Origin of the sequence: Xanthobacter sp. AM11, from assembly GCF_047444035.1 — a bacterium.
GTDB lineage: Bacteria > Pseudomonadota > Alphaproteobacteria > Rhizobiales > Xanthobacteraceae > Xanthobacter.
Window position 1 is genome coordinate 281,448 of sequence record NZ_JBLAOA010000001.1, and the last position, 220,013, is coordinate 501,460.

The window sequence follows — 220,013 nt, forward strand, 5'->3', positions numbered from 1 at the left end:
CAGTGCCGCGAGCGTGTAACCCTGCCCTTTCCCCGCCTGCCTGCGCCGCGCGAGCCTTCATGACCCTGTTTGCCCTCCCCAGCCATCCGGTGCCAGAAGGCTGTGTCGCCGGCGAGATCGTCGCCGCCGACGGGGTGCGCCTGCGCTTTGCCCGCTGGATGCCGGACGGCCCCCGCAAGGGCACGGTGGCGGTGCTGGGCGGGCGCGCGGAATTCATCGAGAAATATTTCGAGGTGGTGCGCGAGCTGCGATCCCGCGGCTTCGCGGTGGCCATGCTGGACTGGCGCGGACAGGGCGGCTCGCAGCGGCTCCTGTCCAACACCCTCAAGGGGCATGTGCCGCGCTTTTCCGATTATCTGCTCGACCTGGAGATCTTCGCCCGCGAGGTGCTGCTGCCCGATTGCCCGCCGCCCCATTTCGCCCTGGGCCATTCCATGGGCGGCACCATCCTGCTCCAGTCGGTGCTGGACGGGCAGCGCTGGTTCGATCGCATGGTGCTGAGCGCGCCCATGCTGGGGCTCGACAGCGTGCCGGCGCAAGGCTTGGTGCGGCCGCTGGCCACCGCCCTCGCGCATCTGGGCTTCGCCCGCGCCTTCGTGCCCGGCGGGCGGGGCCGGGCCATGTCGCGCATGCGATTCGCGGGCAATCCGCTCACCTCCGACCGGGCGCGGTTCGAGCGCACGCTGGAGCTGGTGCGCGCCCACCCCGCCCTCGACCTGGGCGCGCCGACCATCGGCTGGCTGTCGGCGGCGTTCGCCGCCATGGCCGAGCTGACCCATCCCGACACCATCAGCCGCATCCGCCAGCCGCTGCTCATCATCGCCGCCGGCGGCGAGCGGCTGGTGTCCAACAAGGCCATCGAGCATTTTTCGGCGCGGCTGATCGCCGGCGCCCATGTGGTGGTGCCGGCGAGCCGCCATGAGCTGTTGATGGAACGCAACCTTTTCCGCGCCCAGTTCTGGGCGGCGTTCGATGCGTTCATTCCCGGAACGCCCATCCTGTAGGGCAGCTGGGCGGGAGGCGCGGGAGGCAGCGCGGCTCAGCCGCCGGCGAGCAGGCGCAGGGCCTCCTCGTGCACCTTGCGGCTGCCGGCCGCCACCACGCGCCCGCCGGCCACCGGCGAGCCGCCCTCCCAGCTGGTGATGACGCCGCCGGCCCCCTCGATGACCGGCACCAGCGCGATCACATCATGGTCGTGCAGCTCGGTCTCGATGACGAGGTCCACCAGGCCGGCCGCCACCATGCAATACGCATAGCAATCGCCGCCGTAGCGCGAGAGGCGCGCGCGCTCCTCCACCAGGCTGAAGGCGGCGCGGTCGGCGGCCTTCATCAGCCGCGGGCTGGTGGTGAACAACAGGGCGTCCTCCACCCGGCCGCAGTCGCGGGTCTGGAGCAGGCGCTCCCCCGCCGGGCCCTGATAGCGCGCCACCCCGCCGTCGCCGAAGAAGCGCTCCTTGATGAAGGGCTGGTGCATCATGCCATACACCGGGTCCCCGTCCTTCATCAGGCCGATGAGGGTGCCCCAGGCGGGCAGGCCGGCGATGAAGGACTTGGTGCCGTCGATGGGATCGAGCGCCCACACATAGGGGGCCTGCGCTTCCACATTCTCGAATTCCTCGCCGATGATGCCATGGGCGGGGAAGGTGTCGCGGATGAGCCGGCGCATGGCCTGCTCCGCCGCCCGGTCGGCCTCGGTGACCGGATCGTAGGCGCGGCCGAGGCTCTTGTCCTCAACCCCGATGGCGGTGCGGAAGAACGGGAGGATGGCCTCGCCGGAAACCGTCGCGAGCTTGTGGACGAAGGCGTCGAAATCGACCGCGGTCATGGCAACTCCGCACGTTGGCTCTGCGCGGATCGCGATCCGCGCCCGGGAGGCGGCAATGCGCGTCCCAGGGAGCGGGACAATCGCTCTCCCATCGGCTGAAGGGAGCCGGCACCGCGAACCGGGGCCGGGGTGGCGGCAGGTAAAGCGTGGGCGGCGGCGCCTGCCAAGGGAAAAGATGCGGCGCGTGCAGTGCGGGAGCAGGAACCGGCACCGGCGCCGCGGCCCCGCGGACTGGCACGATGGCGGGCAGCCGCTTGATGTGAGCCGCGCAACGAATATGCAGGGGGCGTGGAAGCGGTTGAATTTAAAAGCATTCAAATTGCACGGCGGTGCCCAAACTATCGGCCGGCAGACATCTTGAAGCCGACCATGGGCACGCGCATATTGATGCGGCGCGGCATTGCTTGCTGCAGTGCCGCTGCCCTCCTTGGGCGTTTCCTCCCTAGACTTGGGCCGTTCGCTCCCGCGGACGGCCCCTTTCTTTGGCGCCCCGGTTTTACCGGCGGTCCGCGCCGAAGCCGGACCGGAATGCGCCCGCCCCCTGACGATCTTTCCGCCCGGGCATGACCCGCGCGCGCCGCCTCAGGTGCCGTTCCGGCTTTTCATCCCGGCCGCCGTCGCGCCGGCCTGTTCGTTACCGCCCGTTCGTTACCGCCCGTTCGTCTTCACCCTGCCCGTCCGCGCCGGAGCACCGGCCCGGACCAGCGGCGGTTCGAGGCTGCGGCTCGCGCCGCGCCGCGGCAGGCACACCAGAGCACCTTTGCCTGTCAGCCTGATGACGCCCATGCACCGGCACAGGCGAATCTCAACCGCTGCGCCGGCAACGGGCGCAGTGCGGTGGGCATTCGAGGTGGGGAGGGGGTGCGGCGCACCCCCGCGGTATTATAAATATCGTTTAAAATCAAAATATTAGCCTGGCACGCCAGGCTGCGACAAACGAGCACTTGATTTATGGCACCGCACTGGGCTATTTGTGCATTGCGACATGGCGATTGGCGTCGCTGTGTCGCTGCCCTCCTTGGGCGTTTCCTCCCTAGACTTGGGCCGTTCGCTCACGCGGACGGCCTCTTTCTTTTGGGCCCCGAAATCATTCGGGCAGAACGCTCCTGGAAGAACGCCCCACCATACGACCCCGGTACCGAACCCGCGCCCGGCGCTGAAGGCCTGGACTTCAGGAAACGTCCGCATTGGCGTGCGGCGCAGCCATCGGTGCTGTGGCCTGCATCAGGCCAAGGAGGGGTCTTGCGCCACCATTCCTGTGCCACGGACATTTCCCCGCCCGGCCCGTTCGGGCCACTTTTGCTGCGGGGGGTAGCCCGATGGTGTCACCGTCGGCTGTGGACACTTTCTAGCCGTGCCATTCGAAAAACGCAAGGCACCGGGCTGAATTTTGCAGAGCTCTGTCATTCTGCCGCCGCACGGGGCGGGGCGAGGCCCACCGCAACGGCGGAAAAAAGGGCCGGCAGGATGCCCGCCAGGTCGGCCCGCACCTGGGCAAAGCCCACGCTGCGCTCATAGGCGCGCTCGTCCATATAGAGGCCGCGGTTGAGCTCGATCTGCACCGCATGCAGGCCCGCGGACGGGTTGCCGTAATGCTCGGTGATATAGCCGCCGGCATAGGGCTTGTTGCGCACCACCCGGTAGCCGCGGGCGGTCAGCGCCGCCTCGATGGCCTCGGTGACGATCTCGCTGCAGCTTGTGCCGTAGCGGTCGCCGATGACGAAATCCGCCCGCACCGCGTCGTCGCGCGTGGAGGTGGAGGGCATGGAATGGCAATCCACCAGCACGCAATGGCCCCACTGGCGCTGGATGCGCGCGATGGTCCGGCGCAGCGCCTGGTGGTAGGGCTTGTAATAGGCCTCGATGCGCTCCAGCGCCTCGTTCACCGAAAGGCGCCGCGGATAGATCTCCTGCGCGTCGCCCACCACCCGGGCGATGGTGCCGAGCCCGCCGGAGACCCGCACCGAGCGGGTGTTGGCGAACGGCGGCAGCCGCCCGTCGAACATGCGCGGGTCCAGCTCGTAGGGCTCGCGATTGAGGTCGAGGAAGGAGCGCGGGAACAGCGCCCGCATCAGCGGCACCCCGGCCGCCACCGCATCCAGGAACAATTCGTCCACGAACGTGTCTTCGGAGCGACGCAGCACGGAAAATTCCAGCCGCGTCTGCTCGACGAAGCTGCGCGGATAGATCCGCCCGGAATGGGGCGAGTTGAAAAGGAACGGCGCGGCGCTCTCGGCCGGGGCGAGCAGTTCGAAGGCGGGCTCTATGCTATCGGCGAGACAGGCTGTCATCTAGAACCGCAACACTCCGGAACTGTTCTGAAAAAGGCCGGCGGAAGGAACGGGCATGATGGCCGCGCCGACGCCCTCTTGTGAAGGGGGCCGGCGACCTTCACTCCGAATTTACCCGATTGGGGCAGACAAGTCATATCGCCCCGGGCCCGCCGGGACCGGACCAAACACGACATCAGGGGAAGTGGCGTGCCCAAGATCCTGCTCGCCGAAGATGACAACGACATGCGCCGGTTCCTCGTCAAGGCGCTGCAGAATGCGGGCTACTCGGTCGCGTCCTGCGACAATGGCCGTTCCGCCTACGAGCGCATGCGCGAGGAACCCTTCGAACTGCTCCTCACCGACATCGTGATGCCGGAGATGGATGGAATCGAGCTGGCGCGCCGCGCCACAGAGCTCGATCCCGACCTCAAGGTGATGTTCATCACCGGCTTCGCCGCCGTCGCCCTCAATGCCGACGGGGAAGCCCCCAGCGAAGCGAAGGTGCTCTCCAAGCCCTTCCACCTGCGCGATCTGGTCTCGGAGGTGGGAAAGATGTTGGCAGCCGCATGAACCGCACGCCGGCACCTTGCCTCCGGCGATCCGAGCCGATATAGAGGCGCTTCCTGCGGAGGGGCGCGTAGCTCAGCGGGAGAGCACTACGTTGACATCGTAGGGGTCACAGGTTCGATCCCTGTCGCGCCCACCATCCCTCCACCTCCACACCTGCCACCATCCGTCGCACGCTGCGGCCGCCATCCGGCGGACCCGCCGGCGCGTAAAGGTGCGGCCGGCGGTGCCGGATTGACGGCGGGGCGCCTGCGCGCCATCCCCGCCGCAACGAGGTGAGAGACCCATGACCCATCCCGCGCCGCCCCTCCCCCCTTTCGCCCCCGATGCCTCGCATCTGCCGAAGGACCACCCGCCCGTCGCCTTCGGCCGCATCGGCGTGCTCATCGTCAATCTGGGGACACCGGAGGGCACGGACTATTGGTCCATGCGGGCCTATCTGAAGGAATTCCTCTCCGACCGGCGGGTCATCGAGGTGAACCGCGTCCTGTGGTGGTTCATCCTCAATGCCATCATCCTCACCAAGCGGCCCGGCCCCAAGGGGCGCGACTACCGGAGCATCTGGAACACCGCGCGCGATGAAGGCCCGCTGAAGACCATCACCCGCGACCAGGCGGAACAGCTCGCCGCCCATTTCGCCGGCCTCGATTCGCGCATCGTGGTGGATTTCGCCATGCGCTACGGCAAGCCCCCCATCACCGAGCGCCTCGCCGCCCTGCAGGCGCAGGGGTGCGAGCGCATCCTGCTGGTGCCGCTTTACCCGCAATATGCCGCCGCCACCTCCGCCACCGTCTGCGACAAGGCGTTCGACGCGCTGAAGGCCATGCGCTGGCAGCCCACCCTGCGCGTCGCCCCGCCCTGGCACGACGACCCGGTCTATATCGACGCGGTGGCCGGCGACCTCGAACGGCATCTGGCGGCGCTGGATTTCGTGCCGGAGGTGATTCTCGCCTCGTTCCACGGCGTGCCGAAATCCTATCTCCTGAAGGGCGATCCCTATCATTGCCAGTGCGCCAAGACCGCCCGCCTGCTGCGCGCGCGCCTGGGCATGGACGAGACCCGCCTCAAGCTCACCTTCCAGTCCCGCTTCGGCCGCGAGGAATGGCTGAAGCCCTATACGGACGAGACGGTGAAGGCCCTGGCGACAAGCGGCGTGAAGCGGCTGGCCGTGTTCAACCCCGGCTTTGTGGCCGACTGCCTGGAGACGCTGGAGGAGATCGGCGTGGAGAACCGCGAGATCTTCGAGCACCACGGCGGGGAACGCTTTGCCGCCATCCCCTGCCTCAATGCCGGCGATGCGGGCATGCGGGTGCTGACGGCGGTGGTGGAGCGGGAGCTGAAGGGCTGGGTGGGGTAGCCGCCGAAAGCCTCGGCTGTGCAGCGAGACAGCCCTTTGGGCGTGATCCGCTCAATTGGAGCCGCTCCGCGGAGTTATATGAGCGTTGAAGCGCCCTCCAATTTGCTGAACAAAGGCGGATTGGCCGCCGTGCTGAAACGATTTCGCAGCAGCAGACCCGGCTCCAGGAGCGTCTATCGCGGACCAGATCGCGTATACTTCAAGTGTATCATCTTAAGGAGGTCGCAATGAGCGATCCCAATATCAGGCGGGCCTCGCTCGCCGAAATTCGGAAGATGAAGGAGAAGGGGGAGCTGTTCCATGATCCGAACGCCCCCGAGGGCGAGAGCCTCGGCCCCGATTTCTGGGCCGACACCAGGATCGAGGCCCCGCGCAAGCCCCGCTCTGTTCACTTGAAGCTCGACCCGGAGGTGTTCGACTTCTTCTTTGAAGAGGCCAAGGGCAAGGGGCACCTGACCCGGATGCAGAACGTGCTCAAGGCCTATGTGACGGCCAAGCGGCCGGCATAGGCCCTCACCCCCCTGCCGGCTCCACCTTGCCCGCCTCCCAGCCCAGTATCGCGCGCTTGCGGGTGAGGCCCCAGTGATAGCCGGTGAGGTCGCCGCTCTTGCCGATGACCCGGTGGCAGGGCACCACGAAGGAAATGGGGTTCCTGCCGATGGCCGCCCCCACCGCCCGCGCCGCCTTCGGCCGGCCCACGTGCTCGGCGATATTGGAATAGGTGGTGGCCAGGCCCATGGGAATGCGCAGCAGCGTTTCCCACACCTGGATCTCGAAATCCGTGCCGATGAACACGATGCGCAGCGGCTGATCGCCCTGCCAGGAGGCGGGATCGAAGATGCGCGCCACCAGCGGCGCGGTGGCCGCAGGGTCCTCCTCGAAGGCGGCATTGGGCCAGCGCGAGCGCATGTCCATCAGCGCCGCCGCCTCTTCCCCCTGGTCGGCGAAGGCGAGGCCGCACAGGCCCCGCGGCGTGGACATGGCGAGCGCCAGGCCGAACGGCGAGGGGTGGAAGCCGAAGCGGATCACCAGCCCCGCCCCGCCGGTCTTGAACTCGCCCGGCGACATGGCCTCGTGCACCACGAACAGGTCGTGCAGCCGCCCCGGGCCGGACAGGCCCAGCTCCAGCGCCGCATCGAGCACATTGGGACATTCCGCGACGATGCGTCGGGCGCGGTCCAGGGTCACCGCCTGCAGGAACGCCTTGGGGGTGAGGCCGCACCAGCGGCGGAACAGGTCGGTGAGGGCGCGCGCGGAGACGCCGGTGGCGGCGGCGATCTCCTCCACCTCCGGCTGCTGGCGCACATGGCGGGAAATATATTCCACCGCCCGGCGCACCACGGCATAGTCGCTGGCGGCGATGGCGAGCGGGGTCGCGGGCGTGGCCGTCACCAGCGCGCCGCACGCGAGCGCGGGGAAATCGGGGGCATCGAGCGCCAGCACGGGGGCATCTCCTTCAGGTCGAGCGTCGCCCATCTCAGCAGAGCCGGCAAGGCGCGCCCACCCGATTTCGCCCCCGCCTCCCGCTCACACCGGGTTGCGCTTCAGCACCAGCGGCCCGAAGGCCTGCTGCGACGCCATGGACTGGATGCGGTTGATGTTCACGTGGCGCGGCAGCGTGCAGGCGAAGAACACCTGCTCGGCGATGTCCTCGCCGGTCATGGGCTCGGTGCCGGCATAAACGCTGTCGGCGCGGCCCTGGTCGCCGGCGAAGCGCACCACCGAGAATTCGGTCTCGGTCAGCCCGGGCTCGATATTGGTGACGCGCACGCCGGAGCCCGCCACATCGGCCCAGACATTCAGCGAGAACTGCTTCACGAACGCCTTGGTGGCGCCGTAGACATTGGCACCGGGATAGGAATAGTCGCCGGCGATGGAGCCGGTGAACACCAGGTGCCCCTGCTTGCGGGCCACCATGGCCGGCAGTGCGGCGCGCACAGTGTAGAGCATTCCCGTGATGTTGGTGTCCACCATGGTCTTCCAGTCGGCGAGCCGGGCCTCGTGGGCCGGCTCCAGGCCGAGGGCGAGGCCGGCATTGGCGAACACCACATTGTAGGCGTCGAACGGCGCCGGCAGGCTGGAGAAGGCGGCGAAGGTCGCGGCCTCGTCGCACACGTCGAGCACCAGCGTGTGGACCAGGTCGCCGAACTCCGCCTTCAGCGCCGCCAGCCGCTCCGCCCGCCGCCCCACCGCCACCACCCGCGCGCCGGCGCCGGCGAAGCGCCGCGCCGTGGCAAGGCCGATGCCGGAGGTGGCGCCGGTGACAAGAAGGGTCAGGGACCCGGGATCGAGCATGGTCATGGGGCGGCTCCTGCGGAGATGACAAGCGGGAGGTGTGGGGACCGGGAACGCGGGACGGCGGGACGAGGCCCGCACCGGGCAGAGCGCCCGCGTGGACGGCTGCGGTTGCTGTGCCTGCACATAACCCGCCTTAACCATCGCGTCCATCCGTCACCCCGCAATGGTATCCCAGTGGTTATCCGGCCTTGGTCCTGCCATGATCTGCCGAAAGGGTGCCGGTTCCGCGCGCACGATATCCGAGCCCAGGCCCGGCGGTGCCGCGGTCCGAACGTTGAAGGGGCGTCCCTTGCGTCGGCCGGGGGCCGGCAGACGGGGGATGCCGGGGCGGTTTCCGGTGGGCCAACAGGCCCGGCGGGCAGAATTCCGTCCCGAGACTTTCTGAAGAGGCCGCCGGGGGCGCCGATTGCATTGCCATCGGACCGGGACGGGCTCTAGTGGATCGACCGAAACGGATGGTTCCCATCCGCTTCGAAAAGTTGATCCACCAGATCAAAGGCTTGTGGTTCGACCCGCCGGAGACAGATGGGTTCCATCTGTCGCGGTCGAACCACTAGAGCACGCGCCGATCAGCTTGCGATGCAAACTGATCGGATAATGCGTTCTCTATCCTTAAGTGAGAGGGCGATTCACCGATCAAATTGCTTCAATTTGATTGGATCGCGCTCTAGAGTTGCGGGCACGTCCGGAGAGCGTTGATGAAGGTGGTAGCGGTTTCGGCGGCACTCGCGCTGGCCCTTGGCGGCTGCAGCACCGAGCTTGACGGCTTCGGTGCGAAGCCGTCGGCCGCGGCGGGCAACAGGGTTCTTGCCGCCCCCACCGGCGCGGTGGAGGCCTCGGCGCTGCCTGCCAACGTGTCCACCGCCACCGCCGAAACCGCCACCGGCGCCATCACCCCGCGCACCGCCGCCAACGTTCCCCTCACGCCGCCCTCCGCCAGCCCGGGCGGCAGCGCCTATGCTCCCACCGCCGCCAAGGAGCAGCTTTCCGGCGCCTGGAGCTTCGGCTGGGACAATGGCCGCAATTCCTGCCCGCTGAGCCTCACCACCAACCGCGGCCTGAACGGCCTCGCCGCCCAGGCGGACGTCTCCTGCCCCAGCGAGATCTTCATGACCAAGGGCTGGGACATGATGGGCCCGGACATCGTGCTGCAGAACCACCAGGGCAAGGTCACCGCCCGCCTGGAGCCGGCCGGCCCCAACCGCTATGTGGGCATCATCGCCGACACCAGCCAGAAAGTGACCCTCACCCGCTGAGGGCCGCCCGGCCCGCACCCGGCCCCTATCCGCCCCCACCCCTATCCGCCCCTGCCCCCTCCACGCCGCGTCACCGCACCGGGCATCACTGCGCCGCGGGCGCGCCGAAGCGCTCCGCGAACACCAGGTCGTCGAGGACGAGGCGCTGGCGCCAGCCCGCCTGCTCCAGGTCCGGCTTATGCTCGAAATGGTCCACATAGCCCACGCACAGCAGCGCGATGGGCACGATGTGGTCGGGGATCGCCAGAATGGCGTGCAGGTCCGCCGGCGACAGGATGGAGACCCACCCCACCCCCAGATTCTCCGCCCGCGCCGCAAGCCAGATGTTCTGCACCGCGCAGACCGTGGAATAGATGTCCATCTCGCTCTGGTGGGTGCGGCCCAGCACCACCGGGCCGGCCCGCTCCCGCTCGCAGGTGATGCACAGCAGCAGCGGCGCCTCCTTCAGCCCCTCCAGCTTCAGCGAACGGTAGAGCGCCGCGCGCTCGCCCTCGAACATGGCGGCTGCCTGCGCATTGGCGCGGGTGAAGGCGCCGTGCAGCGCCTCCTTGGTGGCGGCGGCGCGGATGACGATGAAGTTCCAGGGCTGCAGGAACCCCACCGAGGGCGCCGCATGGCCGGCGGCGAGCACCCGGGCGAGCACATCGTCGGGCACCGGGCGGGGCAGGAAATTGCGCCGCACGTCCCGCCGCTCGGCGATGCAGCGATAGATGGCGGCGCGCTCCTGCGGGGAGAAGCTGTCGTCCTGCGTCATCCCGGCGCCCTCCCATCCATGGTTTGCGGCATTCGGCGCCAACCGGCCGGCAAGATCAAGGGCGGGGAAAGGCCGGGCCGGACCATCAGGCCGGCGCACCGCTTTCCCCTGGCCCGGTCAGCCGGCCCACCGCATCCCGCCAGGCGGCGAGGCGCCGGGCGCGCGCGTCGCCGGCCATCTGCGGCACGAAGCGGCGCTCCAGCCGCCAGCCGGCGGCGAACGCCTCCGGCGCCGGAAAGAAGCCGCAGGGCAGGCCGGCGAGATAGGCGGCGCCAAGCACGGTGGTTTCGGTCTGCGCCGGGCGATCCACCGGCGCGCCGATGAGGTCGGCGAGGCGCTGCATGGTGAAATCGGAGGCCGACATGCCGCCATCCACCCGCAGCACCGTATCGCCGGCGGCGCCGGGCCAGTCGGCGCGCATGGCGTCCAGCAGGTCGGCGGTCTGGAAGCACACGCTTTCCAGCGCCGCCCGCGCCAGCTCCGCCGGCCCGGTGGCGCGGGTGAGGCCGAACAGGGCGCCGCGCACGTCCGGCCGCCAGTAGGGCGCACCCAGGCCCACGAAGGCGGGCACCAGAATCACGTCCTGCGTGTCGTCCGCAGTGGCGGCGAGCCGGTCGCTGTCGCTGGCCGTGGCGATGATCCCCAGCCCGTCGCGCAGCCATTGCACCGCCGCCCCGGCGACGAAGATGGAGCCCTCCAGCGCATAGGTGCGCCGCCCGTCGATCTGGTAGGCGATGGTGGTGAGCAGGCGATGCTGCGAGGCCACCGGCTGCGCGCCGGTGTTGAGAAGGGCGAAGCAGCCGGTGCCGTAGGTGGATTTCACCATGCCGGGGGTGAAGCAGGCCTGCCCCACCATGGCCGCCTGCTGGTCGCCGGCCATGCCGCGCACCGCAATGGCGCCGCCGAACAGGCCGGGGTCGGTGGTGCCGAATTCCGCCGCGCAGTCGCGCACCTGCGGCAGCAGCGCCCGCGGCACGCCGAACAGGGCGAGGAGGTCGTCGTCCCATTGGCCCTTGTGGATGTCGAACAGGGCGGTGCGGGCGGCGTTGGTGGCATCGGTGGCATGCACCCGCCCGCCGGTGAGGCGATAAAGGAGAAAGCTGTCCACGGTGCCGAAGGCCAGCTCCCCGCGCGCCGCCTGCGCCCGCGCGCCGGGCACCGCGTCGAGGATGTGGGCGATCTTGGTGGCGGAGAAATAGGGGTCGAGCCGCAGCCCGGTGCGCGCCTGCACCAGCGGGCCGTGGCCCTCGGCTTCGAGCCGCGCGCACACGTCCGCCGTGCGCCGGTCCTGCCACACGATGGCGCGGTGGATGGCGCGGCCGGTGGCGCGCTCCCACACCAGCGTGGTTTCGCGCTGGTTGGTGATGCCGATGGCGGCGATGTCCGCCGGGCCGGCGCCGGCCTGCGCCAGCACCGCGCGGCAGCAGGCCAGCACCGTGCCCCAGATGTCGTCCGCCTCCTGCTCCACCTGGCCGGACGCCGGAAAATGCTGGGGTAGCTCCCTTTGCGCCTGCGCGGCGATGGAGCCGTCGGCCCGCACCAGCAGGGCGCGCGACGAGGTGGTGCCCTGGTCGATGGCGAGGATGCAGGCGGCCACGGGGTCCTCCGGTCAGGGCATATTGCGGCGGATGGCCATGTAGGCTTCCAGCGCCGCCGCCTCGTTCAAGGTGAGTTGCAGGCCCAGCCTGGAGCGGCGCCACAGCACGTCGTCGGCGGTGGCGGCCCATTCATGGTCCATCAGATAGTCCACCTCCCGGGCGCTGAGGTGGGCGCCGAACCAGTCGCCCAGGTCGTCCTCGTCGGCCACCCCCTTCAAAAGGCGGAACGCGCGGGTGCCATAGGCCCGGGCCAGCCGCCGCAGCAGCGCCGGATCGAGGGCGGGGAAGGCCACGCGCAGCCGGCGCACCAGATCGTCGAAGCCCTGGCGCTGGAAGTCGCCGCCCGGCAGGGGCGCACGGCCGGTGAAGGGCGCGCCCATGACGGGCAGATGGGGTGCCAGCTTCTCCAGCGCCGCCTCGGCGAGGCGGCGGTAGGTGGTGATCTTGCCGCCGAACACGCCCAGCAGCGGCGCCTGCCCCTGCGGCGCATCGAGGGTGAGCACATAGTCGCGGGTGGCTTCCTGGGCCTTTCCCGCCCCGTCGTCGAACAGCGCGCGCACGCCGGAATAGGTCCACACCACCTGCTCCGGGCGCACCGGCAGGAGGAAATATTCGCTCGCCGCCGCGCACAGATAGGCGATTTCCTCCGGGCTCGCCTTCACATCCTCCGGCCGGCCCTCGTAATCGCGGTCGGTGGTGCCGATGAGGGTGAAGTCGCCCTCATAGGGGATGGCGAAGACGATGCGCCCGTCCGCATTCTGGAAGATGTAGCTGCGATCGTGGGCATAGAGCCGGGGCACCACCACGTGGCTGCCCTGCACGAGGCGCACCCGCGCCGGCAGGTCCACCTTCAGCGTGTCGAGCACCTGCCCCGCCCACGGCCCGGCGGCGTCCACCAGGGCACGGGCGCGCACCAGATCGCCGCCGCCGGCCGCCTCGGTGGTGATGGCCCAGAGCCCGCCCTCGCGCACCGCCGCCGCAACCCGGGTGCGCGGACGGATGGAGGCGCCGCGCTCGGCCGCATCGCGGGCGTTGAGCACCACCAGGCGGGAATCCTCCACCCAGCAGTCGGAATATTCGAAGCCCCGCTTCAGGTCCGCCCGCAGCGGCGCCCCGGCGGGATCGCGGGTGAGGTCGAGGGTGCGGGTGGGCGGCAGCAGGCGCCGGCCGCCCAGATGGTCGTAGAGCCACAGGCCGAGCCGCAGCAGCCAGGCCGGCCGCAGCCCGGGATGGTGCGGCAGCACGAAGCGCAGCGGCCACACGATGTGCGGCGCGATGCCCCACAGCACCTCGCGTTCGGCCAGCGCCTCGCGCACCAGGCGGAATTCGTAATGCTCCAGGTAGCGCAGGCCGCCATGGATGAGCTTGGTGGAGGCGGACGAGGTGCCGGAGGCGAGGTCGGACTTCTCGAACAGCACCACCGAGAGACCGCGCCCCGCCGCATCCCGGGCGATGCCGCAGCCATTGACCCCGCCGCCCACGATGGCGAGGTCGAAGATGTGCCCCGTGCCGTCCATCCCCGCCCCCTGCGCGCCATTCCGCCCGGCCCGCAGCTGCGCGCCCCGCTGCTGCTACCTTGTTGAATTCAGGCGGATCGCGCTCTAGCACCTCAGCTTGCAACGTCGATGACGACCCGGCCCTGGAGGCGCCCGGCCAGGGACAAGGGGCGCAGCGCCGCTTTCGGCTTGCCGCCCGCATCCTCGATCACCATGGCCGTGAAGGTCTCGCTCATCTCGGTATCCTGGAAGGGCATGGATGCGGATCAGGCGGTGCGGGCGACCGGGGCGGCAAGGCAGCCGCGCGCCTCCAGCCCCTCGCGCACCATCTTCTTGGTGATCTTGCCGTAGGCCGAGCGCGGCAGCTCGTCCCAGAAATACACCCGGCGCGGCAGCTTGTAGCGGGCCACCTTGCCGTCGAGGAAGGCGATCAGCTCCGCCTCGGTGAGGGCGGCGCCCGGCCGCAGCACGCACACCGCCACGCCCACCTCGCCCCACATGGGGTCCGGCACCCCCAGAATGGCCACTTCCGCCAGCGCCGGATGGGTGAGGGCCTTCTCCTCCACCTCGCGCGGATAGACGTTGGAGCCGCCGGAAATGTACATGTCCGAGGCCCGGCCGGTGATGTAGAGGAAGCCTTCCTCATCCATGTGGCCGAGGTCGCCGGTGCGGAACCAGCCGTTGCGGAAGGCCTGTGCATTGGCCTGCGGGTTGTCGTAATAGCCGGCGAACACCGCCGGGCCGCAGACGCAGATCTCCCCGGTCTCGAACGGGGCGCGCGCCTGGCCCGCCTCGTCCTGGATCTCCACCTGCATCCCGGTGCGCTCATAGCCGCAGGTGCCGAGCCGCACCTGCGGGCCGTCCTCCGCCTCGTGCAGGGCGGCGGGCAGCACGGTGATGTTGCCGGTCACTTCGCCGAGGCCGAAATACTGCACCAGCACCTTGCCCAGCGCGGCCAGCGCCCGCTTCTGGTCTTCCCGGTACATGGGCGCGCCGGCATAGATGACGTAGCGCAGGGAGGAATGGTCGTAGCACTGGGCCGCGGGATGCTCGGCCAGCAGCTTGGTGATGGTGGGCACGGTGAACATGTTGGTGACGCGCCATTCCTCCACCAGCCGCCAGGCCTCGGCGGCGTCGAACCGCTCGGATGGCAGAAGGATGGTCTTGGCCCCCCGCGCCACCTGCACCAGCTGGTGCACCCCCGCCCCGTGGGACAGGGGCGCCACCACCAGGGAGGCGTCGGCCTGGGTCGTGCCCGGCATCAGGTCGGCGAGATGGTTGGTTACCACGAAGGCGAGCTGGCCGTGGGTGAGCACCGCCGCCTTGGGCCGGCCGGTGGTGCCGGAGGTGAAGAAGAACCAGCAGGGGTCGTCATGCTCCACGTCCGCCACCGGAACCCGCGCGCCGAGGTGCTCGCCGACGAGGGCGTCGTAGTGCGGGCCGAAATCCGCCGCGCCGATGGCGATGACGGTTTCGATGGACGGCGCCTCGGCCCGCGCCGCCGCCACGTGCCCGGGGAAATCGCGATGGCAGATCATCGCCCGCGCCCCCGAGGCGGCGGCGAGATAGGCCACCTCGCCCGGCGTCTGGCGGAAGTTCGTGGGCACCCACACCGCGCCCAGCCGGAAGGCGGCGAACATGCTCTCGAACATCTGCACGCAATTCTTCGACTGCACCAGAATGCGGTCGCCCTTGCCGATGCCCCGGGCCGAAAGCGCCGCCGCCATGGCGTCCACGCGGCGGTCCATCTCGCCCCAGGTGCGGGTGAGCGGCCCGTCCACGAAGCCGATATGGTCGCAATAGCGCCGCGCCGCCTGCCGCAGCAGGTGGGACAGGTTCATCACCCGCCGGCTGGCGCGGGCGACGCCGCCCTTCGGCACCGCCGGTGCGGCGGCGGGGGTGGCGGGAGCGTCGGAGGAGGCGACGGGGGAAAAAGGCATCATGGGGTGGCTCGGGCGTTTCCAGGGGCTGCGCCATTCGGCGCTTTGCGCGACGATGCCCCGCCGCCGCCGATCCGGCAAGCGAGGCGCCCGCCTCAGCCCGCCAGCGCCACAACCACGCCCTCGTCGGGCCGCAGGTCCAACGCGCCGTCCACGCGCTCGCCCACGCGGTCGCACAGGGTGGACAGCAGGATGCGCCCCGCCGGCAGTTGCGCCAGGACGGCAGAGAGGGGCTCGCCGCCGAGATTGAGCGCCACCAGCAGGCGTTCGCCGTCGCCCTCGCGCAGATAGGCGAGAAGGTCGCCCGTCGCCGCCAGGGGCTGCCAGGCGCCGGTGGCGATGGCGCCATGGCTGCGCCGCAGCGCCAGCAGCGCCCGGGTGAGGGTGAGCATGGACCCCGCCTCGCGCTGCTGCACCTTCACATTCACCTCGCAATGGTCCGGCGCCAGCGGCAGCCACGGCTCGACGGTGGAGAAGCCGGCGAAGGGGCCGTCGTCCCATTGCATGGGGGTGCGCGCGCCGTCGCGGCCGAGGCCGAGCCCGGGGACATTCTTCTCGAACGGGTCCTGCACCCGCTCCGGCGGGATCGCCACCTGCGTCATGCCGATCTCGTCGCCATAATAGAGGGTGGGCGTGCCGCGCAGGGTGAGGAGCAGCATGGCCGCCACCCGCGCCTGGTCCGGCCCCAGCCGGCCCGCCACGCGCGGCCGGTCGTGGTTGGAGAGCACCCAATTGGGCCAGCCGCCTTGCGGGAGCGCGGCCTCGTAGGCGGCGATGAGCGGGGCGAGGGCCGCCACCGTCCAGGGCGCCGACAGCAAGGTGAAGTTGAACGGCAGGTGCACGCCGTCGCCGTTCTTGCCGTAGTAGGCGGCGATGCGGTCCAGCGGCAGGTAGGCCTCGCCGATGAGCACCCGCCCGCCATAGGAATCCACCAGCGCGCGCAGGCCGGCGATCACCTCCATCACCTCCGGCCGGTCGCCGGTGTAGAGCTGGCTCAGGCGCGCATGGGGGTTCATGCCCGCATGGAAATCCGGGTTCGGCGGGTTGTCGCGGAAGCGGGCGTCCTTGATGACATGCCACAGGGCGTCGATGCGGAAGCCGTCCACCCCCCGCTCCAGCCAAAAGCGCAGCACCGCGTGCATGGCCGCCACCACGTCGGGATGGCGCCAGTTGAGGTCCGGCTGCGCCTTCAGGAAGGCGTGATAATAATATTGGCCGGTGGCAGCGTCGAATTCCCACGCGCTGCCGCCGAATTCGGAAAGCCAGTTGTTGGGCGGCCCGCCGTCCGGCGCGGGATCGCGCCAGAGGTACCAGTCGCGCCGGGGGTTGTCGCGGCCGGCGCGCGACTGGACGAACCACGGATGCTGATCCGAGGTGTGGTTGGGCACGAAATCAAGGATGATCCTGAGCCCCCGCTCATGGGCAGCCGCCACCAGCGCATCGAAATCCGCAAGCGTGCCGAACAGGGGGTGGATGGCGGCGTGGTCGGCCACGTCATAACCGAAGTCGGCCATGGGCGAGGGATAGATGGGCGAGATCCACACGGCGTCGATGCCCAGCTCCGCCAGATAGTCGAGGCGGGCGAGGATGCCGGCAAGATCGCCCACCCCGTCGCCGTCCGTGTCCTGGAACGAGCGGGGATAGACCTGGTAGATGACGCCCGCCTGCCACCACAGGGGGGCGGATTGCGTGTCCGCCGTGCCGTCGCCCGCCATGTGCGCCCCTCCGCCGGCCCGGGCCCATGCCCGGCTTACCTCGGAAAAGTGCCAGCAAGCTGGTTCGGTTTCATGGCGGAAGGAAATGGCGGGCGCGGCGGCGCCCGCCCCTCAGGCCGCGCGGCAGCGCTCCAGGGCCCAGCGCACCAGCTTGCGCACGTCGGGGTCGGGATCGTCGAAGGCGGCTTCCAGCGCGCCCACGGCGGCGGGATCGGCGATCTCGCCCAAGGCGGCGGCGGCCTCCTTGCGCACGTTGGAAAGCGTGTGCCCGAGGGCGTCCGCCACCACCGGCACGGCGGCGCGGGCCTTCAGCTTGCCCAGCGCGTTGACCGCCTTGGCGCTCACCTGCCAGGCGTCGTCATTGGCAGCCGCCATCAGCGGGTCCACGGCTTCCGCCAGCTTCGCCTTGCCGATGGAGAAGGCGGCCTCCTCGCGCACCTGCCAGTGCGCATCCTTCAGCCCGGCGATGAGGGCGGGCACGCCGGGCGTGCCGCTGCGCACGAACACCAGGGCCGCCATCACCGCCCGGCGCACCGCCGGTTCGGGATCGGTGGCGGCCAGCAGCAGGGCCGGCAGCGCCGCGTCGGCCTTGAGATAGCCGAGCACGCCCAGCGCCTCACGCCGCACCACGATGTCGGGATCGGCGAGGGCGCCGAGGGCCACGGGCATGGCGGCGGGGTCCTGCATGTCGCGCAGGGCCCGCAAAGCGGCGGCACGCACGAAGGCGGCGTGCGGCCCGGTGCGCTCCTGCGCCCGGGCGATGAGGCGCGGCGCGGACGCCGGCTCCTTCTTGTCGGCCAGGCTCTCGATGGCGGCGAGGCGCACCGCCTCCACCGCGTCGTCCAGCGCCTCGATCAGGCCGAGGGCGGCGGGCAGGCCGGCATGTTCGTCCAGCGCCTTGGCGGCGGCCTCGCGCACGCCGGCGTCGTCATCCTTCAGGCCGGCGAGCAGCAGGCCCACGGCCGCCGGGTCCACGGATTCCGCAAGGCCCAGCATGGCCACGCGGCGGACGCCGGGGTCGGCGTCGCGGGCGCGCTCCGCCACGGCGTCCATGTCGTCGTCGAAATCGTCGAAGATGGCCATGGCACGCCTCACCGCAGCAGATAGGGGATTTCGACCTTCACCGCGCCGGTGGGGCAATCCACCTCGCACGGCATGCAATACCAGCACTCGTCATATTTCATGTGCGCCTTGCCGGAGGCGGGATTGATGGCGAGCACGTCCAGCGGGCACACGTCGATGCACACGCGGCAGCCCTTCTCGGCAATGCATTTCTCGTCGTCCACGGTCACCGGGACGGAGGTGGGGTGGTTGGCGAACGGCATGGGGCAGGCTCCGGAATGGGTCAGATGAGCGGGGTCACTCGGCGGCCAGCGCCGGGGTGCGCAGCTGGTGGTAGGCGCCCATCTCCTCCTCGGGGATGTCCACCACATAGGGGTCCACCGCACGCTTCTTGTGGGACATGCGGCCCATCTCGTCCTTGTAGAGGAGCGTGTGGCAGAACCAGTTCTCGTTGTCGGTGGCCGGGTGGTCCACCCGCCAGTGGTAGAGGCCCCAGCGGCTCTCGGTGCGATACAGCGAGGCGGCGGCCGCCATGTCGGCGCAATCGAGGATGGATTGCAGCTCCAGCGCCCGCATCAGCTCGTGCGGGTCCTTCACGCACAGGGCGTTCAGATCCTCGCGGATCTCGGCGAAGCGGGCCTGGGCGATCCTGTACTTGGCCGTCACCTTCGGCGGCTGGAGATAGTCGTTCACCAGCCGGCGGGTCTTGAACTCCATCTCGTGCGGGGTCAGCCCGTCGTCGCGGCGGGTGGGGGCCAGCACGCGCGCGCGCTCCACAAGGAAGTCGGCGCGGTCGAAGGCGGGCAGATCGGTGGAGGCGCAGTAATCGGCCGCGTCCTGGCCGGCGATGCCGCCGTTCACGAAGGCCCCCAGCATGTAATTGTGCGGCACGCTCGCCATGTCGCCGGCGGCATAGAGGCCGGAAACCGTGGTGCGGGCATTCTCGTCCACCCACACACCCGAGGCCGAATGGCCGGAGCAGAATCCGATCTCGGAGATATGCATCTCCACCATCTTCTCGCGGTAGTTGGTGCCGCGCTTCTCATGGAAGCGTCCGCGCGAGGGCCGCTCGTTGGAATGCAGGATGGTCTCGATCTCGGAAATGGTCTCCTCGGCCAGATGCGTCATGTTGAGGAACACCGGCCCGTTGCCGCTCTGCAGCTCGGAGAAGAATTCCTTCATCATCTGGCCCGACCAATAGTCGCACTCGATGAAGCGCTCGCCCTTGTTGTTTGCCGTGTATCCACCGAACGGGCCGGTCACATAGGCGCAGGCCGGGCCGTTGTAGTCCTTGATCAGCGGGTTGATCTGGTAGCATTCGAGGTTCGCGAGGCCCGCGCCGGCATGATAGGCCATGGCGTAGCCGTCGCCGCAATTGGCCGGGTTCTCATAGGTGCCGAACAGATAGCCGGAGGCCGGCAGGCCCAGGCGGCCGGCGGCGCCGCAGGCCAGCACCACCGCCTTGGCGCGCACCACCAGGAACTCCCCGGTGCGGGTGTTCACCCCCATGGCGCCGGCGATGCGGCCGTCGGGAGCGTTCAGCAGGCGGGTGGCCATGTAGCGGTTGGTCACCAGCACCTGGTGCTTGCGCAGCTGGCGGTAGAGCGCCTTCTTGACGTGATGGCCTTCCGGCATGGGCAGCACATAGGTGCCCATGTGATGCACCTTGCGCACATTGTATTCGCCGGAGCCGTCCTTCTCGAACTTCACGCCGATGGAATCCAGATACTGGATCATCGGGTAGGAGCCCGTGGCATAGGCCATCACCGCCTTCTGGTGGACGATGCCGTCATTGGCGACGGTGATCTCCTTCACATATTGCTCGGGGGTAGCGTAGCCGGGGATGACGGCATTGTTCAGCCCGTCCATGCCCATGGAGACCGCGCCGGAACGCTTCACATTGGCCTTCTCCATGAGGACCACCTTGAGGCCCGGATTCTTCTCCTTGGCCTTGATGGCGGCCATGGGGCCGCCGGTGCCGCCGCCGATGACGAGGATGTCGCATTCGACGATCTCGGGTTCCATCTCGCTCATGGTTTCATCTCCGGGAGGGGGGTGACGGCCGGCTCAGCCGCCGCGAGGGCTGCGAGGTAGGCGAAGGGGTAGACCCCGCGCGCATGGCCATCGGAAAAGGTGAGGTTGAGCCCGTGCGCCCCGAAGGCCGCCACATGGGTGAGGGTGACGCCGGAAAAGTCGGCGCCGAAGCGGTCCTGCGCCCGGGCCGCCACGCAGCCGGCGCAGCGGCACGCCGCGCGCAGCAGCGGAGCGGACAGCGCCGCGCGACCGCCGGAAAAGCCGAGGCGCAGGTGGCGCCGGTCCTGGTCGAGGCGGACGTCCGCGATTTCGGGGCCGGGCGGTGGAGGGGCAGAGGTCATCATGGGAGCGATTGGACATCGCGGGGCGCGGAGCCGATAGCAACTAGTTGCTGGCTGGAGCACTTCCAGGGAAGCCGTCCCCGCCCCGCCGCCGCATCCCCCCTGCCGCGCCTTTGCTATGGTGCCGGACGCGATTCAGCGGACGGAAGCGGCATGGACCAGGTTGATTGCATCGTCATCGGCGCCGGCGTGGTGGGGCTCGCCACGGCCCGGGCGCTGGCCCTCGCAGGGCGGGAAGTGGTGGTGCTGGAGGCGGCGCAGGCCATCGGCACCGGCACGTCGTCCCGCAATTCCGAGGTCATCCACGCCGGCATCTATTACGAGCCGGGCAGCCTCAAGGCGCAGCTGTGCGTGCGCGGGCGCGATGCCCTCTATGGCTTCTGCGCCAGCCACGGGGTGCCCCACGCCCGGCCCGGCAAGCTCATTGTCGCCGCCAGCGCGCAGGAGGTGGCCTATCTGGAAAAGCTCGCCGCCACCGGCGCGGCCAACGGGGTGGACGACCTGCAGCTGATGGACGGCACGGCCGCCCGGCGGCTGGAGCCGGCGCTGCAGGTGCATGCCGCTTTGCTCTCGCCATCCACCGGCATCGTCGATTCCCATGGCCTCATGCTGGCGCTTCTGGGCGACATGGAAGCGGCTGGCGGCATGCTGGCCGTGTCCGCGCCGTTCGCGGCGGCGGAACCCGCCGCCGGCGGCCTCATCGTGCGCACCGGCGGCGCCGGGGCCATGGCGCTCGGCTGCCGCCTCCTGGTGAACGCCGCCGGCCTCGATGCGCCGGCCGTTGCCGGCGCCATCGCCGGCCTGCCGCCGCAGCTGGTGCCGGAGCAGAAGCTGGCCAAGGGCAATTATTTCACCTGCACCCGCAAGGTGCCGTTCCGCCACCTCATCTATCCGGTGCCGGAGGCGGGAGGCCTGGGCACCCACCTCACCCTCGACCTCGCCGGTCAGGGCCGGTTCGGGCCGGATGTGGAATGGGTGAGCGCGCGCCGCTACGAGGTGGACCCGGCCCGCAAGGCCTCCATGATGGCCTCCATCCGCCGCTACTGGCCGGACGTGGCCGAGGCGGACCTCGCCCCCGGCTATTCCGGCATCCGGCCGAAGATTGCGGGCAGGGACGGGAAGGCGCCGGATTTCGTCATCCAGGGGCCGGCGGCGCATGGCGTGCCGGGGCTGGTGAACCTGTTCGGCATCGAATCGCCGGGGCTCACCAGCTGCCTGGCGATTGCGGAGAAGGTGGTGGAGGCGGCGGAATAAACGCACCGGCGAACGGTCCGCCCCACCGCCGCTCTCACTTACCCCACCGTCGCCCTCACTTGCCCCACCGTCGCCCTCCGGCTTGACCGGAGGGTCCATGTTTCCGCTTGGGCGAACGGCGGAACGGGTGCTCCGGTCAAGCCGGAGCACGACGGCGGGAAGGGCCGACCGGTGGGCTTTTCACCTGTAGCAGCATCCTGCAGGAGCCTATCGCGGCGCCTTCGGCGACCGCTTGCGCTGGGCTTCGGCTCGCATTCCGCTCACGCGGCATGCGCCCGGAACACGGGGACGGCGCGATATGGCGAACCATCCAAAGAAAAAGGGCAGCGCCGGAGCCCTGCCCTTCTCCAAAGACCCTGAGTGGAAACGCCAGGCCTCACGCCAGCTCGGTTTCCTTCTCGCGCTCCTTGCGCTTGCGCTCGTTGGGATCGAGGTAGCGCTTGCGCAGGCGGATGGACTTGGGGGTCACCTCCACCAGTTCGTCGTCCTGGATCCAGGCCAGCGCGCGCTCCAGCGTCATGCGGATGGGCGGGGTCAGGCGCACCGCCTCGTCCTTGGAGGTGGTGCGGATGTTGGTGAGCTTCTTGCCCTTGAGCACGTTCACTTCCAGGTCGTTGTCCCGGTTGTGGATGCCCACCAGCATGCCCTGGTACACCTTCCAGCCCGGCTCGATGATCATCGGGCCGCGGTCTTCCAGGTTCCACAGGGCATAGGCCACCGCCTCGCCCGCCTCGTTGGCGATCAGCACGCCGTTGATGCGGCCGGCGATCTCGCCCTTGTAGGCGGCATAGCCGTGGAACAGCCGGTTCATGATGGCGGTGCCGCGGGTGTCGGTGAGCAGCTCCGACTGGTAGCCGATGAGGCCGCGGGTGGGGGCGTAGAAGACGAGGCGCTGGCGGTTGCCGCCGGAGGGGCGCATCTCCACCATCTCGGCCTTGCGCTCGCTCATCTTCTGCACGACGGTGCCGGAATATTCCTCGTCCACGTCGATGAGGACTTCCTCGATGGGCTCCATCATCTGACCGGTGGCCTCGTCCTTCTGGAAGACGACGCGCGGGCGCGACACGGCAAGCTCGAAGCCCTCGCGGCGCATGGTCTCGATCAGCACCGCCAGCTGCAGTTCGCCGCGGCCGGAGACGAAGAAGGAATCCTTCTCGGACGATTCCTCGATCTTCAGCGCCACATTGCCTTCCGCCTCGCGCAGCAGGCGGTCGCGGATGACGCGGCTGGTCACCTTGTCGCCCTCGGTGCCGGCCAGCGGACTGTCGTTGACGATGAAGGTCATGGTGACGGTGGGCGGGTCGATGGGCTGGGCCGCCAGGGGCTCGGTCACTTCCAGCGCGCAGAAGGTGTCGGCCACCGTGCCCTTGGACAGGCCGGCGATGGCGACGATATCGCCCTGCACGCCCTCATCAATGGGCTGGCGCTCGATGCCGCGGAAGGCGAGGATCTTGGAGACCCGGCCCTGCTCCACCAGGGAGCCGTCCTGCGCCAGCACCTTGATGGCCTGGTTCGGCTTGATGGAGCCGGAGGTGATGCGCCCGGTGATCATGCGGCCGAGGAAGGGGTTGGCCTCCAGGAGCGTGCCGATCATGCGGAACGGGCCGTCGTCCACGGTGGGCTCGGGCACGTGCTTCAGCACCAGGTCGAACAAAGGCGCCATGCCCTGGTCGGATGGGCCTTCCGGGCTCTCGGCCATCCAGCCGTTGCGGCCGGAGCCGTAGAGGATGGGGAAATCGAGCTGCTCGTCGGTGGCGTCCAGCGCGGCGAACAGGTCGAACACCTCGTTCACCACTTCCGTGATGCGGGCGTCGGAGCGGTCCACCTTGTTGATGGCGACGATGGGCTTGAGGCCCACCTTCAGCGCCTTGCCCACCACGAACTTGGTCTGGGGCATGGGACCCTCGGCGGCATCCACCAGCACGATGGCGCCGTCCACCATGTTCAGGATGCGCTCCACCTCGCCGCCGAAGTCGGCGTGGCCGGGGGTGTCGACGATGTTGATGCGCGTGTCCTTCCAGACCACCGAGGTGGCCTTGGCCAGGATGGTGATGCCGCGCTCCTTTTCCAGGTCGTTGGAATCCATCACGCGCTCGGCCACGCGCTGGTTCTCGCGGTAGGAGCCGGACTGCTTCAGCAGTTCGTCCACCAGCGTGGTCTTGCCGTGGTCAACGTGGGCGATGATGGCGATGTTGCGCAGCTTCATGGGCCGTCCAGCACAAAAGAGCGGGTCCGAGTGGCTCGGGCCCGCCGGGTCAGGGATTATTGCGGCGCAAAATACACACAAACCGACCAAGATCAATGCGCGCCCGGCAAAAGGTGGCCACCGCCCTTCCCTTGCCCCTGCGTCGGCCTTGCGCCCGCGCCGTTCATGGGCGATCCGTGGCCCAGCTTCAGAGGGAGGAAAAGGCGGTGTGGTTCCTCGACGGAGAGTTCCTGGTGGGGGCCCTCACCAGCATGGCGACCATCGCCATCCAGGCGCTGGCCACGGTGCTGGTGATCCGGCTCGGCCGCAATTCCACCCACCACCTGTCGGGCCGGCGGCGGATCACCACCCTCCTCATCGTCATGGGCGTTGCCGGGGTGCTGCTCACCTTCGCCCATTTCCTGGAGGTGGCGGTGTGGGCCACCATGTATGCGCTGCTGGGGGTCATCCACGAGAAGGACGCCTATTATTTTGCCTTCGTGAACTTTACCACCCTGGGTTACGGCGACATGCTGCCGGTGGCGCGCTGGCGGGTGCTCGGCCCCATCACGGCGGCGAACGGGATGCTGCTGTTCGGCTGGTCCACGGCGGTGCTGTTCGCCGTGCTGTCGCGGGTGCTGCGCATCCTGCGTTTGCAGTAAGCGCGCGGCTTTCCCCGCGCTATAGTGGCGGCGCCGCGAGGACCGCCATGACACCGCTGACACGACGCCGCTGACATGACACCGCCGACACGAGACGAGGCCGAGGCCCGCCCCCTCGGGCCCGGCGAGGCCGCCGCCGCTGCCCGCCGGATGGCGCAGCACCCCTATTTCGTGGATTTCCCCGAAGCCGACCTCGCCGCCGTCATCGCCGAGGGCGAGATCGTCACCGCCCCGCCGGGCACCCGCCTCATCCACCGCGGCGACACCGGCAGCTTCGCCCTGCTGGTGCTGGAGGGCACCACCGTCGTCACCATCGACACCGCCTATGAGCGGGTGGAACTGGCGCGCCACGCGGCGCCGGCGGTGGTGGGCGAGATCGCGGCCATCACCGGCGTGGTGCGTACCGCCCATGTGGATGCGCTCACCCCCATCCGGGCGGTGCGCGTCTCCGCCGGTACGCTGGATGCGGCGGGCCAGACCCACCCCGCCCTCCTTTCCGCGCTGATGCGCCAGTTCGGCCACCGGTTCGAAACCTTCAACCGCGCCTTCGGCTTCTACGCCAATGCGCTGAACGCGCTGGAGCAGCACGATTTCGACCTGCGGCTCCTGGACGAGCTGCGCAACCCGCTGCCGGAGATGGTGAACTTCGCCCACTCGTTCCGCCGCCTCGCCGAGGCCATCATGCTGCGGGTGGCGGAGCGCAGGGAGATGGCGAGCGCGGCGGCGATCCAGCGCGCCATGCTGCCCCCGCCCTTGCCGCGTGATGCCCTGGGCGGGCGGGCGGACATCTGCGCCGAGATGCGGCCGGCAAAGAATGTGGGCGGCGATTTCTACGATTACTTCCTCATCGACGCCAACCGGCTGGTGGTGAGCCTCGGCGACGTATCGGGCAAGGGCACCCCCGCCGCCCTGTTCATGTGCGCCACCCAGACCGCCCTGCGCATGGAGCTGCGCAGCGAGAAGGACCTCGCCCACGCCATCGCCGCGGTGAACGACCTGTTGTGCGCCACCAACAGCGAGGACCTCTTCGTCACCCTGTTCTGCGCCGTCATCGACCTGTCCACCGGCGAGGTCTGCTACTGCAATTGCGGCCACACGGAAGGCATGGTGCTGCGCGCCGACGGCAGCGTGGAGCGGGCCGGCCCCACCGGCATGGCACTGGCCATCCTCGAAGGCGCGCAGCCCCGGGCCGCCCGGCTGCGGCTTGCGGCGGGGGACCGGCTGTTCCTGTTCTCCGACGGACTGACGGACGCCGTGGACACCTGCGAGGCGGTGTTCGGCGAGGAGCGGCTGGACGCCGCCGTGGCGCAGCGGCGCCACCTGCCGGTGGGGGCCTTCGTGCCCGACCTCATCGACGCCATCGCCGCCTATTCCGGCGAGGCCCCGCAATTCGACGACATGACCGCCCTGGCGGTGGCCTTCGCCGGGCCGGGCTGACATCCCCACCCGCCCGCACCCCCTACCTTGCATCCGCCGGCCGGACTATACGGGGGGCACATGGCACGCCCGCGCGCCCGTCCGGCGGCGCGCCGCGCAGAGGATGCAGCATGGATCTCGGATTGAAGGGCAAGACCGCACTCGTTCTCGGCGCGGGCGGCGGCCTCGGCGGCGCCATCGCCGCGACGCTGGCGCGCGAGGGGGCGCGGGTGGCGCTGGGCGACATCGACGACGCGGCAATCGCCCGCCTCGCCACCACCATCACCGATGCGGGCGGCGAGGCCCTCGCCCTGCCCTTCGACCTTTCCGACATCGCCGGCATCGACGCCCGGGTGGCGGCCATCGAGGCGGCGCTGGGGCCGGTGGACGTGCTGGTGAACAATACCGGCGGCCCGCCCCCCACCCCGGCCGCGGGCCAGGACCCGGAGCTGTGGACGAAGAGCTTCGGGCAGATGGTGCTGTCGGTCATCACCCTCACCGACCGGGTGCTGCCGCAGATGCGGGCGCGCAAATGGGGGCGGATCATCACCTCCACCTCCTCCGGCGTGGTGGCGCCCATCCCCAACCTCGGCATCTCCAACGCCCTGCGCCTGTCCCTCGTGGGCTGGTCCAAGACGCTGGCGCGCGAGGTGGCGCGGGATGGGGTGACGGCGAACATCGTGCTGCCCGGCCGCATCGCCACCGCGCGCATCACCTTCCTCGATGCCCAGAAGGCCAAGCGCGAGGGCCGCACGGTGGAGGAGGTCGCCGCCGAGAGCACCGCCTCCATCCCCGTGGGGCGCTATGGCGACCCGCAGGAATATGCCGACGTGGTGGCCTTCCTCGCCTCGGCGCCCGCCTCCTATGTCACCGGCTCGGTCATCCGCGTGGATGGCGGCCTCATCGCCAGCATCTGACCCGCAGGCCGCTTATGCTTCTCGATGCCACCGCCGCCGGCCTCTTCCCCATCGCGCCCACGCCCTTCCTGGCGGACGGGCGGATCGACGACGCCTCGGTGGAAACCCTTATTTCCCGCTATCTGGAGGCCGGGGCCACCGGCGTCACCGTGCTCGGCATCATGGGCGAGGCGCCCAAGCTGGAGCCGGAGGAAGCCCTGAGCCTCACCGCCCGCTTCATCGCCGGCATGGGCCGGCTGCCGGTGGTGGTCGGCGTCTCCGCGCCGGGCTTTGCCGCCATGCGCTGGCTGGCCCGCGCGGTGATGGAGAAGGGCGCCGCCGGCGTCATGATCGCCCCGCCGCCGCACCTGCGCACCGACGACCAGATCACCGGCTATTACGCCCAGGCGGTGGAGGCCATCGGCACCGACATTCCCTTCGTCATCCAGGACTATCCGCTCACCCTCACGGTACAGATGACGCCGAAGGTGATCCGCCACGTCGTCGAGCAGCACGCCTCCTGCGTGATGCTGAAGCACGAGGACTGGCCGGGGCTGGAGAAGATTTCGGCCCTGCGCGCCTTCCAGGCCGAGGGCAGCATGCGGCCCATCTCCATCCTCACCGGCAATGGCGGGCTGTTTCTGGATTTCGAGATGGAGCGCGGCGCCGACGGGGCCATGACCGGCTACGCCTTCCCCGAAATGCTGGCCGACGTGGTGCGCCTCACCCGTGCCGGCGCGCGGGAGGCGGCGCACGATTTGTTCGACGCCCACCTGCCCCTGCTGCGCTACGAGCAGCAGCAGGGCGTGGGGCTGGCGGTGCGTAAATATGTGCTGATGCAGCGTGGCTTCATCGCCTGCGACGCCCAGCGCCGGCCCGGCGCCGCCCTCACCGCCAGGGCCCGGGCGGAGGTGGACTACCTGCTCGCCCGCCTCGCCCGGCACGACGCGCGGGCGCAGCTTTCCGCCTGAAGCCCGGGCGGGCTCCGGCACGGGCGGCCGCGGCCGCCCGGCCTTGGGCGGGGGTCAATGGGTGATGTCGATGTCCCGCGTCTCCTTGCCCAGCAGCAGGGCCGCCAGGGTGATGAGCGCCATGACGGTGAGATAGACCCCTACCCAGAACGGGCTGCCCCCACCATAGCTCCACAGCGCCACCGCGATGAACGGGGCCACCGCCGCGCCGAGAATGGACGACACATTGTAGGCGATGCCCGAGCCGGTGTAGCGCACATTGGCGGGAAACAGCTCCGGCAGCAGCGCCCCCATGGGCCCGAAAGTCAGCCCCATGAGGGTGAAGCCGATGACCAGCCAGGCCACCACGCCCAGCGGCCCGGCCGAGAGGATGGGCACCCACAAGAGGCCGAACAGGGCGATGGCGGCGGTGATCCAGATCAGCGTGCGGCGGCGGCCCCAGCGGTCGGCCCAGGGGCCGGACACCATGGTGAAGATGCCGAAGAACACCACGCCGAAGATCATCAGCAGCACGAAGGTGGTGTAGTTGTAGCCGAGGCCCGGCAGCTCTGCGGTGGTGGCCGCGCGCCCGTAGCTCAGCGAGAAGGTGGTCATCAGGTAGAACAGGACATAGGTGGCCAGCATGTAGAAGGTGCCGAGGATCAGCTCCCGCCAGTAGGTGCGGAAGGCGGCGGCCAGGGGCAGCTTCTGGATGCGCCCGCGCTCCACCGCCTTGGCGAAGGCCGGGCTTTCCACCAGGTTGAGGCGCACCCACAGGCCCACCGCCACCATCACCACCGAGAACAGGAAGGGGATGCGCCAGCCCCACGCCAGGAAGGCGTCCGACGGCCGCGAGGGGTCGTCCGAGGGCATCAGCGCGGCGATGGCGAGGAACAGGCCGTTGGCGATGATGAAGCCCAGCGGCGCCCCCAGCTGGGGGAAGGTGCCGTACACGGCGCGCTTGCCGGCCGGGGCATTCTCGGTGGCCACCAGCGCCGCCCCGCTCCATTCGCCGCCCAGCGCGAAGCCCTGGGCCAGGCGCAGCACCACCAGCAGCGCGGGCGCAAGCCAGCCGGCCACCGCATAGGTGGGCAAAAAGCCGATGAGGAAGGTGGCGATGCCCATGGTGAGCAGCGCCCCCACCAGCGTGATCTTGCGCCCCTTCTTGTCCCCCAGATGGCCGAAGAAGATGGCGCCCAGCGGCCGGGCCACCATGGCCGCGCCGAACACGGCGAAGGAGGCGAGCAGCGCCGTCCGCTCGTTGCCCGCCGGAAAGAAGAGGTGCGGGAACACGAGCACCGCGGCGGTGGCATAGACGTAGAAATCGTAGAATTCGATGGTGGTGCCGACAAGGCTGGCAAGGATCACCCGCGAGCGCGGATTGACCGTGGCAGCCTCGCCCGCAGGCGACAATAGGGCGGTGGAAGACATGATGTGCGCTTGAGCCTGCAGGTGTTGGTCTGCCCCGCGGATAGGCCCGGCACGCACGGGCGCTGGCTCGGGCCCTCATACCAGCGGCGCCGGGGCACTGCCGGGGGCCGATGGCATTTTATGTCGTGCCGGGTGGGGGCAGAATGTCCCGGCACGTCGTCAGGCTGGGCGCGGTGATAGATTATTGCGCCGGCTTTGGCCAGCACCCTGCCCCGCCCTGCTGCATGGCGGCCCTGCCGCCGCCGCATGGCCGCCCTCAGGCCTTCACCACGAACGGCATCCGGGTGGCCGGCGGCGTGTTGCGCGAACGCTCGGTGCGCACGATGCCGTCGATGATGGTCATGCCGATGCCCGGCAGGTCGCCGAGCCGCACGCTCTCCAGAAGGCTGGCGCCGGCCGAGTGCTGGGCGGTGTCCATGATGACGAAGTCCGCCACCCGTCCCACCTCGATGAGGCCGCAGTCCAGGTTGCGCATGCGCGCGGTGTTGCCGGTGGCGAGGCAGAAGGCCTCCTCCGCCGGCAGGTCGCCCAGGGAGGACAGCAGCGAGACCATGCGCAGGATGCCCAGCGGCTGCACGCCCGAGCCGGCCGGCCCGTCGGTGCCCAGGATGACGCGGTGAAGCTCGCCCATCTCGCGGGCGATGCGCAGGGTGTAGAGGGCGGAGCGCTCGTTGCCGTTGTGCACCAGCTCCAGCCCGCGCTTGCAACCCTCGCAGATGCAGCGGATCTGCCCGTCGGGCAGCGCGGTGTGGCCGCCGTTGATGTGGCCCACCACGTCGGCGTCCGCCTCCAGCACCACATCCTTGTCGATGAGGCCGGAACCGGGAATGGAGGGGCCGCCGGTGTGGATGGTGGACTGGATGCCGTACTTGCGCGCCCATGCCACCATCTTCTTCGCGGTGGGGCCGTCCTTCACGCCGCCGAGGCCCACCTCGCCCAGGAGCTTCACGCCGGCCGCGGCCAGCTCCTTGAAGTCGTTCTCCTCCATCTCGTGCTCGATGACCGGGGCGCCGGCATGCAGCTTCACCCCGCCGGGGCGGAAGGCGGAGAAGCTGCGCTGGGCGGTGATGGCGAGGGCCTTGATGCCGATCACGTCGCGCGGGCGGCCGGGGTAATGCACCTCCCCCGCCGAAATCATGGTGGTGACGCCGCCATGCAGCGAACTGTCGATCCAGTTGATCTGGCTCTGGCGCGGGGTCCAGTCGCCGGCCACCGGGTGCACGTGGCTGTCGATGAGGCCGGGGGTCAGGGTGGCGCCGTTGGCGTCCACCGTGGTGGTGGCGCCGTGCGTGTCCACGTCCTTCAGGCGGCCGATGGCGGTGATGCGGCCGTTTTCAGCGACGATGGTGTCGGCGTCGAGGATGGGCCGCTGCAGGTCGCCGCTCAGGATGAGGCCGATGTTGCGGACGACGAGCTTGGTGGGGCCGGCCGGGCCGCCGGGGGCATCATGGGCCATGTCGCATCTCCGCGCGCGGGCCGGAGAACGCGGGGCGATCCCGGCAGATTATTTGTAAGCATATGAATGTTAGGCCCCGGCGCCGGCCTTGAAAACCGCGCCGGGGCGAAAATTTTCGCGCCCGGCGTCAGCGCTCCGCGAACGCCTTTTCCAGCACGAAGTCGCCGGCCTCGCCGTGGTTGCCCTCGGCAAAGCCACGGGCCTCCAGCATGGCGCGCAGCTCCCCCATCATCTGCGGCGAGCCGCACAGCATCACCCGGTCGCGGGCCGGGTCGAGGGGTGGCGTGCCGATGTCCTGAAACAGCCTGCCGCTCTCGATCAGGTCGGTGACGCGGCCGCGGTTGCGGAACGGTTCACGGGTCACGGTGGGGTAATAGACCAGCTTTTGGGTGATTTCCTCGCCGAGGAATTCGTGGCCCGGCAGGTCGCGGGCGATGAGGTCGCCATAGGCCAGTTCCGCCACCTCGCGGCAGCCGTGCACCAGCACCACCTTTTCAAAGCGGGCATAGGTTTCCGGGTCGCGGATGATGGACAGGAAGGGGGCAAGGCCGGTGCCGGTGCCCAAAAGATAGAGCGTCTGCCCGTCGCGCAGATTGTCGATGACCAGGGTTCCGGTGGCCTTGCGGCCGACGATGATGGGGTCGCCCACCTTGAGGTGCTGGAGGCGCGAGGTCAAAGGGCCGTCCGGCACCTTGATGGAGAAGAATTCAAGGTTTTCGTCGTAGTTCGGGCTCACCACCGAATAGGCGCGCAGCAACGGCTTGCCCTCCACCCGCAGGCCGATCATGGTGAACTCGCCGTTGCGGAAGCGGAAGCCGGCATCGCGGGTGGCGGTGAAGCTGAACAGGCGGTCGGTCCAGTGGCGAACGCTGAGCACGCGCTCTTCCATCAGGTTGCTCATGGGGACGGCTCCGGAAGGTCTTGTGGCGGGAAGGTTCAGGGAGCGGGAGAGAACAGCGCCGCCTTGCCGTCGCGCCCGTTCCAGGCGTCCGCATCCTCCGGCGGCGTGCCCTTCTGGGTGATGTTGGGCCACTTCTGCGCATATTCGGCGTTGATCTGTGTCCACCGGCCGGCGCGCGGGTCCGTGTCCGGCACGATGGCGGCGGCGGGGCATTCCGGCTCGCACACACCGCAGTCGATGCATTCGTCGGGATGGATCACCAGCATGGTTTCGCCGGCATAGAAGCAATCCACCGGGCAGACCGACACGCAGTCCATGTATTTGCAGCGGATGCAGCCTTCGGTGACGACATAGGGCATGGGCGGGGTTCCGCGTGGACGGCACAGGGGCGGCTGCGCCGTATTTTGTTTGTGTACAAATGAAATTTATGAAGACGATCCCGGCCTGTCAACGCGGCGCATGGCCGGCGCGTGCAGATATTTCGGGCAGCGCTGCCGGCAGAACGGGCAGCGCGGTCTCTGTCCTGGCGTGAGGGCGCGATCAGTGCCCCGCCGGCGCCGCCCGCAGCCGGGCCACCGTCGCCTCCAGCCCCTCCCAGGCCGGGGCATCGGGGGCAAAGGTGGTGCGGATGTAGCGGGCAAGGGCCGCCACCTGGCTGTCGTCGAGGCTGTCGCGGAACGCCGGCATGTCGCCCAGCGCCTGCGCCGCAGGCAGGGGAATGCCGTCGAGGATCACCCGGATGAGGTTGTCCGGCCGCGCCGCATGGACATTGGTGTTGAGCGCCAGCGCCGGGCGCACGCCGAACAGGGTCGGCCCGTCCTGCGCGTGGCAGGCGGCGCAGGCGCCCTCGTAGAGCTTGCCGCCGAGGCTGTCGAGCGGGCGCAGGGCGGCGGCGGAACGCGCCTCCAGCTCCGCCGCCCGCGCCGCCGCATCGGCCAGGGGCGGGCCGGAGAAGGAGGCGAGATAGGTGGCCATGGCGCGGATGTCCGCATCCGGCAGCTGCGCCAGCTCGCGCACCACCGGCGCCATGGGCCCGGCGGCGGTGCCGTGGAGCGGCGAGAAGCCGGTCCGCAGATAGGAATAAAGCTCCGGCTCGGTCCACGGAATGGGCGCCGCGGACAAGGCGGTGAAGGCGGGGGCCTCCCATCCGTCCACCCGCGCGCCGGCAAATTTCGCCGCCCCGCCCCGTTCCGCGCCGAGCAGGTTGCGCGGCGTGTGGCAGGCGCCGCAATGGCCGAGCCCCTCCACCAGATAGGCGCCGCGGTTCCATTGCGGCGAGCGGGCGGGGTCGGGCGCCAGCGGGCCGGGGCGCAGGAACAGGGCGTTCCAGCCGGCCATCAGCGGGCGGATGTTGAAGGGAAACGTCATCTGCGCCTGCGGCGTCGGCGCATGAACCGCCGGCTGCGACATGAGGAAGGCATAGAGCGCCTGCAGGTCGGTGTCGGACGCCCGGGTGAAGGCGGTGTAGGGGAAGGCCGGGTAGAGATGCCGCCCGTCCCGCGAGATGCCGTCCCGCATGGCCCGCTCGAACGCCGCATAGGACCAGCCGCCGATGCCGGTGGCGGGATCGGGCGTGAGATTGGTGGCGTAGACGGTGCCGAACGGGGTCTGCATGGCCCGCCCGCCCGCATTCACGGCGCCGCCCGGCACGGTGTGGCACACCGCGCAGTCGCCCAGGGCCGCCAGCTGGCGGCCGCGGGCGATCATCTCGGCGGAGAACAGGGCCGGGTCCGGCGGGGCGATGGGAGCGATGGCGCCGCGCAGGGGCATGGCGATGGCGGCCATGCCGAGGGCGCCGGCCAGCGCCGCCCCGGCCAGCGCGAACCAGGACCGCCGCGCCGGCGCGGGCTTCGGCTCCTGCGGCCGCGGCTGCCCGGAAAGGGCGGCGCGCACCTTGTCCGGCGTGAAGGGCGGCTCGCGCAGCCGCACGCCGGTGGCGTCGAAGATGGCATTGGCGATGGCCGCCGCGCTGGGCACGGACGCCGATTCGCCGGAGCCGAGGGGCGGCTCCTCCGGCCGCGGCATCAGCACCACGTTGATCACCGGCACTTCCGGGAAGGTGAGGATGGGGTAGGCGCCCCATTCCCGGCTGGCCACCGCCGTGTCGGTGAAGCGCACCTCCTCCTTCAGCGCCCGGCTGGTGGACTGGATGACGTTGCCGTGGATCTGATGCTCGATGCCGGCGGGATTGATCATCAGGCCGGAATCCTGCCCCACCACCACCCGCGTCACCTTCACGTCGCCGGTGGCCCGGTTCACCTCCACCTCCGCCACCCAGGCGGACCAGGCGGCGCCGTAGCCGGGGAATTTGGAGTGCACGTAAAGGGCATAGGCGAAGCCCTGCCCGCGCACCACGTCGCCCTCCACCACCTCCATCCGCGGCCCGGTGCGATGCACCCAGCCGGCCCGCGCCGCCACCTCCTTCACCAGGTCCACCGCCCGCGGATCATGCAGGTAGCGCAGGCGATAGCCCACCGGATCGACCCCCGCGGCGGCGGCCAATTCGTCGATATAGCTTTCGTGGGCGAAGGAATTGGGCAAAGCGGAAACGCCGCGCAGCCAGGCGGCGCGCACGATGGGGGCCATGTCGTGCACCGCCACCCGCATGTTGTCGTAGGCATAGGGCGGGATGGCGGTGCGGTCGCCCATCTGGAACACCGGATTGTCCGCCGGCACCTGCCCCGTCAGCAGCAGCGCCAGCGTGGTGGCGGCGTTGGAGGGGTAGCGGGTGGAAAAATCATAGGCGGCCGGCGTGCCGTCGGCCTGGAGCCCGCCTTTCACCTCCATGAGCTGGGCCGCGCCCTTGGGCTCCCAGGCATGTTCCTGCTCGCGGGTCAGCTGCACCCGCACCGGCCGGCCCACGGCGCGCGAGAGCAGGGCGGCATCGGCCGCCACGTCGTCGGCGCAGTTGCGGCCATAGCAGCCTGCGGCCTCGAACCGCAGGATCTCCACCTGCTCCTCCGGCAGGCCGAGGAGCAAGGCGATGTCGGTGCGCAGGGGATAGGGATTCTGCGTGCCGGACCAGATGGTGGCGCCCTGCGCACGCACATCGGCAACCGCGCAGGAGGGGCCGATGGAGCCGTGCATCTGGAACGGCCAGACATAGGTGCGGTCGAGGGGGATGGCGGCCGTCTCCCGCGCTCCCGCCACGTCGCCCCGCTCCAGAAGGGTGCGCACGGTGGCGGGGTTGGCGCGCAGGGCCGTCTCCACGTCGGCGAGGTCGGGCAGGGGCGGCGGCGGCTTCCATTTCACCACGAGGCGGCGGGCGGCTTCCGCCGCCTGCTCCTCCCGCTCGGCGACGATGCCGATGAAATCACCCACGGTCACCAGCGCCACCACGCCGGCGATGCCGGCGATGGAGCTCTCGTCCACGCCGATGAGGCTGCGGCCGATGAAATCGCCCCCGTCCACCCCGGCATAAGGCGGGCGCACGACGCGGCCGTGCAGCATTCCCGGCACGCGCACGTCGTGCACATAGACGAACTGGCCGGTGGCCTTGGCGGGAATATCCACCCGCGGCATGGGCCGGCCGACGATGCGATGCTCGGCCACCGGCTTCACCGCCACCGCATCCGCCAGCATCAGCCGGTCCTGCCGGCCGGCCAGCAGCGCGGCGTAGGAGAGGCCGGCATTGCTCCCCGTCCGGGGATGCACCACGCCGTCGGTGACGGTGAGCGCCCCGGCGGGCATGCCGAGGGCGGCGGCGGCGAGGCCCACCAGATGGTGGCGCGCCTGGGCCGCGGCGTGGCGCAGCGGGATGGCCGACACCTGGATCGAATCGCTGGCGATGGTGGCACCCTGGTTGGGCGTGCCGCCGGTATGGCCGAGCACCATCACCACCTGTGCGAACGGGACATCCAGCTCCTCGGCGACGATCTGCGCCAAAGCGGTGCGGATGCCGGTGCCAAGATCCACATGGCCATTGAAGGCCAGCACCGCCCCCGCATCATCCATGAACAGGAACAGGTCCAGCGCCCCGTCCTGCGGCGGCGCGCTGGGCACGAGGCCGTGCACCGGGCGGGCCGGACGCAGCACGGCGAGGGAGCCGGCGCGGGCCAACAGCGCCTCGGGGGAGACCGCCGGCGCGCTCATGCCTTGTCCCCTGCGCCGGCGGCGCCCATCTCGCGGGCGGCGCGCATCACCGCATTGAGGATTTCCACATGCGTCCCGCAGCGGCACAGATTGAAGCGCAGCGCCTGGCGCACCGCTTCGAGGTCGGGATCGGGATGGCGCAGGAGGAAAGCGGCGGCGGTCATGATCATCCCATTGAGGCAATAGCCGCACTGGGCGGCCTGCTCGGCAATGAAGGCGGCCTGCACCGGGTGCGGCCGTTCCGGCGTGCCGAGGCCCTCCAGCGTGGTGATGGAGCGACCCTCGGCGGTGCCCAGCCGGACCACGCAGGCGCGCGCCGCCACCCCGTCCATGAGCACCGTGCATGCACCGCACTCGCCCAGCCCGCAGCCGAACTTGGGGCCGTTCAGGCTCAGGTCGTTGCGCAGCACAAAGAGCAGCGGCGTATCGCGGGGCAGCGCGAAGCTGTGCGGGGTCCCGTTCACCGTCAGCGTCACCACGTCCGCCATGTCAGGCCGGCCCTTTCGCGCGGGTCCGGCGGACGCCGGCGCACCGGCTGCCGGCGGTGAAGGTATTTTTCATCTGCGCCTCTGGCATGGGCTGGCCCGCTTTGGCTAGATTGTTTCTACACGAACGATTGCGCGTCAAGCGCCGCGTCAGCATTGCTGCCCTTTAATGCAGCATGCCCGCTCCTTGTGCTTGACATGGATGAAGCCGCATATTTCATTAGTACACATATGAAATGTGCCGTGCGACGGCGGGCCCCACTGGCGGGTCCGCGGTGCCTGGAGCTGGAAGTCCGATGCCTGACGAAACCGCCATCGCGCCGCGTGCGGCAGACGACAAGATCCGCTGCGATGCGTGCCCGGTGATGTGCTACATCAAGCCCGGCCTCACCGGCGCCTGCGACCGCTACGCGAACCTCGCCGGCGAGCTGGTGCGGGTGGACCCCCACGTGGTGCTCGACCGCACGCTGGCGGCGGGGCGCACCGTGGTTCCCTTCCATCGCGGCGGCGACTGGGACGGCAAGCTCGTGACCACGCCGGAAACCTTCGTCACCGCCATCGGCGCCGGCACCACCTATCCCGATTACAAGCCCGCGCCCTTCATCGTCTCCTCGCAGGTGGACGGCGTGGACATGGTGACCGTCGTCACCGAAGGCATCTTCAGCTATTGCGGCGTGAAGGTGAAGATCGACACCGACCGCTTCCTCGGTCCCGAGCAGGCCACCGTGCGCGCCGCGGGCGAGCCGGTGGGCCATGTCACCACCTCCGAATACGGCTCGCAGATGCTCTCGCTGGGCGGGGTGCACCACCTCACCGGCGGCGGCAAGAAGGAAGGCCGCATCACCTGCGAGGCGCTGCTGGACCTGTGCAACGGCAAGGCGGTGGAACTTTCCATCGACGGCGGCGCCACCGTGGTGGTGGAAGCCGGCCGGCCCCCGGTGGTCAACGGCGTGCAGGAAGAGCGCATGCGGGTGGGCTGCGGCTCCGCCACCATCGGCATGTTCGCCAAGCAATGGTTCGGCAAGGCCGACGAGGTGGTGGTGGTGGACGACCACATCACCGGCGTCCTCTCCGAGCACCAGGCCGGCAAGCTGCTGGGCGTGAAGGAAACCGGCATCCGCATGAAGGGCCGGCGCTCCACCCCCGGCCGCTACTTCCAGGTGGCCGAGCCCGGCACCGGCTGGGGCGGTACCGACATCACCGACCCCCTCGCCATCATCGGCCCGTTCGATCCCAAGACCGCATGGCCGGGCCTGCGCCTGTTCTTCATCTCCACCACCGGCGAGCACGCCGCCTATTTCGAGCTGGACGACGCCCTCACCCCCGTCGCCAGGCCCATGCCGGCGGATCTTGCCGCTTCCGCCGAGCGGGTGAAGGAGAATTGCGAGCCGGCCCTGTCCACCGTGCTGTTCATGGCCGGCGCGGGTGGCTCGCTGCGCTCCGGCGTCACCGAAAACCCGGTGCGGCTGACCAAATCGGTGAAGGACGCCATCACCTATGTCACCTCCGGCGGCGCGCCGGTCTATGTCTATCCCGGCGGCGGCATCACCTTCATGGTGGACGTGACGCGACTGCCCCAGAATGCGTTCGGCTACGTGCCCACGCCGGCCCTGGTGGCGCCCATCGAGTTCACCTTGCCCCTGGCCGATTATGCCGCCCTCGGCGGGCACATGGCGCAGGTGCGGCCGGTGTCGTCGGTGCGCGCGGATGAGGGCCTGCTGCCGCTGGCCCCGCGGCCGGACAATCCCTGGCCGCTCGCGCCCCACACCGCCCGGCGCTCGCACGGCTGATCCCCATGGCGACCTGCGCCCCCCTCCCCCCTCCCCGACAGCGGCCGCCGCAGGCCGCGCTGCTGGCCGACGGCCGCCGCCTGCACCTGCAGGACGGGCCCATCGACCTCATCATCGAGGCGAACGGCGAGCCCGATGCGGTGGACGCCGCCTATGGCGACGCGGCCCGCCGCCTCGACGGACTGCTTGACCGCCTGTGCGCGGAGCTTCCCGCCCTGCGCGCCGCCGCCACGCCGGCCGGATGCCCGGTCAGCGGCCCGGTCGCCCGCCGCATGTGGCAGGCGGTGGCGCCCTTCGCCCGCGACGGCTTCATCACCCCCATGGCGGCGGTGGCAGGCGCCGTGGCGCAGGAGGTGCTCGCCGCCTTCGACCGCCCCGGCATCCTGCGCGCCTATGTGAACAACGGCGGCGACATCGCTCTGCACCTGCCGGCGGGGGCGCGCTTCACCGTGGGCCTCGTGGACCGGCCCGACACGCCGCGCCTCATCGGCACCACCACCATCGGCGCCGATGGGCCGGTGCGCGGCGTGGCCACCTCCGGCTGGCGGGGGCGCAGCTTCTCCCTCGGCATCGCCGATGCGGCCACCATCCTCGCCCCCACCGCCGCCATGGCCGATGCCGCGGCCACCGTCATCGCCAATGCGGTGGACCTGCCGGGCCATCCCGGCATCGTCCGCCAGCCCGCCTGCGAGCTCCAGCCCGACAGCGACCTCGGCGACCGGCCCGTCACCCGGCACGTTCCCGTGCTGACCCCGGCCGAGCGGGCGCAGGCCCTGGGCCGGGGCCTTGCCTGCGCCCGCGACCTCGCGGACCGGGGCCTCATCTGCGCCGCCGCGCTGCACCTGCAAGGCGAGACCGTGGGGACCGACCCCGTCCTCGCCCCCCTCGTCCTGACCACCGCCCCGGCCCCGCTGCCGCAAGAACCGGAAAGAGAATACGCCCATGCCTGAGGTGAAGATCCGAAAGCGCCTCCTGATCCTTGAGGACATCTTCCACGAGGGCGGCCCCGTCGCCGCCGCCCCCCACAAGCGGGGCGCCATCGCAAGCGTGATCGAGAACCCGTTTGCCGGCCGCTATGTGGAGGATATCGTCGGCTTCATGGACGACCTGAAGCCCCTCGGCGTCGCCATGGCCAAGGACCTGCTCGCGGCGCTGGGCGGCGAGGCGGCGGCCGTGGACGGCTACGGCAAGGGCGCCATCGTCGGCGCCGCCGGCGAGCTGGAGCACGGCGCCCTGTGGCACGTGCCCGGCGGCTACGCCATGCGCGAGGCCCTCGGCGACACCCGCGCCATCGTGCCCTCCACCAAGAAGGTGGGCGGGCCCGGAACGCGGCTGGACGTGCCGGTGACGCATGTGAACGCCTCATACGTGCGCAGCCATTTCGACGCCATGGAAGTGGGCGTGCCCGACGGCCCGAAGGCCGATGAAATGGTGGTGGTGCTGGTGATGAGCTGCGGCCCGCGCATCCACGCCCGGGTGGGCGGACTGGCGGCGGGCGACATCAAGGGCGAGGACGGGCTGCGATGAGCGCCAACATCCGCAAGATCGTCACCTTCGTGGAGGAGACGCACACCGAGATGGGCCGGCCGGTTTCGCCCCCCACCCGGCGTGCGGCCGCGGTGGCGGTGATCGCCAATCCGTTCGCCGGCCGCTACGTGGAGGACCTGTCCGCGCTCGTCGCCATGGGCGAGGAGCTGGGCGGCCTGCTGGCGCAGAAGGCGGTGGAGGCCCTCGGCATCGCCGGCGCCGACGCCCAGAGCTACGGCAAGGCCGCCCTGGTGGGCGAGAACGGCGAGCTGGAGCACGCCGCCGCCCTGCTGCACCCCAAGATGGGCACGCCGGTGCGCCAGGTGCTCGGCAAGGGCGCGGCCCTCATCCCCTCCTCCAAGCGGCGGGGCGGCCCGGGCGCGGAGCTCGACATCCCGCTGGGACACAAGGATGCGGCCTATGTCCGCTCCCATTTCGACGGCATGCAGGTGCGCATCAACGATGCCCCGCGGGCCGACGAGATCGTGGTGGCGGTGGCGGTGACCGATTCCGGCAGGCCCCTGCCCCGCGTCGGCGGGCTCCAGGCGGCCGACATAAAGGGCGACGACGGACTGCGCTAAGCTCCACGCGGAAGGGACGACGCAGGCGTAAAGACGGACTTTCCAGGAACCACAGGGGACCACGGCATGAAGAAGATGATCGGATTGGCGCTGGCGGCCACGCTGCTGGCGAGTGCAACCGCCAGAGCCCAGCAGGGCGAGATCAAGGTGGGCGAGATCAACAGCTATTCGGCGCTGCCCGCCTTCACCGAGCCCTATCGCAAGGGCATGGATCTGGCCCTGAAGCAGGTCAACGACGCCGGCGGCATCAAGGGCAAGAAGCTCGTCATCATCACCAAGGATGACGGCGGCAAGCCCGGCGACGCGCTGACCGCCGCCAACGAGCTGATCTCGCGCGACGGCGTGGTGATGATCGCCGGCGGCTTCCTCTCCAACGTGGGCCTCGCCCTCTCGGACTTCGCCAAGCAGAAGAAGGTGGTTTATCTCGCCGCCGAGCCGCTCACCGACGCCATCGTCTGGTCGAAGGGCAATGACTACACCTTCCGCCTGCGCACCTCCAACTACATGCAGGCGGCCATGCTGGCGGAAGAAGCCGCCAAGCTGCCGGCCAAGACCTGGGCCACCATTGCCCCCAATTACGAGTTCGGCCAGTCGTTCGTGGCGGTGTTCAAGGAACTTCTGAAGAAGAAGCGTCCCGACGTGGAGTTCGTGGCCGAGCAGTGGCCGCCGCTGAACAAGATCGACGCCGGCCCGGTGCTCCAGGCCATCGACGCCGCCAAGCCCGACGCCATCCTCAACGCCACCTTCGCCGGCGATCTGGTGAAGCTGGTACGCGAGGGCAACACCCGCGGCGTGTTCAAGGACCGCGCCGTGGTGAGCTACCTCACCGGCGAGCCGGAATATCTCGACCCGCTGAAGACCGAGACGCCCGAGGGCTGGATCGTCACCGGCTATCCCTGGTACGGCATCGACACGCCCGAGCACAAGGCGTTCCTGGACGCCTACCAGCAGCTCCACAAGGACTATCCGCGCCTCGGCTCCATCGTCGGCTATTCCACCGTCATGAGCATCGCCGCGCTGCTGAAGGGCACCGACGACCACTCCACCGACGGGCTGGTGAAGGGCATGAAGGACCTGAAGGTGAACACCCCCTTCGGCCCCATCGTCTACCGCGCGGGTGACCACCAGTCCACGCTCGGCGCCTATATCGGCAAGACCTCGGTGAAGGACGGCAAGGGCGTGATGGTGGACTACGTGTTCCGCCCCGGCGCCGCCTACCTGCCGCCGGAGGCCGAAGCCGCCAAGATGCGCCCGGCCAACTGACCGGCGCGGCGGCCCGCACCCCGGGCCGCATCCCCCTGCCACGCACGCGATGCGCCGCGCGCCCCATCCGGCGCGGCGCATCGCGGGACCCCGGCCCTCGACGGCCGCGGCCCGAGACAACAACCTTCCAGATCCGGTGAACGAAAGGCCGAGCCGTGGACTTCCTCCTGATCCAGGCCCTCAGCGGGCTTGCCAGCGCCGCCTCCCTGTTCCTCGTGGCGTCGGGCCTCTCGATCATCTTCGGCGTCACGCGCATCGTGAACTTCGCCCATGGCGCCTTCTACATGCTGGGCGCCTACGTGGCCTTCACCCTGACCGACCGCTTCGCCGGCCCGCTCGGCTTCTGGGGCTCCATCCTTGCCGCCAGCATCGTGGTGGCGGGGCTGGGCGCGCTGATGGAAATGGTGCTGCTGCGCCGCATCTACCATGCGCCGGAACTGTTCCAGCTGCTCGCCACCTTCGGCGTCACGCTGATGGTGCAGGACATGGTGGTGCTGGTCTGGGGGCCCGAGGACCTCATGGGCCCGCGCGCCCCGGGCTTTGCCGGCGCGGTGGAGCTGTTCGGCCGCAAGGTGCCGTCCTACGATTTCCTGCTCATCGCCCTCGGCCCCGCGGTGCTGGGCCTGCTCTGGCTGCTGTTCCACCGCACCCGCTGGGGCGTGCTGGTGCGCGCCGCCACCCAGGACCGCGAGATGGTGGCCTCCCTGGGCGTGAACCAGAAATGGCTGTTCACCAGCGTGTTCGCCCTCGGCGTGTTCCTCGCCGCGCTGGGCGGCGCGCTGCAGATCCCGCGCACCACGGTGAGCCACGCCATGGACCTGTCCATCATCGTGGAAGTGTTCGTGGTGGTGGTCATCGGCGGCCTCGGCTCGGTTACCGGAGCGTTCATCGCCGCTACCCTGGTGTCGGAGCTGAACGCCTTCGGCATCCTGGTGCTGCCGCAGATCTCCATGGTGATGGTGTTCCTGGTGATGGCGGTGGTGCTGGTGGTGCGGCCGTTCGGCCTGTTCGGCAAGGCCGAGGGCGCGCCGCGCGCCGCGGCCGGCCTGTCCATCCGCCCCTGGCGTCCCATGGTCGCGGCCGAGCGCGCCGGCGTCGCGGTGGCGGTGGCCGCGGCTGCCGCCCTCCCCTTCTTCGCCGGCAGCTATGCCCTGAGCGTCGGCTCGGAAATCCTCATCTTCGTGCTGTTTGCCGCCAGCCTGCACTTCCTCATGACGGTGGGCGGCCTCGCCTCGTTCGGGCATGCGGCCTATTTCGGCCTCGGCGCCTATGGCGCGGCCTTCATGGTGAAGCTGGCGGGCGCGCCCATGGAGCTGGCGCTCCTCGCCGGCCCGCTGCTCGGCCTTGCCGGGGCGGTGCTGTTCGGCTGGTTCTGCGTGCGCCTGTCGGGGGTGTATTTCGCCATGCTCACCCTGGCGTTTGCCCAGATCGCCTGGTCGGTGGCGTTCCAGTGGGTGCCGGTGACCGGCGGCGACAACGGCATGCTGGGCATCTGGCCGGCCTCCTGGGCGGCGAGCCCGCAGGGCTTCTTCTGGATGACGCTGGCCAGCGTCGCGGTCGGCGTCGCCCTGCTGCGGATGCTGGTGTTCTCGCCCTTCGGCTTCGGCCTGCGGGCGGCGCGCGACAGCACCCTGCGCGCCGAGGCCATCGGCATCGACCGCACCCGCACCCAATGGGCCGCCTTCATCGTCGCCGGCACCTTCGCCGGCATTGCCGGGGCCCTGTTCGCCTTCCTGAAGGGCAGCGTGTTTCCCGAGAGCCTCGCCATCCCCACCTCGGTGGACGGACTGGTGATGGTGCTGCTCGGCGGCATCGAGACGGTGTCGGGGGCGGTCATCGGCGCCATCGTCTACAAGGCGCTGGCCATCTGGCTGATGAGCAAGACCGAGCTGTCCAAGCTGGTGCTGGGCGGCGTCATCGTGCTGCTGGTGGTGGCCTTTCCCAAGGGCATCGTCGGCTTCCTGGAAGACCTGCGCCATCGCCGCAGCCGTCCGCCCGCCGCCAATGGCGCGGGACCGGCGGCCGCTGGCTACGGCGTCGCCAAGGTGGAGGCTGCGGAATGAGCGCGCTGCTGCAAGTGGCAGGGCTGGTGAAGTCCTATGGCGGCGTGCACGCCGTGCGCGGCGTCACCTTCGCCGTCGATGCCGGGCAGATCCTGGCCCTGATCGGCCCCAACGGCGCCGGCAAGAGCACCTGCTTCAACATGCTGAACGGCCAGATCCCGCCCGATGCCGGCTCGATCCGGCTGGAGGGCGAGGAGATCGTCGGCCTGCCACCGCGCGCCGTGTGGCGGCGCGGAGTGGGGCGCACCTTCCAGATCACCGCCACCTTCCCCTCCATGACGGTGCGCGAGAACGTGCAGGTGACGCTGCTGTCGTTCCACAACCGCCTCGCCTCCTTCATCGGCTATGCCGGCGCCGCCTACCGGGCGGAGGCGGACGGGCTGCTGGCGCTGGTGGGCATGGAGGCGCAGGCCCAGCGCCCGTGCGGCGAGCTCGCCTATGGCGACCTGAAGCGGCTGGAGCTGGCCATCGCCCTCGCCAACCAGCCGCGCCTGCTGCTGATGGATGAGCCCACCGCGGGAATGGCGCCGAAGGAGCGGGTGGAGCTGATGCGGCTCACCGCCGGCATCGCGCGGGAGAAGAACATCGGCGTGCTCTTCACCGAGCACGACATGGACGTGGTGTTCGAGCATGCCGACGCGGTGATGGTGCTGAACCGGGGCGAGCTGATCGCCCGCGGCACGCCGGAGGAGGTGCGGCGCGATCCGCACGTGCGCGCCATCTATCTCGGCGAAGGCCTGCTCTATGACGCCAGGCATCGCCAGGACCAGCCCGACACCCAGCACCAGAACCAGCACGGGAGCGCCGCATGAAGCTCGAAGTCTCCGGGCTGAACAGCCATTACGGGCCGGCCCACATCCTGTTCGACGTGGGCTTCGATGTGGACGCCGGCGAGGTGGTGGCGCTGCTGGGCCGCAACGGCGCCGGCAAGAGCACCACCTTCCGCTCGGTGCTGGGCCTCGTGCCCCAGCGCGCCGGCACGGTGCGGTTCGAGGGCGAGGATGTCTCGCGCCTGCCCACCTATGAGATCGTCCGCCGCGGGCTGGGCTATGTGCCGGAGGACCGGCGCATCTTCAACACCTTGACGGTGGAGGAGAATTTCGAGGTGGGCCGGCAGCCGCAGCGCCCCGGCGTCGCCGCCTGGACCCCGGAACGCGTCTATGCGCTGTTTCCGAACCTGGGCGAGATGCGCAAGCGGCCCGGCGGGCAGATGAGCGGCGGCGAGCAGCAGATGCTGACCATCGGGCGCACCCTCATGGGCAACCCCTCCATGGTGCTGCTCGACGAGCCATCCGAGGGCCTCGCGCCCAAGATCGTGGAGCAGATGGCCGATGCCATCCTCACCATGAAGCGGGAGGGGCTCTCCATCGTCATCTCGGAGCAGAACCTGCATTTTGCCAAGCTGATCTGCGATCGCGCCTATATCATCGAGAAGGGACGGATGAGATTCTCCGGCACCATGGAGGAGCTCGAAGCCAACCCGGAAATCAGGGATGCCTACCTCGCCGTCTGACCGCGGGTGCGATCGGGCCGGACGAGGGGATGGGTGGGAGGTGAGACGCGTGGCGACGATGGGGCTGGAACCACTGCCGGGAAGGGCGGGCGCTTGAGCGCGAAGCCGCGCGCCCCCCGCCGGCGCGCCCGGACGCCCGCTTACCTGCTCGACACCCAGGTGGGCTTCGTGCTGCGGCAGGTGATGCAGCGCCACACCACCATCTTCGGCGCGCGGATGGACGAGGACCTCACCTCCACCCAATGGGCGGCGCTGGTCAAGCTGGCGGAAAAGGGGCCCTGCTCGCAGAACCTTCTGGGCCGCCTCACCGCCATGGATGCCGCCACCATCAAGGGGGTGGTGGACCGGCTGGCGAAGCGCGCCCTGGTGGAAACCCGCCCCGACCCGCAGGACGGGCGCCGCCTGGTGGTGGCCCTGACGGCGGAGGGAGCGGCCCTGACCGAGCGCGCCGCCCCCATCGCCCTGGCGATCACCGAGGAGACCCTCGCCCCCCTCGACCCGCAGGAGCGCGAGCAGCTTCTGGCCTTGCTGACGCGCCTGAAATAGGCGGGGCGCCCGGCCGGGCGGCCCCGTTCACGCCTCCCGCTCCCGTCCGATGGCGTCGGCCAGGAAATCGACGAAGGCGCGGATGCGGGCGGCCAGGTGCGCATGGCCAACATAGACCGCATGGATGGGCTCCACGTCGCCGGCGTTGAAATCCTCCAGCAGGGCGACGAGGCGACCGGCCTTAAGGTCTGCCGCCACATGGAAGTGGCCGAGCCGCGCAAGGCCCAGCCCGTCCAAAGCGAACCGGCGCAGGATGATGCCGTTGTTGCCCAGGGCGCTGCCGGAAATGGGCTGGCTGAAGGCCGCGCCGCTGGCGGGATCGCGGAACGGCCACTCGTCCGGGCGGCGGCGGAAGTTGAAGCGCAGGCAGGCATGCCGCGACAGGTCCGCCGGCACAAGCGGCGTGCCGTGGCGCTCCAGATAGGCCGGGGAGGCGACGATGACCCGCCGCGTCTCCAGGAGTTTGCGGGCCTTCAGGGCGGAATCGCGCAGGCGCCCGGTGCGGATGGCGATGTCGGTGCGCTCGTCCACCAGGTCGATGACCGTATCGGTCAGGGACACGTCCAGCTCCACCAGCGGATAGAGCGCCAGGAAGGCGGGCACCCGCGGCAGGAGGCAGACTTCCCCGAAGGCCACGGAGGACGAGATCCGCAGCCGCCCGCGCGGCTGCGCCCCCGCCCCGCTGGCGATGAGGCGCTCGGTCTCCTCGATGTCGGCGAGGATGCGCCGCGCCCGCTCCAGATAGACCGCGCCTTCCGCCGTGAGCTGCAGCGTGCGGGTGGAGCGCACGAACAGCGGGGTGCCCAGCCGGTCCTCGATGCGGGTTACGAGCTTGCTCACCGCCGAAGGCGAGAGCCCCAGCTTGCGGCCCGCGGCGGAAAAGCCCCCGGCCTCCGCCGCCGCCGCGAACACCACCATCTCCCCCGCGCGATTGTCCAAGCCTCCCCTCCCCGGGGGTACATATGTGAACTAAATTCAAAATCATTTTGACACTATGCCGGCTTCAGTCTCAAGAGCGGCAGGTCCATTTTGCATCGCAGCAAGGCGCCCCGCGCCGAAGCCTCCGATTCATCCCCGTCCGGCCGCCGGCCCGCGGAAGGGACTGCCATGCCCATTGCGCTCTACGCCCTCACCATCGCCGCCTATGCCATCGGCACCACCGAGTTCGTCATCGTCGGCCTCCTGCCCACGGTGGCCCGGGACCTCGGCATCACCCTGCCCCTCGCCGGCCTCATCGTCAGCGTCTATGCCCTGGGCGTGACCTTCGGCGCGCCCATCCTCACCGCGCTCACCGGGCGGATCGCGCGCAAGCCGCTGCTGCTGGGCCTCATGGCTTTGTTCATCGCCGGCAACACCGCCGCCGCGCTCAGCCCCTCCTACGGGATGCTGCTGGGGGCGCGGGTGCTTTCAGCCTTCGCCCATGGGGTGTTCTTCGCGGTGGGCGCCACCATCGCCGCCGACCTCGTGCCGGAGAACCGCCGCGCCTCGGCCATCGCCCTCATGTTCATGGGGCTCACGGTGGCCATCGTCACCGGCGTGCCGCTGGGCACCTTCATCGGCCAGAGCTTCGGCTGGCGCGCCACCTTCTGGGGGGTGGCGGGGCTCGGGGTGGTGGCCCTGCTCGCCATCGCGCTGCTGCTGCCGGCGCACATCCGCAAGGCGCCGCCCGCCGCGCTGCTCGACCAGGTGCGGGTGCTCGGCGCGGGCCGGCTGCTCCTGGTCTTCGCCATGACTGCGCTGGGCTATGGCGGCACCTTCGTCGCCTTCACCTACCTCGCCTCCATCCTGGAGAGCATCACCGGCTTCTCCGCCGCGCAGGTGAGCCTGATCCTCATCCTCTACGGCGCCGCCATCGCGGTGGGGAACCTCTCGGGCGGGCGCATCGCCGACAAGGACCCGGTGAAGGCCCTCACCTTCCTATTCCTGGCCCAGTCCATCGTGCTGGTGGCGTTCACCTTCACCGCCCCCTCGCCGGTGGCGACGCTGGTCACCCTTGCCGCCCTCGGCTTCCTGTCCTTCGCCAACGTGCCCGGGCTGCAGATCTATGTGGTGGAGCTGGCGAAGCGCTATCGTCCGGGGGCGGTGGACACGGCCTCCGCCCTCAACATCGCCGCCTTCAACCTCGGCATCGCGCTGGGCGCGTGGATCGGCGGCCTCGTGGTCGCCTCGCCCCTCGGCCTCGGCGCTACGCCCTGGGTCGGCGCCATCATGGTGGCGGGGGCCCTCGTGCTCACCTTGTGGAGCGGCGCGCTGGATGCCAGGGCGCGGCCCGCGCTGGCGCAAGCCTGAACCTGAACCGGGAGACACCCCATGCACACCGTCACCGCCAACGGCGCCAGCCTTCCCGCCCTCGGCTTCGGCACCTTCCGCGTCAGCGCCGCCGATACGCTGCGCATGGTGCCGCACGCGCTGAAACTCGGCTTCCGCCACATCGACACCGCCCAGATCTACGGCAACGAGGCGGAGGTGGGCGAAGGCATCGCCGCCTCCGGCATCCCGCGCGCCGAGGTGTTCCTCACCACCAAGGTGTGGGTGGCCAATTATCCCCGCGCCGCCTTCCTCGCCTCGGTGGACGAGAGCCTGAAAAAGCTCAGGACCGATCATGTGGACCTCTTGCTGCTGCACTGGCCCAGCACCGCCGTGCCGCTGGCCGAGCAGATCGGCGCGCTGAACGAGGTGCGGGCCGCCGGCAAGGTGCGCCACATCGGCGTGTCCAACTTCACCACCGCCCTGATGGCCGAGGCGGTGCGCCTTTCCGCGGCTCCCCTCGTCACCAACCAGATCGAGGTGCACCCCTTTATCGACCAGTCGAAGGTGATGGCGGCCGCCCGCGCGGCGGGCCTGTGCGTCACCGCTTACTACGCCATGGCCGACGGCAGAGTGTTCACCGACGGCACGCTGGCCGCCATCGCCGCCGGGCATGGCCGCTCGGTGGCGCAGGTGGTGCTGCGCTGGCTGGTGCAGCAGCCCGGCGTGGTCGCCCTCTCCAAGACGGTGAGCGAGGCGCGGGCGGCGGAAAACCTCGCCATCTTCGACTTCGCCTTGTCCGACGGGGAGATGGCGGCCATCTCCGCCCTTGCGGTACCCGACGGCCGCCTCGTCAGCCCACAGGGGCTGGCGCCGGAATGGGATTGAGGGCGCGCGCGGGGTGCGGGTCACGAAGATTTAAGTGTTCCGGGTGGAACCATGGGCCCCGCTTTTGTGTTTCCAGGGGCTTTTTGATATGAGGGCGCCTCTGCCGATGTCATTTGGAGCTGCGTGATGGACACTCCGCGCGTCTACGTCTACCAGTTCGCCTCCGGCGCCCAATGGGCCGCGGGCGACAGCGTGGAGACCTATCTCCGCCGCCTGCTGGACGTGGATTTCACCCAGTCCCTGCGGGCCGATCGTCTCGCCGCAGTGACTGCATTTCTGGACGAGGCGTTCCAGCTCGCCCACGCGATCGGCTGGACCGGCACCGCGCGGGACATGCCGCAGATGTTCTCCCTGCCGGGCATGCCGGCGGATGAGGCGGTGCACATGATCGCCTGGGAGCAGGACGACGGCGTGGCCTTCATCGCCTCGCCCTATCCGCTGCCGTGGCTCGACGCCAAGGCCTCGCGCACCACGGATTCGGAACGCGCCGTGCCCCTCGACGAGCCCCGCATCGCCCCCCGCGCACCGGTGCAGGCCCATGCCCCGGTGTCGCCGGAGCCCCTGGAAGCCGTCGTGGCGCAGGTGGAGGAGGAGGTGATGGACCCCTTCTCCGAATATGTGCGCCGCGAGGAGGCCGCCCGCCTCTCGCGCGAGCCCGCCCCCCTCGGCGGCGAAGAGCGTGACCCGGCCCGCCGCTTCTTCTGATCGCCCCGGGCGAGCCCCTTTCGATGCGCGCCGGCATGGCGCGCATCGTCATTTTGAACGCCCGCGGCGCAGCGCGAGGAAGCCCCGCCGCGCCCGGTGTTCAGTCCGGGACCCGGCCCGCGCCCTCGCACCGCCAGCCCGGCCGGCGGGAGAAGGCGCCTTGCTCCGGCCTTGCGGCTTGGCTAGATGAGACGAATCGTGGATCGGGATGTTCCGGTTTCGCGCCGGCGCCGTCTTCGGATAAGCTGAAGCTCGATGCGCCTGCGCGCTGCGGTGCATCTTCGCCATCGTGCCGTCCTGCCTGAACCTCGGCCCGGCGGAGCACCGGGTGCGGAGACCTAGAATTTGCGCTCGTTCCTCGCTGGCGTTCTCGCTCTGGCCGTCGCCCTCGTTCTCGCCCTCGCGCCCACCGGCGCCGGCGCCATGGAGGCGGTTGCGCTGCGCCTCGACGCCCGGGTCACCGACCTTCTGCCCGCCGTGGAGCGCCAGACCACCGACGACGGGCGCTTCCAGCTCTCCACCGCGCCGGATGCCGAAGGGGTGGTGCGGCGCATCGAGGTGCCCACCTCCGACGGGCGCAGCCATGCGGACTGGATCGCCTTCGCCCTCACCAACAATACCGACGAGCAGGTGGACCGCCTCATCGTCGCGCCCCATTACCGCATGTCCGGCTCCGGCCTGTTCTGGCCCGATTTGGGCAACCGGCGCCTCGTGTCCCTCACCCCGAGCCAGGGCTTCAAGCCCGAGCGGCAATCGGCGCCCGACGCGGACGTGTTCCTGATCACCCTGGACCCCGGCTCCACCGTGACCTTCGTGGCGGAGCTCGGCGGCCCCAACCTGCCGCAGCTCCATCTGTGGGAGCCGGACGCCTACAAGGACCGGGTGAACGCCTTCACCCTCTACCACGGCATCGTCATCGGCATCGCCGGCCTTCTGGCGCTGTTCCTCACCATCCTGTTCGTGGTGAAGGGCTCGGTGATGTTCCCGGCGGCGGCGGCGCTGGCGTGGGCGGTTCTGGGCTATATCGGGCTGGATTTCGCCTTCTGGTCCAAGGTGTTCGGCCTTTCGCCCATTGCCGAGCAATTCTGGCGTGCGGCGGGCGAGGCCATCCTCACCGCCACCTTGCTGGTGTTCCTGTTCGCCTATCTCAACCTCAACCGCTGGCATGTGCGCTATGTGCACGTGGCGGCGGGCTGGCTCACCTTCCTGGCCGCCCTGGTGGTGGTGGCGCTGCTGGATGCGCCGGTGGCCGCGGGCATCGCGCGGCTCTCGCTGCTGGCGGTGGCGGTGGCCGGGCTCGGCGTGGTGATCTGGCTCAGCCAGCACGGCTACGACCGCGCCGTGCTCATCATCCCCACCTGGTCGCTGCTGGTGGTGTGGGTGATGATGGCAGGCCTCACGGTGGCCGGCTTCGTCACCAACGATCTCGCCGCCCCGGCCCTGTCGGGCGGCCTCGTGCTCATCGTCATGCTCATCGGCTTCACGGTGATGCAGCACGCCTTTGCCGGCATCGGCGGCATCCAGGGCTCCACCTCGGAGCTGGAGCGCCGGGCGCTGGCGCTGGCTGGCTCCGGCCTCATCGTGTGGGACTGGGATGTGGACACCGACCGCATCTATACTTCGCCGGAAGCCGAGGAGGCCCTCGGCCTCAAGCACCATTCGCTGGAAACCGAGGCCGCCGGCTGGCTGGAGGTGCTGCACCCCGCCGACCGCGACCGCTTCCGCGCCACGCTGGACGGCATCATCGACCAGCGCCGCGGCCGCATCGACCAGGACTTCCGCCTCAGGGCCATCGACGGCCACTACCTTACCTTCAACCTGAAGGCGCGCCCGGTGGTGGGCACCGACGGCGAGGTGGTGCGCTGCATCGGCACCCTCACCGACGTGACCGGTGAGCGCATCGCCGCCGAGCGCCTTTTGCACGACGCGGTGCGCGACAACCTCACCGGCCTGCCCAACCGCGAGCTCTTCCTCGACCGCCTGCATCAGGCCCTCATCCTCGCCCGGCTGGACGACCGGGTGAAGCCGACGCTGATGGTGATCGATCTCGACCGCTTCAAGCAGATCAACGTGCAGGTGGGCATGGCGGTGGCCGATTCCATCCTGCTCACGGTGGCGCGCCGCCTCATGCGCCTGCTGAAGCCCCAGGACACGCTGGCCCGCATTTCCGGCGACCAGTTCGGCCTCATCCTCCTGTCGGAGCGGGACGCCGAGCGCATCACCACCTTTGCCGACACCCTGCGCCGGTCCCTGCGCGCGCCCATCGCGTTCGCCGACCGCGAGGTCTTCGTCACCGCCTCCATCGGCCTCGTCCTGTCCGGCCCGGACCAATCCAAGCGCGACGAGGTGCTGAAGGACGCCGAGCTGGCCATGTATTATGGCAAGCGCATTGGCGGCGACCGCATCGAGGTGTTCCGCCCCGCCATGCGCCAGCAGAAGATCGACCGGGTGGTGCTGGAAGGCGAGCTGCGCGAGGCGCTGGACAAGAACCAGATCTCGGTGCGCTACCAGCCCATCGTGCGCCTGGGCGACCGCGCCATCGGCGGGTTCGAGGCCTTCATGCGTTGGGATCACCCGCGCCTCGGCGAGCTGGCGGCTTCCGAATTCCTGCTGCTGGCGGAGGAAACCGGCCTCATCCTCGATCTCGGCCTGTTCGTGCTGGACCAGGCGGCGCGCCAGCTGGGCCAGTGGCAGCGCCTGCTGCGGGTGGACCCGCCCTTGTTCATGCATGTGAACGTCTCCTCCCGGCAATTGCTGCGGCACGACCTGATCCAGGATCTGAAATCCGTGCTCGCCCGCAACACCGTGGCCCCCGGCTCGCTGAAGCTGGAGGTGACCGAAAGCCTGGTGATGGAGAACCCCGAATATGCCGCCGTGGTGCTGGGGCGGATGCGCGAGCTGGGGGCCGGCCTGTGCCTGGACGATTTCGGCACCGGCTATTCCTCCCTCGCCTATCTCCAGCGCTTCCCCTTCGACTGCGTGAAGATCGACCCGCGCTTCGTGCACGACACCGCCAAGGGCCCGGCCCGCGCCGCCCGCCCGGTGATCGTCGGCGCCATGATCGACCTTGCCCACGACCTCGGCATGGATGTGATGGCCGAGGGCCTGGAGAAGGACGCGCAGGCGGCGGAGATGACGCATTTCGGCTGCGAATACGGGCAGGGCGTGGTGTTCGGCGAGCCGCTGAAGGCGGAGGACTGCCGCGCCCTCATCGAACCGGCCCCGGTGGAGCCGCGCAAGAAGCGCAGCGCCGCCCAATAGGCGCCGGCCCGCGCGGCGCCTTGACGCCCCGCGATCAGTCCGAGCTGGAGCCCGGCCCTCCGGGCGCCGCTTCCGGCCCCCCTTCGCCCGCACCCGCCGCGCGGCCGGCGCGGGACGGCCGGCGGCCGGCGGCCTTTGCTGGCGCGGCTTTGCCCTTCGCCCCCTTCGGCCAGCGCACCGGCCAGGCGACGATGTGATCCACCAGCTCGAACAGGCCGAACTGCGTTTCCAGCCCCGACACCTTTCCGCCAACCGAGATGCCCGCCGCGGCAACGCTGCCGGCGGTGCCGGAAACCAGCGGGTGCCAGAAGGGCAGGTCCCGGCCCTCCGCCACCAGCCGGTAGGCGCAGGTGGGCGGCAGCCAGGACAGGGTGGCGACGGCCTCCGGGGTCAGCCGAACGCAGTCCTCCACATGCTCCGAGCGCCGTTCATAGTCGCCGCAGCGGCAGGTTGCGGTGTCGAAGAGGCGGCAGGCCACGTCCGTATAGGCGATGGCTCCGCTGTCCTCGTCCTCCAGCTTCACCAGGCAGCAGCGCCCGCAGCCGTCGCAAAGGCTTTCCCACTGCTGCGCGGTCATAGCGGCAAGGGGCGTGGTGCGCCAGAACGGGGCCGGCGCGGCATCGGCACCGCCGGGGGCCTGGGCATTGCCGGGGGCCTGGGCTTCGGGGCGGGGCGCATCCGCAGGGCTCATGGTTCCCGTCTCAAGCGGTGGTTCGCCCTTTGATCTTTCAAGGAGCGGCGGCTGAAGGACCCATGGTGAACCGCACGGGCCGTTCACTATGGGCAGATCCGCATCTAGAGCAAATCCGGGAAAAGTGCGAAGCGCTTTTGCGTGCGCATGGCAGGGCCGCGAATGACCGAGCGGCTGGCTCAATCCCACAGCAGCAGCATTTCGCGGACCACCGGCCGCGCCGCCCGCATGGCGGGGGAATCCGAGCGGAAGTCCCGGTCGCCGTCCAGCCCCTCGCCCATCCCCGCCGCCGGCTCGAAGCGCAGGATCAGCCGGCACCCGGTGCGGGCGAGGCGCCCGCCCTCCCAGTCATAGACGGTGCCGGCATAGTCCCAGCCGAAGCCGGCGAGGATGAAGGGCCCGCCGTTCGCGGCCTCCACCTCCTCCAGCCGCGCGCCCACGCCGATGCCCTCGGGCGTTTGCCAGCGGCTGCCCTCGCCAACCGTGACCGAGGCCGGCGCGCGGCGGCGGGCCATGTCCCGCCATTCGATCTCCGCCCGCCGTTCCCGATCGCCGCGAAACAGCACGGTGGCCTGCGCCGTGGTGCCTTCGGCGGCCGGAACGGTGGCGAACACCACGTTGCGCGGGCCGAAATGCCGGGCGAGGGCCGCGTGGCTCGCCTGCGAGCCGAGGATGCCGGCGCAGTCGAACGCCGGCAGAGGCACGTCCGCGGCCAGGCCCCAGGCCGGCGCGAGCAGCGCCGCCACCGCGCCCGCCCCGGAGCGCTTCACCCCACCGAGCACGACGCCCGGCCCTTGTAGCTGCGCTCCCGGGCCGGCGCTCCATCCTTGCCCGGCTCGGTGATGGTGAGGTGATAGCGGCCGGCATAGGCGGTTTCGTCGCCCGCCTGCCGGCGCGTCTCGATCACCAGCTCCAGCGCCGCGCCGGGCGTCTCCGGCCCCTCGTGATACAGCCGCAGCTTCAGCTCGCGCCCATGGAGCCAGTGGTGGACCAGCGCCTGCGCATCCAGCTCCAGCGGGGCGGCGGGGGTGGTCGCGCCGGGAGGCCGGGCCTTGAGCTCGACGCTGGCCCGGAAATTGTTGAGCGCCTCGCCGAAGCCATGGGAAAAAGCGGCGGCCGCCGTGACGGACACCGCCTTGTCTTCGACATTGCATTCGAAGCTGCCGCTGGCGGCGGCCGGAGTCGCCAGCGTGCACGCCAGCGCCAGCACCGCCCGGCCGGGCACGCGCCCGGCGCGCCGGCCCGCCTGATCCCTGTCCGCCTGGCCCCTGTCCGCCCTGCCCCGGTCCCGCATCCCGCCGATGACTTGCACGCGCATGAAGCCCCCCTCACGAAGCCCCGCCGCCACGGTCGTGCGGCACCTGCCGGCGGACCGGCGACGCTCCGCCCGCAGCGTGGCGCACCAACGCCCGAACCGGAACCCGGATGCGCAGGATAGTGCGCGCCACCGCAGGAGAAAACCGCGGGTGCGCCGCCGCCGGCGGAACGCCTACGAGCCCTTGCCACGGCTGGTATAACGATCCGCCCAGGCGAGGATGATGGCAAAGCTGCTGAAGGCGATGACGACGCCGGCAACGACAATGGCGGTCTGGGTAGGCATGTTTCGCTCCCGCTTTCCATTTTCTGGAAGGCTAGGCAGCGGCGTCCCCGGCAACTTTGATCTGGATCAACCCGCTTCGCCGGCCGCGCCGTCGCCGAAGTCGCGCGGGCGGGGAGCGGCAGGCCGGGAGGGATCGACACGCCCGTCATCCACCTCGATGCGGTTGCGGCCGGCGCGCTTGGCCACATAGACCATCTGGTCGGCGCGATGGAGCAGGACCAGAAGCTCCTCCCCCGCCATGCGTTCCGCCACGCCGAAGCTGGCCGTGACCACCGCATGCTGCGGCAGCGCGGGGAAATGGCCCAGCTCCAGCTCGCTCCGCAGCCGCTCGGCGACCATGGCGGCGCCGGAGCGGTTGGTGTTCGCCAGGAGCAGAACGAACTCCTCGCCCCCCAGCCGTGCCGCCACATCCTTCGGGCCAAGCTCGGCGGCGACGATGCCGCCCACCGCGGCGAGCACCCGGTCGCCCACCGAATGGCCGTAGGTGTCGTTGATCGACTTGAACCGGTCGATGTCGCAGAAGACCACACTCAACGGGTGGGCGGAGGAATCGGCGAACAGCGCCGCCGCCTGCACATCGAAGCCGCGGCGGTTGGAAAGGCCGGTCAGGGGATCGGCCCGGCCTTCCCTTTTCAGGTCCTCGATGATGTCCATGGTCACCACCGCGATCAGCGCCAGGGCCATGAGGATGACACTCACCAGCAGCGAGAAGTTCAGGATCTGCCAGAAGGGCGAGCCTTCGAACACCGCGCCGAGCTCGGCCCTCCCGGCGCCGTCCTTCACCATCTGGTCGATGCGCTGGATGTCCGCGGACATGGACATGGTGACAAGGGTGCGAAGGAAGAAATGCAATCCGAACAGGGCGAAGATCCAGAACAGCAGGGCATCCACCCAGCGCCGCCGCTCTACCGCGAAGACCTGCGCCGTCGCGATCAGGAACATGATTCCGTAGCCGAAATTCTGCACATAGATCCGCGCGACAAGATTTCTGTCGAAATAGAAGAAGTAATAGATGCAGACAACGACAAGCCCGGCGAGGGCGATCAGCACCGGGCTCGCCCCGCCCTTGTCGAACCGCGTGAGAAGCCCCTCCACCGTGCACAGCACGGCAAAGGTATAGATGATGGCCGAGACCATGGTGTTGGCGCCCGTGTCCGGCGGCAGGCTCAGCATCTGGGACAGGGCCGCCAGGGCGTAGGCGATGAAAGCGGCGGCGAAGAAGAGCAGGTAGCGCCGCCGGTGGTCATTGAACCACACCGTCAGGCAGACCAGGCCGACGATGAGGGATACGGCCGGCCCGGTAAAGAGATAGAGCCGAATTCCGAACATGTCCTGCCTTAGTCTTGGCCCATTCAGGGCACCTGCTGGAGCCGAGCCTGCAGATGCCGGGGCGTCCCGGAGCTTCCCGTGGTTGTGGCGCAGTTGGTCTTTGCAAATTGCGAAAGTCAAGCCGAAGCGCGCCGCGGGAGCCTTCAGATACCTCCAAAGATGCGATACCGCTACTTGCGATAGGCCCAGAGGCGCAGCTCATGCTTCAGCCGCCGGAAATCCTGGAAGGTCACGCCGAGGAGGGCGGTTGCCACCGCCGCCAGCACCAGCGACACCGTGCCGGACCAGCCCAAGGCAGAGGTGGAGAAATCATAGACGAGATAAGCGAGCAGCGCCGTGATCGCCACCGCCGCGCCGTAATAGATGCGCGAATCCAGGCGCGCCATCAGCATGCCCACCCCGATCCAGATGACGATGGACAACAGCACCGCCCAGCCCAGGCCCAGGCCGAACTGGCGCGCCACAAAATTGCCGCCGGCACCACACAGCACGATGGAGGCCAGAAGCAGGAGCAGCCCGGCGCGCAGCCGCAGGATGGATGAGGCGCGGGTCGGAGGGGAGGCGGTGGACATATGGTCGGTTCCCTCGAAGGAGGCCCCGGCGCCGCCGGCGTGGGAACCGGATTATCGGGCCAGCGCTTGTTCTGGTCGTGAGGGGGACCACGATGCGGCGAATGCGGGTCGTACTCAATGCCAAAGCCGGAACCGTGCGCGATCTCGGCCCCGAACGGGTCCGCCGAACCGTGGATGCGGCGCTGACCCGGCAGGACAGAGATGTGGAAGTGGTGGTGGCGCAGGGGCACGACATGACCCGACTCATTTCCTCCGCCCCCCGCGAGGGCTACGACACGGTGGTGGTGGGTGCCGGCGATGGAACGGTTTCCTATGCCGCCTCCGTGTTCGCCAACACCGATGTGACGCTGGGCGTGCTGCCGCTGGGGACGATGAACCTCCTGGCCTACGACATCGGCCTGCCGCGCGACCTGCCCGGGGCGCTGGCCGCCCTCAATGCGGCACGCCCCATGAAGGTGGACGTGGGCATGGTGAACGGGCGCCCGTTCCACGGCGTCTCCGGCCTCGGCTTCTTCAGCCAGATGGCCCTCGCCCGCGAGCAGCTGCGCGAGCAGCGCGGGCGGGTGATCGGCTGGGTCCTCGCCCTTGGCAAGGCGCTGCTGCGCTCCGGGCGGATCTCCCTGGAGGTGGAGGTGGCCGGCGTGCGTGAGCCCATCGAGGCCTACGCCGCCCTCGTCACCGTCAATGCCTTCGACGCGCCCGGCTGGCATCGGTCGCGGCTGGATGGCGGGCTGCTGGAAGTGCTGGTGGCGGAGGATCGCGGCACGCTGGCGCGGCTGAAGACCGGGGCCGAGGTGCTGGTGGACGCCTGGCGCGACAAGCCCGGCATCCGCGCCTTCACCGCACGGCGCGTCACCATCCATGCCCGCCGCCGGCGCGCCTGGGTGGCCACCGATGGCGAGGTGACCCGCGAAGGCCTGCCGCTGCGCTATGCCGTCGCTCCCGGCGCCCTCAACCTGCTGGTGCCGCCCGATGCCCTGCAATGGCGCAACCGCCGGGCGGACGATGTGACGTAGCCTGCCGGTATCTTCCGATTACGGCACCTGATTGACAGAAGCGGCCACTGCCGTTCAACTGCGCGGCGATACCGGCGCCGCGAGGGCCGGACACACGCGCCACGCCAGATGGCGCGCACGCAATGGTCCTGGAGGAGTGCCCATGCCCCTGCCCCCCGCCTTCGAGGGACGGCTCGCCGTGCCCGCCATCGCCGCCCCCATGTTCCTCGTCAGCGGGCCGGACCTGGTGGCGGAGACCTGCCGCGCCGGCGTGCTCGGAACCTTTCCGGCCCTGAATGCCCGCTCCACCGCGCTTTATGGCGACTGGCTCGACACCATCTCGGGCCGGCTCGCCGCCGCGCCGGGGGCCGCGCCGTTCGGCGTCAACCTCATCGTCCACAAGACCAATGCACGGCTTGCGGCCGATCTGGCGGTGACGGTGGAGAAGAAGGTTCCCCTCGTCATCACCTCCCTCGGGGCGGTGCGCGACGTGGTGGATGCGGTGCATTCCTATGGCGGCCTGGTGTTCCACGACGTCATCAGCCGGCGCCATGCGGAAAAGGCGACCGAAGCCGGCGTGGACGGCATCATCGCCGTGGCCGCGGGGGCCGGCGGGCATGCGGGCACGCTGAGCCCGTTCGCGCTCCTGGGCGAGATCCGCCGGGTGTTCGCCGGCACGCTGGTGCTTTCGGGCGCCATGTCCACCGGCGCGCATATCGCGGCGGCGCAGGTGATGGGCGCCGACCTTGCCTATCTGGGCACCCGTTTCATCGCCACCCGGGAAAGCCTCGCTCCGCCCGAGTTCAAGGACATGCTGGTGGCCTCCAGCGCCGACGACGTGGTCTATACCGACGCCATCTCCGGCGTGAACGCCAACTTCCTCAGGCCGTCCATGGTGCGGGCCGGGCTCGATCCCGCCAATCTGGTGAAGCATGCCGGCCTCGACATGGCGAGCGAGGCCAAGGCCTGGCGCGATGTGTGGTCGGCCGGCCAGGGCGTGGGCGCCGTGGCGGATATTCCCGGCGCGGGCGAGCTGTGCGCGCGCCTTGCCCGCGAATATGACGCCGCCCTCGCCGCCGCCGCCGCGCGCCGGAGCCAGCCGGCGCTGGCCACCGCGGTGTAAGGGGACGCCCGGCCGTCAGTGGCCGGGAAAGGCCACCAGGGTGCGCACCGCCACCCCGGCCTGGCGTAGCACCTCGGCCCCGCCGAGGTCCGGCAGGTCCACGATGAAACAGGCGGCCTCCACCTGCGCGCCGCAACTGCGCAGCAGCTTCACCGCGCCCAGGGCGGTGCCGCCGGTGGCCACGAGATCATCCACCAGCAGCACCCGCTGGCCGGGGGTGATGGCGTCCACATGCATCTCGATTTCGTCCTCGCCATATTCGAGGGCATAGGCCATGCGCACCGTCTGGTGCGGCAGCTTGCCCTTCTTGCGAATGGGCACGAAGCCGGCGGACAGTTGGTGGGCCACCGCCCCGCCGAGGATGAAGCCGCGGGCCTCGATGCCCGCCACCTTGTCGATCTTGGAGCCCGCCCACGGCTGCACCAGCTCATCCACCGCCCGGCGGAAGGCGCGGGCGTCGCCGAGGAGCGTGGTGATGTCACGGAAGAGGATGCCCGGCTTGGGATAGTCCTTGATGGTGCGGATGCTGGCGGCGAAATCCTCGGGCGTCATGGGCGGCTCCGGCTATGTGCCCTGCCTCAATAGGTCCAGAGCCCCGCGAGGAAAAGCATGTTGGCGCCCACCCGCGCCCGGCCGGACAGGAAAACGGGGCCGCCGAAGCGACCCCGCTTGCGCGCACCTGCGCCGGGCCTGCCGTCATCCGGCAGGCCGGAGGCGGCTTCGCCCCTCACTCGTCGGTGGCGTCCTGGGCCGCGCCCCGGTGCGGATTTTCGGAGCTGAAGGGCGCCTCGTTCAGGTAACAGGGACCCGGCGCGCCGAAGGCACCCGGCTGCTTCAGCTCCGCACGGAAGCGGGCGGCCGCGGCGCCGGTGAGGGGCGACTTCTGCTCCTGGACGGCGAAGGCGACCTACTCGCGGTTCTCCCGGGTGATGCCCGGCCCGGCGACGGCGGCGCCGGCAGTGGCGAGGACGGCGGCAGCGAGGCCGATGGCAAGGACAGAGGACTTGATGGACATGTCGGTTACTCCGTTTTAGATGAATTAAACTTATAACCACAAAAGATACCTATCAATTTTACTGTCATTTATCCGGCGCATATCTCCATATGGCGCCATCATCCGCAGGTATGGGACCGCGATGACCGGCGGACGTGGAAGCCGGCGACATCTGGTATGTCCCGCCGGGCTACCCCCATTCGCTGCAGGGGCCGGGGCCGGACGGCTGCGAGTTCGTGATCGCCTTCGATGACGGCCGGCAGTCGGAATACAACACCCTGCTCGTCACCGACTGGCGGACCCACACCCCGCCGGTCCCGGTGGCGCAGCACCTCAATCTTGATCCCGCCGCCATCGCCCGCCTCCCCTCGGGCCACCCGCCCCCCTACGGGGTGGAGAGCGGGGCGACGCCGGGGGCGCGGGGGTGCCGCCACCGCCTCCCCCGCCGCCGCCGCGCGGTGAAAGGCCCGCCGGCCGCTCTCCCCAGCGGGCCTTCTACCGCCCCGGGGCCCTCTGCACCGGGTTGACGCGCGCCTCTGAAGGTCCTCCATCTGCATGATCGGCCTGGGTGATCCGCGTCTGAAGCGGCTTGGATCGCAGGGTCTAGAGCACGCGCCGATCAGCTTGCACCGCAAGCTGGTCGGATCACGCGTTCTCTATCCTTAAGTGAGAGGGCGATTCACCGATCAAATTGAGTCAATTTGATCGGATCGCGCTCTGGCGACGGGTGCGGGACGAGGAGGGGAGCGCATGCCGATGGCTGCATCGGGCAAGAGTGCTGAGGCGCGCGGCCAAAGGCCTCCGGGCGAGCCCGCACGCGTGTTCCATGGCGGCGACCTCGCCGCGGCGCGGGCCCTGTTTCCGGGCGCGCCGGAGCCCTGGCTGGACCTGTCCACCGGCATCAATCCGCACGCCTATCCGGTCGGAGCCATTGCCCCCTCGGCCTTCTCCCGGCTGCCGGCCGCGGCGGACGTGGCGGCGCTGGAGCAGGGTGCCGCTGCCGCCTATGGCGCCGCGCGCCCCGCCGCCGTCGTCTCGGCTCCGGGCACGCAGGCCCTCATCCAGCTTCTCCCCCGGCTCATCCCCGCACGCCAGGTGGCGGTTCTCGGCTTCAGCTACCAGGAGCATGCCGCCTGCTGGCGTGCGGCGGGTGCCACGGTGCGCGTGGTGGACCACATCGGCGATCTCACCGCTGCGGACATCAATGTCGCCGTCATCGTCAATCCGAACAATCCCGACGGGCGCGTCGTCCCCGTTGCGGATCTTTTGGCGGTGGCCGCGCAGCTTGCCGCACGGGAGCGGACCTTGATCGTGGACGAGGCCTTCATGGATGTGGTGCGCCCTTCCGCAAGCCTGGTGCCGCATCTGCCAGACGCGGGCGCGATCGTGCTGCGCTCCTTCGGCAAGGCCTATGGCCTCGCCGGCCTTCGCCTGGGATTTGCCGTGGCCGCCCCGGCCCAATCCGGGCGTCTGCGGGCGATGATGGGGCCGTGGGCGGTGTCGGGGCCGGCCATCGCCATCGGCGCCCGCGCCCTTGCGGATGACGCCTGGCTGGAGGCGACCCGCCTTCGGCTCGATGCCGCCGCGCGGTGCCTCGATGGGGTTTTGCGCGAGGCCGGCCTTGAGCTTGTCGGCGGCACCAGCCTCTACCGGCTGGCGGCCTCCCGCGAGGCCGCAGGCTGGTTCCAGCGTCTCGGGCGCGCCGGCATTCTGGTGCGCCCCTTCCCGGACCGGCCCCATTGGCTGCGATTCGGGCTGCCCGGGTCCCCGGACGCCTGGGCGCGCCTGTGCCACGCCTTCGGCGTCACCCCCCGCGCGCCCGCCCCGGTCGCCTGACGGCAGGGCCGCGGCCATCGGCACGCTGTGGCGCGGCGGAAGGTGGGCTCCCCGGCGCCGCGCCTTGCGGCCCGTCCGCAAGACATGGTGAAAACCGCTTCAGTTCCTGCAACTGAAACGGCAATCCGCCTGAAATCTTGGGATGGAATGGTGGGCGCACTAGGGCTCGAACCTAGGACCCGCTGATTAAGAGTCAGCTGCTCTACCAACTGAGCTATGCGCCCGTTCCGGAGGTGGCCCCGAAAGGAGGCGTTCGTGTAGCAAATGCCCGGGGGGCTGGCAAGGGCGCGGCGTGAAGATTTCCACATACTGTGGATGCCCTGCACAGGGGCGGCGCAGGCGGGGGGGCAAGCACGGCCCCCGCCCGGCCTGCGGCCTATTCCTTGAAGGCTTCCTCGCGGGTCTTCTGCACCGAGGGCAGCAGCACCACCACCAGGGCTGCGGCCGCCAGCGCCAGCAGGATGGCGGAGATGGGCCGCGACACGAACACCAGGGGATCGCCGCGGGAGATCAGCATGGCGCGGCGCAGGTATTCCTCCAGCATGGGGCCGATGACGAAGCCCAGCAGCAGCGGCGCCGGCTCGCAATCCAGCTTCACCAGCGCGTAGCCCAGCACCCCGAACAGGGCCATGGAATACACGTCGAACGTATTGTTGTTCACGCTGTAGACGCCGATGCAGCAGAACGCGACGATGGCCGGGAACAGGACGTGGTAGGGCACCGTGAGCAGCCGCACCCACAGCCCGATCAGCGGCAGGTTCAACAGCACCAGCATGAAATTGCCGATCCACATGGAGGCGATGACGCCCCAGAACAGGTCCGGCTTCTCGGTGACCACGTTGGGGCCCGGGGTGATGCCCTGGATGATCAGTGCGCCGATCATCAGCGCCATCACCGGGTTGGAGGGGATGCCCAGGGTGAGCATGGGGATGAAGGAGGTCTGGGCGCCCGCATTGTTGGCGCTTTCCGGCCCCGCCACGCCCTCGATGGCGCCGCGGCCGAACTCCTGCGGCCGCTTGGAGATCTTCTTCTCGATGGAATAGGCGGCGAAGGAGGAGAGCATGGCGCCGCCGCCGGGCAGGATGCCCAGGAACGAGCCCAGCGCGGTGCCGCGCAGCACCGGGGCGATGATGCGTTTGAATTCCTCCTTGGTGAGCATCAGGCTCTTCACCTTGGAAGCCACCAGCGAGCGCTGGTGCTCGTCCTCCAGATTGCGGATGATCTCGCCGATGCCGAACATGCCCATGGCGATGGCCACGAAGTCGAAGCCGTCGGCCAGTTCCTGCATGTCGAAGGTGAAGCGCGGCGCGCCGGTATAGATGTCCTGGCCCGACAGGCCCAGCAAGAGGCCCAGCACGATCATGGCGATGGCCTTGACCACCGAGCCGGAGGCCAAAGTCACCGAGGCGACAAGGCCGAGCACCATGAGGGAGAAATATTCCGGCGGCCCGAACTGGAGCGCGAGGTTGGCCAGCGGCGGGGCGAATACCGCCAGCAGGAAGGTCGCCACCGTGCCGGCGAAGAAGGAGCCCAGCGCGGCCGTGGCCAGCGCCGCCCCGGCCCGGCCCTTCTTGGCCATCTGGTGGCCGTCGATGGCGGTGACCACCGAGGAGGATTCGCCCGGCAGGTTGATGAGGATGGCGGTGGTGGAGCCGCCATATTGCGCGCCGTAATAGATGCCCGACAGCATGATCAGCGCCGACACCGGCGGCAGGCCGAAGGTGATGGGCAGCAGCATGGCGATGGTGGCGATGGGCCCCAGCCCCGGCAGCACGCCGATGAGGGTGCCCAGAAGCACGCCCACGAAGCAATACAGGATGTTCTGGAACGAAAGGGCGACGGAAAACCCGAGGGTCAGATTGTCAATGAGTTCCACCGGCCGCTCCTCAATATCCGCCGAGCCAGGGGCCGAGCAGAGGCAGGGGCAGCCCAAGCCCCTTGATGAATACCGCCCAGGAGAACACGGCCATCACCACGGTGATGGACAGGGCCGTCACAATGTTGAATTTCGAGCTCGCCAAGGCGGAGAGGAACACGGCGATCACCACCGCCGGCAGGAAGCCCAGGGGCCGCATGGCGAAGCCGAAGATCACCACCGCAGCGGTGAGGATGAGCAGGCCGCGCCAGGCGACGCCGCTCGGCATCTCGCCCGGGAAGCGCAGGCCGTTGATGAGCACCACCAGCCCCAGCCCGCCCAGCAGGCCGGCCAGCAGCAGCGGGAAATAGCCCGGCCCCATGCGCACCGCCGTGCCCATGGGCAGGTCCAGCGTCTGCCAGGCGAACAGGCCGCCAAGGGCGATGAAGAGGAGTCCCGAAAGGACATCCTTCGGATTGCGGATGATATTCATGTCCCCTCAATGATCCCTGTCTTTTCAGGTCGTTGTTGCTTGTTGGCGGCCCGGGCTGGCTGTGCCGCGTCCCGGTGCCGTCGTGCCGGATGCGCGTCGTCCCGGCGCAGGGGCGGGCGGCGGCCTGCGCCGCCCGCCGGCGTCATCAGTCGGCATAGACCCCGGCGGCCTGGATCACCGGCTTCCACTTGGCGATCTCGGCGATCAGGAACTGCTGGTGGAACGCGGGGCTGCGGCGGTCCTTCGGCTCCGGCTCGGTGCCGAGGTCGGCGAAGCGGGCCACCACCTTGGGGTCTTCAAGCGCGGTGTTGAGGGCGGCGTTCAGCTTGTCCACCGCCGCCTTGGGCGTACCCTTGGGCGCGTACACGCCGTGCCACACGGCCACCTCGAAATCCTTCAGGCCGCCCTCCTGCATGGTGGGCACCTCCGGCAGGGACTTCACCCGGTCCTTGGTGGTCACCGCATAGGGCTTCACCTTGCCGCCCTTGATCTGGCCGGTGGTGTTGGTGGTCTGGTCGCACATGAGGTCGATCTGGCCGCCCACCAGGTCGTTCATGGCCGGGCCCGTGCCCTGATAGGGGACGGTGGTCATCTGGGTGCCCACGGTGGACATGAAGAGCATGCCGCACAGGTGCGAGGCCGAGCCGACGCCGGCATTGCCATAGGTCACCTTGTCCTTGTTCGCCTTCACGAAGGCCACCAGGCCGGGCAGGTCCTTGGGCTCAAGGGCGGTCTTGGCGATCATGGTCATGGGCACGGCGGTGACGAGGCCCACCGCCTCGAAGTCCGTGGCGGGATTGTAGGGCAGCTTGCGGTAGAGGCTGGCCGAGGTGGCCTGGCCGATATGGTGCAGGAGCACGGTGTAGCCGTCCGGCGCGGCCTTCGCCACCTGGCCCGCGCCGCGGGTGCCGCCGGCGCCGCCCACATTCTCCACGATCACCTGCTGGCCGAGGGACTTGGACATGGATTCGGCCACCAGACGCGCCACCGTGTCGGTGGGCCCGCCGGCCGCGAACGGCACCACCATGGTGATGGGCCGGCTGGGGTAGTCCTGGGCGCCGGCCGCCGTGGAAAGCCCGAATGCCGCCGCAAGCGCCACCGCCGCTGACAGGATGCGCATCGTCTTCTCCTCCCGCTGATTGTTCAGAATGCTTGCCTTACTCCTTTGAAAGTCTCCCGGCGCCGGGCGTCAAGGTGCAAACGCCGCCGCACTGCGGCATGGCGGGCGCCCCCCGGCGGCGGGAGGGGCACCCCCGCGCCACCCGGCAGGGTCCGGCCTCGCGGCACAAGTGGTTAAGAAAAAATGAAGAACGCCGGCCGGATGCAAGTCGCCCCGAGACACGCCACTGCCGTTGCCGGCCCCGGCCCGGCCGCGGCCGACCGGTGAAAATCCCCATATACCTCCCGTCCGCCCGCGCCCCGCCGCACCGCCGGGCGGGGCGCGGGCAAGAAAAAGGCCGCCCGGGCGGGGCGGCCTTCAGGGTGCGCGCGAGGCGGGAGGGGCTCAGCCCACCGCGGTCTGCGGGTTCATGGTCTGGCGCTTCATCTGCAGCTTGTTGAGGGCGGTGATGTAGGCCTGGGCGGAGGCCACCAGCGTATCGGGGTCCGCCGAGCGGGCGGTCACCGCCTTGCCGTTCTCCTCCAGCCGCACGGAGACTTCCGCCTGCGCGTCGGTGCCCTCGGTCACGGCATGCACCTGGTAGAGGTCGAGCTTCACGGCGTGCGGCACCAGCGCCTTGATGGCGTTGAAGGTGGCGTCCACCGGCCCGTTGCCCTCGGCCTCCTCGGTGCGCACCTGGCCGTCCACCTCCAGCTTCATGGTGGCGCGCTGGGGCCCGCGCGTGCCGGCGATGACCGACAAGGAGATGAGCTTGATGCGATCGTGGGCGGCGGCGATCTCCTGGTCCACCAGCGCCTCGATGTCCTCGTCATAGACCACCTTCTTGCGGTCGGCGAGGTCCTTGAAGCGGGTGAAGGCATCGTTGAGGGCGTTCTCGCCCAGCTCGTAGCCCATGGTCCTCAGCTTGTCGCGGAAGGCGGCGCGGCCGGAATGCTTGCCCATGACCAGCGAGGTCTTGGAGACGCCGACGCTCTCCGGCGTCATGATCTCGTAGGTCTGGGTATGCTTCAGCATGCCGTCCTGGTGGATGCCGCTCTCGTGGGCGAAGGCGTTCCGGCCGACGATGGCCTTGTTGTACTGCACCGGAAAGGAGGTCACCGCCGACACCAGCTTGGAGGCGCGGGTGAGCATCCGGGTGTTGATGCCCGAGCGATAGGGCAGCACATCCGAGCGGGTCTCGATGGCCATCACCACCTCTTCCAGCGCCGCATTGCCGGCCCGCTCGCCGATGCCGTTGACGGTGCACTCGATCTGCCGCGCGCCGCCGGCCAGGCCCGCCAGGGAATTGGCCACGGCCATGCCCAGGTCGTCGTGGCAGTGGACGGAGAAGATGGCCTTGTCGGAATTGGGCACCCGCTCGATCACGGTGCGGAACAGGGCCTCATATTCGGACGGGGTGGTGTAGCCCACCGTATCGGGAATGTTGATGGTGGTGGCCCCGGCCTTGATGGCGGCCTCCACGCAGCGGCACAGGAAGTCCATCTCGGTGCGGGTGCCGTCCTCGGCCGACCACTCCACGTCCTCCACATGGTTGCGGGCGCGGGTGACGGAGGCGACGACCATCTCCAGCACCTCGTGCGGCTCCTTCTGGAGCTTGTATTTCATGTGCACGGGGGAGGTGGACAGGAAGGTGTGGATGCGCCCGCGGCGCGCGTGCTTCACCGCCTCGGCGCAGCGGTCGATGTCGTTGAGCGCGGCGCGCGAGAGGCCGGCGATGGTGGCGTTCTTCGCCCGGCGGGCGATCTCGGCCACGCTCTCGAAATCGCCGATGGAGGCGATGGGAAAGCCCGCCTCGATCACGTCCACGCCCATCTCGTCGAGGAGGGCGGCCACGTCCAGCTTCTCCTCGAAGGTCATGGAGGCGCCGGGGCACTGCTCGCCGTCCCGCAGGGTGGTGTCGAAAATGATGACCCGGTCCTTGCCGGATGCGGGCGCGGCGGGGGTGGATGCCTCAGTCATGGAACAGGGTCCTTCTCGCACTCCGGCGGGGCGCTGTGCGCCAGTCTCTTGCCGGATCATAAGCCGAAACGGACGCCGGGTCTTCCCGGCGGCGGCGAGGTCCCCTGAGTGCCAAGGCGCGAGCCCGGCCGGCCCTCAGGGGCGGCTAAGGAGAAGCAGCGCGCGCAGAATAAGAGCGTTGCCCGGAATCCTGATGGTCCGGGGGGCAGAGGCGGCAATCTTGGTCGTGCGGGACGACACGGGCGCTCAGCTCACAGCTCTTTTGACGACAGCCAAAGCTCATAGCCGAGCCGGCCGCCCGGCGCAAGGGGCGCGCGGCCTATTGGGTCGGCAGGATGCGCCGTCCGGCCCGCGCCGCGTCGTCATAGACGCGGGTATCGCCGGGCTTCATGGAATAGCAGGTGGGGGCGATGACCGGCCGGCCGGCGGCCAGAAGCTCGCCCACGCTCACGAAGCGATAGCCCCTGGCCCGCAGCGCCGGCACCAGCAGGGTCAGCGCCTGCGCCGTGTGCCGGCCGCGCCCGTTGGCGTGCATCAGCACGATGGAGCCGGGGCGGATGGCGCGCAGCATGTCGTCCGCCATGCCCCTGGCGCCGATGAAGGCGGGGTCGCCGGAATCCACGTCCCACTGGATGGCGAGATGGCCGCTGTCGTTCACATAATCGAGGGATTCGGCGCTGCACGAGCCATAGGGAAAGCGGAACAGCGCCGCCGGGGACGCCGCCTTCGGCAGCATGCAACCCCTGGCCTGCGCATCGGCGCGCCGCAGGGCGAGGGCCACGTCGGCATCATCCACCTGCCGGCGCATGGCCTCGCCGGTGCGCACCGTGAGGTTGGCGTGGGACCAGGAATGGTTGCCGGTCTCGAACAGGGGGTCGGCGGCCAGCTGCCCGCCGCGCTCGGCATGGCTCATCAGCCACTTGCCGCCGGCGAAAAAGGTGGCGGCCACCCCTTCGGCCCGCAGATAGTCCACGATGGCGCCGTCATAGCCGGAGGTTTCGGCGGAGGCCTCGCACAGGTCGAAGGTGAGGGCCACCAGCTTCAGCCCCGCCGGCAGGTCCACCCGGCGGATGGAGCCGCGCAGGCCCGCCGGCACCGGCACGGCGGCGGGCAATGGGAGGTCCGGCAGCTCCACGGGCCGGCTCGCGTGCGGGCGCACGATCTCTTCCCCCGGCCGCGCCGGCAGGCTCGCCGGCGGGTAGCAGGCCGGCCCGGCCGCGCCGGCCAAAGCCGCGCCGGGAAGGGCGACGCCGGCCACCGCGGCGGACAGGAGGAGACGGCGAAGCAGGCGGGACGACGGAAGAAAGCCGGGCACGGTCTGGGCTCGATCTGGCTGATGCGGGCTTCGCCATACGGCGCCGCCGCCGGCTTGGCCAGAGCCACCCTCTCACGTCCTGTTGCGGCGCGAAACATCAGCGCGACCACAGGGCCGGATCACCAGATTCCATTTGAGCGGCGGCCGGCGCCGGAGTAACCGGCAGGCGGGTCCCCCGCCGCGGGCCCGCGAACCGGGCCAGACGATGAATCTGCTTTCCATCCAGTCCCATGTCGCCTACGGCCACGTGGGCAACGCCTCCGCCGTCTTCCCGCTGCAGCGGCTGGGGGTGGAGGTGTGGGCCATCAATACGGTGGAATTCTCCAACCACACCGGCTACGGCGCGTGGCGGGGCCAGGTGTTCGACGCCGGCCTCATTGCCGAGCTGGTGGAAGGCATCGCCGAACGCGGCGTGCTGGCGCGCTGCGACGGCGTGCTCTCCGGCTACATGGGCTCGGCCGACATCGGCGCCGCCGTCCTCGGCGCGGCGGGGCGGGTGCGGGCGGCCAATGCCAACGCCACCTATTGCTGCGACCCGGTGATCGGCGACGTGGGGCGCGGCATCTTCGTGCGCCCCGGCATTCCCGAATTCATGCGCGAAAAGGCGGTTCCGGCGGCGGACGTGATCACCCCCAACCAGTTTGAGCTGGAATTCCTCGCCGGCCGCGCGGTGGGCACCCTGCCCGAGGCCATCGCCGCCTGCGACGCGCTGCACCGGCGCGGGCCGCGGGTGATTCTCGTCACCAGCCTGCATGTGGCCGAGACGCCGCCCGGTGCCATCGACCTTCTCGCCTCCGGCCCTGACGGCCGCTTCCTGGTGCGCACGCCGCGCCTCGACGTGGCGCTCAACGGGGCGGGCGACGCCATCGCCGCGCTGTTCTTCTTCCACGTGCTCAGCACCGGCTCCACCGCCGAGGCGGTGGCGCAGGCCGCCTCCGCCATTTACGGGGTGCTGGCGCGAACCGAAAAAGCACAGTCGCGGGAATTACTTCTCGTGGAGGCCCAGGAGGAGTTCGTGAAGCCCTCGCGGCTCTTTCCGGCCTCGGCGATCTAAGGCAAATTTGTGGCATCGCCTCAAGGCGGGAGTGCCGTGCGCGGGGGCGCGGGGTCGCATCCAAGATTGCGTCGAGAGCAACACTTATGCCGCGCCGTTACCTGACGCTGGACGTTTTCACCACCCGCCCGTTCGGGGGCAACCCGCTGGCCGTCGTGCTCGACGCCGCCGGCCTCGACGACGCCGCCATGCAGCAGATCGCCCGGGAGTTCAACGTCTCCGAGACGGTATTCGTGCTGCCGCCGCGCAACCCCGCCAACCGCGCCCGCATCCGCATCTTCACCGTGGCCCACGAAATGCCGTTCGCCGGCCATCCCACCGTGGGCGCGGCGGTGCTGCTGGCGCTGGAGGACAAGCTCACCCGGGGCACCCTCAGGATCGAGGAAACCATCGGCACCATCACCTGCGAGGTGACCACCCAGGGCGCCGGCTCGCGCAAGGGCGCCGCCGTGTTCGCGGTGCCGCGCAAGGGCGCGCTGGAGGAGGTGGACATCTCCCGTGCCGCCTGCGCCGCCGCACTCAACCTCGACGAGGGCGACATCGGCTTCGATGCCCACCGCCCGGTGGTGGCTTCCGCCGGCGTGCCGTTCCTGTTCATTCCCTTGGCCGACCTCACCGCCCTGGCCCGCGCCCGGCCGGACGAGGCGGCCTTCCTCGCCACCCTCGGCGCCTTCGGCGAGGCGCTCTATCTCTACACGCTGGACGAGGAAGGCGACGCCGACTTCCGCGCCCGCATGTTCTCCCCCGGCCTCGGCACGGTGGAGGACCCGGCCACGGGCGCCGCCGCCGCCGCCTTTCCCTGCGTGCTGATGGATGCGGAGAACCGGGTGGACGGCCACCACAAGGTGCGCATCGACCAGGGCTTCGAGATGGGGCGGCCAAGCCGGGTGGACCTCGGCTTCACCGTGAAGGGCGGGCAGCTCATCGACGCCAGCATCGGCGGCAATGCGGTGGTCGTCGCCGAAGGCGTGCTCCACATCTGAGTCTTTTCAATAGGTGGCATTGAAAGAACTCGGCGCCCAGCCCGGCGGGTGACCTTGGCGGGGAACATAAGGCGCCTATGTCTGCTGCGTCGCACACCGGCGCAGCCCGCCGGCATCATCTGGCAGTCCCGGGGAATCTTCCATGAGCGCTACCGAACCCTCCCTCTTCGAGCCCTACCGCCTCGGCGCCATGACGCTGGCGAACCGCATCGTCATGGCCCCCCTCACCCGCAACCGCGCGGCCGAAGGCTTCGTGCCCGGCCCTCTGGCCGTGGACTATTACACCCAGCGCGCCGGCGCCGGCCTCATCATCACCGAGGCGTCGCAGATCTCCCAGCAGGGCCAGGGCTACCAGGACACGCCCGGCATCTACACCGACGCCCAGGTGGAGGGCTGGAAGAAGGTGACGGACGCGGTGCACGCCAAGGGCGGCCACATGGTCATCCAGCTGTGGCATGTGGGGCGCGTGTCGCACACCATGCTGCAGCCGGGTGGCGGCGCGCCGGTGGCGCCTTCCGCCATCCGCGCCCAGACCAAGACCTATGTGAACGACGGCTTCGCCGAGACGTCCGAGCCGCGGGCGCTGGAGCGCGCGGAGATCGCCGGCATCGTCGCCGACTATGCCCGCGCCGCCGCCAACGCCATCCGGGCCGGCTTCGACGGCGTGGAGCTGCACGGCGCCAACGGCTACCTCATCGACCAGTTCCTGCGCGATGGCGCCAACCAGCGCACCGACGATTACGGCGGCTCCATCGAGAACCGCAGCCGCTTCCTCCTGGAGGCGATGGACGCGGTGATCGCCGAGATCGGCGCGGAGCGCACCGGCCTTCGCCTCTCGCCCGTCTCCCCCGCCAACGGCCTTGCCGATTCCAATCCCCAGGCGCTGTTCAACCATGTGATGGAGGAGCTGGAGAAGCGCCATCCGCTCTATGTCCATGTGGTGGAGGGCGCCACCGGCGGCCCGCGCGACGTGGCACCGGACTTCTCCTTCGCGGCGCTGCGCGCGCGCTTCACCGGGCCGTGGATGGTGAACAACGGCTACGACCTGGAGCTCGCCACCCGCGTGATCGCCGCGGGCGAGGCCGACCTCGTGGCCTTCGGCAAGCCCTTCATCGCCAACCCGGACCTGGTGGAGCGGCTGCGCCGCGGCGCGCCGCTGAACGAGATGGACCGCGACACCCTCTATGGCGGCGGCGCCAAGGGCTATGTGGACTATCCGCTCCTGGCGGACGCCGCGGCGTGAGCGGCACCGGCGACTGGGGCGTCTCCTGGCAGGTGGAGCGGCGCATCGCGCCGGTCCACACCCTCGACCTGCGCGTGGCCCCCGGCGGCTGGCCGGAGGCGGAGGCGCACCGGGCCGAGATCGACGCCCATTTCGCCGGCTGCCAGAGCGTGAACCCGCACCTGTGGAACGGCCCGGTCCTGCTGCTGCGGGAGCGGGCCTTTGCCGCCGGAGCCCTTTCCGGCACCTTCCGCCACACGGATTTCGCCGCCTTCACCTGGTGGCGGGATGCGGGCTGGCGCGACCTCGGCATGGTCAATGCCTTCGCCCTCGCCGCCATCGAGGGATCGGACGGCGGCTTCGTGCTGGGGGTGATGGGGGCGCACACCGCCAGTGCCGGCCGCACCTATTTTCCCGGCGGCACGCCCGACCCCGACGACATCACCCCCGCCGGAACCGTGGACCTGCACGGCTCCATGCTGCGCGAACTGGCGGAGGAGACCGGGCTTACGCCCGCCGACATCGCCCGCGACGAAGGCTTCACCGGCATTTTCGACGGGCCCCGCGTCGCCCTTTTGGGCCGGCTGGTGTTCGATGCCCCGGCGCAGGAGCTGGCCCGCCGCATCCGCGCCTTCCTCGCCCGCGAGGCTGAGCCCGAGCTGGCCGACGTGGCGGTGGTGCACGGCGAAGACGACCTCACGCCGCAGATGGCCCCCTTCGCGGTGGACTACATGCGCGCCCGCTGGCGCGGCGCCGTCTGATGGGCGAAGCCCGCGAGCCCGGCACCGGTCGAATCCCGGGGCCGATGGTATAAGCTCCCTCACCCCGGCGCCGGCGCGTTGCGCCGGAGCGTGCCGCCTGCCCCCGGCGGCCCCTGCATCGGCCTGCGAGTGTCCCATGAGCCCCTTCCCCCGCATCGGCGCCCCCATGCTCCACGCCCGCGACCTTGCCGCCGCCATCCGCGCCGGCCGCACCACCCCCCGCGCGGCGATGGAGCAGGTGGCCGCGGCCATCGCCGCCCATGACGGACAGGTGCAGGCCTTCGCCGCCCTCGACCTGGACGCGGCGCTGGCGGCGTCCGCGGCGGCGGGGCTGGCGGACCTGCCCTTGGCCGGGCTGGCCTTCGGGGCCAAGGACATCCTCGACACGCGCGATCTCGTCACCGCCTATGGCAGCACCCTCTATGCCGGCTACCGGCCGCGCACCGACGCCCCGGTGGTGGCCATGACGCGCCGGGCCGGCGGCATCCTCGCCGGCAAGACCGCCACCACCGAATTCGCCTTCCTGGAGCCGGCCCCCACCCGCAACCCGCACCATCCCGGCCACACCCCCGGCGGTTCCTCCGCCGGCTCGGCAGCGGCGGTGGCGGCGGGGATGCTGCCGCTGGCGCTGGGCACCCAGACCGCCGGCTCGGTGATCCGCCCGGCCGCCTTCTGCGGGGTCACCGGCTACAAGCCCACCTTCCGCATGCTGCCGACGTTGGGCATGAAGACCTTCTCCTGGCACCTGGACACCATCGGCCTGTTTGCGGCGCGGGTGCGGGACGTGGCCTTCGCCGCCGGCGCCATCACCGGGCGCGACCTGGACATTGCCGATGACCCCGCTGTCGCTCCGCGCATCGGCATCGTGCGCACGGCCCGCGCCGGAGAAGCCGGGGCCGATGCCCACCGGGCGCTGGATGCCGCCGCCCGCACCGTGGAGGCGGCCGGCGCGCGCATCCGCGATCTCGACCTGCCGCCGGAGCTGGAGGCGGCCGACGCCATCCACGGCGTGATCCAGGATTTCGAGGCCGCCCTCGCTCTGGGGGACGAACTGGCCTTCGGGCGCGAGCGGCTGTCGCCCCGCCTCGCCGCCCATCTCACGGCGGCGGCCGCCATTCCGGCCGACACCTACGACACCGCCCGGCGCACCGCCAAGCGCGCGCGACATGCCCTCGGCGACCTGTTCGGGGAGGTGGACGCGCTGCTCACCTTCTCCGCCCCCGGCCCGGCGCCGGAGGGGCTGGGCGCCACCGGCTCGCCCCTCTTCAACCGGCTCTGGACCCTTCTGGGGTGCCCGGCCATCAATGTGGCGGGGCTGGTGGCAGGCAACGGCATGCCCGTGGGGGTGCAGGTGGTGGGGCGTTTTGGCCGCGACCGGCAGCTTCTGGCCATCGCCGAGCTGGTGGAATCGGCCATCCGGCGCTGAAATACAATATTCCACAGATCAGCCCCGTGCGCCGCAGCGCGGGGGAAAATCATGCTCTGCTGGCCGCTTGATACGCCCGGCGTCGTGCACTGCAACGACAGCGGACGGCGCTGCATCACAACTTGTACCTTTCAGCATCTTGAGAGTTTGTTAAGGTTCGATGCGAGATCGACAGCGCGAGGACGAGGATGACCTTGGGCGATTTGCTCACTGTGCTCGAAACATGCGCCGCTTTCGCCTTCATCGGCGCGGTGCTGTTCGGGATGGTTTGACGCAAAGGCCGGGCATCGCCCCGCCGGACCGCAGAACACAAGAAAGCACGGGTCCGGTCGATCCGCGGCGCCGGGAAGGGGAACCTTCCCGGCGTCCCGCGTTTCAGGGCCCGACGCGGGCGGCGCCGCCTGTCACAATCGGCCGGCCGGGCAGGTGACGCTTTTCTGACGACCGCTTCGTTTTTCCTCGCCACAACCGCGACAGGGAAGGGTCGCGCAAGCGTCACACGCGTGTTGCGGGAGGCCATTATCGGCTTGCGGTACGCCAATGGAGCGACCCGATGCTGGTAATCGAAGGCCTCACCCGCCGCTTCGGCGACAAGGAGGCTGTCTCCCACGTCGATCTGGAAATCGGCCAGGGCGCCTTCATCGGCGTCATCGGTCGCTCGGGTGCCGGCAAGTCCACACTGCTGCGCATGATCAACCGCCTGCAGGACCCTTCCGCCGGCCGCATCCTCTACAACGGCCGCGACGTGACCGCCCTGAAGGGCCGGGCCCTGCGCGAATGGCGCGCAGAGGCAGCCATGATCTTCCAGCAGTTCAACCTCGTGGGCCGCCTCGACGTTCTCACCAACGTGCTGATGGGGCGCCTGGCCGCCGTGCCGCTCTGGCGCGCCCTGTCCAAGACCTGGAGCGTCGAGGACCGCGCCATCGCGCTCTCCGCCCTGGACCAGTTCGACATCGCCGCGCTCGCCGCCCAGCGGGCGGACAGCCTCTCCGGCGGCCAGCAGCAGCGCGTCGCCATCGCCCGTGCGCTGACCCAGGAGCCGGCCCTGATCCTGGCGGACGAGCCCATCGCCTCCCTGGACCCGCGCAACACCAAGATCGTGATGGACGCGCTTTTGCGCATCAACCGGCACTTCGGCATCACCGTGCTGTGCAACCTGCACTCCCTCGACCTCGCCCGGGGCTATTGCGACCGACTGGTGGGCATGGCGCAGGGCCGGGTGGTGTTCGACGGCGCCCCCGCCGCCCTCACCGACGCGGTAGCCCACGACCTCTACGGCCTGGAGGCCGGCGAGGTGATGGACCTTCCCGCGGCAGCCGAACCCCAGGGCGTCGCCATTCCCGGCGCGGCGCTGGCCTGAAGACGCCCCACCCCGGCCGCGCGGCCGGCCGCTTCCGCTTCATCCGCGTACCCAGAATTCAATTGTCCGACAGGAGCCGAGACATGCTGAACCGCCGTACCCTGATCGCGGCCGCCGCCGCGCTCGCCGTCTCTGCCGGCGCCGCCGCCGCGCAGGACTGGAAGGCCAAGTATCCGGAGCTGGTGTTCGCGGTCGTCCCGGCCGAGAACGCCTCGGGCGTGGTCGAACGCTACACGCCTCTTACCGAATATCTGTCAAAGCAGCTCGGCACGAAGGTGACCCTGCGCATCGCCAACGACTATGCGGCGGTGATCGAGGGCCAGCGCGCCGGCAACATCCAGATCGCCTACTACGGCCCTGCCTCCTTCGCCCGCGCGCTCAAGACCGGCGTGCCCATCGAGGCCTTCGCCATCGAGGTGAACCTCGACGGCACCAAGGGCTATCACTCGGTGCTCTATGTGAAGGCCGACAGCCCGTACAAGTCCATCGAGGACCTCAAGGGCAAGAACCTCTGCCTGGTGGACCCCAATTCCACCTCCGGCAATAACGTGCCGCGCTTCGCCATGAACAAGATGGGCCTCAAGCCCGACGAATTCTTCGGCAAGGTGGTCTATGCCGGCTCGCACGAGAATGCGGTCATCGCCGTGCAGCAGGGCACCTGCGACGCCGCCTTCAACTGGTGGAACGACGAGCAGGAATCCAACCTCATGCGCATGGACCGCAAGGGGATGGCCAAGTATTCGGACTTCCGCATCATCTACAAGTCCGAGCTCATCGTGAACTCGCCGCTGGCCTATCTCGACAGCCTGCCGAAGGACCTGAAGGCGCAGATCCGCGAGGCCTTCTTCTCCATCGAGAAGAACGACAAGGCCGCCTTCGACAAGATCTATGAAGGCAAGCAGCAGGTGTGGCAGCCCGTGGACAACGAGGCCTACACGCCCATCGTCCAGCTCATCACCTTCGTGGACGAGCTGCGCAAGAAGAAGTGATCCGCCGCCCGCGGCCGTGACGCGGCTTTGCCGCCTCATCCCGCGTCGCCCTCCGGCCTGACCGCAGGGCTCATGGTCCGACCGGGCGCCGCGCCCGGCCGGGCGATGGATGCCCCGGTCCGGCCGGCGCAAGACGGCGGGGGGTGGCTGCCCCCGCGCCAAATTCCGCCGCCGCACCCCAGAGGCCCGCCCCGTGCCCCACGCCATCACCCTCCTGCCCGACGAGCAGCTCGCTCCGATGGTCGCCCGCTACGAGGCGGCGGTCCGGGCGCGGCGCCGGCACACCTTCATCGTCATCGCCGTCATCCTCGCCTGCACCGTGCTCGCCGGCTGGATGGGGGAGGTGAAGCTCTCGGTCCTGTTCGCCAATTCGGGCCGGCTCACCACTTATTTCTGGAACATCCTGCCCAGCCTGCACTGGGCCACCCTCGGCACCGACCTTGCCGAATGGTTCTGGAACCTCGACGGCTGGCTGAAGCTGCTGCTGGACACCCTGCTCATCGCCTATCTGGGCACCCTCCTGGGCGGGATCGGCGCCTTCCTCCTGTGCTTCCTCGCCAGCGCCAATCTGGTGAAGAGCCCCCTCATCCGGCTGGCCGCCCGGCGCTTCCTGGAATTCTGCCGCACCGTGCCGGAACTGGTGTTCGCCCTGCTGTTCGTCGTGGCCTTCGGCCTCGGGGCCATGCCCGGGGTGCTGGCGCTGGCCATCCACACCATGGGCTCCCTGGGCAAGCTGTTCGCCGAGGTGGTGGAGAATATCGACATGAACCCAGTGGAGGGCGCCACCGCATCCGGCGCCTCCTGGACACAGATGGTGCGCTTCGCCGTGGTGCCGCAGGTGCTCTCCAACTTCGCCTCCTACGGCCTGCTGCGGTTCGAAATCAATGTGCGCGAGGCCTCCATCATGGGCTTCGTCGGCGCCGGCGGCATCGGCCAGGACCTCGTGGAGGCCATCCGCAAATTCTATTATTCCGACGTCTCGGCCATCCTCCTGCTCATCATAGCCACCGTCATGATCATCGACCTCGTGACCGAGCGCGTGCGCCACGCCCTCATCGGCTGGGACGGCCGGCGATGAGCCGCGCCCGCTTCGCCCTCTCCGCGCAGGAGCGCGCCCGCCTGGGCGCCGCCTTCCCCGATGCCATGCGCCCCTCGCCGGCGAGCCGCATGCGCACCGCGCTGCTCATCGCCGTGCTGGCGGCGCTGGCCGCCTTCGGCTTCTGGCGCCTCGACTTCAGCCTGGACCGCATCGGCACCGGCATTGCCCAGCTCGCCTATTTCGTGACGCTGATGATGCCGCCCAACCCCGGCACCCAGCTTCCGCTCTACATGCACGCCCTGGGCGAGACGCTGGCCATCGCCTTCCTCGGCACGCTTCTGGGCGCCCTGGTGGCCTTCCCGTTCGGCTTCCTCGCCGCCAAGAACGTCATTCCCAACATCTTCGGCCATTTCGCCGTGCGCCGCTTCCTCGACACCGTGCGCGGCATCGACAAGCTGATCTGGGCACTGATCTATGTGACGGTGGTGGGCCTCGGCCCGTTCGCCGGCATCCTCGCCATCGCCACCTCCAGCGTGGGCGAGCTGGGCAAGCTGTTCTCCGAGGCGGTGGAAGCCCTGGACCGCAAGCCCGTGGAGGGCATCACCTCCACCGGCGGCTCACCGGTGGAGGCGGTGCGCTTCGGCATGCTGCCGCAGGTGCTGCCGGTGCTGGCGAGCCAGCTGCTCTATTACTTCGAATCCAATGCCCGCCAGTCCACCATCGTCGGCATCGTCGGCGCCGGCGGCCTCGGCCTGCACCTGGCGGAGCAGATCCGCGTGCTGGAATGGCAGAAGGTGTCCTTCCTCATCCTGATGATGCTGGTGATGGTGGCGGTGATCGACTTCATCTCCTCGCGCCTGCGCTTCGCCATCATCGGCAAGGCGCGGATGGAGCCGTGAGCCGGCGCGGCGCCTGAGCGCGGCCGCGGGGGTCGGCCGGAGCTCGCCCTCGCGCCCGGCCGGGCGCCTCGGCAGAGGACCCGGCGATGACGCGCGATCCTCGCTTCCCGGGTTTGCGGCGCTGTTTCAGCCCAACCGTCCGCCGGTGCACCTCAGGGCTTGAACACCAGCTGCACCCGGTCGGCGGCGAAGGAGGAGCGGCCCCACTGCAGGGGCGTTCCATTCGGCTCCACGTCCAGGCGCTCCAGCACCAGGACGGCGCGGCCGGGGGCGAGGGAGAGCACCTCCATTTCCCGCGCGGTGGCGGGGCGGGCGGTGAGGCGCGTCTCGCGGCGGCGGAAATCCTCGATGCCGAGGGTCGCCAGCGCCCGCGTCAGCGATCCGGTGGCGGCATAGACGAGATCCAGGTCGCGGCAGCGGGCTTCGGGAAACCAGGCGGTGCCGAAGGAGATGGGCACCCCGTCCGCCTCGTGGGCGCTTTCGATGCGCAGCACCGGCGTGCCCTCGGGCAGGGCCAGCTCGCGGGCGACCTCCGGGCAGGCCGGCTCCACCGAGGAGCCGAGCACCCGGCCGAACGGCTCGCGCCCGCCGGCCGAGACGATTTCGGAAAAGCGGGTGCGCACCCCGATGGGATAGCGCAGGGGCGCCTCCTTCACGAAGGTGCCGCGGCCGGCGGTGGCCTCGATGAGCCCGTGCTCGGACAGATGCGCCAGCGCCCGGCGCAGGGTGTGGCGGTTGACGCCGAAGGTCTCGGCCAGTTCCGCCTCCACCGGCAGGCGCGCCCCCGGCTTCAGCACGCCGGAGTGGATCTGCCCCGTCAGCTTCTCGGCGATCTGCCGCCACAGGGTGACGCCGCTGCCCCGCGAAACCGCGTCGGAGCCGGCGTCGGCGCCATCGCGCGCGGCGGCGTCCGCCGGGTCGCCTTCCGTCATCGGGCTGTGACCCTTCGCGGGGACACTGCGGGTCGTTCCCGACATTTTTGCTTCTCCTTGGCGTGACCGCCTTGCACATTTGTATAGATTATTATACAAATCGTGTCCAGTCGTGTTGCCGGTCTGCGTGCGCGATTCCGCGCGCCTGTCCTGCGGGTGCCAGCTTCCGAGACCCTCATGAGCCCGAACCGCCCCCCCCCGCCGGCCTCCCCGGACGCGGCACCGCCCTTTCCCGCGCCCGATGCCGCGGCCCCCACGCAGGCGCGCCAGGCCCTCATGGCCCTGTTCGCCCGCGCCACCCGCGCCGAGCTGGAGGCGGCGGTGGAGCGCTTTTCGCCCCTGCCGCGCCTGCGCAGGCTGCGCCCCGCCGAAATCGGCCTGGTGATGGTGCAGGGCCGCACGGGGGGCGACGGCGCCCCCTTCAACCTCGGCGAAACCACCGTGACGCGGGCGGCCATGCATGTGGAGGGCGGCCATACGGGCGTCTCCTACCTGCTGGGCCGCGACCCCCGGAAGGCCGAAGCCGCCGCCATTCTCGACGCCCTGTGGCAGGACGAGGCCCTGCGCCTCGCCGTGGACGACGCCATGGGGCCGGTCCGCCGCCGCCTTGCCGCCGAGGCCGCGGCCGCCGCCGCGGAAGCCGAGGCCACGCGGGTGAACTTCTTCACCCTCACCCGCGGGGAGGATTGAATGTCCGCCACAGCTCCCGCGCCGGTCGCCCCCGCCGCCGGCTTCGCCGATCCGGTGCACGACGCCCAAGCCACCTTTTCCGCGCTCATGTGGGCCATGGCCCAGCCCGGCCGGCCGGTGGCGCTGGCCACCCGCCTCGCCCCGCCGCCGCCCCTTTCGCCGGAGCTGGCCGCCGCCGCCCTCGCCCTGTTCGACTATGAGACCCCCGTCTTCCTCGATGCGCCGCTGGCGGCGGTGCCGGAGGTGGCGCTCTTCCTGCGCTTCCACACCGGCGCCCCGCTGGTGAGCGAGCCCGCCGGCGCCCGCTTCGCCCTGGTGGCCGATGCAGCACACCTGCCGGACCTGGCCCTGTTCCCCCAGGGCGAGCCGGACTTTCCCGACCGTTCCGCCACCGTGATCGCGGCGGTGGAAACCCTTTCCGACGCGCCCCTGCTGCTGGAAGGGCCGGGCATCGCCGGCACCCGCGGCTTCGGCGCCGCGCCCCTGCCCGGGGATTTCGCCGCGCGGCTGCGCGCCAATCGCGCGGTCTTTCCGCTGGGGGTGGACCTCATCCTGTGCGCGCCGGGGGCCGTGGCGGGCCTGCCGCGCAGCGTGCGCCCCCTCGAACCCGGCTCCCGGGAGGGCTGAACCATGTATGTGGCGGTGAAAGGCGGCGAACAGGCCATCCGCAACGCCCACGATCTCCTGGCCCGGCGGCGGCGCGGCGACCCCACCGTGCCGGAAATCGGCCTCGACCAGATCACCGGCCAGCTCTCTCTGGCCGTAGACCGGGTGATGGCGGAGGGCTCGCTGTTCGACCCCGAGCTGGCGGCGCTGGCCATCAAGCAGGCGCGGGGCGACCTCATCGAGGCCATCTTCCTCGCCCGCGCCTTCCGCACCACCCTGCCGCGCTTCGGCGCCTCGCAACCGGTGGACACCGGCGCCATGCGCATCCGCCGGCGCATCTCCGCCACCTTCAAGGACCTGCCCGGCGGGCAGGTGCTGGGCCCCACCTTCGATTACACCCACCGGCTGATGGACGAGGCGCTGGCGACGCGGGCGGGGGATGCCCCCTCTCCCACCGGCGCGCCCCCTCTCCCGCTTGCGGGGGAGGGCTGGGGAGGGGGCAGCGCTCCAACCCGGCAGACCGGTTCCAACGGCGAGGATGAGGCCCCCTCCCTGCCCTCCCCCGCAAGCGGGAGAGGGTTCGGCGCCTCGTCTTCCGGCACCGCGCCTGCTCCCACCACACTCATGCCCCGCGTCACCGACCTTCTGGGCGGGGAAGGCCTCGTGGAGCCCTCCCCCGCCGATGACGGCGCGCCGCCGCGCGACCTTACCCGCGAGCCCCTGGCCTTTCCCGCCGACCGCCCCCTGCGCCTGCAGGCGCTGGCGCGGGGCGACGAGGGCTTCCTCTTGTCGCTCGGCTATTCCACCCAGCGCGGCTATGCCCGCACCCACCCCTTCGTGGGCGAGATCCGCTTCGGCGAGGTGGAGGTGAGCCTGTTCGTGGAGGAGCTGGGCTTTGCCGTGCCACTGGGCGACATCGCCGTCACCGAGTGCCAGAGCGTGAACCAGTTCAAGGGCTCGGCCACCCAGCCCCCGCAATTCACCCGCGGCTACGGCCTCGTGTTCGGCCAGTGCGAGCGCAAGGCCATGTCCATGGCGCTGGTGGACCGCGCGCTGCGCTTCAAGGAGCTGGGCGAGGAAAAGAGCGCCCCGGCGCAGGACGAGGAATTCGTCCTCTCCCATTGCGACAACGTGCAGGCCACCGGCTTCGTGGAGCACCTGAAGCTGCCCCATTACGTGGATTTCCAGGCCGAACTGGACCTCATCCGCCGCATGCGCGCGGAACAGGAAGATCGCGCGCCGCACGCCGGGCCCGCCGATGGGACCGATGACGCGGCGCCCGGGGATGCCGCGCCGCGCAAGGAGGCCGCAGAATGACCGCCGCCACCCGCCCCGCCGGCATGCCCGCCATCACCTACAATTTCGCCTATCTCGACGAGCAGACCAAAAGGATGATCCGCCGGGCCATCCTCAAGGCCATTGCCATTCCCGGCTACCAGGTGCCCTTCGCCTCGCGCGAAATGCCCATGCCCTATGGCTGGGGCACCGGCGGGGTGCAGGTGACGGCGGCCATCCTCGGCGCCGGCGACGTATTGAAGGTGATCGACCAGGGCTCGGACGACACCACCAATGCGGTGGCCATCCGCTCCTTCTTCCAGACCACGGCGGGGGTGGCCACCACCACCCGCACCCAGGATGCCAGCATCATCCAGACCCGCCACCGCATCCCGGAGGCGCCCCTGAAGGCCGGGCAGGTCATCGTCTACCAGGTGCCCATCCCCGAGCCCCTGCGCTTCCTGGAACCGCGCGAGACCGAGACGCGCCGCCTGCACGGCCTTGCCGACTACGGCCTGATGCAGGTGAAGCTCTATGAGGACATCGCCCGCCACGGCCACATCGCCACAACTTATGCCTATCCGGTGAAGGTGGAGGGCCGCTACGTGATGGACCCCTCCCCCATCCCCAAATTCGACAATCCCAAGATGAACGACAGCCCGGCCCTGCAATTGTTCGGCGCCGGGCGCGAGAAGCGCATCTATGCCATCCCGCCGCACACGCGGGTGGTGTCGCTGGATTTCGAGGACCACCCGTTCGCCGTGCAATCCTTCAGCACGCCCTGCGCCTTGTGCGGCGCCGAGGGGGTCTATCTCGACGAGGTGATCCTCGACGACAGGGGCGGGCGGATGTTCGTGTGCTCCGACACCGATTTCTGCGCCACCCGGCAGGACGAGGGGCACATGGGCACCATGAGCGCGCCTTATGGGGCGAGCACCACCGCGCCCCCTCTCCCGCCTGCGGGGGAGGGTTGGGGAGGGGGCACCACGCCCACCCCCAGCACCGTCCTCGCCGGAGAGACCCCGCCCCCTCCCTGCCCTCCCCCGCAAGCGGGAGAAGGTTCGACCGTGGTGGACACCGGAGCCCCCTCATGAGCCCCGACGCCCCCCTCCTCATGGCCGAAGGCCTCACCCGATATTACGGCGCCCGCCTCGGCTGCCGCGACGTGGACCTCACCCTGCATGAAGGCGAGGTGCTCGCCATCGTGGGCGAGAGCGGCTCGGGCAAGTCCACCCTGCTGGGCCTCCTGTCCACCGAGCTGTCCCCCAGTGCCGGGCGCGTCGCCTACCGCATGCGCGACGGCGAGATGCGCGACCTCGCGCACCTGTCCGAGGCCGAGCGCCGCCTGCTGCTGCGCACCGACTGGGGCTTCGTGCGCCAGCATGCGGAACAGGGGCTGCGCATGGCGGTTTCGGCCGGCGGCAATGTGGGCGAACGGCTCATGGCGGTGGGCTGGCGCCATTACGGCAACATCCGCCAGGAGGCCGCCGACTGGCTCGCCCGGGTGGAGATCGCCACCGAGCGCATGGACGACGACCCGCGCACCTTCTCCGGCGGCATGCGCCAGCGCCTGCAGATCGCCCGCAACCTCGTCACCCGCCCGCGCCTCGTCTTCATGGACGAGCCCACGAGCGGCCTCGACGTGTCGGTGCAGGCGCGGCTTCTGGACCTCATCCGCCAATTGGTGGAGGAATTCGGCCTCGCGGTGGTCATCGTCACCCACGACCTGGCGGTGGCGCGCCTGCTCTCCCACCGCATCATGGTGATGAAATCCGGCCGGGTGATCGAGCACGGCCTCACCGACCAGGTGCTGGACGACCCGCGCGAGCCCTACACCCAGCTCCTCGTCTCCTCGGTGCTCGCCGCATGATGATCCCGCACGCCCGCGGCCCGGCCGCCCTGCCGCCTTCCCCCGCCCCGCTCCTCGTCGTGGAAGACCTCGGCAAGAGCTTCACCCTGCACCTGCAGGGCGGCGCCCGCCTGCCGGTGGTGTCGGGCGTGTCGTTCGCGGTGGGCGCCGGCGAATGCGTGGCCCTGGGCGGGCCTTCGGGGGCGGGCAAAAGCTCCATCCTCAAGATGGTGTTCGGCAATTACCGCATCGACACCGGCGCGGTGCGGGTGGCCGATGCCGGCGCCATGGTGGAGGTGGCCGGCATCGCGCCGCGGCGGATGCTGGCCCTGCGGCGCAGCCGCATCGGCTATGTCAGCCAGTTCCTGCGCGTCATCCCGCGGGTGAGCACCCTCGACGTGGTGGCGGCGCCGCTGCGGGCGGAAGGCGTGCCGGCACCGGAGGCGGCCGCGCGGGCCGGCGCGCTTCTGGCCCGCCTCAACCTGCCGGAACGCCTGTGGGGCCTTGCCCCCGCCACCTTCTCCGGCGGCGAGCAGCAGCGCGTGAACGTGGCGCGCGGCTTCATCGGCGCCCAGACGCTGCTGCTGCTGGACGAGCCCACCGCATCGCTGGACGCCGCCAACCGGGCGGTGGTCATCGACCTCATCCGCGAGAAGAAGGCCGCCGGCTGCGGCCTGCTCGGCATCTTCCACGACGCCGAGACCCGTGCGGCGGTGGCCGACCGGGTGGTGGACGTGGCCCGCTTTTCCGCCTGAACCCGCAGGACCCGAAAAATGACCGAACAGGTGCTCGCCAATGCCCGCCTCGTGCTCGCGGACGAGATCGTTTCCGGCCATGTGACCCTGCGCGGGGGCAGCATCGCCGCCATCGGCACCGGGGCGGTGCCCGCCGGGGCGCAGGACCTGGAGGGCGACTTCCTGCTGCCCGGCCTGGTGGAACTGCACACCGACCATGTGGAAGGCCACCTCGCCCCCCGCCCCAAGGTGCGCTGGAACCCCCTGGCCGCCGTGCTCGCCCATGATGCGCAGATCGCCACCGCGGGCATCACCACCGTGTTCGACAGCCTGCGGGTATGGCCCGACAGGAAGGCGGTGGGCATGGATGGCGACGCCCCGCTGCTGCTGCGCGCCCTGGATGAAGCCCGCGCCGCTGGCGCGCTGCGCGCCGACCACAAGGTGCACCTGCGCTGCGAGGTGCCCACCGACACGGTGGTGGCCGACGCCGCCGCCATCCTCGACAGCTGCGACGTACACCTGATCTCGCTCATGGACCACACGCCGGGCCAGCGGCAGTTTGCGAGCGTGGAGCAGTTCCGCTCCTATTACATGAAGAAGAGCGGCATAACGGCCGAGGAGATGGACGTGATCGTGGCCGCGCGGCTCGATTTCCACGCCCGCTACGCGCGGGACAACCGGGCCGGGCTGGTGGCGCTGGCCCACGCCCGCGGCTGCGTGGTGGCGAGCCATGACGACGGCACCCCCGAACATGTGGCCGAGGCCATCGGCGACGGGGTGGCCATCGCCGAGTTTCCCACGACGCACGAGGCGGCGCAGCTCTCCCACGCCGCGGGCATCCGCGTGCTCATGGGTGCGCCGAACCTGGTGCGCGGCGGCTCCCACACCGGCAACGCCTCCGCCGAGGCGCTGGCCCGGGCCGGGCTGCTGGACATCCTGTCGTCGGACTATGTGCCCTCCAGCCTCTTGTGGTCGGCCTTCGACCTCAACCGCCGGGTGCCCTCCATTCCCCTGCCGGCGGCGGTGCGCATGGTGTCCAAGACCCCGGCCGAGGTGGCGGGGCTCGCCGATCGCGGCGAGATCGCGCCGGGCAAGCGGGCGGACCTGGTGCGCGTCGGCCTCGCCGGGGTGCTGCCGGTGGCGCGCGCAGTGTGGCGCCAGGGGCAGCGGGTGGCATGAGCATGGCGGGGGAAATGAGCATGGCGCGGCGCGGGCCGGGAACCCTGCTGCTGGTGGTCGGCCCCTCGGGGGCGGGCAAGGACACCCTGCTCGACATCGCCCGCGCCCGTTTCGGCACTGACGGGCGGGTACTGTTCGCCCGCCGCATCGTCACCCGCCCCGCGGGAGCGGGGGAGGCCCACGGCACGCTGGACGCGGATGCCTTCGAGGCGCTGCGGGTGCAGGGCTGCTTCGCCCTCGCCTGGCGGGCGCACGGCCTGTCCTATGCGCTGGGGCCGGAGGTGGGAGAAAAGATCGCCGCCGGTGGCGTGGTGGTGGCCAACGGCTCGCGCGCCACCCTGCCCGAGGCGCGCGAGCGCTTCGCCCGCGTCCGTGTGGTGCAGGTGACGGCGCCGGTGGCGGTGCGGGCGCAGCGGCTGGCCGCGCGCGGGCGCGAGCGCGCCGACGACATCGCCGAACGCCTGTCGCGCACCCCCGACGTGGACGTGGCGCCGGACCTCCTGATCGAGAATGTGGGATCGCCGGCCGAAGGCGGGGCCAGCCTGTGCAGCTTCATCGCGGCGGAGCTGGCGGCTCTGGCCTGAGGGGCCTGGGCGAAACTGGCCGCATGCCGGCGCGGGCGCCATCCTGCGGCGCGGCCCTCGCCACAGCGCGACCTTGCGCCCGCCGTCGCCCTCCGGCTTGACCGGAGGGTCCATGCCGCCGCCCCGCGCCGGACCCGGACGCGCGACAGGCCCTCCGGTCAAGCCGGAGGGCGACGGGGTCGTGGCAGCGCCGCGCGCGTCGCCGGCTGGCCGCGATATCCGTCGATGGTCTTTCGGCGTGGTCAGGGCGCCGCGCAGGGCGAAGGTGGGGTCGTTCTCGATGCGGGCGGTGGCAATAGCATAGCGGAAGACCGAGCCGATGACGGAGCGCATCCGCCGCGCCGTCTCATGGTGGCCCTTGGCCTCGATCTCCCGAAGGGCCACCAGCACGTCGGCCGAAGTGACGACACCGATATCCCGGTCGCCGAAATGGGGGTATGCGAAACCGAGGAGCCAACGCCGCTTCGACAGCGTGATGTCGGCAAGCCCCTCGCGGGCGAGCTTGGCGAGGTGCTCCTCGGCCACCGCGCGGAAGATGTTGGCCGGTGCCGCCTTCGCCTCCTCCCGTGACTGCTTCTTGAGGGCCGAGGGGTCGGCGCCGTCTATGATCGCCTTCTTGGCGTCGTCGCGCCGCTCCCGCGCCTTGGCGAGCGACACCTCGGGATAGGGGCCTATGGCGAGGAGCTTCTCCTTGCCCTCGATGCGGTACTTCAACCGCCAGAGGCGGGAGCCGGTCGGGTTCACCAGGAGATAGAAACCGCCACCGTCCGCCAGCTTATAGGGCTTGTCGCCGGCCTTCGCCGCGCGGATGGCCGTGTTGGTCAAAGGCGTTGGAGGTCGCGCTCAGTGGGGGCACGTTTCCGATATCCCCCCAATACCCCCAAACTTGCCGGCTGCCAACGGATGCCGCCAGACATCCCCGGAACCTGTCGGACCGGAGAATTGAGCATCTGCAAGGGTTTTTGGAGCTTTTTGGACTTACCCGGAAGGGGTAATGGTGCCAGGAGAGGCAACGAATGAATGATTTAAATATTTGATTATGATAGATTATTTATGTGACGAAAATTTTGATACCCCCAAATATACCCCCATTCTTCGCCGCAGCCATTTGTTCACCTCCAGCAGCATGCTGCTCCATCGCGCAGTTAAGCTTGCTCACTCTTCAGGCTCATAACCTGAAGGTCGTTGGTTAAAGCCAGCTCCCGCAATCAACCTCTTCAATCATTTAGCACGAAGACAGGACCACTGAAAAACGGTTCGGGTAGCGCATGGGTAGCAGGAAGCAGGCGCTTCCATGCGTCGGCCCGTGCCGCAATATGATGCCGCAAGGCAATCCGGCCATGGCTATGTCGGCCACGGCCTCCCCGTCATCCACAACAACGGTTCAAAGGCGGCGCACCGGGCCTTGTCAGCGCTACAGCCTTCCAGTAGAGATGATGACTATGATACCCATTATGGAAACACCGCACGGCAAGCTGTACGAGGCTGATTGTCTCGAACTGCTTCGCAGCCTTCCCGCCGAAAGCGTGGACTTGGCCTTTGCCGATCCGCCCTTCAATCTAGGCAAGGAATACTCGTCCAAGATAGACGATGCGCGCGCCGCGCATGACTATCTGGAATGGTGCCAAGAGTGGCTTTGGGAGATGGCGCGGACGCTGAAAAAAGGCGGGTCGCTGTTCCTTTGGAACCTCCCTAAGTGGAACCTGCCGCTAGGAGCCTATCTCGGGCAACACCTGACTTTCCGGCACTGGATAGCGGTTGACATCAAATACTCGCTGCCGATCCAAAGCCGCCTCTACCCGTCGCACTACTCACTGCTGTATTTCGTGAAGGGGCCGAAGCCCACAATCTTCCACCCTGACCGTGTACCGTGCCCTTGCTGCCGCCATTGCGGCGGCGAATTGCGCGACTACGGCGGATACAAGGACAAAATGAACCCCTTGGGCGTGAACCTGTCCGATGTGTGGACCGATATTCCGCCAGTCCGGCACGCGAAGTACAAAAAGCGCGCGGCGAACGCATTGTCGCTCAAGGTCATGGACCGCATTGTGACCATGGCAAGCAACGAAGGTTCCGTAGTGTTGGACCCATTCGGTGGGTCCGGTACGACATTTGTGGCCGCTGAACTGACAGGCCGCAAATGGATAGGCTCGGAGCTGGATTGTTCGTCCATCGTCGAGCGTTTTGACGCCCTCGATGGCGACAAGCAGCACCTTGCGGAAATTCAGGCCAACAAAAACACGCTCTTTACGGCTGCGGACCTCGCTAAGCGCCGCAAGTGGGGCAAGCCGCTGTCGAAGGACTACCGGATAGCGGAAAACGCCGCTTGCCATTGCAAGGATAAGGCAATGCCGGACCTGTTCGCTAAATCTTAGCGCGGCCCTCCTTCGCGCGCCCGTCATTCCCCATCGGGAGATACGGCAATGCCGGATCATCGGTCAGGTGGTCGTGTTCGACTACGGTAATAGCCAGCAGGCCCGTATCCACGGTGGCCTTCAAACCTTCCCACATGGCGAGATAGCCCGACAACTCACCGATATTGCCGATGCGGTCGGTCAGGTGTTCGTATAGCAGCCTGCTTGGCAGGATCAGGACACCGATTTGTAAGATGCCATGGGCGAGGGCGATAGCCAGTTTGTTCATGCTCCGGTGAGAGGATGAGATGTTGCCCGTTTCCCATTCAATCGCCACGCGGTAACCGCCTGCGCCTGCCGTGATGAAGTCAAAGCCGCCGAAGTCGGACGTTATCGACTCACGGTAGTCCTCAAGGCTAGGGTACAGCTTAATCGGCGGCTGCACTCTATCACGCCCCAAGTCTACGCCGCCTTCCGCTTCCCATTTTTCGACTTCTTGCATGTGCCGCAGAAAGTGCGAACGCAGAAACCCGACGCCATTTCGCTGCCACTGCCCGTTAGGCAGGCGCATCTTGCGCCGCAAGGTCAGTGCCCCGCTGCCTAGCGGGTGATGCACGCTTGCAATCGAGCGCACATAGCTGTCATGGACTGTCGCCCAATCGGCGGAATTTATGACGTTGCCCTTCTCGAACAAGATGAGGGTGCGGAGCCACTTCATCGGGGCAGCTCCGGCAAGCCTGCGGTCAAAGCCGCCACGTCGCACGATAGTGCCGCGCAAATCTGGCAAAGGACTGTGAACGTCAGATTGCGTTCGCCGCGCTCCACGCTGCCGATGTACGAACGGTCAATCTTGGCCGTGTCCGCAAGGGTTTCCTGCGTCCAGCCAAGGGACTTTCGGCGCTCCCTGATACGCTGCCCGAGGGTTTTGAGTGATGCCTGATCCACGGCGGCACGGTCGGGAAAAGAGGACTAAGAGTCCACGGACTAGGATACCCATTCCCCCGTGATGCACACCAAGCGCCCGCATTAATCAAGCGTACCACCCATGTGGTCCCGTGCCGCGACTTCGCGGTGCAGGCTGTACTTCTGGTGCAGCGCCCGCCGAGCTGCCTCAATGCGTTCGGCATCGGCCGCCACTTGGTACGGACGGCCCTTGCCCAGCTGTACAAGCCCAGACAGTTTAGCGCGTGCCAGTAAGGCATCGGCGGCGGGCCGTCATGGGCGATCTGGTTCAAGTTCCGCCATGCACTTAGGTCGCGACCGGCGGGCAGACGGCCAACGGACTAGAAGTGCCGTCGCGCAGGCAGTCAGCGAGAGCTTCGCGATCATTAGGATCGGTAGCGCTCGCTTCTAGCATGGCGTGCAGAAATCGCATCACGCGGGAGAGCAGCCTCGGTGCCGCGCCAGGATTGCGCCGATCTGCGCCAGCGCATCGCCTCCGCCATTTTCCTCTTCCCGCCCCATCCGCCCGATCACCTCCCCCTGCCGGTGCGGGTCGATTCGCCCGTAGGAGGTGAGCGTGGTGGCGATGTTCTCGTGGCCGAGGTTCTGGCTCCAGGCCTTCAGTTCCTCCGGTGAACGGCAGAGGGTCTGCGCCAGATGGACGAGGGTGTGGCGGAACGTGTGGGGCGGGAAATAGGGCAGGCCCGCGCGCTCGAACGCCTTGCGGAAAATCTCCCGCACCGGCGAGGCATTGCTCCAATGCTCCCGCTCGATGCCCACCGGCGCGAAGCCGCCGGCCTCGCCCAGCCCCATGCGGGTGCGCGGGAAAAGAGGATCGGTCGGGCCGAACAGGTGGACTTGCCGCAACTCCTCGATCCAGTCGGTGGCGATGGCGGCGAGGTCGTCGCCCACCGGGAAGAAATAGGTGACGATGGCCTTGGCGAACTTGGTCTCGACGCTGTTCGGGTCCTGCCGCACCACCGGCGGCATGCGTGACGTATCCACATTACCGAGGGAGAGCGACACCAACGCCCGGTCGCGGATGCCGGTGAGGAGGGTGAAGGCGACAAGGGCGCGGTTGCGGCGGTCAATGGCGGTCTCGGTGGGCATGGCCGCGATGGCGGCGCGCACCTGTTCGACGCTCGGATGGTCCCGCAGCTTGGGCGCCTTCGCCCGCGCCGCATCCTTATTCGAGGGGCCGAGATATTCGATATCCGCCATGTGGATCTTGGATTTGAAACCCGGCTGCCAAGCCAGCCAGGTGAAGAACTCCTTGAGGGCGGCGAGCGTGGTCGCCTGCGTGGACGCGCTCAGGGGCTCGCCGGTGCGCACGCCCTCGGTCTCGGCAAGCCGCGCCTTGAAGCCGATGGCCTGTTCGCGGCGGAAGGTCTTGAAGTCCTTCGCAGCCGTACAGGCCTCATAGCGCGCCAGGGCCTTGCGCACGGCATCGAGCGTCGCCTCGCTCTTGCCCTTGGCCTCCTTCAGATAGCGGATATAATCCCGCTTCAGGCGTTCGTTGGACGGGTTCAATCTGGCCATCGGCTCACACCTCCTCGAAGGCACGATTTGCACTGGGGTCGGAACGCTCATTCATTCGTTCCGATGCCACCGTGCGCAGGTCGACCAAAGCGGCGAGGGCGGGAAGGTCCGCGCGGCGGATGGTCCGGTGCATGGGCGTCTCGCAGCACGCGCAAAGGGCCGACAGCCGCGCCACCGTGGCGGAGCGGAACGACACATCCGCCATGGCTCCCCAGGTGGCGCGCGGCGCCCGGCAGCGGAAGCAATAGAACTCGCCGGGGCGGCAAGTCTGCCGGCGCTGCGCCCGGCGCTTGGTGAGGTACGCCTTCAGGGCGGAGCCGTGGATCAGGACGGGGCGCCGATGGTCGATCGCCTCCAGCCCCTCTTTCAGCCACCGCCGCACGGTGTTGCGATGGATGCCGAAGAGCTTGGCGATCTCGGCCACCTCATAAGAGACGCCTTGCTTGACCTTTTGCGGCGAGGGCCGACGCCTGCGGTCTTTTCCGGGGCGGTGCATGGCCGTCAGCCCCGGCGGGCAAGGGCGATGCGTTCCGCGATCCAGCCATCAATTTCCGCCTCGATCCAGGCGACGCAGCGCTCGGAAATGGCCACCGGCTGGGGAAACCGGCCCTCGCGCATATAGGCGTAGATCGTGCTGCGGCTCAGGCAGGTGCGGACCTTCACCGCCTCCAGGCGGATCAGGGCGGGGCGGGCTTCGGGGCGGTTCGACGTCATTGGTTCCATCCGTGTCTGCTTGGACATGGATGGAAGGATGGGCGCGCCGTGGACGGTAAAATAGCCGGGCGAATTTGAAAAAACGTTGACCGATCAGCCGATTAAACAAGTTCAGGATACCCCAAGTCACCTAGAAAGGTATCTCGTCGTCAAGGTCGGAACCGAACGAACCAGAGTAGGGGTTTTCCTGAACCAAGGGGCTGGTTTGACCAAACCCACCGGACGGTTCTGGCGCATCCTCAGGCGTAGCCGGAGCGCCGCCGTTGGGCCGCCAGTTTGCGACCTTGGCGATATCCTCGATACCGGTGGCATTCGGCTTACCCTTGTGAAGAAGCCCGTATTCGGCGGCGTGCTCTTCAAGCCACTCCTGCAAGGCCTGCTTCACTGACTTGCCCCGCAGGCGCTTGGGGTCGGCCGTAACGGCCCGCCAAGCGGCATTCGCGGCGGCGAGCTTCGGCGCATAGAACAGACCGCGGGGATCATCAACCTCATGAGCAGGTTTAGGTTTGATCCTGAAAAATAGATCGTAGATATCTTGCTCAAAGTACCACTGATGTATCCGCTTACTGTAGATCAGGCTTTCTGATAAATCTACGTCATTACCGTATGAATCGCAATACACCTCTCTTATGAGGGGAATTATTCGATCAAATATAGCGTGCTTTAGGGCATTTATCGTCGGAAGCGTTGCATGGCGTACCGGACTAGGCCACCGCTCAAATTCAATCCCATACACCGACGCAGGATCGTAGCCGTGGCTCAGAAGAGCGGCCTGATAAATGGTGAACTGCTTTACGAGGCGCCAACGCTCCAAATCGGACATAGCCGTACCGCCAGTTGATTCGCTGGCATAGTTTCCGTCTAACGCGCGGCAAGTCCAACGATGTCCGGCAGAGATCGTGCACAGCCCGAAACAATCAGCTCATGGCGGATCGGTTCAGTCCGCTGCCTCCCGCAGCGCATCGAGATAATCCGCCCACCACGCCATCATTCGCCCCCGCTCTTCCCAATGCTCGCCCCGCAGGTACGCCCGGCGGACTTCATTGTTCTCCGCATGGGAGAGCTGGCGCTCGATGGCGTCCGGGTTCCACAGGCCGCTTTCATTGAGGAGTGTCGTGGCGGTGGCGCGGAAGCCGTGGGCGGTGGCAACGTCCGGGCCGAAGCCCAGGCGCCGCAGCGCGCCATTCAGGGTATTTTCGCTAATCGGCTTCTTGGCGGCACCGATGCAGGGGAAGGCGAAATCCTCGCCGGCCGTGATGGCGTAGAGGTCCCGCAGGATGGCCACGGCCTGCGGCGGTAGGGGTATCCGATGGGCGCGGCGCATCTTCATGCGCTCGGCGGGGATGGACCAAACCGCGTTGTCGAGGTCGAACTCGGACCACCGCGCGGCCCGCAATTCTCCCGGACGTGGGAAGAGCAGCGGCATGAGTCGCAGCGCGGCGGTCGTCGCCGGCTGGCCACGATAGCCGTCGATCGCCCGCAACAGCTTGCCCAGCTCCGCCGGGGTCGTGACCGCCGCGCGGTGTCGGACCTTGGGTGTCGTCAGGGCACCTCGCAGGGCGAAGGTAGGGTCGTTCTCGATTCGCGCGGTGGCGATGGCATAACGAAACACCGAGCCGATCACGGAGCGCAGGCGCCGCGCCGTCTCGTGATGCCCCTTGGCCTCGATCTCCCGGAGCGCTTCCAGCACGGCGACGGAGGTGACGGCGGCAATGTCCAGGTCGCCAAAATGGGGGTATGCGAAATCCAGAAGCCAGCGCCGCTTTGCCAGCGTGATATCCGCAAGCCCTTCGCGTGTGAGCTTGGCCAGATGCTCGCAGGCTACCGCCCGGAACGTGTTGCCAGGCGCCGCCTTGGCTTCCTCCCGCGTCTGCTTCTTGAGGGCGGACGGGTCGGCCCCGGCGGCAATGAGCCTGCGGGCCTCTTCCCGGCGCTCGCGCGCCTTGGCCAGCGACACGTCGGGATAGGAGCCGATGGCGAGGAGCTTCTCGCGCCCCTCTATGCGGTATTTCAGCCGCCACAGCCGCGAGCCGGTAGGATTGACCAGAAGATACAGCCCGGCGCCGTCCGCCATCTTATAGGGCTTGTCAACCGCCTTGGCGGTCCGCAGGGCCGTGTCGGTCAGGGGCATTGGGGGGCGCCCTCAGTGGGGGTACGTTTCCGATACCCCCAAAAGTACCCCCAAATTTGCCGGCTGCCAACGGATACCCCCAGACGCCCCCGGAGCCTGTCGGACCGTAGAATTCAGCGTTTGCAATGGTTTTTGGAGCTTTTGGGACTTACCTGGAAGGGTAAATGGTGCCCAGGAGAGGACTCGAACCTCCACGGCTTTCACCACTGGTACCTGAAACCAGCGCGTCTACCAATTCCGCCACCTGGGCCCCTGACAGCTGGTGGCCGTCGGGAGCGGCACAAATAAGGGGGGTGTGCGGGGCTGTCAATCAGCTGCGAGCCCCGCACACCGAAGTTTTTTGCCGGCGCCCTCAGCGCTCGAAACGGGCCGGGCGCTTTTCCACGAAGGCGGCCATGCCTTCCTTCTGGTCCACATGGGCGAACTGGGCGTGGAACACCCGGCGCTCGAAGCGGATGCCTTCGGCCAGAGTGGTCTCGTAGGAGCGGTTCACCGCCTCCTTGGTCTGCATGGCCACCGCCAGCGACATGTCGGCGATGGTCTTCGCCACCTTGAGGGCCTCCGCCACCAGATCGGCGGCCGGCACCACGCGGGAGACGAGGCCGGCGCGCTCGGCCTCGGCGGCGTCCATCAGGCGGCCGGTGAGGCACATTTCCATGGCCTTGGACTTGCCGACGAAACGCGTGAGGCGCTGGGTGCCGCCGGCGCCGGGCATGACGCCGAGCTTGATCTCGGGCTGGCCGAACCGCGCCGTGTCGGCGGCAAGGATGAAGTCGCACATCATGGCCAGCTCGCAGCCGCCGCCCAGCGCAAACCCGGCCACTGCCGCGATCACCGGCTTGCGCGCGCGCGAGATGCGCTCCCACGACGTGATAAAATCATCCAGATAGGTGCCCGGATAGGTGAAGCCCTGCATTTCCTTGATGTCGGCACCGGCCGCAAACGCCTTCTCCGAGCCGGTCACCACCGTGCAGCCGATGGAGCGGTCGTGCTCGAATTCATCGAGCACGGCGTTGAGTTCGCCGATGAGCTGAGCGTTCAGCGCATTGAGCGCCTGCGGCCGGTTCAGCCGGATCAACCCCACCCGCTCGTGCCGCTCCACCAGGATCGTCTCGTAAGCCATCCCATTCCTCCTCGTCGTCCGGCGTGACGCCGGAGCCGTCCTTCGCGGCCCGCGGACGGGCGCGCCGACCCCTGCTCTAACCCGGTTCGCGCGCACAGGCGAGGTGGTGAAAGCCGCCCATGAGGTTCGCCACCCGCACCCGCCGATACCGCGGGGCCGGGCCTATCGCTGGCAGACGGGGCAGAAGAAGGTGGAGCGGCCGCCTTGCACCATGCGCTGGATCACGCCCTTGCAGCGCAGGGCGGTGCAGGCGAGGCCCTCGCGGTCGTAGACGCGGAAGGCATGCTGGAAATAGCCCAGCTCGCCATCCACCTGCCGATGGTCGCGCAGGGAGGACCCGCCCGCCTGGATCGCCTCGCGCAGCACCTCCCGGATGGCGGTCACCAGCACCTCGGCGCGCCGGGTGGGGCCGCCGGCGCGGGTGGCCAGCGTATGGGCGAGGCGGCGCGGCGAGAGGCGGGCGCGGAAAAGCGCCTCGCACACATAGATGTTGCCCAGCCCGGCCACCAGCTTCTGGTCCAGCAGGGCCGCCTTCAGCGAGGTCTGGCGCCGGGCGCAGGCGCGCGCCAGATATTCGGCGTTGAAGGCGTTGCCCAGCGGCTCGGGCCCCAGGCTCGCCAGCAGCGGATGGGAGAACAGCCGGTCGTAGGGCACGATGAGGATGGCGCCGAAGCGGCGCGGATCATTGAAGGTCACCGTGGCGCCGCCGGCAAGGTGAAGCACCACATGGTCGTGGGGCCCGCCATTGCTGCGGGCATGGTGAAACAGACCCGGCCGCCCCTTCACCTGCGCACCCTCGATGCGGATGGAGCCGGACATGCCGAGGTGCAGAATCATCACCTCGCCGCCGTCGAGATCGGCAAGCAGGTATTTGGCCCGGCGGCCCACCGCCTCGATGCGCCGGCCGGCCAGGCGCTCGGCGAAATTCTCGGGCAGTGGCCAGCGCAGGTCGGGCCTGCGGGCCTCGGCGCTTTCGATCACGGCCCCCTGCAGGACGGGCATGAGACCGCGGCGGACGGTCTCCACCTCGGGCAGTTCGGGCATTTTTTCGTTCAGTCTCCGGGGCGCCGCAACCGGGGCGCGAATCGTCGTAGCCCTATAGGATCGGCCAGCCGGATGCGCCGCGCAAGGCTCTTTGCTCCACCGCAAGGCCCCTTCCCCGTCATTCTCCGGCGGGCGCGCCGGCCGGGGGTGTTTCGAGGGGCGCGTCGAAATCCAGCTGTTCGAGGCGCAGGCCCCGCCGCGCGATCTTGTCGGCGGAGATGAGGACCCGGCCCACATCGTCCCCCACCTGGGAGAAATGCCGGGCGAGCTCCCCCACCCGCTCGCGCAGGCGGGCCACGTCGCCCACCAATGCCGTCACCTCGGCCCGCATCCGGTCCGCCTCCGCCCGCATGCGGGCGTCCTTGGCGATGGCCTGCACCACCTGCACCGCCAGCATGAGCAACGATGGCGAAACCAGAACCACGCGCAGCCGGTAGGCCTGCTGCACCACCGCGTCGAAATGCTCGGCAATGTCGGCATAGACCGATTCGGACGGCACGAAGATGAGGGCCACATCCTGCGTCTCGCCCGGCAGCAGGTAGCGCTCGGCCACATCGTTGACGTGCTTCAGGAGATCGCCGCGCAGGCGCTGGGCGGCGGCCTTGCGGGCTTCCGCGGTGGGCGCCTCGCGCATGGCGGTGACCGATTCCAGGGGAAACTTGGAATCCACCAGCAGCGGGCGCGGGTCCCCCGGCAGGAAGATGGCGCAATCCGGCCGCCGGCCGTTGGAAAGGGTGTGCTGGAAGGCGAAGCTGCCGCGCGGCAGCCCGTCCGCCACGATGGCCTCCATGCGGGCCTGGCCGAAGGCGCCGCGGGCCTGCTTGTTGGCCAGCGTCTCGCGCAGCGAGATCACCTGCGAGGAGAGATCCGACAGGCTGCGCTCCGCCGCCTCCACCATCACCAGCCGCTCGGCGATGCGGGTGAGGCTCTCGTGGGTGGCGCGGGCGGCGGTGGACATGGATTCGCCCAGGCGGTGGGAGGTGGCGTCCAGGCGCTCGGCCACTGCGCGGGCCAGTTCGCTCTGCCGCTGGGACAACACTTCCGCCAGCCCCTGCACGCGGCCGGCGGTCTCGAACTGGATGCGGGCGAGATCGGCAAGGCGCCGGTCCAGCGCCGCGGCGCGCAGCGCCTCCTCTTCCGCCGCCAGGGCGCCGGCGCGGGACCGGCGGAAGAGGCCCACCACCACCAGAAAGACCATGAAGGCAGCAAGGCCCGCGCCGACGGCAATGGCCTCGGCCAGGGTGACGGCATGGCCTGCCGCGGTGAAGAGCACCTCCTGCATGCCTCCTCTCTAACGCGATTCTCGATTCGAACAAACAGCGAACATGTTGACCGGCGCGCCGGCTTCGCTTATTTCGCTGAAATGGCGACCAGACCCATCCTCATCATCCCCGAACCCAAGCTGCGCACCATTTCCGCTCCGGTCGAGGCCATCGACGGCGAAATCCGCAAGCTGGTGGAAGACATGTTCGACACCATGTACGACGCCCCCGGCATCGGGCTGGCGGCGATCCAGATCGGTGTGGAAAAACGGGTGGTCACCATCGACGTGGCGCGGGAGGGCGAGGAGAAGAAGCCCATCGCCCTCATCAATCCCGAGATCATCGCGGTGTCGGAAGAACTGTCCGTTTACAGCGAAGGCTGCCTCTCCATTCCCGAATATTACGAGGAAGTGGAACGGCCGGCCCGGGTTGCGGTGCGGTTCCAGGACGTGGAGGGCAAGGTCCGGGAGGTGGAGGCCGAAGGGCTGTTCGCCACCTGCGTCCAGCACGAGATCGACCACCTCAACGGGGTTTTGTTCATCGACCACATCTCGAAGCTGAAGCGGGATCGCGTCATCAAGAAATTCACCAAGCAGGCCAGACACAAGGCCGAGGCCTGACAACCCGGCGGACCGGACCCCTTATGCGCATCGTCTTCATGGGGACGCCGGATTTCGCCGTGCCCACCCTTTCCGAGATCGTCGGCCGCGGCCATGAGGTGGTGGCCGTCTATACCCGTCCCCCCGCCCCGGCCGGCCGGCGCGGGCTCGATCTCACCCCCTCGCCCGTGCACCGCGTGGCGGAGCGATTCGCCCTCAAGGTGCTGACGCCGAAAAGCCTGCGCGGCGAGGCGGCGGCTGCCGCGTTCGCCGCCCATGAGGCCGACGTGGCGGTGGTGGTGGCCTATGGGCTCATCCTCCCCCAGGCCGTCCTGGACGCCCCCCGCCTCGGCTGCCTCAACCTCCACGGCTCCCTGCTGCCGCGCTGGCGCGGCGCCGCGCCCATCCAGCGCGCCATCATGGCCGGGGACCGGGAAACCGGCGTCGCGGTGATGAAGATGGAGGCGGGGCTCGATACCGGCCCGGTGGGCCTGGTGGAGCGCATCCCCATCGGCCCGGACATGACCGCCGGCGAATTGCACGACCGCATGATGGTGCTGGGTGCCGACCTGATGGCCCGGGCGCTGGCGGCGCTGGAGCGCGGCGGCCTCGCCTTCACGCCCCAGCCGGAGGCGGGCGTCGCTTATGCCGCCAAGATCGAGAAGGCGGAGACCCGCATCGACTGGTCGCGCCCCGCCGGCGAGGTGCACGACCGCATCCGCGGCCTCTCGCCGTTTCCCGGTGCCTGGTTCCCCCTCGGGCCGGAGGAGGCGCGCGTGAAGGTGCTGCGCTCCACCCTCGCGCCGGGAAGCGGCGCGCCGGGCACGGTGCTGGACGACAGCCTCACCATCGCCTGCGGCACCGGCGCCGTCCGCCTCCTGGAGCTGCAGAAGGCGGGCAAGCAGCCGGCCGCGGCGGATGCCTTCCTGCGGGGCAACGGGGTGCCGCCCGGAACCGTGCTGGCTTGACGCGCCCCGCGCCGCGCCGCCTTCATCCCCCATGCCCCGCTACAAGCTCACCATCGAATACGACGGCACCTCCTTCGCCGGCTGGCAGATGCAGGCCGACCTGCCCACGGTCCAGGGCGTGCTGATGGAGGCGTTCGCCCGCTTCTGCGGCGAGCGGGTGCAGGTTTCCGGCGCCGGCCGCACCGATGCGGGCGTCCATGCCACCGGGCAGGTGGCCCATGTGGACCTCTCCCGCCCCTGGCGCTGCGACACGGTTCGCGATGCCATGACGGCCCAGCTGCGGCCCCACCCCGTGGCAGTGCTTGCCGCCGAACTGGTGCCCGACAGCTTCGACGCGCGCTTCTCCGCCACCCGCCGGCACTATCTCTACCGCATCGTGAACCGCCGCCCCGACCTCGCCCTGGAGCGCGACCGGGCGTGGCGCATTCCCCAGAAGCTCGACGCAGGGGCCATGCACGCGGCGGCGCAGCGGCTTCTGGGGCGGCATGATTTCTCCACCTTCCGCGCCGCCGAATGCCAGGCGGCATCGCCGCTGAAGACGCTGGACCAGCTGGACGTGTGCCGGTGGGGCGACGAGATCCGCATCGTCACGTCCGCCCGCTCGTTCCTGCACCACCAGGTGCGATCCATGGTGGGCTCGCTGATGCGGGTGGGCGAGGGACGCTGGAGCGCGGACGATCTGGAGGCGGCGCTGAAGGCGGCCGACCGCACCCGCTGCGGCCCCATGGCCCCCGCCTGCGGGCTCTATCTGAGCGCCGTCAGCTATGGCGACAGCACCCCCGAAGCCTGAGCCCGCGGCGAGAGGCGCGACGGCGACCGGCGCCGGATACGACGATGCCCCGGCCTTGCGGTCCGGGGCATCCGCATTTCAGGGCAGGTGAAGCGGCGTCAGATGGCGCCGTTGATCCACTGCACCAGCTTCGCCTTGGGCGCGGCGCCCACCTGGCGGGAGGCGATCTTGCCGTCCTTGAACAGCAGCAGGGTGGGGATGGACATGATGCCGTACTTGGAGGCCGTCTGCGGATTCTCGTCCACGTTCAGCTTCACGATGCGCACCTTCTCGCCCATCTCGCCGGACACTTCCTCGAGGATGGGGGCCACCATGCGGCAGGGGCCGCACCACTCGGCCCAGAAGTCCACGATCACCGGAGCGCTGGAGTTGATGACGTCCTGTTCGAAATTCTGATCGGAAACCTTCTCGACCGCCATGGCAGACCTCGTAGGGGGATTTTGAGAAACCACTGAATCTTGATGCCGAACGTAGGGAGCCCCTCCCCTCCCCGTCAAGGCAGGTCACGGCGAGGTGAGGCTAGAGCGCGATCCGATCGGCTTGCGATCCAAGCTGATCGGCGTGTGCTCTAGCAAACCACGCCGAGCCGCTCCAGCGCGCGCGCCAGCCGCTCCGGCTCCAGCCGGAACACCTGAGGCCCGGCAGTGTAGACGATCCGCGCCTCGAACGGCCGCCCGCCGAACACCTGCGACAGAAGGGCGCCGTAGACGGCAAGTTGCGCCACATAGGTTTCGGCAATGTCGGCCGCCGTCCCGGGGGGCAAGCGGTCGGTCTTGAAATCGGCCACCACCAGGCCGCCGGGGGCCACCGCCAGCCGGTCGATGCGGCCGGAAACGTGGTATGGCAGTGCGTCCCGCCCCCGCAGATGGCCGATCACCGGCACCTCTGCCCGGCTTCCGGCGCCGAACAGGTCCGCCAGCGGCGCATGGCCAAGCACGCCCAGCGCCTCCTTTAATACCTCCTGATGCAGCGCTTCCGGCAGTCCGTCGGCGGCGTGGCGCAAGAGGCGCAGGCCGGCTGCCGCCCGCTCCGGCGCCGCCACGTCGGCAAGCCCGGCCAGCAGGCGGTGCACAAGGTCGCCGCGCAGGAGCGGCGGCAGGCTGCTCCTGTCGCCTGGCGCGGCTGCAGGCGCTTCGGCCGCCGCACCTCCCGATAGCTCTACCCCGGAGGGGCGCAGCCGCCGCGGCGCGGGCTCCACCGGCGGCGGGTGGGGGAAGTCCGGCGGCGGCGCGACGGGCGCAGCCGGTGAAGCGGCGGCGGAGGCTGCGGCGTGCCTGAGCCCCGGACCCTTGGTCCAGCGCAGCACCTCCCCGGCAAAGCCGAGGGCGGGGCACGCCTGCGCCTCGCCCTCCAGCGCGGCGAGAACCAGATCGTACCAGCAGCCCTCCGGCCGGGCATGAGGCTTGTCCTTCGCCGGCGCGCGGGTCTCGGCGCCGCAGACGATGAAGGCATCCTCGGCCCGCGTCAGCGCCACATAGAGCAGGCGGCGATACTCCTCCTCGTCGCGGGCCGCGGCCGTCGCGCGGGCGGCGGCGAGGGCGGGCGGGTCCTCGCTCTTGCGGGGCGCCAGCACCGGCACCGGCCCCTGCGCCCCGGGCACGCACAAGAGGCCGCCGGCAATGCGGGCGCGGGGAACGTCCACCGTATCGGCGAGGATGACGACGGGCGCCTCCAGCCCCTTGGCGCCGTGCACGGTCATCACCCGCACTTCGTTGCGCCCGCTTTCCATGTCGCGCTTGGTCTCGGCGCCGCCGCGGCGGAGGAAGGCGAGGAAGCCGGGCAGGCTCGCCGGCTCGCCGGCCTCATAGGTGCGGGCGAGCGCGAGGAATTCGTCCAGCACGTCCGCCGCCTCCGGCCCCAGCCGGGCCAGCATGGCGCGGCGGCCGCCGTCGCGTCCGAGCACGCGAGCGTAGAAATCGAACGGCCGCAGCGCCGGCGCCTCCCGCCGCCAGGCGGCGAGACGGGCGACGACGGCGCGATGGGCCGGCAGCTCCGATGCCGCCAGCGCGTCGGCGAGCCGGCCCGGCCGGCCCGGGCACAACACCATCAAATCGTCGTCGGAGAGGCCGAACAGCGGGCTTTTCAGCACTGCGGCAAGGGCCAAATCGTCGTCGGGAGAGGTGAGCGCGTCGCCCAGGGCCATCAGGTCGAGGGCGGCGATGTGCTCCGGCACCACCAGCCGGTCGGCGCCGGCCACATCCACCCGCGCATCCTTCAGCTCCTTCAGGGCGCGGATGATGGCCTCGAACGCCTTGCCGCGCCGGCGCACCAGCACCAGCACGTCGCCCGCCGTCATGGGTCGCCCGCCGCGGGAGGGCATGGACAGGCCGGCGGCAATGCCGGCCTGGATGAAGCCGGCGACGCGCTGGGCGAGGCGGTTCACCGGGTCGTCCCCCGTCACCTCGTCCAGCGGACGGCGCCAGTTGTCCGGCGGCGCCTTGGGCTCGGGCGTGGTGGTGGGCCAGATCTCCACCAGGGCGGGCGCATCGGCGCGGATGGCGGTGTGGGGCGGCGGCGGGCCGTCGAGGGTGAGGCCGGCATGGGCCTGAGGCCGGGCGAAGATGCGGTCCACCGCCTCCAGCACTCCGGGCGCGGAGCGGAAGGAATGGGGCAGCTCCACCCGCCGGAAGGCCGGCTTGCCCGCCGCCGCCTCGAAGGTGGAGCGCATGCCGCCGAAGGCCCGCGGGTCCGCGCCCTGGAAGGAATAGATGGACTGCTTCTCGTCACCCACCACGAAGATGGTGCGCGTCACCTCCGGCCGGGCCCCTGCGCCGGAGAAGAAGTCCGAGGCGAGGCCGCGCACCACGTCCCATTGCTGGGGGCTGGTGTCCTGCGCCTCGTCCACGAGAATGTGGTCGATGCCCTGGTCCAGCTTGTACTGCACGAAGGTGGGCTGCTCGGACAACAGGCCGGCGGCCCGGGCGATGAGGTCGTCGAAATCCAGGAGCCCGCGCGCCGCCTTTTCCGCCTCGTAGCGCCGGCCGGCTTCCGCCGCGAGGGTGAGGGCGGCCCCGGTGCGCTCCAGGGTGCGGGCGCCGCGCCACGCCGCATCCAGGGCGGCGAGGCGGTCGCGCTCGGCGCGGAAGCGGGCGGCGATGTCGGGAGCCCGGTCGCAGAAGCCCTTGGTGAGCAGGCTGCGGTCCGGGCGCGGCGTCCCCTCGCTGCCGAAGAACACGCTGCGATAGGCGGCAAGGGCGCTGGCGTCGTCCCCCGCCTGCGCCGCCGCGGCAAGGGCGCGGGCGCGCTCCTGGTCGGTGGCCTTGTCGGAGGTGGCGATCTCGGCGGCGAGGGCGGCCCATTCGGAGCGCACCACCTCGGGGCTCTCCAGCATCTGCGCCTCGATGGCGGCGGAGCCGACATCCGGCGCCAGGCCGAGGGCGCCGGCCACCGCGGCGTGCCGCTCGGCCGCGGTGGCCCCCAGCGGCAGGATGCGCGCGCGCAGGGCGATGGCCGCCTCCAAGAGGTCGGCAAGGCTCTGGTCGGACAGGTCCTGTGTGAGCTGGGCGAGGGCCGCGCCGAGCGGGGAGGCCGGGGCCGATGTGGCCGCGATCACGATGTCGGCGCGGATGCGGGCCATAAGATCCAGCCGGCCGGTTTCGTCCAGCTCGCCGAAGCCCGCCGCCACGTCCGCCTCGAACGGGAAACGGTGCAGCAGCCCGCCGCAGAAGGCGTGGATGGTCTGGATCTTGAGGCCGCCGGGCGTCTCCAGCGCCGCGGCGAACAGGCGGCGGGCGCGGGCGCGCAGGGCGGCGGAAACCGGCTCTCCCGTGGTCTCGGCGATGGCCGCGTCCAGCTCGGCGTCCGGCAGTCGCACCCAGCGGCTGAGGATGGCCAATACCCTGTTCGCCATGTTGGCGGCGGCCGCCTTGGTATAGGTGAGGCACAGGATGCGCCCCGGCGCCGTGCCGGCGAGCAGCAGGCGGATGACGCGGCGCGCCAGCACATGGGTCTTGCCCGAGCCCGCATTGGCGGAAACCCAGGCGGAAAAGGCGGGGTGGGAGGCATCCGACTGGCGGCGCGTGGCCTCGGCCTTGGGGTCGCGCGGAGCGTCGGGCGGCAGGGGGAAGCTCATTCGCTTTCCTCCCCCGCCAGCGCCCATTCGCGCACCCGGGCGAGGTGGTCGTAATCGCCGAAACGGCCCTGCCATTGCGGGGCGGCGAGGGAGCGGTAGCCCTGCCGCTCGTCCTCGAATGCCTCCAGCAGGCCGGTGAGGCCGTCGAGGGCGGCTTCGGCGAGGTCCTGCGTGGTGCTGCCCTTGACCCGCACCGGCTTCACCTCCCCCCCGGCAGCGGCGCCCTTCAGCTCCACATAGAGGAGGTCGGACACATCCGCCGCCGGCACGCCGGCAAAGGCGCCGCGACGGGCCATGGCGGCTTCGAGGGGAAGCTGGGGGGCGAGGGTGGCGGCCTGCTTCGCGCTCGGCGCGGTGCCGGTCTTGTAGTCGAGGATGGCGAGGCTGCCGTCGCGGGCCACCTCGATGCGGTCGGCCCGCCCGGTAAGGCGGAAGGGACCGCCGGACAAGGCGATGTCGTGGGCGCCGCCGGCCTCCGCCACCACGCGGGCGAGGCCGGGCCGCCGCTCCCGCTCGAACGCCACCAGGAACGCCGCCGCCCGCTCGAATCGCGCCCACCACAAAGCGTGCTCGGCGGGAAACGCCGCCAGCGGGGCGAACGCCCGCCGGCCTTCCGCCAGCAGCAGGGGCAAGGCGTCCGGCGGCAGCTCCTGCGGGAAGGCAGAAGTGAAGCGGCCGATGGCCTCGTGCAGTGCCGAGCCCCGCTCCGCCCCTCCCGGTGCGGCATCCAGCGGGTCGAGCACGGCAAGGCCCAGCACGTGGCGGGCATAGATGGAGTAAGGATCGCGCAGGAAGGTCTCGACCTCGGTGACGCTGAGCCGGCGCGGCCGCAGGGCCAGCGGCGGGGCCGGCGCCGGCCGGGCGGCACGGGGCACCGGGGGGCCGGCATCGGCACGGCGGGCGCCATCCAGGAAGCGCGCGCCGCGCGCCTGCGCCGCCGCCCAGGCGGCCTCCCCGGCCACCGTCTTCAGCCGCTGCACGAAGCGCGAGGGCACGCTCTGGGCCCCGCCCACCTTGGCGGCATAGGTGAGCACCACCTGCGGCGCGCCGAAGCTCTGGGCGAAATCGTGGGCGGACAGGCCGATGCGCCGCTCCGGCAGGTCAAGCCCCAGCTCCGCCCGCATGGGCCGGCTGAGCCAGGGGTCGGTTTCGCTCACCTGCGGCCAGCTGCGCTCCACCAGGGAGCCCAGCACCACCCGATCCACATGCACGAGCCGCGCCTCCAGCGGGCCGAGGATGCGGATGCGCGCATGCGGCTCCGCCACGGGCCGCACCATGGCATCGGAGAACAGCGCGCCCACCGCGTCCGCATAGGCCGAAAGGGTCAGCGCCGGGCCGTCCGCGGCGGCGGCGGCGAGGGTCTCGAAGGTGCGGGCCAGCGCCGCCTCGGCCGGCTCCTCGGCGGTGCTGCGCAACGGCCCCGCGGCGGCCTCGAAGGCGGCGTGATGGGCGCAAACGAGATCGGCCAGCGGCTGTGCGCCGCGGGCGCTGCCGAAGGCGAGAAGCGGACCGAGGGCCCGATCCAGCCGCGTGGCGAGGTCCCGCGCCTGATCGAGACGGGGCGCATCCACCCGCCGCCGGGGGTCGCTGCCGCGCAGCCCGTCGCGATCGAAGGCGGTGATGGCATCCTGCAGCCCGGCGATGCCGGCGCGCGGCCGCGGCCCGCGCAGGGCCACCAGCTCCAGCGCCGCCACCGCCTCCGCCTTCGCGCCCGGCGGGAGGCCGAAATGGGCCAAGGGATGGCTCAGGAGCGCGAACAGAGGCACCGGCGCGCAGGCTTCCGCCGCAGCCGCCACCAGCAGGCGGGCGAGCCGCCCGGCGGCGCTCTCGGCCAGGGGCGTGCCGGCGGAATCGTCCAGCGCCACGCCGAACCGGGCCATTTCGGCCGCCACCCGCCGGGCCAGGTCCCGGTCCGGGGTGACGAGGGCCGCGGTTTCCCCCGGCCGCTCCAGGCTGTCGCGCAGCACCAGCGCGATGGCGAGGGCCTCCGCGCGCGGATCGTCCGCCTCCACCACGCTCACCGCCTCCATGGCGCGGGCGAGGGCATCGGCCGGCAGGCGCGCACCAAGGCTTGCCCACAGGTCCGAAGTTTCGGCCTGCCGCAGCGCCTCGCTCATCAGCACCTCGCGGCCGAAGGCGGCGGGCCGGGCCAGCGGCACCACGTCGGCGCGCGTCATCTCCAGGGTGGCGAGCAGCCGCGCGAGGCCGAACTGGGGGTGGTCCGGCGCCCCGTCCCGGGCATCGGCGAGACGGGCGAAGGAGGCCTCGTCCAAGGCATCGTCGAGGCCCGGCAGGACCACGGCGCCACGCGGCAGGCGGGAAATGGCCTTCAGCAGGCGGGCGGTGGCGGGCATGGAGCCGGTGGAGCCGGCGGCGATCACCGGCCCGGCGCCGGGGCCGAGGGCGGAAAGCCGGCGCGCCTCCGCGTCCACCAGCGCATCGCGCCGCGCGGCGGGCTCCACGAGGCCGGCCTGCGCCAGATAGGCGCTGAAGGCGCGGCGGGCGATGCGCACGAAATCGAGGCCGATGCGGAAATAGCGGTCCAGTTCGTCCGGCACGAGGCCATCCAGGCGGTCCACGCTCAGGCCGGCGGTGGTCAGGTCGTCGAACAGGCTGCCCAGGGCGTCCGCCAGGGCGAAGGTGGCGGCGGTGCCGGCCGCCACGGCCTCGCGCTCCACCGCCTTGGCCAGCGTGTCGCGCCAATGGGCGACCAGCCGCGCCAGCACGAGCCGGCGATGCACCGGGGCGATGGCGTGGGGCGCGGCGAGCACCGGGGCATCCTCGGAGAAGGCCAGCGCATCCTCGTCCACGTCGCCGAGGGGAACGATGCGCGGCAGCAGCAGCGCCGTGCCGCCGGCGGCTTCGAGCAGGGCTTCGGCGAACAGGCGGCCGGCGCGGCGGGTGGGCAGGAACACGGTGGCCCCGGCAAGGGCCATGGGGTCGCTGCGCGGGGCGAAGCCCTCCACCAGCACGCCGTCGAGGAGCGCCCGCGCCAGGGTCGGCAGGAACGGCGCCGAGGACGGAATTGTGAACACGCGCGGCACGCTTCCACCCTCCATTCCCGCTTCCCCGCCCCCGGCCCGGCGCGGCGATGCCGGGTGGTCAATCACTCGACAGAACGATCGCCTCTTCCGCGAGCGCTATGGCATCGGGCGTTCCCACATGCATCCAGATGCCATCCAGGCGCAGGCCATACAGGCGCCCCGCCGCCCCGGCCCGGTCGAACACCCGGTTGAGGGAGAAGGCCCCCTCGGGCAGGCCTTCGAACAGCGACGGCTTGAGGATGCACGCCCCCGCATAGATGAAGGGCGCCACCTGCCGCTCGCCGCGGCGGGTGAGGCGGCCGAGGGGGTCCATCTGGAAATCGCCGCGCCCGTCATAGCCGATGGAGTGGGCGGCGGACGCCAGCAGCAGCAGCGCATCCATGGACGCGGAATCGAAGCGCTCGCTCAGCCGGGCAAGGTTGGGCCGCATCCCCTCGATCCAGATGGTATCCGAATTGATGGCCAGGAACGGGCCTGTCCCCAGCAGCGGCAGCGCCTTGCGCACCCCGCCCCCGGTTTCCAGCAGGGCCGCGCGCTCGTCGGAAAAGGCGATGCGGGGCGGCGCCCGCCGGGCGCGGACATGGGCCTCCAGAAGGTCCGCGTGGTGGTGCAGGTTGACCACCGCCAGGCCGATCCCCGCATCCGCGACGCGATCGAGCACATGGTCGATCAGCGCTCGCCCGGACACCTCCACCAGCGGCTTGGGCCGGGTGTCGGTGAGCGGCCGCATCCGCGTGCCCAGCCCGGCGGAAAGCACCATGGCAGTGTCGATCTGCACGGCGTCCATCTGCGCGGTGTCCATCTGCACCGTTCCGGGCTGCGGCTGCTGCGTCACGCGCTGAGATCCTTTGATGGCAGGACGGATTCGTACCAGGTCCTGAGCGAGCCGAGATCCTGATGGCCGAGGCAGCGGGCCAGGTGGCGCCGGATCCGCGGCAGGTGGCGCAGGTAGCCCGGCTTGCCGTCCCGGTCGTTGAGGCGGGTGAAGATGCCGAGGATCTTGGTGGCTCTCTGCACGCCGAGCAAGGCATACGAACGGGCAAAGCCGCGCGCGTCGAAGCTGGGGTCCGCCTCCCGCCGCAGCTTCACGTAATGGCCCACCAGATGCAGTTCGAGGTCTTCCGGCACGTCCACCCGCGCGTCCTGGGCCAGGGAGACCACATCATAGGCGCAGGAGCCCAGCACCGCGTCCTGGAAATCGATGAGGCCCACCTTCCTCAGTCCGTCCCGCGCCGGCAGCCAGATGAGGTTGGGGGAATGGAAATCGCGCAACACCCAGGTGGGGGGCTCCGCCACCACCGGGTTCAGGGCGCTGCGCCAGAGCAGGTGGAACTCCTCCCGGATCACGCCGTCGAGCCGGATGCCGCGGGCCGGCAGGTACCAGTCCAGCATCAGGTCGATCTCGGCCAGCATGGCCGCCACGTCGTAGAAGGGCAGCACCCGCTCCACCCGCGGCGCCACGTGGAGGGTCTGCGGCAGGGCGCGGGAATGGAGGGCGGCAAGCACCTCCACCGCCACCTGGTAGCGCTCGGGTACCGGCGCGGGCGGGTCGCCGGCCACCACGCCCTCGCTGCCGAGGTCCTCGATCACCAGGAGGCCGGCCTCCAGGTCGGCGGCATGGATCACCGGAGCCGACAGCCCCTGGGCGAGGAGGGCGCGGTCCATGGCCACGAACGGCTTCACATCCTCGGCCAGATGCACAAGCTGGCTGTAGGGCAGGCCCCGCCGCAGGGGCGGGCCGTCGGGCTGGCGCGGCGCATTCATCAGAATGGCGGAGCGCTGCGGCAGGACGAGGCGGGTGTAGGAGCGGCTGGAGGCATCCCCCTGCAGGAACACCCGCGCGGCCTGCGCAAACCCGCTGCCCTCGATAAGACCCTCGGCGATCTCGAACCGCTCCAGCCGCGCCCCGACGCTGCCATATCCCGTGAGCACGGCGATGCGCGCCTCCGGCCCCAGCCCGGGCTCGTCGTCGCGGCCGGGCATGTGGAGCGCGATGTCGAGGTGATCCGCGGGCAGGCGGTGGCCGGCGCGGTCGGCCCATTCCACCAGCACCAGCGAATCGTCGCCCAGCTCGTCCCAGCCGATCTCGTCGAGCTCTTCTTCTTCCACGATGCGGTAGAGGTCCGCATGTACCACCCGGCCACGGGGGAAATCATAGGCGATGATGATGGGAAAGGTGGGGCTCGGCACATCCACGCCGGGGTCGTCCGCAAAGGCGCGGATGAGGGCGCGGGCAAACTCGGTCTTGCCGGCGCCGAGGTCGCCGGTGAGGGTGATGGTGTCCTTCGGCCCGAACCAGGTGGCCAGCAGCCGCGCCAGGCGCGCCGTGGCGGCAAGGTCGGCGAGCACGATCCGGCACGCGGGGGGCTGACCGGGCAGGCCTTCGATGACGAGACTCATTCGGCCGCCTCGCTCCGGCGCTCGCCGGACAGGGGAAAGATGCAGGTGGCAAGGGTGCCCCGCGCGTCCGGCCCGCGGCCGGCGGGAGCCACCGTCACCGAGCCGCCATGCAGCGCCATGAAGGAATGGACGATGGCGAGCCCCAGCCCCACCCCGCGATGGCGCGGGCCGGCGCTGCGGCTCTCGAACCGCTCGAACAGGGAGCCCGCCACCTCGGCCGGCACGCCCGGGCCCTCGTCGCGCACGGTGAACACCAGCGCTCCGTCCCGGCGCACGGCGCCGAGGCTCACGGTGCCGCCGGACGGCGACACGGCGATGGCGTTGGACAGGAGATTGAACAGGATCTGCCGCACGCGCCGCCCGTCGGCCACGAAGCGTCCCGCCTGCGGATCGACGGAGACCGACAGGCTGAGCCCCGCTTCCTCCAGCGGGTCGCGCACCGCCTCGGCCACCCCTTGCACGGTTTCGCGGACATCCAGCTCGGCAAGGTCGAGCTCCATGGCGCCGGCATCGATGGTGGCGAGGTCGAGGATGTCATCGATCAGCGCGCGCAGCAGGTCCGACGACTGGCGCATGTGTTCGAGATAGTCGCGCTGGCGGGCATTGAGCGGCCCGGCGAGGCCCTCCCGCAGCATGTCCGCATAGCCCATCAGCGTGTTGAGGGGCGTGCGCAGGTGATAGGAGACGTGGCCGACGAAGGCGTTCTTCAGCTTGTCGGCGGCTTCCAGCGCCTCGGCGCGCTCGGTGAGGGCGCGCTCCACCTTCACGCTGTCGGTCACGTCGCGGAAGGTCACCATGGTGCCGCCGTCCGGCAGGGGCTGGGTGGCGCCGTCGAGCACGCGGCCGTCGGCGCGCTCCAGGCGCAGGGTCTGCGTCTCGCGCGGGCCGATGGAGGTGACGGCGTGGCGGATGCGGGCGAAGGCGGAAGTCTCGCCATGCAGCGGCCGGCACATGGCGGCCACCGCATCCACATGGGGCTTCTCTCCCAGCGCCCGGCTGTCCAGCGACCACAGGGTGAGGAAGGCATGGTTGTAGAGGCTGAGGCGCCCGTCGCTGCCGAACACCGCCACCGCTTCCGCAAGTCCGTCCAGCGTCTCGCCCTGGATGCGGATGAGGGTGTTGTAGCGGCTTTCCAGCGCCACATGCTCGCTGAGGTCGTCGAACAGATAGGTGACGCCGCCCTCCGCATTGGGTGTGGCGACCACGCGCAGCATCTGCCCGCCGGGCAGGTGCCACCAGTCGTTCACCGGCTCGATGGCGCGGTAGGCTTCGCGCAGTTGGGCGCGCCAGGCGCGGAAATCCGCCTGCTCCGGCACCATGCGCCGGGTGCGCAGGCGCTCCAGGATCTCCCCTTCCGCCGGCCTCTGGTCCAGAAGGGCGGCGGGCAGGTCGAACAGCCGCTCATAGGCCGCATTATGGAAGACCAGCCGCTCGTCGGCGCCGAAGATGGCGACGGCGGTGGTGAGCTGGTCGAGGGTGCGGCGGTGGGCGCAGACGATGCGCAGGGTTTCAGCGCGGGCGGCCTCCTCCTGGGTCACGTCAATGGCCATGCCGGCGACGCCGAACGGCCCGGCCACCTCCACCACGTCCATCTGCCGGCGCTGGCCCATGGTGACGGCGCGCACGCGCTGGCGGAACGCGCCCTGCGCTCCCTCCGCGCTCTGCGCCGCCGCCCGGGTCTTGCCGTCGAGGAGGTCGAGGCCGAGGGTGCGCGCCTCGTCCGCGGAGGCGGCGCCCACGGCTGCGGCGAATGCGGGGTTCACATAGGCCAGCCGGCCCTCGCCATCCCGCAGCCAGACCGGGGCCGGGGCGGCATCGAGCACGGCGCAGGCCCCGGCGACGAAGCCGGCCGGCGCCTCCATGGCGGGCACATCGGCCGGCGCATCGCCCGGCGGCCGCAGCAGCAGGACGCCGGCGCCGCCGGCGCTGCGGCCGGAAAGCTCCAGCCTTCCGCCGTCGGCGGCGGCGAGGGTGCGGGCGAGCTGGCCATCCCCCGCCTGGAGGCGGGCGAGCGCCGCCGCCACATCGGCCGAAGCTGAGCCCAACTCCCGGTCGAGATCCTCCGGCGCGCGGCCGAACACCTCCACCGGCGCGCCGCGGCCCGCCCAGACGAGCGCCGCGGGGGCATCGGCGCCCAGCAGGGACTTGTAGGCATGGGCGTCCGCGCGGGCGCGGGCCGCCACCGACACGGCGGAGGCCTCGGCGGCCGCGGACGCAGCTACCGTGGCCCGCAGTTCGGCGCAGGTGCGCCGGGACCTGACGGCGGCGATGCCGGCCACCACCGCCGCGGCGACGGCGAGCACCGGCCAGAGGGCGACGGCGGCGGCCGAAAGGGTGGTCCAGCTTGCCGCCTGCACCGGCCCGGCGCCCAAGGCGGCGGTGGCGAGGACCGCGGCAGCAGGAAGGCGCAGAACGCGCGCCGCGCGGGTAGCCGCAGGGCGCGGCCCGGTCGATCCCGCGGACGCGCCGGAGCATGGGCCCCCGCGCTCCGGGGCCCGAACGCCGATCATCCGGATGCGCTCCGCCATTCGCCCCGGTTTCCTTCCCCTGCCCGGCGGGCGCCGCAGACTGGGCCGGCGCCTCGCGAATCACTCCCCCTCACTCTACCGGAGGGGCGAGGGGCGTTGAAGGGGAAGGCGGAAGGCGTCACCAGCCGCGGTGCGGCGCGGGGCGCGGGCTCCGCTGCGGCCCGGCCCTCCTGCGGTTGGGGGCCGGGCCGCCGGGGCGCGAACGCTCCATCACGTCCGCCTCACGCCTCGCGGATGTCGTTGGCCGCGCGGGCGAGGATCTCGACGATGCGGGTCTCCGCGCCACGGTTGGCTTCCAGCTTCTGCTGGGACACGTCGCGCAGGTTCTCCAGGGCGGCTTCCACCAGCCGGGGCAGCTCGGCGCCGTGGCTCGGCCCGTTCTCGCTCCAGCCCATCCACTTGCGCACGCGCCCCATCTTCTGGCCGATCTCGGACAGGCGGCCGAGGATGGCATCCGCCATGTCGCTGTTGTCGGCGAGGTAGGCGCGGCCCTCCTCGGTGATGACATAGCGCTTCTTGGCGCCGTCCGCCTCGGAGGTCACATAGCCCGCCTCCTCCAGGAAGGTGAGGGTGGGATAGACCACGCCCGGGCTGGGCGAATACCAGCCGGCGGTCTTCTCCTCGATCACCTTGATGATCTCATAGCCGTGCCGCGGCTGTTCCGCGATGAGCGACAGGGCCAGCAGCTTCAGGTCCCCCTGCGCCAGCATCCGGCCGATGCGGAACATGTCGCCGCCGCCGCGATGCCCGCGCCCGCCGCCGCCCTGGCGGCCACCCCAATCGCCCCGCCCGCCGCCACCGGCGAAGCGCTGCTCGTTCCAGTCACGCTTGCAACCAAACATCATTCGTCTCCATTGATATATCGTAAGATACAACGACACCGTTTATATCGTTAGATATATCTGGAATGCAAGAGGGGCGCGCAAGTTCCCGCGCCAAGCCGCGCGACGGCCCCGCACAAGCCTCCCCGCCAGTCCGCGCGCCAACCCGGGCCCGGAGCCGGAAAAGGGAAAAGGGAAAAGGAGGATGCGGCCGGCGTGCAGCCTCTGCGCCGGCGGCGCCCGAAGGCCCCGCCCCGGCCTTCAGCCGGCGGCCACGATGCGGCCATCCACGATGCGCACCTGCACATCCGCCTGCGCCGCCAGCGCCATGTCGTGGGTGACGATCACCACCGCGCGCCGCTCCTCGTCCACCAGGCGGCGCAGGATGGCGAACACCTGTTCGGTGGAATGGGTGTCGAGATTGCCCGTGGGCTCGTCGGCCAGGATCACGCTGGGGTCGTTGGCCAGCGCGCGGGCGATGGCGACGCGCTGGCGCTGGCCGCCGGAAAGCTGGTCCGGCCGCTTGTGCGCATGCTCGGCCAGGCCGAGGGAGCCCAGCAAGGCCAGCCCCCGCGCCCGCATGGCATCCTCCGGCAGCCGCTTCAGGGCGCGCATGGGCAGCAGCACGTTTTCCAGCGCCGAGAACTCCGGCAGCAGGAAATGGAACTGGAACACGAAGCCCAGCCGGGAGAGGCGCAGCGCGGCGCGCGCATCCTCGTCGAGCCGGCTCGTCGCCTTCCCCTCCATATAGACCTCCCCGGTGGTGGGCAGGTCCAGAAGGCCGAGCAGGTAGAGCAGGGACGACTTGCCGGACCCCGAAGGCCCGGTGATGGCGATGAAGGCGCCGGGCTCCACCGTCAGGTCGGCATCGGCCACCAGGGTTGCGGGCACCTCGCCGCCGATCACCCGGCTCAGCCGCTCCGCCCGGATGAGCGGCACCGCGCTCACGATGCCCCCCGGATGATGTCCACCGGCTGCACCGCCGCCGCCTTGCGGGCGGGCAGGTAGGCTGCGGTCAGCGAGGCGGTCAGCGCCACCGCCGCCGCAATGGCATAATGGACCGGCGCGTAATGGACCGGCAGGTGGGTGGCATCCATGAACGGGCTTTTGATCTCCACCAGCGACAAGGCGAAGGTGAGCCCATAGCCCAGGGCAAAGCCCAGCATCGTCCCGGCAAGACCGATGACGAAGCCCTCCATCACGAAGATGCGCCGCACCAGAGCGGAGGTGAGGCCCAGGGACTTCAGGATCGCGATGTCCCGCGTCTTCTCGTGGGTGATGGTGGAGATGATGTTGTAGGTGCCGAAGGAGGCCACCAGCAGGATCGCGCCGACCACCATGTACATGATGAGATTGCGCACCTCGAAGGCGGAGAGCAGGTCCTCGTGCGCCTCCTGCCACGACACGGACTTGTAGCCGGTCTCCTCCTCGATGCGCGCGGCGATCTCGCGCGCGCCCATCGCATCCTGCGCCTTGATGCGGATCTCGTTCACCAGGCCGGTCTGGCCCGAGAGGATCTGCGCCGTCTTCAAAAGGACATAGGCCTGGCTGTCGTCGGCGGAGGCGACGCCGGTGTGGGAAAAGGCCACCACGGTGCACAGAAGGGTGTGCCCCAGCCCGCCCGTCACCGACACCACGTTGCCCCGTCGCACCCCCAGCTTGCGCGCCAGCCCGTCCCCCAGAATGATGGCGCTGGACGAGCGGTAGAGATCGGCCAGCGTGCCCTCGCGGATCTGCGTCGGCAGCTTGGAGACCGCCGCCTCGCGCCGGGGGTCCACGCCGATGATGCTGGCGGAGCGGTCGCGCCCGGCGAAGCGCACCACCGCCTTGGCCTGCACCGAAGGCGCCACCGCCCCTTCCACCCAGCCGCCCAGCGCCTCCATGATGGCGAAGGGATTCTTGATGCCCGGGCGGATGGCCTTGGTGGTCAGGCCCTGGATCTCGGCGGCGTCGAACGCCTCGTCCGCCGGCTGGGGGGTGGGGTTGCGCCGCTCGTCGCTGACCAGGATATGGGGCAGCGCATCCACCAGCTGGGCGATGAAATCGCGCTGGGAGCCCTCCATCAGCGCCGCCATCATGATGGAGAAGCCGACCCCCGTGGCCACCCCCAGCACGCCCACCACCGTCTGGCGCACCCGGCTGCGCACATGGGTGAAGGCGATGAAGAAGGACAGGCTCACGGCGCCCCCTCCCCGCGGAGGCGCACGCGCGCACCGTCCTTCAGGGTGGAGGTGGCGGGGCTGGCCACCAGGTCGCCATCCTTCAGGCCAGCCCGCACCTCCACCATGCGGGTGCCGCGGATGCCCTCCTCGATCTTCACCCTGGCGAGCCGCCCCGCCTCCACCCGGAACACCGCGCCGGAAAGCACCGCTTCGGCGGGCACCACCAGCACCCCGTCATGCTCGGCGACGACGATGTTCGCCTCCACGCTCATGCCGATGGCGAGGGGCGTGTCGTCCGGCAGCGCGAGATAGACGCGGAAGGTCTTGTTGACCGGATCGCCCTTGGGGGTGATCTCGGCCACCGTGGCGGGCAGGATGCGGTCCTTGTAGCCGTCGTTGCGCAGCAGCACCTTCTGGCCGGGCCGGACGCGGGGAATGTCGTCCTCGTTCACGTCGGCGACGATGCGCAGGGGCTTCGGCTCGCCGATCCAGATCAGGGCCTCGTCGCCGGTGTTCACCGCAATCTCGCCCACCTCGCCATCCTTGCGCAGCACCACCCCATCCATGGGCGCGCGCAGCTTCAGGTCGTCGATGCGCTTGTTCTGGGCGGCGATGCGGGCCTCGTATTCGCGCAGCTGGGTCACCACCTGCTCGTGGGCGGTCTGGGTTCCGGCCTGCTTGTCCAGCAGCGCCCGCGCCCGCTTCACGTCGCCCTCCAGGCGCTCGCGGCGCGCCTCCATCTCGGCGAGGGCCGCGCGCTCCTCGGAATCGTCGAGGCGTACCAGCACGTCGCCCTTGTTCACCCGCTGCCCCTCGCAATCGCAGATCTCGACGATGCGCTCGCGCTGCAGGGTGGCGATCTTGGCCCAGTGGCGGGGCTCCACCACGCCGGTGGCATAGACGATCTCCGCCGCCGTGCCCGGCCGCACGGCCACCGCGCCGATTTCCACCGGCCGCAGCAGCCACCAATAACCGGCGCCCGAGGCCACCGCGGCGACGAGCAGGACGAGAAGAATGCGGCTGCGGCTGCTCATGCTGACCTGTTACGCTCCCGTGCGCCTGGCGGATTGCAGTTTCCCATTGGTCCGGGCCTGTCGTTGCGCTGGCGCAAGCCCTGGAGCGCGATCCGATCAAATGGACTCGATTTGATCGGTGAATCGCCCCCTCACTTAAGGATAGAGAACGCGTTATCCGACCAGCTTACTTGCAAGCTGATCGGATCGCGCTCTAGTGGATCAACCGAAATGGATGGTTCCCATCCGTTTCGAAAAGTTGATCCACCAGATCAAGGAATTGTGGATCGACCTGGTCGAATCACTTGCCGCCTTCAGGGATTTTGAAGGGGTGGCACGGCTATATAGGGTCTTTCGGCCGCCGCATGTTTCACTTTGCAACATCGTGCAACAGCGCGGGCGCAGCAGCGGAGGGGCCGGCATGGCCATGAGCGACCAGCAGAAGGCGGCGCGCGCCGCCCTCGGCCTTGCGGCTGCGGCCGCGCCGGACGTGGCGCTGGCGGCCGACGCCTGGCTCGCGCGCCTCGCCCATGAGCGGCGGCTTTCCCCCAAGACGATCGAGGCCTATGCCCGCGACCTCTGCGTGGTGCTGACGCGCCTGAAGGACCATCTGGGCGGCCGCCCGGACCTTCCCGCCCTCGCGGCGCTGACGCCGGCGGATGTGCGCGCCGTGCTCGCCACCCGCCGCGCCGATGGCGTCGCCCCGCGCACGCTGGTGCGCCTGCTGGCCGCCGCCCGCTCCTTCGGCCGGCACCTGGAGCGCGAAGGGCTGGGCAAGGTGGGGGCTCTGGCCGCCGTGCGGGCGCCGAAAGTGCCGGCCAGCCTGCCCAAGCCGGTGCCGGTGGACGCCGCCCGGGCCCTCGCCGACCCCGCAACCCGCGCCGGCGAGGATCGCGCCGCCTGGGTGCTGGCACGGGATGCGGCGGTGCTCACCCTGCTCTACGGGGCGGGGCTGCGCATTTCCGAAGCCCTTGGCCTTGCCGCCGGCGAACTGCCGCCGGGCGCCGGGCAGGTGAGGGTGACGGGCAAGGGCAACAAGACGCGCATGGTGCCGCTCATTGCACCCATCCACGCTGCCGTAGCTGAATACCGTAACCTGTGCCCGTTCGTGCTGGCGCCGGCCGCGCCCTTGTTCCGCGGCACCCGGGGCGGCCCGCTCTCGCCCCGCATCGTGCAGGCGGCGGTGGAGCGCATGCGCGGCGCCCTCGGCCTGCCGGATACGGCCACGCCCCACGCCCTGCGCCACTCCTTCGCCACCCATCTCCTGTCGCGGGGCGGGGAGATCCGGGCCATCCAGGAGCTTCTGGGCCACGCCTCCCTCTCCACCACCCAGATCTATACCCAGGTGGATACCGCCGCGCTCATGGCCGCCTACCGGGCGGCGCATCCGCGGGCCACCGGCCGCACCTGAGGGAACAAGGCCATGCCCATTGCACCCGTCCGCCCTGTCTTCGATCACCTGTCCGTCACCACCGTGGACCTGGCGAGGGCGGTGCGCTTCTACGATGCGGTCCTGGCGCCCCTCGGCCTCGCCCGGGTGGCGGACTATGACGAGCCGGAGGGTGCTTCCGCCTGCTGGGGAGCGCCCGGCAGCCTCCCTGCGCCGGAAGGGCTGCCCGGTGCGGCGCCCTTCTGGGTGCAGCTGCGGGAGATTTGCTTCGTGCCGCCGGCGGGAACCCATGTCTGCTTCTGCGCCGGGGACCGGGCGGCGGTTGACGCCTTCCATGCGGCGGGACTGGCAGCGGGCGGCGCCGATTACGGCGCGCCGGGCCTGCGCCCCCACTACGGGCCGGGCTATTATGCCGCCTTCCTGACGGACCCGGACGGCTGGCGCATCGAGGCCGTGACCTACGCCGGCGCATAGGGTCCGGCGAGAGCCGGATCTGCCCAGGCTGAAACACCTCGGCGATTCAGCGGCAAAGTGCAGCGGGGCAAGTCATCGATACGGGACGGCGACGCTCAAGCGTGCGCGCGATCGTGATGGCGCGTGGCAAGCCGCGGGGGTTCGCGGCGGCGGTCGGCCGTGGCTTAATCCAATGGTGAGCCAGCACCACATTGGACCCGGGAGAAACAGATGAAGCGGATTGCCTTCACCGTGTGCGCCCTTACGGTTCTTGCCGCCACCGCACCCGCCTTCGCCGGCGGCAGCGGATGCGCAGGCATGACCAACGCCTCGTCCGGCACGCCCACCACCACCGCCAGCACGCCGACGCCCCAGAAGGGCGGCTGACCGGCCGTCTCCGGCAGGGACCGCAAGCCCGTTCGAGCAACGCACCTTCGGCCGGGGCCCCTGCGATCCGCTTTCCTCCGGCCAGTTCCCTCCGGCCCGGCCGGAGCGTCCTGGCCGGAGGGCTTCCCTCACATGTGGATGGCGCGCTTCTCCACGGCCATGGCCGCCTCCTTCACCGCTTCCGAGCGGGTGGGATGAGCGTGGCAGGTGCGGGCGAGGTCTTCCGACGAGCCGCCGAACTCCATCAGCACCGCGCATTCGTGGATCATCTCGCCGGCCTCGGGGCCGATGATGTGGGCGCCCAGCACCTTGTCGGTGGCGGCGTCGGCGATGATCTTCACGAAGCCGTCGGTGGTGTTGTTCACCTTGGTGCGGCCGTTGGCGGTGAAGGGGAACTTGCCGACCTTGTAGGCGACGCCCGCGGCCTTCAGGTCATCCTCGGTCTTGCCGACGGAGGCGACCTCCGGGAAGGTGTAGACCACGCCGGGGATCACGTCATAGTTCACGTGGCCGGCCTTGCCCGCCAGCAGTTCCGCCAGCGCCACGCCCTCGTCCTCGGCCTTGTGGGCGAGCATGGGGCCGACGATCACGTCGCCGATGGCATAGATGCCGGGCACGTTGGTGGCGAAGTGGTGGTCGGTGACCACGCGGCCGCGCGCATCCTTGGCGACGCCCGCCTCCTCCAGCCCGAGGCCGGCGGTGTAGGGAATGCGGCCGATGGCGACCAGCACCACGTCCGCTTCCAGCACTTCGGCGGCACCGCCGGCGGCGGGCTCCACCGACACCTTCAGGGTCTTGCCCTTGGTGTCCACGCCGGTGACCTTGGTGCCGAGCTTGAAGGCGAAGCCCTGCTTGTCGAGGATGCGCTGGAAGCTCTTGGCCACGTCCGAATCCATGCCGGGCAGGATACGGTCGAGGAATTCCACCACGGTGACCTGCGCGCCCAGGCGCCGCCACACCGAGCCCAGCTCCAGGCCGATGACGCCCGCGCCCACCACCACCAGCTTGCCCGGAACCTTGGGCAGCTTCAGCGCGCCGGTGGAGGAGACGATGCGCTCCTCGTCGATGGCGACGCCCGGCAGCGGGGCGACGTCGGAGCCGGTGGCGATGACGATGTTCTTCGTCTCCAGCACCTCGACCTTGCCGTCGGCATTGAGGGTGACTTCCACCTTGCCGGCGCCGAGGATCTTCCCCGCGCCCATGTAGACGTCCACCTTGTTCTTCTTCAAAAGGAACTCGACGCCCTTGACGTTGCCGTCCACGCCCCGGTCCTTGAAGGCCAGCATGGCGGGAAGGTCGAGGGTGGGCGCGGGCACACCGATGCCCATCTCGCCGAACTTGTGGCCCGCCTCCTCGAACAGCTCGGAGGCATAGAGCAGGGCCTTGGAGGGGATGCAGCCCACGTTCAGGCAGGTGCCGCCATGGGTGCCGCGCTTCTCCACCACCGCGACCTTGAGGCCGAGCTGGGCCGCGCGGATGGCGCACACATAGCCGCCGGGGCCGGTGCCGATGACGATGAGATCGTAGGACATGGTTTCCTCAAGTCAGGTATCACTCGGCCGCGGGACGGTCGGCAAGGGCCTCCGCCTCGAACCGCAGGGCGTCGGCGCAGAAGTCGATCTCCTCGCCGTCTGGGCAGATCCATTCGAGGCTCGATCCGCCCGAGCCCACATGGGCAGTGGCGAAGAAAGCCGGATCGGAAAGGGGGCGGGTTGCCTCGCCCCAGGCGAATTTCTCTGAGAAGTCCAGGGTTGCGGAATAGCCATCCGCATAGGTCAGCCGCACCAGCGGAAAGCGGGGCACATCAACCGAGACGATGGTGTTTCCGAGCTTCATCCGATCTTCCCCGGCGACTGGCGCACTACGGCCTTCTTCCAGCAGGTCACCAATTCGTCTTCATGGGCCTTGGCCCAATCCAGAACCGCCCTCAATTTGGGGGCGGGCAGCGATCCTTCCAAGACATCCCAGCTGTTCAGCGCGATCAAGGCCTGATGCTCGGCGAACCGGGCGTGGAAGTGGGGCGGCGGGTGATCGCTGAAGAAGAACTGGATGGTCACGCCCTCCACAATGGCGACGGTCGGCATTCTCATGTCCGTTCGGGTGGAGGATCAGCTGGAATGAGGCGCTCGACCACAATCAGGAAGACCAGTCCCAATACCACCGCGCCGGCGAAGAGAACGAAAGCCCAGAATTGCTCGGGGAAGCTCTGGCCCATCATCAGCCCCGGACTGGCCATGACGATCTCGAACGCCCGTCCCCCGAAGCCCCCGCTGAACGCCGCGCAGATCGCGCCCGCATAGGCGAGGAAGAGGATGGCCAGACGCTTCCAGGCCTGGCCATCCCCCAGATCCTCACAGATCCAGCACGAGCCGCGCCGGGTCCTCCAGGGTCTCCTTCACACGCACCAGGAAGGTCACGGCCTCGCGGCCGTCGACGATGCGGTGGTCGTAGGAGAGGGCAAGGTACATCATCGGGCGGATCACCACCTGGCCCTTGATGGCCACCGGGCGATCCTCGATGCGGTGCATGCCGAGGATGCCCGACTGCGGTGCGTTGAGGATGGGGGTGGACATCAGCGAGCCGTAGATGCCGCCGTTGGTGATGGTGAAGGTGCCGCCCTGCATCTCCTCGATGCCGAGCTTGCCGTCACGCGCCTTGCGGCCGTAGCCGGCGATGGCCTTCTCGATGTCGGCGACCGACATGAGGTCGGCGTCGCGCACCACCGGAACCACGAGGCCCTTCTCGGTGCCCACCGCGATACCGATGTTGTAGTAGTTCTTGTAGACGAGATCCTGGCCATCGATCTCGGCGTTCACCGCCGGGATGTCCTTCAGCGCCGCAATCACCGCCTTGGTGAAGAAGCCCATGAAGCCGAGCTTGGTGCCGTGCTTCTTCTCGAACGCATCCTTGAACTGGCTGCGCAGGCTCATCACGGCGGTCATGTCCACGTCGTTGAACGTGGTGAGCATGGCGGCGGTGTTCTGCGCATCCTTCAGGCGCCGCGCGATGGTCTGGCGCAGCTTGGTCATCTTCACCCGCTCCTCGCGGGCGGCGTCGGTGGGCGCCGCAGCAGCGCCGGCGGCGATGGCGGCCAGCATGTCGCCCTTGGTGACACGGCCGTCCTTGCCGGAGCCGGACACGTCCGCCGGGTTCACGCCGCTCTCGGCGGCGATGCGGCCCACCGCCGGGCCATTGGCGCCGGAAGCGGCAGCCGCCGGGGCGGCGACGGGCGCGGGGGCAGGCGCCACGGGCGCCGCAGCGGCGGGGGCGGCGGCAGGCGCGGGAGCGGCGGCGGCAGCACCGGCACCGGCGGTGATGGCGCCCAGCAGGGCGCCGACGCCCACGGTGTCGCCATCCTTGGCGACGATCTCGGCCAGCACGCCGGAGGTGGGCGCGGGCACCTCGACCGTCACCTTGTCGGTCTCGAGCTCCACCAGAGGCTCATCGGCCTTGACGGCATCGCCGGGCTTCTTGAACCACTTGCCGATGGTCGCCTCGGTAACGGACTCGCCCAGGGTGGGCACGCGGATCTCGGTGGTCATTGCGTTCGCCCCTTTTGGGGCCTCCCTCAGCTATTCGGCAGGGGCCGGGCTCGGTGCCCGGCGCTGGATGAGCGACAGAATGGGCATCACCTTATAGGAAAAGCCCAGGTTCGCCCGGATGACAGGATCTTCAGCGACGAGGCGGGCGGCCCCGGCCTCGTCGTCCACCTCCACCACCGCCATGCCCCAGATCCCGGACGGATCAGCCACCGGCCCCACGGCGAGGGCGCGGCCGGCATCGGCCTCGCCCTGCCAGAAGGCGGTGTGGGCGAGCATGGCGTCCATCTCCGCCGCGGTGGCATCCTGCGGGAAGCCCGGGCGCGGCGGCGAGAGGCGGAGGAGGAAGTGGGCCATGGCTCGACCTCAGCCCAGAGCTTCGTCGAGGAAGGCCTTGAGCTGCGCCATGTGCTTGGACATGAGGCCGGTGGCGGTAGCGGCGGAGGCGGGACGGCCGGCGTAGCGCGGCCGCCTGGCCGTGCCGCCCACCTGCTCCAGCACCCATTCCAGGTAGGGCTGAACGAAGGCCCAGGCCCCCTGGTTCTTCGGCTCTTCCTGGCACCAGACCACCTCGGCGCCCTTGAAGCGGGACAGCTCCTGCGCCAGCGTCTTGAGCGGGAAGGGATAGAGCTGCTCCACCCGCATCAGGTAGACGTCGGTGACGCCGCGCTTCTCGCGCTCCTCCAGCAGGTCGTAATAGACCTTGCCGGTGCACAGCACGACCCGGCGGATCTTCGCATCCGGAACCAGCTTGATGCCATCGGCGGTGGGGTGCGACTGGGCGTCGTCCCACAGCACCCGATGGAACGAGGTGCCCGCCACCATGTCCGACAGGGACGAAACCGCCCGCTTGTGGCGCAGCAGTGATTTCGGCGTCATCAGGATCAGCGGCTTGCGGAACTCGCGCTTCAGCTGCCGGCGCAGGATGTGGAAGTAGTTGGCCGGGGTGGAGCAGTTCGCCACCTGCATGTTGTCCTCGGCGCAGAGCTGCAGGTAGCGTTCGAGGCGGGCGGAGGAGTGCTCCGGCCCCTGGCCCTCATAGCCGTGCGGCAGCAGGCAGACGAGGCCGGACATGCGCAGCCACTTGCGCTCGCCCGAGGAGATGAACTGGTCGAACAGCACCTGCGCGCCGTTGGCGAAGTCGCCGAACTGCGCTTCCCAGAGCACCAGGGTGTTGGGCTCGGAGAGGGTATAGCCATATTCGAAGCCCAGCACCGCCTCTTCCGAGAGCATCGAATTGATGACCTCGTACTTGGCCTGCGTCTGCGAGAGATGGTTGAAGGGCTTGTAGCGGGCCTCGGTCTCCTGGTCGGTCAGCACCGAATGGCGCTGGGAGAAGGTGCCGCGCTCCACGTCCTGGCCGGAGAGGCGAACCGGGTTGCCCTCCAGCATGAGCGAGCAGAAGGCCAGCGCCTCGCCGGTCGCCCAGTCGATGCCCGAACCTTCCTCGATGGCCTTCTTGCGGTTGTCGAGGAAGCGCTGGATGGTGCGGTGGACGTTGAAGCCCTCCGGCACCTTGGTGATCTTCTCGCCGATGGCCTTCAGGGTGTCCACGGCCACGCCGGTGTTGCCCCGGCGCGGATCGTCATCCTCCTGGATGGCTTTGAAGCCGGCCCAGCGGCCGTCCAGCCAGTCGGCCTTGTTGGGCTTGTAGGCCTGGCCGGCCTCGTATTCCGCTTCCAGCCGGTCGCGCCACGCGGTGCGCATGGTGTCCAGCTCGCCGGCGGTGACCACGCCCTCGGCTTCCAGCTTCCGGCCGTAGAGTTCGAGCACGCTCGGGTGCTGGCGGATCACCTTGTACATCTTCGGCTGGGTGAAGGCCGGCTCGTCGCCCTCATTGTGGCCGAAGCGCCGGTAGCAGAACATGTCGATGACCACCGGCTTGTGGAAGCGCTGGCGGAACTCGGTCGCCACCTTGGCGCAGAACACCACGGATTCCGGGTCGTCGCCATTGCAGTGGAAGATCGGCGCCTCGATCATCTTCGCCACATCCGAGGGATAGGGCGAGGAGCGCGAGTAGCGCGGATTGGTGGTGAAGCCGATCTGGTTGTTGATGATGAAGTGGATCGAACCGCCGGTGCGATGCCCCTTCAGGCCGCTGAGGCCGAGGCACTCGGCCACCACGCCCTGGCCGGCGAAGGCGGCGTCGCCGTGCAGCAGCAGCGGCAGCACCTTGGTGCGCTCGGTGTCGCCCAGCTGGTCCTGCTTGGCGCGCGCCTTGCCCAGCACCACGGGATCGACGATCTCCAGGTGCGACGGGTTGGCGGTCAGCGACAAATGGACCTTGTTGTTGTCGAACTCGCGGTCCGACGAGGCGCCGAGGTGGTACTTCACGTCGCCCGAGCCTTCCACGTCGTCGGGGGCCCAGGAGCCGCCCTTGAACTCGTGGAACAGGGCGCGGTGCGGCTTGCCCATCACCTGGGTCAGCACGTTCAGGCGGCCGCGATGGGCCATGCCGAACACGATGTCCTTCACGCCGAGATTGCCGCCGCGCTTGATGATCTGCTCCAGCGCCGGAATCAGGCTCTCGCTGCCGTCGAGGCCGAAACGCTTGGTGCCGGTGTACTTGACGTCGAGATACTTCTCGAAGCCCTCGGCCTCCACCAGCTTGTTGAGGATGGCGCGCTTGCCCTCGCGGGTGAAGGTCACCTCCTTGTCCGGGCCCTCGATGCGCTCCTGGATCCAGGCCTTCTCCTCGGGCGAGGAGATGTGCATGAACTCGACGCCAATGGACGCGCAATAGGTCCGGCGCAGGATGGCGACCATCTGGCGGACGGTGGCGAACTCCATGCCCAGCACGTGGTCGATGAAGATCTTGCGGTCGAGGTCGGCCTCATAGAAGCCGTAGGAGGCCGGATCGAGCTCCGGCGCCTCGCGGGCCGGGGTGAGGTTCAGCGGGTCGAGATTGGCATGCAGGTGACCGCGCATGCGATAGGCGCGGATCATCATCAGCGCCTTCACGGAATCGCGGCTCGCCTGCTGCACCTCGGCTGCGGAAAACTCCGCGCCGGACTTCTGCGCCTTGGCCTTCACCTTCTCCGTGATGGCCTTTTCGACCTCGATCCACTGCCCGTCCATGGCCGAGACCAGCTCGCCATTGGCGTGCACGGGCCAGTGCGGCTTCTTCCAGGAAGCGCCGCGGGCATTGTCGATCACCTGCCGGGGATCGTCCTTCAGCGCTGCGAAGAAGGCCTGCCATTCCGCGCTGACCGAATTCGGATCGGCTTCGTAGCGGGCGTAGAGATCCTCGATCCAGGCCGCATTCGCGCCATAGAGGAAGGAGGTGGAGAGGAAAACGTCGTTCTGTTCCGCGCGCGACATGGGCTTCTTCCCGGATGGTCGATGGCGCCTCGCCTTCCTTCAGCGCATTTTACGCTGAAAATGAAGCCCCAAAGACCGCTCGTCTGCCACAAATCCGGCGTCCGGCGGGGGCCGGGCGCCCTTTCACCCCTGCGAGGCTCGTGGCGGCCTTCGGCAGAGGTGCTCGACAACCTTTAGATGGGATGCGCCGAGGCCTAGCGGTAGGCCATGTGGCGCCGTCCCCGAACCGCGCTCGCCAGTCGCCGAACTTCATGGCGATTGCGCGGCGGCCTTCCGCATTCCGCCCACCGGCCAGGGCCGTCTGCCCTCGCCGGTGGAGAAGCGGCGGCCCGAATGGACCACCGCCCCCATCGCGGAAACGTTACCTCCGCCCGGAACCGGGCGAAGGCACAGCCGATCAGCCCTTCAGCACGTCCACCAGGGTCTTGCCGAGGCGGGCCGGGGAGGGCGACACGCGGATGCCCGCCGCCTCCATGGCCGCGATCTTGTCCTCGGCGCCGCCCTTGCCGCCGGAGATGATGGCGCCCGCATGGCCCATGCGGCGGCCGGGAGGCGCCGTGCGGCCGGCGATGAAGCCCACCATCGGCTTCTTGCGGCCCTTCTTGGCTTCGTCGGCGATGAACTGCGCCGCCTCTTCCTCCGCCGAGCCGCCGATCTCGCCGATCATGATGATCGATTGCGTCTTCGGATCACCTAAGAACATCTCCAGCACATCGATGAACTCGGTGCCCTTCACCGGGTCGCCGCCGATGCCCACCGCCGAGGTCTGGCCCAGCCCCTCCTGCGAGGTCTGGAACACCGCCTCGTAGGTCAGCGTGCCCGAGCGCGACACCACGCCCACCGAGCCCTTCTTGAAGATGTTGGCCGGCATGATGCCGATCTTCGATTCTCCCGCGGTGACGATGCCGGGGCAATTGGGGCCGATGAGGCGCGACTTCGAGCCCGAAAGCGCCCGCTTCACCTTCACCATGTCCAGCACCGGGATGCCTTCGGTGATGCAGACGATGAGCGGGATTTCCGCGTCGATGGCTTCCAGGATGGCATCGGCCGCACCGGGCGGCGGCACATAGATGACCGAGGCGTCCGCCCCGGTCTTCTCCTTGGCCTCGATCACGGTGTCGAACACCGGCAGGCCGAGGTGGGTGGAGCCGCCCTTGCCCGGCGAGGTGCCGCCGACCATCTTGGTGCCATAGATGATGGCCTGTTCCGCATGGAACGTGCCGTTCTTGCCGGTGAAGCCCTGGGTGATGACACGGGTGTTGGCATCGATGAGCACGGACATCACGCAGCTTCCTTCTTCACGGCGGCGACGATCTTCTGCGCCGCGTCATCCAGATCATCGGCCGGGATCACGTTCAGACCGGACTCACGGATGATCTTCTTGCCTTCTTCCACGTTGGTGCCTTCGAGGCGCACCACCAGCGGGACCTGCAGGCCCACCGCCGTCACCGCCGCCAGCACGCCGCGCGCGATCACGTCGCACTTCATGATGCCGCCGAAGATGTTCACCAGGATGCCCTTCACATTGGGGTCCGCGGTGATGATCTTGAATGCTGCCGTCACCTTCTCCTCGGTGGCGCCGCCGCCCACGTCGAGGAAGTTGGCCGGGCTCTCGCCATAGAGCTTGATGATGTCCAGCGTGGCCATGGCCAGGCCGGCGCCGTTCACCATGCAGCCGATGGTGCCTTCGAGGGCGATGTAGGCGAGGTCGTACTTGGAGGCCTCGATTTCCTTCTCGTCCTCTTCCGTCAGGTCGCGCAGCTCGGCGAGCTCGGGATGGCGGAACAGCGCGTTGGAATCGAAGGTCACCTTGGCGTCGAGCACGCGCAGCTGGCCGTCCTTGGTGACGATCAGCGGGTTGATCTCGAGCATGGCCATGTCGGTATCGACGAAGGCGGTGTAGAGCACCTGGGCGAGCTTGCCGGCCTGCTTGGCCAGGTCGCCGGAAAGGCCGAGGGCCTGGGCGATCTTGCGGCCGTGGAAGCCCTGCACGCCGGTCACCGGGTCCACCGAGAAGGTCACGATCTTCTCAGGGGTGGAATGGGCCACTTCCTCGATGTCCATGCCGCCTTCGGTGGAAACCACGAAGGCAACGTGAGAGGTGGCACGATCCACCAGCAGGGAGATGTAGAACTCCTTCTCGATGTCGGAGCCATCTTCCAGATACAGGCGGTTCACCTGCTTGCCGGCCGGGCCGGTCTGGATGGTGACGAGGGTGTTGCCGAGCATCTGGGAGACGAATTCCTTCACCTCCTCGATGGACTTGGCGAGGCGCACGCCGCCCTTCTCGCCGGCGGCGGCTTCCTTGAACTTGCCCTTGCCGCGGCCGCCCGCATGAATCTGGGACTTCACGACCCAGAGCGGGCCGCCGAGTTCCTTGGCGGCCGCCTCCGCCTCTTCCACCTTCAGCACCGGTACGCCGCGCGAGACCGGCGCGCCGTATTTCTTCAGGAGCGCCTTGGCCTGGTACTCGTGAATATTCATCTCTGCGTCCCTCAAGGGTTGCGAACTGCCCCTTCCCCCCAGAAGCGGCCGCCGCCCGTGCCGCGCGCCAGGCGCGCGGTGACGGGAAGGGGTCGCCTCCACCCGCAGAGAGGACCCGGCATCTTTCAGGCGATCCACCGGACCGCGCAAAGACCCCCGAGCCCCGAGGAGGGGAGCATTCGTCTCCTTCACCTCGCCGGTCGATCAGCCGGCACGAAAACGACGCCCCTCACGGTGCGCCGCCACTGTCGAGATCACTTCCCGAGGCCGGGTGCGATCTTCACGCAGGCCTCCACCAGTCCTTCGACGGCGGCGACCGACTTTTCAAACATGGCGCGCTCCGCCCGGTCGAGATCGACCTCGGCGATGCGCTCCACACCACGGGCGCCGATCACGGCCGGCACGCCCACGTAGATATCCCTGAAGCCATACTCGCCATCGAGCCGCGCGGCGACGGGCAAAAGGCGCTTCTTGTCCTTCAGATAGCTCTCGGCCATGGCGATGGCGGACACCGCCGGCGCATAGAAGGCCGAGCCGGACCGCAGCAGGTTGACGATCTCCGCCCCGCCGTCGCGGGTGCGCTGGACGATGGCGGCCACGCGCTCCTCGCTGGTCCAGCCCATGCGGATGAGATCGGGAACGGGAATGCCACCCACGGTGGAATACCGCACCAGGGGCACCATCGCGTCGCCGTGGCCGCCCATGACGAAGGCGGTCACGTCTTCCACCGACACGCCGAACTCCTCGGCGAGGAAATAGCGGAAGCGGGCGGAATCGAGCACGCCCGCCATGCCCACCACCTTCTCCGGCGGCAGGCCGCTGGTGCGCTGCAGCGCCCACACCATGGCGTCGAGCGGATTGGTGATGCAGATGACGAAAGCGTCCGGCGCATATTTGCGGATGCCGGCGCCCACCTGCTCCATCACCTTCAAATTGATGGCCAGGAGATCGTCGCGGCTCATGCCCGGCTTGCGCGGCACCCCGGCGGTGACGATCACCACGGCGGCGCCGGCAATGGCGTCATAACTGTGCACGCCCTCGAATGCGGCATCGAAACCGGCCACCGGCGCGAGCTGGGCAAGGTCCAGCGCCTTGCCCTCGGGGACGCCTTCGGCGACATCGAACAGCACGATATCGCCCAGCTCCTTCAGCCCGGCGAGAAGGGCGAGCGTGCCGCCGATCTGTCCGGCCCCGATGAGGGCGATCTTGTTGCGGGCCATCCCAAGTCCCCGGATACCGACCTGGGGCGGGGCGCATGAGACGAGCCGCCGCAGGAAACGAGCGGCGCTTGACTACTCCCATCCGAGGAGGGGTTCAAGCCGGCCGCACTGCACAAATAGTGGGAGACGACGGGTATTTGCCCGGGAATCCAGCGGGTTTCGCGCGATTTACCTCTGATTTCGCGCCATGCGGAAAACCATTCCGCCTGATGGACGCATGGAGCTACCGCTTGCCGCCGCTCATGGCTTCCAGGAGGTCGATCTGTATTTCCTGGATCTGGGCCAGGCGCTCCCACTGCTGGGTCAGCAGGTGGTCGAGCTTCTCATGCAGATGGCGGATTTCAAGCTCGGCCTTCAGATTGATCTTGAAATCGTTCTCCGCCCGCAGCCGGTCCCGCGCCTCCAGCCGCTTCTGGCTCATCATGATCACCGGCGCCTGGATGGCGGCCAGGCACGACAGGACGAGGTTGAGCAGGATGAAGGGATAGGGATCGAACCGGCCGCTTCCGGCCGCGACCAGGTTGAACACGATCCAGCCGACCAGAAAGCCGGCAAAGGCGCCGATGAAAGACCAGCTGCCGCCGAAGCGGGAGAGGTTGTCGGCCATGCGGTCACCGAAGGTGCGGCGGCTTTCGAACGAGCGCTCCACGTCCTCCGCCAGGGTTTCGTGGGCGGCCAGGCTCTCCACCACCTCCCTTTCGAGGCGCCCCAGCTCGCCGTGCTCCTTTTCCAGGAGGCGGGTGATGAAGCCGGCCCGCAGGGTGGCGAGGTCGTCGTGGCAGAGCAGGCTGCCGGCGGTCAGCTCCGCATGCCGCTCGCAGGCGAAGGCCGCCAGGGGCGGACGCAGCATGGAGAAAGGCAGGAGTTGCGATTGCGGAAACACGCGGCCGCAGATTGCGCAGGGAAAGCGGTGGGCCGCCTTGCCATGGCCACCCCGGCTGCCCGGAGCCGGCCCGGGACCCGGCTCCCTCATGTACTCCGGCCCTGTGTCCCGCGGCCTCGGGCCGCCGTGTCCTGCGCCGTCGTGTCCCGCACCATCGTCCGCTGCCGCCATCGCGCCCTCCGCGCGCCATTGCCCGCGCCGGCCATCAGAGGGGCAAAGAGACAGCAGCTCAAGCGCGATGGTCGATGATCTGGCAGGGGGTCGAGGGGGACGGGCGCAATCCTGTCCGCAAGCGGGGGCTCATGCCCTCCGCCACCGCAGCAGCGGCGCTGCGGCTTTGGAAAATCTGCCCTCCCCCCGCACACGGCCGAGCGACCAGCCGAATGAAAAAATAAAAAAGACCGAAAGTTCAACAAACAATCAGCGGGGAGAGGGCAGCCGGCCGGAAGGCGAGAGCCTCCCGGCGGGAGTGGGTGGTCCAGGGCGCAGACCCGCCGGCCGGAACGGCACGGCAGGGCGACGCGCACCCGCACAGCGGAAAGGCTCCCGCCCCGATTACGGGCGCACAGCCATTTCCCTCCCGGGCCGGCGAGCGGTCAAAGCCGCACCGGCCCGGATAACGCAATCTGGTGGCCCGCCGCGCCCACAAGTGGGCGGCGCGGCTTCAGCTTCCGGTGGTCAGCGTGGCGAGGGGCACGAAGGCGGGCTTCGGGCCCGGCGCCGGCGGCCGGTTCGGATCGTGCTCCTTCAGCACCTTGAAGACGCGCTCGGCCATGGGATTGGACTTGATGAAGTCCGCATAGGCCTGGGCGAGCATGGATTGTGCCGCGGCGAAGATCTCTTCCTCGCTCATCCCGTCAAATTCGGCGGACACCAGGTACTGCCCCATCCGCCGCAGGATGTGGAGGCGCAGCACCTGCAACACCTCGGGCTGATATTCCACCTGGAGCAGATCGAAGAATTCTTCGGCGCTGGAGAGGGACTTCAGCTTTTCGACTACGGACATTGCGACCTCCACTCCTCTATCTTCCGCGGACCGCGCCGGCTCTTCATGCGGCTTCATCCGCGGTGGCGCCACGGCCGCGCTGCCGCTCGCCCTGCAGGTGCGAGAGGCGCGCTTCCAGGAACTCGATCCGGTCGAGCAGGGAGACGATGGCCTCCCCCACCGGGTCGGGCATCAGATGGTGCTCCAGGTCGATGCGGCCGTCGCCCACCCGGCGCCGGTCCGCCACGGCCTTCACCACGCGGCCGGGAATGCCCACCACCGTCATGGCCGGGGGCACATCCTCAATCACCACCGAATTGGCGCCGATGCGGCAGCCGGCCCCCACGGTGATAGGACCGAGGATCTTCGCCCCGGCCCCCACCAGCACGCCGTCGCGCAGGGTGGGGTGCCGCTTGCCGGCGGTCCAGGACGTGCCGCCCAGGGTCACGCCGTGATAGAGGGTCACGTCGTCGCCCACTTCCGCGGTCTCGCCGATCACCACGCACGCGCCGTGATCGATGAAGAAGCGGCGGCCGATGGTGGCGCCGGGGTGAATGTCCACATTGGTCAGGAAGCGCCCGAGCCAGGACAGGAAGCGGGCCGGGAACTTGACCCCGCCGCGCCACAGCCGGCTGGCGAGGCGGTGCCAGATGATGGCATGCACGCCGGGATAGGTGAGCACGATCTCGAACGTGTGGCGGGCCGCCGGATCGCGCGCCTTCACGCAGCTCACATCCTCGCGGATCAGCTGCCACACCGAGAGCGGCGCCGGCGTCGTTTCAGCCGCAGCCGCGGGCGCAGCCGTGAGCGGCACGTCATGTCCCTGCCATTTCGGGCTTCCCATGATCATGGGTCAGGCTCCCATCACTGCTGCGTGGCGGCGCCGAAGCGCCTCTTCGGTGAAGCTGTCCTCGTAGAAGCGCCGCAGCACCTCGGGCGAGACCGACTGCTTGGTGCGGGTCGCGAAGTCGCGCACCCGGGCAAGGATGGCGCGGCCGCGGGCCTCGTCCACCGCCAGCCCCTCGTCCGCCAGCGCCCGGGAAATGGCGGCCAGGCCGGAATGCTTCCCCAGCACCACCTGGTGGGAGCGGCCGAGCAGTTCCGGGCTCAGGGATTCGTAGGTGCCGCGATCCTTCAGCAGGCCGGAGACATGGATGCCGGATTCGTGGGTGAACACGTCTTCGCCCACGATGGCCTTGGTGCGCGGCATGGGCCGGCCGGCGGCGGCCAGCACCTTCTGCGCCAGCGGCCGCAGGGACTGGGGATCGATGCCGCTCTCCGCACGCGCCGTCTGGCGCAGGGCGATGGCCACTTCCTCCAGCGCCGCATTGCCGGCGCGCTCGCCCAGCCCGGTCACCGTCACGCTGGCATGCCGCGCGCCGCCGGTGACCGCCGCCAGCGTATTGGCGGTGGCGAGGCCGAGGTCGTCATGGGCGTGGAACTCGATCTCCAGGTCGGTGGCATTGGCCACGCGCCGCACCAGCGCATAGGTGGAGAACGGGTCGAGCACGCCCAGCGTGTCGGCGAGGCGCAGGCGGAAGGCACCCGCCTCCTTTGCCGCCTCGGCCACCTTGCACAGGAAGTCCGGGTCGGCCCGGGATGCGTCCTCGCAGCCCACCGCCACGGTAAAGCCGAGCTTCTTCGCCAGCGTCACCACATGGCGCAAGGCGGAAAGCGCCCAGTCCCGGTCCCGGCCCAGCTTGCCCTTGAGCTGGCGGTCGGAGGTGGGGATGGAGAGATTGACATAGTTCACGCCCGCCGAGACGGCCGCGAACACGTCCTCCTCGGACATGCGGCACCAGGCGGCCACACGCAGCGGCAGCTTGAGGGAGACGATGGAGCGCAGCGTCTCGATCTCCTCGTCGCCCATGGCCGGCGTGCCGGCCTCGATCTCGGGGACGCCCGCCGCGGCCAGCGCCTCGGCGATCTCGATCTTCTCCTTGCGGGTGAAGGCGACACCGGGCGCCTGCTCGCCATCGCGCAGGGTGGTGTCGTTCAGGAAGACGGAGCGGACCGGCGTCGCCCCGCAGGCGGAACCCGAGGCATCCGCCGACACTCGGCCGGAACGCCCCGACGTGGTCGATGGTGACTTCGCGAGCATGGGTCCCTTCCAATCTGCCCCGGCCGAAATCCCGGACGGGGATGATGAACTCCACCCGGGCCGCGCCCGGACCGCCTTCAGTTCCTGTGGCGCCGGCCCGCTGCCGCCGGCCGCGCCTGCCCGTTTTCGATGACGAACCCGCCTGCGGCCGAAGCGACGAAGTCGATGCGGATTCCGTGGGCGAAATCTTGCGAGGGGCCGTCGATGAACACCTTCAGCCCGGCCTGTTCGATAACCATGTCGCCGGCGCGCGCGCCGGCCTCCAGGTGCATCAGATACCGCACAGCCGCATGCGCGCCGGGTTCCGCCACCACACGCAGACCCTCAGCCTCCGCGGAGCGCGAGAGGGCCGCCTTCACAGCCGCCACGGCATTGGTCGAGAGCGTGATCATCCGAAAACCACCATGCGGGACACTTCCGCCCTGGTGACTGGCAAGCCCCGTGCCATCGGGTCAATATTTTGATTTTTAATGATTATTTACGTTCTGTGCGCGTGTCGTAAACGCGACAGCCGGCAGTCTTGTGGCGTGTTCGACAGGTTCGCGACAGGCCTTGCATGCAATTGTCACCGTCGCCTACGTATTTCTACGTAGGCGACGCAGGACTCGGCCGCGATCATCTTGCGCACCGCAAAAAAATGCGATGGCGCGGCAGAACTGAACATCGCGGCGGCAGTCACGCCCCGGCTTCCGCCGGCGGGCGATGGCGGGCCGGCGCGCCCGGCCCCACAGGGGCTGGCCAGAGAGGCCCGGGGGTCAGCGCACCGGCGCTGCCATCAGGCCGGGCCGATCACCACCTTCACGTCGGCGGGCTTGGCCCAATAGGGTGCCGAGGTCACGAGCACATGTGCCCCGGCGGCGGCATAAGCGGCGGCATTGGAGAGGTTCACCCCGCCGGCCGCGGCCACCTTGATGGCAGGGTCCGCCTGCGCCACCCGCTGCACCACGGCGCGGATCTCCTCCGGCGACATCTTCTCGCACTGGAGCACGTCGGGGCGAGCGGGAAGCACGCCCTCCACCTCCTCAAGCGTCTTCACCTCCACCACGACCTTCTTCTCCGGCGCGGTGCGGCGCAGGGCGGCGACGCCTTCCGCCGGGTCCGCCAGGAAGATCTGGTGCTCGGGAAACACCAGCAGAGTTTCGGAGAGGCCGAGGCGGTGGGGATAGGCGCCGCCGGCGCGGATGGCGGCGATCATCTGCGCCTTTGCCCCGGGGAAGGTCTTGCGCGTGGTGACCACCGCCACGTCAGGTGACACCGCGCGCGCGGCCGCCACGATATCCGCGGTGAGGGTGGCGATGCCGGAGAGATATTCCACCAGCGTCTGGGCCACCTTCCAGGCCCGGAAGATGGCGCCGGCCTCGCCCTCGGCCATGAGGATCGGCTCGCCCGCCGGCACCCGCACCGCCGTTTCCGCCAGCGCCTGCGCGCCCGCGCCGGCGGCCAGGAAGAGGTCCCGTGCCAGTTCCACGCCGCACAGGGTGGACGGCGCGCGCATGGACATGGTGAGCCGCGCCGGCACCGCCTCAAGGCCAAGGGCTTCCGTGGTGAGGTCGCCATAGGGCGCATCCTCCGCCAGGAGAGCGTCCAGCATGGCCGTGCTCCACCATTTCTGCGTCATCGCCCCACCTCCGCACGGCCCCCTGTTGGTGCCGCTCCGATATAGCTGCAACGACTAGCCCCGCATCCGCTGCGCGTCCACGGGACAAAGCACCGCCGCCCGCCCCGCAACGGCGGCGGCATTGCGCCGCACGCGCGGGGCATCGCGCTGCACCGAAATGCCATTAGTTTTCGCCTCGGGATGGGTACGGTTCGCCCCCGCGATCGCGTCGCAAAGGCGACACGCAGGGGCGGCAGCCGTGTTCGGTCCTGGAATGGCTCGCATTTTCCGCAGGCGAGCGCTACGGCGCGAAACTTGCATCCGGTGCGGGGACCGCACGTTCCAAGCATCCATCGTTTTCGGAGACAAAATTCATGCTCGGCATCGGCAGCACCCTTCCGGCCTTTTCCGTCACCGGTGTGAAGCCCGGCTTCAACAGCCACGAAGAGAACGGCGTGTCCGCCTTCGAGGAGATCACGCAAGCCAGCTTCCCCGGCAAGTGGAAGATCATCTTCTTCTACCCGAAGGACTTCACCTTCGTGTGCCCCACGGAGATTGCGGAATTCGCCCGCCTCGCCAAGGACTTCGAGGATCGCGACGCGGTCGTCATCGGCGGCTCCACCGACAATGAGTTCTGCAAGCTCGCCTGGCGCCGCGACCACAAGGACCTGGACAAGCTGCCCATGTGGTCGTTCGCCGACACCAACGGCTCGCTGACCGACGGCCTCGGCGTGCGCTCGCCGGCGGGCGTGGCGTTCCGCTACACCTTCGTCGTCGATCCCGACAACGTCATCCAGCACGTCTATGCGACCAACCTGAACGTCGGCCGCAACCCGAAGGACACGCTGCGCGTCCTCGACGCCCTGCAGACCGACGAGCTGTGCCCCTGCAACCGCGAAGTGGGCGGCGACGTCCTCAAGGTGGCCTGAGCCGGAAGGGCGGACGAATGTCCATCGACACCCTGAAGGACCAGATCCCCGCCTTCGCCAAGGATGTGAAGCTGAACCTCTCGGCCCTGAGCCGGGAGGAAAGCCTCACCCCCCAGCAGCTCTACGGGCTGCTGGTGGCGTGCGGGATCACCACCCGCAATCCCGCCGTCGCCCGGGCCCTGGAGACCGAGGCGGCGGCGCACCTGGCGCCTGCGGCGATGGATGCGGCCAAGGCCGCCGCCTCCATCATGGCCATGAACAACGTGTACTACCGCTTCACCCACCTTGCCTCGAACAAGGCCTATGAAACCCTCCCGGCCAAGCTGCGCATGAGCGTGATCGGCAATCCGGGGGTGGACAAGGCGGACTTCGAGCTGTGGTCGCTGGCGGTTTCCGCCATGAACGGCTGCGGCCGCTGCATCGATTCCCACGAAAAGGTGCTGCGCGACGCCGGCATCCGCGAGGATCAGATCCAAGCGGCGGTGCGGGTTGCGTCCATCATCGCCTCGGCTGCCGTGGCGCTGGAGGCCGGCGCCGTCAGCCTGCCGGCTGCGGCGGAATAAGCGCACCAAACCATCCGACGAGAAGCGGGCCGGGGGGCAACCCCCGGCCCGCTTTCGTTTGGGCGCTCCCCGGCCCCGTGGCGCCCGGCATCGCGGCGAAAGGCCGACCGGTCCCACGCGCCGCGTCATCCGCCGTCAAGCGAACAGGTGCCGTCTTCACCCATGCCGTAAAGGCGCGCCCCTATACCTCGCCGCCTGCGGCCTCACACCGTCTCCGGCCGCCGGGCATAGCGCAGCAGCTTCAGGCATTCGATGGTGGAGGCGAGGTCCAAGGCGGAGAAGCCTTCCGGCGTCTCCGGCTCGGGGTCCGCACCGTGGGCGAGCAGCTTCGCCACCACCTCGGCCTTGCCCGCGGACGAGGCATACATGAGGGAGGTGGCGCCGTTGTCGTTGCGGTTGTCGATGTCGATTCCCGCGTCCACCAGCATGTCGATGACGTCGAGATGGTTGCCCACGCAGGCAAGCCAGAGGGCGGTGTTGCCGTCGGCGTTGCGCGCCTCCAGCCGGGCGCCGGCGGCGATCAGCCGGCCCACCATCTCGCCGAGCCCCTCCCGGCTCGCCTTCATCAGCGGCGTCATGCCGTTTTCCACCGTGGCATTCACCCCGCCCGCCGGAAAGCCCAGGCTGTCCAGCCAGCCGGAGAGGGCTTCGTCCGAGGTGGCGGCGGGGCCCTGCGCCTGCGTGAAGCTGCACCAGGCCTCATAGCCGCCATCCAGGCTGAACACCTCGGCAAAGCCGAAATCCGAGAGGGTCTGCGCATATTCCTGGCTGGCATGGCCGTGGTAGCAATAAAACAGCACCGGCTGCGCCTTGGGGGTGCCGCCGATGATCTCGGAAAGGCCCGAGAAGGTGATGTGCCGCGCCCCTTCCATGTGGCTTGCGCCATAGGAGCCGGCATCGCGGGCATCCAGCAGCAGGGCCCGGCCCTCCGCCACAATGGCCGCAGCCTCCTTCACGCCGATGCAGCGGAATGGCGTACGCTGTTTCATGCCGTGCTCCCCGGTCGCGTCACGCGGAGCGGCCGGGATAGGCCGGCTCGGTGGTGATGCGTGTGTCGATGGCGGGCCGCCCCACCGTGAAGTGATAGAGGGACTGGAATTGAAGGGTTTCCATGCCCACGAGCCGGTGCAGGTCGTCGTCGAAATAGCAGCCGATGCCGGTACCCCGGAAACCCGCCGCTTCCGCCTCCAGATAGAGCACCTGGCCCAAGAGCCCGGCCTCCCAATGCAACCGGCGATAGGCGAAGGAATCGGCGGCCACCTCGGGCTCGAACTCGGCCAGCATGGAGAGGGCGAACGACCCGTCGCTGGCGATGGCCTGGTGGCAGCTCAGGGTGCGGGCAATGCCGCGGCAGTCGGTTTCCACCAGGCGATACAGGGGCAGGTGCGCCGGGCAGCCCTCCGGTGTCGCCCACTGGAAATCGTCCCGCAATTGCGCACGCAGCAGCGCGGTGGCCTGCGGGCGCCGCGGCAAGGCATAGACACCCGGCGCCAGCCCCTCCACCCGATGCACGAAGACGAGGGAATGCAGGCGGGGCACCCGGCTCCACACATCGAGCGGCGCCGCCGGCCGCACCAGCAGCGCACCCATGATGTTGAAGAAGGTATCCCGCCCCATCAGGCTTTCCTTGGCCGAGAAGCGCTGGGCACTGCGCCGGCCGAGGATGACGGCGGCGGCCCGCATCTCTGCCGGCCCCGCGAGGGTGGAGCCGGGCGCCGGCGCGGGCGCGGCGGCCTCCATGTCAGGTGCCGCGTCGGCCTCCGCCCCCTGCGATCCGCCGCCATGGGTAGCGGCGCTCACCGCCTCGATCACCGGCCAGCGATACATGGGATGGCGGTCCAGCACATTGGCCACGCCGGCCCAGCCTGCGGCATCGGGCACCGCCGGGCGCGGCGGCGCGCCGGAGGCGGCCCGGGGCGCCGGCGTGATATGAAGCAGGACGTCCGGGTCCTCGGGCTCGGCGCCGGAGAAGTCCTGCGCCCGGTCGAGCCCCATGAGCTGCGCCAGCTCGGCGCTCTCCAGGCCTTCCACCACCTCGACCGTCCAGCCCAGGCATCCGGCCGCATAGCGCACGGCGCCGATGGCATGGCCAAGGTCCAGCTGGCAGTAGCGGAACGCCCGCTCGCCATATTTCCAGGCCTCGCGCCAGTGGATGGAAGACAGGCCGAGCCACAGCCGGCCATCCGGCCCCGCCGGTGCGGGCGCCGCGCGGCGCTGCTCCAGCGCATGGGCGCGGCTCACATAATGATGCAGCCCGTCGCCAAGGCCTGCGACATTCTCCGCCAGCACATAGGCTTCGGTGGGGTGCAGGTTGCCGCTGGAGGGATTGCAGCGCAGCGCCCACCGATCCGGGCCATATTGCTTCCAGGCGGCAAGTCCGAAGGACAGCTCCAGCAGCAGGGCGACGCCGGCCAGATCGAGGGGGGCCGGCGGAACGGCGCCGGGGGTGATGGCGGCGCCCCATGTCACCGCCAGTTGTTCGGCCGCCAGCGGCAGGGGCGTGCGCGGCGCCCCCTCGAATTCGCGGAACGGATTGGGCTGCATGTCCCAATCCAGCGTCTCCGGCCCGGCCGCATAGCCCTTCAGGCCGTGCTTGGTGCGCGCGTGATAGGCGAGCGCCGCATCGGACGGACGGGCGGCGGGCGGGACAGCGACATTCATGGCTGGGGCGACTTTTCCGCTTCGGGTTCGGGGCAGGGCGTTGCCGCATGGGGGCGCGAGCAGCCCTCGGGCAGCCCCGTCCCGTCGGCGGCGCCCAGCAGCGAGAGCACGGGCTCCCGGTCGAAGCCGGCGCACATCACGCCCCCGGCTTCCACCAGCGGGCGGCGGATGAGCAGCGGCTCGGCCAGCATCATGGCCAGCGCCGCATCCGCGCCGATATCCTCCGGCTTCACCGCGCCGGACTTCACCCGCGGCGCCGCCGGGTTGAACCAGGCGGCGACCGGCGTGTCGCCGAAGAAGCCGGCCAGGCGCTCCGCCGTCCAGGGCTCGGCCAGCAGGCTCTTCACCACCAGCGTGTGGCCGGCGGCGGCAAGCGCCTGCTTCTGCCGGGCATTGGTGCCGCAGCCGGGCTTCTCGTAAAAGGTGACGGTGGTCACGGCGCGGCTATTTCATCACGCTGAGCTGCACCAGGGGCGCGGCGCCGCCACGGCCAAGGACCGTATCCACCTTCTTGCGCACGGCCTCCAGGGTCAGCGGCTTCACCACCGCGCCATGGGCACCGGCCTTGAGCCCGCCCACCGCCACCGCCTCTTCCGCCTTGTCGGTGACGATGAGGATGCGCACGTTCGGAAACTTGTCCTTCATCTCCGCAATCAGCCCGTCGCCGCGGCTCTTGAGGAGGGACACGCCCAGAAGGACCACGTGCGGCATCAGCCAGCCGGTGCCCTTCTCATAGGCTTCCTCGGGGGTCGCGAGTTCGTGGGTCTCGATCTCGTCATGGAGCATGAACTGGAGCGCCGCGCGCGTGATCTCGTCCTCGTCCACGACGAAGACGCGCCGCTGGTCCACTGCCTTGGAAGTTTCAACGCCGATCTGCATCTCATCCTCGCTCACGTCCTGCGAGCCCCTGCCCGCGCGCGTGAGCCGCGTTGCGGCGGAGGCCTCAAGGGTCAAGCAAGTTCCGTTCCGCACCCGCACACCCGGCACCGCGCCTGCCCCCGCTTTGCCTGGCGCGGCCCGCGCGGGAGCCGCCACGGCCGATCCGCATTGTTCCAATTGCGACACATGCAACCCTGCTGTCGGGTTCGACACACCCCTGCGAAGACCCCACCTCCATCGCCGAATTTGATGCAGGTCAATGCTTTGCGAGCGACACAGCCAAATGGCACGGCGGTTGCTCCTCCTGTTGCGCAACAGCGAGTGAGGGCTGAGTGCACGCCTAGGCCGAATTGCCAGCGTTGCGCTCCTTCCCGTAGCCCGCGGGGCGTTTCCGACGATTTTCAAGACGAGAGAAACGGCCTCGCGCCACGCGCGCGGTGGTCTTCTGAATAGGTTCGAAGGAGAGCAAGATGTCGCTGCGACAGATCGCGTTTTACGGCAAGGGTGGTATCGGCAAGTCCACCACCTCGCAGAACACCCTGGCTGCGCTTGCGCAGATGGGTCACCGGATCCTCATCGTGGGCTGCGACCCGAAGGCGGATTCGACCCGCCTGATCCTGCACGCCAAGGCGCAGGACACCATTCTTTCCCTGGCGGCGAATGCCGGCTCGGTGGAAGACCTGGAGCTCGAGGACGTGATGAAGATCGGCTACCAGGACATCCGCTGCGTGGAGTCCGGTGGTCCTGAGCCGGGCGTTGGCTGCGCCGGCCGCGGCGTGATCACCTCGATCAACTTCCTGGAAGAGAACGGCGCGTACGAGGACATCGACTACGTGTCCTACGACGTTCTGGGCGACGTGGTTTGCGGCGGCTTCGCGATGCCGATCCGCGAGAACAAGGCCCAGGAGATCTACATCGTCATGTCGGGCGAGATGATGGCCATGTATGCGGCCAACAACATCTCGAAGGGCATTCTGAAGTATGCGAACTCCGGCGGCGTGCGCCTGGGCGGGCTGGTTTGCAACGAGCGCCAGACCGACAAGGAGCTGGAGCTTGCGGAGAACCTTGCGAAGAAGCTCGGCACGCAGCTGATCTACTTCGTTCCGCGCGACAACATCGTGCAGCATGCGGAACTTCGCCGCATGACGGTGATCGAGTATGCGCCGGAGTCCGAGCAGGCCCAGCACTACCGGAACCTGGCGACCAAGGTGCACAACAATGCCGGCAACGGCATCATCCCGACCCCGATCACCATGGACGAGCTGGAAGACATGCTGATGGAGCATGGCATCCTGAAGACCGTCGACGAGAGCGAAGTCGGCAAGACCGCCGCCGAACTCGCGGTGGGCTGAGGCTGATCCGGCGGGCCGGGCCTCCGGCCCGCCGGCACAAGACGCCCCGTGGCGCGGCATTTGTCGCGAATATTTCAGTCCACGGCGGCGTGACCTTTTCGATACGCCTTTTCATACGACTTACGCTCGACATTACTCAGCCAATCAGGTCCCTCGCCGCAAGGCGGGGGACCTTTTATCGAGCGCACCCGCTGCCGCGGCGACTTTCCGACACCGTGCCCCGACGGCCCGCCACAGGCCGCCACCGCCCGCGTCGGTGTCCGGACATTGCAGCGCTCAAGGTGGTGTCTTCCACCACTGCGGCCGCCGCTCCCCCGCCATCATCTCCCCTACTCCCTGCCCGCCGGTCCGCAGCTGTCGCCTTCCTGACAAGAACGCGGCGCCAGCCATGCATTCAACTGCGAACGAGAAGCGACAAAGATCCGACACAAACGAACAATGCATTGATTTAGATAAATAAAATCGAGTGTCACACGCTTGGTACGCCCTTTGCTAGTCACAGTGCGGAGCCGTGGTGAAGGGCTCGGAGCACATCAATGCACATCGTCGTTTGCATCAAGCAGGTCCCGGATTCGGCGCAGATCCGCGTCCATCCCGTCACGAACACGATCATGCGGCAGGGCGTGCCGACGATCATCAATCCCTATGACCTGTTCGCCCTGGAAGAAGCGCTGCGCCTGCGCGACACGTTCGGGGGCGAGGTCACCGTCCTCACCATGGGCCCGCCGTCGGCCGAGGATTCCCTGCGCAAGGCGCTTGCCTTCGGCGCGGATCGCGCAGTGCTGCTGACCGACCGCTTCTTTGCCGGCTCCGACACGCTGGCCACCAGCTTCGCGCTGGCCACCGCCATCCAGAAGGTGGGCGAGACCTGGGGCGTGCCGGACATCGTCTTCACCGGCAAGCAGACCATCGACGGCGACACGGCCCAGGTGGGCCCCGGCATTGCCAAGCGCCTCGGCCTCATGCAGATCACCTATGTGGCGAAGATCGCCGCCTACGATCCCCAGGAGCGCACCGTCACCCTGGAGCGCCGCGCCGAGGGCGGCACGCAGGTGCTGAAGAGCTCCCTGCCCTGCCTGATCGCCATGCTGGAGGCCACCAACGAGATCCGCCGCGGCACCATGGCCGATGTGCTGCGTGCCGCACGCGCCGAGGTGGTCAAGTGGAACGCCAAGGAAGCCGGCGTCCAGGACATGAGCAAGTGCGGCCTGAAGGGCTCGCCCACCATCGTGAAGCGCGTGTTCGCGCCCAGCGCGCGGGCCGAAAAGGCGAAGTTCATCGAGGCGCCCGAGGGCGGCAACCTCGCTGATGCGCTGATCGCGGAAGTATTCACCCGACAGCCCAACCTCGAAGCCGACCTCACCGCGCTTGCGCGCGGCTTTTGAACGGCCGCGGAAAAGACGCCGAGAACAGAGAGCCGACCATCATGAGCGAGCCGAAAAGCACCCCAGCCCCCGCCGGCGGCGGACGCGCAGCGACCAAGAAGGAGCTGCCGGAACACTTCAAGGCGTACAAGCACGTCTGGGTGTTCATCGAGCAGGAACGCGGCCAGGTCCATCCCGTCTCGTGGGAGCTGATGGGCGCCGGCCGGACCCTCGCCGACAAGCTGGGCGTGGAACTCGCCGCTGTCGTGCTCGGCGCCGAGGGTGAGACGGTGCGCTCGGCCGTGGCGGAATCCTTCTGCTATGGCGCCGACCTCGCCTATGTGGTGGCGGACCCGGTGCTCACCGATTATCGCAACGAGGCCTACACGGCCGCGATGACCACGCTCGTGAACACCTACAAGCCGGAAATCCTGCTGCTGGGCGCCACCACGCTGGGCCGCGACCTCGCCGGCGCGGTCGCCACCACGCTGCTGACCGGCCTCACCGCCGATTCCACCGAGCTGGACGTGGACGCCGACGGCTCGCTGGCCGCCACCCGCCCCACCTTCGGCGGCTCCCTGCTCTGCACCATCTATACTCTCAATTACCGCCCGCAGATGGCCACCGTGCGCCCCCGCGTGATGCCCATGCCGGAGCGCGTGGAAAAGCCCATCGGCCGCGTCATCGAGCACCCGCTCGGCGTGGTCGAGGCGGATATCGTCACCAAGATCCTCGACTTCATTCCCGACCGCGACTCCAACAAGGCGAACCTCGCCTATGCGGACGTGGTGGTGGCGGGCGGCATGGGGCTGGGCTCGCCGGAGAATTTCCAGCTGGTGCGCCAGCTGGCCCAGGCCATGGGCGCCGAATACGGCTGCTCGCGCCCGCTGGTGCAGAAGGGCTGGGTCACCTCGGACCGGCAGATCGGCCAGACCGGAAAGACCATCCGTCCGCGGCTCTACATCGCCGCCGGCATTTCCGGGGCGATCCAGCATCGCGTGGGTGTCGAGGGGGCGGACCTGATCGTCGCCATCAACACCGACAAGAACGCCCCCATCTTCGACTTCGCCCATGTGGGCATCGTGACCGACGCCATCCGCTTCCTTCCCGCTTTGACGGAAGCCTTCAACAAGCGCCTGTCCGCCCATTCCCGCGACAAGATGGCCAGCTAAAGGATTGCTCCGATGATCGACGAAAGGTTCGATGCGATTGTCGTCGGTGCCGGCATGGCCGGCAATGCGGCGGCCTATACCATGGCCAAGCGCGGCCTGAAGGTGCTCCAGCTGGAGCGCGGTGAATATTCGGGCTCGAAGAACGTCCAGGGCGCCATCCTGTACGCCGACATGATGGAAAAGATCATTCCCGACTTCCGGGAAGACGCCCCGCTTGAGCGCCACCTCATCGAGCAGCGCTTCTGGATGATGGGCGACAATTCCCATACCGGCCTGCACTACCGGTCCGACGACTTCAACGAAGAGAAGCCGAACCGCTATACCATCATCCGCGCCCAGTTCGACAAGTGGTTCTCCTCCAAGGTTCGCGAAGCCGGCGCGCTCGTGGTGTGCGAAACCACGGTGACCGAGCTGGTGCAGGACGCCTATGGCAAGGTGATCGGCGTGAAGACCGATCGCGGCGGCGGCCAGATCCATGCGGATGTGGTGGTGCTGGCGGAGGGCGTGAGCGGCCTGCTCGGCACCCGTGCCGGCCTGCGCAAGATTCCCAAGCCCACCGAGGTCGCCCTCGCGGTGAAGGAAATGCACTTCATGCCGCAGGAGGTGATCGAGCAGCGCTTCAACATCAAGGGCAACGAGGGCGCGGTGATCGAGGCCGCCGGCACCATCTCCAAGGGGATGACCGGCATGGGCTTCCTCTACACCAACCGCGAGTGCGTGTCGGTGGGCCTCGGCTGCCTGGTGTCGGATTTCCAGAAGAGCGGTGAATCCCCCTACCAGCTCCTGGAAAAGTTCAAGAGCCATCCCTCCATCGCCCCCCTCTTGGAGGGCTCGGAGGTGAAGGAATATGCCGCCCACCTCATCCCGGAAGGCGGCTTCAAGTCCATCCCCCAGCTTTACGGGGACGGCTGGGTGGTGGTGGGCGACGCGGCCCAGCTCAACAACGCCATCCATCGCGAGGGCTCCAACCTCGCCATGACCTCCGGCCGGATTGCGGCGGAGGCCATCTTCCAGGTGAAGTCCCGCAAGGATCCCATGACGGCAGCGAATCTTTCGCTGTACAAGAAGATGATTGACGACAGCTTCGTCATGAAGGATCTCAAGAAGTACAAGGATATGCCGCAGCTGCTGCACATCCAGTCGCAGAACTTCTTCCTCACCTATCCCCAGTTGGTCAACAAGGCCATGGAAAACTTCGTGCGCGTCGATGGAACGCCGAAGAAGGAAAAGGAAAAGCTGACGATGAAGTCCTTCACTTCGGCGCGGTCGTGGGCGGGCCTGTTCGGTGACGCCTTCCGTCTCGCCCGCGCCTGGCGCTGACGGCAAGAGCCGCCCTTCGCCACGTCCCACTCACCCCGCGCGCGGCGGCCTGCCCCCCGCCGCGGCCAAACCCGGGAGATCATCATGGCCAGCACCGACACTGCCGTTCGCGTCGAAGACAAGCTGTTCCAGAACCGCTACCTCGTGGATGCCGGGCGCGCGCACATCAAGGTGCGTCCCCACACCACCCCGTCGGCGGCCCTCAAGGCCCTGCTGACCACCTGTCCGGCCCGTTGCTACGAGCTCAACGACAAGGGCCAGGTGGAAATCACCGCCGACGGCTGCGTGGAATGCGGCACCTGCCGCATCATCGGCGAGCCCTCCGGCGACATCGAATGGAACTATCCGCGCGGCGGCTACGGCGTTCTCTTCAAGTTCGGCTGATCGCGCTCCAATCCCCCGCCCGGCCGCGCATGCCGCGTGCCGGGCGACCGCCCCGCCCCATCGCTGCGGCCGCAGGCGGCAGGGCTCCCTGATCGGAGCCCGGGAAGTGAGCCGCGCAAGTGACTGGAACATTCGCGCCGTCGCCCCTAAATTAAGGGCGGGAGGACGCATGCATGTCCGCAAACATGGCCGAAGAGCCAGATATCGTTACCGAAGCCCTCGATTGGCAGGGACGGCCTGTGCGCTGTCAGGATTGCCCCCACGAGGATATTCAGGCCGAGGGGCGTTGCGACCTTGGCAAGGTGTGTGTGGCCGACCGCCGCCGCAAGCGCATCGACCGCTTTTTCGCCAACAATTCCGTCCTCGCCGCGCGCTATCTTGATCATCCCTATTTCGAGGTGCGGACGCTGGCGGCGCGGCATGCCAGCGTGTTCCTCATCGCACCGCTGAAGGATGATCCAGAACCGGACGTGCGGGCCGTGGTGGCCTGGCGGCTGCCGCTGGGCCGGGTGCGCGACATGCTGGCAGACCCCGAACCCCGCGTGCGGGCGGTGGTCGCTGGTCGCCTGGAAGGGGCCGATCTCGTCCCGCTGCTGTCGGATTGCGATTATGGCGTGCGCATCGCTGCGGTAAAGCGGGCCCCGCCCGACGCCCTCGTCTATGCCATGCACGATCGGGAGCCGGAAGTCCGCAGGGCGGTGGCCCGCCGGCTGCCGCAGGCCTATCTCCCCGGGCTCGCCGATGATCCCGATCCTCTCGTCCGTCTCGAGGTGGCGGAACATCTCGCTCCAGAGCACTTGTCCGTGCTGATGGCGGACGACGACATGCGGGTGCGGTTTGCGGTTGCGGAGCGCATCGACCCGCGCTTCCTGCCGGCCCTCGCCAGCGACCCCGTGCCCCCCATCGCCGAAGTGGCCCGCCAGCGCCTCGGCGCCTCCTGAAACCTTAAATCCCACGCCGGCGCCGGCGCGGGCCAGCAACCATCCGGGCAAGGCATTTCCGCCCCGCCGGCGAAGGCAGCTTCGCCGGCGGGTGCCTTTTGGCGTGCACTTGGCCCGCGAATGACAGTCGCTCGCAAGTTTTCGCAGCGCAACACAATTGATTATTCTACCCGGCAAAATAAAACGGCGCGCTTTTCCGGCAGTTTCAAAGGATGTGGCATCGTATCTGCATGGTCAGGGTGTTGATAAATGGCAGCGCGAGCGCACCTGCCCCAATCCCTGAGACGCTCGAAGAACGAGGATGCCATGATCGAAGTCACAGCAAGCGACGTGAAATTCTCCGCCTACCGGGCGGACCCCGAAGGTGCTCCCAAGGGCGCCGTGGTGGTGCTGCAGGACGTGTTCGGCGTCACGGCCGACATTCGCAAGATTGCGGATGATTTCGCCGCCGCCGGCTACGTGGCCGTGGCCCCGGCCCTGTTCGACAAGGTGAAGGCCAACGCCGAGCTCGCCTCGGACGCCGCCGAGGAAGGCCGTTCGCTCATCGCCGAGGTGGGCACGGAATGGCCGCTGGCCGCCATCCAGGCCACTGTCGATACGGTGAAGGATGCCGGCAAGGTGGCCCTCGTGGGCTATGCCTGGGGCGGCTATCTGGCCTATCTCGCAGCCAACCAGGTGAGCGGCCTGGCCTGCGCCATCGGTTATCACGCGGATGGCGTCATGGAAGGCGCCCGCGAGAAGCGCCGCATTCCCACCCTGCTGCACTTCGCCGAGGAAGACCCGCAGATCTCCGAGGCGGACATGATCCAGTTCCGCGCCAGCCGCCCGGATGTTTCGGCCTTTTCCTATCCCGGCGCCACGCGCGGCTTCGGCTATGCGCAGGCCCCCGCCTACAATGTGGAAGCCGCGGAAAAGGCGCAGGAGCGGACCTTGTTCTGGATCTCCCAATATGTGGTTGGTCAGGGTCCGGTGCAGTTGAAGAATGCCGGCGCCTATGCCCAGGCGAAGGTCGAGCGCAAGGGCAAGAAGAAGGCGGACGACATGGGCCCGCCCATGGACTGATAGCCGGCTTCCGCCCGGGCCGGCACCGTTTTATGATTGGTGCCGGCCCGGGCGAAGCCCCCTTCAGGAGAGCCGTCTCGCATGAGCGTCATCGAGCACGATTTCGGCGCGGACAAGCGCCGCAAGACCCGCCGCTTTCGCCAGCTCCTGAGCCTCGATGCCCTGCATGAAGCGAACGTGCGCGCCAATCCCCTGCCCTATCTGGAGCGGGCCAGCGAGCGCATCTACCAGCTGGAAAAGACCATCTTCGAAGCCGCCCTGGCGGGCCGGGCACCGGCCGGCGGCGATGCCGGGAGCGCCACCGTAACGGTGAGCGAGGCGGAATATCAGCGCCTGCTTGCCTGCCGCGCCATCATCGACGACGCCTTCGCCGGCCTTCAGGACCAGCCCGAGGACGACGGCAACTGAGCCCCTGCGGCGTCAGCGCCCGCACGGGAACCGGCGGCATGCGGGCCGCCCTCGAACGGCCCGCACCCTGTCATTGAATTTCCGTCAGTTATGGACGGAGGGCGGCGGGGTCCACTGGTAGAGGTCGCCCCAGCCGCTGGCAGCCTTCACTTCGTGGGTGAAGCCCAGCTCCCCGAGGGCGGCCGCGAAGCCAAGGCCCTCGCCGCTCTTCACGCTGGCCAGCAGCGGCACCTTGCGCCCCTGCAACTCGCCCATGAGGCTGGGAAGCGGATTCTCCGCCCGCACGTCGGGATCGACGGCGGCATAGGCCACATGGATGGCCTCGCTGTTGCGGAACACCCACTCGAAATCATCCCGCCGGGCGAGGAGCACGCCCACAATGCGCTTCTGCCCGTCCACCAGCACGGGGGAAAGGCCGGAGGTGCAGCACGCCATGAGCTCGGACAAAAGGCTTTCCTGCTCGCGCTCGTCTTCCATCTTGAAAGGAACGTCTGCGGACACCTGCCGCAGCAGGCCCCAGATGCTGGGAACATCGTCCAGCGACGCCATTCTGCGCGTCATTTCAACCATAACATTGTCTCCGGAGCAGAAAAAATAACTTGAAGATTATAAAGTAGATGTCAGAATTTTCAACGATCTGTGGACATTTATCTTTCACGCCGCCTGTCGTGAACAAGACAGGCGGCGCCGGTTTCTGTTGGATGCACGACAATCGCGGCGCGGCGGGCCCGCAGCGTTCCCGCAAGGCGCTTCTGGCAAGAACCTTGCTCCGCTCGCCAGGGCGGACGCGCAGGCGTATTCCGCCGCATTTGCTGGAGCAAGGCATGTCGGATACGGAAGGTTTCTTCATTGATTGGGACGGAAACGCCCGCAGCGTCTCCGATCCCGGCGGCGGCTACCTGGTGGAGACCGACATGGTGGCGAAGTACGTCGCCATCACCACCAAGACCGGCACGCTGGTCCACGAGGGCACCTATTACAAGACCATGGACGCCATCGCGAAGGCCGGCATCAAGGCTTCCTTCGTGCCCGGCTCCCATCCCTGGGGCTCGAAGGAAGACGGCTTCTGAACCGGGCGCAATCGGCTCATATGGAGCCGCGCTGCGGTTCCATATGAGCCGTGCATCGCCCTCGGCGGATTGAGTAGAGCCGGGCGGACACGTCGCCCCCGGGCGCGGTTGCCCCGGCCAGCCCGGCACATGCACACGGCACCCTAAGGAGATTCGGCGATGCTCCCGACGACGATTCTCATCGACGAGGCCCCGCGCTGCGTGGTCCGCCCCAATGACACCAAGGCGCTGAACCGCTTCCTGCGCAATGCGAAGGACTATCTTCTCGCCGACCGGCCGGAGGGCAAGATCACCCACCGCACCGCCACCGAGGACGAGCGCGCGCGCTGGGACAATGCCCTCGGCCTGCATCGGGCATGGGGCGGCTCGGATGAGGATTTCTTCGGGGTCCCGCTTTAGGGACGGCTCGGACCAGCGACCGCTTCACACCCTTGCGAAAACTACCTCGACCGCCGCCGGGCCGCCGGGAACATCCACGACCGGCGGCAGACCCGCGCACCCTCACGGGCGGGCGGTGTGGCCCTGGGTGTCGTGCGGGTTTCCGGCCTGGTTGCGCATCCAGTCGGCGAGTTTGGCGAGCGCGCCGTAGATTTCCTCGCGTGCGGCCGCATCGGCCACGGTCTCGTCCAGCGCGCCGCGCATGCACAGCAGCCAGGCGTCGCGCTCCGCATTGCCGATGGGAAAGCCCATGTGGCGCTGGCGCAGGCGCGGATGCCCCTTTTCCACCGAATAGAGCTTGGGCCCGCCGGTCCATTCGGTCAGGTAGCGCTTCAGGGTCAGCTTGGTGCTGGAAAGGTCGTCCGCATGCATGTCTCGGATGCCCTGGGCCTCCGGCAGCGTGTCCATGCGGGCATAGAACAGCTCCACCAGCCGGTCGATCACCGCCGGACCGCCGAGGCGCTCGAACATTGACACGGTTTCGACGACTTCCGACATGTTGCACCTCGCGGAACAGGATTGCGGGACCGGCGGCCCCGCCTATTCGTCCATATTGGGCAGCAGGATGACTTCCGCCGGCGCGCCGGCCCCCTGGGCCTCCACGAAATCCAGCGCCGAGACCAGCGACAGCCCGCCGCCGCTCTCCATCAGCACCACCGCTTCCGGCGGCATCTTGCCAAGGGCTTCCAGGAGCTGAGCGACCGTCATTGCACCTTCCCCGCTGCGTCAGGCCGTTGCCACGGGTGTGCCGGCCTCATCGAAGGCGACCACAACCGTGTCCTCGTCCACCATTCTTACTTCCGCCCGGCTCAGCCCGCCGCCCGGATGGTATTCATAGCGATGGGCCAGTTCCACCTCGCCATAGACCATCTTGTCGAAGCCGGTGAGCTGTCCGGCCGCGTCGAAATAGGCGCGGATGAAGGTGTTGCGGTGGGTGAGCTGCGCTTCTGGAATCGCCTCCACCAGCCGGAACGGCATCTTCACCCCCGTGTAGGTCACGAAGAAGCGGCAGTCCCGCTCCTCCTCGTTCCGCAATGCCTCGCCGCTCATGCCTGCTCCGAAATCAACCGGCCCTCGTGAAGACCTGCTCCCTTCCACACGCGGGAGCCGATCACGCTCTCTTTCTTCAGTTTAGAGGGCGATTCACCGAGCAAATGGACTCAATTTGCTCGGATCGCGCTCTAATCGGGGGAAATCATGATCTCCATCGTGTCGTCGAAGTCGTCATAAGGGAAGGACCGCACGTCCTCTTCCACCAGCGGCACGCCGCACAGGCAGACATCGCCGCCCACCACGGCCAGGGCGATGGGCTCCAGGCTTTTGTCCTTGCAGGGACCTTCCACGCACATCCCGCTTTCGATGTCGAACAGGGAGCCGTGCCGGCCACAGCGCAGGCGGGTTCCATCCGTGTTGAAGAACGCGCCGCCGCCGATGTTGAGCCAGGTTCCCTGGTGCGGGCAGGCATTCACATAGCCCACGAATTCGCGCCCGCCGGTGCGCACCACAAGAATGCGGAAGGGGCGCGCCTCCCCGTTCTCCATCCGCCGTGACAGATCGAACGCCTTGGCTTCGCCCGGTGCGATCTTGTGCATTTCGCAGATGGCGTAGACCTCGATTTCCTCGGCAGACATTCCCGTTCCGCTCCCCGCCCGGGCCGCTTGTGGCGCCGGCCCTGTCGCAAATCGCACAGCCGTGTCGGTCCTGCCCGCGCCAAGCGTCGGATCAGGTCGAACTGCTCCGATAATTGCATGATCCATGCCGGATCGGACGATGCCCCCGTCCGGCAGGGAAGACAGGCCCATGGCAGCGATGAAGTTCTATATGACGCCCGGCTCATGCTCGACCGGGATCCACATCATCCTCGAGGAGCTTGAGGAGGTGTTCGAGGCCCACATCGTGAACCTGCCGGCCGGCGACCATTTCAAGCCCGAATACCTCGCCATCAATCCCAAATCCACCATCCCCGCTTTGGTGCGCACCGATGGCGGCACCCTCACCGAAGTGGTGTCCATCGCCTATTGGCTCGCCTGCAACCGGGGCCGCGGCCGCCTGTGGCCAGCCGATGCGGACGCCGCGTCGCGGGCGCTGGAAACCATGGTCTATGTGGTGGCCACTGTCCACGGACAGGGCTTCGCCCGCATCTTCGCCACGCCCACCTTCGCCGCCAGCCCTTCGGACCATGCCAAGGTGGAGGCGCTGGGACGGGACATCGTGACCCAGAGCTTCGCCATCATCGACCGGGCGCTGGCCGGCCAGGATTATGTGGCCGGGACCTTCTCCGCCGCCGATCCCATCCTGTTCTATGTGGAATTCTGGGCCGACAAGACCGGCATCCCTCTGCCGTCCAACCTCGCGGCCCATTATCGGCGGATGCTGGAACGGCCGGTGGTGCAGCGGGTGCTGCGTGAGGAAGGCTACAATCTCGCCCTCCTCGGCGTGGCGCAAAGCCGCCCCAACTGACACGCGGCGCCATCCGCCCCGGCGCTTCCCCGCCGCAGACGGGAGGCGCACACTTCTTGCAGCGCAAAAAGCGAAATGCACGGCGGACAGGAGCGCGAGATGGCCGAAATCATTGTGGTGACGGAAGAGAACCGGGATGACATGTCCCGAAAGGCGGGCATCTTCCTTTATGCGGAAACGCGCCTGTGGCTGGAAGACGGGCTGGTGCACCGCACCGACGGACCCGCCATTGTTTCCCCCGATGGGGTCGAGCGCTGGTATGTGCGCGGCGCGGAAGTGACGCGGGCGGTGAAGGCCATGTTTTCGCAGAACAAATGGTCGCTCGCCGCGGGCCTCGACACGGCCGAGAAGAAGGCGCTTTTCGCCGGTTCCTTTCTGGCGGAACTCCAGCCTCAGGCCTGAGGCGGCCCATCTGCGCCAGACGCCCGCCATTGGAACGGCAGGTGCACCGGCGCATGTCGGCAGCCCCCCGCACCCACCTCAAGGACCGACCGGAGCGCGCGCGCCCGATCGGTCCTCAAAGGTTCAAAGCAGCCCCAGTTCGAGCTGCACTTCGTCGCTCATGCGCGACTTGTCCCATGGCGGATCGAACACAAGGTTCATCTTCACGTCGGAAATGCCGGGAACCACGCACACCGCCTGCTGCACCCAGCCGAGCATCTGCCCAGCCACCGGGCAGCCCGGGGCGGTGAGCGTCATATCGATTTCGACAGCGCCGCCATCCTTTACCTCAATCTTATAGATAAGACCAAGATCATAGATGTTAACCGGAATTTCAGGATCATTCACCGTTCGCAAAGCGGTGATGATTCCTTCCATCATCACCGCTTCATCTTCCTGAAATTCATCAAAACTGCGCGCTTCGCCATGAAAGATCATCGCGGTCGGAGCGGCAATGCCGTGATCACTCGAGTGAGTCATTTGCCCGTTGCCTCCTGCCCCACCTCATGCGTTCTATTAGCAAGCAGGATGCCAAACGCGAGCGGGCTACCGTTCAGTCCAATCCCTCGGCGAGGGCTGCCACCACCGGCCACCCCACGGCGCCGGTGGGGTCCAATTCACGCAGAGCCGCGAGCTTTTCTGCCGCCTCATCCGGCCGATTCTGGCGCAGGTGGATGAAGGCCAGCGCCTTCAGCGTGTAGAGCGCAAAACGCCCGGCACCGTCCGGCAGCATCTCCTGCGGCGTCCATTTGCGCCAGTCCGTATCCCACCCGGCCTGCCGCGCCGCCTCTTCAAGGCCACTGTGGGCGGCAGCTTCTCCCTCCTCCAGGTTTCCCTGGTAGGTGTGGATCTTGTAGAGGCAGAAATAGATGGGCAGCTCCGATGGCGCCGAGGCGAGCGCCTTGCGGAACAGGCTGTCCGCCTGCTTCTTGTCCCGTCGATAGACGACGACCGCCTCCTGAAGGATGGCATCCACAGCCTCGGAAACTTCACCGAAGTTGATGCCCTCGGACGGCAAGCGCAGGTCTATCATGACAATATGCCCTTAGCCCGGACGGAACGTCGCCGCCCGGTCATTTCACCAGATGCGGATGAAGCGGAGTTTCGGCGGGCCGGGCGCTGCGGAAGGTCAGCGCCCGGCTCACCGCCTTGGCGATGATCTGGGCGCGGGCGTCGAGCCCGGTCCAGTCCGCGCCGCGGCCGCGCGGGTCGATCTCCAGCAGCTTGACCCCGGCCGGCACCTCGGTGCCGTCGCGCACCACGCCGCGGACAATTCCGTCGAAGGGCGCGCGGATCGGATCATTGCCGAGATAGCCGATGTGGAAGTCCTTATAGACGCGGGTGCCGATCTCGATGGCGGTGTGCCAGCGGCCGGGCACCTGGGAATGCACGAACCGTTCGGCGGCCACGCCACCAAGCCGGCGCGGCTGGCCATCCGGCGCATCGGTGGGGCCGAGCTGGATGACCTGCCCCTCCTTGCCGGGTCGCGTCTCGATGGCGACGTCGCAATTGGTGCCACCGCAGAACCCCGGCCCAAGGCCGATGGTGATGCGCGCCAGCCGGCGCAGGTCGGGCGTCACCTGATATTTGTTGAGGCGCGCATCCACCAGGAGATCGATGGTGCCCAGCACGATGAGATCGAGAATGCCCAGCTGCGTCACCATCACCGCGTTGCGCGCGAGGCCCGCCCGCACATCAAGCCCGGTCTCGGCACGTTCGGCCCGCACCCCGTCCACGCTCACCATGTCTTCATAGAGGGCGTCGTGAAACGCCATCTTGCGCCGGATGACCGGCGGCATGGGATCATGAGACAGAACAACGCCGTAGCCGCCCCGATGGAGCTCCACTGCAACCGCGGATGCGATTTCATTGGTACCGAGAATCGTCGCGAAGGGATGACCCCTGCGGCGGCTGCCCTGTTGTTGCAAATCACTCATGACGGCTCTCGTTTCCATGGGGCGATAGCTTGAAAGCAAGAGGCGGGCCGATTGTAACAATCACAGGCAGGAATACGGGGCGGGCGGGTCCGCGCCGTCAGAGCGCGATCCGCGCAAATTGAATCCATTTGCTCGGTGAATCGCCCTCTAAACTTAGGATAGAGCCCGCCAAGCCCCGGCGACGCGACGGCGCGCGAACGCTTTCGCACGGTGGCGGCCCGCACCTGTCGCGTTTACGACAGCGGAGCGGCGAAACCAGCGGCAGGCAGGCCTGCGCCTTCCGCCCCGCCGCGGGCCTGCCGCTGTGCGCACGGCCGTGCCGCACTTGGTTTCTCCCTTGCATGGGCCGGCGCGACAGAAGGAGACAGCACGATGGCCATGGTCGCATCGGAGATAGAGCGTCTCGTGAAGGAAGCGTTTCCGGACGCACATGTGGTGATTGCCGACCTCGCCGGCGACGGTGATCACTATGCGGCGCGCATCACGTCGGAGGCGTTCAAGGGCAAGAGCCGGGTTCAGCAGCACCAGATGGTCTATGCCGCGCTCCAGGGGAACATGGGCGGTGCGCTGCACGCCCTTGCGCTGGAAACTATCGTCCCGAAGTAAGAAGAAGGGCCGCCCCGGTTCCGCGGAGCCCCGGTCTTTACCTGCCATTTCTTTGAATCGGAGTTTTTCGATGGCCAGCACAGCAGAGCGTATTGACGACATCATCGGTTCCAGCGACGTGGTCCTGTTCATGAAGGGCGTGCCCGCCGCCCCCCAGTGCGGCTTTTCCGCCGCCGTGGTGCAGGTGCTGGCCCAGCTCGGCGTGCCCTACCGCGCCGTGGACGTGCTTCAGGACATGGAAGTGCGCGAGGGCATCAAGGCCTTTTCCAACTGGCCGACCATTCCCCAGCTCTATGTCAAGGGCGAGTTTGTGGGCGGGTGCGACATCGTGCGCGAGATGTTCCAGGCGGGCGAGCTCACCGCCCTGCTCGCGGACAAGGGCGTCACCGCCCCGGCGGCGTGACCTACCGCCGCATTCTCTCGTCCCGGAACGAGGCGCGCGCGCCGTCCGGCCCCCACTGTTTTGCCCCCTGCGCCGCCCGCCGCACCCCGCTGGTGGGCGGCGCAGGGCATTTTCAGCGCCGGAAGGCTGCTTCCCAGCCGTTTTCAAGATAGGGCCCGCCACCGCATCGGGTGAATTGGAGCCGCTCAGGTCAATGCGGTCTTCCGGCAGAGGAAAGGCTGGACAACACCAATGATGCTGCGCGGCGGGGGCCGCCAGTCGCGCGAATACAGCAACGGCCCCGCACGCTCAGGTCGTACGGGGCGCCGCCTTACGTATTTCACCGGATTGCACCAACAGGCGCCAGCAGCTTTTATAGCGCTGCTGTTCAGGCGGCCTTGGAAACGCACTCAGCCTTGAGGGCGTCCACTTTCGCCCGGTCAAGGCGGAAGATGCCGCGGCCGCCGGCCAGCGCCTGGTAGGTGTCGCCGACCTGGTTCGAGAGGTAGTCAAACCACGCCTGCGGGTCGAGGCCCACGGGCCGCTCGCTGATTTCAACCACCGTGCCGTTCGGCGAAAAACGAGCGTGAATCAAGACCTTTTCCGCGTCCATCTTGCTCTCCTTCGTGCAATCGTCGTCGCGAGCCGGCAGATCCCCATCCCCATTTCGCGGCGGGCCTGAAAACTTCCAAAGCGTTTGGCGCGCCGTTCGAACCGGCACGCGCAGGCGCCTTCACACCCGGCCAACGGTGGGCATGCGCCACCGCCTCCCGGTGCATCGATCCGCTCACAAATCGTCCCCGGCCATGCGCCCGCGCAGACAGCGCTGCCGCACGTGCCCTGGGCAGTCGGGCGGCGGTCGGCCGGAGCCCACCGCCGCCTTCCCGATCAGAAACCGGAGAACTCGCCCAGCAGTTCCACGGTCACGTTTTCCGTGCCGAGCACGGTGACATGCGCCGCGAGGCGCGACTTGGACCCAACGCCGACGATGGCGTCGAGCTTCTCGTTTTCCTCGCGGCTCGTCTTGGAGAGCCCCTTGCGGCCTTCCTGAATGAAGACGTGGGACGCGCTGCCGTCCTTGTCCGCCTTCTGCTGCGCGGCGAGCCGGGGCTCGACGCTGATCAGGGCTTCCAGCAGGTTCGTCCCTTCCGCCACATCAATGGTCTTCCCGGAGGGCATAACCTTCAGCGTAACCGTAGACATCAAAAACTCCTGTCGTTTCTGCTCTTGGTTGGGGTGCTCTTCTTGCCCTTCAGTAGATGGCGGCGCCCGCCCCTACATTGATCGAGGCATCCTTCATCGTTGCGACGATGAACTCGATTTCCTCCTCGGCGAGGTGGGTGTGGAACGGCAAGGCAATCGCCCGGTCCGCCACCTTTTCCGTCACCAGAAAGTCTCCCCGGCGATAGCCGAGGTCGAAATAGTGCCGCTGATGATGAAGCGGGGTGCTGTAGGCGGCGGATTCCACCTTCTCGACCTTCAGGTCATCAACGATGGAGTCGCGGCTGGACTTGGAAAAGCGCGTTCCCAGGTGCACCACATAAAGGAACCAGTTCACCTCGGTGACATCAGGACCGATGAAGGGGTCCTTGATCCCTTCGAAGGACTGCACGTACTTCAGGTAGAGATGCTCCACCGTGCGCCGCTGCTCCAGAATCTCCTCCAGCCGCCGCAGCTGGGTGAGGCCGAGGGCTGCGGTGACATCGCTCATGGCGCCCTGGAAGGGGGCCGTCATGCTCACCACCACCGAGCCGCGCTCGTCCGGCCGGTGGGAGCGGAACCGGCGCAGCGCAACCGCCACGTCGATGTCGTCGGTCACCACCATGCCGCCCTCGCCGCACACCAGCGGGAAGGGCTGTGAGAAATCGAACACCGACGTGTCGCCGAAGCTGCCCACCAGGGCGTCCTTGTAGCGCGACCCGATGGCCTCGGTGGAATCCTCCAAGAGGATCAGATTATGCTTGGCCGCCAGTTCCCGGAACGCCGCCCACGGCGCCGGATGCCCATTGGTGTTTGCCGCCAGGATGGCCTTGGTCCGCTCGGTGATGCGGGCCCCGGCCTTCTCCGGCACCAGGGTGCCAGCCCAATAGTCGATGTCGGCAAACACCGGCCGCGCGCCCGACAGGCTGATGGCGTGCGCGGTTTCGCGGAACGAATAGGGCGAGGCGATCACCTCGTCTCCGGGGCCGATGCCGTAGGCCTTGAGGGTGTAGAGCAGGCCCATGGTGCCCGAGGGCACGGCCACCGCATATTTGCGGCCCACATAAGCCGCGAACTCGGCCTCGAAGGTTTCAGCCAAGGGTCCGCTGGACAGCCGCGGCGCCTGGAGCGCAAGGCTCACCGCCTCCAGCTCGGCCACCGTGATGTCGGGGTCGGACAGGAGGATGGATGTGTCCTCGCCGCCGTCCGCCGCGTCATCGGGAAGGTCCGCATCGGAAAAGAGGTCGAAGTCGCTCATCATGCGCCTCGCTTGGCGAGGATGACGCCGGTGGCCCGCTGCGGATCGCTGGTGATGTGCGCGCAATGGTCGGCGGTATCCAAGAGATGCACATCGAAGCGCGAATAGGTGCGGAACGGCGCCTCGGTCACGTCCGAAGCGTCGCATTGCGTCCAGGACAGGGCCGGAAAGCGACGGCGCAGCTCGGCGAAGACCGGAACCGATGCATCCTCCCCGGTGAGAAGCTGTTCGATTTCAGAAAGGTCGGTGTCGCTCAGAGCCATGACCATTACTCTCCCTTGCCGCAGACCTGACACTCCCGCGACTTTGTCACGGGTCTAAAGTCCCCATGCAGGATCATTGCCAAAACCGGCGCTCGGCATCGGCATTCAAGAGGTCGAGCAGCTCGACGAGGCGCGGATGGGTGCTGTCCAGCTCCCACATGCGCGTTCCATGGTTCTTGCGGAAGAGCATCCAGGCGGCCTGCTCCTCGTCGAAGAGCAGCAACGCGATGTCCACGATGCCGCCCTCCTTGTCGATGTTGCGCGAGCAGCAGGCGCTTTCGATCCGGTACCCGCCCTTGGTGGCATGCACCTTGGGCGTGACGTAGCGGTAGCGCTTGCGCGACTTCAGCGCGCGCTCGATGCGCTTGCGATCGAGATCGTTCGGATGAGCGGGCAGCCTCATCTCCGGCGTCTCTCAAAGCGAGCGCGACCATCACCGGCCGCCTCAGAGGGGGATGATCTCGTCTTCCAGGCACCCCACCACGAGGCGCTCGGAAAATTCGACGAGGTAGATGGGCGTGTTGGTGTCCGTGTGGCTTCCCACCTGGACGATCTCGCCAGTGGTGCCGATGCCGACGAGCAGGCCCTCGGCCGGCGCATCCGGGTAGGAACCGTCATTGTGCAGGTCGATGAGGGTCTTCACCTTCATGCCCCACTGATATTTGGGAAGGCGCGGCTCCAGGATCATGCTTTGGGTGCTCCGGGCAGGGGAATGTCCACTTCGTCACGGGGAATGGCGCTTTCCAGTTCCTTGCGCTTCATGCCCACGCGATTCCCACTTTCGGTGAACTCGACACCGTAAATGTAGAATTGCTGAAGGAAAGTGCCGATGGACACCACGTATCCGATCTCACCCTTCTTGGCGAGTATTTCGCCAATTTCCTTGCCGGCATAGGTTCCGTCATTGCGAATGACGCGTTTTGCTTTCACTTTTTCGCCGAAATTGAAGTAAGGCGGCTCAGAGACTTCAACCACATCGCTGTCGCGAACGATATTGCTCATAGCGGCATCTCCCTCAAAAGCTCCGTCCCTGCGCTGCGGCGGGAGCGGGCGACTTCGCGCACGAAGTCGTCGTCATCGTCGATAAGCTGGGCAACCTGGGCCGGCGAGATGCGGCTCGCCACCTCGTAGCGCACCCGCCAGTCGGGATCGGCCACGAGGGCGGAAAGAAGGTCCGGCGCAAGGCGCTGGGCCACTTCCAGCCGCACCGTCGCGCTCGGGTCGTTCACCATGCACAGCAGCCATTCCGCCGGCAGCCGCTGCGCCACCACCCGGCGCACCTCGGCTTCCGCATCATCCACCATGCGCGAGAGCAGCGGCGGCGCGATGCGGCGGGCCACCACCAGACGCACGTAATAGTCCTGGTCCCCCATCATGTGGGTGAGTTCGGCATCCTCGAGCAGCGACACGATGCGGATGCGCACCTCGCGATGGGGATCATCGCGCAGGCGCAGGATCTTGCTTTTCGGCAGCCGCCGCGCCGCATTCCAGCGCACCGTCTCTTCGGGATCGTCGAGGAGCGGCGGCAGCACGAAGATGTCGGCATGCTTGGCCGCAATCGCCCGCACCTCGAAATGCGCGTGCCGGAGGTAGGAATTGGCAAGCTTCGGATTCCAGTTGAAGAAGCGGTCGATGCGCCGCGCGTAGCGGTCGTTGACGCACGCATGCTTCAGCCGGCACTTGCCCTGGGCCTGAAGGTCCAGGTGGGCGCACGAGGAGCATTCGACGTCTTCCCCGAGCCAGGTCTTGGCCTCGTCGATTTCGTCAGTCATCGTCGTCCTGCCCTGCTCTGTTCAGGATCTCGAGCAGGAGCCGGGCGCCGATCTTGTCGGTCGGGTCCAGTTCGAGAAGCTTCATCACCGCGGCCCGCCCCTCCTCAAGATCGCCGAGGCGCATGTGGAGATAGGCGTAGCCCTTGAGCGTGAACAAAAAAAATCGCGGCATCAGGCGGTCGTAACGCGAGAACTCCGCATCCTGCGGCCGCACGTCCCGCCAGTCCGCCGGAAGGTTGGTCTCCCGCTGGGCCTTGGCGAGGCATTGCCGGGCGACCTCCAGGCACTCCACCAGACGGCCCTTGTAGAAGTAGAAGCGATAGAGCCCGATCAGCACCGCGGCATGGCCGGGCGCGATCGCCTCCGCCTGCCGCAGATGGCCTTCGGCCACCGCATCCTCCTGGTAGGAGAGCCCGGCTTCCCAGAGATGAAACTGGGCATCCTCCGGCAGCCCTCCCCCCATCACGGCGCTGGCGAGCAGCGCCTCGGGGGTGAGGAAATCCGGTTCGCCTGAAACCTGCGAGCCTTCCATTCCCATCCCCTGTCCAGCGCCCGCATTCGGCGGCGGGCATGAAGGTCCGGGGCGGCGGATGCCGCCCCGGACACAGACTTCAGTGCGCGAGAACTTCAGTGCGCATGCGAGCTGCAGGTGGTCGCCTTGGGGTCCTGGAAGACCAGGCCCGTCTTGGCGGCGGTGTCCGTGAAGTCGATGGTCACCCCATCAAGCAGCAGGCGGCTCTCGGCGGGAAGGAACAGCCGCACGCCGTCCTTCTCCACCACCGAGTCCCCCGGGAGAGGATCCGGAAGAACGGTGATTTCCGCATTGAGCCCGGAGCATCCCCCCGGCGTCACATGCATCCGGAAGCCGGCGGTCGGGCCGCCGTCCGCCATGATCATCATGCGGATGAAACGCGTGGCGGAACGGGTCATCGTGAAGTTCATCGCGCCTCTCCTCAGGCGGTGGGCTGATAGCGGGGATACGAGGTGTCGATCACGCAGGTATCGTCCACCGGGCACACCGCCGCGCACTGCGGCACGTCGAAGTGACCGATGCACTCGGTGCACTTCTTCGGGTCGATCACGAACGTCCCGTTCTTCTCGAAAATGGCCACGTTGGGACATTCCGGTTCACAGGCCGAGCAGCTGGTGCACTGCGACGCCACGATTTTCAAAGTCATGGGATGCTCCTTGTTGCCGTCCGGCGCCCGTTCAGGCCGCGTTGATCAGGGCGCCCTGGCGGATCTCGGCGTCACCGCGCACGACGTGCTCGATTTCGCCGGTCTTCACCTTGTTGAGATATTCCTTGAACCAGGTGATGGCCGACTTCTCGATGAACTCGTGGGCGAAAGTATCCACGGGCTCGATGCCGGCCTTGGTGAGGTCCGCCTTCGGGCAGCCGCCGATCTTGGCCACGAACACCGCATGGCAGTCGTTGATGGCGCGGATGATGGTTTCCAGGCTGTCCTCTTCGCCATAGCCGCCCTGGCAATACAGGTCGACGCGGCGATGGCCGACGAACTTCGCACCGGCCGTGGAGAGCTCCCACACCTGGAACTCCTTGGCATGGCCGAAGTGCTCGTTGATCAGGCCCGAGCCCTTGGTGGCAACGGCGACGAGAAGCTTGATGTCGCTCTGCTCGCCGGCGAGGCTTTCCAGCTCTTCCTGCTTGGCCGCCACCTTGGCGACGCGCTCTTCTTCCACCAGCGCCTGGTAGGCCTGGCGGCTCTCGAGGTCGTAATTGACCTCCATGGCCATGATCTTGTCGGTGGTGAACTCGGCGGAGCGGTCCTCACCGAGGAGGCCCACGGCGTCGGCGCGGCACTGGCGGCAGTGACGCATCATGTTCATCTCGCCTTCGCACGAATCCTGGAGCGCCTTGAGCTCCTGGGCCGTCGGGCCGCGCTGGCCGTTGAGGCCGAACACGGTGCCGTGCTCCGGGGACGAGATGAGCGGCATGATGTTGTGGAGGAACGCGCCGCGCGACTTCACGGCCTTGTTCACTTCCACCAAGTGCTTGTCGTTGATGCCGGGGATCATCACCGAGTTGATCTTGCACAGGATGCCACGCTCGGTCAGCATCTCCAGGCCCTGGAGCTGGCGGTCGGTGAGGAGCTTGGCCGCCTCATAGCCGGTGTAGCGCTTGTGCTTCCAGAACACCCAGGGATAGATCTTCGCGCCCACTTCGGGATCCACCATGTTGATGGTGATCGTCACGTGGTCCACGTTGAAGCCGGCGATGGTGTCCACGTGGTCGGGCAGGGCCAGGCCGTTGGTGGAGAGGCAGAGCTTGATGTCCGGGGCAGTCCGGTTGATCAGCTCGAAGGTCTTGAAGGTCTTCTCCGGGTTGGCCAGCGGATCGCCGGGGCCGGCAATGCCGAGCACGGTCATCTGCGGGATCGTGGAGGCGACCGCGAGCACCTTCTTCGCCGCCTGCTCCGGGGTCAGCTTTTCCGACACCACGCCGGGGCGGCTCTCGTTGGCGCAGTCATACTTGCGATTGCAGTAGTTGCACTGGATGTTGCACGCCGGGGCGACGGCAACGTGCATGCGTGCATAGTGGTGGTGAGCTTCTTCACTGTAGCAGGGATGGTTCTTCACCTTCTCCCAGATCTCCGTGGGCAGGTCGCCCTGCCCGGCGGACGAGCCGCAGCTCGCCTTGCCCGAGCCGCCGGAGGTACCGCAACCCTGGTGTTCCGCCTTGGCCTGCATGATGTCGGCCAGCTTTTCGGTCGGTGCGACCGCGTTCGCGTCTTGCTGTGTCGATGCGTGCATGAAACTGCTCCTCGCTTCCAGCAGGATCCCCATAAATCCTGAGGGCAGAGGAGCAACTCGCGTGCCACTGCCCAGCGGTAAAAATAGCTATTTTATTTCAGGATCTTGCGGCATTTCGTCGGCTGTCGGCTTGTCAACACCCACGCTGCGGGGCCCGACATGTTGGAAAAGTTACACGCTGTTTCAACGATTCCGACGCCCGGCTTGATCTGGATCAATGCGCAGGCGATGCGGGCTTCCGGCGCCGCAGAAACAACGAGAGCATGTCCTGGCGGGGACATGCTCTCGAAGCACGATCGCGTTGGCACTCGCGGAACCGGACGCCCTCAGGCGGCGGCTCCCGCAGCCATGATGATCTCCACCGCCCGCGGCAGCGGCATGGCGATGGGGGTGATGGCGTGGCCGAGCAGGAAGCGCAGCTCGTTCCGGGTCAGCCCGCCCTCCTCGACGATGGCGAAATGCGGCGTACGCGAGCGCTTCGCAACCTGCCGGGCATAGGTCCGCAGCAGCTGGTCGTGGAAGCGGCAGCCCAGGAACAGGAAGCTGCGCTCGGTGCGGCGGTTCTTCACCAGGTCCGGGATCGGCGTCTGGATGTCGATCTCGGTCAGAACCTCCACATAGTCCGCGTCGGAAATCAGCCAGTTCTTTGCCGGCGTGGCGCTGCCATGAGGCTTGTAGAGAATGGTCTTCCAGGCCTCCGCGGCGGCGCGGTCCGTCTCGGCGCCGGCGGCATCGTAGAAGCGATACCAGCGGTCCTCGCCGATACCGGCGCGGGTGATGCCCTGCACCTCGCCCCACTCCGGCGTGCCGGTGAGGGCGGCACGCATGGCGCCATCATACCAGGTGTCCACGATCATCGGCAGCTGAAGGCCGGCGAGGAAGGTGTGGATGGGCAGCGGCGGCACCGCCGGTGCGAATGCCTCCGCCATCAGGGCGGAGACGGTGTTGCGGTGCTTCATGCTCTCGATATGCTGGGCGGAGGCCCAGGCATTGCCCTTGGCCCGCTTGGGCAGGGCCACCTTGGTGCCGAAGAAGGCGGCGAGCTCCTCCGGTGTCGTGGGGATGGCCGGAGGCGCGAGGGCGAGAAGGCCGGGTCCGAGATAGGGCACCACCTTGCCCGCAACCAGTTCCGCCACCACGTCCTTCAGCACCGCGTCGGCGTCGGCGAGCTTCACCAGCCCGGCTGTATCGACGGAAATGTTCATGGCCGGCTCACTCCTCCTCGCCGCGCTTTTTCGCGTTCACCGTGATGGGCAGGGACGTGCCTTCCGCCATCTCGGGCAGATCGAGCACCCAGCCGTTGGCAATGCGGATCCAGCCGCCCCACAGGGTCTCACGCTCGCACTCGACGATCGGCTCCTCGAGATCCTTCTTCGGGACGTAGATGGACAGGCCCATCTCCGGGGAACGGCGAATCATGATTTTCATACAACTGGCTCCTGGATCGAGTTGGACTCGCCGCTGTGATCCGGTCCGCACCCGCTTCGGGACGGCCGAAGGACTTCTTGTGAATACCCGTGCGCCACCGTGGCGGACGGGCGGGAGCGGCGCGCGCCGCCGGCGGCGGCGCGAATGCACCCGATGGGGCGATGATCAGACATGATCCGGCACGCCCTGCGCACCCTGCCCACCGCTCCGGGCGAGCCAGGCAGGCGACATGGCACGCAGCCGGTCGATGATCTCGGGCAGCACCGCCAGCGCGCGGTCCACGTCCTCCCCCGAATTCTCGCGGGACAGGGAGAGGCGGACGGCCCCGTGAAGCGCCGTCACCGGCAGGTTCATGGCCTTGAGCACATGCGACGGCTCGGTCGAACCGGAGGTGCAGGCGGACCCGGTGGAGGCGGCGATGCCGGCCCGGTTGAGATTGGTCAGCACCGCCTCGCCGTCCAGATACTCGAACGCGATGTTGGCGGTGTTGGGCAGGCGGTTGTCGCTATCGCCATTGACCAGGGTGTGGCTGATCTGCTGCAGGATTCCCTGCTCCAGGCGATCGCGCAGGGCCTTCACCCGGGTCAGTTCGTCGGCCATGTGGGCCTGGGCGAGTTCAGCCGCGGCGCCGAGGCCGATGATGGCCGGCACATTCTCCGTGCCGCCGCGCCGGCCGCGCTCCTGATGGCCGCCGCGCACCAGCGGGCGGAACTTCACGCCCTTGCGCACATAGAGCGCGCCGATGCCCTTGGGGCCGTGCAGCTTGTGACCCGACAGGGACAGCATGTCGATGGCGGTGGCCTTCAGGTCGATGGCCACCTTGCCCACCGCCTGCACCGCATCGGTGTGGAACAGGGCCCCGGCCTCGTGCGCCAGTTGCGCCAGATGATCCACCGGAAAGAGGGTGCCGGTCTCGTTGTTGGCCCACATGACCGTGACCAGGGCGGTGCGCGGAGAGAGGGCGGCAGTGAAGGCGTCCATGTCCAGGCGGCCGCGGCCGTCCACGCCCACGAGGTGAACCTTCAGGCCCCGGGTTTTCTCAAGGTGCGCCAGCAGGGTGAGGACGGCGGGATGCTCCACGGTGGTTGTCACCACCTCGTCCCGGCCCTCCTGCGTCTCCAGAGCGGAAAGGATGGCGGCATTGTCCGCTTCCGTTCCGCCGGAGGTGAACACGATCTCATGGTCGAAGGCCGCCCCGAGGAGGGCCTGCAACTGCTTGCGCGCCGCCTTCACCGCCTCCCCCACCCGCTCGCCGAAGGCGTGCGTGGAGGAAGCGTTGCCGAAATGCTCCGTGAAGAACGGCAACATGGCTTCGACCACGGCGGGATCGGTCCGGGTCGTCGCGTTGTTGTCGAAATAGACCGGCCGCACGGAAGGCACCCCTCGGATCGTCTGGACCCGCGCGCCTCAGCGCACAGGCAGGGTGGCGGCGGGCGCCGGGGCGACCGGCGCGGCGGGGGCCGACTTCATCGGGGCGGGCCCCTTCAGGCTCACCAGGGGCTTGTTCTGCGCGCCGGCCACCGGGATGAGGCGAATCAACTCGCCGAGCCGCTCGACGATCTTGGACTGGATGCCCTCGATGGTCTCGCTCGCCAGCTTGCAGAAGACGCAGGCGCCGGTCATCTTCACCATGACCTTGGTGCCGTCGATCTCCACCAGCTCGCAATCGCCGCCGTCGCGCTTCAGGTTCGGACGGATCTCCTCGATCACCTCGCGGATGATCGCCTCACGCTTGGCTTCGCGGGTCAGCGGTGCGCGCTCTTCGGTGTCGGCCAACATCGCAACTGTCCTTCTTGTCTGGGTTCGAACCGTCAGGCGTCCCGGCACATCCCCGGCGTCAGCCGAAGGACTTGCCGCAGGAGCAGCTCGAGGTGGCGTTCGGGTTCTCGAAGGTGAAGCCGGAGCCCTCCAGGGCCACGACGAAGTCGATGGTGGTACCGGCCAGAAGCTCGTGGCTCTTGTTGTCCACGAACACCCGCACGCCGTCGCGCTCGACCACGGTGTCGTCGGGCTCGGCGTCGGTCACCAGGCCCATCTTATACTGGTAGCCGGCGCAGCCGCCCGTCTCCACCAGGATGCGCAAGCCGCCGATGGGCTGGTCCGCGCCATGGATGGCGTCGCGGACCGCATTCAAGGCGCTGTCGGTCAAATTGATCATCGCTCGACCTTCGCTTGAGAGACTTTGTCGCAATGAAGGAGAGCAAGCCGCGTGCCAGATGGCAACGGACTGATTTACATCACTTTTCAGCGGGGACGCTGTTGCCTTTGCGACGCGTGTCCGGTTTCGGACACGCACGGGAGAGGCCGGCGCGCGGGAGCCGGGCGGCGGCGGACCCCGCGCAAGGCGCTGGCAGGCCACGTCCGCCGCGCGTGGGACAGGGCCGATTGTCGCTCCCCCGCCGCCGGGGCCCCCATGTCGGCCGCCGCGGCAAAGGGCTTGCATGAGCTTCGCGCCTGCCCCCGCGCGGGCGGCGCGTCGAACGGCGTTCGGCGCAGAGCGGTGCCTTGGCGCACGCGCTGCCCGCGCCCCCGCGAGTGCCCCGTTGAGTGTGTTTGTGTGAGTTGTGTGCTGAACCGGAGACAAGACGTAATGACTGCGATCGAGAACACCCCCCTGGGCCGGCTGGACAAAGAGGGGCGGCTGCTCAACGCCGTGCTCAAGCAGCCCACCAAGCCCGGCCGATTTGATTTCCGCGGCGACATCGCCCTGAAGTTCCAGCAGCAGCTCGCCGACGAGAAGCGCCCGCCGGAATATACGATGGAACAGGTCATCACCTTCGCCGAGGATGGCAAGTCCACGATTCCGGTGCTGGCCGGCTACCTGCAGAACTTCGCCTTCCTGTCGGACGTGGTGGACGTGCTCGGCGACGCGCTGGCCCCCGACGGCAAGTATTTCCTGTTCTGCAACAACATCGACCTTCTGGCGAAGTATCGCGTCACCCACGGGGGCAAGACGTTCTACGTGCTGCCCTGCGATGAATCCACCGTATGGAAGGAAATGACCGAGCTCTTGAGCATCGACAAGAACGACATCAAGAAGCTCGATACCGGCGGCAAGACGGATGTGGTGCTCGACGCCGCCCTGAGCTGGCACGAGGACTTCGAGGTCATCACCTATGAAAAGGGCGTCTCCATCATGGAGCCGGTGAAGAACCGCAACGAGAACCGTCCGGTCTGAGCACCACGCCGGCCCTCACCGCATCGGAGAGGGCCGGCATCCAACGGGGATGCCCGGGGCGTCGGACGTCTCAGACGCCGCCGCCCTCGTCCGAGCAGGAGGTGATTTCCTCCTCATCGTCATCCACATCCTCGGCCAGGATCACCCCGGTGACGCAGATGTCGTTGTCGATGATGCTGAGCGCGATCGGCTGAAGCGCACGTCCCTTGCAGGGTCCCTCAATGCACATGCCGGTTCCGAGCTCGAACAGGGCGCCGTGCTTTCCGCACATCAGGCGGATGCCGTTAGGGTCCAGGAACTGGTTGCGCTCCCAGTCGAGATTGACCCCATCATGGGGGCATTTGTTCACATAGCCGAACACCTGGCGGCCCCAGCGCACCACCACGAGGTTGAGCTGCTGCTCGGAGCCGTCCTCCAGCAGCTGCAGGAGCTGGAAACCCCGCGCCCGCTGGCTCGGAATTTCGCTCATGGAGCAGATGACGTAGGCGACACCGCCGCCGGCCGCGTTTTCTTCCACCATGCTCGGTTCCATCTTGTCCTCGTTCACCTTGTACTCTTGATGGCTGCTTCATCACATCCGCGGGGATGCGCGTCGTTGATCCGCCTCACTGGCGCAGCGGCAGCGGCGTCACGCCGGCGCGCGGCGCGCCGGCCTCCGCCTTGGCCAGCAGCCGGCGGTTCGCCGCCAGGCAGAAGTCGCGCCAGGCGGCGGCCACGTCCCGCAGGATGGTCTGCACATAATCCTTGGAGAGATGGTGCTCGCCCGGGAAGTTGGAGAGGGCGCAGGACGTGCGGTTGAACGCCACCACATCGTCGAGCAGGGTCTGGATGAAGTCCCGGAACGGCAACTGCACGTCCGGCATCAACCCGGAGCGCCCCTTCTCCACCGGCACGTCGCGCATGTCGAAGGGCAGCGTGTCGAGCATATCGACGGCGCGATCATAAAGATCCTCGATGGCGCCGAGCATGGCGATCTGCGTCAGCTGCTCGCGCTGCTGGGTGGCCAGGGCGCGGTTGAGGCGCGTGCGGTAGGCCTCGAACACCGCGTCATTCTGCGCGGAAACCCAGGCGGCGAACCGGGCAAGGCTCGCGGCATTCACCGACAGGCCGTCGGGAACCGGCACGTCCACGTCGGCGTCTTCCGCCACCCGGGCGCGGGCGAGGGCCCGGTCGATGCGCCGCGCCGCCTCCAGCGCCCCTTCCAGGTAGCCGGCGCCCTGGGTGGCCGTTTCCGACCCGCCGAAATGCAGCCGGCCGTCCCAGAGCGGCCGGCGCAGCAGGGGATTCGAGAAGGCCACATGCTCGCCCGCCGGCTCCGCCCGATCGCGCGCACTGCAAGTGAACGGCTCCTGCGCCCAGTCCTGGTAATGCTGCTCGCCACCTTCCGCGGCGCTGCCGAACACCTGCACCATCTGGCTGTCCATGAGCATGGGCAGGCCGGCGATGAACGCCTCCCGCAGGTCCGGCGGGAAGCTGAGGAAGCCGCCGATGGCCGCCTTGGCTCCCGTGGCGTCGCAGGCGTCGAAGATCTCGCCCACCACGGCCTGCTCATGGGTGACGAAGGCGTTGCCGGACTGGCCCGCCGCGCGCCAGAAGGGAGAGGCATAGGCCACCATCACCTTGGCCTGCGCCGCCATCCAGGTGGGGGCGGCGCCCATGGCGTCCCGGGTGGCGGTGTCGATCTCCGGCGTGAAGCGCACGGTTTCCGCCACCAGGCGCGGCGGCAGCGCGATCACCGCATGGCGCGCCTCCACCGTGAGGAAGGCGTCGTCCACCCGGAAGGTGAGGAGCACGTGGTCCGCCTTGTCTTCCACCCCCACCAGAGTGTGGCCGAGGCGAATCTTGTCTTCCCCGAGGCCTTCCGCGAGGGTGGCCACGAGCCGCGACATGCCGCCGGCCACCCGGCGCGCACCGCCGTGGACGCTCTGCCCGCCGAGGGCCTGGGGAGTCTTGTCCGCCTCGGTGAGGTGGAGCACCACGCCTTCATCATGCTGCGCGAAATCGGCAAGGCCGAGCTCGGCCACGAAGGCGGTGATGTGGGGCTGGGTGTCGGGCCAGAACCAGGTGGGCCCAAGGTCCAGCGCATCACCGCCAGTGGCGGAGACGGCGGAGAGAATGCGCCCGCCGAGGCGCGCGCGCGCCTCGAACAGGGTGAAGCCGTGGCCCTGCTTCGCGAGATGCCGCGCCAAGGCGAGGCCGCAGAGCCCGCCCCCGATGATCGCCGTGTCCAGCATGGACCTGTCCTCTGGCTGTCGCTTTGTTTGGAGCCCTTGCAAGATTCGCGCTCACCCGCCGAAGGGTCTTTCGCGGGCGCCCGGGCCACCTTTGTGCGATGGGCAACGCGCGGTGCGTCGCATTTGCCGCCCTGCGCGACAGGTTTCCGACACGTGCCGCCGCAGCAGCCGGCCGATGCGCGCGCCACCCGCTCCCGGCGAGGCCCGCGGCCTCAAGGCTTTGCGGCAGCCTTCCTGCCGCGCATCCACGGGTCGCCGGGAACTGGCACGAATTTTGATCCTGCAAGGCATCGTTGGTCAGTGCAGTTGCCTTGTGGAGATTGAAATGAACGTCGCGTCGGAATTCGCCAAATGCTCCCTCGAGGAGATCAAGGAGCTGCTGGCGGGCGGCACCTTGACCGTCTATTCCGTGGCCCGGCCCATCAGCGCCGACCGCGCCGTGGACCGGAGCGGCAAGCTCGCCACCTTCACCTTCGCCACCCCGGCCTTCAACACCCCCTCCGAGGACGGCTCCGAGGTCCCGAGCTTCGCCACCGAATCGGTGAATGCGGTGGACGTGGGCACCCCCGGCTTCGCCCGCGCCTGCAAGGCCGACGGCACCGTCGTGGCCGATTTCTCCGCCGGCCCCGGTGACCGTGAAATCAAGTTCCAGGACGTGTCGTGCTCCAACGGCGCGCCGCTGCGGGTGGTCAAGTTCAAGTTCAATGCCGAAGGCGGCTGGCCGGAGCGCCCCGATTATTACGACGCGCATCCGCGCCCCGGCTACGTGCTGCCGAAGACCCGCTGATCGCCGACCACGCGCGGGGCGGCCGGTGCCGCCCCGCCGCCGGCTGGCCGTCCGGCCAAGCCGCTGAAGCATGCCGGATGTCGAAACCGCGACAAGGAGAAGCTGCTGTCATGTCCACCGCCCTTCCCGGACCGCTGGTGAGCACCGAATGGCTTGCCGAGCATCTGTCCGATCCGGACGTGAAGATCCTCGACTGCACATGGCTCCACGAGAGCACCAACATGGACGGTCGAACCCAGTATCGTGGGCGGCATCTTCCCGGTGCGGTGCACTTCGACATCGACCATGTGGCCGACAAGAGCAATCCGCTCCCCCACATGCTGCCGCCGGCGGCGGAGTTCGCCAAGAAGGTCGGCCTCCTGGGTGTCGCCACCGGCAACAAGGTGGTGCTTTACGACCGCCTCTGCGGCGGCTCGGCGGCAGCGCGGGTGTGGTGGATGTTCCGCACCTTCGGCTATGACGACGTGGCCGTGCTGGACGGCGGCTTCGGCAAATGGACGAAGGAGAAGCGGGAGACCGAGATGTCGCCGGTTCGCCCGGAGCCCAAGACCTTCTCCGCCACCTTCAACCCGCAGATGGTGCGCAGCCTGTCGCAGATGATCGCCAACCTTTCCGGCGGCTCCGAACAGGTGATCGACGCCCGCGGCCCCGCCAAGTTTTCCGGCAGCCAGGACGATGTGTTCCCGGTGAAGAAGAAGGGGCACATTCCCGGCTCCGTCAACCTGCCGTGGGGCGATCTCATCCTTGAGGAAACCGGCGAAATGATTGCGCCCGACGCGCTTGCGGCGCGCTTTGCCGGCGCCGGCATCGACCTTAGCCGTCCCATCGTGACGACCTGCGCCTCCGGCACCATTTCCTGCGTGGTTCTCCTCGCCTTGTTCATTCTCGGCCACAAGGACGCCGCGCTCTACGACGGCTCCTGGGCCGAATGGGGCCTTGCGGACGACACGCCGTCCGCAGCGGCCTGACAACACGGGAGGCAGGAATGGGTGCCCAGGACGAACTGGAACTGGTGAGCGACGGCGAGGAGTACACGCTCCACGCCGCCGGCGACGGCACGCACTTCCTGCTTCGATTCAAGCCGGATGGCCTTGCCGCCGATCTTTCCGGCGAGGATGCGGAACGCTTCCGCGCCGATTACGACGCCGTGAAGTCACAGTTTCCAGACTGGAGTTCGGATCAGGTCCTGGCGCAGCTCTGGGACCAGGGCGGCTACAGTTGGCTCGCAGCTCAGGACGGGTGAAGACCATGCAGACCACATTGATCAAGACCACCGCAGACGGGCGCAAGCTGGAGGTGTCCGGCCTTGCCATCCTGTTCGACGGGCAGCTGGAGGCCTTCGACCTCACCGAGGTGAAGCTTCATCCCAACAAGCGCAAGATCTGGGAAGTTCATCCCGAAGCGACCCACCTGGCCGGGCGGGTGACCCTGACCCGCGAGGAGGCCGAGGCGGTCGAACAGGCGTTCAAGGACGCGGAAGCCCAGATTCTGGCGAGCCCGGCGGCAATCAACGAACGCTTCCGCATCGCCATGATGTGGCGGGCCCGCAGCGAGGGCATCGAGTAGGAGCTGCGCCATCGGCGCAGCCCCGGCTGCCGGGCTTGCGTCGCTGCACGCAGTTTTCCCGCCGCGCAAGGCATTCAAGGGGCGCTGCCGGAGTCAATGAACTGGCGTCAACGACAAAGCAAGCGGCTGTTGGAGAGCGCCGGGCGCTGAAGGGAGGACGGCGCGTCTGATTGCAAGGACATGGCCCGGTGCCCGCAGCGCCGGGCTTTTGCTTTTTCACCACGCCTGTTGCCGGGAGGCCCCCGGCTTTGCAAAGCCCGGCGCGCTGGTTGAGGGTGGTGGAGGGCCGTTCATTGGCCCTGACGACCAGGTGGTCGCAGCGTAGAACCGGCGTGCCGCTGTCGGGCGCCGGCCGCGGTAACCGTTCATGGAACAGCATGAAGAGGCAGCGCCCCCGGGCAACGACAGCGCCGGCACCCCGCCCTATTCGGCCGCCTCGGGGACCTCGGCATCCGGCGGCACATTGCTGTTTGCCGCCATGCGATTACGGGCGAGCCTGGATTCACCGTCTTCGGCGCCGAAGCAGACATGGAACTCGTCGCAATCCGAACACACCGGCGCGGCGCACAGGGTGAAGCCCTCCGAACCGCAGACCATGCGATAGAGGAACTTCTTCCACTTCATGTCCTGCCGGTTCTTCGCCGCCAGCGGACCGAAGCGACGGGCCATCAGGACACCCAGTTCCCGGCGGTCCCGCAGGCCGAGGTCCTGCCACAAATGGTGCGGCGACTGGCAGCGGCGGGCAACCATGGCGATGAAAGGCGCCTGGAGCGGCCCCGCGTCGGACGAATAGATGCCCAGGATGTCGCGAACCGATTGTTCCTCCGGCGTCACCGGCAGCGACAATTCCCCGACAATGCCGGTCAGCGCCGGCGCTGCGGCGGGGAAAAGGCTTGCGGCAAGCTCAAGGAATGCGGACCGCTCCAGGCCGAGGCCATCAAGGCCGGCCCCTTCGGCCTCCAGCTGCGGATGCGCCGAAAGTTGCGCTTCAGCCAGTGCCAGCGCGATGATGGAGGCGGCAACGTGAATATCGAAAGCGTCGGCGGCCGAAGAGGTCGATGACGCAATCAGCCAGTCATAGACTTCTTCGGCAACCATGACGCTTCTCCTGATCAGGCGGCCTTCTCCAGGCCGTGGACCTGGCAATTGGCCGGGCAGACCCGGGCGCACGCACCGCAGCCGATGCAGGCGCCCGTATCGTTCATGACCATGACCTTCTTCTCGACCTCGTCGTCCTCGTCATCATCGAGCTCGACAACATCGCCGTCTTCGTTGATCCCCTTCAGGGTCATCACGTCCCGGCCGCAGACTTTGAAGCAGCGCCCGCAACCGATGCACTTACCAGCGTCGATATCGAGCAAATAGTCTGGCTGCCAGGCTCGACCATCTCGGGTTTCGTTGGACATTTCAACACGCCTTTCGGGTTCAGGCGGCCTCGAGTGCCTTCAGGTCCGCGCGCTTTTTTTCCAGATCGGCGAAGGCGCTATGCGCCTTCTTTGCGACATCCATGATGGACTCCCAGTTGATCGGGAGTTCCTCGGACAGATCGTGGAGATCCATTTTCGCCTGCGTCGCCTTCGCGCTGAGCTTCTTGATCTCGGCCTTGAGTTCTTCCACGTCGCTCATGGGTGCACCCTGTTCAACTTCAGAAATTGGCAACTTCGGGGAATTTGCGGATCATCTCGACGCCGGACGAGACGAACTTCGTCCCTTCCTCTGCGAGCTTTCCGAGATTGTCGAAGCCATAGCGATGCACGTCGCGCAGCTGCTTGTTGACCACGATCAACCGACCGCCGATGAGCACCATGCGGCCGAAGCCCTCGTGGCTCATCTTCAGCATCGGCGTGATCATCACCTTGGTTTCGCGCTCGATCATCAGGCAGACGGCATTGAAGAACAGCTCCATGCGCCAGATGGTCTCGGGGTCCGGGTCACCGATGATGGGAAGGGCGCGCCGCGCCTCCTTGTCAACGATGTAGGGCGCGATCAGATCGAGGTCCGCCTTGCCGTCCCACGCGCCGTGGGTGTCCTGGGCGCGCCAGACCTTGATGAGTTCCTTGACGAACGGGGTATCTTCCGCCGACACCGGTTCGGCCACTTGCGCTGCTTCGGACATGTCCATCCTCATTCGTCGAAATCGAAAGTGCGTTCCTGGCCCTTGGACATCACCTTGCGCAGCCAGGGCGGGGGAGTGCCGCGCAGCACCGTGGCGAGCTTCTCGATGAGATCGCTGATCTCCTCGGGCTGGCTTACCTTCATGGGGTGGATGTTGTTGGCCACGACCCGCGCCGCGCCCGACCCGCCGATGGCGGCGACGTAGAGGATGGCGCAGTCCTTGATCGCCTCGATCTTCGGGGCGAGCTTGTCTTCGTTGCCGTCTTCCTTCAGGTCGCCATCGAATTCAATGGCTTCCACGAAATGCGAACTTTCCGGCCCCACTTCATAGATGGCGATGTTCTTCGCCCAGCCGAAGTGAGCGTCGACCCGTTTCAAGTCCTGGGTTGCGAATGCGACTTTCATGGGAGGGTGCGCCTCTGCTCGTTCTTAGTGATGGGCCGTGCTTACGACGGGGGCGTGGGGAGACGCCGGCGCAGTGCCGGAGGCTGCCCCGTGCCCGTCGCCGTCCCATGGGCTCTGCCAGGTATCCGGCTTGGCGTCGTGGTGTTCCTCGTGATCGGCGATGACCAGGTTGGCGAGGCTGAAGATCAGCTCCCGCGTCCCGCGGTAGCCGACGGTCATGCGATGACCCGAGCCGATGCGGTCGAACATGGGAATGCCGATCCGGTAGAACGGAATCCCCAGCCGCTCCGCACCCTGGCGCCCGTGGGAATGGGTCAGCAGGAGGTCGCAGCCCCGTTCCTTCGCCAGCGTCTCCAGATCTTCAAGGTCTCCCAGCAGCACTTCTTCCGCCGGAAGCTGGGCGAACACCGGGGATTGGGTGGTGGTCACCGCAGCCGTAATCACCGTGCCCATCTCATGGAGCATGCAGCCCACGTCAAAGAGAAGGTCCGGCTCCGCCCCGATGGCCAGCTTGCGGCCGCCGAGGTGGAAGTGGGCGTCCAGCATGGCGTCCACCAGCTGCCCGCGCTGGCGCCGATACTTGCGTGGCACCGATTTTCCCGAGATCTCGCTCAGGAACATGATGAAATCATCATTGGGCGCGAGCCCGCAGAGCCGCTCGAAGAGGCGGTAGGGAACGCCGGCCTTCTTCTGCATGGCCTCCGCGGCGGTGCGCATCTGGGTGCCGATGGCGATGGTCCAGGCCGCCTCGCCCATCTTCGCGACCTCATCCACCCCGATGCCGCCGATGGTGGTGGGGGTGAAGTCATCGGGAATGTGGCCGTCCAGCGAGCCGGCAAGATCCGGCAGGAAGGACGGCTCCAGCCCAAAATCCTCGAAGATGGTGCGAAGTTCGTCCAGGTCACCGGGCGTGAGGTGGCAGCCCGGCAGCACGTTCACCTGCTTCGGGTTGCGCACCACATCATCCGCCGGCTTCTTCACCAGCACTTCAATGATCTTGGCGACGGTCTTTTCCCACCCGTCCTGGAAGGCATCCTTGAAGTCGGGGGTGGAGACATAGACCATGGGAAAGTCGGCAAGCTGGGGATACTTGTCGCGGATCATCTTGATGTAGCCGTCCACGTCGTCACCCTTGGTCTCGGTGACGCCGGTGGAGCAGATGCCGATGATCTCCGGCTTGGTGCGGTTGTAGATGTTGAGAACCGCCTGCTCCACATTGTCGTAGCCGCCGAGCACGGTCGCCACTTCGCTCATGGCCGTGGTCTGGAGCGGGATGGCTTCCTTGAAATGCCGCACGAACAGCACCAGCCCGAACGAGGTGCAGCCCTGCGAGCCGTGCAGCAGGGGCATGGCCCCGCGCAGGCCCATGAAGGCAAGTGCGCCGCCGATCGGCTGACTCATCTTCAGGGGATTGACCGCGCAGGATTTCTTGCCCTGGACGAACTTCGCCATGGCCGCCTCCTATTCCGCTGCAACAAGGGTGGCGCCGACCCCGGCGCCAGCGGCATCCAGCATCTCCTCGATGCGCTCGCCGCAACCGCCGCAGCCGCTGGTGGCCTTGGTCCGGGCCTTGACCTCGGCCAGATTGGACGCCCCGGCGTGGATGGCATCCTCGATGGTGCCGGTGTCCACGCTCATGCAGTTGCACACCTTCTTGGCCCGGCGCGCGGCTTCTGCCGCCACCGGATCGGCGATGACCGGCGCCACCACCCCCTGCGCCGCAAGGATGTCTTCCACGCGCCCGCTGCAGGCGCCGCAGCCGCCGGACGCGTTGGTGTGCTTGCGCACGCCTTCCACATCCGTGAGGGCATGGGCGGCGATGGCATCCTCGATGGTGCCCAGATCGACGCTCTTGCAATTGCAGATCTTCTTGGCGCGGCGCGCCTTCTCCGCCGCCACCGGGTCCGCGGCGAGGGCGGCCGCCTCGGCCTCCATCTGGGCCATGGCAAGGTTCTGCCAGTTGCTGGCCGGGTCATCCCAGGGGGCGGGCTTGCGCACCTGTTCCCAGATGGGGTTGTAGAGGGCCTTGTCGATCTCCTCCACCAGCTTCACCATGCCGATATAACCCATATAGGCGTGGTGACGCTCCTGATTGATGTCCAGCCAGGGCATGGACGCCTTCAGCGCGATGAACTGGGAGCGGCCGCCGGACAGCATGATGTCGGCCTTCGCGTCCTTCAGCATCTTGTACATTTCGCGCGGCGTCATGTCGTCGATCATGTGGGCATCCTGCCCCATGAGCTCCTTGATGCGCTCCTTGTCTTCCTTGGTGGACTTCTTCACCGAGGTGCCCACCAGCTCAAGGCCGGCTTCCTGCAGCGCCGCCACCACCGACCAGGACTTCACGCCGCCGGTGATGAGAAGAACCTTCTTGTCCTTGAACCGCGGCTTGTACTTGGCGATGGCGGCCCAGGCCTTCGCCTCCTCGCGCTCGATCAGCGCCTCGGTGCGGTCCATCAGCTCCGCATCGGCGCCGCGCTCGATGAGCATGCGGGCGATTTCGCGCAGGGAATCGCTGGAATCCTGGATGCCGTAGAAGGAACCTTCGAAGAAGGGGATGTCGTAGCGCTCCTCCATCTTGCGGGCCACGTTGATCATGGCCTTGGAGCACACCATCATCGCCGCCTTGGCGCGGTGGGAGGAGGCCACATCCTTGTAGCGGCCGTCGCCCGAAATGCAGGCGAGGATGCGGATGCCGAGCTCGTCCAGCAGCGGCTTCACCTGCCAGAGTTCGCCGGAGAGATTGTACTCGCCGATGATGTTGATGTCATAGGGCGTGGTGTATTCCGGCTCCTCCGTGCCGATGACGTGCTGGAGGATGGCCTCGCCGGCAAGCTTGTTGCCGAGATTCTTCGGACCCGCGAAACCCGGCGAGTTGATCGGGATCACCGGAGTGCCGAATTTCTCCTTCGCCGCCTTGCAGACCGCGTCGATATCGTCGCCGATCATGGCGGGCACGCAGGTCTGGTAGACGAAAACGGCCGGCGGATTGTATTTCTCGATGATTTCCTTGATGGACTTGAACAGGCGCTTCTCGCCGCCGAACACGACATCGGTCTCGTTGATGTCGGTGGTGAAGCCGGTGCGCCAGAGGTTCGAGCCGGAGGACTTCGCGCCGCGATTGTCCCAGGAATTGCCTTCGCAGGCGATCGGGCCGTGCACCAGGTGGGCCACGTCGGTCAAAGGCTGCAGCGCGATCTTCGCGCCATCGAAGGCGCAGCCGCCGGCGGCACCGCCGGGCTGAAGCTGCTTGGTGCAACCCTTTTTCTTCTCAGCTTCCGATTTATTCTGGTTCTTTGTGCAGCCAGGCTCGTTGAAGACTTGCTGGATCGTGCTGGAAAGCGAGCTCATGGATCTCTCCTTCGACAAGCGGGCTGTGCAAAGATCACGAGGGGTCGGAGGTCGGCTCCCTCTCGGGCCGGCCCGGGCGGGGCCCCGGGCCGGATCGAGCTCTTCAGACTTCTGCGATCAACGGATGATGTCGAACGAGTAGTCGGTCTTCGCCGGCACGATCGTGTTCTGGTCGATGGTGTCGAAGATCTTGTCGAGGATGGTGATCAGAACGTTCATGCCGCCCTGATAGCCCCACACCGGACGGCGGTGGTGGTGGTGACGGTCGAACACCGGGAAGCCGATGCGGATCAGCGGGGTGCCCGTGTCGCGCTCGAGATACTTGCCGTAGGTGTTGCCGATCAGGAAGTCCACCGGCTCGGTGAAGAGCAGGGAGCGCATGTGCCAGAGGTCACGCCCGGGATAGACGTGGCAGTTCTGGCCGAAGGGCGAAGAGTCGAACAGCTTCTGGACCTTGTCGGCCCACTTCTGGTTGCCGTTGGTGGCCAGAACGTGGGTCGGCTCGGCGCCCAGCTCCAGCAGGAAGCTGGCGAGGCCCAGGCAGAGGTCCGGATCGCCGTAGATGGCGAACTTCTTGCCGTGGATGTGCGCGTTGGAGTCCGCAATGGCGTCCACCAGACGGCCGCGCTCGCGGGCGAGCTCTTCGGGAATTTCCTTGCCGCTGATGCGGGAAATCGCCATCAGGAACTCGTCGGTGCCCTTCACGCCCACGGGGTGGTTGAAGGCGACGACTTCCTGGCCGTGGTTGCCGATGAACGGCAGGGTCTTTTCCGTGCAGTATTCCTGCATGGAGATGGTGGCCTTGGCGTGGAGGGCGTTGGCCGCCTCCTCCAGCGTGGTGCCGCCGTCATACATGCGGAACTCGCCGTCGGTGGGGGTGTCCCACACTTCGGAATTGTCGGCGAGGATGGTGTAGTCCACGCCCATGATGCCGAACAGACGCTTGACTTCGCGCAGGTTGCCGACGGTGTAGCCGTCGAAGCCGCCGATGAAGTTGATCTTCTCGTTCGGCACGCGCTCGAGCTTCGCCGTGGTGCCGGCCTTGCCGTCCCAGAAGTGCTCGAAGATGCCCTTCATCACGTTGTCGTAGCCGGTGATGTGGCTGCCGACGAACGCCGGGGTGTGGGCGAAGGGAACGTCGTATTCCTGGGGAACCGAGCCCTTTTCCTTGGCCGTCTTGATGAAGGCGTTCAGGTCATCACCGATGACTTCCGCCATGCAGGTGGTGGAGACCGAGATCATCTTCGGCTTGTACATGTTGTAGGTGTTGGCGAGGCCGTCGATCATGTTGTTCAGGCCGCCGAACACCGCCGCGTCTTCCGTCATGGAAGAGGACACGCAGGAGCTGGGCTCCTTGAAGTGACGCGAGAAGTGCGAGCGATAGTAAGCGACGCAGCCCTGCGAGCCATGCACGAAGGGAATGGTCTCCTCGAAGCCCACCGCGGCGAACACGGCACCGAGCGGCTGGCAGGCCTTGGCCGGGTTCACGGTCAGAGCTTCGCGGGCGAAGTTCTTTTCCTTGTACTCCGGAGTCTTGGCCCACTCGCGAATGCGCTCGACTTCAGCCGGATCGCGGGGGTTCTCGAACAGCTTCTTCTTGTTGGCCAGCATCTGCTGGTACTCGGGACCGCGGAACAGCTCGAAGTGATCGAGCACGTTATCTGCATTTTGTGGCATCTCGAACCCCTATGGTGGGTCTCACAATCATCATGCCCGCCCCTGTGCCCCTCCCCGGTGGGGGAGGGGCGAGAGGCTCAGGCGCTCACTCGGCCGCCAGCAGGGTGGGCTTCGGGGCCGCCTTCCAAGGAGCCTTGGTCATCTTCCACACGGGAGAGTTGATGGCCATGTCCATGTCGCGGGCGAAGATGGCGAAGCCGTCATAGCCGTGATACGGGCCGGAATAGTCCCAGGAGTGCATCTGCCGGAACGGCACACCCATCTTCTGGAAGACGTACTTCTCCTTGATGCCCGAGCCGACGAGATCGGGCTGGATCTTCTCGACGAACTTCTCGAACTCATAGCCGGTCACGTCGTCATAGATGATGGTGCCATCCTTGACGTAGTGCTGGGCGGTGCGCTGATAGTCGTCATTGTGGGCGAACTCGTAACCCGTGCCCACCACTTCCATGCCGAGGTCTTCGTACGCACCGATCACGTGACGGGGACGCAGGCCGCCCACGTACAGCATGACGGTCTTGCCTTCCAGGCGCGGACGATACTTGGCGATGACCGCGTCCATCAGGGGCTGGTACTTCGCGATCACGCGCTCGGCACCTTCCTTGATCTTGTCGTCGAAGTAGCCGGCGATCTTGCGCAGCGATTCGGCGATCTTGGACGGGCCGAAGAAGTTGTACTCGCACCACGGAATCCCGAACTTCTCTTCCATGTGGCGGGAGATGTAGTTCATGGAACGGTAGCAGTGCAGCACGTTCAGCTTGGCCTTCGGGGTGGCCTCGAGCTCGGCGAGCGAGCCGTCGCCGGACCACTGGGCGATCACGCGCAGGCCCATCTCCTCGAGGAGGATACGGGAAGACCAGGCGTCGCCGCCGATGTTGTAGTCGCCGATGATGGCCACGTCGTACGGGGTCGGATCGAAGCGGGGGGCCGCATTCGGGTCCATCTTGTCGAACACCCAGTCACGGATCGCGTCGTTGGCGATGTGGTGGCCGAGCGACTGCGACACGCCGCGGAAACCTTCGCAGCGCACCGGCACGATGGTCTTGTTGTCGTATTCCTTGGACTTCGCCTTGGACACGGCCTCGATGTCGTCGCCGATCAGGCCGATCGGGCACTCGGACTGCACCGTGATGCCGTTGTTGAGCGGGAACAGCTCCTGGATTTCGTCCATGATCTTGGCGAGCTTCTTGTCGCCGCCGAAGACGATGTCCTTTTCCTGGAAGTCGGACGTGAACTGCATCGTCACGAAGGTGTCGATGCCGGTCGTGCCGATGTAGTAGTTGCGGCGCGCCGCCCAGGAATACTGGCCGCAGCCCACCGGGCCGTGGGAGATGTGGATCATGTCCTTGATGGGACCCCACACCACGCCCTTGGAGCCGGCATAGGCACAGCCGCGGATGGTCATCACGCCCGGGATGGACTTGATGTTGGACTTCACGCCGCAGTCGGACTTGCCGGATTCGTGGACGTTGAGGTGCTTCGCGCGGCGCTTCGCGGTCTTCTCGGGATAGACCTTGAGGACTTCCGCGATGATTTCCTTGTTACGCGCCTTGATTTCAGCAACGCTTTGCGGTTGGGCCAAGCTCATTTCGCAATCTCGCTCTCGTTGGGGTTTGCTGTGGGGGCACGGCCGGCCTCGCAATAGAGGCCGGCCGCAACTGCGAACCTCAGCCCACCGCGAGCTCGGCGGCGGTCTTGCCGACTTCGCTCTCGTCGACGGTCTTCAGGATGCCATGCTCCATCAGCATGTCTTCCAGCTCGTCCATGGTGATCGGGGTCGGGATGATGCCGTTGCCGGCATTGTTGTGCACCTTGGTCGCCAGGTTCCGGTAGTGCTGGGCCTGCTCGGACTCCGGCGCATACTCGATCACCGTCATGCGGCGAAGTTCCGCATGCTGCACGATGTTGTCGCGCGGAACGAAGTAGATCAGCTGCGTGCCGAGCTTCTTCGCAAGGTTCTCCGCAAGCTCCAGCTCCTTGTCGGTCTGGCGCTCGTTGCAAACCAGCCCGCCCAGGCGCACGCCGCCGGAGTTCGCATACTTCAGAATGCCCTTCGAGATGTTGTTGGCCGCATACATGGCCATCATCTCGCCCGACATGACGATGTAGATCTCCTGGGCCTTGTTCTCGCGGATCGGCATCGCGAAGCCGCCGCAAACCACGTCGCCCAGAACGTCGTAGGACACGTAGTCGATGTCCTCGTACGCGCCGTTCTCTTCCAGGAAGTTGATCGAGGTGATCACGCCGCGGCCGGCGCAGCCAACGCCCGGCTCAGGACCACCGGACTCCACGCAGCGGATGTCCTGGTAGCCGATCTTCATCACGTCCTCGAGCTCCAGGTCTTCCACCGAGCCGGCATTCGCCGCCAGGGAAAGAATGGTGTCCTGCGCCTTGGCGTGCAGGATCAGGCGGGTCGAATCCGCCTTCGGGTCGCAGCCCACGATGAGGATCCGGTGACCCATCTGCGCAAGCGCAGCCAGGGTGTTCTGCGAGGTGGTGGACTTGCCGATACCACCCTTGCCGTAAAACGCGATCTGTCGCAGCGACATCTTGCTCTCCTTCGAACCTTCAGCCGACATTCGGTCCTGTCCGCGCGGACGGCGGTCCCGATGTTCGGGCGCGCACACGGACGTTGCACTCCGGCGCGGATGCGGACGTGGCCTTTTGACAGCCCACAAAGCCAGCAACCTGTCGCCCGACTCCAAGGCTAGCAACGACTGTGCCAGCGCCACCCGACGTAATTTTTCTTTTTATTTCCTATAGTTATGAGATTGGCGCAGGCCGCGGGGGCCATGTTCAGAACCCGACACAGGCCGGTGTCGGGTGACATCGCAGTTTAGGGCTGTTTGAAACAGGACACTCCCGGCAGGCCGGGCAGTGGTGGCCGGAATGCGACAATCCCCGCTCACGCACCAATGGCGCCGGGCCGGGCCGTACATGGCATCCCGGCGGGCGCGCGCCAGCGCACCCCAAGCCGGGACATGCTGAGCCTGATGGAAGGGGGGAGAAATTCGGGGCCCTGGGCAGGGCCGGCCTCGGAGGGCAGCGGCGGCCGGCGGCGCGCACGGGGAGAAAGGGCCGGCCGGGTGAACCGGCCGGCCCGTCGCATCAGGCGAAAAGGTCTTGCGCCTTGATGAGGGCGGCGACGAAACGGTCCACCTCATCGTGCGTATTGTAGAGGCCGAAGGAGGCGCGGCAGGTGGCCGAAACGCCGAAGCGCTCCATCAGCGGCATGGCGCAATGGGTGCCGGCGCGCACGGCAATGCCGTCATTGTCGATCAGCGTCGCGAAATCGTGGGCATGGGCACCCTTGATCTCGAAAGAGATGATCGCGCCCTTGTCCTTCGCGGTCCCGATGATGCGCACCGAGTTCAGCTCGCCCAGCCGCTCCTGCGCATAGCGGCACAATTCCGCTTCATGCGCCCGGATCCGCGGCTTGCCGATGGACTGGATATAGTCCAGCGCGGCACCGAGCCCCGCCGCCTGGACGATGGCGGGGGTGCCCGCTTCGAACCGGTGGGGCGGGTCGCCATAGGTCACGCTGTCCTGCCGCACTTCGCGGATCATCTCGCCGCCGCCGTTGAAGGGCGGCATGGCCTCCAGATGCTCATACTTGCCGTAGAGCGCGCCGATGCCCGTAGGCCCATAAAGCTTGTGGCCGGTGATGATGTAGAAGTCGCAGTCGAGATCCTGCACATCCACGTCCAGATGCACCGCGCCCTGGGAGCCGTCCACGAGAACCGGGATGCCGCGGGCGTGGGCGATCTTCACCACCTCCTTCACCGGCACGGTGGTGCCCAGCACGTTGGACATCTGGGTGATGGCCACCATCTTGGTGCGTTCGGTGAGGAGGTTTTCAAACGCGTCGAGGAGGAAGTTGCCCTCGTCGTCCACCGGCGCCCACTTGATCACCGCCCCCTGGCTTTCCCTCAGGAAGTGCCAGGGCACGATGTTGGCGTGGTGCTCCATGATGGAAAGGACGATCTCGTCGCCTTCCTTGATGCGGCTCTTGCCGAAGGTGGCGGCCACGAGGTTGATCGCCTCGGTCGCGCTGCGGGTGAAGACGATCTCCTCGGGCCGCGCGGCATTCAGGAAGCGCTGCACCGCGTGGCGGCCGCCCTCATAGGCCTCGGTGGCGGCGTTGGCGAGATAGTGCAGGCCACGATGCACGTTGGCATATTCGGACGTGTAGACCTGCTGGATCCGGTCCAGCACCGCCTTCGGCTTCTGGGCCGAGGCGCCGTTGTCGAGGTAGACCAGCGGCTTGCCGTTCACCTGCAGGCTGAGGATGGGAAAATCCTCGCGCACACGCAGAACGTCATAGCTGCCGTTGCTCACTGCCGGGTGAATCATCTCACTCGCGCTCCAGCAGCCAGGCCTGGGTCGCGTCGGTGAGGGCGGTGCGCACCCCTTCCGGCCCGATGGAATCCAGCACCTCGCCCACAAAGGCCTGGATGAGCAGGGCCTCAGCCTCCTTGGCAGGAATGCCGCGCGCCATCAGGTAGAATTTGAGCTGCTGGTCGAGGGTGCCGGTGGTGCAGCCATGGCCGCACTGAACGTCGTCGGCGAAGATCTCCAGCTCAGGCTTGTTGCAGGCCTCGGCGGTTTCGGTGAGCAGCAGGGCGCGGCTGAGCATGCGGGCGTCGGTCTTCTGCGCCGCCTGCCGCACCGCGATCTTGCCCTGGAAGATGTCCTGGGAGGCACCGTCCAGCACCGCGCGGAAGGATTCCCGGCTCTCGCCGGCCGGCGCCGCATGGTCCACCGACAGCATGGTGTCCGCATGCTGCTTGCCGGACAAGAGGCTCACCCCGCCCATGCGGGCCTGGATGGCCTCGCCGTCGAGATGCAGCAGAAGCTGGTTGCGCACCACCGACCCGCCGGTGGTGAAGAAGGTGTTGGCGAAGGTGGCGTTGGCCCCGACGCGGGCGAGCAGGGTGGCAAGATGCACCGCATCGGACCCCTCGCGGGTGATCTTCACGCGCTCCACATTGGCCTGCGCGCCCACCACCAGTTCAAGCGCCGTGTTGACCTGATAGGCAACGCCCGCCGGCCCCTCGTGGCTCTCCACCAGCACCAGGCTCGCGCCCGTCTCCGCCACCACGAGGGAGCGAGTGAACATGGCCACCGGCGCCGCCTCCGTGGTCACGTAGACCATCTCGATGGGGCGCGACACCACAGTGCCGGCGGCCACATGCACCAGCACGCCATCGCCCATGAGGGCGGTGTTCAGCGCCAGCACCGGGTCGGCGGACGCCACCGTCTTGCCGAGATAGGAGGCCGCGACGCCATCGCCGGACGCCAGGGCTTCGGCCATGGAGCGAATGGTGAGGCCGGCCTCAAGCCCGCCGAGATCGGACAGCTCGGGAACGAAGGCGCCGTTGACCAGCACCAAGCGGCGGAAGCCGAGGCCGGCCAGCAGCGCACCGGCGCCGGCGGCCAGCGCCTTGGCCTGCGCGTCCGGCGGTGCCGCCAGCGGCTTGGCGTCGCGCATCAGCGCCCGCAGGTCGGTGTAGCGCCAGCTTTCCACGCGCCGGTGGGGCAGGCCGGTTTCGGCAAAGGCGCCAAAGGCGGCGGCCCGCTGCTCCGCCACGTCGGGGCCGCCGGGAAGCGCGGCACGCACGGCCGCGAAGGTGTCGGCGAGGGCCAGCTCCGCGCTGGTCTTCATGGGGCGAACATCTGCGGCCATGGGATCACGCCGCCTCGTTCTGGTACTGCGCGTAGCCGGTGGCCTCGAGTTCCAGCGCCAGCTCCTTGCCGCCGGAATGCACGATGCGGCCGGCGGAGAAGACGTGCACCACATCCGGCACGATATAATCGAGCAGACGCTGGTAGTGGGTGATCACCAGCATGGAACGCTCCGGCGAGCGCAGGGCGTTGACGCCGTTCGACACCACCTTCAGCGCGTCGATGTCGAGGCCCGAATCCGCCTCGTCCAGCACGCACAGATAGGGCTCCAGCAACATCATCTGCAGGGTTTCGTTGCGCTTCTTCTCGCCGCCGGAGAAGCCCACGTTGACCGGGCGCTTCAGCATGTCGGCGTCGATGCCCAGCGTCTTGCCCAGCTCACGCACCTTGCGCACCAGCTCCGGCGAGGTCAGCTCCACCTCGCCGCGCTTCTTGCGCTGGCTGTTCACGGCCGTATGCAGGAAGGCCATGTTGGAGACCCCGGGAATCTCCAGCGGATACTGGAAGCAGAGGAACATGCCCTGCGCCGCCCGCTCGTCGGGGGCGAGGGAGAGCAGATCCACACCGCGGAACAGCACTTCACCGCCGGTGATCTCGTAGCCCGGCTTGCCGGAGAGCACGTAGGAGAGGGTGGACTTGCCGGCCCCGTTCGGCCCCATGATGGCGTGCACCTCACCGGGGTTGATGGTGAGGTTCATGCCATTGATGATCTTACGCCCCCCCGCGATCTCGGCATGGAGGTCCTTGATTTCCAAAAGGGGAGCCATGGTGAAGATCCTCTGGTTCTTGTTGGGGGCTGCGGTTCGTTCGTCCCGGGGCAGCGTCAGCCGACGCTGCCTTCGAGGCTGATGGAGATGAGCTTCTGCGCTTCCACGGCGAACTCCATGGGAAGCTGCTGGAGCACGTCGCGCACGAAGCCGTTCACCACGAGGGCGACGGCGTCCTCCTGGGAAAGGCCGCGCTGCATGCAGTAGAACAGCATGTCCTCGGAGATCTTCGAGGTGGTGGCCTCGTGCTCGAACTGGGCCGTCGGGTTCTTCGCCTCGATGTAGGGCACCGTGTGCGCGCCGCAGAGGTCGCCGATCAGCAGCGAGTCGCAATTGGTGAAGTTGCGCGCCCCCGCCGCCTTGCGGTGCGCCGAGACAAGGCCGCGATAGGTGTTGTTGGACTTGCCCGCCGAGATGCCCTTGGAGATGATCCGGCTCGTCGTGTTCTTGCCGAGATGGATCATCTTGGTGCCGGAATCCACCTGCTGGCGGCCATTGGAGATGGCGATGGAATAGAACTCGCCCGAAGACCCCTCCCCGCGCAGCACGCAGCTGGGATATTTCCAGGTGATGGACGAGCCGGTTTCCACCTGGGTCCAGGAAATCTTGGAATTCTTGCCGCGGCAGTCACCGCGCTTGGTCACGAAATTGTAGATCCCGCCCTTGCCTTCGGAATCGCCGGGATACCAGTTCTGGACCGTCGAATACTTGATTTCCGCATCGTCGAGCGCCACCAGTTCCACCACGGCGGCGTGCAGCTGGTTCTCGTCGCGCATGGGGGCAGTGCAGCCCTCAAGGTAGGAGACGTAGGAGCCCTTGTCGGCGATGATCAGCGTGCGCTCGAATTGCCCCGTATTCTTCTCGTTGATACGGAAATAGGTCGAGAGCTCCATGGGGCAGCGCACGCCCGGCGGGATGTAGACGAACGATCCGTCCGAGAACACCGCAGAATTGAGTGTCGCGTAATAATTATCCGTGGTGGGAACCACGCTGCCGAGATACTGCTTCACCATCTCCGGATGCTCGCGCAGGGCCTCGGAGATGGGCATGAAGATGACGCCGGCCGCCTTCAGCTCTTCCTTGAAGGTCGTCGCCACGGAAACGCTGTCAAACACCGCGTCCACCGCGATCCGCGGCCGCTCACCTTCCGGGATTTCCACGCCGGCGAGGATTTCCTGCTCGCGCAGCGGAATGCCGAGCTTCTCGTAGGTCTTGAGGATCTCCGGGTCCACCTCGTCCAGCGACTTGGGGGCCTTGAACTTCTTCGGCTGGGAGAAGTAGTAGAGATCCTGATAATCGATGGGGGGGAAGCTCACCCGCGCCCATTCCGGCTCCTGCATGGTGAGCCAGCGCTGATAGGCGTCGAGGCGCCACTGCAACATCCACTCCGGCTCTTCCTTCTTGGCCGAGATGAAGCGGATCACGTCCTCGGAGAGGCCCTTCGGCGCCTTTTCGGATTCGATGTTGGTTTCGAACCCGTACTTGTACTGGTCGACGTCGATGGAGCGAACCTGTTCGACTGTGTCCTGTACGGCAGCCATCTGTCCCTCCGTTCAACTTTCCAGTTGCGGCGCGCTTCGCATCATCGAGCGCTGCGCCCGCACCTTGCCGGCACCTCGGAATGAGGCGCCCGAATCGATCTGTTTGAAGCGTTGTCGCGGCGTGCCTTCGCGCCACCGCCACCCGCTGCGCAGAGCGCTCCGGTGAGCGATCCGCGGTTTGCCACCCGGCCGGAGCGCCGATGCAGGGCGCTCACGGCACGGGCGACCAAGGTCGCGCCATCAGGCGGGGACGCAGGTATTCTCCACCGGGCACACGACCGCGCACTGCGGGGTGTCGAAGCTGCCTTCGCACTCGGTGCACTTCTTCGGATTGATGATGTAGGTGTCGTTCTTCAGGCTGATTGCGGCGTTCGGGCATTCGAACTCGCAGGCGCCGCAAACGGTGCACTGGGACGTGATGATCTTGTAGGCCATGGGCTAGCTCCGCACGCTTGCAGATGATGGCAGGCAAGTAGCCCTTTCAAGCACCGTGCCATCCGGCAACCCATTGACTTTGAATTATTATTTTTCTTGGTTCGAATTCAGCGCGCTGTCGCTCCCCCGACAACGTGTCGCAAGTGCGACAGCGCGCCTGTCGCGATCAGAAGCGCTTGATCTCCACGTCGTGCTTCTTCAGGGCGTAGCCGATCTGGCGCGGGGTGAGGCCCAGAAGCCGGGCGGCCTTCGCCTGCACCCAGCCGGCGCGCTCCATGGCATCCACCAGCCGCTCGCGCTCGGAGAGTTCGTCCTCGCTCATGCCGGGGCGCGCCGGCGAGACCATCGGCGACGACGGCGCCTTGGGCACGAGGTTGGAATTGGCCGGCTCCACCGCCACCGGATGCACCGGCTGGGGAATGACAGGCAGGGGAATGTCCAGCGGCCGCCGGCTGGCGATCTCCGCCGGGGTGCGCCACAGCAGGGCGGAGAGGCACTCGTTGTGGCGGCAGGCGAAGTCGTCGCCCACGATGGTGCCGCTCTGCGCCAGGGTCGCCGTGCGCTGCACGCAGTTTTCCAGCTCGCGCACATTGCCGGGGAAGCCGCAGCCCATCAGCACGTCCATGGCCTCGCGGTCGAACACGAGGTCGCGCCCGTTCTCCCGGTTGAACCGCTCCAGGAATTCGGAGGCCAGCAGCGGAATGTCGCCGCGCCGGTCCCGCAGGGAGGGCACGAGCACGGGAATGACGCTGATGCGGTAATAGAGATCGGCGCGGAACTCGTTCTTGGCCACCGCCTCCTCAAGGTTGCGGTTGGTGGCGGCGACCACGCGCACGTTCACCTTCAGCGTGTGGCTGCCGCCGACCCGCTCGAATTCCTGCTCCTGCAGCACGCGCAGCAGCTTGGCCTGGAAGGAGGGGGAAATCTCCCCGATCTCGTCGAGGAACAAGGTGCCCTTGTCGGCAAGCTCGAAGCGGCCCTTGCGGGCACCCACGGCGCCGGTGAAGGCCCCCTTCTCGTGGCCGAACAGCTCGGATTCCAGCACGGATTCCGGCAGCGCGGCGCAATTGAGCTTGATGAACGGCCCCTTGGCCCGCGGCGAAAGCTCGTGGATCGCCTTGGCGATCAGCTCCTTGCCCGTGCCGGATTCGCCGCGCAGCAGGACCGGCGACTGGGACTTGGCGACGATCATGATCTTGTCGAGCAGCGCACGGATCTCGCGGCTGTCGCCGATGATGCCGTCCACGAACACGCGCTTGCGCTCGCGGCTCGGCTTCAGCTCCGACAATTCCTTCTGCAGACGCCCGCTCTCGGCCATCAGCCGTTCGCGATCTCGGGAGACGACGCGATGCAGCTGCACGGTCTGGCCGATGAGGTTCGCCACCATGGTGAGGAAGCGCACGTCGGAATCCAGCCGGAAGACGGAACGCCCGTCCCACACCCGGTCGATGGTGAGGGTGCCGATGACGCGGGAGGCCACCCGGATCGGCACGCCGATGAAGGACACGCGGGTCTCCTCCGTCGCGCCGAGGGCGGCAGCGTCCACCGCGCTGAAGGCGGGATGGGAGGCGACATTCTCCGCGATGAGCGGCACCGCGGTGGCGATGACCTGGCCGATGGCCTTGTCCGGCAGGCGCGCGCGGTACCGCGCATCCGTGCCCTCATGCCAGCCCACGCCGACGGTGATGTCGGGAATGCCGTCGTCTTCAAGAAGCGAGATGACGCCATGGCGCATCTGCATGAAGGACGAAAGAAGATTGACTACGCTCGACAGCGTTGTTTCCAGCCGGTTCGGCGCCGTCAGAATCTTCGAGATTTCATAAATGCCGGTGAGAGCGACATCACTCAGCGGAACGAGCGGAACATGGGTGGGGGAACGTTCCTGCTCGACTTGCAACGCATCTTGCTGGACCATCGTGTTGTCTCCATCACCCTCGGCACTCCATCCCACCGTTTTTGTCTGATTAGCGACACTTTGATTTAGTTTCATTCTGATGTCGTGCCCAAGCTACGGGCAAAACTTGCCGCACATTTGTGCAGCGCGTCGGGAATGTCGCTTTCCACGCCAGCAATCGCCGGGAAATCGCCCACTTCGGAGAGGCGCTTGTCTGGAAGAGGACGTTTTGTGTCATGAAATTGAAAAAAGATTTCGCGCTGCGAAATTGTCGGCGCCTTTGCTGCCGCAACTTTCCGCAGTGCGACATGAAAACTCCATCTGCCGGGCGATGGTAGCGGCCGCGTGAACGGGGATGGCGCTCAGAGCGGCGCGAACAAAGCGAGCCGGGCCTCGGCCGCCTTACGGTCCTCGGCGCGCAGCACATCCCCCATCTCGGCCGCGGCCAGCGGGCGGAAGAACAGGAAGCCCTGCGCCAGCTCGCACCCCTTTTCCTTCAGGAATCGGGCCTGCCCCGCCGTCTCCAGGCCCTCGGCCACCACCCGCATGCCGAGGTTGCGGCCAAGCTCGATGACGGCGCACACGATGGCGGTGTCGAACGCGTCGCGCTCGATATCCTTCACGAAGCTCTGGTCGATCTTGATGGTGTCGATGGGAAGCTGCTTGAGGTGGATGAGGCCGGCATAGCCGGTGCCGAAATCGTCCAGCGCCACCCTCACGCCCGCCCGGTACAGCTCGTCGAGAATCGGCGCCACATGATCGGAGCTGCGGCCCAGGAATACGGTCTCGGTGATCTCCACGTCGAAATGCTCGGGCTCCACCCCGGCGGCATGGAGCTGGCGCAGGAGTGTCGCGGCAAAATCGCGGCGGGTGAATTGGGCCGAGGCGAGATTGATGGCCACGCGGCCGCAGTCGTAGCCGGCCTCGATCCAGCCGCGCACGTCGCTGGCCACCCGCCGAACCATGCGCTCGCCGATCAGCACCGCCAGTTCCGGGTCGGCAAGCGCCGCCTCGAAGGCGGAGGGGGACAGCACGCTGTGGGGCGAGCGCCGCCAGCGGACCAGCGCCTCCAGCCCGGCAAGGCGCCCGGTGATCAGCGACACCTTCGGCTGGTAGAAGGGAATGATCTCGTCCTCGGCCAGGGCCGCCATCATGGACCGCTGCAGCGCCACCCGCTCCACCACCGCCTGGCGCATGGCCGGGGTATAGACCACCACGCGGTTGCGGCCCTGCTGCTTGGCGGCATGGAGGGCGAGGTCGGCGTCCTTCATCAGCTCCCCGTAGGAGCAGTCGTGGTCGGGACAGGCGGCGAGGCCGATGCTGGCGCGGGTGGCGAAATGCCGGCCCGCATGCAGCACCGGCCGCCGCAGATCCACGAGGATGTTCTGCGCGAGCCGCCGCCCCGCATCCACCGCATCGGCCCCCTCCACCACCGCCACGAACTCGTCGCCGCCCAGGCGGGCGAGAAGGCCGCGCTGGCCAAGCAGGGCGTCGATCCGGTGGGCGGTCTCCATCAGCACCGCGTCTCCGGCGTCATGGCCGAGGCTGTCGTTCACATCTTTCAGCCCGTCGAGGTCGATCAGCAGCACGCAGATGCCCTCGCCCGGGCGGCGGCCGGCCAGGGCCTCGGCCAGGTTGTCGTGAAAGGCGGCGCGGTTGGGCAGCCCGGTCAGCGGGTCATGGGTGGCGGCGTGGCGGGCCTGCTCCTCCGCGGCGAGCCGCTCGGTCACGTCCACCACCGCGGCCACGAGGCTCGGCGAGGGCGTATCGGGGGTCACGGCGGCGGCGATCAACACGCGCCGCTCGCTGCCGTCGGCGAGGCGCACCGCGGTTTCGAAATCGGTCACGGCCCCGCTGGCCCGCAGCCGCTGCAGGAGGTCCCTGGCCGCATCCGGCCCGAGGCAGGCCGAGCACAGCCCCCCGGGCGCCTCGAACGGACCGCTGCCGCCATAGAAACGCCGCGCCGCCTCGTTGGACTTGATGTGCCGCCCGTCGTCCAGCCCCACCACCACCAGCGGCATCGGCACTGCCTGGAAGGTGTTCTCCAGAAGGTCCTCGCTCGCCCGAAGCCGATCGTTGGCATAGCGCTCGGCCTGGACTGCGGCCCAATATTGCCGCTCGATCCGGTTGGCGCGCGCCACCGCCAGGATCAGCGTCGCATTCAGCACGCACAGCGCCAGGCCGAGCCCGACCGCGAACTGCCAGCTCGCCGAGGCGTCGAGATAGCCGACCAGCATCAGCACGCTGCAGCCGACCCCGCCCGCCGCCAGCAGGGGAAAGGGCAGCGGCACCACAAGATAGTAGACCGTGGGCAACAGCAGCACCACGAAGAGCGCAAGGTCGCTCCCCGAGCTCACCAGCACCGCCACCGCCAGCGCCGTGCCCCACTGCCAGACCACATAGATGACATTCGTCAGCCGCGCCGTATTGGCCAGCTGGACCGCCACAAGGCACAGCAGCGACACCGCGACCACCGCGAATCGGGCCGAGACGGCGACGACGAAATGGGACGTGCCGGCGAAGCGCCAGTCGCTGAGCAGGAACAGGGCGTTCAGGATGATCGACGCGGCGAACAGCAGGCGCGCGTGCCGCCGGCTTTCCTCCATCCGGCTCCGGCGAAACGATGTCTCCCGGGCACGATCGACGAACTCGCCGCCCACCGTCGTCAGCTGCAGGTCGTCCTGCGCCGCCCTCAGCTCAGGATGCGCACCCCGATGCGATGGATCTGTCATAAGATAATTCTAGATGGAGCGTGAGCTCAGCGCCAGCATCGCGAGACACGCTGCAATCGATCGATAGGTTGTAGAATACAGTACAAGATGCGCCCGACGGTGGCCTGCTGCCTGATCTGCCGCTCAGGTTGCATCTTGCATTGTGCAGCACCGGCGCCAATGGCCCTGCCGCCGGAGGACAGGAAAGTCATGCTGCATTGCCTGTCCGGGGCCGTGCACGTGCGCTGGCGCACCCGTCCGCTGCCCCACCCGTCGCCCCGGCACGCGCCGGCGCAGCGGCCCGCGGCATGGCTTCGCAAGGCTGCACGCCGCAGGCTATATGGCGGGATGGGGACCACGAAGCCTTCACCGCCGGTGCGCGTGGAGGCTGCAACAACGGGGCAGGAGCCGAACGATGCTCGCAGGCAAACGCGTCCTCCTGCTGATCGGTGGCGGGATCGCCGCCTATAAGTGTCTTGAGCTGGTGCGCCGGCTGAAGGAGCGCGGCATCGGGGTCCGCGCGGTGATGACGCAGGCCGCGCAAAAGTTCGTCACGCCCCTCTCGGTGGGCGCCATCACCGGGGAACGCGTGTTTACCGACCTGTTCGACCTCACCGCCGAGCACGACATCGGCCATATCCGCCTGTCGCGGGAGGCGGACCTCGTCGTGGTGGCGCCCGCGACCGCGGACCTGCTGGCGAAGATGGCGCACGGGCTGGCCGACGACCTCGCCACCACCGCCTTGCTCGCCACCGACAAGCCGGTGCTGGTGGCCCCGGCCATGAACCCGCGCATGTGGGCCCACCCGGCCACCCGCCGGAACATGGCGCAACTGCGGGCCGACGGCATCGCCACCATCGGCCCCAATGCCGGCGCCATGGCGGAGCGGGACGAATTCGGCGAGGGCCGGATGGCCGAGCCGGCACAGATCCTCGCCGCCATCGAGGCCCATTTCGCCGGGGCCGATGCCGGCAGCCTGAAAGGGCGCCGCATCCTCGTCACCTCCGGCCCCACCCACGAGCCCATCGACCCGGTGCGCTACATCGCCAACCGCTCCTCGGGAAAGCAGGGCCACGCCATCGCCGCCGCCGCCCGCGCCGCGGGAGCGCAGGTCGTCCTTATCTCCGGCCCGGCGGAGGTGCCGGACCCGCAGGGCGTCACCGTCATCCATGTGGAGAGCGCCCGCGAGATGATGGCGGCGGTAGAAGAAAACCTGCCGGTGGACGCCGCCGTCTTCGCCGCCGCGGTGGCGGACTGGCGCGTCGCCGACGCTTCCGAGCAGAAGATCAAGAAGGGGGAAGGCGGGGTGCCGCTCCTCCAGCTGGTGGAGAACCCGGACATCCTCGCCGCCGTCGCCCGCCATCCCGCCCTGCGCCCGCGCCTGGTGGTGGGCTTTGCGGCGGAGACGGAGCATGTGGTGGACCACGCCCGCGCCAAGCTGGAGAAGAAGGGCTGCGACTGGATCGTGGCCAATGATGTCTCCCCCGCCACCGGAATCATGGGCGGCGACGTGAACACCGTGCATCTCGTCTCGGCGGCGGGCGTGGAGGACTGGCCTTCCGCCGCCAAGGGCGAGGTGGCGCGGCACCTGGTGGCGCGCATCGCCGCCGCACTGACGGAAACTGCATGATGAACGCCCTGCCCGTACGCATCCGGCGCCTGCCCCACGCGGCCGGCCTGCCGCTGCCCACTTACGCGACCGCCGGCGCCGCCGGGCTCGATCTGGTCTGCGCCCTGCCCGGCGATGCCCCCGCCGTGCTGCCGCCCGGCGGCCATGCGGCCATCCCCACCGGCTTCGCGCTGGCGTTGCCCGAAGGCTTTGAAGGGCAGGTGCGGCCTCGGTCCGGCCTTGCCCGCAATTTCGGCGTGACGGTGCTCAACGCCCCCGGGACCATCGACTGCGATTATCGCGGCGAAGTGGCGGTCCTGCTGGTCAACCACGGCCCGGAACCCTTCACTGTGAGCCGCGGCATGCGCGTCGCCCAGCTCGTGGTCGCCCCGGTGATCCAAATAACGCTGGAAGAAGACGGAGATTTGAGCGAAACTGCACGCGGTTCCGGTGGTTTTGGCTCCACAGGCCTCGGAATCGGATAATTGAACATATAGCCATCCTGATGCCGCGTTTATCCGACAAGAGCCTCCTCGCCATCGCCGCCGTCGTGGATGTCGCCGTCCATGCCCGCGGAACGCCTGTCGCCGCCAAGGCGCTCGCTGCGCGCCACGGCCTGCCGCCCCGCCGCCTCGAACCGGTCCTGCAGGCGCTGGTCCATGCCGGGGTGCTGAAGGGCGTCCGCGGCCCGCGCGGCGGCTACGAGCTTGCGCGCGAGCGCCGGCGCGTGTCGGTCGCCGAGATCGTGCGGGTGGTGGAAGGTGCCGAGGAGGAGAAGGAGATCGTCCTTCCGCCCCTCGTCATCGAGGTGGTGCAGCCCGCCGTCGCCGCCGCCGAGGACACCTTCGATACCGCCCTTGATGCCGTCACGCTCGAAGACCTGTGCCGCGCCGCCGACGACAAGGGGCACGGCTCGGATCACGAACGGATTGATTTCGCCATCTGACGGGCGTTGCGCGCAGCGCCGCCCCGCGACAAGAAGAGGAGATCGCCCATGGCCGAACCCGCCGCGAAGATCGTGCCCGCCCCGCTGCCGCGCCCGGGCCGCGGGCGTGTCTATGATTCCATCACGGAAACCATCGGCAACACGCCGCTCGTGCGCCTGAAGCGCCTGCCGGAGCTGCGCGGGGCGAAGGCCGAGATCCTGGCCAAGCTTGAATTCTTCAATCCCATCGCCAGCGTGAAGGACCGCATCGGCGTCGCCATGATCGACGCCATGGAGGCGGCCGGCGCGCTGGACGCGGACACCGTGCTGGTGGAGCCCACTTCCGGCAATACGGGCATCGCCCTTGCCTTCGTGGCGGCATCGCGCGGCTATCGCCTCATCCTCGTCATGCCCGAGAGCATGTCGGTGGAGCGGCGCAAGATGCTGGCGCTGCTGGGGGCGGAGCTGGTGCTCACCCCCGCCAATCTCGGCATGAAGGGCGCCGTGGCCAAGGCCGAGCAGCTCATCACCGAGATGCCCAAGGCGGTGATGCCGCAGCAGTTCAAGAACAAGGCGAACCCCGATGTCCACCGGCGCACCACGGCGGAGGAGATCTGGAACGATACCGACGGCAAGGTGGACGCCGTGGTCTCCGGCGTGGGCACCGGCGGCACCATCACCGGCATCGGCCAGGTGCTGAAGCCCCGCAAGGCGTCGCTGCGCATGGTCGCGGTGGAGCCGGAGGATTCCCCGGTGCTGTCCGGCGGCCCTCCCGGCCCGCACAAGATCCAGGGCATCGGCGCGGGCTTCGTGCCCGAGGTGCTCGACCGCTCCGTCATCGACGAGGTGGTCACGGTGGGCAACCAGACCGCCTTCGACACCGCCCGCGCCCTGGCGCGGTATGAAGGCATTCCCGGCGGCATCTCCTCCGGCGCGGCCGTGGCGGCGGCGCTGGAAATCGCCGTGCGCGACGACATGGTAGGCAAGACCATTGTCGTCATCGTGCCGTCCTTCGCCGAGCGGTATCTCTCCACGGCGCTGTTCGAAGGCCTCTGAGCCGCGCCCGATACCCCGCGGCCCCGGCCGCGGGGACGGGCACCGACGCCCCCTCCGCCACGCGTACCGGGATGGCGTCCCGCGCGGCGGGCGCGAAGCCGCATCAGGCCGCCCCGCCCGCAATGCCGTCGCGGGCCTTCAGCCGCATCAGGCGCAGCAAGGCCGCGTGCCGCACCGGATCATAGCCGGCGCCGCCAGATCGGGCCGCCTTGCGCACGTCCCGCAGCGCCCGCGCCAGCCCGGCCGGCCCGTTGCAGAACACGGCGAGCCGTTGCATCTGCCGCTGCACCTGGGCTTCCCCCTCCTCGCATCGAAATGCCCGCACGGGCGCAAATCCTGAGCCTGACGCAACCATGACCCGGCCTCCGCTGAGACCGGCAGCATGCTTTCGCAGATACCGCCCGAGGATAATTTCCTATCCCTCCGCGCACATGCGATCCGCGGGGATCTCGTTAAATTATTGATAAACAATATATTTATTTTTCCCGCCCACGATCTTTCCGTCGGGATTTGTTCACGCCCCCTTGAACCGCGAGAAGATGAGTGTAGGAATTTTTACCTACAACGAGGGGTTTTATGACGGACCTATCTCTTGCGCAGGAGCCCTTTCCCCGCCGGCCGCAGGGGCCGGAGCACGCCACGGCCGCCGGCCTCTTTCCGCAGGGGCTTGCCGAGCCGCCCTACCGGATCGTCACCGCCCTGGTGGCGGCCGCGGCGGGCCTGAACGTGGACATGCTGTTCTCGCCGGGCCGCTGCACCGCGCCCATCTCCGGCGCGCGCCAGCTCGCCATGTATCTGGCCCATGTGGGCCTTGGCCTGCCGCAAGCCGATGTGGCGCAGGCCTTCAACCGCGATCGCAGCACCGTCGCCCATGCCTGCCGCCGCATCGAGGACATGCGCGACGAGGCCTCCTTCGACCGCCATGTGGCCCGTATGGAATCCTGCCTGCGCTGGGCCTGGAGCCTGGAATCGTGAGCCGCCGCCCTGCCCCGCCGTCGCGCGCGCCGGAACCGGTGCCGGCGGTCAACCTGGCGGAAAGTCCCCTCGCCTGGCTCGCCCGCCGCGCCGGCAAGGATGGCCGCGCGCTGGTGGACCCCACCCAGTTCGCCGCCGGCGAACGCCTGCGCGCCGATTTCACCCGCGCCCAGCTCACCCCGCGCGTCACCAGCCGCTGGTCGGAGGTATCAAGCGGGGGCAGCCCGGACACCTTCAGCGACATGGTGCTCGCGGCCAAGCTGCGCGTCTCCCGCGCCCTCACCGCCGTGGGGCCGGAGCTGTCCGGCGTGCTGCTGGATGTGTGCTGCTTCCTGAAGGGGCTGGAGACGGTGGAGCGCGAACATGGATGGCCGGCGCGCACCGCCAAGGTGGTGCTCTGCCTCGCCCTCGACCGGTTGGCCGCCCATTACGGCCTCGCCCGCGCCACAACCGGCCCCGATCGCGGGCGCCTGCGCAGCTGGCAGGCCCCGCCCGAGGCCGCAGACACGCCGCACGCGGACAGCTGAAGGGCGGCCCCGGCAAACGCTGCGCCCGACCGCATGGCCCGGCGCCTTGTGGCTCGACCGGCCGCGGCCGAACCACGCGAACCGCAGCTCCTCCTATGGGCGACCCGTGAGGGCGCGCGCGGCGTCGCGGATCACGTCGAAGGCGCTGTCCACATCCGCCTGCGTCGTATCCATGGCCCCCGCCTGGAAGCGGATGGCGAGGTGCCCGTCCACCCGCGTGGGGGTGAGGTAGATCTTCCCGCCGTCATTCACCGCCTGCAGCAGGGCCAGCATGTGCGCGTCGCCGCCGCGCCCGTCGCCGGGATCGTGGCGGAAGGCGAACAGGGAAAGCACCGGCTCGCAGGCCAGGGAGAAGCCGGGCTCCGCCGCGAACCGCCGGGCAAGGTCCTGCGACCAGCGCACATGATTGCGGATCATCTCGCGCAGGCCTTCGATGCCGTGGGCGCGCAGCACGAACCACAGCTTCAAGGCGCGGAAGCGCCGCCCGGTCTGGATCGACCATTCGGAATAGTTGGTCACCTCGTCATGGCCGTGGGTGCGCAGATATTCCGGCTGGATGGAGAGGGTGCGCAGGTGCTGGTCCACGTCGCGGATGAAATGGGCCGAGCAGTCGAACTGGGCCCCCAGCCATTTGTGGGGGTTGAGGACGATGCTGTCCGCCACCTCCGCGCCCGCCCAGAGGGGGCGGAACTCGGGGCAGACCATGGCCCCGCCGGCCCAGGCTGCATCCACATGCACGAACAGGTCGTGGCGCCGCGCAACACCCACCAGCGCGGCCACATCATCCATGGCCCCGACGCTGGTGCCGCCCACGCACGCCACCACCCCCGCCGGCAGGAAGCCGGCCGCAAGGTCCGCGGCAATGGCGGCCTCCAGCGCGCCCGCATCCATGGCCCGTCGCGGCCCGCGGGTGGGGATGCGCACCACGTTTTCCCCGCCGATGCCGCTGATCCAGGCCGCCTTGTCGATGGAGGAATGCACTTCCCCGGAAGCATAGACCCGCAGCCGCGAATGCCCGCAGAGCCCCTCGCCATTGCCGCGGAAGCCCAGCGCCCGCTCGCGCATGGTGAGGAAGGCGGCAAGGGTCGCGGAGGAGGCCGAGTCCTGGATCACCCCGCGCCAGCCTTCCGGCAGGCCCACCGCCTGGCGCAGCCAGTCGATGGCCACGGTCTCCAGCTCCGTGGCGGCCGGGGAGGTCTGCCAGAGCAGGCACTGGGCACCCATGGCGGCGGTGAGGAATTCGGCAATCACGCTGGCCGGGCTGGCATTGGCCGGGAAATAGGCGAAGAAGCGCGGGTGCTGCCAATGGGTCATGCCCGGCATCACCACCCGCTCGAAATCGGCGAAGATGGCCTCCATGGCCTCGGCCGCCTCGGGCGGCGAGGGGGGCAGCATCGCCCGGATCTCACCCGGCCGGGTTGCAGCGCGCACCGGCCGTTCCCCCAGGCCGGCCCGGTAGTCCGCCGCCCAGGATGCCGCCTGAAGCGCCCAGTGGCGGAACGTTTCCCCGTCCATGTCCTGTCCCCCGTCGCCCTTCGCCTGTCGCCGAGGCCCGGATGCGGGCGGGCTGGGCGGCCGTCATCGGAAGGTGCGCGCCCCGGCCGCGCCGCAAACCAGGGGTGGCGAAGCCTGGCACGGGTGCCCACATAGCCGACTTCCGCCCGGCGGGAAAACCGCCGCCGCGTCGCAGCTTCGTGCCGTCCTTGTGTGCGCCGCGGCATCCGAAGCCGTGATAGGCTTTTGCCCGAAAAGGCTTTCCCGGGCCGGCGCGGCGCTCTAAGACGACCGGCAGCTTTCGGCGCCAGACCCAAGCGCGGCGCACCGCAGAAGAGGCAAGAGAGGACATGCCCCAGTACCGCTCCCGCACGTCCACCCACGGCCGCAACATGGCCGGCGCCCGCGGCCTGTGGCGCGCCACAGGCATGAAGGACGGCGATTTCGGCAAGCCCATCATCGCGGTGGTGAATTCCTTCACCCAGTTCGTCCCCGGCCACGTGCACCTGAAGGACCTCGGCCAGCTGGTGGCCCGCGAGATCGAGAAGGCCGGCGGCGTCGCCAAGGAATTCAACACCATCGCGGTGGATGACGGCATCGCCATGGGCCATGACGGCATGCTCTATTCCCTGCCCTCGCGCGAGATCATCGCCGACAGCGTGGAATATATGGTCAACGCGCACTGCGCCGACGCCATGGTCTGCATCTCCAATTGCGACAAGATCACCCCCGGCATGCTGATGGCCGCCATGCGGCTCAACATCCCGGCGGTGTTCGTCTCCGGCGGCCCCATGGAGGCCGGCAAGGTGCTGCTCTCCACCGGCGAGAAGAAGGTGGACCTCATCGACGCCATGATCGCGGCGGCCGACGACAAGGTTTCCGACGCCGACGTGCAGGTGATGGAACGCTCCGCCTGCCCCACATGCGGCTCCTGCTCCGGCATGTTCACCGCCAATTCCATGAACTGCCTCACCGAGGCGCTGGGCCTGGCTTTGCCCGGCAACGGCTCGGTGCTCGCCACCCATGCCGATCGCGAGCGGCTGTTCGTGGAGGCCGGCCACCTCATCGTCGATCTGGCCCGCCGCTATTACGAGCAGGACGACGCCAGCGTGCTGCCCCGAAGCATCGCCACCTTCAAGGCGTTCGAGAACGCCATGACGCTGGACATCTCCATGGGCGGCTCCACCAACACGGTGCTCCACCTGCTCGCCGCCGCCAACGAAGGCGAGGTCCCCTTCAGCATGGCCGACATCGACCGCCTTTCCCGGCGCGTCCCGGTGCTGTGCAAGGTGGCGCCCGCAGTGGCCAACATCCACATGGAGGACGTGCACCGCGCCGGCGGCATCATGGCCATCCTCGGCGAGCTGGGCCGCGGCGGCCTCATCCATACCGACCTGCCCACCGTCCACGCCGCCACCATGGCCGAGGCGCTGGACCGCTGGGACGTGAAGCGCACCAAGAGCGAGAGCGTCGCCACCTTCTTCCGCGCCGCCCCCGGCGGGGTGCCGACCCAGGTGGCGTTCAGCCAGTCGCGCCGCTGGGACGACCTCGACCTCGACCGGGAGGCCGGCGTCATCCGCGACGTGGCCCATGCCTATTCCAAGGACGGCGGCTTGGCCGTGCTCTACGGCAACATCGCCCTGGACGGCTGCATCGTGAAGACGGCGGGCGTGGACGCCTCCATCCTCACCTTCACCGGCAAGGCGCGCATCTTCGAGAGCCAGGACGCGGCGGTGGAGGCCATTCTCTCCACCCAGCGCATCCTGCCGGGCGACGTGGTGCTGATCCGCTATGAAGGCCCGCGCGGCGGGCCGGGCATGCAGGAAATGCTGTACCCGACCTCCTATTTGAAGTCGAAAGGCCTCGGAAAGGCCTGCGCGCTGGTGACGGACGGGCGCTTCTCCGGCGGCTCCTCGGGCCTGTCCATCGGCCACGTCTCCCCCGAGGCGGCGGAAGGCGGCGCCATCGGCCTCGTGGAAGAGGGCGACACCATCGAGATCGACATCCCGGGCCGCATCATCCGCGTGGCGGTGTCGGACGAGGTGCTCAGCCAGCGCCGCGCCGCCATGGAGGCGAAGGGCGACGCCGCCTGGAAGCCGGAGAGCCGCAAGCGCGTGGTGTCCCAGGCGCTGCAGGCCTATGCGGCGCTGACCACCTCGGCGGCCCGCGGCGCGGTGCGCGACGTGTCGCGCCTGCGGCGCTGAGCGACGACCGTTCAAGAGACCCGACAGCAAAAGGGGCGCCGGAGCGCCCCTTTTTCAGGATGCGTCCCGGTCCGGGACCGGGACCCGTGGCATCAGTTGCAGACCAGCCGGCCGTTCATGTTGGCGATGTCGCGCCCGCGCTGGCAGAAATTGGTGTTGAGCTGCGCCGGCATCCACGCCCCGTTGACGGCACGGCATTGCGCCCGCAGCATTCCGGCACCCCCCAGCGTCACGTCGCGGCAGCTCTGCAGGTAGGAGCCGGGCGGCGGCACCAGGCTCTGGCGCGGCGGGCAGAACAGCGCGCCATTCTGGTTGGAGATGTCGGTCCCCGGCTGGCAGCGCATGGTGTTGAGCATGGACGGCCGCATGTCGCCCTGGCGGGTGCGGCAGAAGGCGCTCAGCACGCCGTTGTTGAACTCGATGCGGTTGCAGCTCTGGCGGTAGGAGCCGGGCGGGCCGAAGCCGCCGGGACCCGGGCCGGGCGGCGGCGGGGGCGGCGGCGCCGGGCGACGCTCGCACCACAGCTGGCCGTTCTGGTTGGAGATGTCCCCCCGGCAGGTGGGAAAATCATTGAGGCGGGCGGGCACATAATTGCCGGCGCGGGTGGCGCAGGCGGCGACGAGGTTGCTTCCCTGCCGCACTTCAACATTGGTGCAGCTGCGCAGGTAGCTGCCGGGCGGCACCGGCTGGGCTTCGGCCCGGCCCAGCGAAACCGCGGCCAGAAGCAGGCCGAAAAGACCTGCGACAAGAATGTTGCCCCTCATGCTTCCCCCCCCCCGGCGATGCGAACACGGGGGGCCTTTAGCACGATGCCGCGGCATCCGCACGTTCCCGGCCGCACCGCCGGCCATCGACACGCCGCCCCCGCTTCGCTAAAAGCCGAGATGATCCAAAGCATAAAGACGAGAAGATGACCATTCGCCTGCACCGGGGCGACCTGCCCCCGGACTTCGTGGCCGCCCCCGTGGTGGCCATCGACACGGAAACCATGGGGCTGAACCCGTTCCGTGACCGGCTCTGCCTCGTCCAGCTGTCCAACGGCGACGGCAGCGCCGACCTGGTGCAGATCCCCAAGGGGGCCGACGCCGCGAGCGCGCCGAACCTCACGCGCCTGCTGGCCGACCCTGCCGTGACCAAGCTGTTCCATTTCGGGCGCTTCGACATCGCCGTGCTCCAGCACACCTTTCATGTGATGCCGCAGCCGGTGTGGTGCACCAAGATCGCGTCGCGGCTGGTGCGCACCTACACCGATCGCCACGGCCTGAAGGACCTCTTGCGCGAGACCATCAACGTGGACATCTCCAAGCAGCAGCAGAGCTCCGATTGGGGATCGGACGACCTGTCCGACGCCCAGCTGGCCTATGCCGCCTCGGACGTGCTGCACCTCCATGCCGTGAAGGCCAAGCTGGAGGAGATGCTGGCGCGGGAGGGGCGCACCGGCCTCGCCGCGGCGTGCTTCGCCTTCCTGCCGGCCCGCGCCGCCCTCGACCTTTCCGGCTGGGCGGAAGAGGACATCTTCGCCCACAGCTGAGGCCGGGCACCGGAAACCCTGCATTCATGCCGCATTCGGGCCAGCCCTTGCGCCCGGGCGGCATTTCGGACAATTTGGCCCGACGCGTGGGGCGACGCGTGGGCCGCCCGGGGGCAGCGGCCGCAGACAGGCGATCGCGGGCACGGCCCGCCGCCGGAACAGGGCCATGAACCGACACGTGCCGCCACACGACCTAGACCGGCGAGAGGCCGCGACCTTCTCCCTGCGCCCCGCTCCGGACTTCCGCAGCGCGCGCCGGCACAGCGCGCGTGTGCGCTGGATCAAGCGCCTCCTGCCCGCGTCCATCGTGGTGGCGGTGCTGGCCATCGGCGCAGGATCGATCCTCTCGCGCCTCAAGCTCACCATCGAATTGCCGTTCGACATCGGCCATCTCTCCCTTTCGGGCTCCCGCCTCACCATGGAGCTGCCGAAGCTGTCCGGCTTCACCGACGACAACCGCGGCTACAGCGTGCTGGCCAAGACCGCCACGCAGGACATCACCCGCCCCGACGTGATCGACCTCTCCGAGGTGGAAGCGCGCCTGGAGCTGGCGGACAAGGGCTGGGCGCGGGTCAACGCGAAGATCGGCAGCTTCGACACCAAGAAGCAGTTCGTCACTTTGGGCGACGGCGTGGACATCGCCATGAACGGCGGCTATGGCGGCCACCTCCAGGATGCCGAGATCGACGTGAAGTCCGGCACCATCACCACCGTTCATCCGGTGGTGTTCACCTATCTTGACGGAAAGCTGGTGGCGGACAGGCTCTCCGTCACGGATCGCGGCAAGCGGGCCATGTTCGAGGGCAACGTGCAACTGGACTTCAAACCCTCGAACCTTCCCGGCGCGCCCAAGGCGGCGCCCACCGCCGCACCCGGAGCGACGGCGCCGGCGGCGGCCCCGCACGCCATGGGCCACACGGCCGCCGGGTCCGGCGCCGCTGCCAAGCCGGTGGCGGAAGCGGCGCGCCCGTCCGCGCCGGCGCCCGCCCCGCTGGAGCCGGCGCCCCTGTCCTACGCCCCACTGCCGCCCCGTCGCCCGGTGCTCGCCCCATGACACGCACCGGGACACGCACCGGGACACGCACCCGTACCGGCATCGCGCGCCCGGCCCGGCGCATGGCGGGCGGCGCGCTTGTCGCCGCGCTGCTTCTGGCCGCCGCCGGGGCGACCGCCCAGACCTCCAACGTGCCCAACGCCCTGCAGGGCTTCGCCCGCAACCGCGACCAGCCGGTCCGCATCAACGCCGACTCGCTGGAGGTGCGCGACAAGGACAAGGTGGCGGTCTTCTCCGGCAATGTGCTGGTGACCCAGGGCGACACCACCCTGCGCGCCAAGGACCTCCTCGTCTTCTATGACGGCTCGGTGGGCGGCGCGCCGCAGGGGGGCGACCAGCCGGTGGAGAAAGGCCAGATCCGCAAGCTGGAAGCCACCGGCGGCGTGGTGGTGAAGACCAAGGAGCAGACCGCCACCGGCGACAGCGGCACCTTCGAGATGAAGTCCAACACGGTCACCCTGGTGGGAAAGCCGGTGGTGCTCACCCAGGGTCCCAACGTCATCCGCGGCCAGCGGCTGGTGGTGGACCTGATCAGCGGCGTCTCCAAGTTCGAGGGCGGCCGGGTGGAAAGCCTGATCGTGCCGGGCAGCCTGCGCGATGCCGCCCCGCCCAGGCCCGACGGCGCGCGACCGGCCCAGCCTCCCCGCCCCTGAGGGGCGCTGGACCGGGCTTCCCCGCCCCCGCGGGCGACGGGCGCAGCCTGCGCATCCCTGCCGCACCCCGGTTTCACCGCGCTGTCACACGACGCACGGGACGCGTTCCGGCCCGTATTTTGCATGTGTGCATTGCATCCCCAGCGCGGACGTTCTAAACCCTTCACTCTGGGGCCGGGGTCCGGAGGTCGCGTTGAACGTCCTTTCCATGTTCGGCAAGTCCAAACTGGACAAGTCCAAAGTCGCGGCGCCGGAGAATCACGGCGGTGCCCGGCGCGGGGATGCGGCGGATGCAGCCGCCGACGACGCCTGGACCGACGAGGGCGCGGCCGCGGGACCTGCAGCCACGGCTTCGGGCAGCCGTCGCGACGACCCCGCCGGCTATGACGACGCCAGCTATGACGATCCCGCCCTTGACGACACGCGGCGGGACGATTTCGCAGACTGGGAGGACGCCGCCCCCTATGACGACCGGCAGGGCGGCCCCGGCGACCTCTCCCCCCTCGACAGCACCGGCGCGCTGGCGGCCTTCGGCCTCGCCAAATCCTATGGCGGGCGCAAGGTGGTGCGCGACGTGAGCATCAACGTCCGCCGTGGCGAGGCGGTGGGGCTGCTCGGCCCCAACGGCGCCGGCAAGACCACCTGCTTCTACATGGTGACCGGGCTGGTGAAGGCCGATGCCGGCCGCATCGAGCTCGATGGGCACGACATCACCCCCATGCCCATGTACCGGCGCGCCCGGCTGGGGGTGGGCTACCTGCCGCAGGAGGCCTCCATCTTCCGGGGCCTCTCGGTGGAAGACAACATCATGGGCGTGCTGGAGGTGACCGAGCCGAACCGCGCCCGCCGCCGCGAGGAAACCGAGGCGCTGCTGGAGGAGTTCCGCATCACCCACGTGCGCAAGTCGCCCTCCATCGCCCTGTCGGGCGGCGAGCGGCGGCGGCTGGAAATCGCCCGCGCGCTGGCCAGCCAGCCCTCCTTCATGCTGCTGGACGAGCCCTTCGCCGGCATCGACCCCATCGCCGTGGGCGACATCCAGGCGCTGGTGCGCCACCTCACCACCCGCGGCATCGGCGTGCTCATCACCGACCACAATGTGCGCGAGACGCTGGGCCTCATCGACCGCGCCTACATCATCCATTCCGGCTCGGTGCTGATGGAGGGCGACCCGGAGGCCATCGTGTCCAGCCCGGACGTGCGGCGCCTGTATCTCGGCGAGGAGTTCCGGCTATGACGGAAACCGCGCCGGCCTGCGGGAGGTGCCCGCCATGGCGATGAGCCCGAAGCTGGAGTTCCGGCAGAGCCAGTCCCTGGTGATGACGCCGCAGCTGATGCAGGCCATCAAGCTGCTGCAGCTCTCCAACATGGAGCTGGTGGCCTATGTGGAGGCCGAGCTGGAGCGCAACCCGCTTCTGGAGCGGATCACCGAGGGCGAAGGCGGCGACGCCGGCGGGGACAGCAACGCCGAGCCGGAGCGCGGCGAGGCCCCCGAGCCGGGCGGCGAACCCTCCGCCAGCAACGACTGGACTGACAACGACGCCGAGCCGAGCCGGGCGGCCATGGAGACGCAGCTCGACACCGACCTCGGCAACGTCTTCCCGGACGACGCCCCCGCCGAGCGCGGCTCGGTGGGCGCCGGCTCCACCGGCAGCAGCCCGTCCACGGGCGAATGGGGCGGCGGGGAGCGCGGCGAGGACTACAATCCCGAAGCCTTCCTCACCGCCGAGACCACCCTCGCCGACCACCTGGAGGCGCAGCTCTCCGTCGCGGTGAACGACCCCATGCGGCGGCTCATCGGCGTCAACATCATCGGCCTCGTGGACGAGGCGGGCTATTTCACCGGCGATGTGGAGCAGCTGGCCCAGCAGCTGGGCGTCACCGCCGCCGAGGTGGAGGACGTGCTCCGGCTGATCCAGAGCTTCGAGCCGTCCGGGGTGTGTGCCCGCAACCTGGCCGAGTGCCTCGCCATCCAGCTGAAGGAGCGCGACCGCTTCGACCCGGCCATGCAGGCGCTGGTGCGCAACCTGGAGCTTCTCGCCCGGCATGACCGCAATGCGCTGAAGCGCGTCTGCGCGGTGGACGCCGAGGACCTCGCCGACATGATCGGCGAGATCCGCCGGCTGGACCCCAAGCCCGGCCTCGCCTTCGGCTCCGGCGTGGTGCATCCGCTGGTGCCGGACGTCTATGTGCGCCCCGGCACCGACGGCACCTGGCTGGTGGAGCTGAATTCGGAAACCCTGCCGCGGGTTCTGGTGAACCAGACCTATCACGCCACCGTGGTGAAGCATGCCCGCTCCCCGGAGGAAAAGAGCTTCCTCGCCGACTGCCTGCAGAGCGCCAGCTGGCTCACCCGCTCGCTGGACCAGCGGGCGCGCACCATTTTGAAGGTGGCGAGCGAGATCGTGCGCCAGCAGGATGCCTTTCTCCTGCACGGGGTGCGCTACCTGCGCCCCTTGAACCTGCGCACGGTGGCGGACGCCATCGGCATGCACGAATCCACCGTCTCGCGGGTGACCTCCAACAAATACATCTCCACGCCGCGCGGCGTGGTGGAGATGAAGTTCTTCTTCTCCTCGGCCATTTCCGCCTCCGGCGGAGGCGAGGCCCATTCGGCCGAGGCGGTGCGCCACCGCATCAAGTCCCTCATCGAGGCGGAAACCGCCGACGACGTGCTCTCCGACGACACGCTGGTCCAGAAGCTGAAGGAAGTGGGCATCGACATTGCCCGGCGAACGGTTGCCAAATACCGGGAGGGAATGAACATTCCCTCCTCGGTCCAGCGCCGCCGCGAAAAGATGTCCATGCGCAGCGAAGCGATCTGACGCTGCACGCGTCCCTTTCCCGGCGCGACCCCTCCCCCATGTGGAGGGAGGGGCCGGGCGCGGCGCCGCTCACACCAGGCTGAGCTTCACGTCGATATTGTTGCGGGTGGCGTTGGAATAGGGGCACACTTGGTGCGCCTTCTCCACCAGCGCCTGCGCCGCCTCGCGCTCCACCCCCGGCAGGGAGATGGCGAGGGCGATCGCAAGGCCGAAGCCGCCTTCCGAGCGCGGGCCGATGCCCACGGTGGAGGTGACGCTGGCATCGGCCGGAACCTTCGGGCCGCCCTGGGAGGCCACGAACTTCATGGCGCCGAGGAAGCAGGCCGCATAGCCCGTGGCGAAGAGCTGCTCGGGATTGACACCATCGCCACCGCCGCCGCCCAGTTCCTTCGGGGTGGAGAGCTTCACGTCCACGGCGCCGTCGAGGGTGGCGGAGTGACCGTCGCGGCCGCCGGTGGCGCGGGCGGAGGTGCTGTAGAGGACATTCACGGGCATGGTCTTTCTCCTTGGCTGCACCGCGTCATAAATTTATGACGCGATTTAATCGTGTGCAATTTATATAGCTGTACCCCTCGGTCGCGTCAACAGCTTGCGATTAGATCGCGCGATAATTATTTTTAGCCGACCATTCTCGCGCCGCCGGATTCGTTCCAGGCGACGCTGCACCAGGAGGCATCATGCCGAACAGCGCCCCGCACCCCGCCCCGCCCCTGCCGCCGGTGGAGGACATGCTCTGCTTCGCCCTCTATTCCGCCAGCCTCGCCTTCACCCGCTTCTACAAGCCGCTGCTGGAGCGCATCGGCCTCACCTATCCGCAATATCTGGTCATGGTCGCCCTGTGGGAGAAGGACGACCAGCCGGTGGGCGCCATCGGCCAGACCCTGGGCCTGGAATCGAGCACCCTCACCCCGCTGCTGAAGCGGCTGGAGGCCATGGGGCATGTGACCCGCACCCGCGACAGCGAGGACGAGCGCGTGGTCCGCGTGCGCCTCACCCCGCCCGGCCTCGCCCTGCGGGACAAGGCGCGCAGCATTCCCGGCTGCGTGCTGGCGGCGACCGGGCTGGACCTGCCGGCGGCCATCCAGCTCCAGCGCGATGTGGTGAAGCTGCGCGACGCCATGGAGGCTGCGACCGCCGGCCCGGCGGCTTGACGCGCCGGCGTCGGGCATGTGTGCTGCCGCGGTCTTCTGAATACGGTAGACCAGACACGGACACACCATAGGGCCAGTCATGCTCGACCCGAACCTTGCCGGACGCATCGCCTTCGCCCCACCCCCGCCCGACGCCCCGGGCGCCCTGCCGCCCCTGCCCCCCGGCCGCCATGGGCTGGGCCTTTCGCCCGCGCGCGACGCCATGCTCCTGGTGCCGGAGGGGCTCGACCCTCAGGCGCCGGCGCCGCTGATGGTGCTGTTCCATGGCGGCGGCGGCAGCGCGGAAAAGATCCTGCCCATGATGGAGGCGCACGCCGCCCGGCACCGCTTCCTGCTGCTGGTGCCGCAATCGGTCTTTCCCACCTGGGACATCGTGATCGCCGGCAACGGGCCGGACCGCGAGCGCCTGGAAGCCGCCCTTGCCGCCGTCGCCGCCCGCTTCCCCCTCGATCCGGCGCGCATCGCCTTCGCCGGCCATTCGGACGGGGGCAGCTACGCCCTCTCCCTCGGCCTCAGCAACGGGCATTTCGTGACCCATGTCATCGCCTCGTCCGCCGGCTTCATGTCGGTGCACCGGCAGGAGGGGGCGCCGCGCGTCTTCATCTCCCACGGGGTCAATGACGAGCAGATTCCCGTCGCCCGCAGCGGCCGGGTGCATTCGGCCCTGCTGAAGGAAGCGGGCTATGAGGTGACCTACCTGGAATATAACGGGCCCCACGCCTGGCAGGCCCCCGTGGTGGCCCTTGCCGTGGACTTCTTCATCGGCGGGTGAGGCGCCCCCTTGTCCCATCCGCTGGACAAGCCGGCGATGAAGTGTTGAGGTTCCGGCAAAGAGAACAAGAATGGGCGGCCTGCGCGGGCACGCCGCCGGACGGGGGACATGCTTCAGGCCTCGGTGGTCATCTTTGCGGCGCTCGCCTACATCGGGCTCCTGTTCGCCATTGCGAGCTACGGGGATCGGCTGCGGCCGGGCCGGCGGCGCACGCCGCGCCCGCTCATCTATTCCCTGTCGCTGGCAGTCTACTGCACCTCCTGGACCTTCTTCGGCTCGGTGGGGCTCGCCACCACGCAGGGCTTCGACTTTCTCACCATCTATCTCGGCCCCATCATCCTGATGACGCTGGGGGCGCCGGTGTTCCTGCGGGTGGTGCGGCTGGCCAAGGCCAACAACATCACCTCCATCGCGGACTTCATCGCCGCGCGCTACGGCAAGCATCAGGGCATCGCCGCCATCGTCACCCTGGTGGCGATCATCGCCGCCATTCCCTACATCTCGCTGCAGCTCAAGGCGGTGTCCGCCTCGCTGGTGGCCATGCTGGGCCATTTCGCCGGCTCGGGCGGGCGCGGCACGCTGGTGGGCGACCTCGCCTTGTTCGTGGCCTGCGCCATGGCCGCCTTCGCCATATTGTTCGGCACGCGCCATTCGGATGCCACCGAGCACCAGGACGGGCTGATGCTCGCCATCGCCACCGAATCCCTGGTGAAGCTGGCGGCTTTCCTCGGGGTGGGGGCGCTCGTCACCTTCGTGCTGTTCGACGGCCCCACCCAGCTCTGGCACGCAGCGCGGGAGGCGGATGTGACCGCGCCGTTCGAGCGCGGGCTGTCCCTGGAAAACTGGCTGACCATGACCATCCTCTCGGCCGGGGCCTTCCTGCTTCTGCCGCGACAGTTCCATGTGGCGGTGGTGGAAAACACCTCCGAGAGCGAGATCCGCCGCGCCCGCTGGCTGTTCCCGCTCTATCTCGTGCTCATCAACCTGTTCGTGGTGCCGCTGGCGCTGGCGGGGATGACGCTGTTTCCGCTGGGCATGGTGGATAGCGACGTCTATGTGCTCGCCGCCCCCCTGGCCGCAGGCTCCGAGGCGCTCGCCCTCTTCGCCTTCGTGGGCGGCCTTTCCGCCGCCACCGCCATGGTCATCGTGGAATGCGTGGCCATCGCCATCATGGTGTCGAACGACCTGGTGATGCCGCTGCTGCTGCGCCGCCGGGCGCAGGCGGCCGATGCCAGCGGCCTGCGGGCGGACGGGCTGGCGGACGAGGGCCAGCGCGGCGACATGATGAACCTGCTGCTGTCGGTGCGGCGGGTGGCCATCTTCGTCATCATCCTGCTCGCCTATCTCTATTACCGCACCACCGGCGACGTGCAGCTGGCGCAGATCGGCCTTCTCTCCTTCGCCGCCATCGCCCAGGTGGGGCCGGCCTTCGCCGCCGGCCTCATCTGGCAGCGCGCCACCGCCAAGGGCGCCATCGCGGGCATCACCGCCGGCATGGCCCTGTGGGCCTATACCCTGCTGCTGCCCAGCCTGGCGGAGGCCAAGCTCGTCTCCAGCGCGCTGGTGGACACCGGCCCGTTCGGCCTCACCCTGCTGCGGCCCACCGCCCTCCTCGGCCTGTCCGCCGGCTCGCTCGCCCACGGCGTCACCTGGAGCCTCGCCGTCAACACGCTGCTTCTGGTGGTGGTGTCCTTCCTCACGCGGCCGAGCCAGATCGAGCGGGTCCAGGCCCGGCTGTTCGCCGGCGGAGCCGAGCGCACCCAGTTCCGCCCCGCCTTCCTGCGCTGGCGCTCCTCGGTCACCCTCGGCGAGGTGATGGCCACGGTGGAGCGCTATCTGGGCACGGACCGGGCGCGCGCCTCGTTCGAAGGCTATGCGCGCCAGCACGGCTTCACCCTCGACGCCCACCGGGAGGCCGACGCCGGCACCGTGCGCTATGCCGAGCACCTTCTGGCCTCGGCGGTGGGGGCCGCCTCCTCGCGCCTCGTGCTCTCGCTGCTTTTGCGCAAGCGCACCGTCTCCACCAAGGCGGCCCTGAAGCTGCTGGACGATGCCTCCGCCGCCATCCAGTACAATCGCGAATTGCTGCAGAGCGCCATCGACCACGTGCGCCAGGGCATCGCCGTGTTCGACCGCGAGCTGCGGCTCGTCTGCTGGAACCGCCAGTTCGGCCAGATGCTGGACCTGCCGGCGGAATGCTATGCGGTGGGCGTGCCCCTGCGCGACATCCTCGCCGATGCCCCGGCGGACGAGGCCGGCAACAACATGCGCGCGCGCGTGGCGCGCTATGCCAACCCCCGCCCGGACTTCTCCGAGCGCCTGCACCAGCGCGGCGCGGTCATCGAGGCGCGGTCCGACCCCATGCCCGACGGCGGCATCGCCGTGACCTTCACCGACATCACCGCGAGCGTGGAAGCCGCCCTCGCCCTGGAGCGCGCCAACGAAACCCTGGAACGCCGCGTGCGCGAGCGCACCGAGGAGCTGGAGCGCCTGAACCAGGCCCTGGAGAAGGCCAAGGCCGAGGCCGACGAGGCCAACCTCTCCAAGACCCGCTTCCTCGCCGCCGCAAGCCACGACATCCTCCAGCCGCTCAACGCCGCGCGCCTTTACGTGACGAGCCTGGTGGAGCGCGCCAAGGGGCCGGAGGAGGAGCGCCTGGCCGGCAATGTGGATGCCTCGCTGGAATCGGTGGAGGAGATCCTCGCCGCCCTGCTGGACATCTCCCGGCTCGACAGCGGCGTCATGCGCCCGGAGATCGCCCCCTTCCGCATCGCCGACGTGCTGAAGCCGCTGGAGATGGAATTCGCGCCGCTGGCGCAGGAGAAGAACCTCAAGCTCACCTTCGTGCCCTGCACGCTGGCGGTGCGCTCGGACCGGCGGCTGCTGCGGCGCCTGCTGCAGAACCTCATATCCAATGCGGTCAAGTACACGCCGCGCGGGCGCATCCTGGTGGGCTGCCGCCGGCAGGCAGGGCGGCTGCGCGTGGAGGTCTACGACACCGGCGTGGGTATTCCGCGCTCCAAGCACCGGCTGGTGTTCCAGGAGTTCCAGCGCCTCGACCAGGGGGCGAAGGTGGCGCGCGGCCTCGGCCTCGGCCTGTCCATCGTGGAGCGCATCGCCCGGGTGCTGGAGCACAAGGTGTCGATCCGCTCCACCCCCGGCCGCGGCTCCATCTTCGCCGTGGAGCTGCCGGTGGCCGTCTCCATGCCCGAGGAGCCCCTTATGGCACCCGCCCCCGCCCGGCGCGGGGCGCCCCTCGACGGGCTCACCATCCTGGCCATCGACAACGAGCCGGCCATCCTGGAGGGCATGGACCTGCTGCTGACCGGCTGGGGCTGCGAGGTGATCACCGCCCCCGACGCCAACACCGCCTTGGAGAAGCTGCTCACCGCCCGCCGCACCCCCGACATCGCCCTGGTGGACTACCACCTGGACGGCGGCCACGGCATCGAGGCGGTGATGGCGCTGAGGTGGAAACTGGGGACATTGCCCGCCGTCCTCATCACCGCCGATCGCACCAAGAAGGTGCGCGACGCGGCCCGCGCGGCGGACATGGAAATCCTCAACAAGCCGCTGAAACCCGCGGCGTTGCGGGCCATCCTCGCCCATTGGCGCCTCGCCCGCCCGGCGGCCGAGTGAGGCCGGCGCGCCACCGCCTGCGCCCCATTTGCCACACCCGCCGCGCTCCGCGATTAAGCCCTGGTTCATCCCCATGAACGCCCAATAAACGCCGGGTTCAGCCCGCGTTATGTGGCGGTGCCATAGAAGCACGCCCTCACGGCATGGAAGTGTTACTTATTCGTTAAGGATTGTAACAACTCCACGTCCACTTCGACGCGCGAAATACTTTTGGAGCGTGGCTATGACGATCACGATCAACGTTCCGATCTTTCCGCTGCGGAAAGAAATCGCCGCCCGCAAGCGGCGCATGGGCCACTCCTTGTCCCTCCCCCTGCGCGGGGCGGCGGCGAGCGCGCGGGACACCGATCTGCGCTACACTGCGGACGGGCTGGAATTCGACGTGGCCGGCTTCGCCCATGGCCTTGCCAAGCCCGCAAAGGGCCGCGGCGGGCAGTGAGCCCGCCCGCATGGACCGGGGCCGGCCGAACGGAGGGGTTCCATCTGTCGCGGCCCAACCCCCAGGGGCCGCCCTCCGGCTTTCTGGCGCGCGCCGGCATCATCCGATAAGGTCCCGCGCCATGACCAACAGCGCGGCCCCGACCCCCATGACGGACCCGACCACCGAGCCGACGGCCGGCGAAAACCCGGCCCAGACCCATTTCGGCTACCGCACCGTCCCCCTCGGCGAGAAGCAGTCGCTGGTGGACGACGTGTTCCACAAGGTGGCGCGCCGCTACGACATCATGAACGACCTCATGTCCGGCGGCCTGCACCGGGTCTGGAAGGATGCCCTGGTCTCCAAGATGCGCCCGCCGCAGACCGGGCGGGACTTCCGCCTTCTGGACCTTGCCGGCGGCACCGGCGACGTCGCCTTCCGCGTGGTGGAAGCGGGCGGCGCGGGCACCTGCGCCATCGTCGCCGACATCAATGCCGACATGCTGGCGGTGGGGCGCGAGCGGGCCGAGAAGCGCGGCCTCGGGGAGAAGGTCACCTTCTTTGAGGCCAATGCGGAGGCCCTGCCCTTTCCCGACATGAGCTTCGATGCGGTCACCATCGCCTTCGGCATCCGCAACGTGCCGCGCATCCCGCTGGCGCTGAAGGAGATGCGCCGCGTGCTGAAGCCCGGCGGGCGCGCCTTCGTGCTGGAATTCTCCAAGGTGGACGTGCCGCTTTTGGACAAGATCTACGACGCCTTCTCCTTCCGCGTGATCCCCGAGCTGGGCAAGCGCGTGGCGGGGGATGCCGAGCCCTACCAGTATCTGGTGGAATCCATCCGCCGCTTCCCCAGCGCGGAGGCCTTCGCCCAGATGATGCGCGATGCCGGCTTCGCCCGCGTGGACTTCACCCGCATGACCGGCGGCGTCGTGGCCCTCCACTGGGGCTTCCGCATCTGATGGCGGGCCCCCGAGCCGGCGGATGCCGACCATGATCTTCCTTCTCGTCGCCGATGCCACGCGCCTTGCCCGGGCCGGATACGTGCTCGCCCGCGAGGGCGTGCTCTCCCTCGTCTCGCCGGCCTCGGCGCCGCCGCTGGCGCGCCCCCTCTTGCGCATCGCCCGCCTCATCGCCCGCAAGGATGCCGGCACGCGCGCGGCGCGCTTCTCCGCCGCCCTGTCGCGCCTCGGCCCGTCTTATGTGAAGCTCGGCCAGTTCCTCGCCACCCGCCCGGACGTGGTGGGCGCCGGGGTGGCGCGCGACCTGGAAGTGCTGCAGGACCGCATGCCCGCCTTCGGCCAGGCGGTGGCGGAAGCGACCGTGGCGGACGCCTTCGAGCGGCCGGTGGCGGAGGTGTTCGCCGCCTTCGGCCCCGCCGTGGCCGCCGCCTCCATCGCCGAGGTCCACAAGGCGCAGGCCGTGGAGCCGGACGGCAGCAGCCGCACGGTGGCGGTGAAGATCCTGCGGCCCGGCATCTCCCGCCGCTTCGCCTCCGACATGGGCACCTTCCGCCGCATGGCCCGCTTCGGCGAGCAGAATTTCGCCGAGGGCCGGCGCCTGCGGCTGGAGACGGTGGTGGACACCCTCGCCCGCTCCGTCTCCATGGAGATGGACCTGCGGCTGGAGGCGGCCGCCTATGCCGAGCTGGCCGAGAACACGCAGGACGACCCGGAAATCCACGTGCCCCGCGTGGACTGGGACCGCTCCAGCCGCGAGGTGCTGACCACCGAGTGGATCGACGGCATCAAGCTCTCCGACAAGGACGCCATCATCGCCGCCGGGCACGACCCGAAGGAGATCGCCCGCATCGTCATGCAGTCGTTCCTGCGGCAGGCCATGCGCGACGGCTTCTTCCATGCCGACATGCACCCCGGCAATCTGTTCGTGGACGCGCAGGGCCGCCTGGTGGTGGTGGATTGCGGCATCATGGGCCGCCTGGGGCTGAAGGAGCGGCGCTTCCTCGCCGAAATCCTCTACGGCTTCATCACCCGCAACTGGCGGCGCACCGCGGAAGTGCATTTCGAGGCGGGCTACGTGCCGTTCCACCATTCGGTGGACGATTTCGCCCTCGCCATCCGCGCCATCGGCGAGCCGATCCATTCGCGCCGCGCCGACCAGATCTCCATGGCGCGTCTGCTGGCGCTGCTTCTGGAAGTGACCGCCTTGTTCGACATGCAGACGCGGCCGGAGCTGCTGCTGCTGCAGAAGACCATGGTGGTGGTGGAAGGCGTCGCCCGCTCCCTCGACCCCCAGCTCGACATGTGGAGCACCGCCGCCCCGGTGGTGGAGGACTGGATCGCCCGCAATCTCGGCCCGGTGGGCCAGATCCAGCGGGTGGGAACGGGCCTCGGAGAGATGGGCCACTTCGCCACCACCCTGCCCGGCCTGCTGACCCGCACCGCCCGGGTGATGGAGCAACTGGACGAGGCCACCCGCGACGGCATCCGCCTGTCCCCCGGCTCCCTGGAAGGCATCGGCCGGGCGGAGGCGAAGCGCGCCTTCTGGGGCAATCTCGCGCTGTGGGTCATCGCCGCGGCGCTGGTGGGGATGTGGCTGGGCTGATCAGAGCTGGCGGGTGAGATTGGCGGCGAAGGAGAGGATGTGCGCCTGCGTCGCCGCCTCGGCCGCCGGCCCGTCGCGGCGGGCCAGGGCATCGGCGATGGCGGCATGCTCCTCCACCACCCGGCGGTGATGCCCGGCATCGCGCAGGGAAACGAACCACACCCGCTGCGCGCGCTCGTGCAGGTTCCGCAGGATGTCCCCCAGCACCGCATTGCGCGCGGCGGAGGAGATGGTGGCATGGAACTCGCGGTCGAGGGACATCAGCACCGTCACATTGCCCTCCGCCGCGGCGATGCCGCCGCGCCGCACATTCTCGGTCAGGGCGGCCAGATGCTCCGGGTCGGCGCGCTCGGCGGCGAGGCGGGCGCAGAAGCCTTCGTTCAGCAGGCGCACGTCCGCCATGTCGCGCACCTCGTCTTCGGTGATGGGGCGCACGATGATGCCCTTGCGCGGCAGCACCTCCACCAGCCCGTCGCGCATGAGGCGGTCGAACGCCTGGCGCACCGGGGTCCGCCCGAGCCGGAGGCCGGCGGCCACCTGGGCCTCGCTCAGGGCCTCGCCCGGGCGGAAGACGCACCGGATGATGCGCTCCTTGATGAGCTCGTAGGCCTCGTCGCGCAGGGAACGCACATGCCCGGCGGCATCGGCCGCCACGCCTTCCCCCTCGCCTTCCCCTTCGCCATGCACCTCGCCCTGCATCCCCTCGCCTCCAGGGGCTCCCACGGCGCGGGTCAGCCGGCGATGGGCAGCACCTTCACATCATAGCCGTGGCGGATGACACGGCCACGGACAGGGTCTTCGATCTCGAACTCGAACCGGTCCGCCGGCCGGATGCCGCCATGGGCCGCCAGCGTACCGCAGAACATGGCCGCGCCGCTGCCCAGCTCCGCGCCGAATCCGGCCAGGATCTCCAGCGGCGGCAGCATGGCCGAGACTGCGCCTTCCTGATAGAGCATCCGCACCCCGCCGGTTACCGCAAACGAACGCAGCACCAGGCTGTCCCAGTGCGGCAGCACCTCGTCGAGGGCCCACAGCTCGGGGGCCACGGGCTTGTCGCACATCTGCTTGGAAACGGTGATGCCATAGGTTTCCACGGCGCGGTCCGTATGGTCGGAGCCGACGCCGAGGTAACGGCGCCCGCCGCTCTCGATCACCACGAACTCCACCTCGCCGGAGGAATCGGCACCCGCGCACTCGATCACCGGGGCGGTGGTGAGGCGGGCGGCGGCCACGCGGTAATAGATGGGCGTGGTGGCCGGGCGCTGCACCCCGAGGACTTCCAGCTCCACAATGTGCTTTTCCAGCGCCGCCTTGTCGCGGCCGGTCCAGCCGGCGATGACAGCGGTGCGGATGACGAGGACTTCCTCTTGGGAGCGGCCATCCGCATGGATGGAGAAGTGAAGGGCGGTGCCGGTCATGGCATCCTCTGCTGCAACAGGACGAAAGCGGGTCGGCGCCCCCGGCAAGGGGGTGGAGCAGGGGCGCCGACCCGACGCGGACGCGAGGTCAGTTCGGCATCCGCGTGTCGAGGAGGGTCCACTTCCCGCCCTTCACCTCAAGGATGTAGACGGGCTTCACCGCGTCACCGTCGGTGAAGGAGATGGCGCCCTCGAGCGCGGCATAGTCTTTCAGCTTCGCCAGCTGGTCGCGGATGGCGGCGCGCTCCTCGGCGCGCTTGGCCTTGTCGCCGGTGGTGCCGGCCCGCTTCATGGCCTCGGCGTAGAGATAGACGATGTCGTAGACCGAGGCGTCCATCTGGTTCGGATCGGTGCGGGTGAGGCCGGCGGCCTTGGTGCGCTTGCCGAATTCCGCGGTGAAGGCCTTGGTCTTGTCGTTCACCTCCGGGAAGAAGGTGGTGCCGATGGTCATGGTCTCGCCGGCGCCGTCCATGCGCTTGGGCAGCTCGGGATCGGCAATGGTGGTGCCGCCGATGAGGCGGGTGGACACGCCCTGGCGCTTCAGCTCCTTGGCGATGTTCACCGCGCCTTCGGGCGGCGAACCGAGGCCCACCACGTCCGGGGCCATCTGCTTCAGCTGCGCCACCTGGGGCGAGAGGTCGAAGGCGGCGAGCTGGAAATCCACCGCGCCCTTGGAGGGGATGGCGTATTTCTCGAACATCTTCGGCACCACCACGGTGCCGATGGACTTGGACACCACGTCGTCGGTGGCATAAGCGGCGGCGCCGGTGGCCATGGGCAGCTTCTTGTCCTTCAGGGCGCCGAGCACCTGGTCGATCACCCGGCCCTCGTCGGTGGTGTTGCGGAAGCCGTAGGTGAAGCCCTTGGTGAGGCCTGGAGCGGAGGAGGCCATGGACATCTGGGCGATGCCCTCGCGCTCGCCCACCGGGAAGGTGGTGCGCACTTCCGAGGACGAGAACGGGCCGATGACGGCGAGCGCGCCAGCATCCTGGGCGAAGGAGCGCACGGCGGTGGTGGCCTGCTTGGGATCGCCGGCGGTGTCGAACTTCACCACCCTGATCTTGCGGCCGTTGATGCCGCCCTTGGCGTTGATCTCCTCCACCGCCATGTCCACCGCCACCTCGTTGGTGTTGGCAAGGCTCACATAAGGGCCGCTCTTGGCCATCATGTAGCCGAGGACGAGCGCGTCCTCGGCGCGCGCCGCGCCGGCGGCAACGAGCGTCAGCAGAAGGCCGGCGCCGAACGCCATGCTTTTCTTCATGTCCCTCACTCCTCTCTGGATTGTGCTTTTCGAGGTCATGGATGGGCGCCGCCGCCGAGATAGGCGTCCTGCAGGCGCGGGTCGGCGGCGAGCACCGCCGGGTTGCCGGCCATGCTGACCTTGCCCAGCTCCAGCACCGTGGCGCTGTGGGCCGCCTTCAGCGCGCGGCCGGTGTTCTGCTCCACCAGCAGCACGGAAAGGCCGCCGGCATTGAGCTCGCCGATCAGGTCGAACAGGCGCGAGACGAACAAGGGCGAGAGGCCGAGGGAGGGCTCGTCCAGCATCATCAGCCGCGGCTTCGCCATCATGGCGCGGCCGATGGCCAGCATCTGCTGCTCCCCGCCGGAGAGGCAGGAGGCGAGCATGTGGCGGCGCTCCGCAAGGTTGGGGAAGCGCGCATAGATGGCGTCCATCTCCCGCTGCACGGCCTGCCCGTCGCGGCGCATGTGGGCGCCGAGCAGCAGGTTTTCCTCCACCGTGAGGGAAATGAGGATGCGCCGGCCTTCCGGCACCAGCACCAGCCCCTGCGCCATGCGCCGGTGGGGCGCCGCGCGGGTCAGGTCGGCATCGGCAAAGGTGATGCCGCCGGCCTTGGCCGGCACCGCCCCGAGGATGGCCTTGAGCAGGGTGCTCTTGCCCGCGCCGTTGGCGCCGAGCACGGTGACGACCTCGCCCTCCTCCACCTTCAGCGACACGTCGGTGAGGGCGGCGACCCGGCCATAGGAGACGCTGAGGGCGGAGACTTCCAGCAGCGCCATGGCTCAGGCCTCCTCGTCCGTGCCGATATAGGCCTCGCGCACCTTCGGGTCCTGCCGCACCCGGGAGAGCGGGCCCTCGGCGATCTTCTCGCCGAAGTTCAGCACCACCACGTTTTCGCAGACGGAATCCACGAAATGCATGTCGTGCTCCACCACCAGCAGGGTGATGCCCTTGGCCATCAGGGCCCGCAGGTGGTCGCGCAGCGCGTTGGTCTCGGACGGATTGAGGCCGGCGGCCGGCTCGTCCAGCATCAGGAGGCTCGCCCCGGCGAGGGTGGCGCGCACGAGGTCGATGCGCTTGCGCACGCCATAGGGCAGCGCCGAGACGGTTTCGTCCGCCCAGCGGCCGAGGCCGCTCTCCTCCAGCGCCGCGCGCGCCTCCCGCTTCCAGCGATGGCCCGGGACGAGGCGGTAGGGGGTGAGCAGCGCGGCCAGCGAGGAGGCGCGCACATGCTGGCCCACCAGCAGGTTTTCCAGCACCGACAGGTGCGGCATGAGGCGGATGTTCTGGAACGAGCGCGCCACGCCGGTGCCGATGCGCTTGCGCGACGGCAGGCGGGTCACGTCCACCCCGTTCACCTCGATGCGCCCGGCATCCACCCCATAGACGCCGCTCACCAGATTGAACACGGTGGTCTTGCCCGCGCCGTTGGGGCCGATGAGGGCGGTAGTGACGCCCTTGGGCACGGCGAAGGTGAGGTCGCGGATGGCCCTGACGCCCGCAAACGACTTGGTGAGGGAGGTGATGGCAAGGGCCGCGGTCATGACGAGGCCTCCGGCCTGCGCCGGCGCAACCGGGGCAGAAGGGTGGTGGTGACGAGCCCTTGCGGCCGCACCGCCATGAACAGGATGATGAACACCGCGAACAGCGCATAGCGCCACTGGTCGGAGGCGCGCAGCAGTTCCGGCACCAGGGTGAAGAAGGCGGCGCCCACCAGCGGCCCCCACACCGTCTGCGTGCCGCCGAACAGCACGTAGAGCACGGTGAAGACCGAGAGCAGCACATTGAAGTGCTGGGCCTCCACGAAATTGTAGTGGTGGGCGTAGAGGGAGCCGCCGAAGCCCGCCACCGCCGCCCCCAGCGCGAAGGCCGCCACCTTCACCCCGCGCACGGAAACCCCGAGCAGGTCCGCCACGGTGGCATCGCTCTTCACCGCGGTGAGATAGAGCGCAAACCGCGTGCGCGAGAGCAGCACCATGAGCACCACCACCCCCGCCGCCGCCGCGAACACCACGTTCGGCCCGGCGTAATCGGTGACGGGATAGCCGGCCGCGCCGCCCACCACTTCGAGGTTGAGGAACAGCGCCGAAATCACCTGCCCCAGGGCGAAGGTGGCCATGGCGAAGTAGATTCCGTGGGTGCGCAGCACCGGAAAGCCGATGGCGAGGCCCACCAGGCCGGCGAGGGCCGACCCCACCGGAATCGCGGCCCACATGGGCCACATATATTCATTGGTGAGGAAGGCCGAGGCATAGGCGCCGATGGCCATGAAGCCGGCGATGCCGAGGTTCAGCTGGCCCGCCGCCAGCGGCAGATAGACCGCATAGGCCGCCATGACGTTGAAGGCGAGGACGACGAGGACGCCGGTGAGATAGCCGCTCATTAAAGCTTCTCCCGGCTGGCCGCGCGGCCCACGAGGCCTTGCGGCCGCAGGATGAGGATGAGGAGCAGGAGGCCGTAGACGGTGATGTTCACCACGTCGGCGCCGAGGAAGGAGATGGAGAGCACTTCCGCAAGGCCGATCAGGAGCCCGCCCAGCACCGCGCCCCAGATGGACCCCATGCCGCCGACGATCATGGCGGCAACCCCCTTGAAGCC

The 220,013-nt window shown here is 68.6% G+C and carries 218 protein-coding genes, 3 tRNA genes and 3 pseudogenes (1 of these 224 only partly in view); 91 read left to right on the top strand and 133 right to left on the bottom strand.

What is annotated here, in order from left to right; all coding sequences use genetic code 11:
- Positions 1-59 precede the first annotated feature (59 nt).
- Positions 60-1,004, top strand: a complete 945-nt coding sequence (locus ACI7BZ_RS01280; RefSeq protein WP_414115401.1) for an alpha/beta fold hydrolase — start codon at positions 60-62, stop codon at positions 1,002-1,004.
- Positions 1,005-1,039: 35 nt separating this feature from the next.
- Here ACI7BZ_RS01280 and hisN read toward each other — a convergent pair whose 3' ends face one another.
- On the bottom strand, positions 1,040-1,825 hold the full coding sequence (gene hisN, locus ACI7BZ_RS01285; RefSeq protein ID WP_414115402.1) for a histidinol-phosphatase: 786 nt from the start codon (positions 1,823-1,825) through the stop codon (positions 1,040-1,042).
- Positions 1,826-3,228: 1,403 nt separating this feature from the next.
- Positions 3,229-4,116 (bottom strand): N-formylglutamate amidohydrolase, encoded by an 888-nt coding sequence (locus tag ACI7BZ_RS01290; RefSeq protein WP_414115403.1) that lies wholly within the window; start codon positions 4,114-4,116, stop codon positions 3,229-3,231.
- A 189-nt stretch (positions 4,117-4,305) separates the two neighbouring features.
- Between ACI7BZ_RS01290 and cpdR the strand changes: the two genes are divergently transcribed.
- From cpdR to ACI7BZ_RS01310, 4 genes are all read left to right on the top strand, one after another.
- Positions 4,306-4,668: a cell cycle two-component system response regulator CpdR gene (gene cpdR, locus ACI7BZ_RS01295; RefSeq protein WP_414115404.1), complete on the top strand. Its 363-nt coding sequence runs from the start codon at positions 4,306-4,308 to the stop codon at positions 4,666-4,668.
- Positions 4,669-4,729: 61 nt separating this feature from the next.
- Positions 4,730-4,804 (top strand) — tRNA-Val (locus tag ACI7BZ_RS01300).
- A 147-nt stretch (positions 4,805-4,951) separates the two neighbouring features.
- Positions 4,952-6,022: a ferrochelatase gene (gene hemH, locus ACI7BZ_RS01305; RefSeq protein WP_414115405.1), complete on the top strand. Its 1,071-nt coding sequence runs from the start codon at positions 4,952-4,954 to the stop codon at positions 6,020-6,022.
- 227 nt (positions 6,023-6,249) lie between these two features.
- Positions 6,250-6,531 carry a hypothetical protein gene (locus tag ACI7BZ_RS01310; RefSeq protein ID WP_414115406.1) on the top strand — a complete coding sequence of 94 codons (282 nt, stop codon included), beginning with the start codon at positions 6,250-6,252 and terminating at the stop codon, positions 6,529-6,531.
- Positions 6,532-6,535: 4 nt separating this feature from the next.
- Here the strand turns inward: ACI7BZ_RS01310 and ACI7BZ_RS01315 are convergent, their stop codons facing one another.
- Together ACI7BZ_RS01315 and ACI7BZ_RS01320 are read right to left on the bottom strand one after the other, a co-directional pair.
- Positions 6,536-7,465 (bottom strand): methylated-DNA--[protein]-cysteine S-methyltransferase, encoded by a 930-nt coding sequence (locus tag ACI7BZ_RS01315; RefSeq protein ID WP_414115407.1) that lies wholly within the window; start codon positions 7,463-7,465, stop codon positions 6,536-6,538.
- An 84-nt stretch (positions 7,466-7,549) separates the two neighbouring features.
- On the bottom strand, positions 7,550-8,323 hold the full coding sequence (locus tag ACI7BZ_RS01320; RefSeq protein WP_414115408.1) for an SDR family NAD(P)-dependent oxidoreductase: 774 nt from the start codon (positions 8,321-8,323) through the stop codon (positions 7,550-7,552).
- 695 nt (positions 8,324-9,018) lie between these two features.
- On the opposite strand from ACI7BZ_RS01320, the gene ACI7BZ_RS01325 reads away from it, so the two are divergent.
- On the top strand, positions 9,019-9,576 hold the full coding sequence (locus ACI7BZ_RS01325) for a protease inhibitor Inh/omp19 family protein (RefSeq protein WP_414115409.1): 558 nt from the start codon (positions 9,019-9,021) through the stop codon (positions 9,574-9,576).
- A gap of 85 nt (positions 9,577-9,661) precedes the next feature.
- Here the strand turns inward: ACI7BZ_RS01325 and bluB are convergent, their stop codons facing one another.
- From bluB to ACI7BZ_RS01375, 10 genes are all read right to left on the bottom strand, one after another.
- Complete coding sequence (bluB, locus tag ACI7BZ_RS01330; protein ID WP_414115410.1) at positions 9,662-10,330, bottom strand: 5,6-dimethylbenzimidazole synthase; 669 nt, start codon at positions 10,328-10,330, stop codon at positions 9,662-9,664.
- Positions 10,331-10,415: 85 nt separating this feature from the next.
- Entirely contained in the window at positions 10,416-11,927 is a 1,512-nt protein-coding gene (gene glpK, locus ACI7BZ_RS01335; protein WP_414115411.1) for a glycerol kinase GlpK, read from the bottom strand.
- Positions 11,928-11,939: 12 nt separating this feature from the next.
- The gene (gene glpD / locus ACI7BZ_RS01340) at positions 11,940-13,445 is read right to left on the bottom strand and encodes a glycerol-3-phosphate dehydrogenase (RefSeq protein ID WP_414115412.1); all 1,506 of its coding nucleotides are present in this window, start codon (positions 13,443-13,445) and stop codon (positions 11,940-11,942) included.
- Positions 13,446-13,537: 92 nt separating this feature from the next.
- Positions 13,538-13,660 (bottom strand): hypothetical protein, encoded by a 123-nt coding sequence (locus ACI7BZ_RS01345; protein ID WP_414115413.1) that lies wholly within the window; start codon positions 13,658-13,660, stop codon positions 13,538-13,540.
- 30 nt (positions 13,661-13,690) lie between these two features.
- A complete protein-coding gene (locus ACI7BZ_RS01350) occupies positions 13,691-15,367 on the bottom strand; it encodes an acyl-CoA synthetase (protein ID WP_414115414.1) in 1,677 nt (558 codons plus the stop codon).
- A 92-nt stretch (positions 15,368-15,459) separates the two neighbouring features.
- Positions 15,460-17,079 (bottom strand): alpha-amylase family glycosyl hydrolase, encoded by a 1,620-nt coding sequence (locus ACI7BZ_RS01355; RefSeq protein ID WP_414115415.1) that lies wholly within the window; start codon positions 17,077-17,079, stop codon positions 15,460-15,462.
- Between the two features lie 111 nt (positions 17,080-17,190).
- Positions 17,191-18,162 carry a HEAT repeat domain-containing protein gene (locus ACI7BZ_RS01360; RefSeq protein WP_414115416.1) on the bottom strand — a complete coding sequence of 324 codons (972 nt, stop codon included), beginning with the start codon at positions 18,160-18,162 and terminating at the stop codon, positions 17,191-17,193.
- A gap of 8 nt (positions 18,163-18,170) precedes the next feature.
- The gene (locus ACI7BZ_RS01365) at positions 18,171-18,404 is read right to left on the bottom strand and encodes a 4Fe-4S dicluster domain-containing protein (RefSeq protein ID WP_012114793.1); all 234 of its coding nucleotides are present in this window, start codon (positions 18,402-18,404) and stop codon (positions 18,171-18,173) included.
- A gap of 34 nt (positions 18,405-18,438) precedes the next feature.
- Complete coding sequence (locus ACI7BZ_RS01370; protein ID WP_414115417.1) at positions 18,439-20,175, bottom strand: fumarate reductase/succinate dehydrogenase flavoprotein subunit; 1,737 nt, start codon at positions 20,173-20,175, stop codon at positions 18,439-18,441.
- A complete protein-coding gene (locus tag ACI7BZ_RS01375; protein WP_414115418.1) occupies positions 20,172-20,519 on the bottom strand; it encodes a DUF971 domain-containing protein in 348 nt (115 codons plus the stop codon). Before ACI7BZ_RS01375 ends, ACI7BZ_RS01370 begins: the two co-directional genes overlap by 4 nt.
- A gap of 150 nt (positions 20,520-20,669) precedes the next feature.
- On the opposite strand from ACI7BZ_RS01375, the gene ACI7BZ_RS01380 reads away from it, so the two are divergent.
- Complete coding sequence (locus tag ACI7BZ_RS01380) at positions 20,670-21,770, top strand: NAD(P)/FAD-dependent oxidoreductase (protein ID WP_414115419.1); 1,101 nt, start codon at positions 20,670-20,672, stop codon at positions 21,768-21,770.
- Between the two features lie 376 nt (positions 21,771-22,146).
- Here ACI7BZ_RS01380 and typA read toward each other — a convergent pair whose 3' ends face one another.
- Entirely contained in the window at positions 22,147-23,976 is a 1,830-nt protein-coding gene (gene typA, locus ACI7BZ_RS01385) for a translational GTPase TypA (protein ID WP_414115420.1), read from the bottom strand.
- A gap of 176 nt (positions 23,977-24,152) precedes the next feature.
- Between typA and ACI7BZ_RS01390 the strand changes: the two genes are divergently transcribed.
- The 4 genes from ACI7BZ_RS01390 (at position 24,153) to ACI7BZ_RS01405 (ending at position 27,900) form a co-directional block, all read left to right on the top strand.
- A complete protein-coding gene (locus ACI7BZ_RS01390) occupies positions 24,153-24,617 on the top strand; it encodes an ion channel (protein WP_414115421.1) in 465 nt (154 codons plus the stop codon).
- Positions 24,618-24,692: 75 nt separating this feature from the next.
- Entirely contained in the window at positions 24,693-26,054 is a 1,362-nt protein-coding gene (locus ACI7BZ_RS01395; protein ID WP_414115422.1) for a PP2C family protein-serine/threonine phosphatase, read from the top strand.
- Between the two features lie 110 nt (positions 26,055-26,164).
- A complete protein-coding gene (locus ACI7BZ_RS01400; RefSeq protein ID WP_414115423.1) occupies positions 26,165-26,950 on the top strand; it encodes an SDR family oxidoreductase in 786 nt (261 codons plus the stop codon).
- 14 nt (positions 26,951-26,964) lie between these two features.
- A complete protein-coding gene (locus tag ACI7BZ_RS01405) occupies positions 26,965-27,900 on the top strand; it encodes a dihydrodipicolinate synthase family protein (protein ID WP_414115424.1) in 936 nt (311 codons plus the stop codon).
- A gap of 54 nt (positions 27,901-27,954) precedes the next feature.
- Here the strand turns inward: ACI7BZ_RS01405 and ACI7BZ_RS01410 are convergent, their stop codons facing one another.
- The 6 genes from ACI7BZ_RS01410 to ACI7BZ_RS01435 form a co-directional block, all read right to left on the bottom strand.
- On the bottom strand, positions 27,955-29,310 hold the full coding sequence (locus tag ACI7BZ_RS01410; protein ID WP_414115425.1) for an MFS transporter: 1,356 nt from the start codon (positions 29,308-29,310) through the stop codon (positions 27,955-27,957).
- Positions 29,311-29,566: 256 nt separating this feature from the next.
- Positions 29,567-30,766 (bottom strand): amidohydrolase family protein, encoded by a 1,200-nt coding sequence (locus tag ACI7BZ_RS01415; protein ID WP_414115426.1) that lies wholly within the window; start codon positions 30,764-30,766, stop codon positions 29,567-29,569.
- A gap of 127 nt (positions 30,767-30,893) precedes the next feature.
- Positions 30,894-31,667, bottom strand: coding sequence for a ferredoxin--NADP reductase (locus tag ACI7BZ_RS01420; RefSeq protein ID WP_414115427.1), 774 nt, complete (start codon positions 31,665-31,667; stop codon positions 30,894-30,896).
- A 35-nt stretch (positions 31,668-31,702) separates the two neighbouring features.
- Positions 31,703-32,026: a ferredoxin FdxA gene (gene fdxA / locus ACI7BZ_RS01425; RefSeq protein WP_414115428.1), complete on the bottom strand. Its 324-nt coding sequence runs from the start codon at positions 32,024-32,026 to the stop codon at positions 31,703-31,705.
- 181 nt (positions 32,027-32,207) lie between these two features.
- A complete protein-coding gene (locus ACI7BZ_RS01430; protein WP_414115429.1) occupies positions 32,208-35,759 on the bottom strand; it encodes a molybdopterin cofactor-binding domain-containing protein in 3,552 nt (1,183 codons plus the stop codon).
- The gene (locus ACI7BZ_RS01435; RefSeq protein WP_414115430.1) at positions 35,756-36,247 is read right to left on the bottom strand and encodes a (2Fe-2S)-binding protein; all 492 of its coding nucleotides are present in this window, start codon (positions 36,245-36,247) and stop codon (positions 35,756-35,758) included. Before ACI7BZ_RS01435 ends, ACI7BZ_RS01430 begins: the two co-directional genes overlap by 4 nt.
- 293 nt (positions 36,248-36,540) lie before the next feature.
- Here ACI7BZ_RS01435 and ACI7BZ_RS01440 point away from each other — a divergent pair, with 293 nt between their 5' ends.
- The 9 genes from ACI7BZ_RS01440 (at position 36,541) to ACI7BZ_RS01480 (ending at position 45,527) form a co-directional block, all read left to right on the top strand.
- On the top strand, positions 36,541-38,034 hold the full coding sequence (locus ACI7BZ_RS01440; protein ID WP_414115431.1) for a 6-hydroxynicotinate reductase: 1,494 nt from the start codon (positions 36,541-36,543) through the stop codon (positions 38,032-38,034).
- Between the two features lie 5 nt (positions 38,035-38,039).
- On the top strand, positions 38,040-38,984 hold the full coding sequence (locus ACI7BZ_RS01445; protein ID WP_414115432.1) for a UPF0280 family protein: 945 nt from the start codon (positions 38,040-38,042) through the stop codon (positions 38,982-38,984).
- Positions 38,977-39,561 carry an amino acid synthesis family protein gene (locus ACI7BZ_RS01450; RefSeq protein ID WP_414115433.1) on the top strand — a complete coding sequence of 195 codons (585 nt, stop codon included), beginning with the start codon at positions 38,977-38,979 and terminating at the stop codon, positions 39,559-39,561. Before ACI7BZ_RS01445 ends, ACI7BZ_RS01450 begins: the two co-directional genes overlap by 8 nt.
- Positions 39,558-40,142: an amino acid synthesis family protein gene (locus tag ACI7BZ_RS01455; protein WP_414115434.1), complete on the top strand. Its 585-nt coding sequence runs from the start codon at positions 39,558-39,560 to the stop codon at positions 40,140-40,142. Before ACI7BZ_RS01450 ends, ACI7BZ_RS01455 begins: the two co-directional genes overlap by 4 nt.
- A gap of 66 nt (positions 40,143-40,208) precedes the next feature.
- Complete coding sequence (locus ACI7BZ_RS01460) at positions 40,209-41,405, top strand: ABC transporter substrate-binding protein (protein WP_414115435.1); 1,197 nt, start codon at positions 40,209-40,211, stop codon at positions 41,403-41,405.
- Between the two features lie 155 nt (positions 41,406-41,560).
- Entirely contained in the window at positions 41,561-43,468 is a 1,908-nt protein-coding gene (locus tag ACI7BZ_RS01465; protein WP_414115436.1) for an ABC transporter permease, read from the top strand.
- Positions 43,465-44,280 carry an ABC transporter ATP-binding protein gene (locus ACI7BZ_RS01470; protein WP_414115437.1) on the top strand — a complete coding sequence of 272 codons (816 nt, stop codon included), beginning with the start codon at positions 43,465-43,467 and terminating at the stop codon, positions 44,278-44,280. Before ACI7BZ_RS01465 ends, ACI7BZ_RS01470 begins: the two co-directional genes overlap by 4 nt.
- Positions 44,277-44,981 carry an ABC transporter ATP-binding protein gene (locus ACI7BZ_RS01475; RefSeq protein WP_414115438.1) on the top strand — a complete coding sequence of 235 codons (705 nt, stop codon included), beginning with the start codon at positions 44,277-44,279 and terminating at the stop codon, positions 44,979-44,981. The genes ACI7BZ_RS01470 and ACI7BZ_RS01475 overlap by 4 nt, the downstream gene beginning before the upstream one ends.
- Positions 44,982-45,074: 93 nt before the next feature.
- Positions 45,075-45,527 carry a MarR family winged helix-turn-helix transcriptional regulator gene (locus ACI7BZ_RS01480; protein WP_414115439.1) on the top strand — a complete coding sequence of 151 codons (453 nt, stop codon included), beginning with the start codon at positions 45,075-45,077 and terminating at the stop codon, positions 45,525-45,527.
- Positions 45,528-45,554: 27 nt separating this feature from the next.
- On the opposite strand, the gene ACI7BZ_RS01485 is transcribed toward ACI7BZ_RS01480, so the two are convergent.
- The gene (locus tag ACI7BZ_RS01485) at positions 45,555-46,466 is read right to left on the bottom strand and encodes a LysR substrate-binding domain-containing protein (protein WP_414115440.1); all 912 of its coding nucleotides are present in this window, start codon (positions 46,464-46,466) and stop codon (positions 45,555-45,557) included.
- Between the two features lie 168 nt (positions 46,467-46,634).
- Here ACI7BZ_RS01485 and ACI7BZ_RS01490 point away from each other — a divergent pair, with 168 nt between their 5' ends.
- The 4 genes from ACI7BZ_RS01490 (at position 46,635) to ACI7BZ_RS01505 (ending at position 52,628) form a co-directional block, all read left to right on the top strand.
- Positions 46,635-47,816, top strand: a complete 1,182-nt coding sequence (locus ACI7BZ_RS01490) for an MFS transporter (RefSeq protein WP_414115441.1) — start codon at positions 46,635-46,637, stop codon at positions 47,814-47,816.
- A 21-nt stretch (positions 47,817-47,837) separates the two neighbouring features.
- Positions 47,838-48,662, top strand: coding sequence for an aldo/keto reductase (locus tag ACI7BZ_RS01495; protein WP_414115442.1), 825 nt, complete (start codon positions 47,838-47,840; stop codon positions 48,660-48,662).
- Between the two features lie 126 nt (positions 48,663-48,788).
- Positions 48,789-49,367, top strand: a complete 579-nt coding sequence (locus ACI7BZ_RS01500) for a hypothetical protein (protein WP_414115443.1) — start codon at positions 48,789-48,791, stop codon at positions 49,365-49,367.
- Positions 49,368-49,790: 423 nt separating this feature from the next.
- Positions 49,791-52,628, top strand: coding sequence for an EAL domain-containing protein (locus ACI7BZ_RS01505; protein ID WP_414119062.1), 2,838 nt, complete (start codon positions 49,791-49,793; stop codon positions 52,626-52,628).
- A gap of 34 nt (positions 52,629-52,662) precedes the next feature.
- Here the strand turns inward: ACI7BZ_RS01505 and ACI7BZ_RS01510 are convergent, their stop codons facing one another.
- From ACI7BZ_RS01510 to ACI7BZ_RS01530, 5 genes are all read right to left on the bottom strand, one after another.
- Complete coding sequence (locus tag ACI7BZ_RS01510) at positions 52,663-53,319, bottom strand: YcgN family cysteine cluster protein (RefSeq protein ID WP_414115444.1); 657 nt, start codon at positions 53,317-53,319, stop codon at positions 52,663-52,665.
- 179 nt (positions 53,320-53,498) lie between these two features.
- On the bottom strand, positions 53,499-54,101 hold the full coding sequence (locus ACI7BZ_RS01515; protein WP_414115445.1) for a hypothetical protein: 603 nt from the start codon (positions 54,099-54,101) through the stop codon (positions 53,499-53,501).
- Complete coding sequence (locus tag ACI7BZ_RS01520) at positions 54,086-54,637, bottom strand: hypothetical protein (protein WP_414115446.1); 552 nt, start codon at positions 54,635-54,637, stop codon at positions 54,086-54,088. Before ACI7BZ_RS01520 ends, ACI7BZ_RS01515 begins: the two co-directional genes overlap by 16 nt.
- A gap of 348 nt (positions 54,638-54,985) precedes the next feature.
- Positions 54,986-56,248 carry a GGDEF domain-containing protein gene (locus ACI7BZ_RS01525; protein ID WP_414115447.1) on the bottom strand — a complete coding sequence of 421 codons (1,263 nt, stop codon included), beginning with the start codon at positions 56,246-56,248 and terminating at the stop codon, positions 54,986-54,988.
- A gap of 170 nt (positions 56,249-56,418) precedes the next feature.
- On the bottom strand, positions 56,419-56,820 hold the full coding sequence (locus ACI7BZ_RS01530; RefSeq protein ID WP_414115448.1) for a hypothetical protein: 402 nt from the start codon (positions 56,818-56,820) through the stop codon (positions 56,419-56,421).
- A 101-nt stretch (positions 56,821-56,921) separates the two neighbouring features.
- On the opposite strand from ACI7BZ_RS01530, the gene ACI7BZ_RS01535 reads away from it, so the two are divergent.
- On the top strand, positions 56,922-57,836 hold the full coding sequence (locus ACI7BZ_RS01535; RefSeq protein WP_414115449.1) for a diacylglycerol/lipid kinase family protein: 915 nt from the start codon (positions 56,922-56,924) through the stop codon (positions 57,834-57,836).
- Positions 57,837-57,978: 142 nt separating this feature from the next.
- The gene (locus tag ACI7BZ_RS01540; protein WP_414115450.1) at positions 57,979-58,938 is read left to right on the top strand and encodes an NAD(P)H-dependent flavin oxidoreductase; all 960 of its coding nucleotides are present in this window, start codon (positions 57,979-57,981) and stop codon (positions 58,936-58,938) included.
- Positions 58,939-58,953: 15 nt separating this feature from the next.
- Here ACI7BZ_RS01540 and ACI7BZ_RS01545 read toward each other — a convergent pair whose 3' ends face one another.
- Positions 58,954-59,490 carry an adenine phosphoribosyltransferase gene (locus tag ACI7BZ_RS01545; RefSeq protein WP_414115451.1) on the bottom strand — a complete coding sequence of 179 codons (537 nt, stop codon included), beginning with the start codon at positions 59,488-59,490 and terminating at the stop codon, positions 58,954-58,956.
- Between the two features lie 26 nt (positions 59,491-59,516).
- On the bottom strand, positions 59,517-59,669 hold the full coding sequence (locus ACI7BZ_RS01550; protein ID WP_414115452.1) for a hypothetical protein: 153 nt from the start codon (positions 59,667-59,669) through the stop codon (positions 59,517-59,519).
- 418 nt (positions 59,670-60,087) lie between these two features.
- On the opposite strand from ACI7BZ_RS01550, the gene ACI7BZ_RS01555 reads away from it, so the two are divergent.
- Positions 60,088-60,459, top strand: coding sequence for a cupin domain-containing protein (locus ACI7BZ_RS01555; RefSeq protein WP_414115453.1), 372 nt, complete (start codon positions 60,088-60,090; stop codon positions 60,457-60,459).
- Positions 60,460-60,682: 223 nt separating this feature from the next.
- Positions 60,683-61,768 carry a threonine-phosphate decarboxylase CobD gene (gene cobD, locus ACI7BZ_RS01560; protein ID WP_414115454.1) on the top strand — a complete coding sequence of 362 codons (1,086 nt, stop codon included), beginning with the start codon at positions 60,683-60,685 and terminating at the stop codon, positions 61,766-61,768.
- Positions 61,769-61,916: 148 nt separating this feature from the next.
- Here the strand turns inward: cobD and ACI7BZ_RS01565 are convergent.
- From ACI7BZ_RS01565 to ACI7BZ_RS01590, 6 genes are all read right to left on the bottom strand, one after another.
- Positions 61,917-61,992, bottom strand: a tRNA-Lys gene (locus tag ACI7BZ_RS01565).
- A gap of 152 nt (positions 61,993-62,144) precedes the next feature.
- Positions 62,145-63,644 carry a tripartite tricarboxylate transporter permease gene (locus ACI7BZ_RS01570; RefSeq protein WP_414115455.1) on the bottom strand — a complete coding sequence of 500 codons (1,500 nt, stop codon included), beginning with the start codon at positions 63,642-63,644 and terminating at the stop codon, positions 62,145-62,147.
- Positions 63,645-63,654: 10 nt separating this feature from the next.
- Positions 63,655-64,116: a tripartite tricarboxylate transporter TctB family protein gene (locus ACI7BZ_RS01575; RefSeq protein WP_414115456.1), complete on the bottom strand. Its 462-nt coding sequence runs from the start codon at positions 64,114-64,116 to the stop codon at positions 63,655-63,657.
- Between the two features lie 145 nt (positions 64,117-64,261).
- Positions 64,262-65,236, bottom strand: coding sequence for a tripartite tricarboxylate transporter substrate binding protein BugD (locus tag ACI7BZ_RS01580; protein WP_414115457.1), 975 nt, complete (start codon positions 65,234-65,236; stop codon positions 64,262-64,264).
- 384 nt (positions 65,237-65,620) lie between these two features.
- Positions 65,621-67,195, bottom strand: coding sequence for a 2-isopropylmalate synthase (locus ACI7BZ_RS01585; protein ID WP_414115458.1), 1,575 nt, complete (start codon positions 67,193-67,195; stop codon positions 65,621-65,623).
- Positions 67,196-67,514: 319 nt separating this feature from the next.
- Positions 67,515-68,510: a polysaccharide deacetylase family protein gene (locus ACI7BZ_RS01590; protein WP_414115459.1), complete on the bottom strand. Its 996-nt coding sequence runs from the start codon at positions 68,508-68,510 to the stop codon at positions 67,515-67,517.
- 205 nt (positions 68,511-68,715) lie between these two features.
- Here ACI7BZ_RS01590 and pdxY point away from each other — a divergent pair, with 205 nt between their 5' ends.
- The 9 genes from pdxY to phnE (ACI7BZ_RS01635) all read left to right on the top strand — a co-directional run bounded on the left by pdxY (position 68,716) and on the right by phnE (ACI7BZ_RS01635) (position 78,243).
- Entirely contained in the window at positions 68,716-69,564 is an 849-nt protein-coding gene (gene pdxY, locus ACI7BZ_RS01595; protein ID WP_414115460.1) for a pyridoxal kinase PdxY, read from the top strand.
- A gap of 86 nt (positions 69,565-69,650) precedes the next feature.
- Positions 69,651-70,547 carry a PhzF family protein gene (locus tag ACI7BZ_RS01600; RefSeq protein ID WP_414115461.1) on the top strand — a complete coding sequence of 299 codons (897 nt, stop codon included), beginning with the start codon at positions 69,651-69,653 and terminating at the stop codon, positions 70,545-70,547.
- Positions 70,548-70,689: 142 nt separating this feature from the next.
- Positions 70,690-71,790, top strand: a complete 1,101-nt coding sequence (locus ACI7BZ_RS01605; RefSeq protein WP_414115462.1) for an alkene reductase — start codon at positions 70,690-70,692, stop codon at positions 71,788-71,790.
- Positions 71,787-72,530, top strand: coding sequence for an NUDIX hydrolase (locus ACI7BZ_RS01610; RefSeq protein ID WP_414115463.1), 744 nt, complete (start codon positions 71,787-71,789; stop codon positions 72,528-72,530). Before ACI7BZ_RS01605 ends, ACI7BZ_RS01610 begins: the two co-directional genes overlap by 4 nt.
- A 166-nt stretch (positions 72,531-72,696) precedes the next feature.
- The gene (locus ACI7BZ_RS01615) at positions 72,697-73,956 is read left to right on the top strand and encodes an amidase (RefSeq protein WP_414119063.1); all 1,260 of its coding nucleotides are present in this window, start codon (positions 72,697-72,699) and stop codon (positions 73,954-73,956) included.
- Positions 73,957-74,509: 553 nt separating this feature from the next.
- On the top strand, positions 74,510-75,316 hold the full coding sequence (phnC, locus tag ACI7BZ_RS01620) for a phosphonate ABC transporter ATP-binding protein (protein ID WP_414115464.1): 807 nt from the start codon (positions 74,510-74,512) through the stop codon (positions 75,314-75,316).
- Positions 75,317-75,399: 83 nt separating this feature from the next.
- Positions 75,400-76,305 carry a phosphonate ABC transporter substrate-binding protein gene (gene phnD, locus ACI7BZ_RS01625; protein WP_414115465.1) on the top strand — a complete coding sequence of 302 codons (906 nt, stop codon included), beginning with the start codon at positions 75,400-75,402 and terminating at the stop codon, positions 76,303-76,305.
- Positions 76,306-76,498: 193 nt separating this feature from the next.
- Positions 76,499-77,383 (top strand): phosphonate ABC transporter, permease protein PhnE, encoded by an 885-nt coding sequence (phnE, locus tag ACI7BZ_RS01630; RefSeq protein WP_414115466.1) that lies wholly within the window; start codon positions 76,499-76,501, stop codon positions 77,381-77,383.
- Positions 77,380-78,243 (top strand): phosphonate ABC transporter, permease protein PhnE, encoded by an 864-nt coding sequence (phnE, locus tag ACI7BZ_RS01635; protein ID WP_414115467.1) that lies wholly within the window; start codon positions 77,380-77,382, stop codon positions 78,241-78,243. Before phnE (ACI7BZ_RS01630) ends, phnE (ACI7BZ_RS01635) begins: the two co-directional genes overlap by 4 nt.
- A gap of 152 nt (positions 78,244-78,395) precedes the next feature.
- Here the strand turns inward: phnE (ACI7BZ_RS01635) and phnF are convergent, their stop codons facing one another.
- A complete protein-coding gene (gene phnF, locus ACI7BZ_RS01640; RefSeq protein ID WP_414115468.1) occupies positions 78,396-79,220 on the bottom strand; it encodes a phosphonate metabolism transcriptional regulator PhnF in 825 nt (274 codons plus the stop codon).
- A gap of 132 nt (positions 79,221-79,352) precedes the next feature.
- Between phnF and phnG the strand changes: the two genes are divergently transcribed.
- From phnG to phnN, 8 genes and pseudogenes are all read left to right on the top strand, one after another.
- Positions 79,353-79,865 (top strand): phosphonate C-P lyase system protein PhnG, encoded by a 513-nt coding sequence (gene phnG / locus ACI7BZ_RS01645; protein WP_414115469.1) that lies wholly within the window; start codon positions 79,353-79,355, stop codon positions 79,863-79,865.
- Positions 79,866-80,492: a phosphonate C-P lyase system protein PhnH gene (gene phnH / locus ACI7BZ_RS01650; RefSeq protein ID WP_414115470.1), complete on the top strand. Its 627-nt coding sequence runs from the start codon at positions 79,866-79,868 to the stop codon at positions 80,490-80,492.
- Between the two features lie 3 nt (positions 80,493-80,495).
- Positions 80,496-81,788, top strand: coding sequence for a carbon-phosphorus lyase complex subunit (locus tag ACI7BZ_RS01655; protein ID WP_414115471.1), 1,293 nt, complete (start codon positions 80,496-80,498; stop codon positions 81,786-81,788).
- 23 nt (positions 81,789-81,811) lie between these two features.
- A pseudogene (locus tag ACI7BZ_RS01660) lies at positions 81,812-82,663 on the top strand (alpha-D-ribose 1-methylphosphonate 5-phosphate C-P-lyase PhnJ); the annotation flags it as partial.
- Between the two features lie 173 nt (positions 82,664-82,836).
- On the top strand, positions 82,837-83,616 hold the full coding sequence (gene phnK, locus ACI7BZ_RS01665) for a phosphonate C-P lyase system protein PhnK (protein ID WP_414115472.1): 780 nt from the start codon (positions 82,837-82,839) through the stop codon (positions 83,614-83,616).
- Positions 83,613-84,350, top strand: a complete 738-nt coding sequence (gene phnL / locus ACI7BZ_RS01670) for a phosphonate C-P lyase system protein PhnL (protein ID WP_414115473.1) — start codon at positions 83,613-83,615, stop codon at positions 84,348-84,350. Before phnK ends, phnL begins: the two co-directional genes overlap by 4 nt.
- 18 nt (positions 84,351-84,368) lie before the next feature.
- The gene (locus tag ACI7BZ_RS01675; protein WP_414115474.1) at positions 84,369-85,508 is read left to right on the top strand and encodes an alpha-D-ribose 1-methylphosphonate 5-triphosphate diphosphatase; all 1,140 of its coding nucleotides are present in this window, start codon (positions 84,369-84,371) and stop codon (positions 85,506-85,508) included.
- Positions 85,509-85,528: 20 nt separating this feature from the next.
- Positions 85,529-86,092 carry a phosphonate metabolism protein/1,5-bisphosphokinase (PRPP-forming) PhnN gene (phnN, locus tag ACI7BZ_RS01680; protein WP_414115475.1) on the top strand — a complete coding sequence of 188 codons (564 nt, stop codon included), beginning with the start codon at positions 85,529-85,531 and terminating at the stop codon, positions 86,090-86,092.
- A gap of 258 nt (positions 86,093-86,350) precedes the next feature.
- Here phnN and ACI7BZ_RS01685 read toward each other — a convergent pair.
- Positions 86,351-86,917: pseudogene (locus ACI7BZ_RS01685) on the bottom strand (tyrosine-type recombinase/integrase); the annotation flags it as partial.
- Positions 86,918-87,546: 629 nt separating this feature from the next.
- Here ACI7BZ_RS01685 and ACI7BZ_RS01690 point away from each other — a divergent pair.
- The gene (locus tag ACI7BZ_RS01690) at positions 87,547-88,467 is read left to right on the top strand and encodes a DNA-methyltransferase (RefSeq protein WP_414115476.1); all 921 of its coding nucleotides are present in this window, start codon (positions 87,547-87,549) and stop codon (positions 88,465-88,467) included.
- On the opposite strand, the gene ACI7BZ_RS01695 is transcribed toward ACI7BZ_RS01690, so the two are convergent.
- From ACI7BZ_RS01695 to ACI7BZ_RS01745, 11 genes are all read right to left on the bottom strand, one after another.
- The gene (locus tag ACI7BZ_RS01695) at positions 88,457-89,164 is read right to left on the bottom strand and encodes a PDDEXK family nuclease (RefSeq protein WP_414115477.1); all 708 of its coding nucleotides are present in this window, start codon (positions 89,162-89,164) and stop codon (positions 88,457-88,459) included. The two genes, ACI7BZ_RS01690 and ACI7BZ_RS01695, sit on opposite strands and share 11 nt — an antisense overlap.
- Entirely contained in the window at positions 89,161-89,391 is a 231-nt protein-coding gene (locus tag ACI7BZ_RS01700; RefSeq protein ID WP_414115478.1) for a helix-turn-helix domain-containing protein, read from the bottom strand. Before ACI7BZ_RS01700 ends, ACI7BZ_RS01695 begins: the two co-directional genes overlap by 4 nt.
- 429 nt (positions 89,392-89,820) lie before the next feature.
- A complete protein-coding gene (locus ACI7BZ_RS01705; protein WP_414115479.1) occupies positions 89,821-90,927 on the bottom strand; it encodes a tyrosine-type recombinase/integrase in 1,107 nt (368 codons plus the stop codon).
- Positions 90,928-90,931: 4 nt separating this feature from the next.
- Positions 90,932-91,351, bottom strand: a complete 420-nt coding sequence (locus ACI7BZ_RS01710) for a helix-turn-helix domain-containing protein (protein ID WP_414115480.1) — start codon at positions 91,349-91,351, stop codon at positions 90,932-90,934.
- A 77-nt stretch (positions 91,352-91,428) separates the two neighbouring features.
- On the bottom strand, positions 91,429-91,641 hold the full coding sequence (locus ACI7BZ_RS01715) for a helix-turn-helix transcriptional regulator (RefSeq protein WP_414115481.1): 213 nt from the start codon (positions 91,639-91,641) through the stop codon (positions 91,429-91,431).
- 130 nt (positions 91,642-91,771) lie between these two features.
- Complete coding sequence (locus ACI7BZ_RS01720) at positions 91,772-92,464, bottom strand: single stranded DNA-binding domain-containing protein (RefSeq protein ID WP_414115482.1); 693 nt, start codon at positions 92,462-92,464, stop codon at positions 91,772-91,774.
- A 114-nt stretch (positions 92,465-92,578) separates the two neighbouring features.
- Positions 92,579-93,772: a tyrosine-type recombinase/integrase gene (locus ACI7BZ_RS01725; protein ID WP_414115483.1), complete on the bottom strand. Its 1,194-nt coding sequence runs from the start codon at positions 93,770-93,772 to the stop codon at positions 92,579-92,581.
- Positions 93,773-93,937: 165 nt separating this feature from the next.
- Positions 93,938-94,022 (bottom strand) — tRNA-Leu (locus ACI7BZ_RS01730).
- 102 nt (positions 94,023-94,124) lie between these two features.
- Positions 94,125-94,895, bottom strand: a complete 771-nt coding sequence (locus ACI7BZ_RS01735; protein ID WP_414115484.1) for an enoyl-CoA hydratase — start codon at positions 94,893-94,895, stop codon at positions 94,125-94,127.
- A gap of 162 nt (positions 94,896-95,057) precedes the next feature.
- Positions 95,058-95,939, bottom strand: a complete 882-nt coding sequence (gene mutM / locus ACI7BZ_RS01740; protein WP_414115485.1) for a bifunctional DNA-formamidopyrimidine glycosylase/DNA-(apurinic or apyrimidinic site) lyase — start codon at positions 95,937-95,939, stop codon at positions 95,058-95,060.
- 118 nt (positions 95,940-96,057) lie between these two features.
- Positions 96,058-97,221: a DNA recombination protein RmuC gene (locus tag ACI7BZ_RS01745; protein WP_414115486.1), complete on the bottom strand. Its 1,164-nt coding sequence runs from the start codon at positions 97,219-97,221 to the stop codon at positions 96,058-96,060.
- Positions 97,222-97,302: 81 nt separating this feature from the next.
- Between ACI7BZ_RS01745 and def the strand changes: the two genes are divergently transcribed.
- Genes def through truA form a run of 3 tightly spaced genes read left to right on the top strand, consistent with a single transcriptional unit; the run spans position 97,303 to position 99,558 of the window.
- Entirely contained in the window at positions 97,303-97,821 is a 519-nt protein-coding gene (gene def, locus ACI7BZ_RS01750) for a peptide deformylase (RefSeq protein WP_414115487.1), read from the top strand.
- 23 nt (positions 97,822-97,844) lie between these two features.
- A complete protein-coding gene (gene fmt / locus ACI7BZ_RS01755) occupies positions 97,845-98,768 on the top strand; it encodes a methionyl-tRNA formyltransferase (RefSeq protein ID WP_414115488.1) in 924 nt (307 codons plus the stop codon).
- 31 nt (positions 98,769-98,799) lie between these two features.
- Positions 98,800-99,558 carry a tRNA pseudouridine(38-40) synthase TruA gene (gene truA, locus ACI7BZ_RS01760; protein ID WP_414115489.1) on the top strand — a complete coding sequence of 253 codons (759 nt, stop codon included), beginning with the start codon at positions 98,800-98,802 and terminating at the stop codon, positions 99,556-99,558.
- Positions 99,559-99,656: 98 nt separating this feature from the next.
- Here truA and trxA read toward each other — a convergent pair whose 3' ends face one another.
- The 10 genes from trxA to ACI7BZ_RS01810 form a co-directional block, all read right to left on the bottom strand.
- On the bottom strand, positions 99,657-99,977 hold the full coding sequence (gene trxA, locus ACI7BZ_RS01765) for a thioredoxin (protein ID WP_414115490.1): 321 nt from the start codon (positions 99,975-99,977) through the stop codon (positions 99,657-99,659).
- A 149-nt stretch (positions 99,978-100,126) separates the two neighbouring features.
- Positions 100,127-103,630 (bottom strand): double-strand break repair helicase AddA, encoded by a 3,504-nt coding sequence (gene addA, locus ACI7BZ_RS01770; protein ID WP_414115491.1) that lies wholly within the window; start codon positions 103,628-103,630, stop codon positions 100,127-100,129.
- A complete protein-coding gene (gene addB, locus ACI7BZ_RS01775; RefSeq protein ID WP_414115492.1) occupies positions 103,627-106,689 on the bottom strand; it encodes a double-strand break repair protein AddB in 3,063 nt (1,020 codons plus the stop codon). Before addB ends, addA begins: the two co-directional genes overlap by 4 nt.
- 43 nt (positions 106,690-106,732) lie before the next feature.
- A complete protein-coding gene (locus ACI7BZ_RS01780) occupies positions 106,733-107,461 on the bottom strand; it encodes a nucleotidyltransferase family protein (RefSeq protein ID WP_414119064.1) in 729 nt (242 codons plus the stop codon).
- A 44-nt stretch (positions 107,462-107,505) separates the two neighbouring features.
- Entirely contained in the window at positions 107,506-109,074 is a 1,569-nt protein-coding gene (gene tsaE / locus ACI7BZ_RS01785) for a tRNA (adenosine(37)-N6)-threonylcarbamoyltransferase complex ATPase subunit type 1 TsaE (RefSeq protein ID WP_414115493.1), read from the bottom strand.
- Positions 109,071-111,602 carry a sensor histidine kinase gene (locus ACI7BZ_RS01790; protein WP_414115494.1) on the bottom strand — a complete coding sequence of 844 codons (2,532 nt, stop codon included), beginning with the start codon at positions 111,600-111,602 and terminating at the stop codon, positions 109,071-109,073. Before ACI7BZ_RS01790 ends, tsaE begins: the two co-directional genes overlap by 4 nt.
- 221 nt (positions 111,603-111,823) lie before the next feature.
- On the bottom strand, positions 111,824-112,444 hold the full coding sequence (locus ACI7BZ_RS01795) for a PadR family transcriptional regulator (RefSeq protein ID WP_414115495.1): 621 nt from the start codon (positions 112,442-112,444) through the stop codon (positions 111,824-111,826).
- Between the two features lie 240 nt (positions 112,445-112,684).
- Positions 112,685-113,371, bottom strand: a complete 687-nt coding sequence (locus ACI7BZ_RS01800; RefSeq protein WP_414115496.1) for an ABC transporter ATP-binding protein — start codon at positions 113,369-113,371, stop codon at positions 112,685-112,687.
- Positions 113,368-114,603, bottom strand: a complete 1,236-nt coding sequence (locus ACI7BZ_RS01805) for an FtsX-like permease family protein (RefSeq protein WP_414115497.1) — start codon at positions 114,601-114,603, stop codon at positions 113,368-113,370. Before ACI7BZ_RS01805 ends, ACI7BZ_RS01800 begins: the two co-directional genes overlap by 4 nt.
- Complete coding sequence (locus ACI7BZ_RS01810; protein ID WP_414115498.1) at positions 114,600-115,619, bottom strand: efflux RND transporter periplasmic adaptor subunit; 1,020 nt, start codon at positions 115,617-115,619, stop codon at positions 114,600-114,602. The genes ACI7BZ_RS01805 and ACI7BZ_RS01810 overlap by 4 nt, the downstream gene beginning before the upstream one ends.
- Positions 115,620-116,019: 400 nt before the next feature.
- On the opposite strand from ACI7BZ_RS01810, the gene ACI7BZ_RS01815 reads away from it, so the two are divergent.
- The 3 genes from ACI7BZ_RS01815 to ACI7BZ_RS01825 all read left to right on the top strand — a co-directional run bounded on the left by ACI7BZ_RS01815 (position 116,020) and on the right by ACI7BZ_RS01825 (position 117,828).
- Positions 116,020-117,009 carry a tyrosine recombinase XerC gene (locus ACI7BZ_RS01815; protein ID WP_414115499.1) on the top strand — a complete coding sequence of 330 codons (990 nt, stop codon included), beginning with the start codon at positions 116,020-116,022 and terminating at the stop codon, positions 117,007-117,009.
- 12 nt (positions 117,010-117,021) lie between these two features.
- Positions 117,022-117,462 carry a VOC family protein gene (locus ACI7BZ_RS01820; RefSeq protein WP_414115500.1) on the top strand — a complete coding sequence of 147 codons (441 nt, stop codon included), beginning with the start codon at positions 117,022-117,024 and terminating at the stop codon, positions 117,460-117,462.
- 210 nt (positions 117,463-117,672) lie between these two features.
- Positions 117,673-117,828, top strand: a complete 156-nt coding sequence (locus ACI7BZ_RS01825) for a hypothetical protein (protein ID WP_414115501.1) — start codon at positions 117,673-117,675, stop codon at positions 117,826-117,828.
- A 128-nt stretch (positions 117,829-117,956) separates the two neighbouring features.
- Here the strand turns inward: ACI7BZ_RS01825 and lpdA are convergent, their stop codons facing one another.
- The 16 genes from lpdA to modD form a co-directional block, all read right to left on the bottom strand.
- On the bottom strand, positions 117,957-119,360 hold the full coding sequence (gene lpdA / locus ACI7BZ_RS01830; protein ID WP_414115502.1) for a dihydrolipoyl dehydrogenase: 1,404 nt from the start codon (positions 119,358-119,360) through the stop codon (positions 117,957-117,959).
- A gap of 19 nt (positions 119,361-119,379) precedes the next feature.
- Complete coding sequence (locus tag ACI7BZ_RS01835) at positions 119,380-119,664, bottom strand: molybdopterin-guanine dinucleotide biosynthesis protein (RefSeq protein ID WP_414115503.1); 285 nt, start codon at positions 119,662-119,664, stop codon at positions 119,380-119,382.
- Positions 119,661-119,912 (bottom strand): DUF4160 domain-containing protein, encoded by a 252-nt coding sequence (locus tag ACI7BZ_RS01840; protein ID WP_250168733.1) that lies wholly within the window; start codon positions 119,910-119,912, stop codon positions 119,661-119,663. Before ACI7BZ_RS01840 ends, ACI7BZ_RS01835 begins: the two co-directional genes overlap by 4 nt.
- Positions 119,913-119,914: 2 nt before the next feature.
- Positions 119,915-120,064 carry a hypothetical protein gene (locus ACI7BZ_RS01845; protein ID WP_414115504.1) on the bottom strand — a complete coding sequence of 50 codons (150 nt, stop codon included), beginning with the start codon at positions 120,062-120,064 and terminating at the stop codon, positions 119,915-119,917.
- A 115-nt stretch (positions 120,065-120,179) separates the two neighbouring features.
- The gene (odhB, locus tag ACI7BZ_RS01850) at positions 120,180-121,370 is read right to left on the bottom strand and encodes a 2-oxoglutarate dehydrogenase complex dihydrolipoyllysine-residue succinyltransferase (RefSeq protein WP_414115505.1); all 1,191 of its coding nucleotides are present in this window, start codon (positions 121,368-121,370) and stop codon (positions 120,180-120,182) included.
- 30 nt (positions 121,371-121,400) lie between these two features.
- Positions 121,401-121,724: a YciI family protein gene (locus ACI7BZ_RS01855; RefSeq protein WP_414115506.1), complete on the bottom strand. Its 324-nt coding sequence runs from the start codon at positions 121,722-121,724 to the stop codon at positions 121,401-121,403.
- A 9-nt stretch (positions 121,725-121,733) separates the two neighbouring features.
- A complete protein-coding gene (locus ACI7BZ_RS01860) occupies positions 121,734-124,688 on the bottom strand; it encodes a 2-oxoglutarate dehydrogenase E1 component (RefSeq protein ID WP_414115507.1) in 2,955 nt (984 codons plus the stop codon).
- A gap of 397 nt (positions 124,689-125,085) precedes the next feature.
- Positions 125,086-125,970 (bottom strand): succinate--CoA ligase subunit alpha, encoded by an 885-nt coding sequence (gene sucD, locus ACI7BZ_RS01865; RefSeq protein WP_414115508.1) that lies wholly within the window; start codon positions 125,968-125,970, stop codon positions 125,086-125,088.
- A complete protein-coding gene (sucC, locus tag ACI7BZ_RS01870; RefSeq protein ID WP_414115509.1) occupies positions 125,970-127,172 on the bottom strand; it encodes an ADP-forming succinate--CoA ligase subunit beta in 1,203 nt (400 codons plus the stop codon). The genes sucD and sucC overlap by 1 nt, the downstream gene beginning before the upstream one ends.
- Positions 127,173-127,426: 254 nt before the next feature.
- Positions 127,427-128,392, bottom strand: coding sequence for a malate dehydrogenase (mdh, locus tag ACI7BZ_RS01875; protein ID WP_414115510.1), 966 nt, complete (start codon positions 128,390-128,392; stop codon positions 127,427-127,429).
- Positions 128,393-128,615: 223 nt separating this feature from the next.
- Entirely contained in the window at positions 128,616-129,242 is a 627-nt protein-coding gene (locus ACI7BZ_RS01880; RefSeq protein WP_414115511.1) for a DUF1003 domain-containing protein, read from the bottom strand.
- 697 nt (positions 129,243-129,939) lie between these two features.
- Positions 129,940-130,281: a nitrogenase stabilizing/protective protein NifW gene (gene nifW / locus ACI7BZ_RS01885; RefSeq protein ID WP_414115512.1), complete on the bottom strand. Its 342-nt coding sequence runs from the start codon at positions 130,279-130,281 to the stop codon at positions 129,940-129,942.
- Between the two features lie 43 nt (positions 130,282-130,324).
- Entirely contained in the window at positions 130,325-131,110 is a 786-nt protein-coding gene (cysE, locus tag ACI7BZ_RS01890; RefSeq protein WP_414115513.1) for a serine O-acetyltransferase, read from the bottom strand.
- 3 nt (positions 131,111-131,113) lie between these two features.
- Positions 131,114-132,361, bottom strand: a complete 1,248-nt coding sequence (gene nifV / locus ACI7BZ_RS01895) for a homocitrate synthase (protein ID WP_414115514.1) — start codon at positions 132,359-132,361, stop codon at positions 131,114-131,116.
- Between the two features lie 77 nt (positions 132,362-132,438).
- Positions 132,439-132,753: a HesB/IscA family protein gene (locus tag ACI7BZ_RS01900; RefSeq protein WP_414115515.1), complete on the bottom strand. Its 315-nt coding sequence runs from the start codon at positions 132,751-132,753 to the stop codon at positions 132,439-132,441.
- 383 nt (positions 132,754-133,136) lie between these two features.
- Positions 133,137-133,979 carry a ModD protein gene (modD, locus tag ACI7BZ_RS01905; protein WP_414115516.1) on the bottom strand — a complete coding sequence of 281 codons (843 nt, stop codon included), beginning with the start codon at positions 133,977-133,979 and terminating at the stop codon, positions 133,137-133,139.
- Positions 133,980-134,332: 353 nt separating this feature from the next.
- Here modD and ACI7BZ_RS01910 point away from each other — a divergent pair, with 353 nt between their 5' ends.
- Both ACI7BZ_RS01910 and ahpD read left to right on the top strand, forming a co-directional pair.
- Complete coding sequence (locus tag ACI7BZ_RS01910; RefSeq protein ID WP_414115517.1) at positions 134,333-134,887, top strand: peroxiredoxin; 555 nt, start codon at positions 134,333-134,335, stop codon at positions 134,885-134,887.
- Between the two features lie 17 nt (positions 134,888-134,904).
- Positions 134,905-135,450, top strand: a complete 546-nt coding sequence (ahpD, locus tag ACI7BZ_RS01915; RefSeq protein ID WP_414115518.1) for an alkylhydroperoxidase, AhpD family — start codon at positions 134,905-134,907, stop codon at positions 135,448-135,450.
- Positions 135,451-135,653: 203 nt separating this feature from the next.
- Here the strand turns inward: ahpD and ACI7BZ_RS01920 are convergent, their stop codons facing one another.
- Genes ACI7BZ_RS01920 through ACI7BZ_RS01935 form a run of 4 tightly spaced genes read right to left on the bottom strand, consistent with a single transcriptional unit; the run spans position 135,654 to position 138,990 of the window.
- Positions 135,654-136,439 carry an ankyrin repeat domain-containing protein gene (locus tag ACI7BZ_RS01920; RefSeq protein ID WP_414115519.1) on the bottom strand — a complete coding sequence of 262 codons (786 nt, stop codon included), beginning with the start codon at positions 136,437-136,439 and terminating at the stop codon, positions 135,654-135,656.
- Positions 136,440-136,458: 19 nt separating this feature from the next.
- Positions 136,459-138,111 (bottom strand): nitroreductase family protein, encoded by a 1,653-nt coding sequence (locus tag ACI7BZ_RS01925; protein WP_414115520.1) that lies wholly within the window; start codon positions 138,109-138,111, stop codon positions 136,459-136,461.
- On the bottom strand, positions 138,108-138,548 hold the full coding sequence (locus tag ACI7BZ_RS01930; RefSeq protein WP_414115521.1) for an ArsC/Spx/MgsR family protein: 441 nt from the start codon (positions 138,546-138,548) through the stop codon (positions 138,108-138,110). The genes ACI7BZ_RS01925 and ACI7BZ_RS01930 overlap by 4 nt, the downstream gene beginning before the upstream one ends.
- A gap of 7 nt (positions 138,549-138,555) precedes the next feature.
- The gene (locus ACI7BZ_RS01935) at positions 138,556-138,990 is read right to left on the bottom strand and encodes a response regulator transcription factor (RefSeq protein WP_414119065.1); all 435 of its coding nucleotides are present in this window, start codon (positions 138,988-138,990) and stop codon (positions 138,556-138,558) included.
- 470 nt (positions 138,991-139,460) lie between these two features.
- Between ACI7BZ_RS01935 and nifH (ACI7BZ_RS01940) the strand changes: the two genes are divergently transcribed.
- The 8 genes from nifH (ACI7BZ_RS01940) to ACI7BZ_RS01975 all read left to right on the top strand — a co-directional run bounded on the left by nifH (ACI7BZ_RS01940) (position 139,461) and on the right by ACI7BZ_RS01975 (position 146,993).
- Positions 139,461-140,342, top strand: a complete 882-nt coding sequence (nifH, locus tag ACI7BZ_RS01940) for a nitrogenase iron protein (protein WP_414115522.1) — start codon at positions 139,461-139,463, stop codon at positions 140,340-140,342.
- A 536-nt stretch (positions 140,343-140,878) separates the two neighbouring features.
- On the top strand, positions 140,879-141,727 hold the full coding sequence (locus ACI7BZ_RS01945; RefSeq protein ID WP_414115523.1) for an electron transfer flavoprotein subunit beta/FixA family protein: 849 nt from the start codon (positions 140,879-140,881) through the stop codon (positions 141,725-141,727).
- Positions 141,728-141,768: 41 nt separating this feature from the next.
- The gene (locus tag ACI7BZ_RS01950) at positions 141,769-142,878 is read left to right on the top strand and encodes an electron transfer flavoprotein subunit alpha/FixB family protein (protein WP_414115524.1); all 1,110 of its coding nucleotides are present in this window, start codon (positions 141,769-141,771) and stop codon (positions 142,876-142,878) included.
- A gap of 12 nt (positions 142,879-142,890) precedes the next feature.
- Positions 142,891-144,198, top strand: a complete 1,308-nt coding sequence (locus ACI7BZ_RS01955) for an FAD-dependent oxidoreductase (protein WP_414115525.1) — start codon at positions 142,891-142,893, stop codon at positions 144,196-144,198.
- 84 nt (positions 144,199-144,282) lie between these two features.
- Positions 144,283-144,582, top strand: coding sequence for a ferredoxin family protein (locus ACI7BZ_RS01960; RefSeq protein WP_414115526.1), 300 nt, complete (start codon positions 144,283-144,285; stop codon positions 144,580-144,582).
- Between the two features lie 173 nt (positions 144,583-144,755).
- Positions 144,756-145,523 carry a 4Fe4S-binding leucine-rich repeat protein gene (locus ACI7BZ_RS01965; RefSeq protein ID WP_414115527.1) on the top strand — a complete coding sequence of 256 codons (768 nt, stop codon included), beginning with the start codon at positions 144,756-144,758 and terminating at the stop codon, positions 145,521-145,523.
- Positions 145,524-145,829: 306 nt separating this feature from the next.
- Positions 145,830-146,585 carry a dienelactone hydrolase family protein gene (locus ACI7BZ_RS01970; RefSeq protein WP_414115528.1) on the top strand — a complete coding sequence of 252 codons (756 nt, stop codon included), beginning with the start codon at positions 145,830-145,832 and terminating at the stop codon, positions 146,583-146,585.
- A gap of 81 nt (positions 146,586-146,666) precedes the next feature.
- Entirely contained in the window at positions 146,667-146,993 is a 327-nt protein-coding gene (locus tag ACI7BZ_RS01975) for a hypothetical protein (RefSeq protein WP_414115529.1), read from the top strand.
- Between the two features lie 84 nt (positions 146,994-147,077).
- Here the strand turns inward: ACI7BZ_RS01975 and ACI7BZ_RS01980 are convergent, their stop codons facing one another.
- On the bottom strand, positions 147,078-147,542 hold the full coding sequence (locus ACI7BZ_RS01980; protein WP_414115530.1) for a hypothetical protein: 465 nt from the start codon (positions 147,540-147,542) through the stop codon (positions 147,078-147,080).
- Positions 147,543-147,817: 275 nt separating this feature from the next.
- Here ACI7BZ_RS01980 and ACI7BZ_RS01985 point away from each other — a divergent pair, with 275 nt between their 5' ends.
- Positions 147,818-148,063: a hypothetical protein gene (locus ACI7BZ_RS01985; RefSeq protein ID WP_414115531.1), complete on the top strand. Its 246-nt coding sequence runs from the start codon at positions 147,818-147,820 to the stop codon at positions 148,061-148,063.
- A gap of 159 nt (positions 148,064-148,222) precedes the next feature.
- Entirely contained in the window at positions 148,223-148,462 is a 240-nt protein-coding gene (locus tag ACI7BZ_RS01990; protein ID WP_414115532.1) for a hypothetical protein, read from the top strand.
- Between the two features lie 102 nt (positions 148,463-148,564).
- Here the strand turns inward: ACI7BZ_RS01990 and ACI7BZ_RS01995 are convergent, their stop codons facing one another.
- The 4 genes from ACI7BZ_RS01995 to ACI7BZ_RS02010 all read right to left on the bottom strand — a co-directional run bounded on the left by ACI7BZ_RS01995 (position 148,565) and on the right by ACI7BZ_RS02010 (position 150,132).
- Complete coding sequence (locus ACI7BZ_RS01995) at positions 148,565-148,999, bottom strand: group II truncated hemoglobin (RefSeq protein ID WP_414115533.1); 435 nt, start codon at positions 148,997-148,999, stop codon at positions 148,565-148,567.
- Between the two features lie 42 nt (positions 149,000-149,041).
- Positions 149,042-149,209 carry a hypothetical protein gene (locus ACI7BZ_RS02000; protein WP_414115534.1) on the bottom strand — a complete coding sequence of 56 codons (168 nt, stop codon included), beginning with the start codon at positions 149,207-149,209 and terminating at the stop codon, positions 149,042-149,044.
- A gap of 18 nt (positions 149,210-149,227) precedes the next feature.
- On the bottom strand, positions 149,228-149,551 hold the full coding sequence (locus tag ACI7BZ_RS02005; RefSeq protein ID WP_414115535.1) for a DUF6156 family protein: 324 nt from the start codon (positions 149,549-149,551) through the stop codon (positions 149,228-149,230).
- 131 nt (positions 149,552-149,682) lie between these two features.
- The gene (locus ACI7BZ_RS02010) at positions 149,683-150,132 is read right to left on the bottom strand and encodes a Rieske (2Fe-2S) protein (RefSeq protein WP_414115536.1); all 450 of its coding nucleotides are present in this window, start codon (positions 150,130-150,132) and stop codon (positions 149,683-149,685) included.
- 178 nt (positions 150,133-150,310) lie between these two features.
- Between ACI7BZ_RS02010 and ACI7BZ_RS02015 the strand changes: the two genes are divergently transcribed.
- Positions 150,311-150,961, top strand: coding sequence for a glutathione S-transferase family protein (locus ACI7BZ_RS02015; protein WP_414119066.1), 651 nt, complete (start codon positions 150,311-150,313; stop codon positions 150,959-150,961).
- A gap of 99 nt (positions 150,962-151,060) precedes the next feature.
- Positions 151,061-151,363, top strand: a complete 303-nt coding sequence (locus tag ACI7BZ_RS02020) for an aldehyde dehydrogenase (RefSeq protein WP_414115537.1) — start codon at positions 151,061-151,063, stop codon at positions 151,361-151,363.
- A 123-nt stretch (positions 151,364-151,486) separates the two neighbouring features.
- On the opposite strand, the gene ACI7BZ_RS02025 is transcribed toward ACI7BZ_RS02020, so the two are convergent.
- The 3 genes from ACI7BZ_RS02025 to ACI7BZ_RS02035 all read right to left on the bottom strand — a co-directional run bounded on the left by ACI7BZ_RS02025 (position 151,487) and on the right by ACI7BZ_RS02035 (position 153,201).
- Positions 151,487-151,882 carry a DUF59 domain-containing protein gene (locus ACI7BZ_RS02025; RefSeq protein ID WP_414115538.1) on the bottom strand — a complete coding sequence of 132 codons (396 nt, stop codon included), beginning with the start codon at positions 151,880-151,882 and terminating at the stop codon, positions 151,487-151,489.
- A gap of 73 nt (positions 151,883-151,955) precedes the next feature.
- A complete protein-coding gene (locus ACI7BZ_RS02030; RefSeq protein WP_414115539.1) occupies positions 151,956-152,435 on the bottom strand; it encodes a tetratricopeptide repeat protein in 480 nt (159 codons plus the stop codon).
- A 40-nt stretch (positions 152,436-152,475) separates the two neighbouring features.
- Positions 152,476-153,201 (bottom strand): xanthine dehydrogenase, encoded by a 726-nt coding sequence (locus tag ACI7BZ_RS02035; RefSeq protein ID WP_414115540.1) that lies wholly within the window; start codon positions 153,199-153,201, stop codon positions 152,476-152,478.
- A 510-nt stretch (positions 153,202-153,711) separates the two neighbouring features.
- On the opposite strand from ACI7BZ_RS02035, the gene ACI7BZ_RS02040 reads away from it, so the two are divergent.
- Entirely contained in the window at positions 153,712-153,945 is a 234-nt protein-coding gene (locus ACI7BZ_RS02040; protein ID WP_414115541.1) for a BolA/IbaG family iron-sulfur metabolism protein, read from the top strand.
- Between the two features lie 70 nt (positions 153,946-154,015).
- Positions 154,016-154,348: a Grx4 family monothiol glutaredoxin gene (grxD, locus tag ACI7BZ_RS02045; protein WP_414115542.1), complete on the top strand. Its 333-nt coding sequence runs from the start codon at positions 154,016-154,018 to the stop codon at positions 154,346-154,348.
- Between the two features lie 367 nt (positions 154,349-154,715).
- Here grxD and ACI7BZ_RS02050 read toward each other — a convergent pair whose 3' ends face one another.
- From ACI7BZ_RS02050 to ACI7BZ_RS02130, 17 genes and pseudogenes are all read right to left on the bottom strand, one after another.
- A complete protein-coding gene (locus ACI7BZ_RS02050; protein ID WP_414115543.1) occupies positions 154,716-154,940 on the bottom strand; it encodes a hypothetical protein in 225 nt (74 codons plus the stop codon).
- Positions 154,941-155,215: 275 nt separating this feature from the next.
- Positions 155,216-155,530, bottom strand: a complete 315-nt coding sequence (locus ACI7BZ_RS02055; RefSeq protein WP_414115544.1) for a ferredoxin — start codon at positions 155,528-155,530, stop codon at positions 155,216-155,218.
- Between the two features lie 49 nt (positions 155,531-155,579).
- Positions 155,580-156,785 (bottom strand): DegT/DnrJ/EryC1/StrS family aminotransferase, encoded by a 1,206-nt coding sequence (locus ACI7BZ_RS02060; RefSeq protein WP_414115545.1) that lies wholly within the window; start codon positions 156,783-156,785, stop codon positions 155,580-155,582.
- A complete protein-coding gene (locus ACI7BZ_RS02065; RefSeq protein ID WP_414115546.1) occupies positions 156,785-157,048 on the bottom strand; it encodes a DUF6129 family protein in 264 nt (87 codons plus the stop codon). The genes ACI7BZ_RS02060 and ACI7BZ_RS02065 overlap by 1 nt, the downstream gene beginning before the upstream one ends.
- Before the next feature lie 73 nt (positions 157,049-157,121).
- Positions 157,122-157,451 carry a DUF3024 domain-containing protein gene (locus tag ACI7BZ_RS02070; protein WP_414115547.1) on the bottom strand — a complete coding sequence of 110 codons (330 nt, stop codon included), beginning with the start codon at positions 157,449-157,451 and terminating at the stop codon, positions 157,122-157,124.
- A gap of 42 nt (positions 157,452-157,493) precedes the next feature.
- Entirely contained in the window at positions 157,494-157,733 is a 240-nt protein-coding gene (locus ACI7BZ_RS02075; protein WP_414119067.1) for a nitrogen fixation protein NifZ, read from the bottom strand.
- Complete coding sequence (locus ACI7BZ_RS02080; protein ID WP_414115548.1) at positions 157,733-158,050, bottom strand: nitrogen fixation protein NifZ; 318 nt, start codon at positions 158,048-158,050, stop codon at positions 157,733-157,735. Before ACI7BZ_RS02080 ends, ACI7BZ_RS02075 begins: the two co-directional genes overlap by 1 nt.
- A complete protein-coding gene (locus ACI7BZ_RS02085) occupies positions 158,047-158,820 on the bottom strand; it encodes a 4Fe4S-binding leucine-rich repeat protein (protein WP_414115549.1) in 774 nt (257 codons plus the stop codon). The genes ACI7BZ_RS02080 and ACI7BZ_RS02085 overlap by 4 nt, the downstream gene beginning before the upstream one ends.
- Positions 158,813-159,352 carry a tetratricopeptide repeat protein gene (locus ACI7BZ_RS02090; RefSeq protein WP_414115550.1) on the bottom strand — a complete coding sequence of 180 codons (540 nt, stop codon included), beginning with the start codon at positions 159,350-159,352 and terminating at the stop codon, positions 158,813-158,815. Before ACI7BZ_RS02090 ends, ACI7BZ_RS02085 begins: the two co-directional genes overlap by 8 nt.
- 95 nt (positions 159,353-159,447) lie before the next feature.
- Entirely contained in the window at positions 159,448-159,762 is a 315-nt protein-coding gene (locus ACI7BZ_RS02095) for a HesB/IscA family protein (protein WP_414115551.1), read from the bottom strand.
- Positions 159,763-159,773: 11 nt separating this feature from the next.
- Positions 159,774-159,998, bottom strand: coding sequence for a 4Fe-4S binding protein (locus ACI7BZ_RS02100; RefSeq protein WP_203194502.1), 225 nt, complete (start codon positions 159,996-159,998; stop codon positions 159,774-159,776).
- A gap of 31 nt (positions 159,999-160,029) precedes the next feature.
- Positions 160,030-161,592 (bottom strand): nitrogenase cofactor biosynthesis protein NifB, encoded by a 1,563-nt coding sequence (gene nifB / locus ACI7BZ_RS02105; RefSeq protein ID WP_414115552.1) that lies wholly within the window; start codon positions 161,590-161,592, stop codon positions 160,030-160,032.
- A 326-nt stretch (positions 161,593-161,918) separates the two neighbouring features.
- Complete coding sequence (locus tag ACI7BZ_RS02110) at positions 161,919-162,797, bottom strand: SIR2 family NAD-dependent protein deacylase (RefSeq protein WP_414115553.1); 879 nt, start codon at positions 162,795-162,797, stop codon at positions 161,919-161,921.
- Positions 162,798-162,804: 7 nt separating this feature from the next.
- On the bottom strand, positions 162,805-163,020 hold the full coding sequence (nifT, locus tag ACI7BZ_RS02115; RefSeq protein ID WP_414115554.1) for a putative nitrogen fixation protein NifT: 216 nt from the start codon (positions 163,018-163,020) through the stop codon (positions 162,805-162,807).
- Positions 163,021-163,185: 165 nt separating this feature from the next.
- Entirely contained in the window at positions 163,186-164,391 is a 1,206-nt protein-coding gene (gene nifS, locus ACI7BZ_RS02120; protein WP_414119068.1) for a cysteine desulfurase NifS, read from the bottom strand.
- Positions 164,392-164,532: 141 nt separating this feature from the next.
- Positions 164,533-164,799, bottom strand: a pseudogene (locus tag ACI7BZ_RS02125) (NifU family protein); the annotation flags it as partial.
- A 58-nt stretch (positions 164,800-164,857) separates the two neighbouring features.
- Positions 164,858-165,178: a HesB/IscA family protein gene (locus ACI7BZ_RS02130; protein WP_414115555.1), complete on the bottom strand. Its 321-nt coding sequence runs from the start codon at positions 165,176-165,178 to the stop codon at positions 164,858-164,860.
- A gap of 432 nt (positions 165,179-165,610) precedes the next feature.
- On the opposite strand from ACI7BZ_RS02130, the gene ACI7BZ_RS02135 reads away from it, so the two are divergent.
- A complete protein-coding gene (locus ACI7BZ_RS02135) occupies positions 165,611-166,198 on the top strand; it encodes a hypothetical protein (RefSeq protein ID WP_414115556.1) in 588 nt (195 codons plus the stop codon).
- Positions 166,199-166,268: 70 nt separating this feature from the next.
- Here ACI7BZ_RS02135 and ACI7BZ_RS02140 read toward each other — a convergent pair whose 3' ends face one another.
- On the bottom strand, positions 166,269-166,730 hold the full coding sequence (locus ACI7BZ_RS02140) for a Rieske (2Fe-2S) protein (RefSeq protein ID WP_414115557.1): 462 nt from the start codon (positions 166,728-166,730) through the stop codon (positions 166,269-166,271).
- A 73-nt stretch (positions 166,731-166,803) separates the two neighbouring features.
- Positions 166,804-168,432, bottom strand: a complete 1,629-nt coding sequence (locus ACI7BZ_RS02145) for a flavin monoamine oxidase family protein (RefSeq protein ID WP_414115558.1) — start codon at positions 168,430-168,432, stop codon at positions 166,804-166,806.
- 325 nt (positions 168,433-168,757) lie between these two features.
- Between ACI7BZ_RS02145 and ACI7BZ_RS02150 the strand changes: the two genes are divergently transcribed.
- From ACI7BZ_RS02150 to ACI7BZ_RS02165, 4 genes are all read left to right on the top strand, one after another.
- Positions 168,758-169,219 (top strand): hypothetical protein, encoded by a 462-nt coding sequence (locus tag ACI7BZ_RS02150; RefSeq protein ID WP_414115559.1) that lies wholly within the window; start codon positions 168,758-168,760, stop codon positions 169,217-169,219.
- Positions 169,220-169,329: 110 nt separating this feature from the next.
- Positions 169,330-170,187 carry a 3-mercaptopyruvate sulfurtransferase gene (sseA, locus tag ACI7BZ_RS02155; protein WP_414115560.1) on the top strand — a complete coding sequence of 286 codons (858 nt, stop codon included), beginning with the start codon at positions 169,330-169,332 and terminating at the stop codon, positions 170,185-170,187.
- Positions 170,188-170,204: 17 nt separating this feature from the next.
- A complete protein-coding gene (locus ACI7BZ_RS02160; RefSeq protein ID WP_414115561.1) occupies positions 170,205-170,462 on the top strand; it encodes a hypothetical protein in 258 nt (85 codons plus the stop codon).
- A gap of 5 nt (positions 170,463-170,467) precedes the next feature.
- Positions 170,468-170,785, top strand: coding sequence for a hypothetical protein (locus tag ACI7BZ_RS02165; protein ID WP_414115562.1), 318 nt, complete (start codon positions 170,468-170,470; stop codon positions 170,783-170,785).
- Between the two features lie 423 nt (positions 170,786-171,208).
- Here the strand turns inward: ACI7BZ_RS02165 and ACI7BZ_RS02170 are convergent, their stop codons facing one another.
- The 17 genes from ACI7BZ_RS02170 to ACI7BZ_RS02250 all read right to left on the bottom strand — a co-directional run bounded on the left by ACI7BZ_RS02170 (position 171,209) and on the right by ACI7BZ_RS02250 (position 191,387).
- Complete coding sequence (locus ACI7BZ_RS02170; RefSeq protein ID WP_414115563.1) at positions 171,209-171,883, bottom strand: nitrogen fixation protein NifQ; 675 nt, start codon at positions 171,881-171,883, stop codon at positions 171,209-171,211.
- Positions 171,884-171,897: 14 nt separating this feature from the next.
- Positions 171,898-172,191 carry a ferredoxin III, nif-specific gene (gene fdxB / locus ACI7BZ_RS02175; protein WP_414115564.1) on the bottom strand — a complete coding sequence of 98 codons (294 nt, stop codon included), beginning with the start codon at positions 172,189-172,191 and terminating at the stop codon, positions 171,898-171,900.
- Positions 172,192-172,210: 19 nt separating this feature from the next.
- Entirely contained in the window at positions 172,211-172,411 is a 201-nt protein-coding gene (locus ACI7BZ_RS02180; protein ID WP_414115565.1) for a CCE_0567 family metalloprotein, read from the bottom strand.
- 19 nt (positions 172,412-172,430) lie between these two features.
- Positions 172,431-172,901 carry a NifX-associated nitrogen fixation protein gene (locus tag ACI7BZ_RS02185; RefSeq protein WP_414115566.1) on the bottom strand — a complete coding sequence of 157 codons (471 nt, stop codon included), beginning with the start codon at positions 172,899-172,901 and terminating at the stop codon, positions 172,431-172,433.
- An 8-nt stretch (positions 172,902-172,909) separates the two neighbouring features.
- A complete protein-coding gene (gene nifX / locus ACI7BZ_RS02190; protein WP_414115567.1) occupies positions 172,910-173,305 on the bottom strand; it encodes a nitrogen fixation protein NifX in 396 nt (131 codons plus the stop codon).
- A 24-nt stretch (positions 173,306-173,329) separates the two neighbouring features.
- The gene (gene nifN / locus ACI7BZ_RS02195) at positions 173,330-174,757 is read right to left on the bottom strand and encodes a nitrogenase iron-molybdenum cofactor biosynthesis protein NifN (RefSeq protein WP_414115568.1); all 1,428 of its coding nucleotides are present in this window, start codon (positions 174,755-174,757) and stop codon (positions 173,330-173,332) included.
- 9 nt (positions 174,758-174,766) lie between these two features.
- Positions 174,767-176,656 carry a nitrogenase iron-molybdenum cofactor biosynthesis protein NifE gene (gene nifE, locus ACI7BZ_RS02200; protein WP_414115569.1) on the bottom strand — a complete coding sequence of 630 codons (1,890 nt, stop codon included), beginning with the start codon at positions 176,654-176,656 and terminating at the stop codon, positions 174,767-174,769.
- A 117-nt stretch (positions 176,657-176,773) separates the two neighbouring features.
- Positions 176,774-178,333, bottom strand: coding sequence for a nitrogenase molybdenum-iron protein subunit beta (gene nifK / locus ACI7BZ_RS02205; protein WP_414115570.1), 1,560 nt, complete (start codon positions 178,331-178,333; stop codon positions 176,774-176,776).
- Positions 178,334-178,418: 85 nt separating this feature from the next.
- Positions 178,419-179,921 (bottom strand): nitrogenase molybdenum-iron protein alpha chain, encoded by a 1,503-nt coding sequence (gene nifD / locus ACI7BZ_RS02210; RefSeq protein WP_414115571.1) that lies wholly within the window; start codon positions 179,919-179,921, stop codon positions 178,419-178,421.
- A gap of 79 nt (positions 179,922-180,000) precedes the next feature.
- Complete coding sequence (gene nifH, locus ACI7BZ_RS02215) at positions 180,001-180,882, bottom strand: nitrogenase iron protein (RefSeq protein WP_414115522.1); 882 nt, start codon at positions 180,880-180,882, stop codon at positions 180,001-180,003.
- A 559-nt stretch (positions 180,883-181,441) separates the two neighbouring features.
- Positions 181,442-182,686, bottom strand: coding sequence for a cysteine desulfurase (locus ACI7BZ_RS02220; RefSeq protein WP_414115572.1), 1,245 nt, complete (start codon positions 182,684-182,686; stop codon positions 181,442-181,444).
- A gap of 1 nt (position 182,687) precedes the next feature.
- Positions 182,688-183,998 (bottom strand): Fe-S cluster assembly protein SufD, encoded by a 1,311-nt coding sequence (gene sufD / locus ACI7BZ_RS02225; protein WP_414115573.1) that lies wholly within the window; start codon positions 183,996-183,998, stop codon positions 182,688-182,690.
- Positions 183,999-184,023: 25 nt separating this feature from the next.
- The gene (gene sufC, locus ACI7BZ_RS02230) at positions 184,024-184,785 is read right to left on the bottom strand and encodes a Fe-S cluster assembly ATPase SufC (protein WP_414115574.1); all 762 of its coding nucleotides are present in this window, start codon (positions 184,783-184,785) and stop codon (positions 184,024-184,026) included.
- A 56-nt stretch (positions 184,786-184,841) separates the two neighbouring features.
- Positions 184,842-186,326: a Fe-S cluster assembly protein SufB gene (gene sufB / locus ACI7BZ_RS02235; protein WP_414115575.1), complete on the bottom strand. Its 1,485-nt coding sequence runs from the start codon at positions 186,324-186,326 to the stop codon at positions 184,842-184,844.
- Positions 186,327-186,566: 240 nt separating this feature from the next.
- Positions 186,567-186,761: a 4Fe-4S binding protein gene (locus tag ACI7BZ_RS02240; RefSeq protein WP_414115576.1), complete on the bottom strand. Its 195-nt coding sequence runs from the start codon at positions 186,759-186,761 to the stop codon at positions 186,567-186,569.
- Positions 186,762-186,927: 166 nt separating this feature from the next.
- Complete coding sequence (gene nifA, locus ACI7BZ_RS02245) at positions 186,928-188,676, bottom strand: nif-specific transcriptional activator NifA (protein WP_414115577.1); 1,749 nt, start codon at positions 188,674-188,676, stop codon at positions 186,928-186,930.
- A gap of 341 nt (positions 188,677-189,017) precedes the next feature.
- Positions 189,018-191,387, bottom strand: a complete 2,370-nt coding sequence (locus ACI7BZ_RS02250) for a putative bifunctional diguanylate cyclase/phosphodiesterase (protein ID WP_414115578.1) — start codon at positions 191,385-191,387, stop codon at positions 189,018-189,020.
- 394 nt (positions 191,388-191,781) lie between these two features.
- On the opposite strand from ACI7BZ_RS02250, the gene coaBC reads away from it, so the two are divergent.
- The 4 genes from coaBC to cysK are packed head-to-tail and all read left to right on the top strand — an operon-like array spanning position 191,782 to position 194,956.
- On the top strand, positions 191,782-192,996 hold the full coding sequence (gene coaBC, locus ACI7BZ_RS02255) for a bifunctional phosphopantothenoylcysteine decarboxylase/phosphopantothenate--cysteine ligase CoaBC (RefSeq protein ID WP_414115579.1): 1,215 nt from the start codon (positions 191,782-191,784) through the stop codon (positions 192,994-192,996).
- Positions 192,996-193,460, top strand: coding sequence for a dUTP diphosphatase (gene dut / locus ACI7BZ_RS02260; protein WP_414119069.1), 465 nt, complete (start codon positions 192,996-192,998; stop codon positions 193,458-193,460). The genes coaBC and dut overlap by 1 nt, the downstream gene beginning before the upstream one ends.
- 20 nt (positions 193,461-193,480) lie before the next feature.
- Complete coding sequence (locus ACI7BZ_RS02265) at positions 193,481-193,921, top strand: RrF2 family transcriptional regulator (RefSeq protein WP_414115580.1); 441 nt, start codon at positions 193,481-193,483, stop codon at positions 193,919-193,921.
- Positions 193,922-193,969: 48 nt separating this feature from the next.
- Positions 193,970-194,956 (top strand): cysteine synthase A, encoded by a 987-nt coding sequence (cysK, locus tag ACI7BZ_RS02270; protein WP_414115581.1) that lies wholly within the window; start codon positions 193,970-193,972, stop codon positions 194,954-194,956.
- Positions 194,957-195,059: 103 nt separating this feature from the next.
- Here the strand turns inward: cysK and ACI7BZ_RS02275 are convergent, their stop codons facing one another.
- A complete protein-coding gene (locus ACI7BZ_RS02275) occupies positions 195,060-195,281 on the bottom strand; it encodes a hypothetical protein (protein WP_414115582.1) in 222 nt (73 codons plus the stop codon).
- Between the two features lie 251 nt (positions 195,282-195,532).
- Between ACI7BZ_RS02275 and ACI7BZ_RS02280 the strand changes: the two genes are divergently transcribed.
- Positions 195,533-195,931: a helix-turn-helix domain-containing protein gene (locus ACI7BZ_RS02280; RefSeq protein ID WP_414115583.1), complete on the top strand. Its 399-nt coding sequence runs from the start codon at positions 195,533-195,535 to the stop codon at positions 195,929-195,931.
- Positions 195,928-196,458, top strand: coding sequence for a DUF6456 domain-containing protein (locus tag ACI7BZ_RS02285; RefSeq protein WP_414115584.1), 531 nt, complete (start codon positions 195,928-195,930; stop codon positions 196,456-196,458). Before ACI7BZ_RS02280 ends, ACI7BZ_RS02285 begins: the two co-directional genes overlap by 4 nt.
- A gap of 93 nt (positions 196,459-196,551) precedes the next feature.
- Here ACI7BZ_RS02285 and ACI7BZ_RS02290 read toward each other — a convergent pair whose 3' ends face one another.
- Positions 196,552-197,973 carry a pyridoxal phosphate-dependent decarboxylase family protein gene (locus ACI7BZ_RS02290; RefSeq protein WP_414115585.1) on the bottom strand — a complete coding sequence of 474 codons (1,422 nt, stop codon included), beginning with the start codon at positions 197,971-197,973 and terminating at the stop codon, positions 196,552-196,554.
- Between the two features lie 329 nt (positions 197,974-198,302).
- Here ACI7BZ_RS02290 and ilvD point away from each other — a divergent pair, with 329 nt between their 5' ends.
- Complete coding sequence (ilvD, locus tag ACI7BZ_RS02295) at positions 198,303-200,156, top strand: dihydroxy-acid dehydratase (RefSeq protein ID WP_414115586.1); 1,854 nt, start codon at positions 198,303-198,305, stop codon at positions 200,154-200,156.
- Positions 200,157-200,248: 92 nt separating this feature from the next.
- On the opposite strand, the gene ACI7BZ_RS02300 is transcribed toward ilvD, so the two are convergent.
- The gene (locus ACI7BZ_RS02300) at positions 200,249-200,920 is read right to left on the bottom strand and encodes a CVNH domain-containing protein (protein ID WP_414115587.1); all 672 of its coding nucleotides are present in this window, start codon (positions 200,918-200,920) and stop codon (positions 200,249-200,251) included.
- A 146-nt stretch (positions 200,921-201,066) separates the two neighbouring features.
- Between ACI7BZ_RS02300 and ACI7BZ_RS02305 the strand changes: the two genes are divergently transcribed.
- From ACI7BZ_RS02305 to rpoN, 5 genes are all read left to right on the top strand, one after another.
- On the top strand, positions 201,067-201,687 hold the full coding sequence (locus ACI7BZ_RS02305; RefSeq protein WP_414115588.1) for a ribonuclease D: 621 nt from the start codon (positions 201,067-201,069) through the stop codon (positions 201,685-201,687).
- A gap of 166 nt (positions 201,688-201,853) precedes the next feature.
- A complete protein-coding gene (locus ACI7BZ_RS02310) occupies positions 201,854-202,741 on the top strand; it encodes a hypothetical protein (RefSeq protein ID WP_414115589.1) in 888 nt (295 codons plus the stop codon).
- Complete coding sequence (locus tag ACI7BZ_RS02315; RefSeq protein WP_414115590.1) at positions 202,738-203,394, top strand: LptA/OstA family protein; 657 nt, start codon at positions 202,738-202,740, stop codon at positions 203,392-203,394. Before ACI7BZ_RS02310 ends, ACI7BZ_RS02315 begins: the two co-directional genes overlap by 4 nt.
- 193 nt (positions 203,395-203,587) lie before the next feature.
- Entirely contained in the window at positions 203,588-204,628 is a 1,041-nt protein-coding gene (lptB, locus tag ACI7BZ_RS02320; RefSeq protein WP_414115591.1) for an LPS export ABC transporter ATP-binding protein, read from the top strand.
- A 34-nt stretch (positions 204,629-204,662) separates the two neighbouring features.
- Positions 204,663-206,216: an RNA polymerase factor sigma-54 gene (rpoN, locus tag ACI7BZ_RS02325; protein ID WP_414115592.1), complete on the top strand. Its 1,554-nt coding sequence runs from the start codon at positions 204,663-204,665 to the stop codon at positions 206,214-206,216.
- Between the two features lie 69 nt (positions 206,217-206,285).
- On the opposite strand, the gene ACI7BZ_RS02330 is transcribed toward rpoN, so the two are convergent.
- A complete protein-coding gene (locus tag ACI7BZ_RS02330) occupies positions 206,286-206,711 on the bottom strand; it encodes an organic hydroperoxide resistance protein (RefSeq protein WP_414115593.1) in 426 nt (141 codons plus the stop codon).
- A gap of 182 nt (positions 206,712-206,893) precedes the next feature.
- Here ACI7BZ_RS02330 and ACI7BZ_RS02335 point away from each other — a divergent pair, with 182 nt between their 5' ends.
- From ACI7BZ_RS02335 to ubiB, 6 genes are all read left to right on the top strand, one after another.
- The gene (locus tag ACI7BZ_RS02335) at positions 206,894-207,367 is read left to right on the top strand and encodes a MarR family winged helix-turn-helix transcriptional regulator (RefSeq protein WP_414115594.1); all 474 of its coding nucleotides are present in this window, start codon (positions 206,894-206,896) and stop codon (positions 207,365-207,367) included.
- 79 nt (positions 207,368-207,446) lie between these two features.
- Positions 207,447-208,139, top strand: coding sequence for an alpha/beta hydrolase (locus ACI7BZ_RS02340; protein ID WP_414115595.1), 693 nt, complete (start codon positions 207,447-207,449; stop codon positions 208,137-208,139).
- A 108-nt stretch (positions 208,140-208,247) separates the two neighbouring features.
- Positions 208,248-211,778, top strand: coding sequence for a hybrid sensor histidine kinase/response regulator (locus tag ACI7BZ_RS02345; protein ID WP_414115596.1), 3,531 nt, complete (start codon positions 208,248-208,250; stop codon positions 211,776-211,778).
- Positions 211,779-212,001: 223 nt separating this feature from the next.
- Complete coding sequence (locus ACI7BZ_RS02350) at positions 212,002-212,217, top strand: hypothetical protein (protein ID WP_414115597.1); 216 nt, start codon at positions 212,002-212,004, stop codon at positions 212,215-212,217.
- A gap of 148 nt (positions 212,218-212,365) precedes the next feature.
- Positions 212,366-213,154: a bifunctional demethylmenaquinone methyltransferase/2-methoxy-6-polyprenyl-1,4-benzoquinol methylase UbiE gene (gene ubiE / locus ACI7BZ_RS02355; RefSeq protein WP_414119070.1), complete on the top strand. Its 789-nt coding sequence runs from the start codon at positions 212,366-212,368 to the stop codon at positions 213,152-213,154.
- 31 nt (positions 213,155-213,185) lie between these two features.
- Entirely contained in the window at positions 213,186-214,757 is a 1,572-nt protein-coding gene (gene ubiB / locus ACI7BZ_RS02360) for a 2-polyprenylphenol 6-hydroxylase (RefSeq protein WP_414115598.1), read from the top strand.
- On the opposite strand, the gene ACI7BZ_RS02365 is transcribed toward ubiB, so the two are convergent.
- From ACI7BZ_RS02365 to ACI7BZ_RS02395, 7 genes are all read right to left on the bottom strand, one after another.
- On the bottom strand, positions 214,758-215,456 hold the full coding sequence (locus tag ACI7BZ_RS02365) for a GntR family transcriptional regulator (protein WP_414115599.1): 699 nt from the start codon (positions 215,454-215,456) through the stop codon (positions 214,758-214,760). It abuts the gene before it with no gap.
- Between the two features lie 32 nt (positions 215,457-215,488).
- On the bottom strand, positions 215,489-216,175 hold the full coding sequence (locus ACI7BZ_RS02370) for a DUF2848 domain-containing protein (RefSeq protein WP_414115600.1): 687 nt from the start codon (positions 216,173-216,175) through the stop codon (positions 215,489-215,491).
- Positions 216,176-216,263: 88 nt separating this feature from the next.
- Positions 216,264-217,436: an ABC transporter substrate-binding protein gene (locus ACI7BZ_RS02375; protein ID WP_414115601.1), complete on the bottom strand. Its 1,173-nt coding sequence runs from the start codon at positions 217,434-217,436 to the stop codon at positions 216,264-216,266.
- A 35-nt stretch (positions 217,437-217,471) separates the two neighbouring features.
- Positions 217,472-218,194: an ABC transporter ATP-binding protein gene (locus ACI7BZ_RS02380; protein ID WP_414115602.1), complete on the bottom strand. Its 723-nt coding sequence runs from the start codon at positions 218,192-218,194 to the stop codon at positions 217,472-217,474.
- A gap of 3 nt (positions 218,195-218,197) precedes the next feature.
- The gene (locus ACI7BZ_RS02385) at positions 218,198-218,959 is read right to left on the bottom strand and encodes an ABC transporter ATP-binding protein (protein WP_414115603.1); all 762 of its coding nucleotides are present in this window, start codon (positions 218,957-218,959) and stop codon (positions 218,198-218,200) included.
- Positions 218,956-219,798 carry a branched-chain amino acid ABC transporter permease gene (locus ACI7BZ_RS02390; RefSeq protein ID WP_414115604.1) on the bottom strand — a complete coding sequence of 281 codons (843 nt, stop codon included), beginning with the start codon at positions 219,796-219,798 and terminating at the stop codon, positions 218,956-218,958. The genes ACI7BZ_RS02385 and ACI7BZ_RS02390 overlap by 4 nt, the downstream gene beginning before the upstream one ends.
- Positions 219,798-220,013 carry the final stretch of a branched-chain amino acid ABC transporter permease gene (locus ACI7BZ_RS02395; RefSeq protein ID WP_414115605.1) on the bottom strand. It continues 657 nt past the right edge of the window, so only the last 216 of its 873 coding nucleotides appear in the window; the start codon falls outside the window, past its right edge; the stop codon is at positions 219,798-219,800. Before ACI7BZ_RS02395 ends, ACI7BZ_RS02390 begins: the two co-directional genes overlap by 1 nt.

What these genes read in the sequence shown, in the direction of transcription:
- ACI7BZ_RS01280 (WP_414115401.1), top strand. Translation starts at nt 60, where the DNA reads ATGACCCTGTTTGCCCTCCCCAGCCATCCGGTGCCAGAAGGCTGTGTC.
- hisN (WP_414115402.1), bottom strand. Translation starts at nt 1,825, where the DNA reads ATGACCGCGGTCGATTTCGACGCCTTCGTCCACAAGCTCGCGACGGTT.
- ACI7BZ_RS01290 (WP_414115403.1), bottom strand. Translation starts at nt 4,116, where the DNA reads ATGACAGCCTGTCTCGCCGATAGCATAGAGCCCGCCTTCGAACTGCTC.
- hemH (WP_414115405.1), top strand. Translation starts at nt 4,952, where the DNA reads ATGACCCATCCCGCGCCGCCCCTCCCCCCTTTCGCCCCCGATGCCTCG.
- ACI7BZ_RS01310 (WP_414115406.1), top strand. Translation starts at nt 6,250, where the DNA reads ATGAGCGATCCCAATATCAGGCGGGCCTCGCTCGCCGAAATTCGGAAG.
- ACI7BZ_RS01320 (WP_414115408.1), bottom strand. Translation starts at nt 8,323, where the DNA reads ATGACCATGCTCGATCCCGGGTCCCTGACCCTTCTTGTCACCGGCGCC.
- ACI7BZ_RS01325 (WP_414115409.1), top strand. Translation starts at nt 9,019, where the DNA reads ATGAAGGTGGTAGCGGTTTCGGCGGCACTCGCGCTGGCCCTTGGCGGC.
- bluB (WP_414115410.1), bottom strand. Translation starts at nt 10,330, where the DNA reads ATGACGCAGGACGACAGCTTCTCCCCGCAGGAGCGCGCCGCCATCTAT.
- glpD (WP_414115412.1), bottom strand. Translation starts at nt 13,445, where the DNA reads ATGGACGGCACGGGGCACATCTTCGACCTCGCCATCGTGGGCGGCGGG.
- ACI7BZ_RS01345 (WP_414115413.1), bottom strand. Translation starts at nt 13,660, where the DNA reads ATGAGCGAGACCTTCACGGCCATGGTGATCGAGGATGCGGGCGGCAAG.
- ACI7BZ_RS01350 (WP_414115414.1), bottom strand. Translation starts at nt 15,367, where the DNA reads ATGATGCCTTTTTCCCCCGTCGCCTCCTCCGACGCTCCCGCCACCCCC.
- ACI7BZ_RS01355 (WP_414115415.1), bottom strand. Translation starts at nt 17,079, where the DNA reads ATGGCGGGCGACGGCACGGCGGACACGCAATCCGCCCCCCTGTGGTGG.
- ACI7BZ_RS01360 (WP_414115416.1), bottom strand. Translation starts at nt 18,162, where the DNA reads ATGGCCATCTTCGACGATTTCGACGACGACATGGACGCCGTGGCGGAG.
- ACI7BZ_RS01365 (WP_012114793.1), bottom strand. Translation starts at nt 18,404, where the DNA reads ATGCCGTTCGCCAACCACCCCACCTCCGTCCCGGTGACCGTGGACGAC.
- ACI7BZ_RS01370 (WP_414115417.1), bottom strand. Translation starts at nt 20,175, where the DNA reads ATGAGCGAGATGGAACCCGAGATCGTCGAATGCGACATCCTCGTCATC.
- ACI7BZ_RS01375 (WP_414115418.1), bottom strand. Translation starts at nt 20,519, where the DNA reads ATGATGACCTCTGCCCCTCCACCGCCCGGCCCCGAAATCGCGGACGTC.
- ACI7BZ_RS01380 (WP_414115419.1), top strand. Translation starts at nt 20,670, where the DNA reads ATGGACCAGGTTGATTGCATCGTCATCGGCGCCGGCGTGGTGGGGCTC.
- typA (WP_414115420.1), bottom strand. Translation starts at nt 23,976, where the DNA reads ATGAAGCTGCGCAACATCGCCATCATCGCCCACGTTGACCACGGCAAG.
- ACI7BZ_RS01395 (WP_414115422.1), top strand. Translation starts at nt 24,693, where the DNA reads ATGACACCGCCGACACGAGACGAGGCCGAGGCCCGCCCCCTCGGGCCC.
- ACI7BZ_RS01400 (WP_414115423.1), top strand. Translation starts at nt 26,165, where the DNA reads ATGGATCTCGGATTGAAGGGCAAGACCGCACTCGTTCTCGGCGCGGGC.
- ACI7BZ_RS01405 (WP_414115424.1), top strand. Translation starts at nt 26,965, where the DNA reads ATGCTTCTCGATGCCACCGCCGCCGGCCTCTTCCCCATCGCGCCCACG.
- ACI7BZ_RS01410 (WP_414115425.1), bottom strand. Translation starts at nt 29,310, where the DNA reads ATGTCTTCCACCGCCCTATTGTCGCCTGCGGGCGAGGCTGCCACGGTC.
- ACI7BZ_RS01415 (WP_414115426.1), bottom strand. Translation starts at nt 30,766, where the DNA reads ATGGCCCATGATGCCCCCGGCGGCCCGGCCGGCCCCACCAAGCTCGTC.
- ACI7BZ_RS01420 (WP_414115427.1), bottom strand. Translation starts at nt 31,667, where the DNA reads ATGAGCAACCTGATGGAAGAGCGCGTGCTCAGCGTTCGCCACTGGACC.
- fdxA (WP_414115428.1), bottom strand. Translation starts at nt 32,026, where the DNA reads ATGCCCTATGTCGTCACCGAAGGCTGCATCCGCTGCAAATACATGGAC.
- ACI7BZ_RS01430 (WP_414115429.1), bottom strand. Translation starts at nt 35,759, where the DNA reads ATGAGCGCGCCGGCGGTCTCCCCCGAGGCGCTGTTGGCCCGCGCCGGC.
- ACI7BZ_RS01435 (WP_414115430.1), bottom strand. Translation starts at nt 36,247, where the DNA reads ATGGCGGACGTGGTGACGCTGACGGTGAACGGGACCCCGCACAGCTTC.
- ACI7BZ_RS01440 (WP_414115431.1), top strand. Translation starts at nt 36,541, where the DNA reads ATGCCTGACGAAACCGCCATCGCGCCGCGTGCGGCAGACGACAAGATC.
- ACI7BZ_RS01445 (WP_414115432.1), top strand. Translation starts at nt 38,040, where the DNA reads ATGGCGACCTGCGCCCCCCTCCCCCCTCCCCGACAGCGGCCGCCGCAG.
- ACI7BZ_RS01450 (WP_414115433.1), top strand. Translation starts at nt 38,977, where the DNA reads ATGCCTGAGGTGAAGATCCGAAAGCGCCTCCTGATCCTTGAGGACATC.
- ACI7BZ_RS01455 (WP_414115434.1), top strand. Translation starts at nt 39,558, where the DNA reads ATGAGCGCCAACATCCGCAAGATCGTCACCTTCGTGGAGGAGACGCAC.
- ACI7BZ_RS01460 (WP_414115435.1), top strand. Translation starts at nt 40,209, where the DNA reads ATGAAGAAGATGATCGGATTGGCGCTGGCGGCCACGCTGCTGGCGAGT.
- ACI7BZ_RS01470 (WP_414115437.1), top strand. Translation starts at nt 43,465, where the DNA reads ATGAGCGCGCTGCTGCAAGTGGCAGGGCTGGTGAAGTCCTATGGCGGC.
- ACI7BZ_RS01475 (WP_414115438.1), top strand. Translation starts at nt 44,277, where the DNA reads ATGAAGCTCGAAGTCTCCGGGCTGAACAGCCATTACGGGCCGGCCCAC.
- ACI7BZ_RS01490 (WP_414115441.1), top strand. Translation starts at nt 46,635, where the DNA reads ATGCCCATTGCGCTCTACGCCCTCACCATCGCCGCCTATGCCATCGGC.
- ACI7BZ_RS01495 (WP_414115442.1), top strand. Translation starts at nt 47,838, where the DNA reads ATGCACACCGTCACCGCCAACGGCGCCAGCCTTCCCGCCCTCGGCTTC.
- ACI7BZ_RS01500 (WP_414115443.1), top strand. Translation starts at nt 48,789, where the DNA reads ATGGACACTCCGCGCGTCTACGTCTACCAGTTCGCCTCCGGCGCCCAA.
- ACI7BZ_RS01505 (WP_414119062.1), top strand. Translation starts at nt 49,791, where the DNA reads ATGGAGGCGGTTGCGCTGCGCCTCGACGCCCGGGTCACCGACCTTCTG.
- ACI7BZ_RS01510 (WP_414115444.1), bottom strand. Translation starts at nt 53,319, where the DNA reads ATGAGCCCTGCGGATGCGCCCCGCCCCGAAGCCCAGGCCCCCGGCAAT.
- ACI7BZ_RS01520 (WP_414115446.1), bottom strand. Translation starts at nt 54,637, where the DNA reads ATGCGCGTGCAAGTCATCGGCGGGATGCGGGACCGGGGCAGGGCGGAC.
- ACI7BZ_RS01525 (WP_414115447.1), bottom strand. Translation starts at nt 56,248, where the DNA reads ATGTTCGGAATTCGGCTCTATCTCTTTACCGGGCCGGCCGTATCCCTC.
- ACI7BZ_RS01530 (WP_414115448.1), bottom strand. Translation starts at nt 56,820, where the DNA reads ATGTCCACCGCCTCCCCTCCGACCCGCGCCTCATCCATCCTGCGGCTG.
- ACI7BZ_RS01535 (WP_414115449.1), top strand. Translation starts at nt 56,922, where the DNA reads ATGCGGGTCGTACTCAATGCCAAAGCCGGAACCGTGCGCGATCTCGGC.
- ACI7BZ_RS01540 (WP_414115450.1), top strand. Translation starts at nt 57,979, where the DNA reads ATGCCCCTGCCCCCCGCCTTCGAGGGACGGCTCGCCGTGCCCGCCATC.
- ACI7BZ_RS01545 (WP_414115451.1), bottom strand. Translation starts at nt 59,490, where the DNA reads ATGACGCCCGAGGATTTCGCCGCCAGCATCCGCACCATCAAGGACTAT.
- cobD (WP_414115454.1), top strand. Translation starts at nt 60,683, where the DNA reads ATGCCGATGGCTGCATCGGGCAAGAGTGCTGAGGCGCGCGGCCAAAGG.
- ACI7BZ_RS01575 (WP_414115456.1), bottom strand. Translation starts at nt 64,116, where the DNA reads ATGAATATCATCCGCAATCCGAAGGATGTCCTTTCGGGACTCCTCTTC.
- ACI7BZ_RS01580 (WP_414115457.1), bottom strand. Translation starts at nt 65,236, where the DNA reads ATGCGCATCCTGTCAGCGGCGGTGGCGCTTGCGGCGGCATTCGGGCTT.
- ACI7BZ_RS01585 (WP_414115458.1), bottom strand. Translation starts at nt 67,195, where the DNA reads ATGACTGAGGCATCCACCCCCGCCGCGCCCGCATCCGGCAAGGACCGG.
- pdxY (WP_414115460.1), top strand. Translation starts at nt 68,716, where the DNA reads ATGAATCTGCTTTCCATCCAGTCCCATGTCGCCTACGGCCACGTGGGC.
- ACI7BZ_RS01600 (WP_414115461.1), top strand. Translation starts at nt 69,651, where the DNA reads ATGCCGCGCCGTTACCTGACGCTGGACGTTTTCACCACCCGCCCGTTC.
- ACI7BZ_RS01605 (WP_414115462.1), top strand. Translation starts at nt 70,690, where the DNA reads ATGAGCGCTACCGAACCCTCCCTCTTCGAGCCCTACCGCCTCGGCGCC.
- ACI7BZ_RS01615 (WP_414119063.1), top strand. Translation starts at nt 72,697, where the DNA reads ATGCTCCACGCCCGCGACCTTGCCGCCGCCATCCGCGCCGGCCGCACC.
- phnC (WP_414115464.1), top strand. Translation starts at nt 74,510, where the DNA reads ATGCTGGTAATCGAAGGCCTCACCCGCCGCTTCGGCGACAAGGAGGCT.
- phnD (WP_414115465.1), top strand. Translation starts at nt 75,400, where the DNA reads ATGCTGAACCGCCGTACCCTGATCGCGGCCGCCGCCGCGCTCGCCGTC.
- phnE (WP_414115467.1), top strand. Translation starts at nt 77,380, where the DNA reads ATGAGCCGCGCCCGCTTCGCCCTCTCCGCGCAGGAGCGCGCCCGCCTG.
- phnF (WP_414115468.1), bottom strand. Translation starts at nt 79,220, where the DNA reads ATGTCGGGAACGACCCGCAGTGTCCCCGCGAAGGGTCACAGCCCGATG.
- phnG (WP_414115469.1), top strand. Translation starts at nt 79,353, where the DNA reads ATGAGCCCGAACCGCCCCCCCCCGCCGGCCTCCCCGGACGCGGCACCG.
- phnH (WP_414115470.1), top strand. Translation starts at nt 79,866, where the DNA reads ATGTCCGCCACAGCTCCCGCGCCGGTCGCCCCCGCCGCCGGCTTCGCC.
- ACI7BZ_RS01655 (WP_414115471.1), top strand. Translation starts at nt 80,496, where the DNA reads ATGTATGTGGCGGTGAAAGGCGGCGAACAGGCCATCCGCAACGCCCAC.
- phnK (WP_414115472.1), top strand. Translation starts at nt 82,837, where the DNA reads ATGAGCCCCGACGCCCCCCTCCTCATGGCCGAAGGCCTCACCCGATAT.
- phnL (WP_414115473.1), top strand. Translation starts at nt 83,613, where the DNA reads ATGATGATCCCGCACGCCCGCGGCCCGGCCGCCCTGCCGCCTTCCCCC.
- ACI7BZ_RS01675 (WP_414115474.1), top strand. Translation starts at nt 84,369, where the DNA reads ATGACCGAACAGGTGCTCGCCAATGCCCGCCTCGTGCTCGCGGACGAG.
- phnN (WP_414115475.1), top strand. Translation starts at nt 85,529, where the DNA reads ATGGCGCGGCGCGGGCCGGGAACCCTGCTGCTGGTGGTCGGCCCCTCG.
- ACI7BZ_RS01690 (WP_414115476.1), top strand. Translation starts at nt 87,547, where the DNA reads ATGGAAACACCGCACGGCAAGCTGTACGAGGCTGATTGTCTCGAACTG.
- ACI7BZ_RS01695 (WP_414115477.1), bottom strand. Translation starts at nt 89,164, where the DNA reads ATGAAGTGGCTCCGCACCCTCATCTTGTTCGAGAAGGGCAACGTCATA.
- ACI7BZ_RS01705 (WP_414115479.1), bottom strand. Translation starts at nt 90,927, where the DNA reads ATGGCCAGATTGAACCCGTCCAACGAACGCCTGAAGCGGGATTATATC.
- ACI7BZ_RS01715 (WP_414115481.1), bottom strand. Translation starts at nt 91,641, where the DNA reads ATGACGTCGAACCGCCCCGAAGCCCGCCCCGCCCTGATCCGCCTGGAG.
- ACI7BZ_RS01720 (WP_414115482.1), bottom strand. Translation starts at nt 92,464, where the DNA reads ATGTCCGATTTGGAGCGTTGGCGCCTCGTAAAGCAGTTCACCATTTAT.
- ACI7BZ_RS01725 (WP_414115483.1), bottom strand. Translation starts at nt 93,772, where the DNA reads ATGCCCCTGACCGACACGGCCCTGCGGACCGCCAAGGCGGTTGACAAG.
- ACI7BZ_RS01735 (WP_414115484.1), bottom strand. Translation starts at nt 94,895, where the DNA reads ATGGCTTACGAGACGATCCTGGTGGAGCGGCACGAGCGGGTGGGGTTG.
- mutM (WP_414115485.1), bottom strand. Translation starts at nt 95,939, where the DNA reads ATGCCCGAACTGCCCGAGGTGGAGACCGTCCGCCGCGGTCTCATGCCC.
- ACI7BZ_RS01745 (WP_414115486.1), bottom strand. Translation starts at nt 97,221, where the DNA reads ATGCAGGAGGTGCTCTTCACCGCGGCAGGCCATGCCGTCACCCTGGCC.
- def (WP_414115487.1), top strand. Translation starts at nt 97,303, where the DNA reads ATGGCGACCAGACCCATCCTCATCATCCCCGAACCCAAGCTGCGCACC.
- fmt (WP_414115488.1), top strand. Translation starts at nt 97,845, where the DNA reads ATGCGCATCGTCTTCATGGGGACGCCGGATTTCGCCGTGCCCACCCTT.
- truA (WP_414115489.1), top strand. Translation starts at nt 98,800, where the DNA reads ATGCCCCGCTACAAGCTCACCATCGAATACGACGGCACCTCCTTCGCC.
- trxA (WP_414115490.1), bottom strand. Translation starts at nt 99,977, where the DNA reads ATGGCGGTCGAGAAGGTTTCCGATCAGAATTTCGAACAGGACGTCATC.
- addA (WP_414115491.1), bottom strand. Translation starts at nt 103,630, where the DNA reads ATGAGCTTCCCCCTGCCGCCCGACGCTCCGCGCGACCCCAAGGCCGAG.
- addB (WP_414115492.1), bottom strand. Translation starts at nt 106,689, where the DNA reads ATGGAGGGTGGAAGCGTGCCGCGCGTGTTCACAATTCCGTCCTCGGCG.
- ACI7BZ_RS01780 (WP_414119064.1), bottom strand. Translation starts at nt 107,461, where the DNA reads ATGGACGCCGTGCAGATCGACACTGCCATGGTGCTTTCCGCCGGGCTG.
- tsaE (WP_414115493.1), bottom strand. Translation starts at nt 109,074, where the DNA reads ATGAGTCTCGTCATCGAAGGCCTGCCCGGTCAGCCCCCCGCGTGCCGG.
- ACI7BZ_RS01790 (WP_414115494.1), bottom strand. Translation starts at nt 111,602, where the DNA reads ATGGCGGAGCGCATCCGGATGATCGGCGTTCGGGCCCCGGAGCGCGGG.
- ACI7BZ_RS01795 (WP_414115495.1), bottom strand. Translation starts at nt 112,444, where the DNA reads ATGTTTGGTTGCAAGCGTGACTGGAACGAGCAGCGCTTCGCCGGTGGC.
- ACI7BZ_RS01810 (WP_414115498.1), bottom strand. Translation starts at nt 115,619, where the DNA reads ATGAGCAGCCGCAGCCGCATTCTTCTCGTCCTGCTCGTCGCCGCGGTG.
- ACI7BZ_RS01815 (WP_414115499.1), top strand. Translation starts at nt 116,020, where the DNA reads ATGGCCATGAGCGACCAGCAGAAGGCGGCGCGCGCCGCCCTCGGCCTT.
- ACI7BZ_RS01820 (WP_414115500.1), top strand. Translation starts at nt 117,022, where the DNA reads ATGCCCATTGCACCCGTCCGCCCTGTCTTCGATCACCTGTCCGTCACC.
- ACI7BZ_RS01825 (WP_414115501.1), top strand. Translation starts at nt 117,673, where the DNA reads ATGAAGCGGATTGCCTTCACCGTGTGCGCCCTTACGGTTCTTGCCGCC.
- lpdA (WP_414115502.1), bottom strand. Translation starts at nt 119,360, where the DNA reads ATGTCCTACGATCTCATCGTCATCGGCACCGGCCCCGGCGGCTATGTG.
- ACI7BZ_RS01835 (WP_414115503.1), bottom strand. Translation starts at nt 119,664, where the DNA reads ATGAAGCTCGGAAACACCATCGTCTCGGTTGATGTGCCCCGCTTTCCG.
- ACI7BZ_RS01840 (WP_250168733.1), bottom strand. Translation starts at nt 119,912, where the DNA reads ATGCCGACCGTCGCCATTGTGGAGGGCGTGACCATCCAGTTCTTCTTC.
- ACI7BZ_RS01845 (WP_414115504.1), bottom strand. Translation starts at nt 120,064, where the DNA reads ATGGCCAGTCCGGGGCTGATGATGGGCCAGAGCTTCCCCGAGCAATTC.
- odhB (WP_414115505.1), bottom strand. Translation starts at nt 121,370, where the DNA reads ATGACCACCGAGATCCGCGTGCCCACCCTGGGCGAGTCCGTTACCGAG.
- ACI7BZ_RS01855 (WP_414115506.1), bottom strand. Translation starts at nt 121,724, where the DNA reads ATGGCCCACTTCCTCCTCCGCCTCTCGCCGCCGCGCCCGGGCTTCCCG.
- ACI7BZ_RS01860 (WP_414115507.1), bottom strand. Translation starts at nt 124,688, where the DNA reads ATGTCGCGCGCGGAACAGAACGACGTTTTCCTCTCCACCTCCTTCCTC.
- sucD (WP_414115508.1), bottom strand. Translation starts at nt 125,970, where the DNA reads ATGTCCGTGCTCATCGATGCCAACACCCGTGTCATCACCCAGGGCTTC.
- sucC (WP_414115509.1), bottom strand. Translation starts at nt 127,172, where the DNA reads ATGAATATTCACGAGTACCAGGCCAAGGCGCTCCTGAAGAAATACGGC.
- mdh (WP_414115510.1), bottom strand. Translation starts at nt 128,392, where the DNA reads ATGGCCCGCAACAAGATCGCCCTCATCGGGGCCGGACAGATCGGCGGC.
- ACI7BZ_RS01880 (WP_414115511.1), bottom strand. Translation starts at nt 129,242, where the DNA reads ATGCTGCGTCCGCCCCTGGCGGCCTTCGCCTGCGAGCGGCATGCGGAG.
- nifW (WP_414115512.1), bottom strand. Translation starts at nt 130,281, where the DNA reads ATGTCCGTAGTCGAAAAGCTGAAGTCCCTCTCCAGCGCCGAAGAATTC.
- cysE (WP_414115513.1), bottom strand. Translation starts at nt 131,110, where the DNA reads ATGATCATGGGAAGCCCGAAATGGCAGGGACATGACGTGCCGCTCACG.
- nifV (WP_414115514.1), bottom strand. Translation starts at nt 132,361, where the DNA reads ATGCTCGCGAAGTCACCATCGACCACGTCGGGGCGTTCCGGCCGAGTG.
- ACI7BZ_RS01900 (WP_414115515.1), bottom strand. Translation starts at nt 132,753, where the DNA reads ATGATCACGCTCTCGACCAATGCCGTGGCGGCTGTGAAGGCGGCCCTC.
- modD (WP_414115516.1), bottom strand. Translation starts at nt 133,979, where the DNA reads ATGACGCAGAAATGGTGGAGCACGGCCATGCTGGACGCTCTCCTGGCG.
- ACI7BZ_RS01910 (WP_414115517.1), top strand. Translation starts at nt 134,333, where the DNA reads ATGCTCGGCATCGGCAGCACCCTTCCGGCCTTTTCCGTCACCGGTGTG.
- ahpD (WP_414115518.1), top strand. Translation starts at nt 134,905, where the DNA reads ATGTCCATCGACACCCTGAAGGACCAGATCCCCGCCTTCGCCAAGGAT.
- ACI7BZ_RS01920 (WP_414115519.1), bottom strand. Translation starts at nt 136,439, where the DNA reads ATGAAACAGCGTACGCCATTCCGCTGCATCGGCGTGAAGGAGGCTGCG.
- ACI7BZ_RS01925 (WP_414115520.1), bottom strand. Translation starts at nt 138,111, where the DNA reads ATGAATGTCGCTGTCCCGCCCGCCGCCCGTCCGTCCGATGCGGCGCTC.
- ACI7BZ_RS01935 (WP_414119065.1), bottom strand. Translation starts at nt 138,990, where the DNA reads ATGCAGATCGGCGTTGAAACTTCCAAGGCAGTGGACCAGCGGCGCGTC.
- nifH (WP_414115522.1), top strand. Translation starts at nt 139,461, where the DNA reads ATGTCGCTGCGACAGATCGCGTTTTACGGCAAGGGTGGTATCGGCAAG.
- ACI7BZ_RS01945 (WP_414115523.1), top strand. Translation starts at nt 140,879, where the DNA reads ATGCACATCGTCGTTTGCATCAAGCAGGTCCCGGATTCGGCGCAGATC.
- ACI7BZ_RS01950 (WP_414115524.1), top strand. Translation starts at nt 141,769, where the DNA reads ATGAGCGAGCCGAAAAGCACCCCAGCCCCCGCCGGCGGCGGACGCGCA.
- ACI7BZ_RS01955 (WP_414115525.1), top strand. Translation starts at nt 142,891, where the DNA reads ATGATCGACGAAAGGTTCGATGCGATTGTCGTCGGTGCCGGCATGGCC.
- ACI7BZ_RS01960 (WP_414115526.1), top strand. Translation starts at nt 144,283, where the DNA reads ATGGCCAGCACCGACACTGCCGTTCGCGTCGAAGACAAGCTGTTCCAG.
- ACI7BZ_RS01965 (WP_414115527.1), top strand. Translation starts at nt 144,756, where the DNA reads ATGTCCGCAAACATGGCCGAAGAGCCAGATATCGTTACCGAAGCCCTC.
- ACI7BZ_RS01970 (WP_414115528.1), top strand. Translation starts at nt 145,830, where the DNA reads ATGATCGAAGTCACAGCAAGCGACGTGAAATTCTCCGCCTACCGGGCG.
- ACI7BZ_RS01975 (WP_414115529.1), top strand. Translation starts at nt 146,667, where the DNA reads ATGAGCGTCATCGAGCACGATTTCGGCGCGGACAAGCGCCGCAAGACC.
- ACI7BZ_RS01980 (WP_414115530.1), bottom strand. Translation starts at nt 147,542, where the DNA reads ATGGCGTCGCTGGACGATGTTCCCAGCATCTGGGGCCTGCTGCGGCAG.
- ACI7BZ_RS01985 (WP_414115531.1), top strand. Translation starts at nt 147,818, where the DNA reads ATGTCGGATACGGAAGGTTTCTTCATTGATTGGGACGGAAACGCCCGC.
- ACI7BZ_RS01990 (WP_414115532.1), top strand. Translation starts at nt 148,223, where the DNA reads ATGCTCCCGACGACGATTCTCATCGACGAGGCCCCGCGCTGCGTGGTC.
- ACI7BZ_RS01995 (WP_414115533.1), bottom strand. Translation starts at nt 148,999, where the DNA reads ATGTCGGAAGTCGTCGAAACCGTGTCAATGTTCGAGCGCCTCGGCGGT.
- ACI7BZ_RS02000 (WP_414115534.1), bottom strand. Translation starts at nt 149,209, where the DNA reads ATGACGGTCGCTCAGCTCCTGGAAGCCCTTGGCAAGATGCCGCCGGAA.
- ACI7BZ_RS02005 (WP_414115535.1), bottom strand. Translation starts at nt 149,551, where the DNA reads ATGAGCGGCGAGGCATTGCGGAACGAGGAGGAGCGGGACTGCCGCTTC.
- ACI7BZ_RS02010 (WP_414115536.1), bottom strand. Translation starts at nt 150,132, where the DNA reads ATGTCTGCCGAGGAAATCGAGGTCTACGCCATCTGCGAAATGCACAAG.
- ACI7BZ_RS02015 (WP_414119066.1), top strand. Translation starts at nt 150,311, where the DNA reads ATGAAGTTCTATATGACGCCCGGCTCATGCTCGACCGGGATCCACATC.
- ACI7BZ_RS02020 (WP_414115537.1), top strand. Translation starts at nt 151,061, where the DNA reads ATGGCCGAAATCATTGTGGTGACGGAAGAGAACCGGGATGACATGTCC.
- ACI7BZ_RS02025 (WP_414115538.1), bottom strand. Translation starts at nt 151,882, where the DNA reads ATGACTCACTCGAGTGATCACGGCATTGCCGCTCCGACCGCGATGATC.
- ACI7BZ_RS02030 (WP_414115539.1), bottom strand. Translation starts at nt 152,435, where the DNA reads ATGATAGACCTGCGCTTGCCGTCCGAGGGCATCAACTTCGGTGAAGTT.
- ACI7BZ_RS02035 (WP_414115540.1), bottom strand. Translation starts at nt 153,201, where the DNA reads ATGCCGCCGGTCATCCGGCGCAAGATGGCGTTTCACGACGCCCTCTAT.
- ACI7BZ_RS02040 (WP_414115541.1), top strand. Translation starts at nt 153,712, where the DNA reads ATGGCCATGGTCGCATCGGAGATAGAGCGTCTCGTGAAGGAAGCGTTT.
- grxD (WP_414115542.1), top strand. Translation starts at nt 154,016, where the DNA reads ATGGCCAGCACAGCAGAGCGTATTGACGACATCATCGGTTCCAGCGAC.
- ACI7BZ_RS02050 (WP_414115543.1), bottom strand. Translation starts at nt 154,940, where the DNA reads ATGGACGCGGAAAAGGTCTTGATTCACGCTCGTTTTTCGCCGAACGGC.
- ACI7BZ_RS02055 (WP_414115544.1), bottom strand. Translation starts at nt 155,530, where the DNA reads ATGTCTACGGTTACGCTGAAGGTTATGCCCTCCGGGAAGACCATTGAT.
- ACI7BZ_RS02060 (WP_414115545.1), bottom strand. Translation starts at nt 156,785, where the DNA reads ATGAGCGACTTCGACCTCTTTTCCGATGCGGACCTTCCCGATGACGCG.
- ACI7BZ_RS02065 (WP_414115546.1), bottom strand. Translation starts at nt 157,048, where the DNA reads ATGGCTCTGAGCGACACCGACCTTTCTGAAATCGAACAGCTTCTCACC.
- ACI7BZ_RS02070 (WP_414115547.1), bottom strand. Translation starts at nt 157,451, where the DNA reads ATGAGGCTGCCCGCTCATCCGAACGATCTCGATCGCAAGCGCATCGAG.
- ACI7BZ_RS02080 (WP_414115548.1), bottom strand. Translation starts at nt 158,050, where the DNA reads ATGAGCAATATCGTTCGCGACAGCGATGTGGTTGAAGTCTCTGAGCCG.
- ACI7BZ_RS02085 (WP_414115549.1), bottom strand. Translation starts at nt 158,820, where the DNA reads ATGACTGACGAAATCGACGAGGCCAAGACCTGGCTCGGGGAAGACGTC.
- ACI7BZ_RS02090 (WP_414115550.1), bottom strand. Translation starts at nt 159,352, where the DNA reads ATGGAAGGCTCGCAGGTTTCAGGCGAACCGGATTTCCTCACCCCCGAG.
- ACI7BZ_RS02095 (WP_414115551.1), bottom strand. Translation starts at nt 159,762, where the DNA reads ATGAACTTCACGATGACCCGTTCCGCCACGCGTTTCATCCGCATGATG.
- ACI7BZ_RS02100 (WP_203194502.1), bottom strand. Translation starts at nt 159,998, where the DNA reads ATGACTTTGAAAATCGTGGCGTCGCAGTGCACCAGCTGCTCGGCCTGT.
- nifB (WP_414115552.1), bottom strand. Translation starts at nt 161,592, where the DNA reads ATGCACGCATCGACACAGCAAGACGCGAACGCGGTCGCACCGACCGAA.
- ACI7BZ_RS02110 (WP_414115553.1), bottom strand. Translation starts at nt 162,797, where the DNA reads ATGAACATTTCCGTCGATACAGCCGGGCTGGTGAAGCTCGCCGACGCC.
- nifT (WP_414115554.1), bottom strand. Translation starts at nt 163,020, where the DNA reads ATGAAAATCATGATTCGCCGTTCCCCGGAGATGGGCCTGTCCATCTAC.
- ACI7BZ_RS02130 (WP_414115555.1), bottom strand. Translation starts at nt 165,178, where the DNA reads ATGATCAATTTGACCGACAGCGCCTTGAATGCGGTCCGCGACGCCATC.
- ACI7BZ_RS02135 (WP_414115556.1), top strand. Translation starts at nt 165,611, where the DNA reads ATGACTGCGATCGAGAACACCCCCCTGGGCCGGCTGGACAAAGAGGGG.
- ACI7BZ_RS02140 (WP_414115557.1), bottom strand. Translation starts at nt 166,730, where the DNA reads ATGGAACCGAGCATGGTGGAAGAAAACGCGGCCGGCGGCGGTGTCGCC.
- ACI7BZ_RS02145 (WP_414115558.1), bottom strand. Translation starts at nt 168,432, where the DNA reads ATGCTGGACACGGCGATCATCGGGGGCGGGCTCTGCGGCCTCGCCTTG.
- ACI7BZ_RS02150 (WP_414115559.1), top strand. Translation starts at nt 168,758, where the DNA reads ATGAACGTCGCGTCGGAATTCGCCAAATGCTCCCTCGAGGAGATCAAG.
- sseA (WP_414115560.1), top strand. Translation starts at nt 169,330, where the DNA reads ATGTCCACCGCCCTTCCCGGACCGCTGGTGAGCACCGAATGGCTTGCC.
- ACI7BZ_RS02160 (WP_414115561.1), top strand. Translation starts at nt 170,205, where the DNA reads ATGGGTGCCCAGGACGAACTGGAACTGGTGAGCGACGGCGAGGAGTAC.
- ACI7BZ_RS02165 (WP_414115562.1), top strand. Translation starts at nt 170,468, where the DNA reads ATGCAGACCACATTGATCAAGACCACCGCAGACGGGCGCAAGCTGGAG.
- ACI7BZ_RS02170 (WP_414115563.1), bottom strand. Translation starts at nt 171,883, where the DNA reads ATGGTTGCCGAAGAAGTCTATGACTGGCTGATTGCGTCATCGACCTCT.
- fdxB (WP_414115564.1), bottom strand. Translation starts at nt 172,191, where the DNA reads ATGTCCAACGAAACCCGAGATGGTCGAGCCTGGCAGCCAGACTATTTG.
- ACI7BZ_RS02180 (WP_414115565.1), bottom strand. Translation starts at nt 172,411, where the DNA reads ATGAGCGACGTGGAAGAACTCAAGGCCGAGATCAAGAAGCTCAGCGCG.
- ACI7BZ_RS02185 (WP_414115566.1), bottom strand. Translation starts at nt 172,901, where the DNA reads ATGTCCGAAGCAGCGCAAGTGGCCGAACCGGTGTCGGCGGAAGATACC.
- nifX (WP_414115567.1), bottom strand. Translation starts at nt 173,305, where the DNA reads ATGAAAGTCGCATTCGCAACCCAGGACTTGAAACGGGTCGACGCTCAC.
- nifN (WP_414115568.1), bottom strand. Translation starts at nt 174,757, where the DNA reads ATGGCGAAGTTCGTCCAGGGCAAGAAATCCTGCGCGGTCAATCCCCTG.
- nifE (WP_414115569.1), bottom strand. Translation starts at nt 176,656, where the DNA reads ATGAGCTCGCTTTCCAGCACGATCCAGCAAGTCTTCAACGAGCCTGGC.
- nifK (WP_414115570.1), bottom strand. Translation starts at nt 178,333, where the DNA reads ATGCCACAAAATGCAGATAACGTGCTCGATCACTTCGAGCTGTTCCGC.
- nifD (WP_414115571.1), bottom strand. Translation starts at nt 179,921, where the DNA reads ATGAGCTTGGCCCAACCGCAAAGCGTTGCTGAAATCAAGGCGCGTAAC.
- nifH (WP_414115522.1), bottom strand. Translation starts at nt 180,882, where the DNA reads ATGTCGCTGCGACAGATCGCGTTTTACGGCAAGGGTGGTATCGGCAAG.
- ACI7BZ_RS02220 (WP_414115572.1), bottom strand. Translation starts at nt 182,686, where the DNA reads ATGATTCACCCGGCAGTGAGCAACGGCAGCTATGACGTTCTGCGTGTG.
- sufD (WP_414115573.1), bottom strand. Translation starts at nt 183,998, where the DNA reads ATGAAGACCAGCGCGGAGCTGGCCCTCGCCGACACCTTCGCGGCCGTG.
- sufC (WP_414115574.1), bottom strand. Translation starts at nt 184,785, where the DNA reads ATGGCTCCCCTTTTGGAAATCAAGGACCTCCATGCCGAGATCGCGGGG.
- sufB (WP_414115575.1), bottom strand. Translation starts at nt 186,326, where the DNA reads ATGGCTGCCGTACAGGACACAGTCGAACAGGTTCGCTCCATCGACGTC.
- ACI7BZ_RS02240 (WP_414115576.1), bottom strand. Translation starts at nt 186,761, where the DNA reads ATGGCCTACAAGATCATCACGTCCCAGTGCACCGTTTGCGGCGCCTGC.
- nifA (WP_414115577.1), bottom strand. Translation starts at nt 188,676, where the DNA reads ATGGTCCAGCAAGATGCGTTGCAAGTCGAGCAGGAACGTTCCCCCACC.
- ACI7BZ_RS02250 (WP_414115578.1), bottom strand. Translation starts at nt 191,387, where the DNA reads ATGACAGATCCATCGCATCGGGGTGCGCATCCTGAGCTGAGGGCGGCG.
- coaBC (WP_414115579.1), top strand. Translation starts at nt 191,782, where the DNA reads ATGCTCGCAGGCAAACGCGTCCTCCTGCTGATCGGTGGCGGGATCGCC.
- dut (WP_414119069.1), top strand. Translation starts at nt 192,996, where the DNA reads ATGAACGCCCTGCCCGTACGCATCCGGCGCCTGCCCCACGCGGCCGGC.
- ACI7BZ_RS02265 (WP_414115580.1), top strand. Translation starts at nt 193,481, where the DNA reads ATGCCGCGTTTATCCGACAAGAGCCTCCTCGCCATCGCCGCCGTCGTG.
- cysK (WP_414115581.1), top strand. Translation starts at nt 193,970, where the DNA reads ATGGCCGAACCCGCCGCGAAGATCGTGCCCGCCCCGCTGCCGCGCCCG.
- ACI7BZ_RS02280 (WP_414115583.1), top strand. Translation starts at nt 195,533, where the DNA reads ATGACGGACCTATCTCTTGCGCAGGAGCCCTTTCCCCGCCGGCCGCAG.
- ACI7BZ_RS02290 (WP_414115585.1), bottom strand. Translation starts at nt 197,973, where the DNA reads ATGGACGGGGAAACGTTCCGCCACTGGGCGCTTCAGGCGGCATCCTGG.
- ilvD (WP_414115586.1), top strand. Translation starts at nt 198,303, where the DNA reads ATGCCCCAGTACCGCTCCCGCACGTCCACCCACGGCCGCAACATGGCC.
- ACI7BZ_RS02300 (WP_414115587.1), bottom strand. Translation starts at nt 200,920, where the DNA reads ATGAGGGGCAACATTCTTGTCGCAGGTCTTTTCGGCCTGCTTCTGGCC.
- ACI7BZ_RS02305 (WP_414115588.1), top strand. Translation starts at nt 201,067, where the DNA reads ATGACCATTCGCCTGCACCGGGGCGACCTGCCCCCGGACTTCGTGGCC.
- ACI7BZ_RS02310 (WP_414115589.1), top strand. Translation starts at nt 201,854, where the DNA reads ATGAACCGACACGTGCCGCCACACGACCTAGACCGGCGAGAGGCCGCG.
- ACI7BZ_RS02315 (WP_414115590.1), top strand. Translation starts at nt 202,738, where the DNA reads ATGACACGCACCGGGACACGCACCGGGACACGCACCCGTACCGGCATC.
- rpoN (WP_414115592.1), top strand. Translation starts at nt 204,663, where the DNA reads ATGGCGATGAGCCCGAAGCTGGAGTTCCGGCAGAGCCAGTCCCTGGTG.
- ACI7BZ_RS02330 (WP_414115593.1), bottom strand. Translation starts at nt 206,711, where the DNA reads ATGCCCGTGAATGTCCTCTACAGCACCTCCGCCCGCGCCACCGGCGGC.
- ACI7BZ_RS02335 (WP_414115594.1), top strand. Translation starts at nt 206,894, where the DNA reads ATGCCGAACAGCGCCCCGCACCCCGCCCCGCCCCTGCCGCCGGTGGAG.
- ACI7BZ_RS02340 (WP_414115595.1), top strand. Translation starts at nt 207,447, where the DNA reads ATGCTCGACCCGAACCTTGCCGGACGCATCGCCTTCGCCCCACCCCCG.
- ACI7BZ_RS02345 (WP_414115596.1), top strand. Translation starts at nt 208,248, where the DNA reads ATGCTTCAGGCCTCGGTGGTCATCTTTGCGGCGCTCGCCTACATCGGG.
- ACI7BZ_RS02350 (WP_414115597.1), top strand. Translation starts at nt 212,002, where the DNA reads ATGACGATCACGATCAACGTTCCGATCTTTCCGCTGCGGAAAGAAATC.
- ubiE (WP_414119070.1), top strand. Translation starts at nt 212,366, where the DNA reads ATGACGGACCCGACCACCGAGCCGACGGCCGGCGAAAACCCGGCCCAG.
- ubiB (WP_414115598.1), top strand. Translation starts at nt 213,186, where the DNA reads ATGATCTTCCTTCTCGTCGCCGATGCCACGCGCCTTGCCCGGGCCGGA.
- ACI7BZ_RS02365 (WP_414115599.1), bottom strand. Translation starts at nt 215,456, where the DNA reads ATGCAGGGCGAGGTGCATGGCGAAGGGGAAGGCGAGGGGGAAGGCGTG.
- ACI7BZ_RS02370 (WP_414115600.1), bottom strand. Translation starts at nt 216,175, where the DNA reads ATGACCGGCACCGCCCTTCACTTCTCCATCCATGCGGATGGCCGCTCC.
- ACI7BZ_RS02375 (WP_414115601.1), bottom strand. Translation starts at nt 217,436, where the DNA reads ATGAAGAAAAGCATGGCGTTCGGCGCCGGCCTTCTGCTGACGCTCGTT.
- ACI7BZ_RS02380 (WP_414115602.1), bottom strand. Translation starts at nt 218,194, where the DNA reads ATGGCGCTGCTGGAAGTCTCCGCCCTCAGCGTCTCCTATGGCCGGGTC.
- ACI7BZ_RS02385 (WP_414115603.1), bottom strand. Translation starts at nt 218,959, where the DNA reads ATGACCGCGGCCCTTGCCATCACCTCCCTCACCAAGTCGTTTGCGGGC.
- ACI7BZ_RS02390 (WP_414115604.1), bottom strand. Translation starts at nt 219,798, where the DNA reads ATGAGCGGCTATCTCACCGGCGTCCTCGTCGTCCTCGCCTTCAACGTC.